The organism is Pseudomonas sp. p21 (genome assembly GCF_001642705.1).
Classification (GTDB): Bacteria; Pseudomonadota; Gammaproteobacteria; order Pseudomonadales; family Pseudomonadaceae; genus Aquipseudomonas.
The window spans coordinates 854396-1067470 of the sequence record NZ_LWBV01000001.1; the positions used below are offsets into that span (position 1 = coordinate 854396).

The 213075-nt window shown below is 61.9% G+C and carries 184 protein-coding genes, 7 tRNA genes and 9 pseudogenes (1 of these 200 running past the window's edge); 121 read left to right on the forward strand and 79 right to left on the reverse strand.

The window, feature by feature from the left end; translation table 11 throughout:
- A protein-coding gene (gene phnR / locus A4C63_RS04040) for a phosphonate utilization transcriptional regulator PhnR (protein WP_063911592.1) crosses the window boundary here: on the forward strand, positions 1–453 show its 3' portion. 261 nt of this gene lie to the left of the window's left edge; the window shows 453 of its 714 coding nt (coding positions 262–714); its start codon lies off the left edge, out of view; it ends in the stop codon at positions 451–453.
- Between the two features lie 100 nt (positions 454–553).
- Here the strand turns inward: phnR and A4C63_RS04045 are convergent, their stop codons facing one another.
- The 7 genes from A4C63_RS04045 to minC form a co-directional block, all read right to left on the reverse strand.
- Positions 554–2683, reverse strand: a complete 2130-nt coding sequence (locus tag A4C63_RS04045; protein WP_063911755.1) for a mechanosensitive ion channel family protein — start codon at positions 2681–2683, stop codon at positions 554–556.
- A gap of 44 nt (positions 2684–2727) precedes the next feature.
- The gene (locus A4C63_RS26500) at positions 2728–2895 is read right to left on the reverse strand and encodes a hypothetical protein (RefSeq protein ID WP_170929313.1); all 168 of its coding nucleotides are present in this window, start codon (positions 2893–2895) and stop codon (positions 2728–2730) included.
- Positions 2896–3091: 196 nt separating this feature from the next.
- Positions 3092–4381 (reverse strand): M18 family aminopeptidase, encoded by a 1290-nt coding sequence (locus A4C63_RS04050; protein ID WP_063911593.1) that lies wholly within the window; start codon positions 4379–4381, stop codon positions 3092–3094.
- 107 nt (positions 4382–4488) lie between these two features.
- Positions 4489–5124 carry an RluA family pseudouridine synthase gene (locus A4C63_RS04055; protein WP_011532730.1) on the reverse strand — a complete coding sequence of 212 codons (636 nt, stop codon included), beginning with the start codon at positions 5122–5124 and terminating at the stop codon, positions 4489–4491.
- Positions 5125–5279: 155 nt separating this feature from the next.
- Positions 5280–5534, reverse strand: coding sequence for a cell division topological specificity factor MinE (gene minE / locus A4C63_RS04060; RefSeq protein ID WP_003252572.1), 255 nt, complete (start codon positions 5532–5534; stop codon positions 5280–5282).
- Positions 5535–5537: 3 nt separating this feature from the next.
- Positions 5538–6350, reverse strand: coding sequence for a septum site-determining protein MinD (minD, locus tag A4C63_RS04065; protein WP_013971423.1), 813 nt, complete (start codon positions 6348–6350; stop codon positions 5538–5540).
- Between the two features lie 100 nt (positions 6351–6450).
- On the reverse strand, positions 6451–7209 hold the full coding sequence (gene minC, locus A4C63_RS04070) for a septum site-determining protein MinC (protein WP_063911594.1): 759 nt from the start codon (positions 7207–7209) through the stop codon (positions 6451–6453).
- A gap of 111 nt (positions 7210–7320) precedes the next feature.
- On the opposite strand from minC, the gene A4C63_RS04075 reads away from it, so the two are divergent.
- Together A4C63_RS04075 and A4C63_RS04080 are read left to right on the forward strand one after the other, a co-directional pair.
- The gene (locus tag A4C63_RS04075; protein ID WP_063911595.1) at positions 7321–8256 is read left to right on the forward strand and encodes a lipid A biosynthesis lauroyl acyltransferase; all 936 of its coding nucleotides are present in this window, start codon (positions 7321–7323) and stop codon (positions 8254–8256) included.
- Positions 8257–8405: 149 nt separating this feature from the next.
- A complete protein-coding gene (locus tag A4C63_RS04080) occupies positions 8406–9554 on the forward strand; it encodes a patatin-like phospholipase family protein (RefSeq protein WP_063911596.1) in 1149 nt (382 codons plus the stop codon).
- Between the two features lie 99 nt (positions 9555–9653).
- On the opposite strand, the gene A4C63_RS04085 is transcribed toward A4C63_RS04080, so the two are convergent.
- Positions 9654–10478: a VacJ family lipoprotein gene (locus tag A4C63_RS04085; RefSeq protein ID WP_082888249.1), complete on the reverse strand. Its 825-nt coding sequence runs from the start codon at positions 10476–10478 to the stop codon at positions 9654–9656.
- Positions 10471–11769 carry a hypothetical protein gene (locus A4C63_RS04090; RefSeq protein WP_063911597.1) on the reverse strand — a complete coding sequence of 433 codons (1299 nt, stop codon included), beginning with the start codon at positions 11767–11769 and terminating at the stop codon, positions 10471–10473. The genes A4C63_RS04085 and A4C63_RS04090 overlap by 8 nt, the downstream gene beginning before the upstream one ends.
- A 190-nt stretch (positions 11770–11959) precedes the next feature.
- Here A4C63_RS04090 and A4C63_RS04095 point away from each other — a divergent pair, with 190 nt between their 5' ends.
- The gene (locus A4C63_RS04095; protein WP_063911598.1) at positions 11960–12328 is read left to right on the forward strand and encodes a hypothetical protein; all 369 of its coding nucleotides are present in this window, start codon (positions 11960–11962) and stop codon (positions 12326–12328) included.
- Between the two features lie 55 nt (positions 12329–12383).
- Here A4C63_RS04095 and A4C63_RS04100 read toward each other — a convergent pair whose 3' ends face one another.
- Positions 12384–13949, reverse strand: a complete 1566-nt coding sequence (locus tag A4C63_RS04100) for a hypothetical protein (RefSeq protein ID WP_063911599.1) — start codon at positions 13947–13949, stop codon at positions 12384–12386.
- 197 nt (positions 13950–14146) lie between these two features.
- Here A4C63_RS04100 and A4C63_RS04105 point away from each other — a divergent pair, with 197 nt between their 5' ends.
- From A4C63_RS04105 to A4C63_RS04115, 3 genes are all read left to right on the forward strand, one after another.
- On the forward strand, positions 14147–15007 hold the full coding sequence (locus A4C63_RS04105; protein WP_063911600.1) for a glycine betaine ABC transporter substrate-binding protein: 861 nt from the start codon (positions 14147–14149) through the stop codon (positions 15005–15007).
- Positions 15008–15251: 244 nt separating this feature from the next.
- Positions 15252–15563 (forward strand): DUF485 domain-containing protein, encoded by a 312-nt coding sequence (locus A4C63_RS04110; protein ID WP_003260090.1) that lies wholly within the window; start codon positions 15252–15254, stop codon positions 15561–15563.
- Positions 15560–17224, forward strand: a complete 1665-nt coding sequence (locus A4C63_RS04115) for a cation acetate symporter (RefSeq protein WP_063911601.1) — start codon at positions 15560–15562, stop codon at positions 17222–17224. Before A4C63_RS04110 ends, A4C63_RS04115 begins: the two co-directional genes overlap by 4 nt.
- Positions 17225–17279: 55 nt before the next feature.
- Here the strand turns inward: A4C63_RS04115 and A4C63_RS25080 are convergent, their stop codons facing one another.
- The gene (locus A4C63_RS25080) at positions 17280–17432 is read right to left on the reverse strand and encodes a DUF3309 family protein (RefSeq protein ID WP_013971433.1); all 153 of its coding nucleotides are present in this window, start codon (positions 17430–17432) and stop codon (positions 17280–17282) included.
- Positions 17433–17744: 312 nt separating this feature from the next.
- Here A4C63_RS25080 and A4C63_RS04120 point away from each other — a divergent pair, with 312 nt between their 5' ends.
- Together A4C63_RS04120 and csrA are read left to right on the forward strand one after the other, a co-directional pair.
- Entirely contained in the window at positions 17745–18554 is an 810-nt protein-coding gene (locus A4C63_RS04120; RefSeq protein ID WP_063911602.1) for an SDR family oxidoreductase, read from the forward strand.
- A gap of 120 nt (positions 18555–18674) precedes the next feature.
- On the forward strand, positions 18675–18863 hold the full coding sequence (gene csrA, locus A4C63_RS04125) for a carbon storage regulator CsrA (RefSeq protein WP_063911603.1): 189 nt from the start codon (positions 18675–18677) through the stop codon (positions 18861–18863).
- Positions 18864–18973: 110 nt separating this feature from the next.
- Here the strand turns inward: csrA and A4C63_RS04130 are convergent, their stop codons facing one another.
- The 5 genes from A4C63_RS04130 to mnmC all read right to left on the reverse strand — a co-directional run bounded on the left by A4C63_RS04130 (position 18974) and on the right by mnmC (position 26303).
- On the reverse strand, positions 18974–19201 hold the full coding sequence (locus A4C63_RS04130) for a YheU family protein (RefSeq protein WP_009682864.1): 228 nt from the start codon (positions 19199–19201) through the stop codon (positions 18974–18976).
- A gap of 84 nt (positions 19202–19285) precedes the next feature.
- Positions 19286–20470: an osmoprotectant NAGGN system M42 family peptidase gene (locus A4C63_RS04135; protein ID WP_063911604.1), complete on the reverse strand. Its 1185-nt coding sequence runs from the start codon at positions 20468–20470 to the stop codon at positions 19286–19288.
- Between the two features lie 110 nt (positions 20471–20580).
- The gene (gene ngg / locus A4C63_RS04140) at positions 20581–22326 is read right to left on the reverse strand and encodes an N-acetylglutaminylglutamine synthetase (protein ID WP_063911605.1); all 1746 of its coding nucleotides are present in this window, start codon (positions 22324–22326) and stop codon (positions 20581–20583) included.
- A gap of 3 nt (positions 22327–22329) precedes the next feature.
- On the reverse strand, positions 22330–24117 hold the full coding sequence (locus tag A4C63_RS04145; protein WP_063911606.1) for an N-acetylglutaminylglutamine amidotransferase: 1788 nt from the start codon (positions 24115–24117) through the stop codon (positions 22330–22332).
- Between the two features lie 221 nt (positions 24118–24338).
- Complete coding sequence (gene mnmC, locus A4C63_RS04150; protein ID WP_063911607.1) at positions 24339–26303, reverse strand: bifunctional tRNA (5-methylaminomethyl-2-thiouridine)(34)-methyltransferase MnmD/FAD-dependent 5-carboxymethylaminomethyl-2-thiouridine(34) oxidoreductase MnmC; 1965 nt, start codon at positions 26301–26303, stop codon at positions 24339–24341.
- A gap of 215 nt (positions 26304–26518) precedes the next feature.
- Between mnmC and pap the strand changes: the two genes are divergently transcribed.
- Both pap and A4C63_RS04160 read left to right on the forward strand, forming a co-directional pair.
- Positions 26519–28012 carry a polyphosphate:AMP phosphotransferase gene (gene pap, locus A4C63_RS04155; RefSeq protein WP_063911608.1) on the forward strand — a complete coding sequence of 498 codons (1494 nt, stop codon included), beginning with the start codon at positions 26519–26521 and terminating at the stop codon, positions 28010–28012.
- Positions 28013–28267: 255 nt separating this feature from the next.
- Complete coding sequence (locus tag A4C63_RS04160; RefSeq protein ID WP_063911609.1) at positions 28268–29230, forward strand: DMT family transporter; 963 nt, start codon at positions 28268–28270, stop codon at positions 29228–29230.
- Between the two features lie 124 nt (positions 29231–29354).
- Here the strand turns inward: A4C63_RS04160 and A4C63_RS04165 are convergent, their stop codons facing one another.
- Positions 29355–30749, reverse strand: coding sequence for a class II fumarate hydratase (locus tag A4C63_RS04165; RefSeq protein WP_063911610.1), 1395 nt, complete (start codon positions 30747–30749; stop codon positions 29355–29357).
- A gap of 155 nt (positions 30750–30904) precedes the next feature.
- Between A4C63_RS04165 and A4C63_RS04170 the strand changes: the two genes are divergently transcribed.
- The 7 genes from A4C63_RS04170 (at position 30905) to A4C63_RS04200 (ending at position 38956) form a co-directional block, all read left to right on the forward strand.
- Positions 30905–31429: a DUF2059 domain-containing protein gene (locus tag A4C63_RS04170; RefSeq protein WP_063911611.1), complete on the forward strand. Its 525-nt coding sequence runs from the start codon at positions 30905–30907 to the stop codon at positions 31427–31429.
- A gap of 10 nt (positions 31430–31439) precedes the next feature.
- Positions 31440–31736 (forward strand): BolA family transcriptional regulator, encoded by a 297-nt coding sequence (locus tag A4C63_RS04175; protein ID WP_063911612.1) that lies wholly within the window; start codon positions 31440–31442, stop codon positions 31734–31736.
- 228 nt (positions 31737–31964) lie between these two features.
- On the forward strand, positions 31965–32897 hold the full coding sequence (locus tag A4C63_RS04180; RefSeq protein ID WP_025338092.1) for a rhodanese-related sulfurtransferase: 933 nt from the start codon (positions 31965–31967) through the stop codon (positions 32895–32897).
- Positions 32898–32900: 3 nt separating this feature from the next.
- Positions 32901–33533 carry a DsbA family protein gene (locus tag A4C63_RS04185; RefSeq protein ID WP_063911613.1) on the forward strand — a complete coding sequence of 211 codons (633 nt, stop codon included), beginning with the start codon at positions 32901–32903 and terminating at the stop codon, positions 33531–33533.
- Entirely contained in the window at positions 33526–35358 is a 1833-nt protein-coding gene (locus A4C63_RS04190; RefSeq protein ID WP_063911614.1) for an ABC transporter ATP-binding protein, read from the forward strand. Before A4C63_RS04185 ends, A4C63_RS04190 begins: the two co-directional genes overlap by 8 nt.
- A gap of 325 nt (positions 35359–35683) precedes the next feature.
- Complete coding sequence (locus A4C63_RS04195; RefSeq protein ID WP_063911615.1) at positions 35684–38140, forward strand: EAL domain-containing protein; 2457 nt, start codon at positions 35684–35686, stop codon at positions 38138–38140.
- Positions 38141–38170: 30 nt separating this feature from the next.
- Positions 38171–38956 (forward strand): TenA family transcriptional regulator, encoded by a 786-nt coding sequence (locus tag A4C63_RS04200; protein WP_063911616.1) that lies wholly within the window; start codon positions 38171–38173, stop codon positions 38954–38956.
- Between the two features lie 118 nt (positions 38957–39074).
- Here A4C63_RS04200 and A4C63_RS04205 read toward each other — a convergent pair whose 3' ends face one another.
- The 3 genes from A4C63_RS04205 to ubiG form a co-directional block, all read right to left on the reverse strand.
- A complete protein-coding gene (locus A4C63_RS04205) occupies positions 39075–39815 on the reverse strand; it encodes a YciK family oxidoreductase (protein WP_015269300.1) in 741 nt (246 codons plus the stop codon).
- Between the two features lie 152 nt (positions 39816–39967).
- Positions 39968–40639, reverse strand: a complete 672-nt coding sequence (mupP, locus tag A4C63_RS04210; RefSeq protein WP_063911617.1) for an N-acetylmuramic acid 6-phosphate phosphatase MupP — start codon at positions 40637–40639, stop codon at positions 39968–39970.
- 2 nt (positions 40640–40641) lie between these two features.
- Positions 40642–41340 (reverse strand): bifunctional 2-polyprenyl-6-hydroxyphenol methylase/3-demethylubiquinol 3-O-methyltransferase UbiG, encoded by a 699-nt coding sequence (gene ubiG, locus A4C63_RS04215; protein ID WP_025338098.1) that lies wholly within the window; start codon positions 41338–41340, stop codon positions 40642–40644.
- Between the two features lie 110 nt (positions 41341–41450).
- Here ubiG and mtnA point away from each other — a divergent pair, with 110 nt between their 5' ends.
- The 30 genes and pseudogenes from mtnA to A4C63_RS25280 all read left to right on the forward strand — a co-directional run bounded on the left by mtnA (position 41451) and on the right by A4C63_RS25280 (position 77612).
- Positions 41451–42527, forward strand: a complete 1077-nt coding sequence (mtnA, locus tag A4C63_RS04220) for an S-methyl-5-thioribose-1-phosphate isomerase (protein ID WP_063911618.1) — start codon at positions 41451–41453, stop codon at positions 42525–42527.
- A gap of 366 nt (positions 42528–42893) precedes the next feature.
- Complete coding sequence (gene gyrA / locus A4C63_RS04225) at positions 42894–45659, forward strand: DNA gyrase subunit A (RefSeq protein WP_063911619.1); 2766 nt, start codon at positions 42894–42896, stop codon at positions 45657–45659.
- A gap of 231 nt (positions 45660–45890) precedes the next feature.
- On the forward strand, positions 45891–46976 hold the full coding sequence (serC, locus tag A4C63_RS04230; protein WP_063911620.1) for a 3-phosphoserine/phosphohydroxythreonine transaminase: 1086 nt from the start codon (positions 45891–45893) through the stop codon (positions 46974–46976).
- A complete protein-coding gene (gene pheA / locus A4C63_RS04235) occupies positions 46976–48070 on the forward strand; it encodes a prephenate dehydratase (RefSeq protein ID WP_025338102.1) in 1095 nt (364 codons plus the stop codon). Before serC ends, pheA begins: the two co-directional genes overlap by 1 nt.
- Positions 48071–48281: 211 nt before the next feature.
- Entirely contained in the window at positions 48282–50501 is a 2220-nt protein-coding gene (locus A4C63_RS04240) for a bifunctional prephenate dehydrogenase/3-phosphoshikimate 1-carboxyvinyltransferase (RefSeq protein WP_063911757.1), read from the forward strand.
- Positions 50498–51184, forward strand: a complete 687-nt coding sequence (gene cmk / locus A4C63_RS04245; RefSeq protein ID WP_063911621.1) for a (d)CMP kinase — start codon at positions 50498–50500, stop codon at positions 51182–51184. The genes A4C63_RS04240 and cmk overlap by 4 nt, the downstream gene beginning before the upstream one ends.
- A 124-nt stretch (positions 51185–51308) precedes the next feature.
- Positions 51309–52985 carry a 30S ribosomal protein S1 gene (gene rpsA, locus A4C63_RS04250; protein ID WP_003252673.1) on the forward strand — a complete coding sequence of 559 codons (1677 nt, stop codon included), beginning with the start codon at positions 51309–51311 and terminating at the stop codon, positions 52983–52985.
- Between the two features lie 81 nt (positions 52986–53066).
- Positions 53067–54134, forward strand: a complete 1068-nt coding sequence (locus A4C63_RS04255; protein ID WP_172827472.1) for an acyltransferase — start codon at positions 53067–53069, stop codon at positions 54132–54134.
- A gap of 395 nt (positions 54135–54529) precedes the next feature.
- On the forward strand, positions 54530–54832 hold the full coding sequence (gene ihfB / locus A4C63_RS04260; RefSeq protein WP_016715025.1) for an integration host factor subunit beta: 303 nt from the start codon (positions 54530–54532) through the stop codon (positions 54830–54832).
- A gap of 19 nt (positions 54833–54851) precedes the next feature.
- Positions 54852–55115, forward strand: a complete 264-nt coding sequence (locus A4C63_RS04265) for a lipopolysaccharide assembly protein LapA domain-containing protein (RefSeq protein ID WP_016715026.1) — start codon at positions 54852–54854, stop codon at positions 55113–55115.
- 102 nt (positions 55116–55217) lie between these two features.
- Positions 55218–56648: an MBL fold metallo-hydrolase RNA specificity domain-containing protein gene (locus A4C63_RS04270; RefSeq protein ID WP_063911622.1), complete on the forward strand. Its 1431-nt coding sequence runs from the start codon at positions 55218–55220 to the stop codon at positions 56646–56648.
- A 221-nt stretch (positions 56649–56869) separates the two neighbouring features.
- The gene (locus A4C63_RS04275) at positions 56870–57916 is read left to right on the forward strand and encodes an LPS O-antigen chain length determinant protein WzzB (protein ID WP_063911623.1); all 1047 of its coding nucleotides are present in this window, start codon (positions 56870–56872) and stop codon (positions 57914–57916) included.
- Positions 57917–58046: 130 nt separating this feature from the next.
- Positions 58047–58577 (forward strand): annotated as a pseudogene (rfbC, locus tag A4C63_RS26690) (dTDP-4-dehydrorhamnose 3,5-epimerase); the annotation flags it as partial.
- 66 nt (positions 58578–58643) lie between these two features.
- Positions 58644–59018: an FdtA/QdtA family cupin domain-containing protein gene (locus A4C63_RS26695; RefSeq protein WP_256202897.1), complete on the forward strand. Its 375-nt coding sequence runs from the start codon at positions 58644–58646 to the stop codon at positions 59016–59018.
- Entirely contained in the window at positions 59011–59481 is a 471-nt protein-coding gene (locus tag A4C63_RS04285) for an acyltransferase (protein ID WP_063911625.1), read from the forward strand. Before A4C63_RS26695 ends, A4C63_RS04285 begins: the two co-directional genes overlap by 8 nt.
- Positions 59474–60580 carry a DegT/DnrJ/EryC1/StrS aminotransferase family protein gene (locus tag A4C63_RS04290; protein ID WP_063911626.1) on the forward strand — a complete coding sequence of 369 codons (1107 nt, stop codon included), beginning with the start codon at positions 59474–59476 and terminating at the stop codon, positions 60578–60580. Before A4C63_RS04285 ends, A4C63_RS04290 begins: the two co-directional genes overlap by 8 nt.
- A 9-nt stretch (positions 60581–60589) precedes the next feature.
- Positions 60590–61861 carry an O-antigen translocase gene (locus A4C63_RS04295; RefSeq protein ID WP_063911627.1) on the forward strand — a complete coding sequence of 424 codons (1272 nt, stop codon included), beginning with the start codon at positions 60590–60592 and terminating at the stop codon, positions 61859–61861.
- 3 nt (positions 61862–61864) lie between these two features.
- On the forward strand, positions 61865–63298 hold the full coding sequence (locus tag A4C63_RS04300; protein ID WP_063911628.1) for a hypothetical protein: 1434 nt from the start codon (positions 61865–61867) through the stop codon (positions 63296–63298).
- Between the two features lie 2 nt (positions 63299–63300).
- On the forward strand, positions 63301–64566 hold the full coding sequence (locus tag A4C63_RS04305; protein WP_172827473.1) for a hypothetical protein: 1266 nt from the start codon (positions 63301–63303) through the stop codon (positions 64564–64566).
- Positions 64526–65374: a hypothetical protein gene (locus A4C63_RS04310; RefSeq protein WP_063911630.1), complete on the forward strand. Its 849-nt coding sequence runs from the start codon at positions 64526–64528 to the stop codon at positions 65372–65374. Before A4C63_RS04305 ends, A4C63_RS04310 begins: the two co-directional genes overlap by 41 nt.
- Entirely contained in the window at positions 65371–66078 is a 708-nt protein-coding gene (locus A4C63_RS04315; RefSeq protein ID WP_063911631.1) for an acyltransferase, read from the forward strand. The genes A4C63_RS04310 and A4C63_RS04315 overlap by 4 nt, the downstream gene beginning before the upstream one ends.
- Positions 66075–67166 carry a glycosyltransferase family 4 protein gene (locus A4C63_RS04320; RefSeq protein ID WP_063911632.1) on the forward strand — a complete coding sequence of 364 codons (1092 nt, stop codon included), beginning with the start codon at positions 66075–66077 and terminating at the stop codon, positions 67164–67166. Before A4C63_RS04315 ends, A4C63_RS04320 begins: the two co-directional genes overlap by 4 nt.
- Positions 67156–68265: a DUF1972 domain-containing protein gene (locus tag A4C63_RS04325; RefSeq protein ID WP_063911633.1), complete on the forward strand. Its 1110-nt coding sequence runs from the start codon at positions 67156–67158 to the stop codon at positions 68263–68265. The genes A4C63_RS04320 and A4C63_RS04325 overlap by 11 nt, the downstream gene beginning before the upstream one ends.
- On the forward strand, positions 68265–69254 hold the full coding sequence (locus A4C63_RS04330) for an SDR family oxidoreductase (RefSeq protein ID WP_063911634.1): 990 nt from the start codon (positions 68265–68267) through the stop codon (positions 69252–69254). The genes A4C63_RS04325 and A4C63_RS04330 overlap by 1 nt, the downstream gene beginning before the upstream one ends.
- On the forward strand, positions 69251–70264 hold the full coding sequence (locus tag A4C63_RS04335; RefSeq protein WP_063911635.1) for a glycosyltransferase family 4 protein: 1014 nt from the start codon (positions 69251–69253) through the stop codon (positions 70262–70264). The genes A4C63_RS04330 and A4C63_RS04335 overlap by 4 nt, the downstream gene beginning before the upstream one ends.
- A gap of 58 nt (positions 70265–70322) precedes the next feature.
- Positions 70323–72320 carry a nucleoside-diphosphate sugar epimerase/dehydratase gene (locus A4C63_RS04340; RefSeq protein WP_063911636.1) on the forward strand — a complete coding sequence of 666 codons (1998 nt, stop codon included), beginning with the start codon at positions 70323–70325 and terminating at the stop codon, positions 72318–72320.
- Positions 72321–72418: 98 nt separating this feature from the next.
- The gene (gene rfbB / locus A4C63_RS04345) at positions 72419–73489 is read left to right on the forward strand and encodes a dTDP-glucose 4,6-dehydratase (RefSeq protein WP_063911637.1); all 1071 of its coding nucleotides are present in this window, start codon (positions 72419–72421) and stop codon (positions 73487–73489) included.
- Positions 73486–74391 carry a dTDP-4-dehydrorhamnose reductase gene (rfbD, locus tag A4C63_RS04350; RefSeq protein ID WP_063911638.1) on the forward strand — a complete coding sequence of 302 codons (906 nt, stop codon included), beginning with the start codon at positions 73486–73488 and terminating at the stop codon, positions 74389–74391. The genes rfbB and rfbD overlap by 4 nt, the downstream gene beginning before the upstream one ends.
- Complete coding sequence (gene rfbA, locus A4C63_RS04355; protein WP_063911639.1) at positions 74388–75269, forward strand: glucose-1-phosphate thymidylyltransferase RfbA; 882 nt, start codon at positions 74388–74390, stop codon at positions 75267–75269. The genes rfbD and rfbA overlap by 4 nt, the downstream gene beginning before the upstream one ends.
- A gap of 462 nt (positions 75270–75731) precedes the next feature.
- On the forward strand, positions 75732–77612 hold the full coding sequence (locus tag A4C63_RS25280) for an acyltransferase family protein (protein WP_082888254.1): 1881 nt from the start codon (positions 75732–75734) through the stop codon (positions 77610–77612).
- A 367-nt stretch (positions 77613–77979) separates the two neighbouring features.
- Here A4C63_RS25280 and A4C63_RS25285 read toward each other — a convergent pair whose 3' ends face one another.
- On the reverse strand, positions 77980–80130 hold the full coding sequence (locus A4C63_RS25285; protein ID WP_156510842.1) for a heparinase II/III family protein: 2151 nt from the start codon (positions 80128–80130) through the stop codon (positions 77980–77982).
- 208 nt (positions 80131–80338) lie between these two features.
- Here A4C63_RS25285 and A4C63_RS25290 point away from each other — a divergent pair.
- A pseudogene (locus A4C63_RS25290) lies at positions 80339–81292 on the forward strand (DDE-type integrase/transposase/recombinase).
- A 50-nt stretch (positions 81293–81342) separates the two neighbouring features.
- On the opposite strand, the gene A4C63_RS04370 reads toward A4C63_RS25290, so the two are convergent.
- Positions 81343–82422, reverse strand: a complete 1080-nt coding sequence (locus A4C63_RS04370; protein ID WP_063911641.1) for a DUF6270 domain-containing protein — start codon at positions 82420–82422, stop codon at positions 81343–81345.
- A gap of 547 nt (positions 82423–82969) precedes the next feature.
- Here A4C63_RS04370 and A4C63_RS25295 point away from each other — a divergent pair.
- A pseudogene (locus A4C63_RS25295) lies at positions 82970–83098 on the forward strand (transposase domain-containing protein); the annotation flags it as partial.
- 189 nt (positions 83099–83287) lie between these two features.
- On the opposite strand, the gene A4C63_RS04375 reads toward A4C63_RS25295, so the two are convergent.
- Entirely contained in the window at positions 83288–85258 is a 1971-nt protein-coding gene (locus A4C63_RS04375) for an acyltransferase family protein (RefSeq protein ID WP_063911642.1), read from the reverse strand.
- 141 nt (positions 85259–85399) lie between these two features.
- Positions 85400–87370: an acyltransferase family protein gene (locus A4C63_RS04380; protein ID WP_063911643.1), complete on the reverse strand. Its 1971-nt coding sequence runs from the start codon at positions 87368–87370 to the stop codon at positions 85400–85402.
- A gap of 528 nt (positions 87371–87898) precedes the next feature.
- On the opposite strand from A4C63_RS04380, the gene A4C63_RS25300 reads away from it, so the two are divergent.
- Positions 87899–88981 carry a DUF6270 domain-containing protein gene (locus A4C63_RS25300; protein WP_082888257.1) on the forward strand — a complete coding sequence of 361 codons (1083 nt, stop codon included), beginning with the start codon at positions 87899–87901 and terminating at the stop codon, positions 88979–88981.
- 291 nt (positions 88982–89272) lie between these two features.
- On the opposite strand, the gene A4C63_RS04390 is transcribed toward A4C63_RS25300, so the two are convergent.
- The 7 genes from A4C63_RS04390 to wecB form a co-directional block, all read right to left on the reverse strand.
- A complete protein-coding gene (locus tag A4C63_RS04390) occupies positions 89273–91003 on the reverse strand; it encodes a hypothetical protein (RefSeq protein WP_156510843.1) in 1731 nt (576 codons plus the stop codon).
- 142 nt (positions 91004–91145) lie between these two features.
- A complete protein-coding gene (locus A4C63_RS25305; RefSeq protein WP_082888258.1) occupies positions 91146–92321 on the reverse strand; it encodes a glycosyltransferase family 4 protein in 1176 nt (391 codons plus the stop codon).
- A complete protein-coding gene (locus tag A4C63_RS04395) occupies positions 92318–93556 on the reverse strand; it encodes a glycosyltransferase (RefSeq protein WP_063911646.1) in 1239 nt (412 codons plus the stop codon). Before A4C63_RS04395 ends, A4C63_RS25305 begins: the two co-directional genes overlap by 4 nt.
- Positions 93557–93616: 60 nt before the next feature.
- Positions 93617–94051 carry a hypothetical protein gene (locus tag A4C63_RS04400; RefSeq protein ID WP_063911647.1) on the reverse strand — a complete coding sequence of 145 codons (435 nt, stop codon included), beginning with the start codon at positions 94049–94051 and terminating at the stop codon, positions 93617–93619.
- 39 nt (positions 94052–94090) lie between these two features.
- Complete coding sequence (locus tag A4C63_RS04405) at positions 94091–100390, reverse strand: glycosyltransferase (protein ID WP_063911648.1); 6300 nt, start codon at positions 100388–100390, stop codon at positions 94091–94093.
- Between the two features lie 13 nt (positions 100391–100403).
- Positions 100404–101666 (reverse strand): UDP-N-acetyl-D-mannosamine dehydrogenase, encoded by a 1263-nt coding sequence (gene wecC / locus A4C63_RS04410; protein ID WP_063911649.1) that lies wholly within the window; start codon positions 101664–101666, stop codon positions 100404–100406.
- Positions 101663–102805 (reverse strand): non-hydrolyzing UDP-N-acetylglucosamine 2-epimerase, encoded by a 1143-nt coding sequence (wecB, locus tag A4C63_RS04415; protein ID WP_063911650.1) that lies wholly within the window; start codon positions 102803–102805, stop codon positions 101663–101665. Before wecB ends, wecC begins: the two co-directional genes overlap by 4 nt.
- A gap of 690 nt (positions 102806–103495) precedes the next feature.
- Between wecB and A4C63_RS04420 the strand changes: the two genes are divergently transcribed.
- On the forward strand, positions 103496–103831 hold the full coding sequence (locus A4C63_RS04420; RefSeq protein WP_063911651.1) for a ComEA family DNA-binding protein: 336 nt from the start codon (positions 103496–103498) through the stop codon (positions 103829–103831).
- A 194-nt stretch (positions 103832–104025) separates the two neighbouring features.
- Here A4C63_RS04420 and A4C63_RS25090 read toward each other — a convergent pair whose 3' ends face one another.
- Positions 104026–104193: a DUF2897 family protein gene (locus tag A4C63_RS25090; RefSeq protein ID WP_064506461.1), complete on the reverse strand. Its 168-nt coding sequence runs from the start codon at positions 104191–104193 to the stop codon at positions 104026–104028.
- A gap of 181 nt (positions 104194–104374) precedes the next feature.
- Between A4C63_RS25090 and pyrF the strand changes: the two genes are divergently transcribed.
- Positions 104375–105076: an orotidine-5'-phosphate decarboxylase gene (pyrF, locus tag A4C63_RS04425; protein WP_063911652.1), complete on the forward strand. Its 702-nt coding sequence runs from the start codon at positions 104375–104377 to the stop codon at positions 105074–105076.
- 313 nt (positions 105077–105389) lie between these two features.
- Here the strand turns inward: pyrF and A4C63_RS04430 are convergent, their stop codons facing one another.
- Positions 105390–106415: an acyltransferase gene (locus tag A4C63_RS04430; RefSeq protein ID WP_063911653.1), complete on the reverse strand. Its 1026-nt coding sequence runs from the start codon at positions 106413–106415 to the stop codon at positions 105390–105392.
- A gap of 141 nt (positions 106416–106556) precedes the next feature.
- The gene (locus tag A4C63_RS04435) at positions 106557–107558 is read right to left on the reverse strand and encodes an NADP-dependent oxidoreductase (RefSeq protein ID WP_063911654.1); all 1002 of its coding nucleotides are present in this window, start codon (positions 107556–107558) and stop codon (positions 106557–106559) included.
- A 175-nt stretch (positions 107559–107733) separates the two neighbouring features.
- Between A4C63_RS04435 and A4C63_RS04440 the strand changes: the two genes are divergently transcribed.
- Positions 107734–108495 carry an SDR family oxidoreductase gene (locus A4C63_RS04440; protein ID WP_063911759.1) on the forward strand — a complete coding sequence of 254 codons (762 nt, stop codon included), beginning with the start codon at positions 107734–107736 and terminating at the stop codon, positions 108493–108495.
- Positions 108496–108555: 60 nt separating this feature from the next.
- On the opposite strand, the gene A4C63_RS04445 is transcribed toward A4C63_RS04440, so the two are convergent.
- Entirely contained in the window at positions 108556–109731 is a 1176-nt protein-coding gene (locus A4C63_RS04445; protein WP_063911655.1) for an MFS transporter, read from the reverse strand.
- Positions 109732–109939: 208 nt separating this feature from the next.
- On the opposite strand from A4C63_RS04445, the gene A4C63_RS04450 reads away from it, so the two are divergent.
- The 3 genes and pseudogenes from A4C63_RS04450 (at position 109940) to A4C63_RS26990 (ending at position 113394) form a co-directional block, all read left to right on the forward strand.
- Positions 109940–111337, forward strand: a complete 1398-nt coding sequence (locus tag A4C63_RS04450; RefSeq protein ID WP_063911656.1) for a PLP-dependent aminotransferase family protein — start codon at positions 109940–109942, stop codon at positions 111335–111337.
- A gap of 668 nt (positions 111338–112005) precedes the next feature.
- Positions 112006–112536: pseudogene (locus A4C63_RS26985) on the forward strand (HAMP domain-containing protein); the annotation flags it as partial.
- A complete protein-coding gene (locus A4C63_RS26990; protein ID WP_371106009.1) occupies positions 112531–113394 on the forward strand; it encodes a methyl-accepting chemotaxis protein in 864 nt (287 codons plus the stop codon). The pseudogene A4C63_RS26985 and the gene A4C63_RS26990, both read left to right, overlap by 6 nt.
- A 145-nt stretch (positions 113395–113539) precedes the next feature.
- Here A4C63_RS26990 and A4C63_RS04460 read toward each other — a convergent pair whose 3' ends face one another.
- Complete coding sequence (locus A4C63_RS04460; RefSeq protein WP_063911658.1) at positions 113540–114730, reverse strand: benzoate/H(+) symporter BenE family transporter; 1191 nt, start codon at positions 114728–114730, stop codon at positions 113540–113542.
- A gap of 145 nt (positions 114731–114875) precedes the next feature.
- Here A4C63_RS04460 and A4C63_RS04465 point away from each other — a divergent pair, with 145 nt between their 5' ends.
- A complete protein-coding gene (locus A4C63_RS04465; RefSeq protein WP_063911659.1) occupies positions 114876–115478 on the forward strand; it encodes a glutathione S-transferase family protein in 603 nt (200 codons plus the stop codon).
- A gap of 130 nt (positions 115479–115608) precedes the next feature.
- On the opposite strand, the gene A4C63_RS04470 is transcribed toward A4C63_RS04465, so the two are convergent.
- The 5 genes from A4C63_RS04470 to A4C63_RS04490 all read right to left on the reverse strand — a co-directional run bounded on the left by A4C63_RS04470 (position 115609) and on the right by A4C63_RS04490 (position 118376).
- Entirely contained in the window at positions 115609–115980 is a 372-nt protein-coding gene (locus tag A4C63_RS04470; RefSeq protein ID WP_063911660.1) for a glutaredoxin, read from the reverse strand.
- A gap of 59 nt (positions 115981–116039) precedes the next feature.
- Positions 116040–116585, reverse strand: a complete 546-nt coding sequence (folE, locus tag A4C63_RS04475; RefSeq protein WP_013971502.1) for a GTP cyclohydrolase I FolE — start codon at positions 116583–116585, stop codon at positions 116040–116042.
- A 70-nt stretch (positions 116586–116655) separates the two neighbouring features.
- The gene (locus A4C63_RS04480) at positions 116656–117216 is read right to left on the reverse strand and encodes a Smr/MutS family protein (protein WP_063911661.1); all 561 of its coding nucleotides are present in this window, start codon (positions 117214–117216) and stop codon (positions 116656–116658) included.
- A 162-nt stretch (positions 117217–117378) separates the two neighbouring features.
- Positions 117379–117699: a hypothetical protein gene (locus tag A4C63_RS04485; protein WP_063911662.1), complete on the reverse strand. Its 321-nt coding sequence runs from the start codon at positions 117697–117699 to the stop codon at positions 117379–117381.
- Positions 117700–117785: 86 nt separating this feature from the next.
- Entirely contained in the window at positions 117786–118376 is a 591-nt protein-coding gene (locus A4C63_RS04490; protein ID WP_063911663.1) for a cysteine hydrolase family protein, read from the reverse strand.
- A gap of 180 nt (positions 118377–118556) precedes the next feature.
- Between A4C63_RS04490 and prmB the strand changes: the two genes are divergently transcribed.
- Positions 118557–119465, forward strand: a complete 909-nt coding sequence (gene prmB, locus A4C63_RS04495) for a 50S ribosomal protein L3 N(5)-glutamine methyltransferase (protein ID WP_063911664.1) — start codon at positions 118557–118559, stop codon at positions 119463–119465.
- 109 nt (positions 119466–119574) lie between these two features.
- On the opposite strand, the gene A4C63_RS04500 is transcribed toward prmB, so the two are convergent.
- Together A4C63_RS04500 and A4C63_RS04505 are read right to left on the reverse strand one after the other, a co-directional pair.
- On the reverse strand, positions 119575–120357 hold the full coding sequence (locus A4C63_RS04500) for a hypothetical protein (protein ID WP_063911665.1): 783 nt from the start codon (positions 120355–120357) through the stop codon (positions 119575–119577).
- Positions 120358–120422: 65 nt separating this feature from the next.
- Positions 120423–121385, reverse strand: coding sequence for an alpha/beta hydrolase (locus A4C63_RS04505; protein ID WP_063911666.1), 963 nt, complete (start codon positions 121383–121385; stop codon positions 120423–120425).
- 236 nt (positions 121386–121621) lie between these two features.
- Between A4C63_RS04505 and aroC the strand changes: the two genes are divergently transcribed.
- From aroC to A4C63_RS04520, 3 genes are all read left to right on the forward strand, one after another.
- A complete protein-coding gene (gene aroC / locus A4C63_RS04510) occupies positions 121622–122713 on the forward strand; it encodes a chorismate synthase (RefSeq protein ID WP_063911667.1) in 1092 nt (363 codons plus the stop codon).
- Positions 122714–122845: 132 nt separating this feature from the next.
- Positions 122846–124000: an MFS transporter gene (locus A4C63_RS04515; protein ID WP_063911668.1), complete on the forward strand. Its 1155-nt coding sequence runs from the start codon at positions 122846–122848 to the stop codon at positions 123998–124000.
- Positions 124000–124536 (forward strand): oxidase, encoded by a 537-nt coding sequence (locus A4C63_RS04520; RefSeq protein ID WP_063911669.1) that lies wholly within the window; start codon positions 124000–124002, stop codon positions 124534–124536. The genes A4C63_RS04515 and A4C63_RS04520 overlap by 1 nt, the downstream gene beginning before the upstream one ends.
- A gap of 123 nt (positions 124537–124659) precedes the next feature.
- Here A4C63_RS04520 and A4C63_RS04525 read toward each other — a convergent pair whose 3' ends face one another.
- Entirely contained in the window at positions 124660–124932 is a 273-nt protein-coding gene (locus A4C63_RS04525; protein ID WP_063911670.1) for a DUF3509 domain-containing protein, read from the reverse strand.
- 262 nt (positions 124933–125194) lie between these two features.
- On the opposite strand from A4C63_RS04525, the gene A4C63_RS04530 reads away from it, so the two are divergent.
- Together A4C63_RS04530 and A4C63_RS04535 are read left to right on the forward strand one after the other, a co-directional pair.
- Positions 125195–125719 (forward strand): ankyrin repeat domain-containing protein, encoded by a 525-nt coding sequence (locus A4C63_RS04530; protein WP_063911671.1) that lies wholly within the window; start codon positions 125195–125197, stop codon positions 125717–125719.
- A 60-nt stretch (positions 125720–125779) separates the two neighbouring features.
- Positions 125780–126310 (forward strand): hypothetical protein, encoded by a 531-nt coding sequence (locus tag A4C63_RS04535; protein ID WP_015269356.1) that lies wholly within the window; start codon positions 125780–125782, stop codon positions 126308–126310.
- 124 nt (positions 126311–126434) lie between these two features.
- Here A4C63_RS04535 and A4C63_RS04540 read toward each other — a convergent pair whose 3' ends face one another.
- The gene (locus A4C63_RS04540; RefSeq protein WP_063911672.1) at positions 126435–127373 is read right to left on the reverse strand and encodes a ZIP family metal transporter; all 939 of its coding nucleotides are present in this window, start codon (positions 127371–127373) and stop codon (positions 126435–126437) included.
- 124 nt (positions 127374–127497) lie between these two features.
- Between A4C63_RS04540 and A4C63_RS04545 the strand changes: the two genes are divergently transcribed.
- From A4C63_RS04545 to A4C63_RS04560, 4 genes are all read left to right on the forward strand, one after another.
- Positions 127498–127689, forward strand: coding sequence for a PLDc N-terminal domain-containing protein (locus A4C63_RS04545; protein WP_012271091.1), 192 nt, complete (start codon positions 127498–127500; stop codon positions 127687–127689).
- Between the two features lie 179 nt (positions 127690–127868).
- Positions 127869–129944 (forward strand): LTA synthase family protein, encoded by a 2076-nt coding sequence (locus A4C63_RS04550; protein ID WP_063911673.1) that lies wholly within the window; start codon positions 127869–127871, stop codon positions 129942–129944.
- A 206-nt stretch (positions 129945–130150) separates the two neighbouring features.
- The gene (locus A4C63_RS04555; protein WP_063911674.1) at positions 130151–130387 is read left to right on the forward strand and encodes a hypothetical protein; all 237 of its coding nucleotides are present in this window, start codon (positions 130151–130153) and stop codon (positions 130385–130387) included.
- A 176-nt stretch (positions 130388–130563) separates the two neighbouring features.
- Complete coding sequence (locus tag A4C63_RS04560) at positions 130564–130896, forward strand: ribonuclease E inhibitor RraB (protein WP_063911675.1); 333 nt, start codon at positions 130564–130566, stop codon at positions 130894–130896.
- A 115-nt stretch (positions 130897–131011) separates the two neighbouring features.
- Here A4C63_RS04560 and A4C63_RS04565 read toward each other — a convergent pair whose 3' ends face one another.
- Both A4C63_RS04565 and A4C63_RS26225 read right to left on the reverse strand, forming a co-directional pair.
- Entirely contained in the window at positions 131012–131812 is an 801-nt protein-coding gene (locus A4C63_RS04565; protein WP_063911676.1) for a cytochrome c, read from the reverse strand.
- 66 nt (positions 131813–131878) lie between these two features.
- Entirely contained in the window at positions 131879–132121 is a 243-nt protein-coding gene (locus tag A4C63_RS26225) for a hypothetical protein (protein ID WP_128637193.1), read from the reverse strand.
- 219 nt (positions 132122–132340) lie between these two features.
- On the opposite strand from A4C63_RS26225, the gene A4C63_RS04570 reads away from it, so the two are divergent.
- Complete coding sequence (locus tag A4C63_RS04570; protein WP_063911677.1) at positions 132341–133072, forward strand: amidotransferase; 732 nt, start codon at positions 132341–132343, stop codon at positions 133070–133072.
- Positions 133073–133104: 32 nt separating this feature from the next.
- Here the strand turns inward: A4C63_RS04570 and A4C63_RS04575 are convergent, their stop codons facing one another.
- From A4C63_RS04575 to A4C63_RS04585, 3 genes are all read right to left on the reverse strand, one after another.
- Positions 133105–134076, reverse strand: a complete 972-nt coding sequence (locus A4C63_RS04575; RefSeq protein ID WP_063911678.1) for a magnesium and cobalt transport protein CorA — start codon at positions 134074–134076, stop codon at positions 133105–133107.
- Positions 134077–134253: 177 nt separating this feature from the next.
- Positions 134254–134973 carry a 1-acyl-sn-glycerol-3-phosphate acyltransferase gene (locus A4C63_RS04580; protein WP_063911679.1) on the reverse strand — a complete coding sequence of 240 codons (720 nt, stop codon included), beginning with the start codon at positions 134971–134973 and terminating at the stop codon, positions 134254–134256.
- 119 nt (positions 134974–135092) lie between these two features.
- A complete protein-coding gene (locus tag A4C63_RS04585) occupies positions 135093–135782 on the reverse strand; it encodes a crotonase/enoyl-CoA hydratase family protein (protein WP_015269365.1) in 690 nt (229 codons plus the stop codon).
- A gap of 197 nt (positions 135783–135979) precedes the next feature.
- On the opposite strand from A4C63_RS04585, the gene A4C63_RS04590 reads away from it, so the two are divergent.
- Positions 135980–136069 (forward strand) — tRNA-Ser (locus tag A4C63_RS04590).
- Positions 136070–136226: 157 nt separating this feature from the next.
- Here A4C63_RS04590 and A4C63_RS04595 read toward each other — a convergent pair.
- From A4C63_RS04595 to A4C63_RS04610, 4 genes are all read right to left on the reverse strand, one after another.
- Entirely contained in the window at positions 136227–138359 is a 2133-nt protein-coding gene (locus A4C63_RS04595) for a TonB-dependent siderophore receptor (RefSeq protein ID WP_063911680.1), read from the reverse strand.
- Between the two features lie 198 nt (positions 138360–138557).
- Positions 138558–138938 carry a hypothetical protein gene (locus tag A4C63_RS04600; protein WP_063911681.1) on the reverse strand — a complete coding sequence of 127 codons (381 nt, stop codon included), beginning with the start codon at positions 138936–138938 and terminating at the stop codon, positions 138558–138560.
- A 220-nt stretch (positions 138939–139158) separates the two neighbouring features.
- A complete protein-coding gene (locus A4C63_RS04605; RefSeq protein WP_063911682.1) occupies positions 139159–140346 on the reverse strand; it encodes an MFS transporter in 1188 nt (395 codons plus the stop codon).
- A gap of 183 nt (positions 140347–140529) precedes the next feature.
- Entirely contained in the window at positions 140530–141279 is a 750-nt protein-coding gene (locus A4C63_RS04610) for a 3-oxoacyl-ACP reductase family protein (RefSeq protein WP_063911683.1), read from the reverse strand.
- A 118-nt stretch (positions 141280–141397) separates the two neighbouring features.
- Here A4C63_RS04610 and A4C63_RS04615 point away from each other — a divergent pair, with 118 nt between their 5' ends.
- Entirely contained in the window at positions 141398–142336 is a 939-nt protein-coding gene (locus A4C63_RS04615; protein WP_063911684.1) for a LysR family transcriptional regulator, read from the forward strand.
- A gap of 124 nt (positions 142337–142460) precedes the next feature.
- Here A4C63_RS04615 and A4C63_RS04620 read toward each other — a convergent pair whose 3' ends face one another.
- Positions 142461–142931 (reverse strand): GreA/GreB family elongation factor, encoded by a 471-nt coding sequence (locus A4C63_RS04620; RefSeq protein ID WP_063911685.1) that lies wholly within the window; start codon positions 142929–142931, stop codon positions 142461–142463.
- Positions 142932–142933: 2 nt separating this feature from the next.
- Positions 142934–143332, reverse strand: coding sequence for a hypothetical protein (locus A4C63_RS04625; protein WP_063911686.1), 399 nt, complete (start codon positions 143330–143332; stop codon positions 142934–142936).
- A 130-nt stretch (positions 143333–143462) separates the two neighbouring features.
- Between A4C63_RS04625 and earP the strand changes: the two genes are divergently transcribed.
- Both earP and efp read left to right on the forward strand, forming a co-directional pair.
- The gene (earP, locus tag A4C63_RS04630) at positions 143463–144590 is read left to right on the forward strand and encodes an elongation factor P maturation arginine rhamnosyltransferase EarP (protein WP_063911687.1); all 1128 of its coding nucleotides are present in this window, start codon (positions 143463–143465) and stop codon (positions 144588–144590) included.
- A gap of 48 nt (positions 144591–144638) precedes the next feature.
- Positions 144639–145208 (forward strand): elongation factor P, encoded by a 570-nt coding sequence (efp, locus tag A4C63_RS04635; protein WP_013971530.1) that lies wholly within the window; start codon positions 144639–144641, stop codon positions 145206–145208.
- Between the two features lie 231 nt (positions 145209–145439).
- On the opposite strand, the gene A4C63_RS04640 is transcribed toward efp, so the two are convergent.
- The 3 genes from A4C63_RS04640 to A4C63_RS04650 form a co-directional block, all read right to left on the reverse strand.
- Positions 145440–145868: an organic hydroperoxide resistance protein gene (locus tag A4C63_RS04640; protein ID WP_063911688.1), complete on the reverse strand. Its 429-nt coding sequence runs from the start codon at positions 145866–145868 to the stop codon at positions 145440–145442.
- Positions 145869–146009: 141 nt separating this feature from the next.
- Positions 146010–146468 (reverse strand): MarR family winged helix-turn-helix transcriptional regulator, encoded by a 459-nt coding sequence (locus tag A4C63_RS04645; RefSeq protein WP_063911689.1) that lies wholly within the window; start codon positions 146466–146468, stop codon positions 146010–146012.
- A gap of 58 nt (positions 146469–146526) precedes the next feature.
- On the reverse strand, positions 146527–147480 hold the full coding sequence (locus A4C63_RS04650) for a LysR family transcriptional regulator (RefSeq protein ID WP_063911690.1): 954 nt from the start codon (positions 147478–147480) through the stop codon (positions 146527–146529).
- 113 nt (positions 147481–147593) lie between these two features.
- On the opposite strand from A4C63_RS04650, the gene A4C63_RS04655 reads away from it, so the two are divergent.
- Entirely contained in the window at positions 147594–148343 is a 750-nt protein-coding gene (locus tag A4C63_RS04655) for a sulfite exporter TauE/SafE family protein (protein ID WP_015269373.1), read from the forward strand.
- Between the two features lie 42 nt (positions 148344–148385).
- Here A4C63_RS04655 and A4C63_RS04660 read toward each other — a convergent pair whose 3' ends face one another.
- Complete coding sequence (locus A4C63_RS04660; protein WP_061552405.1) at positions 148386–149237, reverse strand: LysR substrate-binding domain-containing protein; 852 nt, start codon at positions 149235–149237, stop codon at positions 148386–148388.
- Positions 149238–149333: 96 nt separating this feature from the next.
- Between A4C63_RS04660 and A4C63_RS04665 the strand changes: the two genes are divergently transcribed.
- A complete protein-coding gene (locus tag A4C63_RS04665; protein ID WP_063911691.1) occupies positions 149334–149552 on the forward strand; it encodes a DUF1127 domain-containing protein in 219 nt (72 codons plus the stop codon).
- 145 nt (positions 149553–149697) lie between these two features.
- On the forward strand, positions 149698–150918 hold the full coding sequence (locus tag A4C63_RS04670; protein WP_063911692.1) for a winged helix-turn-helix domain-containing protein: 1221 nt from the start codon (positions 149698–149700) through the stop codon (positions 150916–150918).
- Here the strand turns inward: A4C63_RS04670 and A4C63_RS04675 are convergent.
- Positions 150899–152245 (reverse strand): class II 3-deoxy-7-phosphoheptulonate synthase, encoded by a 1347-nt coding sequence (locus A4C63_RS04675; RefSeq protein WP_003247094.1) that lies wholly within the window; start codon positions 152243–152245, stop codon positions 150899–150901. The genes A4C63_RS04670 and A4C63_RS04675 overlap by 20 nt on opposite strands.
- 116 nt (positions 152246–152361) lie before the next feature.
- Here A4C63_RS04675 and A4C63_RS04680 point away from each other — a divergent pair, with 116 nt between their 5' ends.
- Entirely contained in the window at positions 152362–153117 is a 756-nt protein-coding gene (locus tag A4C63_RS04680) for a spermidine synthase (protein ID WP_063911693.1), read from the forward strand.
- A 389-nt stretch (positions 153118–153506) separates the two neighbouring features.
- Positions 153507–155220, forward strand: a pseudogene (locus A4C63_RS04685) (DEAD/DEAH box helicase).
- A gap of 151 nt (positions 155221–155371) precedes the next feature.
- Here A4C63_RS04685 and A4C63_RS04690 read toward each other — a convergent pair.
- Entirely contained in the window at positions 155372–156139 is a 768-nt protein-coding gene (locus tag A4C63_RS04690; RefSeq protein ID WP_063911695.1) for a class III extradiol ring-cleavage dioxygenase, read from the reverse strand.
- Between the two features lie 101 nt (positions 156140–156240).
- Here A4C63_RS04690 and A4C63_RS04695 point away from each other — a divergent pair, with 101 nt between their 5' ends.
- Complete coding sequence (locus A4C63_RS04695) at positions 156241–156891, forward strand: thiopurine S-methyltransferase (RefSeq protein WP_063911696.1); 651 nt, start codon at positions 156241–156243, stop codon at positions 156889–156891.
- 168 nt (positions 156892–157059) lie between these two features.
- On the opposite strand, the gene htpX is transcribed toward A4C63_RS04695, so the two are convergent.
- On the reverse strand, positions 157060–157947 hold the full coding sequence (htpX, locus tag A4C63_RS04700; protein ID WP_003259721.1) for a protease HtpX: 888 nt from the start codon (positions 157945–157947) through the stop codon (positions 157060–157062).
- Between the two features lie 275 nt (positions 157948–158222).
- Entirely contained in the window at positions 158223–159434 is a 1212-nt protein-coding gene (locus A4C63_RS04705) for a pyridoxal phosphate-dependent aminotransferase (RefSeq protein WP_013971543.1), read from the reverse strand.
- Positions 159435–159601: 167 nt separating this feature from the next.
- Between A4C63_RS04705 and msrB the strand changes: the two genes are divergently transcribed.
- A complete protein-coding gene (gene msrB / locus A4C63_RS04710; protein ID WP_015269381.1) occupies positions 159602–159997 on the forward strand; it encodes a peptide-methionine (R)-S-oxide reductase MsrB in 396 nt (131 codons plus the stop codon).
- A gap of 13 nt (positions 159998–160010) precedes the next feature.
- Entirely contained in the window at positions 160011–160499 is a 489-nt protein-coding gene (locus A4C63_RS04715) for a glutathione peroxidase (RefSeq protein WP_063911697.1), read from the forward strand.
- On the opposite strand, the gene A4C63_RS04720 is transcribed toward A4C63_RS04715, so the two are convergent.
- Positions 160489–162846 (reverse strand): response regulator, encoded by a 2358-nt coding sequence (locus A4C63_RS04720; RefSeq protein WP_063911698.1) that lies wholly within the window; start codon positions 162844–162846, stop codon positions 160489–160491. The genes A4C63_RS04715 and A4C63_RS04720 overlap by 11 nt on opposite strands.
- A 205-nt stretch (positions 162847–163051) precedes the next feature.
- Between A4C63_RS04720 and A4C63_RS04725 the strand changes: the two genes are divergently transcribed.
- Together A4C63_RS04725 and A4C63_RS04730 are read left to right on the forward strand one after the other, a co-directional pair.
- On the forward strand, positions 163052–163939 hold the full coding sequence (locus A4C63_RS04725) for an ATP-binding protein (RefSeq protein ID WP_063911699.1): 888 nt from the start codon (positions 163052–163054) through the stop codon (positions 163937–163939).
- The gene (locus tag A4C63_RS04730; RefSeq protein ID WP_063911700.1) at positions 163940–164422 is read left to right on the forward strand and encodes a GAF domain-containing protein; all 483 of its coding nucleotides are present in this window, start codon (positions 163940–163942) and stop codon (positions 164420–164422) included.
- Between the two features lie 127 nt (positions 164423–164549).
- Here the strand turns inward: A4C63_RS04730 and A4C63_RS04735 are convergent, their stop codons facing one another.
- Complete coding sequence (locus tag A4C63_RS04735) at positions 164550–165317, reverse strand: hypothetical protein (protein ID WP_063911701.1); 768 nt, start codon at positions 165315–165317, stop codon at positions 164550–164552.
- Positions 165318–165694: 377 nt separating this feature from the next.
- Between A4C63_RS04735 and A4C63_RS04740 the strand changes: the two genes are divergently transcribed.
- Positions 165695–165770 (forward strand) — tRNA-Glu (locus A4C63_RS04740).
- Between the two features lie 3 nt (positions 165771–165773).
- Positions 165774–165849, forward strand: a tRNA-Gly gene (locus tag A4C63_RS04745).
- A gap of 45 nt (positions 165850–165894) precedes the next feature.
- Here the strand turns inward: A4C63_RS04745 and A4C63_RS04750 are convergent.
- Positions 165895–166989 carry a fimbrial protein gene (locus A4C63_RS04750; RefSeq protein ID WP_063911702.1) on the reverse strand — a complete coding sequence of 365 codons (1095 nt, stop codon included), beginning with the start codon at positions 166987–166989 and terminating at the stop codon, positions 165895–165897.
- Positions 166986–167750 (reverse strand): fimbria/pilus outer membrane usher protein, encoded by a 765-nt coding sequence (locus A4C63_RS04755; protein ID WP_256202894.1) that lies wholly within the window; start codon positions 167748–167750, stop codon positions 166986–166988. Before A4C63_RS04755 ends, A4C63_RS04750 begins: the two co-directional genes overlap by 4 nt.
- 94 nt (positions 167751–167844) lie before the next feature.
- On the opposite strand from A4C63_RS04755, the pseudogene A4C63_RS04760 reads away from it, so the two are divergent.
- Positions 167845–169305: pseudogene (locus tag A4C63_RS04760) on the forward strand (fimbria/pilus outer membrane usher protein); the annotation flags it as partial.
- A 6-nt stretch (positions 169306–169311) separates the two neighbouring features.
- Here the strand turns inward: A4C63_RS04760 and A4C63_RS25310 are convergent.
- The 5 genes and pseudogenes from A4C63_RS25310 to A4C63_RS04780 all read right to left on the reverse strand — a co-directional run.
- A pseudogene (locus tag A4C63_RS25310) lies at positions 169312–169566 on the reverse strand (molecular chaperone); the annotation flags it as partial.
- A 61-nt stretch (positions 169567–169627) separates the two neighbouring features.
- Positions 169628–170155 (reverse strand): fimbrial protein, encoded by a 528-nt coding sequence (locus A4C63_RS25315; protein WP_172827474.1) that lies wholly within the window; start codon positions 170153–170155, stop codon positions 169628–169630.
- A 161-nt stretch (positions 170156–170316) separates the two neighbouring features.
- Positions 170317–170727: a PA2817 family protein gene (locus A4C63_RS04770; RefSeq protein ID WP_063911704.1), complete on the reverse strand. Its 411-nt coding sequence runs from the start codon at positions 170725–170727 to the stop codon at positions 170317–170319.
- 176 nt (positions 170728–170903) lie between these two features.
- Positions 170904–173351, reverse strand: coding sequence for an acyl-CoA dehydrogenase (locus A4C63_RS04775; RefSeq protein ID WP_063911705.1), 2448 nt, complete (start codon positions 173349–173351; stop codon positions 170904–170906).
- A 132-nt stretch (positions 173352–173483) separates the two neighbouring features.
- Entirely contained in the window at positions 173484–174989 is a 1506-nt protein-coding gene (locus tag A4C63_RS04780) for a hypothetical protein (RefSeq protein ID WP_156510844.1), read from the reverse strand.
- A 171-nt stretch (positions 174990–175160) separates the two neighbouring features.
- On the opposite strand from A4C63_RS04780, the gene A4C63_RS04785 reads away from it, so the two are divergent.
- From A4C63_RS04785 to A4C63_RS04795, 3 genes are all read left to right on the forward strand, one after another.
- The gene (locus tag A4C63_RS04785; protein ID WP_063911707.1) at positions 175161–175784 is read left to right on the forward strand and encodes a glutathione S-transferase; all 624 of its coding nucleotides are present in this window, start codon (positions 175161–175163) and stop codon (positions 175782–175784) included.
- A 144-nt stretch (positions 175785–175928) separates the two neighbouring features.
- Positions 175929–176861, forward strand: coding sequence for an ABC transporter ATP-binding protein (locus tag A4C63_RS04790; protein ID WP_063911708.1), 933 nt, complete (start codon positions 175929–175931; stop codon positions 176859–176861).
- Positions 176858–177637: an ABC transporter permease gene (locus tag A4C63_RS04795; protein WP_003260104.1), complete on the forward strand. Its 780-nt coding sequence runs from the start codon at positions 176858–176860 to the stop codon at positions 177635–177637. The genes A4C63_RS04790 and A4C63_RS04795 overlap by 4 nt, the downstream gene beginning before the upstream one ends.
- A 9-nt stretch (positions 177638–177646) precedes the next feature.
- Here A4C63_RS04795 and A4C63_RS04800 read toward each other — a convergent pair.
- Positions 177647–178153: pseudogene (locus A4C63_RS04800) on the reverse strand (DUF2062 domain-containing protein); the annotation flags it as partial.
- A gap of 142 nt (positions 178154–178295) precedes the next feature.
- Between A4C63_RS04800 and A4C63_RS04805 the strand changes: the two are divergent.
- From A4C63_RS04805 to murB, 8 genes are all read left to right on the forward strand, one after another.
- Entirely contained in the window at positions 178296–180509 is a 2214-nt protein-coding gene (locus A4C63_RS04805) for a DNA internalization-related competence protein ComEC/Rec2 (protein WP_063911709.1), read from the forward strand.
- A gap of 409 nt (positions 180510–180918) precedes the next feature.
- Positions 180919–181554 (forward strand): MotA/TolQ/ExbB proton channel family protein, encoded by a 636-nt coding sequence (locus A4C63_RS04810; RefSeq protein WP_016391244.1) that lies wholly within the window; start codon positions 180919–180921, stop codon positions 181552–181554.
- Positions 181551–181985, forward strand: coding sequence for a biopolymer transporter ExbD (locus tag A4C63_RS04815; RefSeq protein WP_046617071.1), 435 nt, complete (start codon positions 181551–181553; stop codon positions 181983–181985). Before A4C63_RS04810 ends, A4C63_RS04815 begins: the two co-directional genes overlap by 4 nt.
- Positions 181985–182986, forward strand: a complete 1002-nt coding sequence (gene lpxK / locus A4C63_RS04820) for a tetraacyldisaccharide 4'-kinase (protein ID WP_063911710.1) — start codon at positions 181985–181987, stop codon at positions 182984–182986. The genes A4C63_RS04815 and lpxK overlap by 1 nt, the downstream gene beginning before the upstream one ends.
- A 44-nt stretch (positions 182987–183030) precedes the next feature.
- On the forward strand, positions 183031–183216 hold the full coding sequence (locus A4C63_RS04825; RefSeq protein WP_011532874.1) for a Trm112 family protein: 186 nt from the start codon (positions 183031–183033) through the stop codon (positions 183214–183216).
- Complete coding sequence (kdsB, locus tag A4C63_RS04830; RefSeq protein WP_063911711.1) at positions 183213–183977, forward strand: 3-deoxy-manno-octulosonate cytidylyltransferase; 765 nt, start codon at positions 183213–183215, stop codon at positions 183975–183977. Before A4C63_RS04825 ends, kdsB begins: the two co-directional genes overlap by 4 nt.
- Positions 183977–184441 (forward strand): low molecular weight protein-tyrosine-phosphatase, encoded by a 465-nt coding sequence (locus A4C63_RS04835; RefSeq protein WP_063911712.1) that lies wholly within the window; start codon positions 183977–183979, stop codon positions 184439–184441. The genes kdsB and A4C63_RS04835 overlap by 1 nt, the downstream gene beginning before the upstream one ends.
- The gene (gene murB / locus A4C63_RS04840; protein ID WP_063911713.1) at positions 184438–185457 is read left to right on the forward strand and encodes a UDP-N-acetylmuramate dehydrogenase; all 1020 of its coding nucleotides are present in this window, start codon (positions 184438–184440) and stop codon (positions 185455–185457) included. Before A4C63_RS04835 ends, murB begins: the two co-directional genes overlap by 4 nt.
- A 186-nt stretch (positions 185458–185643) precedes the next feature.
- On the opposite strand, the gene rne is transcribed toward murB, so the two are convergent.
- A complete protein-coding gene (rne, locus tag A4C63_RS04845) occupies positions 185644–188862 on the reverse strand; it encodes a ribonuclease E (protein ID WP_172827475.1) in 3219 nt (1072 codons plus the stop codon).
- Between the two features lie 798 nt (positions 188863–189660).
- Here rne and rluC point away from each other — a divergent pair.
- Genes rluC through sppA form a run of 3 tightly spaced genes read left to right on the forward strand, consistent with a single transcriptional unit; the run spans position 189661 to position 192291 of the window.
- Positions 189661–190617 carry a 23S rRNA pseudouridine(955/2504/2580) synthase RluC gene (rluC, locus tag A4C63_RS04850; protein WP_063911715.1) on the forward strand — a complete coding sequence of 319 codons (957 nt, stop codon included), beginning with the start codon at positions 189661–189663 and terminating at the stop codon, positions 190615–190617.
- A gap of 3 nt (positions 190618–190620) precedes the next feature.
- Complete coding sequence (locus A4C63_RS04855; protein ID WP_063911716.1) at positions 190621–191295, forward strand: HAD family hydrolase; 675 nt, start codon at positions 190621–190623, stop codon at positions 191293–191295.
- Positions 191296–191301: 6 nt separating this feature from the next.
- Positions 191302–192291 carry a signal peptide peptidase SppA gene (gene sppA / locus A4C63_RS04860; protein ID WP_063911717.1) on the forward strand — a complete coding sequence of 330 codons (990 nt, stop codon included), beginning with the start codon at positions 191302–191304 and terminating at the stop codon, positions 192289–192291.
- An 89-nt stretch (positions 192292–192380) separates the two neighbouring features.
- On the opposite strand, the gene A4C63_RS04865 is transcribed toward sppA, so the two are convergent.
- Positions 192381–192959: a nucleoside triphosphate pyrophosphatase gene (locus A4C63_RS04865; protein ID WP_063911718.1), complete on the reverse strand. Its 579-nt coding sequence runs from the start codon at positions 192957–192959 to the stop codon at positions 192381–192383.
- 96 nt (positions 192960–193055) lie between these two features.
- Here A4C63_RS04865 and A4C63_RS25325 point away from each other — a divergent pair, with 96 nt between their 5' ends.
- From A4C63_RS25325 to A4C63_RS04945, 16 genes are all read left to right on the forward strand, one after another.
- Positions 193056–193583 carry a YceD family protein gene (locus A4C63_RS25325; protein ID WP_010952934.1) on the forward strand — a complete coding sequence of 176 codons (528 nt, stop codon included), beginning with the start codon at positions 193056–193058 and terminating at the stop codon, positions 193581–193583.
- A 13-nt stretch (positions 193584–193596) separates the two neighbouring features.
- Positions 193597–193779, forward strand: a complete 183-nt coding sequence (rpmF, locus tag A4C63_RS04875; protein ID WP_003247154.1) for a 50S ribosomal protein L32 — start codon at positions 193597–193599, stop codon at positions 193777–193779.
- A 3-nt stretch (positions 193780–193782) separates the two neighbouring features.
- Complete coding sequence (gene plsX, locus A4C63_RS04880; RefSeq protein ID WP_075044133.1) at positions 193783–194793, forward strand: phosphate acyltransferase PlsX; 1011 nt, start codon at positions 193783–193785, stop codon at positions 194791–194793.
- A 192-nt stretch (positions 194794–194985) separates the two neighbouring features.
- Positions 194986–195924 carry an ACP S-malonyltransferase gene (gene fabD, locus A4C63_RS04885; protein WP_082888261.1) on the forward strand — a complete coding sequence of 313 codons (939 nt, stop codon included), beginning with the start codon at positions 194986–194988 and terminating at the stop codon, positions 195922–195924.
- A gap of 15 nt (positions 195925–195939) precedes the next feature.
- Positions 195940–196680, forward strand: a complete 741-nt coding sequence (fabG, locus tag A4C63_RS04890; RefSeq protein WP_063911721.1) for a 3-oxoacyl-ACP reductase FabG — start codon at positions 195940–195942, stop codon at positions 196678–196680.
- A gap of 203 nt (positions 196681–196883) precedes the next feature.
- The gene (gene acpP / locus A4C63_RS04895) at positions 196884–197120 is read left to right on the forward strand and encodes an acyl carrier protein (protein ID WP_063911722.1); all 237 of its coding nucleotides are present in this window, start codon (positions 196884–196886) and stop codon (positions 197118–197120) included.
- A gap of 190 nt (positions 197121–197310) precedes the next feature.
- A complete protein-coding gene (gene fabF / locus A4C63_RS04900; RefSeq protein WP_063911723.1) occupies positions 197311–198555 on the forward strand; it encodes a beta-ketoacyl-ACP synthase II in 1245 nt (414 codons plus the stop codon).
- Positions 198555–199370 (forward strand): aminodeoxychorismate lyase, encoded by an 816-nt coding sequence (gene pabC / locus A4C63_RS04905; RefSeq protein WP_063911724.1) that lies wholly within the window; start codon positions 198555–198557, stop codon positions 199368–199370. Before fabF ends, pabC begins: the two co-directional genes overlap by 1 nt.
- 4 nt (positions 199371–199374) lie before the next feature.
- Positions 199375–200571 (forward strand): endolytic transglycosylase MltG, encoded by a 1197-nt coding sequence (gene mltG, locus A4C63_RS04910; protein ID WP_063911725.1) that lies wholly within the window; start codon positions 199375–199377, stop codon positions 200569–200571.
- Positions 200572–200580: 9 nt separating this feature from the next.
- Positions 200581–201213: a dTMP kinase gene (gene tmk, locus A4C63_RS04915; RefSeq protein ID WP_063911726.1), complete on the forward strand. Its 633-nt coding sequence runs from the start codon at positions 200581–200583 to the stop codon at positions 201211–201213.
- Positions 201206–202192 carry a DNA polymerase III subunit delta' gene (locus A4C63_RS04920; protein WP_063911727.1) on the forward strand — a complete coding sequence of 329 codons (987 nt, stop codon included), beginning with the start codon at positions 201206–201208 and terminating at the stop codon, positions 202190–202192. The genes tmk and A4C63_RS04920 overlap by 8 nt, the downstream gene beginning before the upstream one ends.
- A 30-nt stretch (positions 202193–202222) precedes the next feature.
- Entirely contained in the window at positions 202223–203005 is a 783-nt protein-coding gene (locus A4C63_RS04925) for a TatD family hydrolase (protein WP_025338221.1), read from the forward strand.
- A 439-nt stretch (positions 203006–203444) separates the two neighbouring features.
- Positions 203445–204080 (forward strand): TetR/AcrR family transcriptional regulator, encoded by a 636-nt coding sequence (locus tag A4C63_RS04930; RefSeq protein WP_003260720.1) that lies wholly within the window; start codon positions 203445–203447, stop codon positions 204078–204080.
- Between the two features lie 272 nt (positions 204081–204352).
- Entirely contained in the window at positions 204353–205321 is a 969-nt protein-coding gene (locus A4C63_RS04935) for a GTP 3',8-cyclase MoaA (protein WP_063911728.1), read from the forward strand.
- Between the two features lie 66 nt (positions 205322–205387).
- Positions 205388–205993 (forward strand): DUF4823 domain-containing protein, encoded by a 606-nt coding sequence (locus A4C63_RS04940; protein ID WP_063911729.1) that lies wholly within the window; start codon positions 205388–205390, stop codon positions 205991–205993.
- Positions 205994–206003: 10 nt separating this feature from the next.
- Positions 206004–206564, forward strand: a complete 561-nt coding sequence (locus tag A4C63_RS04945) for a DUF1285 domain-containing protein (RefSeq protein ID WP_063911730.1) — start codon at positions 206004–206006, stop codon at positions 206562–206564.
- Positions 206565–206902: 338 nt separating this feature from the next.
- Here A4C63_RS04945 and A4C63_RS04950 read toward each other — a convergent pair.
- Both A4C63_RS04950 and A4C63_RS04955 read right to left on the reverse strand, forming a co-directional pair.
- Positions 206903–206978, reverse strand: a tRNA-Asn gene (locus A4C63_RS04950).
- A 62-nt stretch (positions 206979–207040) separates the two neighbouring features.
- The gene (locus A4C63_RS04955; RefSeq protein ID WP_063911731.1) at positions 207041–208237 is read right to left on the reverse strand and encodes an amino acid aminotransferase; all 1197 of its coding nucleotides are present in this window, start codon (positions 208235–208237) and stop codon (positions 207041–207043) included.
- A 288-nt stretch (positions 208238–208525) separates the two neighbouring features.
- On the opposite strand from A4C63_RS04955, the gene uvrB reads away from it, so the two are divergent.
- Complete coding sequence (gene uvrB / locus A4C63_RS04960) at positions 208526–210541, forward strand: excinuclease ABC subunit UvrB (RefSeq protein ID WP_063911732.1); 2016 nt, start codon at positions 208526–208528, stop codon at positions 210539–210541.
- Positions 210542–210668: 127 nt separating this feature from the next.
- Here the strand turns inward: uvrB and A4C63_RS26230 are convergent.
- A pseudogene (locus A4C63_RS26230) lies at positions 210669–210824 on the reverse strand (EmrB/QacA family drug resistance transporter); the annotation flags it as partial.
- 108 nt (positions 210825–210932) lie between these two features.
- Here A4C63_RS26230 and gltX point away from each other — a divergent pair.
- The 4 genes from gltX (at position 210933) to A4C63_RS04980 (ending at position 213034) form a co-directional block, all read left to right on the forward strand.
- The gene (gene gltX / locus A4C63_RS04965; RefSeq protein ID WP_063911733.1) at positions 210933–212414 is read left to right on the forward strand and encodes a glutamate--tRNA ligase; all 1482 of its coding nucleotides are present in this window, start codon (positions 210933–210935) and stop codon (positions 212412–212414) included.
- 289 nt (positions 212415–212703) lie between these two features.
- Positions 212704–212779, forward strand: a tRNA-Ala gene (locus A4C63_RS04970).
- Positions 212780–212822: 43 nt separating this feature from the next.
- Positions 212823–212898 (forward strand) — tRNA-Glu (locus tag A4C63_RS04975).
- Positions 212899–212958: 60 nt separating this feature from the next.
- Positions 212959–213034, forward strand: a tRNA-Ala gene (locus A4C63_RS04980).
- The last annotated feature ends 41 nt before the right edge of the window (positions 213035–213075 follow it).

Here is a 213075-nt window from a genome sequence, read left to right on the forward strand (position 1 = left end):
GCCATGGTCCGCGACCAGGGGCGGGAGCCCAGTACCGAACTGTTGTCGGCGCGGCTGCAGCCGGCCTCGGCGGCCATCTGTGCGCGCTTGCAGCTGCCAGCGTTGTCCAGCGTGGTGCGTATCTGCAGGTTACGGCGGATCGATGGTCGGGCGGTGCTGTATGCCGAGCACTACCTCAACCCCCGGTACTTTCCGGAGATTCTCGAACAGGACCTGGCGCAGTCGCTGACCGAGATTTATGGGCGGGTGTATGGCATCCAGTATGGGCAGGTGTGCTTCGAGATCTTGCCGACGGCGTTGCCGGTGGAGGCGGCCAGCGCCTTGAAAGTATCGGCGGGAAGCCCGGGGTTGCATATCACCCGGGTCAACAGTGACCAGCATGGGCACCTGATCGACTGTGACCTGGAGTATTGGCGGCATGATGCCATCCGCATTCGCGCCCAGGCGGGTTGAGGTGTTGGCTTCTTCGCGGGCTCGCCCGCTCCCACAGGGACCGCGCAGGTTTCAGCCTTTGCGCAGTACTTGTGGGAGCGGGTTCACCCGCGAAGAGGCCCTAACTGGAGGAACCGGCAGTCACTACCTGCACTGACAACCTTGGCGTTGCCAAATCCAGCCCCGCCTCATCCAGCTGCCGCTTCAACGCCAGGTTGAACGCCCGCGACACTTCCCACTGCTTGATCGGTGCGGTCTTGAACCGCGCCCGCAAGATCGCCGAACCCGACTCGAAGCTCTCCACCCCCTGCAGCTCCAGCGGCGACCAGATGTTGCGGCGCATCAGCGGGTCGTTGCGCAGCTTCTGCCCCACCTCGCGAATCAGCGTGATCGCCTGGTCGATGTTCATCCTGTGCGGGATCGCCACGCGGAAAATCGCGTAGCCGAACTCGCGCGAGTAGTTCTTGATGCTCTTGATCTCGCTGAACGGGATGGTATGCACGATGCCGTCGATATCCCGCAGGCGCACGGTACGGATGGTCAGCCCCTCCACCGTGCCCAGGTGCCCGCCCACATCCACGTAGTCGTCGATGGCCAGCGAGTCCTCGATGATGATGAACAACCCGGTGATCAGGTCGGCCACCAGCGACTGCGCACCAAAGCCGATAGCCAGGCCGATCACACCGGCACCGGCCAGCAGCGGGGTGACGTTCATGCCCATGTTGGCCAGGGCGACGATCACCGCGATGATGAAGATGACCACGAACATCACGTTGCGGATCAGCGGCATCATGGTTTGCGCGCGGGCGTTGGCCAGGCCCCGGCGCGAACGCACCAGGGCGTGGTGCACGGCGGTGTCGGCCAGGATCCACACCAGCCAGGCGACGATCAGCGTGCCGGCCAGGCCCAGCAGGCGCACGCTTATGTCGTGGCCGTCGCCCTCGGCGAAGCTGATCATCGACAGGCCCCACACGCGCAACCCCAGTTCGATGAACACCAGCCAGATGAACAGGTGCACCAGCAGGTAGCCGAAGTTGCGCAAGCGCTCGGCGTACACTGCCTGGCGCTTGTTGGCGCGCTTGGGGCTGGCGGCGTGGCGGCGTACCAGGCCGTTGAGCACCATGCACACCACCACCAGCACCGTGCACATCAGCGACTGGCGCAGGGCGGTGCTGGTGTCGCCGGCCGAGATGAAGGTAGCGAACAGCGAAATCGCCACCAGGATCAGTGCCGGCACGAACCAGAAGCTGCCGAGGATTTCGATGGTGTCGCTGAGGGTGCGCCGGGTCAGGCGCCGTGACAGCGGCTGGTTGCGGATCAGGTGGGCGATCGGGCGGCGGAAGCGCAGGATGAACAGCCCGGTGCACAGCGCTGCAATCACGTTGGCCAGGGTGGCCAGGGCGTGGGCCAGGTGGGTGCCGAGGGCGACCATCAGGCGCGGGTCGCTCATCGCTTCGCCAAACGCGGCGAAGCTGCCGATCAGCCACAGCGGGCGGAACGCCTGGTGGCGCAGAATGTGCAGGGCGCGGTGGCGGTGCGGGCCGTCGAGCAGCGAGAAGGCGATCACGCAGATGGCCGAGAAGCAGGTGCCGACCACCAGTGCGTAGGCCAGCACCATGGCCAGCGACTTGCCGAGTGACGGCGGGAGAACGACGCTCAGGTACACGGTGAACACCAGCGCCACCAGCCACGGGCCCAGCTTGCGCAGGGCAAAGCGCACCAGGTCCCAGGTGCGGGGGTGCTGCGGCAGTTCCTCGCTCAGGCCAAAGCGCAGGCGTACCCGGTGGCCGACCCAGTTGAAGGCGTAGGCCAGCACGCTCCAGACGGCGATGACGGCGGCAAAGCCGAACAGGATGGCCGGCCACTGGTGCACCGGTACTATCAACTCGGTCAGTTCGGCCTGGGCCTGTTCGATTTCCGCGGCCCAGCGATGGAACGGGCTGGCTTCGCCGCTGAACTGTTTCTCGAAGTCATTCAGGGCGCCGCCGATCAGGCCGAGCACGCCCTGTTCGACGGTGGGTTGCGATTGCCTGGTGGCGTCGCGCAGCTTTTTCAGGTCGGCCAGCAGCTTGGCCCGTTGCTGGTCGTTTTCCAGGTTCTTGATCACCTCGTCCAGCGACTTGCCCAGCGGTTCGGTCGCTTCCGGCTGTGCGGGCGCGCTGCCACCAAGCAGGCCGGGCAGGCCCGCCGCCTGTACCGGGGTTACAAAGAGGAACAGCAGCAGGAACAGGCAACGCAGAAGGGCAGGCACTGGCAAAACTACCTCAGGTCAAACGATTGACCGAGTGTAGAGGTTTATGACGGCAGTTTCTCGAGGATCTTCCAGCAGGTGAGGCCGAAGATGCCCAAGGTGCCGATCCACATCATCAGCACGCCGATGTTGCGCTCGCGCAGGCTGAAACCGATGGTCAGCAGCATCAGGAACAGGAACACCGGCACGAACAGGGAAAGGAACGGGGACATGGACAGCAATCCTTTTGCAGTGGGGCCATGTAACAAGCATAGCGGGTGGCAGGCGAAGCGGGATTGACCTTGAGCAGGCCCGGCCTCTTCGCGGGCATGCCCGCTCCCACAGGTACCGCACAGGCCTTGAATCCTGTGATGCTCCTGTGGGAGCGGGCAAGCCCGCGAAGAGGCCGGGCCTGGCTACATCAAAGCATCAAGGCAACTCGCGGCAACGGTAGAAGGCGCTCAGCACCTTCACCAGGTGCGCCAGGTCATGGCTACCGCACAGCTCGCGAATCGAATGCATGGCAAAGGTTGGCAAGCCGATATCCACCGTACGCACGCCCAGGTGGCTGGCCGCAATCGGACCGATGGTCGAGCCACAGCCCATGTCGCTGCGCACCACAAAGCTCTGCACCGGCACTTCCTCGGCCATGCACAGGTGGCGGAAGAACCCGGCGGTTTCGCTGTTGGTGGCGTAGCGCTGGTTGTTGTTGACCTTGATGACCGGCCCGGCGTTGAGCTTGGGCCCGTGGTTGCCGTCGTGCTTGTCGGCGTAGTTGGGGTGCACGCCGTGGGCGTTGTCGGCCGACACCATCAGCGAGCGCTGGATGGTGCGCACGTAGGCGTCGCCATCCGGCAGCAGGCGCTGCAGGGTCTGCTCCAGCATCGGGCCGTCGGCACCACAGGCCGAGCAGCTGCCGACTTCTTCATGGTCGTTGCACACCAGTACGCAGGTTTCGTCGCTGTCGGCGGCCAGCAGGGCCTGCAGGCCGGCGTAGCACGACAACAGGTTGTCCAGGCGCGCACCGGCGATGAAGTCGCCGTTCAGGCCGACCAGGGCGGCGTCCTGGGTGTCGTAGAAGCTCAGCTCGTAATCCAGCACCACGTCGGCGATCAGCTCGTGCTCGCGGGCCAGTTGCTCGGTGAGCAGGGCGCGGAAGTCGATGCGTTCGTCACCCGCCACCTGGGCCAGGATTGGCGGCAGCTCGTTCTGCGGGTTGATCGCCCAGCCTTCGTTGGCGGTGCGATTGAGATGGATGGCCAGGTTGGGGATGATCGCGATTGGCAGCTTGAAGTCGATCAGCTGGCTTTCGACCTTGCCGTCACGGCGATAGGTGACCCGGCCGGCCAGCGACAGGTCGCGGTCGAACCATGGCGCCAGCAAGGCGCCGCCATACACTTCTACACCCAGCTGCAGGAAGCCCTGGCGCTGCAGTTCAGGCTGCGGCTTGACGCGCAGGCACGGGCTGTCGGTGTGGGCACCGACCATGCGGATACCGTTCAGCAGTGGGGCTTGCTTGCCCAGCTTGATGGCGATGATCGACGAGTCGTTACGGGTGACGTAATAGCGGCCGCCAGGCACTGTGGCCCAGCTGTCGCGCTCGTCCAGGCGCTGGTAGCCGGCAGCTTCCAGGCGCTGAGCCAGGCTGGCGGTGGCATGGAAGGGCGTGGGGGAGGCCTTGAGGAAGTCGATAAGGCCAGAATTCAGTGCGTCGCGCATAGCTCACTCCAGACAGCAGTGGCGCGAGTTTAGCCTATTAGGTCGACAAATTGTGTCTGCCTCTTCGCGGGCTTGCCCGCGAAGAGGCCAGTACAGAGCCTGAAAAATCAGAAGGGGGCAGGGCACTCGAACTTCAAGCGCTCCCCGGACACCGGGTGGGTAAAGCTCAGCATCGAGGCATGCAGGCACAGCCGCTCATGGGCCGCCAGTGCCTCGGGGTTGGCATACAGCCGGTCGCCCAGCAGCGGGTGCCCGATCGACAGCATGTGCACGCGCAACTGGTGCGAACGCCCGGTAATCGGTGTCAGTTCTACCCGGCAGTAATCACCGCAGCGCTCGACGATGCGCCAGAAGGTCAGCGCATGCTTGCCCTGCTCGTGGTCCACCACATGCCGTGGCTTGGTCGGCGGGTCGTAGCGCAGCGGCAGGTCGATGCTGCCGCTGTCCAGCGCCGGTTGGCCCCAGCACAGCGCGGTGTAGGCCTTTTCGGTTTCGCGGTCGTGGAACTGCCGCGACAGCTCTCGGTGGCTGTCGGCATCCCGGGCCAGCAGGATGATGCCAGAGGTTTCCCAGTCCAGGCGGTGCACGATCAGCGCGTCGGGGTAGCCGTTTTCCTGCAGGCGGGTGATCAGGCAGTCCTTGTTGTCCTCGGCGCGGCCGGGTACCGACAGCAGCAGGGTCGGTTTGTTGATCACCAGGATGGCGGCGTCTTCGTGCAGGATCTGGATGTTGGACAGCGGCATTGCAGTATCTCTGTGATATCGGGGAAAACCATCGGGGCCGCCTTGCGGCCCATTCGCGGCACAAGGCCGCTCCTACAAGGAAATGTGTACCCCTGTAGGAGCGGCCTTGTGCCGCGAATGGGCTGCAAGGCAGCCCCGATGGCCAATTGCGCGGATCAGCGATCCGGCAAGGTGATGTTCAGCTCAAGAATCGAGCAGCTACCCTGGTTTTCCAGCTCGATATGCACATCATCGTTGCCGATGTTCACATACTTGCGGATCACTTCCAGCAGTTCTTTCTGCAGCGCTGGCAGGTAGTCCGGTTCGCTGCGTTGGCCGCGCTCGTGCGCCACGATGATCTGTAGACGCTCTTTCGCTACCGACGCGCTGGTCTGTTTCTGTCTGCCACGAAAGAAGTCAAAAAGGTTCATGGTTTACTTGCCTCCAAACAGGCGCGCGAAGAATCCTTGCTTCGGCACTTCGATGAACCGCAGGGGCTTTTCTTTGCCCAGCAGACGGTCGACGGTATCGCTATAGGCCTGGCCGGCATCGCTCTGGTCGTCGAGGATGACCGGGATACCCTGGTTGGAAGCCTTGAGCACGGCCTGGCTCTCGGGGATGACACCCTTGAGTTTGATCGCCAGGATTTCTTCGACGTCGGCGATGCTCAGCATTTCGCCCTTTTCCACGCGCTCCGGGTGGTAGCGGGTGATCAGCAGGTGTTCCTTGATCGGCTCTTCGCCGTTCTCGGAGCGGCGCGACTTGCTCGACAGGATGCCTAGCATGCGGTCGGAGTCACGTACCGAGGACACCTCGGGGTTGGTGACCACGACGGCTTCGTCGGCAAAGTACATGGCCAGGTGTGCGCCTTTCTCGATACCGGCTGGCGAGTCGCAGATGACAAAGTCGAAGTCTTTCTTCAGCTCCATCAGGACCTTTTCCACGCCTTCCTGGGTCAGCGCGTCCTTGTCACGGGTCTGGCTGGCGGCCAGCACGTACAGGTTTTCGAGGCGCTTGTCCTTGATCAGGGCCTGTTGCAGGTTGGCTTCGCCGTTGACCACGTTGACGAAGTCGTACACAACGCGGCGTTCGCAGCCCATGATCAGGTCGAGGTTACGCAGGCCCACGTCGAAGTCGACGATGACGGTCTTGTGGCCACGCAGTGCGAGGCCGGTACCAATGGCGGCGCTGGTAGTGGTCTTGCCCACCCCCCCCTTGCCGGAAGTAACCACGATAATCTTGGCCAAGGTGTTTCACCCCTAAAATAATCGGGACACAAGTCCCTGCAAAAATACAAATAAATGGCAACGGTAAAAAAGTTGCACTAAAAATGCTGGCAAGTATCCGTTAAAGACGGGTGATGTTCAACACGTCGCCAGACAGGCTGACTTGCACGCCGGTGCCCCACAGCGGGTCGCGGCGCAGGTCTTCGCAGACCTTGTACTGGCCGGCGATGGAGACCATTTCGGCGGTCATCTGCTGGCAGAAGATACGTGCCTTGGTATTGCCTTTGATGCCGGCCAGGGCGCGGCCGCGCATGGCGCCGTACACATGGATGTTGCCATCGGCCAGAAGTTCCGCCCCCGGGCTGACCGAACCGGTCACCACCAGGTCGCCGCCCTGGGCATAGATCTGCTGGCCGCCACGTACTGGCGAAGTGATGATGCGGGTCGGGCGCACCTCGGGTTCAAGGATCGGCGGCGGGACCGGGGCCGGCTCGGGCTTCTTCACCTCGGGCTCGGGCTCCAGCGGCCGTTCGCGGGCGCCGGATGGTGGCAGCACCGGCAGGTCGATGGCGATGGCCGCGGCGATGTCTTCGATACGGCTGGCGCGGATGGCCAGGGTGCGCAGGCCGTGGTGGCGGCAGATCCGCATCAAGCCGGGCAGGTCGATTGCCCCTTCGCCGGCCGGCAGCTTGTCCAGCGCCAGCACCAGCGGCGTGTTGCTGAAGAAGTTCGGTGCCTGGGCGACTTTGGCCGCCAGTTGGCGGTCGAGGGCCTCAAGGTCATTGCGCGCCAGCTCCAGCACTGTAATGGCGAGCATGCTGCCCTTGAGCTGGAACACGGAGGCGGTATCGGGTGTGTGGTTTGGGCTCATGGTCTGCATAGACGGCTTGTTGCGAAAAAAGTGCCCTGACTTATAACGATAAGACCGGTTGCCCGCAACATGCGCTGATCCGTTGTAGAATGCGCGGCCTTTGTCTTTCCGGAAGCTTCAATGGAACGCCCGCGTTTTCGTCCCTATTTCCTTCACCCACGTTTCTGGGGCCTGTGGTTGGGCCTGGGCCTGCTGTGGCTTGTGGTCCAGTTGCCGTACCGGGTCCTGTTGAAAGTCGGTGCCGCGCTGGGTGCGGTGATGTACCGCTTTGCCGGTGAGCGGCGGCGCATTGCCGCGCGCAACCTGGAACTGTGCTTCCCGGAGCTGTCGGTCGACGAACGGCAGCGTCTGCTCAAGGCCAACTTCGCCTCCACCGGTATCGCCTTCTTCGAAATGGCCATGAGCTGGTGGTGGCCCAAGGCCCGGCTGGCGCGCCTGGCCCATGTCGAGGGGCTGGAGCACCTGCAGGCCGCCCAGCAGGCGGGGCAGGGTGCCATCCTGATGGCGGTGCACTTCACCACCCTGGAAATTGGCGCCGCGCTGCTCGGCCAGCAGCACACCATCGACGGCATGTACCGCGAGCACGGCAACCCGCTGTTCGACTTCATCCAGCGCAGCGGCCGCGAGCGGCATAACCTCGACTCGCTGGCGGTGGAGCGCGAGGATGTGCGCGGGATGCTCAAGCTGCTGCGTTCGGGCCGGGCGATCTGGTACGCGCCGGACCAGGACTACGGCGCCAAGCAGAGCCTGTTCGTGCCGCTGTTCGGCATTCCGGCGGCGACGGTGACGGCCACCACCAAGTTTGCCCGGTTGGGCAAGGCGCAGGTGATTCCGTTCACCCAGAAGCGCCTGGAGGATGGCAGCGGCTATCGTCTGGTGATCCACCCGCCGTTGGCGGATTTCCCCGGGGAGAGCGAAGAGGCCGACTGCCTGCGCATCAACCAGTGGGTCGAAAGCGTGTTGCGCGAATGCCCCGAGCAGTACCTGTGGGCGCATCGCCGGTTCAAGTCGCGGCCCGAAGGGGCGCCGCGGTTGTATGACAAGAAGAAGCGTTGAATCTTGTTTTGCCTGTGCCGGCCTATTCGCGGGTGAACCCGCTCCCACAGGTTTTCCACAGGCCCTGAAGGCTTTGTAATACCTGTGGGAGCGGGTTTACCCGCGAATAGGCCGGCACTGACAGCACATCAACCCCAGGAAGGACTCCTATGGCGCCACCCCCGGTAACCGGTCTCATCCTTTCTGGCGGTGGCGCCCGCGCCGCCTACCAGGTCGGCGTGCTGGCCGGCATTGCCGAGTTGCTGCCCGCCGGCGCGCACAACCCGTTCCCGGTCATCGTCGGTACCTCCGCCGGCGCCATCAACGCCGTCACCCTGGCCAGCGGCGCCACCCATTTCAGCGAAGCCGTACAACGGCTCACCGCCTTCTGGCAGAACTTCCGCAGCCATCTGGTGATCCGCAGCGACTGGCCTGGCGTGGTCCGCCAGGCCAGCCGCTTCGTCGGCCACAACCTGCTGGGCCTGGGTGGCCCGGCGCCGGTGGCGCTACTGGACAGCAGCCCATTGCGCGGCTTGCTGCAGGCGCACCTGAACCTGGACGGCATCGCCCACTCCCTGGCCACCGAGCAACTGCGCGCCGTCGCGGTGACCGCCTTTGGCTACGAATCCGGCCAGGCGGTAACCTTCTACCAGGGCCGCGGCACCATCGAAGCCTGGTTGCGCCACCGCCGCATCGGCATGCCCACGCCGTTGACCATCGACCACCTGTTGGCCAGCGCGGCCATCCCGCTGCTGTTCGCCCCGGTGCGGCTGGGCGACGAATATTTCGGTGACGGCGCGGTACGCCAGTCGGCACCGATCAGCCCGGCCCTGCACCTGGGCGCCAGCCGGGTACTGGTAGTCGGGGTCAGTGGTAACCCGCAGCGGCCGGCGCCACCATTGCCGACCCAGCGCGTGTTCAGCGGGCAGCAGCCGAGCCTGGCGCAGATCGGCGGGCACATGCTCAACAGCACGTTCATTGACAGCCTGGAAGACGATATCGAGCTGCTGCAGCGCCTGAACCACCTGAGCCACTTGTTGCCGGCGCACCTGGATGCCCGGCGCCTGGGCCTGGCGCCAATCGACGTGTTGGTGGTGGCGCCCAGCCAGCCGCTGGACGAGATTGCCGCACGGCACCGGCGCGAGTTGCCGGCGGCGTTGCGCGTGTTCCTGCGTGGGCCGGGGGCGACGCGTACCAGCGGGGCAGGGGTGTTGAGCTATTTGCTGTTCGAGGCCAGTTACTGCAGCGAGCTGATCGAGCTGGGGCGAAAGGATGCCTTGGCCAAGAAGCGGGAGCTGTGTCAGTTCCTGGGGATGTGATGTTGCCTGTGCCGGCCTCTTCGCAGCACAAGGCTGCTCCTACAGGTGAGCGCGTCACCTTGTAGGAGCAGCCTTGTGCTGCGAAGAGGCCTGGCCTGCTTACTCGGCTATCTGCAACTTGCGCGCCTGGGTATACACATACCGCACCTTTTCGTACTCGAACGGCGAGTTGAGCTGGCCATAGCGGAATTTGGTGCTGTAGCGCTTGTCCACCACTCGCAGGACGGAAATTTCCGGGTGGTCGCTGCTGGCTTCGGCCACGTTCAGGTAGTTGATCGCCTGTTCGCCCGCATAGTCCACCACCAGCCCGGTGGTATCGCGCAGGTTCGACGGTCCCAGCACTGGCAGCATCAGGTACGGCCCGTCCGGTACGCCGTAGAAGCCCAAGGTCTGGCCGAAGTCTTCACTTTGCCGCGGCAGGCCCATGCTGGTAGCCGGGTCCCACAGCCCACCCACGCCGATGATGGTATTGAACATCAGCCGTGCGGTGATCTCCGCGGAGCGCTTGGCCTTCAACTGCAGCACACTGTTGAACAGGTTCGGCACGTCGCCCAGGTTGTTGAAGAAGTTGGTCACCCCAGTGCGCACGAAGCGCGGGGTGACGTACTGGTAGCCGCTTACCATGGGCAGCAGCACCCATTGGTCCAGGCGGTAGTTGAAGTGATAGACGCGCCGGTTGATCGACTCCAGCGGGTCGTACACGTTCAGTGCCTGCAGGGTAGAGCGCTCGAACTCGCGCTGGTCCAGCCCCGGGTTGAATTTCAGCTCGCGCAGCGGGTCGAGGAAACCATCGGCCTCGGGGGCCGGTGGTGTTTCGGTAACTTGCGGGTCGGCTTCGACCACGCTGGCCCGGGGGGCTGTTTCTGCGGCCAGGGCATGGCCGGCGACGAACAGGGCAGTGGCGAAGAGGAGTTTGTTAACCACGGAAGAACTCCAGCATGGCGTCACTGTTGACGCGGTAATTGAGGTTGCCGCAATGGCCGCCGTGGGGGTAAAGGGTCAGGCGCTCACCGAACACCTTGCGCAGGAAACCGATGTCGCCGGGGCCGAGGATGACGTCGTCGGCGTTGTGCATCACGGCGATCTTGTCGCTGCTGCTCAGGTAGTCTTCCAGCGCATACAGGCTGACCTGGTTGACCAGTTGCAGGATGCTGTTGCCATCAGTGCGGGCGCGCCACATGGGGATGACCTGTTCGGTCATGTAGCAGTCGAAGTCGCACTGCAGGGCACGCTTGAAGAACGGCGTGAGGCTGCTGCCCTCGGTGATCGGGAACTTCGGCGGAATGATCAGGCCGCGGCGGTTGATCAGGTCGGAGGTGAAGGCAATGTCGGCCGCGGAGAAGCGGAACGAGGTGCCGATCAGCATGGCCATCTGCTCGTTGGACAGGTGCTGGCGCGACTGCTGGAAGTCGTACAGCAGGGCTTCATTGAGGTCGATGTAGCCCTTTTCCTGGAAGTAGCGGGTCAGCTTGGCCAGCATCAGCTCGTAGAAGGTGGTGCTGCGGTCGATGCCCTTGACCTGGGTCTGTACCAGCTTGTCGAGGTTGTTGATCGAGGTGTACAGGTTGACCGGCGGGTTCAGTAGCAGCACGCGCTTGAAGTTGAAGCTGCGGCGGGTTTCGTCCAGGTGGCTGACGAAGGCCGCGTCGAGTGCGCCCAGGCTGTAGCCGGTGAGGTAGAACTCGCTGATTGGCAGGCGCGGGTGCTGGGCGCGCACGGCCTGCATCACCCGGTACATGTCTTCGGCATCCTCCTGGCTGACGCCGGGGGTGGCGAAGCGCGAGGCGGCGCTCATGAAGTCGTAGCTGGTGGGCGACGACAACTGCACCACGTGGAAGCCGGCCTGGTAGAACAGCTTTTTCAGGTATTCGTTGATGCTGCTGGTGTAGGGCGCACCGGTGCCGGCGATGATGAATATCAGCGGTGCCTCGTGGTCCTGGCGGGCCAGGCGGTACTTGAGTTTTTTCACTGCCCAGAAGTTGTCGGGCAGGGTGAACTCACGGTCCGGGCGCAGGTTGAGGCTGTAGTCGGCCTGGCTGATTTCGTCGTCGCCGGGCAGGGTGGGGCGCTGGTCCGGCGGCGTGGTGGCGATGGTGGCCTCGAACGGGTTGGTCAAGGGGTAGCCATAGCTCGCGGCGTCGATATCCCGCGCCGAAACGGCCACAGCCATGAGCAGGCCGCCGAGCAAGGCAGCGAGGCGCAAAGATCGAAGCATGTAATCCCCCAAAAGAACGCAAGGTCGAGCATTGTGCAGGCTAGGACCACAGCGGGCCGGGCAAAGTTGCCAGGTGCGGTGGTCTTTGGTGTGCTTGTTATCCGCAACATAGCTGCAGAAATGTGATTTTGCCTTACAACAGGGCATAAGCGATCATGGATGCTTTCGATTACCGCTATTGGAGAACTGGATGTCTCGTTCGCTGCCGGCTGCGCTGCTTTTGCTGTTTCTAGGGCTGTGGCTTGCTGCCAGTTATGGCGTGCGCTACGGGCTGATGGAAGACGGGCAATGGGTTGGGCTGTGCACGGCGCCGGCGGCGTACTGGCAGTGTGAAGTGCGGTCGTTGCTGGGGTTGGGTATTCATCATCAGGTGATGGCCTGGAGCGGGCTGGCGCTGGCGCTGCTGGCGCAGGTAGTTGCCGGCCGTGGCGGCTGGTGGCTGGCGGTGGTGGCGTTGGTGTTCGCGGTGCCGGCGCTGGTGCTGTATACCGCCAGCATTGCTGTGTTCGCGCTGGTGCTGGCGGGGTTGCGGTTGGTCAGGCAACCGCGGCGCGGCTGACAGGTGCCTGGCTTGGGTTTTGGGGAAGGGCAGAAATCGAGCGCCGCCACAACAATCAAGCCTGGCGCAGCCGCAAGCTTCGCCACAAAGCCGCCGTCATCAGCACACTCACCCCGGCCCACCCCCAGGCCTGCTGGTTCTCCAGCCCTTCCACAAACAACTGCGGCGCCACCCCGGCACCGACGATGAACGCCAGCAACGCCACCTCCGCCCGTGGCGCCCGTACCGGCCACAGTGCAAACACCAGCGCCGGCAACGCCAGCGCTGCGCTGGGGAAGCTGCGATAGCGTGGGTCGAACACCATCGCCAGCATGCTCACCGCTGCGGCAAAACCTGCCGCCAGCAACAACCAGCCGGCCCGCGCCTGCAGCCAGGCGTACAGGCGCTCGCGCCAGCCCGTGCGCCGCGCCAGGGCCAGCACGGCATGGGCCAGTACCAACAGGTTCAGCCCCGCCAGCAGCAGCGCCCACAGCCATTCCCCGGCAAACCGCGCATGGGTGCGCATCAGCTCACCCCAAAGCCCCAGGCAACCGGCACCAAACGCCGCCAGCAACGGCAGCAATATGGCCGCTGTCGGGGTGGAAGGGCGCCCGGCAAGCATCAGCATCAGCACCATCAGCACGGCACCGGCCAGCAACCATTGCGGCCAGTAAGGCAGGTTGCTCACCGGCCCTTCAAGTACGCCCTTGTCCTGCCGGTCGGCATCGTAAAGCCCCCAGTAACCACCGACCGCCCCTTCATTGGCGCGCTTCCATGGTTGGTCGAACGCCTCGATCAGGTTGTAATGCCAACCGTTGTTTTCGGCCATGGCCACAAACCCACGAATGAAGCGCGCCTCGTTGACCCGGCTGGGCTCCGCGGTCTCGCGCTGGCGGCCTTCGCTGGGCCAGCCGGTTTCGCCGATCAGAATGTCCTTGGGCGCGAAGCGCGTGCCAAACACCCGGCGCACATCGGCGACGTGGGCCAGGGCTTCGTCGATGCCTCGCGGGTCGTCTTCCCAGTAAGGCAGCAGGTGGATAGTCAGGAAGTCCACCGCAGGTGCCACCTGCGGGTGCTGCAACCAGAACTCCCACACATCGGCGTAGGTTACCGGCACCTTGACCTGGCTTTTCACCCGGGCGATCAGCGTGGCCAGGTGCGCACCAGTTACTTCCTTGCGTAGCAGCGTCTCGTTGCCGACGATCACCGCGCTGACCACGTCGGGGTTGGCGTTGGCGGCGGCGATCAGCAGGTCGATTTCTTTCTCGGTGTCTGCCGGGTGGGCGTTGACCCAGGCACCCAGCATCACCTTCAGGCCATGCTTGCGCGCCAGCGCCGGGATCGCCTCAAGACCGGTCTGGGAATAGGTACGGATGCACTGAAAACGCTCGGCCAGCAACGCCAGGTCGGCATCCATGCGTGCCGGGCGCAGGCGCAACGGCTGGTCGTAGGGCGACTGGTCCTTGTCGAACGGGGTGTACGAGGCGCATTGCAGCTTGTGTGTCGGGCTGGCCGCGTCGGGCAGTTGCACCGGCTTGCCAAGCCCGTACCAGAGCCCTCCGAGCCCGATCAGGGCCAGCAGGCAGGCAAGCAGGTATAACGGCAGCAGCAGGCGGGTAGAACTGGGCATCGGGCGGTCCATCGTCAGGCGCAAAAGGGTAGATAGTAGCCCGGCGCCAAACCTTTGGCATGCAAGGATCGCGCAGGTCGGCGTAGGCCGATGGCGCTAATGGCATAGTGCTGTCGCATATGGGGCGGCTACAGGTCGTAGCTGGAGCAGGTCGACTATTGTTGCAGGACGATGATGCAAATTCCGAGACCTGACGAGGGGATGCTTTGATGGCTGCTATTACAAGAATGCGACGTTTCCTGGGTGTGGGCACTGCCATGGTACTGGCCATGAGTGCGGCACAGGCAATGGCCAAAGAAGTAAGCATTGGTTACGTGGATGGTTGGGCTGACAGCGTGGCGACCACCAACGTGGCCGCCGAAGTGATCAAGCAGAAACTCGGCTACGACGTGAAGTTGCAGGCCGTGGCCACCGGGATCATGTGGCAGGGCGTGGCAACCGGCAAACTCGACGCCATGTTGTCGGCCTGGTTGCCGGTGACCCATGGCGAGTACTGGACCAAGAACAAGGACAACGTGGTCGACTACGGCCCGAACTTCAAGGACGCCAAGATCGGCCTGATCGTCCCCGAGTACGTCAAGGCGGTGAGCATCGCCGACCTCAAGACCGACGACACCTTCAAGCAGAAGATCGTCGGCATCGACGCAGGCTCCGGCGTGATGCTCAAGACCGACCAGGCCATCAAGGACTACGACCTGACCGGGTACAAGCTGCAGGCCAGCTCCGGCGCGGCGATGACCGCGGAGCTGGGCCGTGCCTATGCCAAGCAGCAGTCGATTGCAGTGACTGGCTGGGTACCGCACTGGATGTTCGCCAAGTGGAAGCTGAAGTTCCTCGAAGACCCGAAAGGCGTGTATGGCGCCGCGGAAACCGTGAACAGCATCGGCAGCAAGGAACTGGCGACCAAGGCCCCGGAAGTGGCGGAGTTCCTGAAGAAGTTCAACTGGCAGTCGAAGGACGAGATTGGCGAAGTGATGCTGGCGATTCAGGAAGGCGCCAAGCCTGAAGCGGCGGCCAAGGACTGGGTGGCCAAGCACCCTGATCGCGTGAAGGAGTGGACTGGCAAGTAACAACCTGTCAGGACCAGTTTTGCTGCTTCGCGGGTAAACCCGCTCCCACAGGGATATCCACAGTCTTCAGGCTTGTGCACATCCCTTGTGGGAGCGGGTTTACCCGCGAAGAGGCGATCACTTTGTTACGCAACCGGTAAAACACCGTTGCATCTAAGACTAAGGTCGTCTGGTTGGCGTCCGATAGCCGCATAAAGTAAGGGTCGTGGGTTCCACCCCTATCTGTGCTGCTAGGACAAAAACAATGAACGACAGCATTTACCTCTCGATACAAAACAGCCCCCGCTTCAAGGAGCTGGTCACCAAACGCGAACGGTTCGCCTGGATTCTCTCGGCGATCATGCTCGGCCTGTACTGCGCCTTCATCCTCCTGATCGCCTACGGTCCTCAGATCCTGGGCACCAAGCTCAGCCCTGAGTCATCGATTACCTGGGGTATTCCCCTGGGCGTCGGCCTGATCGTCTCGGCATTCGTCCTGACCGCCATCTACGTACGCCGTGCCAACGGCGAATTCGATGAGCTGAACAAGGCCATCCTGAAGGAGGCGCAACAATGATTCGCCATGCCAAAGCCCTGGCCGTACTGGCCTGCGGAGCCTTCGCACCCGCCGTGTGGGCCGCCGATGCCCTGACCGGCGAGGTGCAGAAGCAACCGCTGAACGTTTCCGCGATCGCCATGTTCGTGGCTTTCGTCGCCTTCACCCTCGGCATTACCTACTGGGCCTCCAAGCGCAACAAGTCGGCGTCGGACTACTACGCCGCCGGTGGCAAGATCACCGGCTTCCAGAACGGCCTGGCGATTGCCGGTGACTACATGTCGGCTGCCTCGTTCCTGGGTATTTCCGCACTTGTGTTCACCTCTGGCTACGACGGCCTGATCTACTCGATCGGCTTCCTGGTCGGCTGGCCGATCATTCTCTTCCTGATCGCCGAACGCCTGCGCAACCTGGGCAAGTACACTTTCGCCGACGTGGCCTCGTACCGCCTCGGGCAGAAAGAGATCCGCACCCTGTCGGCCTCCGGCTCGCTGGTGGTAGTGGCCTTCTACCTGATCGCCCAGATGGTCGGTGCTGGCAAGCTGATCGAGCTGCTGTTCGGCCTGGACTACCATGTGGCGGTGATCCTGGTGGGTATCCTGATGTGCCTGTACGTACTGTTCGGCGGCATGCTGGCCACCACCTGGGTACAGATCATCAAGGCCGTGCTGTTGCTGTCCGGTGCCAGCTTCATGGCGCTGATGGTGATGAAGCACGTGGGCTTCGATTTCAACACCCTGTTCTCCGAAGCGATCAAGGTGCACGCCAAGGGCGAGGCGATCATGAGCCCGGGCGGCCTGGTCAAGGACCCGATCTCTGCGTTCTCGCTTGGCCTGGCGCTGATGTTCGGTACCGCCGGCCTGCCGCACATCCTGATGCGCTTCTTCACCGTCAGTGACGCCAAGGAAGCGCGCAAGAGCGTGTTGTACGCCACCGGCTTCATCGGCTACTTCTACATCCTCACCTTCATCATCGGCTTTGGCGCCATCCTGCTGGTCAGCACCAACCCGGACTTCAAGGACGCCGCTGGCGCCCTGCTGGGCGGCAACAACATGGCAGCGGTGCACCTGGCCAACGCCGTGGGTGGCAGCGTGTTCCTCGGCTTCATCTCGGCGGTGGCCTTCGCCACCATCCTGGCGGTGGTTGCCGGCCTGACCCTGGCCGGTGCCTCGGCGGTGTCCCACGACCTGTACGCCAGTGTATGGCGCAAGGGCAAGGCCAACGACAAGGACGAGATCCGCGTGTCGAAGATCACTACCGTTGCCCTGGGCGTGCTGGCGATCGGCCTGGGCATCCTGTTCGAGAAGCAGAACATCGCCTTCATGGTCGGCCTGGCGTTCTCCATCGCGGCCAGCTGCAACTTCCCGGTACTGCTGCTCTCGATGTACTGGAAGAAGCTGACCACCCGCGGCGCCATGATCGGCGGCTGGCTGGGCCTGGTGAGTGCGGTGACGCTGATGATCCTCGGCCCGACCATCTGGGTACAGATCCTCGGCCACGAGAAGCCGATCTACCCGTACGAGTACCCGGCGCTGTTCTCCATGGCTATTGCCTTCGTCAGCATCTGGTTCTTCTCGGTCACCGACAAGTCCAAGGCTGCTGAAGACGAACGTGCACTGTTCTTCCCGCAGTTCGTGCGTTCGCAGACTGGCCTGGGGGCTTCGGGGGCTGTTTCGCACTGATCCTTCCGGCAATGAAAAAACCGCGCTTCGGCGCGGTTTTTTTGTGTTTTCGCCGCTAGATCATGCCTAGCAGCAACAACACCAACAGGACAACCAGCACCACGCCGATGATGCCGGACGGGCCATAGCCCCAGCTGCGCGAGTGCGGGAAGACCGGTAAGCCACCAATCAGCAGAAGGATCAGGATGATGATGAGGATCGTGGTCATGACGGAGTCCTTGCGTGGTTGAAGGTCAAGGGCCTCGGACTGCTGGCCTCTTGCAAGTAGGGACCAGTGGGGGGTGTAAAAAATTCCATTTGAGTGGTTGCTTGGGCCGACCTCTTCGCGGGTAGACCCGCTCCCACAGGATCACCACAGGCCTGTGGTTTGCGCTGTCCTTGTGGGAGCGGGTTTACCCGCGAAGAGGCCGGAACTGACCACACAATCATGCCCTTCCATTCACTACCCTGATGAACCCTGCCTGCCCCCGAGGCCTTGATTAGACTTGTTGCTCAACCCATCAGAACAAGGCCAGCCACCATGCAAAACCGCATCATGATCACCGGCGCCGGGTCCGGCCTCGGTCGCGAGATCGCCCTGCGCTGGGCGCGTGAGGGCTGGCGCCTGGCGCTGGCCGATGTCAACGAAGCCGGCCTGCGCGAAACCCTGGCGCTGGCCCGCGCGGCTGGCGGCGAGGGCTTCGTCCAGCGCTGCGATGTGCGCGACTACAGCCAGCTCACTGCCCTGGCCCAGGCCTGCACCGAGCAGTTCGGCGGCATCGACGTGATCGTCAATAATGCCGGCGTCGCCTCGGGCGGGTTCTTCGCCGAACTTTCGCTGGAGGACTGGGACTGGCAGATCGCGGTCAACCTGATGGGCGTGGTCAAGGGCTGCAAAGCCTTCCTGCCGCTGCTGGAGCGCAGTAAGGGGCGGATCATCAATATCGCCTCGATGGCCGCGCTGATGCAGGGCCCGGGCATGAGCAACTACAACGTGGCCAAGGCCGGCGTGCTGGCCCTGTCGGAAAGCCTGCTGGTAGAGCTGCGCCAGCTGGAGGTGGCGGTGCACGTGGTGTGCCCGTCGTTCTTCCAGACAAACCTGCTGGACTCGTTCCGCGGGCCGAACCCGGCGATGAAAGCGCAGGTTGGCAAGCTGCTGGAAGGCTCGCCGATCAATGCGGCGGAAATCGCCGACTACATCCACCAGCAGGTTGGCGCGGGTGAGTTCCTGATCCTGCCCCATGAGACCGGGCGCCAGGCCTGGCAACTGAAGCGCCAGGCGCCCGAGCAGCTGTATGACGAGATGGCTGAAATGGCAGTGAAAATGCGGGCAAAGGCTCAGTCGCGATGATTAGTCTGTAAGGAAAATTACCTCAAGATGTAGGGTGCTTCTGATTCGCAGCAGAGCTATTGAGTAGCCGAATGCCATCAAGGCAGGCTCCGGTTTTCCCTTTCGCTGGAGGATCGGAGCATGCTGGTAATAGGGCGCGAAGTAGGGGAGGTCATCGTGATTGGTGATGACATTCGGATCATGGTGGTGGAGACGCGAGAAGGGGTGGTGCGCTTTGGCGTGGATGCCCCGCGCCAGGTGCCGGTGCATCGGGCCGAGGTGTACAAGCGCATCAAGGAAGGGCAGCAGGGTAAAGCCCGCAGAGTTTGATGTTGCCTGAGCCGGTCTCTTCGCGGGCACGCCCGCTCCCACAGGTACTGCACCGCCCTCAAGGCTTGTGAAACTCCTGGGGGAGCGGGCCCGCGAAGAGGCCATAACTGCTAGTCGAGCAGCTCCCGGGGCACATCATGCTTGGCCAGCAACTGGCACTGCTGGCTCTCCGGGTCGAACAGGATGAACGCCTGCCCTTTGGCCAAGGCCTGGCGCACCCGCAACACGCGGGTTTCCAGCGGGGTGTCGTCGCCGTTGTCGGTGCCGTCGCGGGTGACGAAGTCCTCGATCAGGCGGGTCAGGGTTTCGGCTTGCAGTTGCTCGTAGGGGATCAGCATGGTGGGCGTTGCCTAGGGTGTTGGTGGGGGCATGCTACGCGAAACATTCGGAATTTTGGGGGCGCGTTGCAGCTCCCAGGGCCCTTACGCCTTGTTCCCGACCAGGCTATCCACCGCCGGCACCCGCGTATCGCTCTCCATCTGCGCATCATGCTCCAGCTGGTGGCTGAAGCGTTCCAACGACGCATTGGCCGGTTGCGAATCACTGGCAAACACCGGCGGGCTCAGCAGGTACGCCGACAGCAACCGGCTCAGCGCCGCCAGGCTGTCGATATGGGTTCGCTCATACCCATGGGTGGCATCGCAGCCAAACGCCACCAGCGCGGTACGTATATCGTGCCCCGCCGTCACCGCAGAATGGGCATCGCTGAAGTAGTAACGGAACACATCGCGCCGCACCGGCAGGTCGTGGTCGTTGGCCAGTTTCAGCAGGTGGCGGGACAGGTGGTAGTCGTAAGGCCCTGACGAGTCCTGCATGGCCACGCTCACCGCATGTTCGCTGGAGGCCTGCCCGGGCGCCACCGGGGCAATGTCAATGCCGAGGAACTCGCTGACATCCCAGGGCAGGGCGCCAGCCGCGCCAGAGCCGGTCTCCTCGGTGATGGTGAATAGCGGGTGGCAGTCGATCAGCGGTTGGCGGCCGCTTTCCACGACGGCTTTCAGCGCTGCCAGCAGCGCTGCAACACCGGCCTTGTCGTCCAGGTGGCGGGCGCTGATGTGGCCGCTTTCGGTGAATTCGGGCAGTGGGTCGAAGGCAACGAAATCACCGATGCTCACGCCTAGCGCCTCGCAGTCGGCACGGGTGGCGCAGTAGGCATCCAGGCGTACCTCCACGTTTTCCCAACTGATCGGCATCTGGTCGATGGCGGTATTGAAGGCGTGCCCGCTGGCCATCAGCGGCAGCACGCTGCCACGGTATATGCCAGTGTCGGTGAACACACTGACCCGGCTGCCTTCGGCAAAGCGGCTGGACCAGCAACCGACCGGTGCCAGGGCCAGGCGGCCATTGTCCTGCAACTGGCGCACGCTGGCGCCGATGGTGTCCAGGTGGGCGGATACAGCGCGGTCGGGTGAGGTCTGCCGGCCCTTGAGGGTGGCGCGGATGGTGCCACGGCGGGTCAGCTCGAAAGGGATGCCCAGCTCGTCCAGGCGTTCGGCCACGTAGCGCACGATGGTGTCGGTGAAACCGGTGGGGCTGGGGATGGCAAGCATCTCCAGCAGCACGCGCTTGAGGTAGTCGAGATCGGGTTCGGGATGTCGGTCGGACATGGTCGGGGACTCCTTTAATCCTGTGCTGGCCTCTTCGCGGGCAGGCCCGCTCCCACAGGGATGAGGTGGACCTGTGGGAGCGGGCGAGCCCGCGAATAGGCCATCAGCCTTTACGCCAGAGGCCGGCTATGCGGAAACAGCAGGTCGATAAAACGCTCGGCGGTCGGCTGTGGTTCATGGTTGGCCAAGCCGGCACGCTCGTTGGCCTCGATGATCACGTACTCCGGTTGCCCGGCATCACGCACCATGAAGTCCAGCCCCACCACCGGAATCTCCAGCGCCCGCGCAGCGCGTATGGCGGCGTCGGCCAGCACCGGGTGCAGGCGTTCGGTCACGTCCTCCAGGGTGCCGCCGGTGTGCAGGTTGGCGGTGCGCCGCACGGCCAGGCGCTGGCTGGCGGGCAACACGTCGTCGTAGCCAAAGCCCGCTGCGCGCAGGGTGCGCTCGGTTTCGTCGTCCAGTGGAATGCGGCTTTCGCCAGCGGTTGCCGCCTGGCGTCGGCGGCTCTGGGCATCGATCAGCTGGCGGATGCTGTGCTTGCCATCACCCAGCACCTGCGCCGGGTGACGGATGGCGGCGGCGACCACTTCATAGCCGATCACCACGATGCGCAGGTCTTGCCCGGCATGGAAGCTTTCCAGCAACACGCGGCTGTCGAACTGGCGGGCATGCGCCACGGCGTGGGTGATGTCTTCGATGCAGGTGAGGTTCACCGCCACCCCCTGGCCTTGCTCGCCATCGATCGGTTTGACCACTACCGCACCATGCTCTTCGAGAAACGTCAGGTTATCGTCGGCATTGCCGGCCAGCTGTTGCGCCGGCACCTGCAACCCGGCGTTGCACAGGGCCTGCCGGGTCAGGCGCTTGTCCTGGCACAGGGTCATGGTCACGGAGCTGGTCAGGTCGCTGAGCGACTCACGGCAGCGAATGCGGCGCCCGCCCAGGCTGAGGGTGAACAGCCCGCCGGCGGCATCGTCCACTTGTACCTCGATGCCTCGACGCATCGCTTCGTCGACGATGATGCGCGCGTACGGGTTGAGGTCGGCTTGCGGCCCTGGCCCGAGAAACAGCTGCTCGTTGATGCCGTTCTTGCGCTTGACCGCGAAGGTCGGCAGGTTGCGAAAGCCCAGCTTCTGGTACAGGCGCTTGGCCTGGCGGTTGTCGTGCAGCACCGACAGGTCCAGGTAGGCCAGGCCGCGGCTCATGAAGTGCTCGATCAGGTGGCGTACCAGCACTTCCCCCACACCGGGGCGGGTGCAGTGCGGGTCTACCGCCAGGCACCACAGGCTGCTGCCGTGCTCGGGGTCGTCGAACGCCTTGGCGTGGTTCAGGCCCATGACGCTGCCGATCACCGCGCCGCTGTCTTCGTCCTCGGCCAGCCAGTACACCGGGCCGCCCAGCTGCAGAGGGGTGAGCAGTTCGGCGTCGACCGGCAGCATGCCGCGTGCCTGGTACAGGGTGTTGATCGCCTGCCAGTCGCCCGGGTTCTGCGCCCGGCGCACGCGGAAGCCGCGGAACACGCGCTGCGCCGGGCGGTAGTCGGTGAACCACAGGCGCAGGGTGTCGGACGGGTCGAGAAACAGTTGCTGCGGGGCCTGGGCCAGCAGCTGCTGCGGCGCGGCCACGTACAGGGCGATGTCGCGCTCGCCGGGGCGTTCTTCCAGCAGGTCGGCGGCCAGGTCGGCCGGGTTGGGGTAAGTGTGGCCGATCAGCAGCCGGCCCCAGCCGCAATGCACGGCGCGCGGCTGGTCGTGGGGCTGGCTGCCATCGCCGGCCAGGCGCGCTTGCAAGCGCTCGTAGGACGGCACCTGGCCGCGCAGCAGGCGCTGACCGTAAGCAGTTTCGTGAGCTTTCATCGGTCAGATTCCTTGTTCGCTCAGCCACAGGTTCAGCGCCGCCAGCTGCCACAGCTTGGAGCCGCGCAGTGGCGTCAACTGGCCGTGCGGGTTGCTCAGCAGGCGGTCGAGCATGGCCGGGTTGAACAACCCGCGGTCTTGGCTGGGGTCTGTCAGCAGCTCACGCACCCAGCCGAGGGTGGCACCTTCCAGGTGTTTCAGGCCCGGCACTGGGAAGTAGCCCTTCTTGCGGTCGATCACCTCGTGCGGGATCACCCGCCGCGCCGCCTGCTTGAGCACCTGCTTGCCGCCGTCGGGCAGCTTGAAGCGTGCCGGAATGCGCGCCGACAGTTCCACCAGGCGGTAGTCGAGGAACGGCGTGCGCGCCTCCAGGCCCCAGGCCATGGTCATGTTGTCGACCCGTTTGACCGGGTCGTCGACCAGCATCACCGTGCTGTCCAGGCGCAGCGCCTTGTCTACCGCATCGGGGGCGCCGGGGTGGGCGAAGTGTTCACGGACGAAGTCGCCGGCCGCGTCGGTTTCGAGCAGCCAGGATGCCTGCACGGTGTCGCGGTACTCGGCGTGGCTACGGTCGAAGAAGGCCTTGCGGTAGGCGGCAAAGGCATCCTCGGCGCCGTCCACCTGCGGGTACCAGTGGTAGCCGGCGAACAGCTCGTCGGCGCCCTGGCCGCTTTGCACGCCCTTGCAGTGCCTGGCCACTTCCCGCGACAGCAGGTAGAAGGCGATGCAGTCATGGCTGACCATCGGCTCGCTCATGGCGCGGAAGGCGGCTGGTAGCTGCTCGATGATCTCGTGCTCGGCGATGCGCAGCTGGTGGTGACGGGTGCCGTAGTGCCTGGCGATCAGGTCGGAATACTGGAACTCGTCGCCGCGTTCGCCGCCGGCATCCTCGAAACCGATAGAGAAGGTCGACAGGTCGTCCACGCCCACCTCGCGCAGCAGGCCGACCAGCAGGCTGGAGTCGACCCCGCCAGACAGCAGCACACCTACGTCCACCGCTGCCCGTTGGCGGATGGCCACGGCGTCGCGGGTGGCGTCGAGTACGCGGGTGGTCCAGCCTTCGAGGTCCAGCTCACGTTCGTCGGGGTTGGCACCGTAGTGCAGCTGCCACCAGGTCTGGCGCTCTACTTCGCCATGGTGGTCGATGCGCATCCAGGTACCGGGTTCCAGCTTTTGCACGTTGGCCAGCAGAGTGCGTGGCGCCGGCACCACGGCGTGGAAGTTCAGGTAGTGGTTGAGCGCTACCGGGTCGAGCATCGGGTCGATGTCTCCACCCTTGAGCAGCGCCGGCAGGGTCGAGGCGAAACGCAGGCGCTCGCCGTTGCGTGACAGATACAAGGGTTTGACGCCCAGGCGGTCGCGGGCGAGGAACAGGCGCTGGCTGTCGCGCTCCCAGATGGCCAGGGCGAACATGCCATTGAGTTTGGGCAGCAAGGCCGCGCCCCAGGCGTGGTAGCCCTTGAGCAGCACCTCGGTGTCGCCGTCGGACCAGAAGCTGTAGCCCAGGGCCTGCAGCTCCTGGCGCAGTTCGGGGAAGTTGTAGATGGCGCCGTTGAAGGCCAGCGAAAGGCCCAGGGTGTTGTCGACCATCGGCTGGGCAGAGCCGTCGGACAGGTCCATGATTTTCAGGCGCCGGTGGCCGAGGGCGATCGGGCCTTGGCTATGGAAGCCCCAGGCATCCGGGCCGCGGGGCGCCAGGTGGTGGGTGATGCGCTCTACCGCAGCCAGGTCGGCTGGGCGAGGGGCTTGATTGATGGGGGTGAAACGCAACTCTCCTGCTAATCCGCACATAGGTCCTTACCGGTTTTTCCGTTGGGGAGGGGGTGCCCCGGATTAGGGCACCTCAAGGAACTGACCCATGTGGTTTGTGAGAGTTTTAGATCGATCTGTTATATGAGGTGGCGTTGGCAGGTGCCTGTCTTGGGTGTTGTGGTGTTGCGGACATCGAGCGCCGCGCGGGCGGCGCTCGATCTCACAGGCGCAACCAATTCAACGGCATGCACCCGATGCAATCACTTCCCGCGGATCAATTTACGCAACCCAAACCGATTCGGGTGGCAGGCCTCCGCCACCGCCCGTGGCAACGGCAGCGGTTCCCCGCACACCCACGCCGCCACCAGTTCGCCGCTCAACGGCGCCGTGATCAACCCGCGTGAGCCATGCCCACTGTTCACATACAACCCACCCAGCCAGGGGCAGGCCACATCCGGCACCTGGCGCGCATCCCGGCCCAGCACTGCGTAGGCCTCGGCGAACGCCTGCGCATCCGCCACCGGCCCGACGATCGGCAGGTAATCCGGGCTGGTGCAACGGAACGCCGCCCGCCCCTGCAATTGCCCGGGGTCCAGTTCGGTGGTGCCCAGGCGCCGGGCCAGGTCGACAGAGATCTCGTCCAGCAATGCCAGGTTGCCCTGGTGCTCGGCCGCCGTCGGCGCCAGGTCTGTGCTGTGGAAGTCGAAGCTCGCGCCCAGGGTATGTTCATCCCCGCGCGGCGGTGCCACATAGCCTTCCGCGCACACCACGGTTCGCAGCGCGCGGCTTTCGGCGGTTGCCGGCAGGCGGGTGATCTGCCCGCGGATGCGCTTGAGCGGCAAGTGCGCGCATGGCTCGAAGCGCAGTACGTCGGCGGCACCGGCCAGGACCACCACCGGCGCGCTGGCCAGCAGGCGTTCGCCAGCCCAGGCTTGCCACAGCCCATCGACCTTGCGCAGCTCGAGCACCTCCTGGTGCGTCAGCAGGCGAATACCCGGGTGCTGCAACTGCTGCTGGCACAGCGCCGGCGGGTGCACCCAGCCACCTTCGGGATAGAACAGCCCACCAGCCGGCAAAGCCACCCCGGCGATGGCTTCGGCCTCTGCACGCTCCAGCGAGTGCAGCAGGTCATGTTCGAAGGCGGCGGCCAGTTTGCCCTGGCGTTCGGCTTCCTTGCTGTCGAAGGCCAGTTGCAGCACGCCACAGGCATCCCAGTCGCGGCCACGTTGCAGGCGCTGCAGCTGGCGCCGGGTGTAGCCGAAACCGGCCAGGATCATCTGCGACAGCGCCGTGCCATGGGCGGACAGCTTGAGGTACAGCACCCCTTGCGGGTTACCCGAAGCTTCCTGTGCCGGGGTGTCGTGGCGTTCCAGCACGGTAACCTGCCAGCCACGCCGGGCCAGGCTGGCGGCGGTTGTGCTGCCGGCGAGCCCGGCGCCTATAACCAGTGCTTCACGCGGCCCTGCTGCGCTAGCCGGGCGCGCGTACCACGGTGCGCCGGGGCAGGGCACGGGGCCGACGTAGGCGCCGCTCATCACCTCCCATTTCTTGCCGATGCCCGGCACCTTCTTCATGGCGAAGCCGGCGTCGACCAGGCTGCGGCGTACCCAGCCGGTGGTGGTGAAGGTGCCTAGCACCGTGCCCGGGTGTGACAGCCGCGCCAGCTGCGCGAACAGCTGTGGGGTCCACATGTCGGGGTTCTTGGCCGGGGCGAAGCCGTCGAGGAACCACACATCGATCTGCGCATCGAGTTGCGGCAGCTGTTCCAGCACATCACCAATCAGCAGGGTGAGGGTGACCCGGCCGTTGTCGAAGGTGAACTGCTGGAAGCCCGGGTGCACTGCCACGTACTGCTCCAACAGTGGCTGGCTGTAGGCCGCCAGTTCCGGCCACAGGCGTATGGCGCGGGCCATGTCGTCGCGACCGAGGGGGTACTTTTCGACGCTGATGAAATGCAGGCGGGTCTCGGCGTGGGCATGTTGCTCGAACAGTTGCCAGGCACAGTAGAAGTTCATGCCAGTGCCGAAACCGGTTTCGCCGATCACCAGGCAGGTGTGCGGGGCGAGGTTGGCAAAGCGCTCGGCCAGGCGGGTTTGCCCAAGGAACACGTGCTTGGTTTCTTCGATGCCTTCGTTGACCGCGAAATAGACGTCGTCGTATTGCCGCGAATGGGGGCGGCCCTGGTCGTCCCAGTCGATCTGGGCGTGCTGGAGGAGGGTGGACATGGTTGGCTCGGTTGCAGCGGATGGGCGGATTTTATGCCATCCGGGAGGTTTGCGCAGGCTGTACCGGCCTCTTCGCGGGCGCGCCCGCTCCCACAGGTACTGCACAAGCCCTGAGTGCGGTGAAATACCTGTGGGAGCGGGCGTGCCCGCGAAGAGGCCAGCACAGGCAACATTCAAATCCGCTAGTCTTGCTTATCCATTGAAGGAGCCAGTGCATGTTCGAATCCGCCGAAATCGGCCACAGCATCGACAAGGAGGCTTACGACGCCGAGGTACCCGCTTTACGCGAGGCCTTGCTCGAAGCCCAGTACGAACTCAAGCAGCAGGCGCGCTTCCCGGTGATCGTGCTGATCAACGGCATCGAAGGCGCCGGCAAGGGCGAGACGGTCAAACTGCTCAATGAGTGGATGGACCCGCGCATGATCGATGTACTCACCTTCGACCAGCAGACCGACGAAGAGCTGGCCCGCCCGCCGGCCTGGCGCTACTGGCGGGCGCTGCCACCGAAGGGGCGGATGGGCGTGTTCTTCGGCAACTGGTACAGCCAGATGCTGCAGGGGCGGGTGCACGGGGTGTTCAAGGATGCCGTGCTCGACCAGGCCATCACCGGCGCCGAACGGCTGGAGGAGATGCTGTGCGACGAAGGTGCGCTGATCATCAAGTTCTGGTTCCACCTGTCCAAGAAGCAGATGAAGGCAAGGCTGAAGTCGCTCAAGGACGACCCGCTGCACAGCTGGAAGATCAGCCCGCTGGACTGGCAGCAGTCGGAAACCTACGACCGTTTCGTGCGCTTTGGTGAGCGCGTGCTGCGCCGCACCAGCCGCGACTATGCGCCTTGGCATATCATCGAGGGCGTCGACCCGAACTACCGCAGCCTGGCGGTAGGGCGCATCTTGCTGGAAAGCCTGCAGGCGGCACTGGCCAACAACCCCAAAGGCAAGCATCAGGGCAACGTCGCCCCGCTGGGCCGCAGCATCGACCAGCGCAGCCTGCTCGGCGCGCTGGACATGACCCTGCGCCTGGACAAGGCCGACTACCAGGAGCAACTGGTCACCGAGCAGGCCCGCCTGGCTGGTCTGCTGCGCCACAAGCACATGCGCCGACATGCCCTGGTGGCGGTGTTCGAAGGCAACGATGCTGCCGGCAAGGGCGGTGCCATCCGCCGCGTGGCCGCCGCGCTGGACCCGCGCCAGTACCGCATCGTGCCGATTGCCGCGCCCACTGAAGAAGAGCGCGCGCAGCCTTACCTGTGGCGGTTCTGGCGGCACATTCCGGCGCGCGGCAAGTTCACCATCTTCGACCGCTCCTGGTATGGCCGGGTGCTGGTGGAGCGGGTGGAAGGCTTCTGCAGCCCGGCCGACTGGATGCGCGCCTACAGCGAGATCAACGATTTCGAGGAGCAGTTGGTGAATGCCGGCACGGTGGTGGTCAAGTTCTGGCTGGCAATCGACCAGCAGACCCAGCTGGAGCGCTTCGAAGAGCGCGAGCAGATCCCGTTCAAGCGCTACAAGATCACCGAGGATGACTGGCGCAACCGCGACAAGTGGGACGACTATGTCCAGGCGGTGGGTGACATGGTCGACCGCACTAGCACCGAGATCGCGCCGTGGACGCTGGTGGAGGCCAACGACAAGCGCTGGGCGCGGGTGAAGGTGCTGCGCACCATCAACCAGGCGCTTGAGGCGGCGTTTGCCAGGGACAAGAAATAGCCAAGCTTGTTGGTTGCCTGTTCTGGCCTCTTCGCGGGCACGCCCGCTCCCACCGGATTCGCACACACTCTGAGTCTAGTGGGGGCCCTGTGGGAGCGGGCGTGCCCGCGAAAGGGCCAGAACAGGCAGCACACCTGCCAAGCCATGCCGTAGAAGAATGACCTGATGAATTCTTTTCCCGGCACCCGCCCCCGCCCCCGCCCTCCAAGCCCGTAGAATTCAATCACCCCCACCACGGGCTTGATCGAGGACGTTATGCACACCACTACTGGCCGCTGGGGCTATGGCCTGTTCCTGGCACTTCTGACTGCGCTGCTGTGGGGCATCCTGCCGATCAAGCTCAAGCAGGTGCTGCAAGTGGTCGACCCGGTCACCGTCACCTGGTACCGCCTGCTGGTCTCCGGCGGCCTGCTGTTCGCCTGGCTGGCCGCCAAGCGCAGGTTGCCTTCCTTCAGCAAACTGGCGCCCAAGGGCAAAGGCCTGGTGGTAGTGGCCGTGTTCGGCCTGATGGGCAACTACGTGCTGTACCTGATCGGCCTCAACCTGCTAAGCCCAGGCACCGCGCAACTGGTCGTGCAGATCGGCCCGGTGCTGTTGCTGGTGGCCAGCGTGTTCGTGTTCCGCGAGCACTTCAGCCTGGGGCAGGGGGTGGGCCTGCTGATCCTGCTGGCGGGGTTTGGCCTGTTTTTCAACCAGCGCCTGGAAGAGCTGTTGACCTCGCTCGGCACCTATACCACTGGTGTACTGACCATCCTGCTGGCGACCACCATCTGGGTGTTCTATGCGCTTAGCCAGAAGCAACTGCTGACTGTGTGGCATTCGCAGCAGGTAATGATGGTGATCTACCTCGGCTGCGCCGCGCTGCTGACGCCCTGGGTCCACCCATTGGAGGCCTTGCAGCTGACCCCGGTGCAAGGCTGGCTGTTGCTGGCCTGTTGCCTGAATACCCTGGTGGCCTATGGCGCGTTTGCCGAGGCGCTGGCGCACTGGGAGGCGTCGCGGGTGAGTGCCACGCTGGCGTTGACCCCGTTGGTGACCTTTGTCGCGGTCGCGCTGGCGGCGTTGGTGTGGCCTGAGTATGTGCATGCCGAGGACATCAATGCCCTGGGCTATGCGGGGGCTGTGACCGTGGTGCTGGGCTCGGCGCTGGTGGCACTGGGGCCGTCGCTGGTGGCCGGGTGGCGGGCCCGCAGAGCGCGCTTGGCCCAGGCTCATTGATCGCCTGTACCGGCCTCTTCGCGGGCGTGCCCGCTCCCACAGGATCTCCACAGTCTTGCAGATTGGTGCAGTACCTGTGGGCGCGGGCAAGCCCGCGAAGAGGCCGGCACAGGCGCTAGGTGATCTAGCCCTTGCCCCCCGGGGCCAGCATGTTCTCAGGCCTCACCCACTGGTCGAACTGCTCATTGGTCAGGTACTTCAACTCCAATGCCGCCTCGCGCAAGGTCTTGCCTTCGCCATAGGCCTTCTTGGCAATTTCCGCCGCCTTGTCATAGCCAATATGCGGGTTCAGCGCCGTCACCAGCATTAACCCCCGCTCCAGGTGCGCCGCCATTTGTTCGGCATCCGGCTCGATGCCCGCCACGCAGTGCTGCTGGAAGTTGCGGCAGCCGTCAGCCAGCAATTCGATCGACTGCAGCAGGTTGTGGATGATCACCGGCTTGAACACGTTCAGTTGCAAATGCCCCTGGCTGGCGGCAAAGCCGATTGCAGCATCGTTGCCCAGCACCTGGCAGGCCAGCATCGACAGCGCTTCGCACTGGGTAGGGTTGACCTTGCCTGGCATGATCGAGCTGCCTGGCTCGTTGGCCGGCAGGCGTACCTCGGCTAGCCCGGCGCGCGGGCCGGAACCCAGCAGGCGCAGGTCGTTGGCGATTTTCATCAGGGCCACGGCCAGGGTCTTCAGGGCGCCAGCCAGGCTGGTCAGCGGCTCGTGGCCGGCGAGGGCGGCGAACTTGTTCGGCGCAGTGACGAATGGCAGGCCAGACAGCGCCGCCAGCTCCGCGGCGACGGCTTCGGCAAAACCATGCGGTGCATTGAGCCCGGTGCCCACGGCAGTGCCGCCCTGGGCCAGTTCGCACACCGCCGGCAGGGTGGCGCGGATGGCGCGCTGGGCATAGTCGAGCTGGGCGACGAAGGCCGACACCTCCTGGCCGAAGGTGATCGGCGTGGCGTCCATCATGTGCGTGCGGCCGGTCTTCACCAGCTTGTGGTGGCGTGCCGACAACTCGGCCAGCCCCGAGGACAGCTCGGCGATGGCCGGCAGCAGCTTGTCGTGCACCGCCTGCGCCGCGGCAATGTGCATGGCAGTGGGGAAGCAGTCGTTGGAACTCTGCGAGCGGTTGACGTGGTCGTTGGGGTGCACGGGTGCCTTGCCGCCACGGCCCTTGCCGGCCAGTTCGTTGGCCCGTCCAGCGATCACTTCGTTGACGTTCATGTTGCTCTGGGTGCCGCTGCCGGTCTGCCAGACCACCAGCGGGAACTGGTTGTCATGCTGGCCGTCCAGCACTTCGTCGGCGGCCTGCTCGATCAGCCGGGCGATGTCGGCCGGCAAGTCGCCATTACGGTCGTTGACACGTGCCGCGGCCTTCTTGATCAGCGCCAGGGCGTGCAGCACCGCGATGGGCATGCGTTCCTTGCCAATGGCGAAGTTGATCAGCGAACGCTGGGTCTGCGCACCCCAGTAGGCGTCCTCAGGAACTTCGACCGGGCCCAGGCTGTCTGTCTCGATACGGCTCATTCTGTACTCACTCCTGTGTAGTTCGAAATCGCAGTTTAGGCCCTGATTCGACCGAGCGGTTCAGTCGCTCGTCGTGCCACTTGAGCACATCGCCACCACGGCGCAGAATGCTCTACTCTGAGGTACCCGCCTCCCTCTCTTCTGAAGGAAAAGCAATGACCCGTCTCCGTGTCCTTTGTGCCGCCGTTGCCCTGGCTTGCGCCAGCGGCCAGGTATTCGCTGCCACCGCCAGCCACAATGCTGCTGCCGAGAAATTCCTGACCCTGGCCAACGCTGACAAGCTGGGCACCCCGGTATACATGCAGGTCCAGCAGATGTTCGCGCAGCGTTTTGCCCAGACCAAGGCCCCGGCCAGCAAGCAGCCGGTGCTGGAAAGTTACCAGGCCAAGGCCAACGCCGCGCTGGACAACGCCATTGGCTGGAACAAGCTGAAGCCGAAGATGGTCGACCTGTACACCCAGACCTTCACCGAGCAGGAGCTCAAGGACCTGGTCAAGTTCTACGAATCGCCGCTGGGCAAGAAAGTGCTGCGCGAAATGCCCAAGGTCACCCAGCAGTCGGCCCAGCTGACCCAGCAGAGCCTGGAGCCAGCGGTACCGGTGGTGAACAAGCTGCTGGACGACATGACCAAGGAACTGGACCCGAACGCTGGCAAGGCCGCCGCCCCGGCGAAGAAGTGAGTACGCCGCGATGACCATGCAACAGCGTATCGAACAGCAACTGGCCGCCCTGGCGCCGCAATACCTGCAAGTGCTCAACGAAAGCCACATGCACAGTCGTGGTCAGGAGACCCACTACAAGGCAGTGATCGTCAGCGAGCAGTTTGCCGGGTTGAACAGCGTCAAGCGCCACCAGAAGGTGTACGCAGCCATGGGTGAGCTGATGGGCGAGATCCATGCTCTGGCCATCCACACCTACACCGCCGAAGAGTGGGCCAAGGTCGGCGTTGCACCCGCCTCGCCGGTGTGCGCGGGCGGCGGGCACTGAAACCTTGCTGTTGTTCTGGTAGAATCCTGCAAAATCCGGGGGCCGCTTTGCGGCCCATTCGCGGCACAAGGCCGCTCCTACAGGGATAGCGCAGCCCGTCGGCTGGTGCATTCCCCTGTAGGAGCGGCCTTGTGCCGCGAATGGGGCGCAAAGCGCCCCCTGCTTTTTTGTCACACTGTCAAACCCGGTCCGCCCCTTACGAGGGCAACCACCTGGAGAACCTGCTTCATGTCCCAACCCATCGTCGTCGCGGCGCTGTACAAGTTCGTCACCCTGGAAGACTACGTCGAGCTGCGCGAGCCGCTGCTCAAGACCATGCTCGACAACAACGTCAAAGGCACCCTGCTGCTGGCCCACGAGGGCATCAACGGCACCGTGTCGGCCACCCGCGAAGGCATCGACGGCCTGCTGGCCTGGCTGCGCAACGACCCCCGCCTGGTCGATGTCGACCACAAGGAATCGTACTGCGACGAACAGCCGTTCTACCGCACCAAGGTCAAGCTCAAGAAAGAGATCGTCACCCTCGGCGTGCCGGGCGTGGACCCGAACCAGGCGGTCGGCACCTACGTCGAGCCCAAGGACTGGAACGCGCTGATCAGCGACCCGGAAGTGCTGCTGATCGACACCCGCAACGACTACGAAGTGGCCATCGGCACCTTCAAGGGCGCCATCGACCCGAAGACCGAAACATTCCGCGAGTTCCCCGACTACATCAAGGCCAACTTCGACCCCAGCAAGCACAAGAAGGTTGCCATGTTCTGCACCGGCGGTATCCGTTGCGAAAAAGCCTCCAGCTACATGCTCGGTGAAGGCTTCGAGGCGGTCTATCATCTTAAAGGCGGCATCCTGAAATACTTCGAGGAAGTGCCTCAGGAAGAAAGCCTGTGGGACGGCGACTGCTTCGTCTTCGACAACCGCGTCACGGTGCGCCATGACCTGAGCGAAGGCGAGTACGACCAGTGCCACGCCTGCCGCCACCCGATCAATGCAGAGGAGCGCGCGTCCGAGCACTATTCGCCAGGGGTCAGCTGCCCGCATTGCTGGGACACCCTGAGCGAGAAGACCCGGCGTAGCGCCATCGACCGGCAGAAGCAGATCGAGCTGGCCAAGGCCCGCAACCTGCCGCACCCGATCGGTTACAACTACAAAGCCGAGGCTTGATGCATGTCTGCACGTCTGATCTATGTGATGGACCCGATGTGCTCCTGGTGCTGGGGTTTTGCGCCAGTGGCCGCGGCCTTGATCGCCCAGGCGCGTGAGGCAGGCGTGCCGACCCGCCTGGTGCCTGGCGGGCTGCGCACCGGCGGCAGCGCCCTGGACAGCTCTACCCGCAAGTACATCCTCGAACACTGGCAGGCGGTGGCCGATGCCACCGGCCAGCCGTTCCGCTTCGAGGGGGCCATGCCCGACGGCTTCGTCTACGACACCGAGCCGGCCTGCCGTGCCTTGGTCACTGCCCGCGAGCTGGACGCCGAGCGCGTCTGGCCGTTGCTGGCGTTGATCCAGCGTTCGTTCTACGAGCAGGGCGTGGATGTGACCGTTGCACCACATCTGGTCGAACTGGCCGAACAGGCAGGCTTCGACCGTGCCGTGTTCGCCGAGGCCTTCGCCCGTGCCGACACCCGCGCCGCCACAGCAGCCGATTTCAGCTGGGCCCAGGACCTGGGCATCGCCGGTTTCCCGACCCTGCTGGCCGAACGCAATGGCCAACTGGCCCTGCTGACCAACGGCTACCAGCCGCTGGAGCGTCTGCAACCCTTGCTCGGCCGCTGGCTGCAGCAGGCCGCCTGTGCTTGATGTGCCTGGGTCACCCGACCCGGTGCCGGGCAAGCCTCACACTGTGGCCGATCGACTGAGCTGGGCGGAAATCCGCCGCCTGGCCCTGCATCACAAGAAAAACCTCTGGTCCGCCAACCTCATCGCCGTATTGGCGGCCTGCTGCAGCGTGCCCATCCCGTTACTGCTGCCGCTGCTGGTGGACGAAGTGCTGCTGGGCCATGGCGATGCCGCGCTGAAGTGGATGAACCACTTGCTGCCGTCCAGCTGGCAGGTGGCGGCCGGCTACATCGGCCTGATGTTGCTGCTGACCCTGTGTCTGCGCCTGGCCGCCCTGGCGTTCAACGTGATCCAGGCCAAGCTGTTCGCCGGCCTGGCCAAGGACATCGTCTATCGTCTGCGCATTCGCCTGATCGAACGGCTCAAGCGTATCTCGCTGAAGGAATACGAAAGCCTGGGCAGCGGTACGGTGACCACCCATCTGGTCACCGACCTGGACACCCTCGACAAATTCGTCGGCGAAACCCTCAGCCGCTTCCTGGTGGCCATGCTGACCCTGACCGGCACGGCGGCCATCCTGATCTGGATGCACTGGCAGCTGGCCTTGCTGATATTGCTGTTCAACCCGCTGGTGATCTACTTCACCGTGCAGCTGGGCAAGCGCGTCAAACACCTGAAGAAACTCGAGAACGACAGCACCGCGCGGTTTACCCAGGCGCTGGCGGAAACCCTCGATGCCATCCAGGAAATCCGCGCTGGCAACCGCCAGGGCTACTTCCTCGGTCGCCTCGGCCTGCGCGCCCGCGAAGTGCGTGACTACGCCGTGGACTCGCAATGGAAGAGCGATGCCAGCGGCCGTGCCAGTGGCCTGCTGTTCCAGTTCGGCATCGATATCTTCCGCGCCGCGGCCATGCTCACCGTGCTGTTCTCCGACTTGTCGATCGGCCAGATGCTGGCGGTGTTCAGCTACCTGTGGTTCATGATCGGCCCGGTGGAGCAGTTGCTCAACCTGCAATATGCCTACTACGCCGCCGGTGGTGCGTTGAGCCGCCTCAACGAACTGCTGGCGCGTGCCGACGAACCGCAGTACCCGGCCGCCAGCGACCCGTTCGCCGGACGCGAAACGGTGGGCATCGAAGTGCGCGACCTGCGCTTTGCCTATGCCGACGAGCCGGTGCTCGAGCACCTCGACCTGTCCATCGCACCGGGCGAGAAGGTGGCGATCGTCGGCGCCAGCGGTGGTGGCAAGAGCACCCTGGTGCAACTGTTGCTGGGCCTTTATAGCGCCCAGGCCGGTACCATCCGCTTTGGCGGTGCCAGCCTGCAGGAAATCGGCCTGGAAACCCTGCGCGAAAACGTCGCGGTGGTGTTGCAGCACCCGTCGTTGTTCAACGACACCGTGCGCGCCAACCTGACCATGGGCCGTGACAGTAGCGACGAGGCCTGCTGGCAGGCACTGCGCATCGCCCAGCTGGATGCCACCATCGCCGCCTTGCCACAGGGCCTGGACAGTGTGGTGGGGCGCTCCGGCGTGCGCTTGTCCGGTGGCCAGCGCCAGCGCCTGGCCATTGCCCGCATGGTGCTGGCCGAGCCCAAGGTGGTGATCCTCGACGAAGCCACGTCGGCCCTGGATGCCGCTACCGAATACAACCTGCACCAGGCCTTGGCGCGCTTCCTCAGCGGCCGTACCACGCTGATCATCGCCCACCGCCTGTCGGCGGTGAAACAGGCCGACCGGGTGCTGGTGTTCGATGGCGGGCATGTGGCCGAGGATGGCGACCATCAGCAGCTGATTGCCGAGGGTGGGTTGTATGCCAAGTTGTATGGGCACCTGCAACAGAGCTGAATTCTTGGCAGCCTGTGCGGGCCCCTGTGGGAGATAGCCCTTTGGGCTGCGCTGTTGCACAGGGAACAATGTTCGAGAGTGTGTCGCCTTCCCTTGTGGGAGCGGGCGTGTCGAGGCGTCGAACCGCCGCGAAGCAGACGACGCGGTGTATGGCACCGGCTTCGCCGGTGTTCGCGGGCACGCCCGCTCCCACAGTGCCAGTACAGGCCATACGCAAATCACCCCCTTTCCTGTCATAAAAAACCCAACCGTGGGGATGGCAAATGGCCTACGCTGTGCTTGTCTGGGTTGATTTGCGCCTTATCTGCTCTGTGACAGGGACTCCATGAAGGGACATCGCACTCTAGAAGCGCCAAAGTTGCTCGGCATCACCTGGCCCTTCATCGCCGTTGTGGTCTTCCAGGTAGCCTTGGGCAGCCTCAGCCTTTATACGCTCTCGGCCGTGCGTGCCTATGTCGCGGGCGAAAGCCTGTGGTCCAAGGCACAGAAAGACGCCATCTACTACCTCAACCTCTACGCCGAAACCCGCGACGACAGCACCTACCAGCGCTATCGCCAGGCTATCACCGTGCCCCAGGGCGACCACCAGCTGCGCGAGGTGCTGGACCAGCCCAGCCCAGACCTGAACGCCGCGCGCCAGGCCGTACTGCAAGGCGGCAACCACCCCGACGATGTCGAGCGGATCATCTGGTTCTACCGCAACTTTCGCAACGTCAGCTACATGCAGACGGCAATCGACTACTGGGACATCGGCGACGACTACCTGGGCAAGCTGGACATGCTGGCCGTGGAGATGCGCAGCAGCTTCGCCGCTGGCCCGGTCGACGCCCGCACGATCAGCGACTGGAAGGCGCGCATCGTCACCATCAATGAAGGGGTAACCCCGGCCGCCAGGGCTTTCAGCGATGCCCTGGGCGAAGGCTCGCGCATGCTGCTGCGGGTACTGCTGATCACCAACCTGCTGACCGCGATGTTCCTGATTGCCATTGCCTGGCGTCGCTCCAGCAAGCTGCTGGCCCAGCGCCAGGCCTTTGCCAGCGCCCTGCAGGAAGAAAAGGAGCGGGCGCAGATTACCCTGCAGGCCATCGGCGATGCTGTGATTGCCGCTGATGTGGAGGGCAGTATCGGCTACATGAACCCGGCCGCCGAGCAACTGACCCACTGGCAGGCTGGCCAGGCCCAGGGCCTGCCGCTGTCGGCGCTGTTCAGCCTGGTGGACGAGCAGGCCGAGGAAGACGGCCGCAGCCTGGTGGAGCAGGTGCTCAGCGGCAGCCTCAAGGGCGGCGCCGAACATGCCCGGCTGATCCAGCGCCTGGACGGTAGCACTGTGTCGGTCAACCTGGTCGGTTCGCCGATCGTCAGTGACGGCCAGGTCAGCGGCATCGTGCTGGTGCTGCACGACATGACTCAGGAGCGCCAGTACATCGCCAACCTGTCCTGGCAGGCCACCCACGACGCCCTGACCGGCCTGGCCAACCGCCGCGAGTTCGAATACCGCCTGGAGCAGGCGCTCAATGACCTGGCGCGCCAGGCCGGGCGGCATTCGCTGATGTTCCTCGACCTTGACCAGTTCAAGCTGGTCAACGACACCTGCGGGCATGCCGCCGGCGACGAGCTGCTGCGGCACATCTGCGCCGTGCTTCAATCCGGCCTGCGCGAAGGCGACACCTTGGCCCGGCTGGGGGGGGACGAATTTGGTGTGCTGTTGGAAAACTGCCCCCCCGACCAGGCCGAGCGCATTGCCGAGCAGCTTCGCCAGCTGGTGCAGAGCCTGCATTTCGTGTGGAAGGGGCGGCCGTTCGTCACCACCGTCAGTGTCGGTCTGGTGCACATGGCCCAGGCCCCCGGCACCCTCGAAAGCTCGCTGCGCGCCGCCGATATGGCCTGCTACATGGCCAAGGAAAAGGGCCGCAACCGCGTGCAGGTGTACCATGCCGACGACAGCGAGCTGTCCATGCGTTTTGGCGAAATGGCCTGGATCCAGCGCTTGCACGTGGCCCTGGAAGAAAACCGCTTCTGCCTGTACGCTCAGGAAATCGCCCCGCTCAAAACCTTCGAAGGCCCCGGCCATATCGAGATCCTGCTGCGCCTGCACGACGAAAGCGGCCGCACCATTCTGCCCAGCAGCTTCATCCCGGCGGCCGAGCGCTACGGCCTGATGACCGCGCTGGACCGCTGGGTGGTGCGCAATGTGTTCCAGGTCATTCGCCAGTGCCTGGACGAAGGGCGCGAGGGGCCGCTGTCGATCTGCGCGATCAACCTGTCGGGCTCGAGCATTGGCGACGACAAGTTCCTCGAATACTTGCAGCGCCTGTTCGTCGAATACGCCATCCCGCCGCGGATGATCTGTTTCGAAATCACCGAAACCAGCGCCATAGCCAACCTTGGCAGCGCCATCCGCTTCATCAACGAGCTGAAGGGGCTGGGTTGTCGCTTCTCGCTCGATGATTTCTGCGCCGGCATGTCGTCGTTCGCCTATCTCAAGCATTTGCCCGTTGATTACCTGAAGATCGACGGGAGTTTCGTCAAGGACATGCTCGACGACCCGGTCAACCGGGCCATGGTCGAGGTCATCAACCACATCGGTCACGTAATGGGCAAACGCACCATTGTCGAATTCGTCGAAACACCCTTGATCGAGCAGGCTTTGCAGGAAATTGGCGTGGATTACGCTCAGGGCTATCTCATCGAGCGCCCCCAGGTGTTCACCTGTGACAGTCTGCAGCGCCAACGGATCGCCGCCCGGCCTCTGTTGCAGCGGGCACCTGGCACGTTTCGCTAGCTAGAAATCACAAGGATCAAGGAGCTGAAAGTGATTGACGCATTCGTTCGTATCGGGCCTTTGATGGATCCCGCCAGCTACCCTCAATGGGCCCAGCAACTGATTGAAGACTGCCGCGAGAGCAAACGCCGGGTAGTTGAGCATGAGTTCTACGCGCGCCTGCGCGATGGCCAGTTGAAACAATCGACCATTCGCCAGTACCTGATCGGTGGCTGGCCGGTGGTGGAGCAATTCTCGCTGTACATGGCTCACAACCTGACCAAGACCCGCTATGGCCGGCACCAGGGCGAAGACATGGCGCGGCGCTGGCTGATGCGCAACATTCGTGTCGAGCTCAACCACGCCGACTACTGGGTGAACTGGTGCCAGGCGCATGGCGTGCACCTGCACGAGTTGCAGGCCCAGGAAGTGCCGCCTGAGCTGAACGGGCTGAACGACTGGTGCTGGCGCGTGTGCGCTACCGAGAACCTGGCCATTTCCATGGCGGCGACCAACTACGCCATCGAAGGTGCGACTGGCGAATGGTCGGCGGTGGTGTGTTCCACCGACACCTATGCGCTGGGCTTCCCGGAGGAGCAGCGCAAGCGGGCGATGAAGTGGCTGAAGATGCATGCCCAGTATGATGACGCGCACCCGTGGGAGGCGCTGGAGATCATCTGCACCCTGGCCGGCGAGAATCCGACCCTGGGGCTGCGCAACGAACTGCGCAGGGCGATTTGCAAGAGTTATGACTGCATGTACCTGTTCCTGGAGCGGTGCATGCAGCTGGAAGGGCGCCAGCAGGGGCGCATGCGCCCGGCGTTGGCCGCGGGCTGATCGCTCTCCTGTCCTGGCCTCTTCGTGGGTAAACCCGCTCCCACAACTACTGCGCTGCCCTCATGGCGGTGAATAACCCTGTGGGAGCGGGCGTGCCCGCGAAGAGGCCGGTGCAAGCCTACTGGGCGTTGAACGCCTGCCCATTCACCCCTTTGCTATCCGGACCCATCAGGTACAGGTACACCGGCATGATCTCTTCCGGCAGCGGGTTGTTCTGCGGGTTTTCGCTGGGGTATGCCTGTGCCCGCATCGCCGTGCGCGTGGCGCCCGGGTTGATGCTGTTGGAGCGCACCGGTGCCACGCCTTCCAGTTCATCGGCCAGGGTTTGCATCAGGCCCTCGGTGGCGAACTTGGACACGCCATAGGCGCCCCAGTAGGCCCGCCCCTTGCGCCCGACGCTGCTGCTGGTGAACACCACCGAAGCGTCTTCCGACAGCTTCAGCAGCGGCAGCAGGGTGCTGGTGAGCATGAAGGTGGCATTGACGTTGATGTGCATCACGCGCATGAAGTTGTCACCCGACAGCTGCTCCAGCGGCGTGCGCGGGCCGATGATCGAAGCGTTGTTCAGCAGGCCGTCGAGGCGGCCGAACTGGTCCTCGATCATCACCGCCAGTTCGTCGTACTGGTGGGGCAGGGCGGTTTCCAGGTTGAACGGGATCACCACCGGTTGCGGGTGCCCGGCGGCTTCGATCTGGTCGTAGACCTCGTTGAGGTTGGCCTCGGTCTTGCCCAGCAGCAACACGGTAGCGCCCAGCGCAGCGTAGGCCTTGGCGGCGGCGGCGCCGATGCCGCGGCCGGCACCGGTAACCAGGATGACCCGGCCTTGCAGCAGGTCGGGGCGGGCGGTGTAGTCGAACATGGTAGGTCCTTCGAGTTCGTTGGCGCGGCACCGTCCCCTGTGGGAGCGGGTTTACCCGCGAATGCGTGCGATCAGGCGCCGTTGTCATCTGGGCTGACGCATTCGCGGGTAAACCCGCTCCCACAGGGGCTGTGCTGCGGTCTAGACGGGGTTCAGCAGCCGCACAGCGCGCTGTCGATCACTTTGCGCAGTTCCAGCGGGTGGTCCACCACCACGTCGGCGCCCCAATTGTTGGGGTTGTCCTCTGGATGAATATAGCCGTAGCGCACCGCCGCCGTGCGGGTGCCGGCGTCGCGGCCAGACTCGATGTCGCGCAGGTCGTCGCCGACGAACAGCACGCTGGCCGGGTCCAGGTTCAGGGTCTTGCAGGCCAGGATCAGCGGCTCAGGGTCGGGCTTGCTGTTTTTCACGTGGTCCGGGCAGATCAGCAGAGCCGAACGCTCGGCCAGCCCCAGCTGCTGCATGATTGGCTCGGCGAAGCGCACCGGCTTGTTGGTGACCACACCCCACAGCAGGTTGCCTTTCTCGATATCGGCCAGCAGTTCGGCCATGCCGTCGAACAGCTTGCTGTGCACCGCGCAGTCGCGCTGGTAACGCTCGAGGAACTCCAGGCGCAGGGGCTCGAAGCCTTCGGCCTCCGGGTTCATGGCGAAGGTGGCGGCGACCATCGCCCGGGCACCGCCGGAGATCACGTCGCGGATCAGCTTGTCATCGACGGCCGGCAGGCCGCGCTCGGCGAGCATGGCCTGGCAGATGGCGATGAAGTCCGGCGCCGTGTCGAGCAAGGTGCCGTCCATGTCGAAGAGTACTGCTTGCAAGCGCATGCTCATTCCTCGCGCAGGGTCTGGATCATGTAGTTGACGTCAACGTCGCTGCTGAGCTTGTAATGCTTGGTCAGCGGGTTGTAGGTCAGGCCGATGATGTCCTTCACCTGCAGGCCGGCAACGCGGCTCCAGGCGCCCAGCTCGGACGGGCGGATGAACTTCTTGAAGTCATGGGTGCCGCGCGGCAGCATCTTCAGGATGTACTCGGCGCCGACGATGGCCAGCAGGTAGGCTTTGGGGTTGCGGTTGATGGTGGAGAAGAACACCTGGCCACCAGGCTTGACCATGCGGTAGCAGGCGCGGATGACCGAAGACGGGTCGGGCACGTGCTCGAGCATTTCCAGGCAGGTGACCACGTCGAACTGCTCGGGCATTTCCTCGGCCAGGGCCTCGGCGGTGATCTGCCGGTATTCCACTTGCACGCCCGACTCCAGCTGGTGCAACTGGGCCACGGCCAGCGGCGCCTCACCCATGTCGATGCCGGTGACCGTGGCGCCGCGCAGGGCCATGGCCTCGCTGAGGATGCCGCCACCGCAACCCACGTCCAGCACTTTTTTGCCGGCCAGGCTGGCGCGCTCGTCGATCCAGTTGACGCGCAGCGGGTTTATTTCGTGCAGCGGCTTGAACTCGCTTTCGCGGTCCCACCAGCGGTGGGCCAGCGCTTCGAACTTGGCGATTTCGGCGCGGTCGACGTTGCTCATTGAACAGTCCTCTGAAACTTCGCAAAATTGCGCCGGAGTATACCCGAGCGCTCGGCCCCGAGGGTCGCTATAATCGCCGGCTTTTGATATCCGAACGACGGGGAGAGGCGATGCGCGAGCGACTTTTGGCGGCGGAGAAGGTGACCGGGATCCGCTGGCAGGACGGCGTCTTGCATCTGCTCGACCAGCGCCTGCTGCCGTCAGAAGAACGCTGGCTGGCCTGCGACAATGTCGCGCAGGTGGCGGCGGCGATCCGCGACATGGTCGTGCGCGGCGCCTCGGCCATCGGCATTGCCGCGGCCTATGGCCTGGTGCTGGCCTTGGAAGAGCGGCTGGCCGAGGGGGGCGACTGGGAAATGGACCTGGAAGATGACTTCCTCACCCTGGCCGAAGCGCGCCCTACCGCCGCCAACCTGTTCTGGGCGCTGAACCGCATGCGCGAGCGCCTGCAGCGCCTGCGTCCGGATGAGGGCGTGCTGGCGGCGCTGGAGGCCGAAGCGGTGGCCATTCATGAAAGTGACCGCGAAGCCAACCTGACCATGGCCCAGCAGGGTATCGAGCTGATTCGCCGTCACCAGGGCAACGCCCAGACCCTGCTCACCTACGGTAATGCCGGCGCCCTGGCCGGTGGTGGTTTCGGCACTGCGCTGGGGGTGATCCGCGCCGGCTACCTGGAGGGCATGGTCGAGCGGGTGTATGCCGGCGAGACACGCCCCTGGCTGCATGGCTCGCGCCTGACCGCCTGGGAACTGGCCAACGAAGGTATCCCGGTGACCCTGTGCGCCGACTCGGCGCTGGCCCACCTGATGAAGAGCAAGGGCATCACCTGGGTGGTGGTGGGCGCGGACTGCATCGCCGCCAACGGCGACGTTGCCAGCAAGATCGGCACCTACCAGCTGGCGGTCAGCGCCATGCACCACGGCGTACGTTTCATGGTGGTGGCGCCGAGCACCAGCATCGACCTGAACCTGGCCACGGGTGAGGACATCCCGCTGGAAGAGCGCGCTGCCGACGAGTTGCTGGACATTGGCGGCACCCGCGTGGCGCCGGATGTCGAGGTATTCAACCCGGTATTCGACGTGACCCCGGCCGACCTGATCGACGTGATCGTGACCGAGCGCGGCATCGTCGAGCGGCCGGATACCGCCAAGCTGGCGCAACTGATCTGCCGCAAGCGGTTGCACTGATATTCGTAGTGCCTGTGCCGGCCTCTTCGCGGGTAAACCCGCTCCCACAGGTGTGCCGTCTCCCTCAGGCCTTGTGATAACCCTGTGGGAGCGGGTTCACCCGCGAAGAGGCCGGCACAGGTTATGGAAGATCAATATCCAAACCCGCTTGAGGCCACCTGCCACATCTCCCCACCGCCCCTGCCTTTGTGATAACATCCGGCAGTTTCCAAGACCGCCCACCACAGCGGCCTTCATTGCGCAGATCCATGGCACAACTCATTGATTTGTCGTAAGTCGTCGCACCCTTATGCGCTGCGGCGGCGAGCTTCGTTCGGCCCTTGATGGAGCTGCGAAGTTTCACCAGAAAAAGGAATCAGGCTTCTCATGGGCGAACTGGCCAAAGAAATCCTCCCGGTCAATATCGAAGACGAACTGAGACAGTCTTACCTCGACTACGCGATGAGCGTGATTGTCGGGCGAGCGCTGCCCGATGCGCGTGACGGCTTGAAGCCCGTGCATCGTCGCGTTCTCTATGCGATGAGCGAACTGGGCAACGACTGGAACAAGCCGTACAAGAAATCCGCCCGTGTGGTCGGTGACGTGATCGGTAAGTACCACCCGCACGGCGACACCGCGGTCTACGACACCATCGTGCGTATGGCCCAGCCGTTCTCGCTGCGCTACCTGCTGGTCGACGGCCAGGGCAACTTCGGTTCGGTGGACGGCGACAACGCCGCGGCCATGCGATACACCGAAGTGCGCATGGCCAAGCTGGCCCACGAGTTGCTGGCCGACCTGCACAAAGAGACCGTCGACTGGGTGCCCAACTACGACGGCACCGAGCAGATCCCGGCGGTCATGCCGACCCGTATTCCCAACCTGCTGGTCAACGGTTCCAGCGGTATCGCCGTGGGCATGGCAACCAACATCCCGCCGCACAACCTCGGCGAGGTCATCGATGGCTGCCTGGCACTCATCGACAACCCCGAAGTCACCATCGATGAGCTGATGCAGCACATCCCTGGTCCGGACTTCCCGACTGCCGGCCTGATCAACGGCCGCCAGGGCATCATCGAGGCCTATCGCACCGGCCGTGGCCGCATCTACATGCGTGCCCGCTCCGAAATCGAAGACATCGACAAGGTTGGCGGCCGCCAGCAGATCGTGGTTACCGAGCTGCCGTACCAGCTGAACAAGGCGCGCCTGATCGAGAAGATCGCCGAGCTGGTCAAAGAGAAGAAGATCGAAGGCATCACCGAGCTGCGCGACGAGTCCGACAAGGACGGCATGCGCATCGTCATCGAGCTGCGTCGCGGCGAGGTGCCGGAGGTGGTGCTCAACAACCTGTATTCGCAGACCCAGCTGCAGAGCGTGTTCGGCATCAACGTCGTCGCCCTGGTAGACGGTCGTCCGCGCCTGCTCAACCTCAAGGACCTGCTCGAAGCGTTCGTCCGTCACCGCCGTGAAGTGGTGACCCGCCGTACCGTGTTCGAGCTGCGCAAGGCCCGTGAACGCGGCCACATCCTCGAAGGCCAGGCGGTCGCGCTGTCCAACATCGATCCGGTCATCGCCCTGATCAAGGCCTCGCCGACCCCGTCCGAAGCCAAGGAAGCCCTGGTCTCCACTGCCTGGGAATCCAGTGCCGTGCAGGTCATGGTCGAGCGCGCCGGCGCCGATTCCTGCCGCCCTGAGGACCTGCCGGAGCAGTACGGCCTGCGTGAAGGCAAGTACTACCTGTCGCCGGAACAGGCACAAGCCATTCTCGACCTGCGCCTGCACCGCCTGACCGGCCTGGAGCACGAGAAACTGCTGGCCGAGTACCAGGAAATCCTCGAGCAGATCGGTGAGCTGATCCGTATCCTCAGCAGCGCCGAGCGCCTGATGGAAGTGATCCGCGAAGAGCTGGAAGCCATCCGTGCCGAATACGGCGATGCCCGCCGCACCGAAATTCTCGATGCGCGCCACGACCTCAACTACGGCGACATGATCCCGGAAGAAGAGCGCGTGGTGACCATTTCCCACGGCGGCTACGCCAAGACCCAGCCGCTGTCCGCCTACCAGGCCCAGCGCCGTGGCGGCAAAGGCAAGTCGGCTACCGGGGTGAAGGACGAGGACTACGTCGAGCATCTGCTGGTTGCCAACAGCCACGCCACCCTGCTGCTGTTCTCCAGCAAGGGCAAGGTTTACTGGCTGAAGACCTACGACATCCCTGAAGCGTCCCGCGCCGCTCGCGGCCGCCCACTGGTCAACCTGTTGCCGCTGGAGGAAGGTGAGCGCATCACCGCCATGCTGCAGATCGACCTCGAGGCCCTGCAGCAGAACGCTGACGCCGACGAAGAGCTGGAGGACGCGGAAGACACCGTGCTCGAAGGTGAAGTGGTCGAGGCCGAGGAAGTGGACGAGGAAGACGGCGACACCCCTGAGTGGGTGGCCGAGCCGACCGGTGCCTACATCTTCATGGCCACCGCTTCGGGTACCGTAAAGAAGACCCCGCTGGTGCAGTTCGCCCGTCCGCGCTCCAACGGCCTGATCGCCCTGAAGCTGAAGGAAGGCGACACCCTGATTGCCGCGGCCATCACCGATGGTGCCAAGGAAGTCATGATGTTCTCCGACGCCGGCAAGGTGATCCGCTTCGCTGAAAGCGTGGTGCGCGAGATGGGCCGGAACGCCCGTGGCGTGCGCGGCATGAAGCTGGGCAAGGGCCAGCAGATCATCTCCATGCTGATCCCGGAATCCGGCGCGCAGATCCTCACCGCCTCCGAGCGTGGCTTTGGCAAGCGCACCCCGCTGTCCAAGTTCCCGCGTCGCGGCCGTGGTGGCCAGGGCGTGATCGCCATGGGCACCAAGGGGCGCAACGGCCTGCTGATCGGCGCCATCCAGGTGCAGGAAGGCGAAGAGATCATGCTGATCTCCGACCAGGGCACGCTGGTGCGTACCCGCGTTGGCGAAGTGTCCAGCCTGGGTCGTAACACCCAGGGTGTGACCTTGATCAAGCTGGCTACCGACGAGACACTGGTGGGCCTGGAGCGTATCCAGGAGCCGTCCGAGGAGGAGCTCGATGATGTGATCGAGACGGACGAAGAGGGCGTCGAGGCTGAAGCGCCAGACAACGAAGAAGCTGCTGGCGCCGAAGAGGCCCCGCAGGAGTAAGCAAGCGTAGAACCCGAACGGGGCGACCAAGGTCGCCCCGTTTGACTGATTAGAGTTGGCAACGTCCTCAAGGGCGGTGCAATAGCCTGTGGGAGCGGGTTTACCCGCGAAGAAGACACCGCGGTGCATGGCAAGGGCTTCGCCCTTGTTCGCGGGTAAACCCGCTCCCACAGGGTTACTGGCAGCATCGAAGATTGACGATTTGTTCTATTTGGCAGAGCGAGAGTGGATGTGAGCAAACGAGCCTTTAACTTCTGCGCGGGCCCTGCCGCGCTTCCTGACGCTGTTCTGCAGCGCGCCCAGGCCGAGATGCTGGATTGGCGTGGCAAGGGCTTGTCGGTGATGGAAATGAGCCATCGCAGCGACGATTACGTGGCCATCGCCGAAAAGGCCGAGCAGGACCTGCGTGACCTGCTTTCCGTCCCCTCCAACTACAAGGTGCTGTTCCTGCAGGGTGGCGCCAGCCAGCAGTTCGCCGAAATCCCGCTGAACCTGCTGCCGGAAAATGGCACCGCCGATTACATCGAGACCGGCATCTGGTCGAAAAAGGCCATCGAGGAAGCGCGCCGCTTCGGCAACGTCAACGTCGCCGCCAGCGCCAAGCCCTACGACTACCTGGCCATCCCGGGCCAGAACGAGTGGAAGCTGACCAAGAACGCCGCCTACGTGCACTATGCGTCCAACGAGACCATCGGTGGTCTGCAGTTCGACTGGGTGCCGGAAACCGGTGACGTGCCGCTGGTGGTCGATATGTCGTCCGACATTCTCTCGCGCCCGATTGACGTATCGCAGTACGGCCTGATCTACGCCGGCGCGCAGAAGAACATCGGCCCGAGCGGCCTGGTGGTGGTGATCGTGCGTGAAGATCTGCTGGGCCACGCCCGCAGCAGCTGCCCGACCATGCTCGACTACAAGGTCTCGGCCGACAACGGCTCGATGTACAACACCCCGGCCACCTACTCCTGGTACCTCTCGGGCCTGGTGTTCGAGTGGCTGAAAGAGCAGGGTGGCGTCGATGCCATGGAGCAGCGCAACCGCGCCAAGAAAGACCGCCTGTACGGCTACATCGACAGCAGCGAGTTCTACACCAACCCGATCAGTCACAACGCCCGTTCGTGGATGAACGTGCCGTTCCGCCTGGCTGACGAGCGCCTGGACAAGGCCTTCCTCGCCGGCGCCGATGCCCGTGGCCTGCTCAACCTCAAGGGCCACCGTTCGGTAGGCGGCATGCGCGCCTCCATCTACAACGCCCTGGGCCTTGAGGCAGTCGAAGCCCTGGTGGCCTACATGGCTGAATTCGAGAAGGAGCACGGCTGATGTCCGAGCACGAACTGAAGGCGCTGCGCGTTCGCATCGACAGCCTCGACGAGAAGATCCTCGAGCTGATCAGCGAGCGCGCCCGTTGCGCCCAGGAAGTGGCCAAGGTCAAGACCGCCTCGCTGGCCGAGGGCGAAAAGCCGGTGTTCTACCGCCCCGAGCGTGAAGCTGCCGTGCTCAAGCGCGTGATGGAGCGCAACAAGGGCCCGTTGGACAACGAAGAGATGGCGCGGCTGTTCCGCGAAATCATGTCGTCGTGCCTGGCTCTGGAAGAACCGCTGAAAATCGCCTACCTCGGCCCTGAAGGTACCTTCACCCAGGCTGCGGCCATGAAGCACTTCGGCCACGCGGTGATCAGCCGGCCGATGGCGGCCATCGACGAAGTGTTCCGCGAAGTGGCGGCTGGTGCCGTCAACTTCGGCGTGGTGCCGGTGGAAAACTCCACCGAAGGCGCGGTCAGCCACACCCTGGACAGCTTCCTCGAGCACGACATGGTGATTTGCGGCGAGGTCGAACTGCGCATCCACCACCACCTGCTGGTGGGCGAGAACACCAAGACCGACAGCATTACCCGCATCTACTCCCACGCCCAGTCGCTGGCCCAGTGCCGCAAGTGGCTGGATGCGCACTACCCGAACGTGGAGCGCGTGGCCGTGTCGAGCAATGCCGAGGCGGCCAAACGGGTCAAGGGCGAGTGGAACTCGGCGGCGATCGCCGGCGATATGGCGGCCAACCTGTATGGTTTGACTCGCCTGGCCGAGAAGATCGAAGACCGCCCGGACAACTCCACGCGCTTCCTGATGATCGGCAGCCAGGAAGTGCCGCCGACCGGCGACGACAAGACTTCGATCATCGTTTCGATGAGCAACAAGCCGGGTGCTTTGCACGAGTTGCTGGTGCCGTTCCACCAGAACGGCATCGACCTGACTCGCATCGAGACCCGCCCGTCGCGCAGCGGCAAGTGGACCTACGTGTTCTTCATCGACTTCGTCGGCCACCACCGCGACCCGCTGATCAAGGCGGTGCTCGAGCAGATCAGCCAAGAGGCTGTGGCGCTGAAGGTGCTGGGGTCTTATCCGAAGGCAGTGCTTTGATCTGAGGTTGTTGGGGCCGCTTCGCGCCCCATCGCGACGCAAGGCCGCTCCCACAGGTGTTGTGCAGACCTCGAAACTGTACTGGCCCCTGTGGGAGCGGCCTTGCGTCGCGATGGGCTGCAAAGCAGCCCCAATGGCCCTCACAGGCTGTCTAGATTTCTGAACAGGGTTCGCACCAGTGGTAAAAGCAGTAACAACCAAACCCGCGCCAATCATCAACCGCCTGGTCGTGGTCGGTCTCGGCCTGATCGGTGGCTCGTTCGCCAAGGGGCTGCGTGAAAGCGGCCTGTGCCGCGAAGTGGTCGGTGTCGATCTGGATGCCCCCTCGCGCAAGCAGGCCGTGGCCCTGGGTGTGGTCGACCGCTGCGAGGAAGACCTTGCCGCCGCCTGTGTCGGTGCCGATGTCATCCAGTTGGCCGTGCCGATCCTGGCCATGGAAAAAGTCCTGGCCCGCTTGGCCAGGCTTGACCTTGGCGATGCCATCATCACCGACGTTGGTAGCGCCAAGGGCAATGTCGTGCGTGAGGCGCGTGCTGTTTTTGTAAACGAGAGCGGTGAGCGCCTGCCCCGCTTCGTCCCCGGCCACCCCATCGCCGGCTCCGAGCAGAGCGGGGTAGAGGCCTCCAATGCCGCCCTGTTCCGCCGGCACAAGGTCATTCTCACGCCGTTGGCCGAAACCGACCCGGCTGCTTTGGCCCTGGTCGACCGCCTGTGGCGCGCGCTGGACGCCGATGTGGAGCACATGTCGGTCGAGCGCCACGACGAAGTGCTGGCTGCCACCAGCCACCTGCCGCACTTGCTGGCCTTCGGCCTGGTGGATTCACTGGCCAAGCGCAATGAAAACCTCGAGATCTTCCGGTACGCTGCGGGAGGCTTCCGCGATTTCACGAGAATCGCCGGCAGCGACCCGACCATGTGGCACGACATCTTCCTCGCCAACCGCGACGCTGTCCTGCGCACGCTTGATACATATCGCAGTGATCTCGACGCCTTGCGCGACGCGATCGCTGAAGGGGACGGGCACCAGCTGCTGGGTGTATTCACCCGCGCACGCGTTGCCCGCGAGCATTTCAGTAAAATCCTGGCCCGACGGGCCTATGTGGACGCTATGAACGCCAACGATCTGATTTTCCTGGCCCAACCGGGTGGCCGCCTGTCCGGGCGAATCCGCGTACCGGGCGACAAGTCGATTTCCCACCGCTCGATCATGCTCGGCTCGCTGGCCGAAGGCACCACCGAGGTCGAAGGCTTCCTCGAGGGTGAGGACGCGCTGGCGACCCTGCAGGCATTCCGTGACATGGGTGTGGTCATCGAAGGGCCCAACCATGGTCGTGTGACCATTCACGGCGTTGGCCTGCACGGCCTCAAGCCGCCACCCGGGCCGCTGTATGTGGGTAACTCGGGTACCTCGATGCGTCTGCTGTCGGGCCTGCTGGCCGGCCAGCCGTTCGACGTGACCATGACCGGCGACGCTTCGCTGTCCAAGCGCCCGATGAACCGTGTGGCCAACCCGCTGCGCGAAATGGGTGCCGTGGTCGAGACCGGGCCGGACGGCCGCCCGCCGCTGACCATCCGCGGTGGCCACAAGCTCAAGGCGCTGACCTACACCCTGCCGATGGCCAGTGCCCAGGTCAAATCCTGCCTGCTGCTGGCCGGCCTGTACGCCGAAGGCAAAACCACCGTCACCGAGCCTGCACCCACCCGTGACCACACCGAGCGCATGCTGCGCGGCTTCGGCTACAGCGTCGAGAGCAATGGCCCGGTAGCCTCGCTGCAGTCCGGCGGCAAGCTCACTGCCACCCGTATCGAAGTGCCGGCCGACATTTCCTCGGCAGCGTTCTTCCTGGTGGCAGCGTCCATTGCCGAAGGCTCCGAGCTGGTGCTGGAACACGTTGGCATCAACCCGACCCGCACCGGCGTGATCGACATCCTGCGCCTGATGGGTGGCGACATCACCCTGGAAAACCAGCGTGAAGTCGGCGGCGAGCCAGTGGCCGACCTGCGTGTGCGCGGTGCCAAACTGAAGGGTATCGATATCCCTGAAGAACTGGTGCCACTGGCCATCGACGAATTCCCGGTGCTGTTCGTCGCCGCTGCGTGCGCCGAAGGGCGTACCGTGCTGCGTGGTGCCGAAGAACTCCGGGTGAAGGAATCCGACCGCATTCAGGTCATGGCCGACGGCCTGATCACCCTGGGCATCAAGTGCGAGCCGACCCCGGACGGCATCATCATCGACGGCGGCCAGCTCGGCGGCGGCGAAGTGCACGGCCACGGCGACCACCGTATCGCCATGGCCTTCAGCGTTGCCTCGCTGCGCGCCAGCGCGCCGATCCGCATTCACGACTGCGCCAACGTCGCCACCTCGTTCCCCAACTTCCTGGCACTGTGCGCCGAAGTGGGCATCCGCGTGGCGGAAGAGGGCAAGTCGTGAGTGCCCTGGCGCCGGTCATCACCATCGACGGGCCAAGCGGCTCGGGCAAGGGCACGGTCGCCGGGCTGCTGGCTCGCGAGCTGGGCTGGAAGCTGCTGGACTCCGGTGCGCTGTACCGGTTGCTGGCGTTCAACGCCAGCAACCACGGTGTCGACCTGACCAACGAAGAGTTGCTGACCAAGCTTGCCGCCCATCTGGATGTGCAGTTCATCGCCGCCGAGCCCGGTAAGCTGCAACAAATCATCCTTGAGGGTGAGGACGTCAGCAACGTCATCCGCACCGAAACCGTCGGCGCCGGTGCATCGATGGTTGCCTCGCTGCCGGCCGTGCGGGATGCGCTGCTGGTGCGTCAGCGCGAATTCCGCGAGGCTCCGGGCCTGATCGCCGACGGCCGCGACATGGGCACCGTGGTGTTCCCGGACGCGCCGTTGAAAGTCTTCCTCACCGCCAGCGCGGAGGAGCGCGCGCGTCGCCGCTACCTGCAGTTGAAGGACAAGGGTGAAGATGTTAGTCTGTCGAGTCTGCTGGATGAGATTCGTGCGCGTGATGAGCGCGACACCCAACGTGCAGTGGCCCCGCTGAAGCCAGCGGCCGACGCCATTCAGTTGGACTCTACCGAGTTGTCCATCGAGCAGGTGTTGCAACGTATCAGGAGCGAGATCGCGCTGCGCGACCTTCTCTGATAGCCAGGAGAGCAGGCAGGGGCACCAGTCAACGTCCTGCCGGCTTTCCTTTACTTAAAACAAACCCACATTGTCTGGAATGTGGCGATGGGCGTCTGTTTCGCCCGAATCTACAGGAATTAAAATGAGCGAAAGCTTTGCAGAACTCTTTGAAGAAAGCCTGAAAACCCTCAATCTTCAGCCGGGTGCCATCATCACCGGTATCGTTGTCGACATCGACGGCGACTGGGTTACCGTACACGCTGGCCTGAAGTCCGAGGGCGTCATCCCGCTCGAGCAGTTCTACAACGAAGCTGGCGAGCTGACCATCAAGGTCGGTGACGAAGTTCACGTTGCGCTGGACGCGGTCGAAGACGGCTTTGGCGAAACCAAACTGTCCCGTGAAAAAGCCAAGCGCGCCGAGTGCTGGATTGTTCTGGAAGCAGCTTTCGCCGCCGAAGAAGTGGTCAAGGGCGTTATCAACGGTAAGGTTAAGGGCGGCTTCACTGTCGACGTTAACGGCATCCGTGCGTTCCTGCCGGGCTCCCTGGTTGATGTCCGCCCTGTGCGCGACACCACCCACCTGGAAGGCAAAGAGCTGGAATTCAAGGTCATCAAGCTGGACCAGAAGCGCAACAACGTTGTCGTTTCCCGTCGCAGCGTGCTGGAAGCCGAGAACAGCGCCGAGCGCGAAGCCCTGCTGGAAACCCTGCAGGAAGGCCAACAAGTCAAAGGTATCGTCAAGAACCTCACCGACTACGGCGCCTTCGTGGACCTGGGCGGTATCGACGGCCTGCTGCACATCACCGACATGGCCTGGAAGCGCATCAAGCACCCATCGGAAATCGTTAACGTTGGCGACGAAGTCGACGTACGCGTTCTGAAGTTCGACCGCGAGCGCAACCGCGTTTCGCTGGGTCTGAAGCAGATGGGCGAAGATCCGTGGGTAGCTATCACTGCCCGCTACCCAGAAGGTACTCGCGTACAAGCTCGCGTTACCAACCTGACCGACTACGGCTGCTTCGCTGAGCTGGAAGAAGGCGTTGAAGGTCTGGTACACGTTTCCGAAATGGACTGGACCAACAAGAACATCCACCCGTCGAAAGTCGTTCAGGTTGGCGACGAAGTGGAAGTCATGGTTCTGGACATCGACGAAGAGCGTCGTCGTATCTCCCTGGGCATCAAGCAGTGCAAGTCCAACCCATGGGAAGACTTCTCCGGCCAGTTCAACAAGGGTGACAAGATCACCGGTACCATCAAGTCGATCACCGACTTCGGTATCTTCATCGGTCTGGACGGCGGCATCGACGGCCTGGTTCACCTGTCCGACATCTCCTGGAACGAAACCGGCGAAGAAGCCGTACGTCGTTTCAAGAAGGGCGACGAGCTGGAAACCGTCATCCTGTCGGTCGACCCAGAGCGCGAGCGCATCTCCCTGGGCATCAAGCAGCTGGAAGACGATCCGTTCTCCAACTTCGTTGCTGTCAATGACAAGGGCGCTATCGTCAAGGGCATCGTGAAAGAAGTTGACGCCAAAGGCGCCATCGTCACTCTGGCCGACGACATCGAAGCTACTCTGAAAGCTTCCGAAATCAGCCGTGACCGCGTTGAAGACGCGCGTAACGTCCTGAAGGAAGGCGAAGAGATCGAAGCCAAGATCATCAGCGTTGACCGCAAGTCCCGCGTTATCAGCCTGTCCATCAAGTCGAAGGACGATGCTGAAGAGCGCGAAGCCATCCAGAGCCTGAAAAACGCTCCGGAAGCTGCTGCCGACACCACCATGGCTGCGCTGCTGCGCGAAGCAATGGCCAAGCAGAACTGAGTTCTGTTTGATCGGTAAAAAAGGGCGACCCTCGGGTCGCCCTTTTTTTATGTCGGAAATGGGTCATTTCAAGGAGTGTGGATGATGTTGATGTTTGGCGACGTCATGAAAGGTCGCGGGCGTGATAACAATTTCCTGATTATCAGGTTGCTGGCGGCAACCGCTGTGGTGGTTGGGCATTCCTTTGCTCTGTCCTACCTGGAGTGCCTGAGTTGTACCGACCCGGCGCTGCTGCTGGGTATGCCGGTGCCGGTTCACAGCCTGGGCGTTGAAGTGTTCTTCATGGTTAGCGGTTTTTTGATCGCTGCCAGTGGTGAGAGGAATGATGCCCGGGATTTCTACCTGGCGCGTGCGCTGAGGATCTTGCCTGGTTTGCTGGTGTGCCTGTTGCTCATGGCCTTTGTGCTGGGGCCTGTGGTTACCTCGTTGCCGCTTGCCGAGTATTTGGCGAAAGGCCAGGTTTACAAGTACGTCTATAGCCCGCTATTGATATTCAAGGACGCCCAGTTCGTGCTGCCCGGGGTGAGCTTTACCCCGCGCTTCCATGGGGTATCGGTCAATGGCAGCTTGTGGACCATTCCGCTGGAAATGCGCATGTACCTGGTGCTGGGGGTGTTGGTGCTGGTGGCCAGGGTTTGTCGATGGCCAATGGCAGGGCTGACGCTGGCGGCGCTGGTGATTGCGCTGGGGCTGCATACCCTGCATCCGGCTTATGGGGAGTATCCGTTCAAGTTGGTGGTGTGCTTCCTGGCGGGTTCAGCGTTCTATTCGTGCCGGGCGGTGATCCCGCATCGGTGGTGGTTGCTGCTTGCCTGTGCTGGGCTGTTCCTGCTGAGCAAGGGTGGGCGCTTTGAGGTGTTCACCTGTGCCATCCTGACGCTTTACGGCACGTTGTACTTTGCTTACTGCCCGCAGGTGAAGCTGCCTTCGTGGGTGCAGGATTACTCGTACGGCATCTACCTGTATGCATTTCCGATCCAGCAAGTGTTGGCGGGTGCGATGCCATGGGCCGGGCCATATTGGTTGATGTTGGCTGCCGTGCCGGCGTCCTGGTTGGCCGGGTATGTGTCGTGGGAGCTGGTAGAGAAGCCAGCCCTGGCGATGCGAAAGCGCTTTTCCCGAGCGGACTCCCGGCAGCAATTGGCATAGGCGCACGGGGTAACGGTGTACCCAGCTCTCGAGCAACTGGCGCGATACCCTGTGGGAGCGGGCGCGTCGATGCGTCGAACCGCCGCGAAGCAGGCGGTGCGGTGGATGGCACGGGCTTCGCCCGTGTTCGCGGGCACGCCCGCTCCCACAGGGGGCGCGCCAGCTTTTAGAAATTGAGCAAGACAGTTGCTCCCACATAGGCGTGCATAGCCTCCAAGGCATGTGCTGCCCAGCGATGAGGCCGGGCCTGCCCATCCCCGCCGGCTAGACCATTCCTGTAAAACTTCAATCTTGAATTTTTTTATTAAGTCAAGAACCACCCTGTTCAAATCCCTCCCAGCGTGCTACAAACTGGTTAAGCAATGATCTAGCTGCTTGATAACGAAGGGAAAAATATGACGAAGTCGGAGCTGATCGAACGTATTGTCACCCATCAGGGGCTGCTCTCGTCCAAGGACGTGGAGCTGGCCATCAAGACCATGCTTGAGCAGATGTCACAATGCCTTGCCACTGGCGATCGCATCGAGATCCGCGGTTTTGGCAGCTTCTCGCTGCACTATCGCGCCCCTCGCGTAGGCCGTAACCCGAAGACCGGCCAGTCGGTGAGCCTCGAAGGCAAGTTCGTGCCGCACTTCAAGCCTGGCAAAGAGCTGCGCGACCGGGTCAATGAAGACGAGCATGATGAGGTCCATACCTGATTCCACAAGGAGCAATCTGATGCGTAACCTCAAGCGCGCCCTGGCGGCGGTGTTCGTGCTGCTGTTGGCGGCTGTGGTGCTGTTCTTCGTGCTGGAGAACCAGCAAACCGTCTCGTTGGTCCTGTTCGGTTGGGCAGCCCCGGCCATGCCGGTCGCCGTGCTGGTCCTGGCCGCCCTGGTCATTGGCCTGGCAGTCGGGCCGTTGTTGGGGGCCTACGGCGTGCAGCGCAGCAAGCGCAAGATCAGGGCTTCTGCCCGCCAGGCAGCACTGAGCGGTAACTAAGGACATTTCCTACACCTGTTTGGGAAAGTCTCACCTATGCCTGCACCGGCCGTCATGGAGTAATAACGCACTTCATTTTCGGCCCAGGCGAGTGTGCGCAGCATGGATTTTCCCGTCCTTTCCCATCACGGTGGTACCCGCGGCGTCACCGGCTCCTGCCATCAACTGCACCTCGGCCCGTCCAGCAGCCTGCTGATCGACTGCGGTCTGGAGCAGGGCGCCGATGCAGCGCCAGGCGCAGCATCGGCGCCTCTGGGTTTCGAGGTGCAGGGCATTCAGGCCCTGGTCATCACTCATGTGCATCTCGACCACGTTGGTCGCATCCCGGCGCTACTGGCTGCTGGCTACCGTGGCCCCATCCTGTGCAGTGAGCCGTCTGCCCGGCTGCTGCCACTGGTGCTGGAAGACGCCTACAAGCTGAGCATCAGCAGCGAGCCCGCCCATGTGGCGAGGTATCTCGATTTCATTCGCGACCTGATCATGCCCCTGCCTTTCGAGCAGTGGCACACCCTCGTAGAGCACCCTGGCCTTGCCTGCCGCATTCGCCTGCAACGCGCCGGCCACCTGCTGGGTTCGGCCTATGTCGAATGCGACGTGCAGCACGAGCAAGCCAACACCCGCTACGTGTTCTCCGGTGACCTGGGCGCCTGTGGCAACCCCTTGCTGCGCCCCGTGCATTCCCCGGAACGGGCCGATGTGCTGGTGCTGGAAAGCACCTACGGCGACCGCCTGCACCCGCCTGCAGGCGACCGTCAGCAGCGTCTGGAAGCTGCCATCGATCGCGCCCTGGCCGACCAGGGCACACTCCTCATTCCGGCCTTCAGCCTCGGCCGCACCCAGGAACTGCTGTACGAACTCGAAGGCATTCTTCATCGCAAGGCCTTGCTGAACAAAGCCGGCCCGGCCCCCGATGGCGATCCGCTCGACTGGTCGCAGCTGCCCATCATTCTTGACTCACCCCTGGCCCAGCGCATTACCGGTGTGTACCGGGAGCTGCACGACTACTGGAATGCCGAAGCCAAGGCACGCCTTGCCGAAGGGCGCGACCCGCTGGGTTTCAGTCAGTTGATCAGCGTGGACACCCATGCCCGTCACCAGCAAGTGGTCAATTATCTCAAGAGCACCGGGCGGCCGGCGATCGTCATTGCCGGCAATGGCATGTGCTCGGGCGGGCGCATCGTCAATTACCTCAAGGCCATGCTGGGGGACTCGCGGCACGAGGTGATGTTTGTCGGTTACCAGGCCAAGGGCACGCCAGGTGCGGTGATACAAGCCAGCGAAGGGGCGGAAGGGTTTGTGCAGATCGACCTGGATGGGCAGATGCATGAGCTGCGGGCCAAGGTCATGACATTGCCGGGATATTCCGGGCATGCGGACCAGCAGGGGCTGGTGCGGTTTGCCTTGGGCGGCCAGGTGCAGCCCGCGAAGGTGGTGCTGGTACATGGCGAAATGGGTGCAAAAAAGGCCCTGCAAGGGGCGTTGCGCCAGCAGGCTGAGCAGGCGGGTGCCTGCCTGGAGGTTTCGATACCCTGAACCCTTGGTCTGACAATGCATGCTGGCCGACGCCAGGCGGGAACTAATCCAGGTGGGGTCTATCTACTGCGGCTAACCCCGACGCTGGATGGGCTAGATATTGGCATATTGCCGCTACACTGGGGAGGGAGCGCGTCTTGCCAGTTTCCATGCAGTCGCTCGTGTTGTTTTGGTATACCAGAAACCGTGCACACAGTCAGACCCAAGGAAAAACCCAAGAAATGCGCAATGACGTTGAGCACCGCAGTAGCAATAGTGAAGAAGTTGACTTGTTGGAGTTTCTGGAGGGGGTATGGCGGCAAAAGCTTCTCATCTTTCTGGTGACGATTGCTGTCACTGCGGTTGCACTGGCTTATGCGCTGTTGGCCAAGCCGGTTTATGAGGCGAAAGTTTTTCTGGCGGCGCCTTCGTCCAGCGATATTGCCGACCTGAACTATGGGCGCACTAACCACACCGGGCTCGAGCCTTTTACCTCGCGGAAGGTCTTTGATATCTTTGTCGAACATTTGAACGGTGAGACCCTGCGCCGGCAGTTCTTCAAGGAAGTGTACTTGCCTTCCATGCCCCCGGGGCAGGGTACGCAAGGCGCATTGTATGCTGCGTTCAATGGCTCCTTTGACGTGGTGCAACTGGCAGGTGAGCCGGCGCGGGCCTATGTGGCCTTCCGCGGTCGTGACCCTGCCGTCGCGTCCGAGTGGGCTGCCGCCTATGTCGACAAGGCCAGCGCCGCCGCCAAGGCAGAGTTGTTGCACGATGCGACCAAGGAGGCCGAGGTCCGCGCCAGCGCGCTGCAACTGGAGCTCGACAACCTGCGGGAAAACGGTCAGCGGGAACGTGAAGACAAGATCACCCGCTTGCAAGAGGCGCTGCGCATTGCAACTGCCATTGGCCTGGAAAATCCACCGCTGATAAGCGGTGAAGTTTCCAAGGCGTTGTCGTCAAAAATGGACGGCGAGCTGACTTACATGCGCGGGAGCAAGGCACTGGCTGCGGAAATTGGTAATTTGCAGCAGCGTAAAAGCGAAGATCCGTTCATTCTTGAACTCCGCGACCTACAAACAAGACAGCAGTTTTACCAAGGGCTCGTAGCCGCGAAGCGCAGTTTTAGTGTTTATCAACTTGACGGCACGATAGAACAACCGGACGCGCCGGTTAAACCCAGGCGCAACTTGATCATTGCACTGGGTGTGATTGTTGGTCTTGGCCTGGGTTGCCTGGTTGCAACCCTCAGATATGCCTTGCAAAATTTGCAAAGACGCCGGGCCTGATCCGGACAATGAACATCAGCGCGCACGCCACATTTAGCGCGAGACATTTGCCGTGCAAACGGTGAAACTGCCGTAATAAAGGGGGCTGGCCTGGCTGGCCCCGACAAAAAATCATGCCAAAGGTTTACCGATGAAGCTTGTTCAAACGAACATTCCCGATGTAGTCATAGTGGAACCCGCCGTGTACGAGGATGATCGCGGGTGGTTCACGGAAACCTTCAATGAAACCCGCTTTCATGGCGCATTGCTCGAGCTTGGCCTGAGCAAGCCCCGTGCGTTTGTCCAGGACAACCATTCCATGTCCCACCGCGGCGTCTTGCGCGGGCTGCATTTTCAGCGCGCACCGCACGCCCAGGGCAAGCTGGTGCGGGTGGTGCGTGGCGCGGTCTATGACGTGGCCGTCGATATCCGCCCGGGCTCCCCGACCTTCGGGCAGTGGGTGGGGGTGGAACTGAGCGAGCGCAACAACCGCATGCTGTGGATCCCCGAAGGGTTTGCGCACGGTTTTATCGCCCTCGAGGACGACACCCACTTCCTGTACAAAACCACGGATGTGTACAACAAGGAAGCCGAAGGCAGTATCCACTGGGATGACCCCGACCTGGCAATCGACTGGCCAATGCGCGATGGCCTCATCGTCAGCGAAAAGGACAACCATGCCCCATCGTTCCGGCACCACCTGAGTGTCGCCGAGGAAGGTGCCCTGGCACAGATCGAGCTGTTCAAGGTGCTGGGTGATCATCGCGGTCAGTTGGTGGCCCTGCAAGCCCTGGACAACGTGCCGTTCGCCATCCAGCGGGTGTATTACCTGACCGAGACGCTGCCCGGGGTTTCCCGAGGCTTCCACGCCCACAAGGAACTCAACCAGCTGGCCATCTGCGTGTCCGGGCGCTGCCGGATGTTGATGGATGATGGTACCACCCGCACCGACCATTGGCTGGACGCCTTCAACAAGGGCATCCTGATTCCGCCCATGGTCTGGCATGAAATGCATGATTTCAGCCCGGATTGCGTGCTGCTGGTACTGGCCGACGCGCATTACGACGAGGCCGACTACATTCGTGACTACACCACCTTCACGGAGCTGAAGCGCGATGCCTAGCATTCATCAACTGGCCGATGTGAAAAGCGACGCCATCGGCGAAGGCACCCGGGTCTGGCAGTTTGTCGTGATCATGAAAGGTGCGCAGATCGGGCGTAACTGCAACATCTGCGCACATACCCTGATTGAAGGCGATGTGGTGCTGGGCGATAACGTCACGGTCAAGTCTGGCGTTTACCTGTGGGACGGTACCCGCATTGCCGATGACGTGTTCATCGGCCCCAATGCCACCTTTACCAACGACGCGATGCCGCGTTCCAAGGTTTACCCGGAGCAGTTCAACGGCATTACCCTGGAGCGCGGCGCCAGCATCGGTGCCAATGCCACCTTGCTGCCAGGCGTTGTCGTAGGCGAGTACGCCATGGTGGGGGCAGGGGCGGTGGTGACCAAGAACGTCCCGCCTTATGCCGTCGTTGTAGGCAATCCAGCAAAAATTATCAGGGTGATAGACCGCAATGGTTAAGTTTCTCGATCTGCAGGGTGTGAATGCGCAATACCGTCAGGCATTGATCGATGCCTGCACCGAGGTCATCGACTCTGGCTGGTACATCATGGGCGAGAAGCTCAAGCAGTTCGAAGCCCAGTTCGCCCGTTACTGTGGGGTAAAGCACTGCATTGGCGTGGCCAACGGCCTGGACGCGCTGATACTGACCTTGCGTGCCTGGAAACAACTGGGCCGTATCGCCGAGGGCGACGAGGTGCTGGTACCTGCCAACACCTATATCGCCACCATCCTCGCGATTACCGAGAACAAGTTGGTGCCGGTGCTGGTGGAGCCCGATGAGGCCAGCTTCAACCTGGGCGCACACAACCTGGCGCAAGCGCTGACCCCGCGCACCCGGGTGATCATGCCGGTGCACCTGTACGGGCGCTTGGCCGACATGCCTGCGATCAACGCATTCGCCAGGCAGCATGGCCTGCTGGTGCTGGAGGACTCTGCCCAGTCCCACGCTGCCGAGCTGGACGGGCGTCGCGCGGGTGCCTGGGGCGATGCCTCGGGCTTCAGCTTCTACCCGGGCAAGAACCTGGGGGCGCTGGGAGACGCCGGTGCGGTCACTACCAACGACGATGCGCTGGCCGAGACGCTGAAATCGTTGCGCAACTATGGCTCGCACGTGAAGTACATGAATATGTACCAAGGGGTGAACAGCCGCCTGGACGAACTGCAGGCTGCGCTGCTGAGTGTGAAGCTGCCGTACCTGGACGAAGAAACTCGCTTGCGCCAGCAGGTTGCACAGCAGTACCTGGCCGGCATCGACAACCCGGCCATCCAGTTGCCTGACCCGGGCGTTGCCGGCCAGCATGCCTGGCACCTGTTCGTGGTGCGCAGCGAATGCCGTGAACAGTTGCAGCAGCATCTGGCCCAGCACGGTGTACAGACCCTGGTGCACTACCCGATTCCGCCGCACCGGCAGCAGGCCTACCCGCAGCTGGCCGACCTGTCGCTGCCGCTGACCGAGCGGCTGCATGAGCAGGTGCTGAGCCTGCCCATGGATCCAACCTTGACTGCATCCTCAGTCCAGCACGTCATTGACGCCTGCAACAGCTTTTCGCGTCCTTGAGTGCCAGGTATGACCCTGATCAGAACTAGCCTGCTCAATGCCATAGCGGTTGCGGTAAAAATGGCCACCTTGCTTGGCCTAAACAAGGTGCTGGCCCTTTACGTAGGGCCGGCCGGGTATGCGGCCATCGGCCAGTTGCAGAATGCGGTGACCATGTTCACCACCCTGGCCAGCGGTGCCGTCAGCACGGGTGTGACCAAGTACACGGCAGAGTTTGCCGAACAGCCCGAAGAGCAACGCAAGGTGTGGAAAACCGCCGGCACATTGTCGGTACTGGTTTCGCTGCTGCTTGCGGTGCTGATCATCGTGCTGCGCAAACCCTTGGCCAGTTGGTTCTTCAATGATGAATCGCTGGCTTCGGTGCTGCTGTGGTTTGCCGCCACCCTGGTGTTCTTTGCCTTCAACTCGTTGTTGCTGGGGGTGCTCAATGGCAAGAAGGATGTGCCCCGCTATGTGCTGGCCAACATCCTCGGCAGCCTGATTTCGCTGGTCGTCACCTGTGCGCTGACCATCCAGCTGGGGCTGTACGGTGCGCTGGTGGCCCTGGCCGTGTACCAGTCGTTAAGCTTTGTGGCCACCTTGCTGATCTGCATGCGCACACCCTGGTTCCACCTGGCCGACTTTTTTGGTGGCCTGGACCGGCAGGCCCTGGGCCGGCTCTCGAAGTTCGCGCTGATGGCCGTGGTCACGGCCTGCTCCCTGCCGGTTTGCCATGTGTTCCTGCGGGACTACCTGGGCAACACCTTCGGCTGGGAGCAAGCCGGCTACTGGGAAGCCATGTGGCGCCTGAGTTCGGCGTACCTGATGCTGATCACCACCACCCTGGCGGTGTATTACCTGCCGCGTCTGTCCGAACTGGCAGATGCCGGCGAGCTGCGCCGGGAGATTTTGCAAGGCTACAAGCTGATCCTGCCCATGACCATTCTCGCCGGGTTGGTGATCTACCTGCTGCGCGACTTCATCATCCAGGTGCTGTTCTCCGAATCGTTCCTGCCAATGCGCGAGCTGTTCGCCTGGCAGATGGTCGGCGACAGCCTGAAGATCGCCAGCTGGCTGATGGCCTACCTGATGTTGGGCAAGGCCCTGACGCGGCTGTACCTGGTGACGGAAATCCTCGCCACCCTGTCGCTGTACGCATTGACGGTATACCTCACGCAGCTCTGGGGGTACGAGAAGGTCACACTGGCCTATGCAGTCAATTACCTGTTGTACGCGATCGTCATGTATTTCACGGTTTTCCGGCGTTTGTCGTCGATTGTCGCTGATTCGGCACGGAGCTGAGCAATGAAGCAAGTGGTAGAGCAGCTGCAGGCACGGATACAGAAGGCAGCGCCGGGGCCGGCTTTGATCCAGGCGCAAGTCTATGGCGCGCTGCTCTGGGCCGTGGACCTGAACATCTACGAGGCGGCCGCGCTGGAGCGCCACCTGGTGGCCAAGTGCGCCAGCCAGGTTACGCTGCCGGCTGCCAGCAGCGTATCGCGTGGCTGCCTGCATGTGGTCAGCGAACCCTATATGCAAGGCGGGCACACCCGGCTGATGGAGCGCCTGGCGCACATGCACGAGGGGCCTGTGGACCTGCTGGTGGCGCGCAGCGCCAAGCCTCAGGTGCTTGAACGCCTGGCAGGCTATTTCGCCCATATCGAGGTAGCGCGCGGCGATGACCCGTGCGCCCGCCTGCAGTCCATCGTCGACACCCTGGCCCAGTACGACAAGGTGGTGCTGCACATTCATCCGGACGACATCATCACCACCGTCGCCTGCGGCCTGCTGAAGCAGCAGCGTGGCGCTGCGCTGACGGTGTATTTCGTCAACCACGCCGACCATGTGTTCAGCTTTGGCGCGTCGGTGGCCGATGTGTATTTCGAGATCAGCGCCTACGGGCACCACCTGGACAAGAAAAAACACCTCACTTGCCAGAAGAGCTTCCTGGCAATCCCGATCGAGACCAGCGGCGCCAAAGTGCCGGATGCCGTGCCCACTCACGAGCGGATCAAGGTGTTCAGCGCTGCCTCGGCGGCCAAGTACAAGCCCCACGGCGGCCTGGACATGCGCCCGTCGATCACCGCGATTCTCGAGCGTTTCCCCAATGCCGAGTGCTGGATCATCGGCGCCAACCCCCTGACCAACACCTGGTGGTGGACAGTGAAGCTGCGCTACCCCAGGCGTTTCTTCATTCGCCGCCACCTGCCGTACAAGGACTACCTGGCCTTTGCGGAAAAAGCCGACTTCTACCTGGACAGCTACCCTATACCCGGTGGCACGGCGTTCGCCGAGCAGTTGCTCAAGGGCCGGCGTTGCGTGGGGCTGGTGGCGCCGATCCAGGGCTACTCCCCCGCAGACAGCCTGAAGGTGGCCAGCGTCGACCAGTTGCTGGCCAGTATCGAACATCCCCGCCCCAGTGCCCCGGTGGTGGAGGCGGTGCAGCGGGTCAACTCGGTGGAGGCGGTGAAAGCGCGTTATCTGGCCTGCATCGAGCGGGGCGAATTCAGTGAGAACGAACTGGCAGCCATGTTGCCGTGGACGGGCAACCTCGATTTCATGAAACCGACAGGTAAGGTCACTAGCATGATCCCTGCGGATGTCTTTGACGCCCTGTGCCGCATAGACACGAACCTGGCGCTGCGAACTCTGCTTTCCTACGCCTGGGTGCCGAGAATCAAGCTCCTGATCAAGGTCACGCTATTCCGGCTGGCCAGGCTGACCAGAGCGCGAGGGTGAGTGTGATCAGGATCTTTATCGGCGTGCTGTTCTGTCTGCTGTTCTTCAGCGACTTCGTCGTGTTGACGCTGGGGCTGGGCAGTGCGTTTGCCGGTTGGCGAGAAATGATCAGCCTGTTGATGATCACGTGGTTGCTGCTGCGGGCGCTGGCCAGCGTCACGGCGCGTGGCATGGTCAACCTCGAAGTTGGGCGTTGGTTGCTGGTCGTGCTGTTTTTCGCCTTCCTGTACCTGCTGTTCGGCGACCTGAGCGCATCGTCCGTGCGCATGTTCCGCGCACTGGCCGTGCCGGTGTTCGTCGGCATGGCGGTGGCCATCTGGGCGCAGGCGGTGTCGACCGAGAAGAAGCTGCGCCATGTGTATTGGTCGGTGCTGGCAATGAGCGTACTCACCGGCGTGTATGCGTTGTACCAGTACCTGACCATAGCCTCGGCCGAGCAGTTCTGGTACTGGCCGCTGCTTACCGCCAAAGGCTATGAACTGCAACCCTACAACTCGATGCGTGACGGGCTGCCGCGGGTTTCCGGCTTCTTTACCGGCACGCTGGAGTTTTCTGCAGTAATCCTCAACACCGCCGCCATGACCCTGGCTGTGTTGCTCAGTGGGCGCAACTGGTCGCTGATCCGGCGCCTGCTGCTGAGTGCCGCCTTCCTGCTGCTGTGCGGGCTGGTTGTGATCGGATCGGTACGCACGGCCATGATCGGCCTGGTGTGCATCTGCACGATGCTGGTGGCGGCCCGGGTACTGCGCACGGCCTGGTTGATCTCGCTGTTGGGTTATTTGCAGTTCGTTGGCCTGACCGTGGCGATTTTCGTCTACCTGTCGATGGGCTACACCCAGGACTTGTCGGCGCTGGACCGCGAGCGCCAGTGGCTGCACATGTATGAGGTGCTGAGCACGCACCCCATGGGTTATGGCTTTGGCGCGGTGGGCCCGGGCCAGCCGCACTGGTTCGATTCGTTCTGGCTCAACCTGCTGGCTACCTGTGGCTGGGTCGGCCTGTTGATCATGGCCGGGTTGATCCTTTGGTATCACAAGCTGGTGACGATCATCGTCCGGGACAGGGCCCATGCCAGCTCCTGGAAAAACGGCCTGGGCAACTTCGTGATTGCCAGCTACCCGTTCTTCCTGAGCTCGTTCTTTTTCCAGTCCTATACGAACAGTGTTGTCCTTTACATTTTCGCGATCGTGGTGATGGTGATCATTGGTGAAAACAGAAGAACAAAAGTTGAGCCTGGCAGTCCTGATCGTTCTGTATCGGAAAACTAGCCAGGACTCGATTGCCCTGCAGTCGCTGCTCGCGCAGCAGGCGCTGCTGCGTGACGAGGGTATCGACCTGCAGCTGTACGTCTGGAACAACTCCCCCGGCGTGGCGCAGCCGTGCCCGGGCGTGCGCTGGTACGAGGCGGACAACCAGCGGCTCTCGGTGGTCTACAACCAGGTGGCCGAACAGGCGTTTGCCGCTGGGGTCGACCTGTTCATGATCTCGGACGACGATACCAACTACTCGAACATCCGCCTGTCCAGCTGCCTGGCGCAGATCGGCCAGGTGCGCCGTGCGGCGGGTGGGGACCAAGTGGGTGTGTTCATGCCCCGGCTGGTCAGCCATGGGCAACTGGTCAGCCCCGGCAAGCGCTGGCTGTTCATGGGCCGCCTCACGCCCAACGTAGCTGCCGGGCTGGTGGACTCGAAAAACCTGCTGGGCATCAACAGCGGCCTGATCTTCACCCGTGAGTGCTTTCAGCGCATGACGCCGTTCTATGACGAGCGACTGCGCTTCTATGCCACCGATACCGACTTTTTCATCCGCTACGAGGGGTATTTCCCCAAGGCCTGCGTGCTGGATGTGGAGATTGCCCACGACCTGTCCGAGCACAGCGCCGATACCCCTGAGCGTGCCTTGTTCCGCTTCGAGGAAATGATCCACGGGCTGCGTATCAGCTTCCATTCCCACGGCCTGCTGGAGCGCGGCCTGCTTGACCTGTACCTGGTCTATGCGGCCATTCGCAAAGCGGTGGCTTACCGCCGTCCGGCCTTCGTCAAGGCCTTGTTTACCCAGATGAGGGCCGTGAAATGATGCATGCCTTGCTCGAAAAGCTGGTGCTGCTGGTTAAAAAGCGCCCATTGGTGGTCGACCGGCGCATCTCGTCGGGCTACCTGCTGGGGCTGTTCGTGACCAAGCTGCTGATGGCCTGCCGCGGCGTGATCCGCCTGCGCCGGCGGCGCCTGGCGTTCATTGGCTCGGGGGTAACCCTGAAGGAAGTGGGCAAGATCGAGTACGGCCCGGGGCTGGTCATCGACCAGGGCTGTTTCGTCGATGCCTTGTCCAATGACGGCATCCGCTTCGGCACCGCCGTGTCGCTTAACAAGCACATCATCATCGAGTGCACCGGCAGCCTGGCCAATATCGGCAAGGGCCTGGTGATTGGCGACAACGTCGGCCTGGGTGCCGGCTGCTTCCTGGGCTGCGCCGGCGGCATCGAGATTGGCAGTGACACCATCATCGGCAACTTCGTCAGCTTCCATTCGGAAAACCACAACTTCGAAGACCCGCTGCAACCCATCCGCCTGCAGGGCGTGAGCCGCCAGGGCATCAAGGTGGGCCGCAACTGCTGGATCGGTGCCAAGGTGACCGTGCTCGATGGCGCGGTGATCGAAGACGGCTGCGTGTTCGCAGCAGGGGCGGTGGTGGCTGCGGGCGTGTACCGCAAGAATTCGATTTATGGCGGGGTGCCGGCCAAGTTCATCAAGGCGCGCGTAGCGGAAGAAGGGGTGGCATGAAAACGTTGCACTTTGTCCATCTGCTGAATGACTACAGCGGCAGCCCCCGGGTATTGAACCAGACCATCACCGCGCTGCAGCAACATGGCGCCGACTGCACCCTGCATGTGGGCAGCAGCGGCCACGGTGTGCTCGACGAACTGCAGGTACGCACCTGCAAGTTTGCCTACAAGCGCTTCGACAACCGCTGGCTGACCTTGCTGGCGTATGCCGGCTCACAGGTGGCGCTGTTCTTCAGCCTGTTGCGTCAGGTGCGGCCGGGGTCGGTCGTGCTGGTGAACACCATGCTGCCCTTTGGCGCCGCTCTGGCCGCCCGTTTGCGCGGTGCCAAGGTGGTTTACCACGTGCACGAAACCTCAATCCGGCCTGCGCTGCTCAAGGCATTCCTGCGCCGGGTGATTGCTGGCTGTGCCAGCAAGGTGGTCTACGTGTCGAAGTACCTGCAGGTACAAGAGGGTGTGGCCGGCGTACCGGCGGTAACCGTGTACAACGGCTTGGCCGAGGGCTTCCAGCAGCAGGCGATGGCCACCCCGTACCAGCCCTTGCACGACGGCCGCTTCAATGTGCTGATGCTGGCGTCGTTGAAGGGCTACAAGGGGGTGGACGAATTCGTTGCCCTGGCCACGGCACTGGCCGCGAACCCTGTGCTGAAGTTCACCCTGGTGCTCAACGCCAGCCCTCAGGAAGTGGACGCCTATTTCGCCGGCAAGGCGCTGCCGCAAAACCTCATGCTCAGCCCGGCCAGTGCCGAGGTGGCGAAGTTCTACCGCAATGCCAGCCTGGTGCTGAACCTGTCCCATGTGGATGGCTGGGTCGAAACCTTTGGCCTGACCATTCTCGAGGCGATGGCCTTCGGCATCCCGACCATCGTGCCTCCGGTAGGCGGCCCGGTCGAACTGGTCAGCGACGGGGTAGAGGGCTACCAGATCGACTCGAAGAACCATGAACAACTGGTGCGCACCGTTGCGCGCCTGTCGCAAGACCCACAAGTGTGCCAGGCACTGTCCGAGCGCGCACGCAGGAAAGCGAGTGAGTTTTCCACCGCCAACTTCCAGAAGAATATCGTGATGGTGTTTGATGACCTATAAGATTGCAGTGATTGGTACGGTCGGTTTACCCGCTCAATATGGCGGTTGGGAAACATTGACCGAACAATTGGTGCGCAACCTGCCGGGTGACTGCGAACTCACCGTGTATTGCAGCGCGCCACACTACCCCCAGCGCCCGAAGTTTTTCGAGCGTGCCCGCCTGGTCTACCTGAACCTCAAGGCCAATGGCGTGCAAAGCATCCCATACGATGTGCTGAGCATGCTGCACGCCTACCGCAAGCATGACCTGATGCTGATTCTGGGGGTTTCCGGCTGCATTGCCCTGCCATTCATGCGCCTTCTGACCCGCAAGCCGATCGTGGTGAACATCGACGGCTATGAATGGAAGCGCGCCAAGTGGTCCAACTTTGCCCGCTGGTTCCTGAAGTTGTCCGAAGCGGTGGCCGTACGTTTTGCCCATGCGGTCATCACCGACAACAAGGTACTGCAGGAATACGTGACCGCCGAATACAACAAGCCCAGCGAACTGATTGCCTACGGTGGCGACCAGGCCCGGGCCGGTGAGCCAACCGAACAAGCCCGCCTGGCTTACCCGTTCCTTGGTGCGCCCTATGCCTTTACGGTGTGCCGCATCGAGCCGGAGAACAACATCCATGTCATTCTCGAAGCCTTCGCCGGCTCTGGCATGCCGCTGGCGATCATCGGCAACTGGAACCACAGCGAATACGGCGTGCAACTGCGCAAGCAATACGAAGGGATAAGCAACATTCACCTGCTGGACCCGATCTACGACGTGGAGCAACTGAGCCCGCTGCGCAGCAATGCCACGGTGTACCTGCATGGCCACAGTGCCGGCGGCACCAACCCCTCGCTGGTCGAAGCCATGTGGCTGGGCCTGCCGGTGGTAGCCTTCGATGTGTCGTTCAACCGCGCTACCACCGAAGACCAGGCGCTTTACTTTGCCGACAGCACTTCGCTGCGCAACCACGCCCAGGCACTGTTTGCCGATGAGGGCGCCCGTGCGCAACTGTCTGTGCGCCTGCACGAAATTGCCAACCGCCGTTACCGCTGGTCGGTGGTGGCAGACCAGTATCGCAGCGTGTTCACCCGCCTGCTGGGCCGGGCGGGGAGAGGCTGATGGCCGGGCAAGGCAACGTGCAACGGCCGAGTATCCTGATCACCGGCGGTAGCGGTTTTGTCGGCAAGGTGTTGCTGCAGCGCCTTGCTGCGGACACACGCTGGGCACCGCGCGTATTGGTGCGGCAGTCGCCCGGCCAGCGGCTGGCTGGCGTCGATTACCGGCCATTCAGCGAGCTGGCGGCGGTAGATGTGGCATCCGGGCATTTCGAGCAGGTCGACACCGTGATCCACCTGGCCTCCCGCGTGCACGTCATGCAGGAAACCGCCGCCGACCCGCTGGCCGAGTTCCGCCGGGTAAACGTGGAAGGCACCCTGAGCCTGGCCCGGGCCGCTGCACAGGCCGGCGTGCGGCGCTTCATTTTTGTAAGCTCGGTAAAGGTGAACGGTGAAACCACCGACGGCCGCCGGCCCTTCACCGCCGACGAGGCCCCTGCGCCTTCGGACCCGTACGGCATCTCCAAGCGCGAGGCCGAAGACGGCCTGCGCCAACTGGCGGTTGAAACCGGGCTGGAAGTGGTGATCGTGCGCCCGGTGCTGGTGTATGGCCCGGGCGTGAAAGCCAACTTCCGCAGCATGATGAACTGGCTGAGCAAAGGCGTGCCGCTGCCGTTTGGTGCCATCCACAACCAACGCAGCCTGGTGGCGCTGGACAACCTGGTGGACCTGCTGGTGACCTGCATCGACCACCCGGCCGCCGCCAACCAGACCTTTCTGGCCAGCGATGGCCACGACCTGTCCACCACCGAACTGCTGCAACGGCTGGGCAAGGCGCTGGGCAAGCCAGCCAGATTGCTGCCTGTGCCCGCCGCCTGGTTGAAGGGCGCGGCCACCTTGGCCGGCAAGGGTGGGCTGGCCCAGCGCCTGTGCGGTTCGCTGCAGGTAGACATTGGCAAAACCCGTGAACTGCTGGGCTGGCAGCCCCCGCTGGATGTCGACCAGGCACTGCGGGCCACGGCACTCAACTTTTTGAAAGAGCAAGACAAATGACGGCATGGTGGCTTATTCCCCTGGTCGCGGGGGCATCCCTGCTTTTGACTGCAGCGCTGCGGCGCTACGCCCTGAACAAGCAGATCATCGACGTGCCCAACGCGCGCAGTTCGCACACCGTGCCCACTCCACGGGGTGGCGGTGTGGCCATTGTGCTGAGCTTTCTGGGCTGCCTGCCGCTACTGGGCCTAGCCGGTGCGGTGCCGCTGCCGGCGCTGGTCGCCATCGGCGGGGCAGGGGCACTGATTGCGGTAATCGGCTTCATGGACGACCACGGCCACATCGCCGCCCGCTGGCGCCTGCTCGGCCACTTCGCCGCAGCCGCCTGGATGCTTTACTGGCTGGGCGGCCTGGCGCCGCTGCAGGTGTTCGGCTTTACCCTGGACTTGCAGTGGTTCGGCTACATCCTGGCCGCGCTCTACTGTGTGTGGATGCTCAACCTGTATAACTTCATGGACGGCATCGACGGCATCGCCAGCGTCGAAGCGGTGACTGCCTGCCTGGGCATGGTGCTGCTCTCGGCCCTGGCCGGTGCGCCGCAACTGATGGCGTTGCCACTGTTGCTGGCTGCGGCCACGTTCGGCTTCCTGTGCTGGAACTTCCCGCCAGCCAGGATCTTCATGGGTGACGCCGGCAGCGGCTTTCTTGGCATCGTGCTGGCTGGCCTGTCGCTGCAGGCGGCCTGGGCGGCGCCACAGCTGTTCTGGTGCTGGCTGATTCTGCTGGGCGTGTTCGTGGTCGACGCCACCTTCACCCTGATCCGCCGCCTGCTGCGCGGTGACAAGGTGTATGAAGCGCACCGCAGCCACGCCTACCAGTTCGCCTCGCGTCACTACGGCAAGCACCTGCCGGTGACTCTGGCGGTGGCCGCGCTCAACCTGTTCTGGCTGCTGCCGATAGCCCTGTGCGTGCTGTTGCTTGGTCTGGACGGCGTGTGGGGCGTGATCATCGCCTACTTGCCATTGGCATTTCTGGCCGTGCGCTGGCGCGCCGGCGAACTCGAACACTAGCTAGAGTGATAGAAAGAAGACGCCAGACATGTCACTTTGTAAAGCTCTCAGAGGTTCTATGGATAAGCTGCGCTCAAGACTGCTTGGACTACCTCGGCGCCACAAGCGGGCGATCCAGGTAGCGACTGATGTCATTCTGGTCTGGTTTGCGCTGTGGCTGGCGTTTGTCGTGCGCCTGGGTATCGATGACCTGGCCAACCCTGTCCGTGACCACACCTGGCTGTTCATCACGGCACCGATCATCTCGATTCCGCTGTTTATCCGCTTTGGCCTGTACCGGGCGGTGATGCGCTACTTCGGCAACGATGCACTGATCGCCATCATCAAGGCCGTGACCCTGTCGGCGCTGATCCTCGGCTTCATCATCTACTGGGCCAGCAACCACCAGAACGTGGTGCCGCGCTCGATCACCTTCAACTACTGGTGGCTGAGCCTGATCATGGTCGGCGGCCTGCGCCTGGCCATGCGCCAGTACTTCCTCGGTGACTGGTTTGCCACTGCCGTGCAGCACGTGCCTTTTGCCAACCGCGATGACGGCCTGCCACGGGTGGCCATCTATGGTGCCGGCTCGGCCGGTAACCAGCTGGTGGCGGCGCTGCGCATGGGCAAGGCCATGCGCCCGGTCGCCTTCATCGACGACGATGCCAGCATCACCGACCGGGTGATTGCCGGGCTGCAGGTGTACCAGCCGGAACAGCTGCAACGCATGATCGACGACACTGGTGCCGAAGAAATCCTGCTGGCGTTACCCTCGGTCAGCCGCAGCCGCCGCCGCGAAATCCTCAACCTGCTGGAGGGCTACCCGCTGCACGTGCGCAGTGTGCCCGGCTTCATGGACCTGGCCAGCGGCCGGGTCAAGGTGGACGACATCCAGGAAGTGGACATTGCCGACCTGCTGGGCCGCGACGCGGTGCCGGCGCAAGGCGACCTGCTGCAACACTGCATCATCGACCAAACGGTGATGGTGACCGGTGCCGGCGGCTCGATCGGCTCCGAACTGTGCCGCCAGATCCTTGGGCAGGCGCCGCGCACCCTGCTGTTGTTCGAACACAGCGAATTCAACCTGTACACCATTGCCGGCGAACTGGAACAGCGCATTATCCGTGAAGGCCTGGCCGTGCAGTTGATCCCCATCCTCGGCTCGGTACGCGACCAGGCCAAGATGCTAGATGTGATGCGCGCCTGGCAGGTGGACACCGTGTACCACGCCGCAGCCTACAAGCACGTGCCGATTGTCGAGCACAACATTGCCGAAGGCCTGTCGAACAACGTGTTCGGCACCCTGTACACCGCCCAGGCGGCGCTGCAGGCCGGCGTTGCCAACTTCGTGCTGATTTCCACCGACAAGGCCGTGCGCCCGACCAACGTGATGGGCAGTACCAAGCGCCTGGCCGAAATGGTGCTGCAGGCCCTTAGCCGCGAGGTGGCGCCGGTATTGATGGGTGACACCGGCAATGTCTCGCAGGTGAACAAGACCCGCTTCACCATGGTGCGCTTCGGCAACGTGCTGGGCTCGTCGGGCTCGGTCATTCCGCTGTTCCACAAGCAGATCAAGGCCGGTGGGCCGCTGACCGTGACCCACCCGAAAATCACCCGCTACTTCATGACCATCCCCGAGGCCGCGCAACTGGTGATCCAGGCCGGCTCCATGGGGCAGGGCGGTGATGTGTTCGTGCTGGACATGGGCGAGCCGGTGAAGATTGTGGAGTTGGCGGAAAAGATGATTCACCTGTCCGGCTTCAGCATCCGCTCCGAGCGCAACCCGCTGGGCGATATCGCCATCAATTTCACCGGCCTGCGCCCGGGCGAGAAGTTGTACGAAGAGTTGCTGATCGGCGACAACGTGATTGCCACGCGCCACCCCATGATCATGAGCGCCCACGAGGACTACCTGCCCTGGGAGGTGCTGAAGCAGCGCCTTGACGCCCTGCGCGCGGCGACTGCGGAGGATGACTTTGCCACCGTGCGCCAGCTGCTGCGCGACACCGTAAGTGGCTACGTGCCAGGTGGGGATATTGTGGATTGGCTATACCAGCGCCGGCGCATGGAGCCCTGAACGCTGCCCCATAACAACAGGCGTTGCCGGCGGTGCAACGCCCACATGAACTTCAAGCGTTGTGAAGTTTGAACGCGGGAATTGGGAAGAACTGAACGATGACTATTCTGGTAACTGGTGGTGCGGGCTTCATTGGCGCGAACTTCGTGCTGGACTGGCTGGCTGGCAATGAGGAGCCCGTGGTCAACCTCGACAAACTCACCTACGCAGGCAACTTGCAAACCCTGAGCAGCCTGCAGGGCGACAAGCGCCATATCTTCGTACACGGCGATATCGGCGACTCCGAACTGGTTGACCGTCTGCTCAAGGAGCACCAGCCGCGCGCGATCGTCAACTTTGCTGCCGAGTCCCACGTGGACCGCTCGATCCACGGCCCGGAAGACTTCATCGAAACCAACATCGTCGGCACCTTCCGCCTGCTGGAAGCCGTGCGCGCCTACTGGGGCGGCCTGGACGAACAGGCGCGCCAGGCGTTCCGCTTCCTGCATGTCTCCACCGACGAAGTGTACGGCTCGCTGGCCGCCGACGAACCGGCCTTCACCGAAACCCACCAGTACCAGCCCAACAGCCCGTATTCGGCCAGCAAGGCCGCCAGCGACCATCTGGTGCGCTCGTATCACCATACCTACGGCCTGCCGGTGCTGACCACCAACTGCTCGAACAACTACGGCCCGTACCACTTCCCGGAAAAGCTCATCCCGCTGATGATCGTCAACGCGCTGGCCGGCAAGCCGCTGCCGGTGTACGGCGATGGCCAGCAGATTCGCGACTGGCTGTACGTCAAGGACCACTGCAGCGCCATCCGCCGCGTGCTGGAAGCCGGTAAAACCGGCGAGGTGTACAACGTGGGCGGCTGGAACGAAAAGCCCAACCTGGAGATCGTCAACCGCGTGTGTGCCTTGCTGGACGAACTGCGCCCCCGCGCCGACGGCAAGCCCTACGCCGAACAGATCACCTACGTGACCGACCGCCCCGGCCATGACCGCCGCTACGCCATTGACGCCCGCAAGCTCGAGCGCGAACTGGGCTGGAAGCCTGCCGAAACCTTCGAAACCGGCATACGCAAGACCGTGGCCTGGTACCTCGACAACCAGGAGTGGGTGCAGAACGTACAGTCCGGCAGCTACCGCGACTGGGTCGAGAAAAACTACGCAGGGCGCTCGGCATGAAGATTCTGCTACTGGGCAAGGACGGCCAGGTAGGCTGGGAACTGCAACGCAGCCTGGCCCCGTTGGGCCAGGTGCTGGCGTTGAATTCCCGCAGCCAGGCACACTGCGGCGACCTGGCCAACCTGTCGGGCCTGGCCGAAACCGTGCGTGCCTACACCCCCGATGTAATCGTCAACGCCGCCGCCTACACCGCCGTGGACAAGGCGGAAAGCGACCGCGAGCAAGCCTTCAAGGTAAACGCCGACGCTGTCGGCGTGCTGGCCCGTGCTGCTGCCGATTGCGGGGCACTGCTGGTGCATTACTCCACCGACTACGTGTTCCCGGGGCAGGGCACCCAGGCCTGGCGCGAAGACGACGCCGTCGGCCCGCTGAATGCCTATGGCGAAAGCAAGCTGGCCGGCGAACAGGCCATCCAGGCTGCCGGTTGCCGGCACCTGATCTTCCGCACCTGCTGGGTGTATGCCGCACGCGGCAACAACTTCGCCAAGACCATGCTGCGCCTGGCTGCGGAACGCGACAGCCTGGGTGTGATCGACGACCAGCACGGCGCCCCGACCGGTGCCGAACTGATCGCCGACATCACCGCCCACGCCATCACCGCCACCCGCCGCGACCCGGCCTTGGCCGGGCTGTACCACCTGGCGGCGGCCGGCGAAACCACCTGGTGCGGCTACGCCCGTTACGTGCTGGAGCAGGCAGAGGCCCTGGGTGTGCCCTTGAAAGCCCATGCCGAGCAGGTCAACCCGTTGACCACCGATGCCTACCCGACCCCGGCGAAGCGGCCGGCCAATTCGCGTCTGGACACCCATAAACTGCAGAAAGCCTTTGCCCTGACCCTGCCAGACTGGCGCCTGGGTGTGGCTCGCATGCTTACGGAAATACACGAGAAAGGATCACTATGAAGCGTAAAGGCATCATTCTGGCAGGCGGGTCGGGTACCCGCCTGCATCCGGCGACCCTGGCAATTTCCAAGCAGCTGCTGCCGGTGTACGACAAACCGATGATCTATTACCCGCTGACCACCCTGATGCTGGCGGGTATCCAGGACATCCTGATCATTTCCACCCCGCAAGACACCCCCCGTTTCGAGCAACTGTTGGGTGACGGCCACCAGTGGGGCATCAACATCAGCTACGCCGTGCAGGCCTCGCCAGACGGCCTGGCACAGGCCTTCCTGATTGGTGAAGACTTCATCGGCAACGACCTGTCGGCGCTGGTGCTCGGCGACAACATTTATTACGGCCACGACTTCCAGCAATTGCTGCGCAACGCCATGGGGCGCGGCGAAGGTGCCAGCGTGTTCGCCTACCACGTGCACGACCCCGAGCGTTACGGCGTGGTGGAGTTCGATGACCAGGGCAAGGCGATCAGCCTGGAAGAAAAACCGGCGAAGCCGAAGTCCAGCTATGCCGTCACCGGGTTGTACTTCTACGACAAGGATGTGGTCGAGATTGCCAAAGGCATCAAGCCGTCTGCGCGGGGCGAGCTGGAGATTACCGATCTGAACCGGGTGTACCTGGAGCAGAACCGCTTGTCGGTGGAGATCATGGGGCGCGGGTATGCATGGCTGGATACCGGGACGCATGATTCGTTGCTGGAGGCTAGCGGGTATATCGCGACCATCGAACGCCGGCAAGGGTTGAAGGTGGCTTGCCCGGAAGAGGTGGCGTACAGGCAGGGGTGGATTGGGGCGGAGCAGTTGTTGAAGCTGGCTGAGCCGTTGGCCAAGAATGGGTATGGGCAGTATTTGAAGCGGTTGGTGCAAGATAAGGTTTATTGAAACAGGCCTTGAGCCTTATCTATGTGACTATGGGAAATTGACGATGAAGTATGAGCTGCATATTCGCCTTCATCATCTGCTCTTTGTCTGATGCAATTCAGGATCACGCTTGGTTTCCTTGTTCTTGGTCGAACTGGACGCCCTGAATTGGGGTAGTGCAGTTCGATCAACACAACCAGCCCGCTCCAAGGCTCAATCTGTCTCACTTCGGCTAAAAGCGCTCGTGGTGGGTCTGCTTGCGTTTACCGGTGTACTGAAACCTGGAAAGCTCATCTGTACCCACGACTGCGAGACGACAGCGCGGATCGCGGCGACTCGGAGTGCGAAATTGGCTTGCACCGCCTTGGACAGGTAGCCAATTTGGAATCAGGCTTCGAGCGTAGGATGCGGTGTTACGGTAATATGGCTCCAGGCACGCAGCAGCAAACAGTCTGAAATCAAAGAACAATATAGAGATTTTTAATGGTCCATGGCACTAAACTAAGGAATGATATTCAGGCCCTTCGGGCAGTTGCCGTTCTTGGTGTGATATTGTTTCACTTTAATAAAAATTGGCTTCCAGGCGGATTCATTGGTGTAGATGTTTTTTTCGTGATTTCAGGGTTTTTAATAACTCATATTGTTGTGCAAAAGAAAGAAATTGGTGCGTTTTCTTTTTTCGGCTTTTATATTAGTAGGGTTTGCAGGATATTTCCGGCGTATTTTACGTTGTTGATTGTTGTCTCTTTATGTATGGCTTTGCTGCTTATACCGCTAGATTTTGAGTTGTTTAAGGATAGTGCTATTTCGGCGCTTTACTTTAATGGTAATGCGTTCTTCGCATCGCAAAATGATTATTTTGCACCTGCTGGTTACGAACTGCCGTTACTCCACACATGGTCGCTTGCCGTAGAAATGCAGTTTTATTTGCTGCTTCCCTTGGGCTTGGTGTTCGTGCCGAGTCGGCTCTTAATGCCGACTATGCTGGCAGTAATTGTATTATTTGTCGCTTTTTCGGAGTATCGCCTTCGGCAGGGGCATCAACAGGAAATGTATTTTTCGCTGTTAGCAAGAGTTCCCGAGTTTCTGATCGGTGGAGTGGCTGCGGCGTGGTCAATTCGGCGAAGCATCTCGCAGGTATCATCAACCGTATTTGCATGTTTAGGGGTGGTTCTGCTTTGTTGTAGTTTTTTCTTTATTACGGAGAATCACAGCTTTCCCGGCCTAATGGCTCTACCCGCATGCATCGGGACAGCTTTGATCCTGATCAGCCCGAAGAGTTCGTTCAATAAGGCAGTTTCATGTCGGCCTCTAATCTTTTTGGGGGCGCTTTCGTATTCCCTATACCTCTGGCATTGGCCTATTCTGGCGTCCATTCGCTACTATTCGGGTACTTATGAGCTGCAGGGGGGGAGCGCACTGGTATTTGTTGCGCTGACGTTGGGTAGCGCATACCTGTCCTACCGGTTTGTAGAATCACCTTTCCGGGGTAGGTTATCTATTAAGCCAGTTATAGCCCGTTTGGTTGGGTTGGGGGCAGTTACCGTCTCAGCTATCCTTCTGGCGGGTATCGTAAATCCAAGGCTGGTTGAACCTCTGCAGTCGGATTTGACCCGATATGCTGATAGTGCAGTAATCTGCCATGGGAAAATTGTAGGTGATTGCGTTCTGGGGGACCGCGAAGCCAGCCGCACAATAATGATGCTTGGTGATAGTCACGCCGCACAGTTGAACGCCTTTGCTGATGTGGTTGGTAAGGCACTTCATGCCAAAATAAGAGTTATCACGGCAAGTGGCTGTGTAAACATCCCTGGTTTTGACGTTAGTCGAATCGCGGAGTGGGCGCGTATGGCTTGTCTTAATCAAATTGCTGAAGCAGAGAAATTTGTGCCTCAGGCTGATGGATTGATTCTTGCTGGAATGTGGCAGCTTCATTCATCCAGCGAAAATTTTATGAGGCAGTTGGATGGCTTTATTTCAAGAGCCGCTGAGAGAAAGCAACAAGTGCTCGTTCTTGCTCAAGTACCCATGCTTTCGTCAAATCCGCAGCGGATCTATCGTGCCAATAGTATTGGCCTGCGTCTTCCGGTCTCTGTGAATTCAGAGTGGGCTGGCGCTAATGCGAAAGTCAAGAGACTCGTTTCAAAATATTCTAATGTGACGTTCCTGGACTTGACAGATAATCCATTTTTTTCCGATGCGCCGCTGCAAGATCATACATTGATCTATCAGGATACTAATCATTTAAATAAGGTCGGATCGCAGCGATATGGCGTGATGGCAGTCCCATTTCTGGAAGACTTCATGACCCGCGTAGACGTATCAAAGGAGGCTACTGCCGATTTTGCATCGACGCCGCGGTAAACCGGTGTTGGGGAACGAAAGCACATAGGATGAGTCGGGTGTCCGGTCCTTGGTGCCCAAGTGACCGGAATGGCCGTAAGCGTACCATGATCTCCATGTTCGCTGCGCTTACCTATAAGCACTTGAACAAACGCTGTCTTCTCTACAAAGCCAAACGACAGATCGGTAAGGTCCATCTCGGCCAGGAAAGGCTGATAGTGGGTCTGCTTGCGCTTACCGGCGTACTCGAAATCGGAAAGCTCATTGGGCTCATGGGCAAGGCTTGTGCGGGGCTGGTTGAACGGGGGCTATTTCAGCACAGGTCGGGCGACCTGTGCTCATTTGGTCGGAGAATCCTTAACTGTCTATTCAACTTGGGCACTGAACCTTACATGCGATCGGTTGAAAGGCGCTCGAATGCATGCCTAGACAGCTGGCTAATTGTTGCGCCCTCCGACAACTTCAAGGCGACAGTGAAACTAGCGACAGGGTCGGTGGAAATAAATTCTAGACAAGAATTTTCAAGGATTTCTCCGAACTTAATGGAGTGCCAACCACGAATGTCGGGCTCGGTCTGGCCGAAGATTAATCGACCACCGACGGAACTTAGCGAAAACAAACTTCCACTGATGCCACCTCCTTGGAGAGTGAAGACTCCCGGATCGCACTGGCTGATCATGATATTAGGTCCAAAAAGAAATCTTTGGACTTTGGCCTCTGAAAATACCCGAGAGGATGAGGTTTTATCTATTTTAATAATGTCGTTTATCCAAATTTCATCAGGCCAACAAACTATTATGGTTCTAGTGGCTGAAACGGTGCCATCCTCCGTTGTGTAGTGGCACTTCACCTCAAAGCCTGAGTCGGTCTCGCAGAAATGATCAATTGACCCCAGAATCCGACCGAAGGTCTTGATGATTTCTCTTCGACGCTGATGATCGAAAGCTACTGGATATATACCTGTGTGCCCGGTCGCTGACTCAACATATCTGCCAAACCCAGCTTCTCTATCGTAAGAGTAAGAGCCCGCATCAATTAGAATATCTACTCCTTTATATCTTAGTGTAATGCTGGAGTCGTCCATTTGCTTGTGTGTTTCTGCTCTAGATCCGCACTGCAAGGAAAGATAGAAGTCATCGTTCTTGATAACTGCAAATCCGGAGTCAGGGAAAAACTTTGACTGATTTATTGATGATTTCTTCAATAAATATACAGGAGAATCCCCAATTGGGGGGACGCTGTTGTCTTGGTGTACACAATGGCGCAACGCAATTTCAGCCCGGTCTATGATGTTTCTTAAATTCGAGAATTCACGTGATGTCAATTCTTCTGTATCAAGTAAATTGCAGAAAATCTGATAAAGGTTGAGGTTGTAATTATGGTAGCCTATGGTGTTTTCATCGCATAGGCCGTCTTTGCAAAAAGCTTTGTTTGCGAGTTTCAAGGTCCTTGATGTGGAGATGTAATAATATTTTTTTCTTAAGTCACTGGACAAAGAGAAGCAATGGCTTGCGGCGGCAAGTGCTATGTTGCACATGAGTCCGTGATTATTTTCGTAAAAATTATCATCAGAAGAGAGCCATTCCAAACATCGATACAGTTCACAAAAAATTTTGAAACGCAAGTCTTTATATTCTGCGTTAGAGTGGTGTGTGATTTGTAGGTATTTGATAAGTACCTTGGCGCGAGTGGCTGTTGAGTGGTCGCCAGAAGGAATCGATTCAACATACAATCTGTTTTCTGATGTGGCTACGAATTGCAAGAAACTCTCGATGCTTTGAGTTGCCATCGAAAGAAAAATTGGCTTTCTATTTGCTTCAAACGTTGACAGCAAGCAGCCTGCAAAGTTAAGGGAGAGCAACCACATAACATTGGAATTATTGTTGTTTTTGAATTTGCGCCTCCAATCAAGCTGCGTCAATTCTCTAAGCTCAATTTTTTCACAATATTTAGCGAGAGGGATGTATAGAAATCCGGTTTCGTTAAGATCTTGATTGATTATGGGGTCAAAATCTTGCGGAATTCGAGTGAATGGCTGAGGAAAGGAAGAGTTAAATTCAGCGGTTAAGTCCTGTAATTCTTTTTGCGAAAGTTCATTGTGGTTAGATTTGTAGCGGTCTACGAAGATTTGATTGGATTTTTTAACCTCAATGGGCTCTTTTTCGGTTCTCAAAAAGCCTACTACTTGATAATTGCCTGCAATTTGTTTTGTGTCAAAGTGAAGTGATGGATTTGGTGAATACCAGGAAGTATGAATCCGTTCATCATTTCTAAAAATATAGTATGCAAACTGGGCGCTCTCTAAGCGTTCATTTAACAGGATTAAGCAATTTATCTTCCCGTCAATGAGTTCTGCTTGCACCTTTTTTATTCTCTTCATTTTCCATCCTGGATGACTTTGAGTTTCTGTGTGATCTATTTTATAGAAAGAATGCTCACCCAACGCAATGAAGCTTGCGTTCTGATCGTGTAGTGCGTAGCCGTTTTTCCGGAGTGCTGCTTCCGGTCGATGAGAAGTGGCTGGAGTGGGGTAGCGCACCTAGCTAGCCTCTGTACGAAAAGCCTTGATACTCGGTAATGCTGAGTTGAAAACAGCCTCGGAATGCTCATTTACAACCCGTAAACTCCGCTTCCTCGGCTGTTTTCGCCTTGCCTGACCTTCGTCTCAAGACTTTTCATACAGACCCTAGGTGTTCAGTCCCAGAAAGTCATGGTACATCCTTAGTGCCTCATGAGGAGGATGCATTTTGGAAGGACGTATCGATGGCCCAGCCCGTACGACGCCGATAATCCGAGCCGGGCTCCAAGCGTCGAAAGAGTCGAGCCGAGAGCACGCCGCCTGCTATCGACTGAACGTGAAGACCGTCATCAAATGGCGATCACGATCCACCACGCAGGATTCTTGGATGGGGCCAGCCAAACCATGTAGTGCCAAGCTGACAGCCGCTGAGGAGGCAATGGTGGTCGAGTTCTGATAGCGGACGATGATGCCCGTGGGCAACATGCTGGGCCACCTCCTTGATTATTTACCACTGGTGACCCGCAGCGCCTTAAAGCGCTGTCTGGTGCGTCACGGGATCAACCAAGCGCCCAGCAGAACCGCAGCCAAACGGGGCAAGTTCGACAAAACGGGGCTATCTGCACATCGATAGCTCGGAGTTACGTCTTGAGAGCTGCAAGCAGCACCTGTTCGTGGCAATTGATCGGGTAACGAAGTTCTCCTAGGTTGCGTTCTTCGACTCCGCGACCAAGCGCAATGGCGCTGAGTTTCTACGTCAGGCAGTGCAGGCGTTTCCATACAAAATCCACACCGTCCTGACTGACAACGGTGTGGCGTTCACTGATCAGCCCCGGTATCGCAATGGCGCGACCAATGTGCTCGGCGGACACATTTTTGATCGCGTCTGCCACGAGCATGGCATAAAACATCGACCGACCAAGGCCTATTACTCTTGGACCAATGGCCAGGTCGAGCGTATGAACCGGACGATCAAAGAGGCCACGATCAAGGCCTTCCACTATCCCGACTTCGCTGCGCTGAAAGCGCACGTGCTTGCGTTCGTGATGGCCTGCAACCTCGTCAGACACTCAGAGCCTTGCGATAGCGAACTCCCTTCAAGATGATCTGTGAGGCTTGGACGAAAAGTCCAGAGCTATTCACTATCAATTCGCACCATCTCATTCCGGGACCGTATACCTAGAATTCAGTAGTGAGTGCTGATCTTCATGTCGTCCATGCAATTTCAAGCGCTTAGAAAACCAAAGAGCTTACAGTGCATTTGCAAGAAATTTTTTCACCTAAAGAGTCCTGATAGAAGGCCGTTACGGTTAGCTCTCCGAGCGTATCAGGAATAGGGAAGCGAGCATTCGATGAAGCTTCATACCAACGAACGTCATGTCGATCACCATCAACGTGTAAATAGAATGCGAATTCACCACCCTCGTGTATGCTTCCATCCATTACCAATGAGCATTGCGCAAAAATACCACGCTCAGATTTGCATGCAGCGACCGTGATGGTTGCACCTTCAGAAATAAGTGGCGATTTCTTCGGCGCAGGATCTTCACGCAATAGGTCTTCGGCGCTACTTTCAGATATGATCGAATTCAATTGTGCGAGCGCTTCTTTGTAATATTGTGCGCAATAGTGAAAAGGGGAGACGCCCCAGTGGTGATGTTCGTCTGATGTTAAGAGCTGTGGTGGGAAATGTAGGAACTGATGCTTGTGGAGCTTCTTTTCCAGTTCATTATACATCCAGTCCAGCTCTTGGTTGGCCTTTTCAATAGCAGCTAAAGGAACTGGGAAGTTCGTATCGCTTGCATTTTCAAAGCGTGAAGCCCAATAGACTTTGTTGACGACCAGGCGGCCAAGTTTATTATGCTGCTCCAAGACTGCAAGGAACTTGTGCATTCCTTGAATCCACAGGTCTCGGCGCTCAGGTGAGCCGGGCTTTATTAGTTGGAAACCTTTAACGCTGCTGTCAGTTAATAGACCGCTCTCAGCGAGCTCGTTAGAGCTCGTGATAATATGCCCGGATGGTAGGGCTACAAGATCAAACCTCTCATCGATTAGGTCGATTAGTATTATGTCGGCGTTCTCAAACGCTTCTGGTTGCGTGAGAATTTGTTTGGAGAAATCGTATGCAACCATACGCCGTCTGAATGCAGAAGGTATACGGCCAAGTGCTTCTTCATTTTCGTATGAGGAACTGCATAGTGAAGCCATTGAAGATCTTGCAAAGTAATCCGTTAACTTAAATGATTGGCTTTCCTCTAGATTGAATATGTCTCTAGATACACAGCTACCGTAAATAGTTAAGTTCTTGATCACTATCTTCTTCGGCCTTTTATTCTTACGTCACATAAATGGGTATGGGTCCTGTTCCGTCAGGCCTTTCAGTTTTCTCCGCGCCCAATGTGGAGGACAGCTTGGCAGTATCCAACATGTCATTTAGCGGTAGCGGAATCTCATTATCCATAGACTGCTTAGGAATGCAACGCAGGCCTTGCGATCACCTTACCATTTTTCTGTCTGGAGAGTAGGAACATACAACTATTGGATCCAATACATGAAAAGGCTTAAGATTATTTGAACCAACTGGTATCAAAATTGTCGTTCATGCGATATCGCACACGATCATCGTCTAGGGGTATGAGCGCAGAAAAATGTGAAGTTCGTCACATTAATAGCAGCTTTGTGGTACTAGGCTTGCTCAAAGAAACATATGGCGAAACAAGATGAGGCGGAGAATTTCAGTACCTTAATTGGGTATCCTGATGGTCGCCCAAGAGTGTAGTGTGAACCATCATTGATAGCTTCGCTGCTTTCCTTTCCCTGCCAATGGGACCTCAAACTCCTGGCGTATGGCCTTCGTCCCAATGACCAGGAGCCCCATGCTTGGCTGCGCCACGTACTGGAACGCATGCCGCAGGCGTCCTCAGTGGAAGATTGCGAGGCACTTCTGCCGTGGACCTTTACGCCCCATTCACGTAGCTGGTCGCACTGATCATCTTGGGCAGGTAAGGTTTATAGAGCGTTTACGATGCACCTGTGCCTCCATGGGCAGCCGCCGGCCTGCGAAAGACCGACGGACTGGAAAGATGCGCGCTCTGCTTGCAGAGAGGAGGCAGAGGATAGAGTAGAAAAGTAGCTACTGGCCTCTGTGCTGTCATGCCAGTGATGCCTCTATGCGGTCTTAATGGGTGATGCTCTGGCCTATATTGCGATTCGCTGGGCTTAGGGCTGCAATGGGCGGAGGGACTTGCCCAGACTTCACAACGGCCTTGCCGATCAACTCCGAGCCAACCATGCTGATGTGGCGAGAGTCGTAGTAAAGCAGGGTACCCTGGTCGTAAGCAGAGCAGGTTCCGTTTTTGCAAATTTGCGATCGAACATCAAATGTTGTTACGTTCGAGTATCTTTTCGCTTGCTTCTTCAGGAATTTATTCACTTCAATGTCACCATTGTCCGGCATCACTGCTTTCGACGGGCAGTCCATTCCAGGGATCCGAATAGCTTTTGCAGTGCACATGCGATCCAGCCCAGTGAATACCGGTACGTTTAGCGCGATGATTACTTGGTTACCATTGGCCGCCAACTCGCGGATGGTCTTCGCTATCTGTGCGTTACCACCCTTCTTTGAATAGTCTTCCCACGCAGCCCCGATAATCACAGTCTTGTATTTTTTTGATTCCGCGAAAGCACTCTCGTTGAACGCCTTGCACGAATCTACTAGTGCAGGAGGCGCTAGGCCATCTGCAGCCCTCACAGGCGGGCACGACGCGTGGGATATATTGCGGATAGAGAAGTGGCCGCTTTCGGCAACTTCCTTCAGGTAGCCGACGTAGTGCGCGGCATTAGAATCACCCCAAAGCAGAGTTTCCGGCTCTACGGATTTGTATCCGTTTATACATTGGTCAAGTTTCCATTTTTCCGGATCATACTTGTTCATCTGGCAATTGAATGGGAATTTGCTTGCCGGCAGTGTGTTGAAATTTTGGGTGTAGATTTCCTTTCTGTATGCGTAGCTTCCAGCCGTTGGCCAATACCCATTGTTCTTGATCAGTATGTAACCGACTACCATAACTGCCGCGCTGGTAGCTAAGATTGGGCCTGCCTTCGTGAATAGCCACTTCGGCGTTCTAGTGCGGAATGGGGTCTCGATCAGGTTGTAAGAAATCAGGGTCAATACGCACATCAGCACCAAGCAGATGATCCCGCCAACAAACGTCGGCTCACCGTAGGCGTAACGGTAGAAGGCGAGCACAGGCCAGTGCCAGAGGTAGAGCGAGAAGGAACGCAGGCCGATGTACCTGGCCACCGGGTTACCGAAGAACTCGGAAAGCGGGCTGGATTGGTTGGTACCAGCCAGGATCAGCAGGGCCGCACCAACCGATGGAATTACAGAGTGAATCCCAGGGAAGCCGTTTTTCTCATCAAGCAGTACGAGCGCACCGGCAACCAGAATAAAGCCAACAATGCCAGCTGTATCTGCTGCTTTCGCAGAAATCTGGCGGGAATCCTGCCACAGGAAAAGCAAAGCGCCTACCAGCAGTTCGCCGGCGCGGGAAGGCAGCATGTAGTAGGCGAAGGATTGGTCGCGCGCCAGGAAAATTTCACTCACCGTGAACGACGCGATGGCGAGAATGACGCTGGTCGCTACCAGCAGGCGCTTTCCGCCAGCCTTCATAGCGATGATCATCAGTGCTGGCCAGATCATGTAGAACTGTTCTTCCACGCCCAACGACCACATGTGCAGCAGCGGTACTGTATCGGAAGAGGCAGCGAAGTAGCCGGTATCAAGGAACAACCAGAAGTAGATATTGGCGGCGGAAAGTGTGGCGCCAATTGCGGACTCCGACAGTGCCTTGACGTCTATTGGCAGCATCATGAGCGAGCCAACAAGCAGAGTGATAACAGTCACGAAGGCTGCTGCTGGCAGGATTCGGCGAACTCGGCGGCCGTAGAAATCACCGAGCGAGAAGCCTTTCCCTTGGCCGTAGATGATCGCGGTGATGAGGTAACCCGAGATCACGAAGAAAATGTCTACACCGACGAACCCACCCGGGAGCCATTGCTTGTTGAAGTGGAATACGGTCACAGCCAAAACGGCTAAAGCCCTTAGTCCGTCTATGTCGGGGCGGTACGTCAAGTGTCTGACTTGCATTTCTGAGTTCCCTGTCATGGGGCTGCGTGGGTAAGCTCCGGAGCATGCCGTTTCGACTAAATACGTGAGCTTTATGGCGCATTTGATACGCTACTGGGTGAGCTAACACATATGTGAAGCTGCACCCAGGTATCGTCTGAGTTAATTGTTCGCTAGTTTAGATTGAGCAATATTCGAAAGTGGTGCGGGGATTCTGCCAGTTTCAATGGCTATACTCCCTAGCTTTTCAGATCCTTCTCGGCTGAGGTGCCCGCCATCGTAATAAAGCTGGGTTTTTCCAGCGAAGGCCGAGCATGTTGTTCCGTTACAGATTAGTTCGCGAACACTAAAGTAGGAAAAATTAGTCCGAGCAGATACTTTCTTAATAATCTCTTGATTGAGACGATTTTCTCCATTATCAGACACGACTGTTTTCTGTTCGCAGTTCATGAGCGGGATTTTCAATGCTTTTTCAGGGCACTGCCGGTCTACTGAATTGAATGTAGGCACCTTCAGAGCGATAACTATTTTTTTGCCGCTTTGGCTCAATATATCTAGCATGGCGTCGAAGTCAGCCATGAATGCCGCCTTGTCTACGGCTTCATATGCCGGCCAACTGCCCCCTACGATAACGGTGTCGTAGTTGGTGATCTGTTTAAATGCTTCCGCGTTGTATGCAGGGCAGCTTACTTTGTAGCCTTCCTTGATATACCTTGTGCTGCGTTGCCCTGGGAAAGGTGGGCAAGCATGATGCTCAACGTTTCTAATTGCTACGCCTTCATTTTTGGCGATAGCACTTAAATAGCCTGCGTAGTGAGCTGCGTTAGAGTCACCGATTAAAAGTACGCTTGGCGGCTTGGATGTGTCTCCAGCAATACATTTTGCCGAAGAAAAATACTCAGGTTTGAAAACGCTCTGGCAAACGTACGGAGCAGATGAAGCTGGCGCGGAGCCTGAGCGTTTTTCTGCCAGGGAGTCCTGGTAACCACTTGGGCTGATAGGTGAGATGATGCCGTTGCTGGTATAAATAACTCCAGCAATTGATAGGGCAAGGGCTGCTGATGCCGGGGTGGCCATGGTGAATTTCCACCCTTTGTTGGCTCGGAACGGCACCTCAATCAAGAAATAGCTGAACAAAGTCATTGCCACCATTACCGAGAGGCAGATCAGGTTTCCCAGCATGTCAGGCTCGCCATAGGCATAGCGGTAAAACGCCAAGACCGGCCAATGCCACAGGTACAGCGAGAACGAAACCAACCCGATAGAGACCATCGGGCGCACGGCCAAGACGTTGCCTACCAGAGTTTTACCGAAGCTGCCGGCGGCCAGCACCAACGATGCGCCGACTGCAGGAACTATCGATATAAAGCCTGGGAAGCCTTCAGTTTCTCGGATGTAGGCGAGCGACCATGCAAGTACTAGTGCTCCCACCAAGGCCATGACCTGAGCAGTACGCTGGCCTATGCGACCTTTGATCGCATCGGTCAGGAAGAAGGTCATGCCACCGATCAATAGCTCACCGGCCCTGGACGGGAGCATGTAGTAGGCAAAGGTTGGATCTGCAGCAAGCTTGCTCTGGCCGTACCAGAAGCAAGCTGCTGCGATCATTGTGGCAACACCCACCGTCATCGCCCGACCACCAACTCTCAGAGTAATGAGCAGCAGGGCTGGCCAGATAAGATAAAACTGCTCCTCGACACCGAGCGACCACATGTGGAGCAAGGGAACGGTGTCAGAGGACGCTGCGAAGTAGCTCGTATCGAGGAACTTCCAAAAATAGATATTCGCAGCTGACAGAGTGGAAGCGATCGCCGACAGTGACAAGGCTTTCGCATCATCAGGAAGCATGAAGATAGCGCCGAATACCAGGGTCGCCAGCGTCACGAACAAGGCCGCTGGTAGAATGCGTCGCACCCTTCGCATGTAGAAATCAGCGAACGAGAAGGTTCCAGCTGCCGCCTGCCTGGCAACGATCCCGGTAATCAGGAACCCCGAGATCACAAAAAAGATGTCGACGCCTACGAAGCCGCCTGGAAGCCACTGTTTATTGAAGTGAAAAACGGTAACGGCCAGAACGGCCAAAGCCCTGAGCCCGTCTATGTCGGGCCGGTAGGCGAGTGCTTTGTTGCTCATGAAATCCCTTTCTGAGGGCTAGACCCTGGTAAGGAGTGAAGGAGGATGCGAATTCTACAGATGATGTCGCTATGCTGTCAGGGCCGGTGAGCGGAATCTGTGGAAAAGCTCTCCTCGCCTCGGCATGGGCAACCAGCACGGAATTGGCCATTCGATGGGGGGCAAGGCAATCTGCCAACGCCGATATGAGCAGAAAGGCTCAAATTAGACCCATACTGATGGGGAAATTTGGACCAAACCGCGATGGTCTGGTTGCGTAGCTGCGTGCGCTAGCTGCGGCAGCCGCTCTCGAACCAAGCGCAAGAAATTCATGGTGGGGCACATCCCTATGGAAATCTGACACCCAATGAAACTCAAAGCTGTCAGGGAGGAGGGGGCTTGGTGCTATAATCAAGCCCTAGCTTGTGCTCAAGTCACTCTTTGTGTGATTGGGTGATGAGTAGCGTTCTACAGTTTGGTAGGTTGTTGAAGTTGCGATTTGGCCTGTTTATTTAGTTGGAAAGCGTAAATTTTATAAGGTCGTTAGTGGTGATCAAGAATTTATTCATATATGGTAGCTGTGTTTCAAGAGATATTTTTAATCTGGAAGAGAGTCGCAGCTTCAAGATTTCAGATTACTTCGCTAGATCTTCAATGGCTTCCTTGTGTAGCGCACCTTACAAAAATTCAGAGGCACTAAATCGCATCCAGTCAGCTTTCCGGCGAAGGATGGTCGCTAATGATTTTTCCAAAGACTTGCTAGCTGCAGTTGATAAGCTAGAGTCTGCAGACTTGATTCTTATCGATTTGATTGATGAGAGATTTGATCTTGTAGCACTACCTACCGGCGAAATGATTACTCATTCAAATGAGCTTGCTGAAAGCGGTTTGCTAGCTGAAGGAGGCGTTGAAGGCTATAAGGTTATACCACAGGGTAGTGTCGAGCGCCGTGAGTTGTGGCTGCAAGGAATGCATAGGTTTTTAGGTTTGTTGAAAGACCTTAACAAGCTTGACGCTGTACTGGTCAATAAGGTGTATTGGGCATCGAGTTTTGAGTTGGATACTCAGTCTGTCTTCCCTGTGGCTCGCGGGGAAATCGATAAGGCTAACGAAGATCTTGATTGGATGTACGGCGCCATGGAAAGGGTGCTTGATAGAAGCCAGTTTTTGAATTTTGATAAAGATCTTTTGACAGCTGATGAGTTCCATCGTTGGGGTGTGTCGCCATTCCATTATTGCGAAATGTATTACCGTGAAGCACTAGCTCAGATTGTAAAAAAATCTGAAAAAAATATTACTGTAATATCCCCCGATTTAAAGCTTTCGCCGATAAAGCCTCCTCCAGTTTCTTCTGGGATCGAGCTTAACGTGGCGGCACATGTTGTTGACAATGAAATCTATGCACACTGCTCTTTGAACATGAATGGTCAGGAGTGTGAGGGCGGTGATTTTGCATTTTATCTCTTGGTTGATGGGGTTCGTCACGAAACGCGATGGTATGAAAAGTCACCGAGTGCTCGTTTTGCTATCCCTAATCAGTCTGGTAAATTGGAAATTGTCGCATTCTATAAAGATGAGTTTGATGAAAAAGTACTTTCGAAGGGGGAGGTGACGTTGGCCTCTTCTTTTTGAATGGTATTGCAGGTTGCTTACGGCATGTAGCTGCCGCTTGACCAGTTCCTTATCATCTCACCAGTGTGCCCACTGGCTTTGTAGAGTCATGCGCCTAGCGAATGTGGTTCTTTCATCTCATTCGCGCAATTAATTTAGATATATAGTCAAGCAGATTTGTAGCGCTGTCTTTGCTGCGATGTTGGTAAGGGCGAAGGTTTATAAGGGGCAGATGGCCACATCCTCATTTGCTCAGGAAGTCGCTTAAGCAAAAGAGGATGTTGCGTGGCCGCCAGGTTGTGTGTCGACGGATTATAAATTTTGTTCGTCGAGGTTTTGTGTGTGTTTTAAAACATCCGGAATGAGATTTAGCGCCGCCTGGTAGTCTCGGCGATTGACATGTCTTTCAAATGAGAACATATAAGAAGAAAGTATGGTGCCGTCACTGCTCAGGTTCTCTGCGTCAGTTCTGGTGCGCTGAGCTTCTCGGGTAAACTCAAGAAGCTCTGAGTGGGCCGTAAGAGGCCAATACGTCCCTGCAGGCTCCAGCAGCCAGTTCCCCCAGTGCAAAACTGATAGCTCTCCAGTCTCCTTCTTGAGCAAGGAGTCAGTGTTAAGATCAAGCACAATAAGTTGCCTTGGAAGTTTGCTTAGGTGTGCTTTTATACGGTCAAGGCTGTCTGCCAGTTGTTCTATTTTTTTCTGGTCGTCTGCGGTAACTGCATATAGTTTTAGACTTTCCAGCATCTCAATGTTTAGGCGGGATTCTAAATAGCTTTTGGAGCGCTCGTATTTATTGAGAAGGGACTTTGGTGGTGTCAGCTTCATCAAGTCTCCGAGCAGCGTCAGACTTCCTTTATTGTACTCCCTGCCGGTCATTTTTCTTTCTTTTGACCACTCAAAGATATGATAAGTTACACTCTGAAGCTTTCCGGTCTCTCGAAGAGGGGGGCAAGGCAGATTCTTGAATTGAGCGATTAGTGCGCTCTCTTGAGAGGCGGGGTAAGTTCGGCTCTCATCAAATAATTTGATAATAAAAGTTTTTAGCTCGGTTTCGGAGCTACAGTCAACCTCGTAGCAATATATGTCAGGGTGCCCTAGCTGGAAATTTTTAACGCTTTCGACAGTAAATGCAGTTTTGAAAAGAGGGGATAAGATCTGTGGAATCCAGCGCTCGCGCTGCTCTGGTGAGAAGAGAGAGTGGATCCCGTCATTCTTCTGAGTGGTTTCTAATAATAGCGGCTGATTGTGGAAAAATAGTGCACTGACTCGCGAATGTTGCGATCTCAATACTATCAGTTTGGTAGCAAAGCCCACCAACCGCTGCAGGGCTTGCCTGATAAGTAGCAGCGATATTATGGCCATGAACGCTGATGGGGGGGCGAAATAAAGAAAGTCTCCAATTATTCCGAAAAATACAACCAAGAAAATAAAGCCCGATATTGAATTGAGTGTCGCTTGGTGGTGGGCTATTAATGCGGCTCGTAGTTTGGGTGAGGTGTTGAATGCCAGGCAGATCAATGCATAAAAGACTGTGATACTTGTGACAACCAAGGAGAATATTAGCGGGTAAATAGCGCACAGAATTGCGATTGATATTAAAAAGAACAGGAGCTCCGAAAATCCACGAGTGAACTTTGAGTATGCATTGATCGCAATTGAGTCTTGATTGTCAAAGAGTACAATTTTCTTTGTTCTGAGTATGAGTAGGCGTGCGCCCCTTGCAGTGATTTTGGTTGCAGCTAATTCAAATGTTAGATGTGCTGCAAATGCAACCAGGGAGCTTAAGCTCAACCAGATTACCACTGTGTTCTGAGGGTGAGCTTTCAAAAAATCAGGGAAGTAACTCGGGATGCCGCCAGAGCTGAGAACGATAATTGCTTTTAAAGGAAGGAAGAAGGCTAAAAGCAAAAGTAATTGGCTGAGGATGTAGATGAACTGTACTGAGGCGGTATGCAAGGGCGCTGTCCTCAGGAATTTTCTGCCTAAGGAAAAAGACCAGCGTAAGCATTGGTTTAGCTCTGTATTAAGGTGTGCTTTCATATTGTTTGCTTAACAGGTGGCCAGTGTTTTTGGCGCAGAATATGTGCGTCGATTTGAATGGCTCTCAAGGTTTGTATTTTAAGATATCTAGCCGCAATTGATGCCTTCTCTTCTCGTTGCGGTACCTGATAATAAAAGCATATTAAGTGTTTTGTGCATGGTTCAAAAGTTCAGTTGCCATGCTTTCTACAATGTATTTGCGCGAGTATCGCTTTACGAAGTCGCGTCGATCAGTTGTTTCGATATTCAAGCTTTCTAAGGCCGCAATTGCTGACTCTACATCGCAAGGGGGGAAAATGCTCATGTTTTTGATGTTGTCGGTTGCAAATTTGGCAGAATAGCCACTAAGTCCTCCAAGAATAGGCTTCTCGGTGGCGGCGTATTCAAATAATTTTGAAGGAATCACATTCTTCAGCGAAGGGAGATTATTTAGGTGCAAAAACAGAACGTCTGCCGTATTGTAGTACGATAGTAGATCAGTTCGTTTCATGGGTTCGATAAGGTCTACATTTGTGACCTTATGCTGAAGTAGTGCGCTTTTCAGTTGTTTCATTGCGCTGCCGCTTCCTACTACAATAAACTTCGCTCTGTTGGAAAGTCTATTTGCTAGTGTCGGCAGAATATGATGAAGGCCTTGTCCTGCGCCTATGTTGCCTGCATATAAAATACGGATCTGGCGTGAAGTGCGCTCTTCCATTGCGGCTGGGTTTTCAATGAATAGATCATCAACGCCGTTTGTGTAAACAGTAAAAGGTTTGTTCGGGTACTGTGATTTAAAATAGCTGACGAAACCTGGGGAAGCTAAGTTGACTGAGTGAGCTTGTTTCACGGTCCAGCGCTCAATGTGGCGGAAGAACCATGCAGTGGGAGTTCCGATCGGAGACGGTAGTAAATCTGGCAATATATCAGTCAGTAAGTCTCGGAAATCCAAATAAAGCGGTGCATTAACGCGTCTGGCTACCCAGGCACCTAAGGTAGCGGTCATCATGCGTGATGAGGTAGCAAAAACAAGATCATACTCATTCGACTTGACCGCTTGCAGCACACCTCGTACATATTGGGCGAATAGATGGGCCTGGCCAAGGATTCCACCGCCACGCGAAAACACTGGAATTCGTTTGATCGTAAGCCCCTCGCAGCTTTCTATAGAGGAAGCACTCGGAGCATAACTATCGTATCTGCTCGGTTGGGTCGTCAGTACGGTTATCGTGATGTTCTTCTGAGAATTCTGCAAAAGTGAATTGACTAATGCTTTCGTCCTGAACGAACCAGCAGAAAGATCAGGAGGATAGTAAAAACTCAGTATCAGGATATTCACGTTCTGGCCGCTTCACGTTTGCCGTTGGAGGTGGCTTTTTTGTACATGTCTACCAATAGGCTTTCTTGGCTTTCCCAACATAGGTTTTTTGCAGCAATCTTCGAGTTATTGGCTAATTTTGCGCGTAATTCCGGATCCTCGATGAGCCTGTTAAGGCAGTTCACGAGGTCGTCTTCATTGCCTTCGGCAACCAAAAGCCCGATGTCATATTGATTCACTATCTTCCGGATTTCAGGGAAGTTGGTTGCTATTGACGGCACACCTGCAATGATGTACTCAAACAGTTTGTTGGAGTCAGTACTGAAGTGATTGAAGCAAGTGTTTTCTATCGGCTGCACGGCGATGTCGGCCGCTGCAGTATATTTTGGAAGCTCGGACAGTGCTACTGTTGGAATGAAATGAACGCGGTCCTGCAAACCAAGATTGTCACGTAAGTCGATAAGAGGTTGTGTTAGACGACCTCCACCAATAAGTACGACGTGAGCGCTTTTTTTTAGGCGTGCAGTGCAACGCACTAGCTTTTCTAAACCTCTACCGCTTTGAAGTCCGCCCTGGTAAAGGACTACTGGGCACTCTTCTCGTATACCTAGCTCTTGATGAAGCAAGCGGCTCTTTTGAGGGGTAACATATCTGGGGCGATTTTGAAGCACTGCAGGTCTTGCTATTTTATAAAGTCGAGCAAGGTATTTGGCTCGGGTTTCAGTTGTGGTGATGACCGCACATGCGCGAGGAATCAATAGTTTTTCAATGTGCGCAACAAGCTTTGAGAGCTTTCCATAACCCTCTCTGCTAGTGCTTATTTCGTGCGCATCATAAACCAGTTTGGAGTTACTGATGACTGAGGCTAGCCAAGCAGTAGGAAGGGTATTTACGTCATGGGAGTGAACGACAGTCGGTCGAAAACGTATGATGCTTAAAAGGAGCATCAAATGAGTCCATGCGCGAGTGATCACCCTGAAAACTGAGATGTGGGCGCTAGTAGAAGTTCCTCCAGTTGAAGGCAATGGTGTTTTGGAGTCGAATTGTTTCGACTTCCTCCAACGCCATAGAGGCGACCTTTCTACCCGGCATACATCCAGGTTCTTTTGTAGGGTCTCTGTTTTTGCAGTTTTCCCTGGGGTATGTAGTGCGAAGACCCTAACGGCATAATCTGAGGTGGCAAGTGTTTGTGCTTCTTTTAATACTCGTGCGTCATTGACGAATTCATTCCACACGATCATTGCAACTTTTTTCACTGCTTTACCTACTATTCGATTATACCCGACAGGGTCTTCAGGACACTATTCTGGGAAGACTCAGGTCTCGGTCCAGTAGATTTTCATTTTTGTAGTGTTGACGTTGTTAGCGCTGGACTCGGTATAGATTGCGCCAATGGTGGAATAACCGGTTTTCTTGTAGTGGACTTTGAATTGGGTTGGGTTGTCTTCCATTACGGTGCGCTGGAAGCCTTGGTTCTTCAATTGAGTGTAGATGGCATTCTCAGCTACTTTGGCAAGCGAATTGGTGCTGATTTCATAATGCTTCATCTTTCCGTTCGAGGTTTCTTTCTCGTACTCTTTGAAGACCTCACCATTGGTGTTCAATTTTTCACCGTTCTGAAGAACGATGGAATTGCTTTGAGCGCTTTGCGAGGAAGGCGCTTGGGTTGTTTTTTGCTCGTTCTCAGCTCCGCAGCCGAAGAGTGCCAGAGACATAAGAAGTGCTGCTGCGGTTTTGGTGTTGATTTTCATAGTAATCGTATTCGTCATTAAAGGTAGGGTGGTGGTTTTTTATTGGGCGATGAGTGCCAATTCTTTGTCGATAATGTTTTTCTTCGCTGTTTGGCCCATGACTCGGAGATGAGCAGCAGCGGACATCTTATTGAAGAGCTCTGGAGATTCGACAATTCTCTTGATGCCATCGGCCATCCCTTGTGCATCGTCTGCACCCGCAAGAATGCCGCAGTCGTTGCTTACAAATTCTGGAATGGCTGTAACACCGTTGGTCACTGCAATGAGTCCGGATGACATAGCTTCGTCACGAGAAACACCTTGAGCGTCCATGCGAGTTGGGCAAAGGAAGACCCCATACTCTTTGTGCAATGCCGCGATCTGGTTGTGCTTCAAGAAACCGCGTTCGATTGTGACGTTTGAGAGCCCCTTTAGTGGCTCCAAGGTTTCTTCGAAAAGAGCACCATCGCCGATCATCCGGAACTCCATTTTCTCAAAAAATGGCTCTTTCGAAAGCAGTTTGATTGCAGCGACACTTAAGTCATTTGCATATTTTGCTGATGCGTAAGGGCGGATGGAAAGTACCTTGAAACGCTGGTTTTCAGGCTTTTTCCTGTAATCGAAAATATCGGTATCAATAGGGTTGTGGATGATCTCGTAGCTCTCCTCTGGAATCCGGAAGCCCACATCCTCCATCACTTCTTCAGCAAAGTAACGAGACACGAAAACGAGTTTCAGATTTGCAGGCATGTTCGTTAGCGTCTCGCGCCAGAACGCCATGCGCTTTTCGCTCTCTACTTTTGCCAGTGCCAACTGATGTTCATCCGAGTAGTTGTACTCGCGACGCCACCAAGGCTGTATCTCCGAGCCGTGCACCCAGACTACTACCTTGACCAAGTGAGTGAAGCGCTTGAGCACTTCCCACATATCGGGTTCCAGGAAGTGCACCAATACGCTCTTGTACTGGCCACTTTCAAGCATCTTGGCGAGCGTAGTCTGGCACCCGGTTACCACGTCCACGTTCTGGAACTCGTGATAGCTGACAGCCTCGTTCTTGCGAAGGCGGAAGATGTCGACGTTCAGGTTCTGTTCCTGATACGCCATCACGCGGCTGTGCACAAAACCGTTGCGATACAGGTCGTCATAAGCGGGGTAATGGTTGGTTACAACCAAGTGTTGCGAGCGGCCCAGCATCTCCGAAGGTTGGAGGTTGCGGTGGCCAAGGACCAGCGCCTTGATCTCGGTATTGCCAGATGCGTAGGCTCGCAGGCCGAAGCGCACGAAGGCGGCTTCCGGAGGAACCTCGGAAGTCTGGTTACGGTTGGCATGCTGCATCACATGGCTGATCCGCTGCTTCTCGGCATCGAGGAACAGCACCACCAACTGTACGTTCAGGCCAGGCGTGCAGTCGAGGTACAGCTTGAGCTTACGGTCCTGGATATTCAGCTGGTCCAGGCTGACTTCATTCAGTGCATACACATACTCATGCTTGCCATCTGCCAGCTTGGAGTTCACGCGCCAGCTATCCACATCGACGGCCAGGTCGAGGAATTTGTTGTGCTTGACTCCGAACATCTCGGCCAAGGCGCGGCCGGTGATTTCCGGCGAGTCATGGCTGACTTTCAGAGGCGCAATGGCCTGGGCCCGAGCCTGCAGTTGGTCGATGGTCATGCCAAGGTTCAGGTCCAGGTCGTCAACCTTGGCGCTGATGTTTTGCTGCTGTGCCGCACCATTCTCGCAATAGTTGAATGGGTCGATAGCCAGGCCTTGCTCGTGTGCGTACTCCAGCGATGGCAGGCCCTTCAACCAGCTTAGCAATGGCTGACCGGCAATGATCTCGGTCGCCACCAACGAGCGCCGTGCGCTCAGCGATTGAGCCGGACGGTATGCCAGTTCATTCGACTGCAGCTCGGCATCTTGCCCCTTGCAGGCGAAGTGAGCGGCTTTACCAACCACCTGTGCAAGGCTGTAGCGCGTAGCCAGCGCCAGGTCCAGCAGGTAGTTAGGGCCGTAGTAGTCGCCCGGTACAAACGCGGCAACCCACGGGGTGTTGCCAACCAGCTCGCCAAGGCTGGATTTCTTCAGTTGGGCTGGTTTGAGCACCAGAATACGAGGGTCATCACTTACGATGCTGCTCTGATAGGCATCGGTGATGATGACCATGCGCACCTGGCTGTAGGTCTGGCGGTTCAGATGGGCACGCAGCATGTCGAACTGCTGACGATCCTGGGCTTCGCAGACGACCACGATTTCCGGCAGGCGCTGGGCCTTGATGGTGCCTGTCACTTTGCTGAGTACGTATTCCAGGCGCTGGGTGTAAGTGTGCTCTTGCATCACTTTACGCAGGGCAGCGAGCTTCAGCTTGTCACTGTTGAGTGGGTCTTCGGCCAGCAGCTGCAGGCGGCGCAGCATTTCTTCGCCATTGTCGGTGGTGACGACCAGGTCGCCGAACAACAGGCGTACACCGCGCGAGAAGTTGCTGACGGTGATGGTGTTGCAGCCCAGCAGCTCGAATACTCGACGTGCGAACATCGATTGCGATTGCTTGATCGAGTTCAGGTTGATCGCGTAGCGGTAGCCCTTGTAAGCCGTGTCGATTTTTTCGAAGGGCAGGGTGCCGACGATGTACGGCTGGTATTCCTCGGGGAACTGATAGTTTGCATCGTTCTTGCCGAAGTTGCGGTCGAAGATTTCCAGCGGTCGGAACTTCGGCAGCTCGCAGACGAAGTTGCCCAGGTCGCGGGTACGCTCCGGGTAACGGGCGTAGTAGGCACCAGCGAAGCAGAAGGCGTCTTTGCGCTCGTACAGCTCGATCGGGTTATGCAGCGCTGGCTGGCAGGCGAACGGCAGCAGGTAGACGCGGTCGTGACCGAGCGCACCTTTATAGCGGTGAATACAGTCGATGTCGGTGGTGAACACGTGGTCGAACTGCTTGGCAGTGGTCAGGAAGGTCTCGAAGTGAACCGGGTCTTCCTTGTTCCAGAACACAGTCGGTACCTTGTTCTGACGGCACCACGCCAGGATGTCCTGCAATTCCTGACTGTTGTGGCCAACCTTGCTACCCCACAGCTCATCCTTACCGCGCCAGGCAGACTCGATGAACAGCAATTCGGGGCCAAAGCCTTCCAGTTCTGCCTTCCAATTGCTAGGCGTGAGCTGCATCAGGTCGCATTCGTAGCGGTAGGAGCCGAAGGTGAACTCATCCATTACGCAGGCCATTTTCAGGCGGCTTGCGGGTTGGTCGGCTTGGCGCAACAGCGTAGAACGGCTCTGCGCGCTGGTCGGCAGGGCCTCTGGCAGTTTCAGGTAGTTCTCATCCTGGACGATCGGTGCAGGAGGCAGCAGTGCCTTCATCGGCTCATTGGCGATCCGCTTCTGTTCATTCTGCTGGCGTTGCTGGTTGGCCTTGCGGTACAGGCGTAGCAAGCGTACTGGCAGTTTGACCAGCCCGCCCAAGGAGCTGGCGCTGCTCTTGATCTGGTAACCCAACTGGTAAGTCATGCTGGTGCGTGTCTTGACCAGGCGCTGTTCGGCCAGATGGCGCTGTGTGTTGGCACGTTCCAGATTTGCATTGAGTTCGTCGATCTTGCGTTGCTGCGCCGCAGAGCGCTCCAGCAACTGATTGAGGTTGGCCTTCAGTTGCGGGATCTGCTCAGCGCTGACGGTGCGGTACTTCATGTTTGCCGCCCCCAAGTCTGCTTTCGACGAGTTCAGCTCGTTCTCCAGCTGCATGCGCAGGCCTTGCCACTGTTCGTTGGTGGCCGCCAGGCTTGCCTCCGCCGCCAGGCGGCTGGCAGTTTCGAGCGACAGTTGTTCGGCCAGCACATCCTTGGCCTGATTCAGAGAGGCAATGGTTTCTGCCTGTTCTGCCTGGGCATCTTGTGCTTGGGCATTAGCCTGCGTCATTGCGTGCAGTTGCTCTTCCAAGCCATTGCGCAGGTCAACCAGTGTATTGATGGTGTTGGCCTGGGCAGCATGCTCACGCTCGCTGCGTGCCTGTCTTTCGCTCATCGCCTGCAACTGGCTTTCCAGTTCAGTTTGACGCGCTTTCAACAGGGCAATGGTTTCGGCCTGTGCAGCGTCGGCCCTCTGGGTTTGGGCCTGCAATTCGTTCATATACTCCAACTCGCTTTCAAGTTCGGCTTCCAGTTCCGCTTGGCGCATGCGCAGCGTGGTGATGCATTCATCCTTCTCGGCAATATCCTGATTGCTTTCGTTTTGCAGCTGGCTCATTGCCTCCTTCTGATTCTCCAGCGCGGCTTCCATCGTCGTCAGGCGTTCGCGCAAGGTGGCAATGGTGTCGATGTAATCGGTGTTGGCCTCAAGTGTTTGATCCCGTGATTCGACTGCTGCTTCTACCTGCGCCTCCAGATCAGTGATACGTGAGTGCAGAGCAGTGATGGTGTATTCATGGGCAGCACTTGTCTGTTCAGCCAGGGCCTGAGTTTCGGCCAATACCTGCCGCTGGCTTTCCAGCGCAGCTTGTAGGGCTGCCTGCTCAGCGCGGAGGGCGGTGATGGTGCCTTCGTGGGCAGCACTTGTCTGTTCAGCCTGGGCCTGAGTTTCGGCCGATACCTGCCGCTGGCTTTCCAGCGCAGCTTGTAGGGCTGCCTGCTCGGCGCGGAGGGCAGTGATGGTGTCTACATGACCAGCATTCGTTTGCTCGGCCCGAGTCTGCAGTTCGGCTGCCGCCTGCTGCTGATTTTCCAGCTTGGCTTGCAAGACGGCCTGCTGTGCACGAAGCACTGTGATGGTTTCTATATGACCATCGTTGATCTGCTGGTCTTGGACAAGCTGCTCAGACAACGCCTCAACCTGAGCCGCCAGTTCGTCACGTTGTTTCTGAAGTGCACCCACGCTTTCATTCAGGGCTGCATTGTCGAGTTGGTCTTTTGCCTGGAGCTCCAACATTTGCTGAAGCTGGCTTTCCAGTGCATCGTGTTGAGCCTGCAGTGCGGCTATCTTTGCCGTCTCGTTAGCTGCCAGCTCTTCAGCAGCCACACGCTGCTGATCGGTGGCCAGCAATTGTTCTTCGATGGTGTGAAGGGATTGCTGCAGGGTCTCCAGCTCCTGATTCCGCTGCCCCAGTTCGTCGTTGGCTACGGTCAGTTCCTGGCATGTCTGCACCTGAGCTTCTTCAAGCGCCGCGATTTGCTGTTCCAACTCGGCATACTGCCTGGCAGTAGCGAGGTACTTTTCATTCGCCTCGCCCAACTTGGACTTGAGCGAATCAAGCTCTTCATTGAGCTCCATGATGCTGCGCGCGCTGGCCTCAAGGGCTTCCCGGCTCGCTTGCTCAATAGAAGCTATATGTGATTCGCGATCCTGAAGCTGACGCGAGAGTGCCTCGGCCTTCTGTGCTTCGGGCTTTAGCTGGGAAAGTTGTTCAGTGGCCAGGCGGTACTTTCTGTTAGCGTCATCCAGGCGCTCCTTGATTTCCTCAAGTTCTTTTACCCGCTTTGCCTTGGCGTCGAGAATTTCGCGGTTGGCCTGTTGCAGTGTCGCAATTTCGGCATCGCGGGTTTGTAACGTTCTGGACAGCGTTTCAGCCTTCTGGGCTTCGGGCTTGAGTTGAGCAATCTGTTCGTTGACGGTGCGATACTTCTTGTTTGTATCTTCCAACCGCTTACCGATCACACCGAGATTCTCGCGCAGGGTGCGCTCGATGGATTCGAAGGCTTTTTCAAGCTCACGAACGCGATCAATGCTCAGCGAGTCGATGACACCCGGCTTATGTGTTTCGCTCTTCACGGCAACGATACCCAGCCACTTGCCGAGCATCTTCACGTCGATGATCTGCAAGTGCTCGGCCAGCAGCCGGAACGGTTCCATCAGGTAGAACGTGTGCTTGTGGTCAATGAAGTCATTGACCCCGAACGGCACGGTAATCACCACTCGGCCACCCTGCTTGAGCAGGTCGTAGGCCTTTTCGATGAACAGCTCCGGGCGTACCAGGTGCTCGAGCACTTCGCTGATGACAACGGTGTCCGGTTCGACCTCGAGCGTATCCAGCGCGAGGAAGTCTGAATTGATATACGTGACGTTCTGCTGGATGTGGGCCGGTTCGGAAGACAGGTAGCCCTTGGCCTCTTCAATGGCCTGCGGGCTGGTGTCCACACCGGTGACCTGGCAGCCTTCACGTGCCAGCAGCAGGGGCACGATGCCCTGCGAGCAGCCAACATCCAGGATCCGGCGCCCTTTGACCTGGGCGCAGATCCAGTGGATGCGGGACTGCGTTTCCCGCATGAACTGATCCCCCAGCTTGCCGTAATAGGCTTCCATCACGCGGTCATGAATATCGGCCAAGGGTGAAGGCAGCTCTGTGTTCACGGTAGGTTTCTCAAGCGTGGGGTTATTCATGCGGTTTGATCCATCAAGCCTGGGTAACGCCAGCGGCGTCGATCACGAATGCTGCTTCACGTACGTTGAAGGTGCCGCGGAATTCGCGGTGCTTTACCAGCAGTACGTGGATGTCGGCGCTATCCTGCGCGTAGTCGAAGTCCACGTGCTCGTGGCGCGCCAGGCGCTGCGGCAAGGCTTCGATGTTCGGTTCGACCAGTTGCAGGGTGGCTTCCAGCTCATTGCCCAGGCGCTCGGCAATGCTCAGGGCAGGGCTTTCGCGCAGGTCGTCGATATCGGCCTTGAAGGCCAGGCCGTAGCAGGCAATTTTCACTTGCTGGGCCGACTTGCCCGGGTTCTTGATCAGGAAGTTGGCCAGGGCCATCTTGACCTTGTCGATCACCCACTCAGGCTTGCTGTCGTTGACCACCCGGGCAGTGCGGATCAGGCGCGCTTGCTCTGGGGTCTGGCTGACGATGAACCATGGGTCGACGGCGATGCAGTGGCCGCCCACGCCTGGGCCTGGCTGCAGGATGTTGACGCGCGGGTGGTGGTTGGCCAGGCGAATCAGCTCCCACACATCGATGTCCAGCTTGTCGCAGATGATCGACAGTTCGTTGGCGAAGGCAATGTTCACGTCACGGAAGCTGTTTTCGGTCAGCTTGCACATTTCCGCGGTGCGGGCGTTGGTGACGATGCACTCGCCTTCAACGAAGGTGCGGTACAGGCGTACGGCCGCTTCGGAGCACTTGTTGGTCATGCCGCCGATGATGCGGTCGTTTTCCACCAGCTCGCGCAGCACGTGGCCTGGCAGTACACGCTCAGGGCAGTGGGCAACGCGGATGTCGGAGTCTTCGCCGTGGGTTTGCGGGAAGCTCAGGTCCGGGCGGGCCTGGGCCAGCCAGAAGGCCATCTGCTCGGTGGCGCCGACCGGGGAGGTGGATTCCAGGATGACCAGGTCACCCTTTTTCAGCACGGGCGCGATGGCCTTGCTGGCGGACTCGATGTAGCTCAGGTCCGGCTGGTGGTCATCCATGAACGGGGTTGGCACGGCGATCAGGAAGGCGTCGGCAGCTTCCGGAACGGTGGAGGCACGCAGGAAGCCTTCGGTTACGGCAGCGTGTACCACCATGTCCAGCTCAGGCTCGACGATGTGGATTTCGCCACGGTTGATGGTGTCGACTGCGTGCTGGTTTACATCGATACCGATCACGTGCTTCTTGCGGGCGGCGAAAACGGCTGCGGTTGGCAGGCCGATATAGCCCAGGCCTACGACGGAAATCTTGTTGAAGCTCATGCTACTTCCTTGGAACGAGAGAAGTTGGAAAGTGCGTCGAGGATTCGCGCGCACGCTTTTCCATCGCCGTAGGGGTTGTGGGCAAAGCTCATCTCGCGATAGGTCGCATCGTCGGTGAGCAGTTTCGCCAAGTGTTCGGTGATCGATTCCACATCGGTACCCACCAGTTTGACAGTGCCGGCGGCCACGGCTTCCGGGCGCTCGGTGGTGTCACGCATGACCAGTACCGGCTTGCCCAGGGCAGGGGCTTCTTCCTGGATGCCGCCGGAGTCGGTCAGGATCAGGTAGGAACGGGTCATCAGGTAGACGAACGGCAGGTAGTCCAGCGGCTCGATCAGGTGAATGTTGTTGACGTCGGCCAGCAGGCGGTTGACCGGTTCGCGCACGTTCGGGTTGAGGTGTACCGGGTACACGATGTCCACGTCAGGGAATTGGCGCGCGGTTTGTACCAGCGCTTGGCAGATGCGCTCGAAGCCGCCACCAAAGTTTTCGCGGCGATGGCCGGTGACCAGCACCATGCGGCGCTCGGGGTTCAGGAAGCTGAACTGGTCTTCGAACTGGCTCTTCAGTGCAGGGCTTTCCAGCTTGCGGACCACTTCCAGCAGCGCGTCGATCACGGTGTTGCCGGTGGTATGGATGGTCGCGGCGTCGATGCCTTCACGCAGCAGGTTGTCCTGCGAGGTGGAGGTGGGCGCGAAGTGCAGGGCGGCCAGTGCGCCGGTCAGGCGGCGGTTGCCTTCTTCCGGCCATGGCGAATACAGGTTGCCAGTGCGCAGGCCGGCTTCCACGTGGGCAATCGGAATCTGCTGGTAGTACGCGGCCAAGCTGGTGGCCAGGGTTGTTGCGGTGTCCCCGTGCACCAGCACCACATCGGGCTTGAACTCGGCCAGCACAGGCTTCAGACCCTGCAGGATGGCAGTGGTCACGTCGGTCAGGTCCTGACCGGGCTTCATGATGTTCAAGTCGTAGTCGGGCGTGATCTCGAACAGCTCCAGTACCTGGTCGAGCATCTGGCGGTGCTGGCCAGTAACGCAGACGCGCGACTCGAAACGGTCGTCCTGGGCAAGGTTGAGGGCCAGGGGGGCCATTTTGATGGCCTCTGGGCGGGTGCCAAATACAGTGAGGGTCTTGAGGGACACGGCGACGGTCTTCTTTGTGTGAATGAAGGCGGTTGGATCAGGTGCTACGGGTGCAAATCGCGGGTATTACGCAAATCGGCCGGGGGGGCTGGCCTGGGTAGCGCTACGCACGCAAAAGCGAGCTGGGGACGTGGAGGGCGGTGAAGAAAAATTCATTTTGGCTCGGATCCTTCAAGCATAGCGGTTGTCCAATGACCGCAAATTTATCACTTCGTCATCAATATGACATCCCGTCTGGCACGTTTTTTTCCCCTGATCGTCCGAATTTGCCCATATCTATCGATTGATTGGATCCTATTTTTGGAAGTTGCATCAGGAAAAACGATTGTTTGATGTTATTCAGGCATCATGCCAATAAAGTCAATTCGACTGAGGCATACGACGAACGGGCGGGGGCCTTGTCCGGCAAGGCTTGTGGGAAAAACAACAGCTTTTGGTCTGAATGAAACCTAGGTTAAACGGGAATTTACCTAGCGGCGATTTGCCATCGCCTTTGTTTCATGAAGTTAACCTGAAATATGGCGTAACGCCATTACTTTTGGGTGGGCGAAGTTGTTTTTTTAAATGTCGGATCCGGTAACGATTAATCGGGCCAACTGCTTGTTTGCAAAATGGCAGAACCGCTAGGGTTGATTGCGCAGCCGAAGGAAAACGGCTGCTGGAAAATGACCAACCCAAGGAGTGTTCACCATGCGTAACAACGTTCTGTCGTACCTGCTGCTGCCGCTGTTCGCCAGCTTGTCCTTTTCTCTTAGCGCCGCCCCGGCCAGCGCCACGGCGGTGCCCGAGCCGGTGCCGGTGGTAAGCCAGCATCAGGCCCAGCAGCCGCAGCGGTTGGACCTGAACACCGCCGATGCGCTGACGTTGCAGAAGGAATTGAACGGCATAGGGAAGGCCAAGGCCGAGGCCATCGTGGCCTATCGGGAGGCCAATGGGCCGTTTGCTTCGGTGGATGAACTGCTGGAGATCAAGGGCATTGGCAATGCGTTGCTGGAGCGTAACCGGGACAAGGTGATGGTGGAGTAAGTGGGGGAGGAGGGTGAGCCTGTTGGTTTGGGGTTGCCCTTCTGGAACCTGGGGCTGCTTTGCAGCCCATCGTGACACAAGGGGCGCAAAGCGCCCCAACAAATACCCGATAAAACAAAAAGTTAGTTTTTTACTTTGCGGGGCGTCAAAATATTGCCTGAAGAAGTGGCTCTTAAACCCTTTACTTTGACCTTTTAGCGGTCTTGCCCATCCTTGGCATCCGCTTCGGCATTGCGCTCGTGCACCTTGCGCAGCTGTTCTTCGGTCAGTGGCAGTTTTTTTGCCGTGTCGCGCAGCAGCATCAGCCCGCCGACGATCGAGCCGAGGGCTATGATGAGTATCAGCCAGGCATACCAGGGCATTGTCGTTCTCCTTTGCTGGTGATGGGCAGCGCCTGTACGAATATTGAGCAATTGCCCGTTCCGTTGGTTCAATTATAGGAGCCAGCCACTGTCGGGCCAATTCCGTGACCCGCGGGCCCCAAAGCCTGCGCCACTTCGTTTACAATGCGCGCCGTTTTCGACTTGCCAAGAGACCCTGCCCATGTCCGCCTGCCAGACGCCCCTGATCGTCGCCCTGGATTTCCCTACCCGTGAGGCCGCCCTGAAGCTGGCTGACCAGCTTGACCCTGCGCTGTGCCGGGTGAAGGTTGGCAAGGAGCTGTTCACCAGCAGCGCTTCGGGCATTGTCGAAACCCTGTGCGACAAGGGCTTCGAAGTGTTCCTGGACCTCAAGTTCCACGACATCCCCAATACCACCGCCATGGCGGTGAGGGCTGCGGCCGAGATGGGTGTGTGGATGGTGAACGTGCACTGCTCCGGTGGCCTGCGCATGATGGCGGCTTGCCGCGAAGAGCTGGCCAAGCGCAGCGGCCCGCAGCCGTTGCTGATTGGTGTGACCGTGCTGACCAGCATGGAGCGTGAAGACCTGGCCGGTATCGGTCTGGATGTCGACCCGCAAGAGCAGGTGCTGCGCCTGGCGGCGCTGGCCCAGAAGGCTGGCATGGATGGTTTGGTGTGCTCGGCGCTCGAGGCCCCGGCGTTGAAGGCGGCGCACCCGTCGCTGCAGCTGGTGACCCCGGGCATTCGCCCGGCGGGCAGTGCGCAGGATGACCAGCGCCGTATCCTCACCCCGCGCCAGGCACTGGATGCGGGTTCGGATTACCTGGTGATCGGCCGCCCGATCAGCCAGGCCGCCGACCCGGCGCAGGCGCTGGCTGCGGTGGTGGCCGAGATTCGTGGGTAACTAGCTCGTGTTGTGAGGAAAGGCCGGCATGAGAGTGCTGGCCTTTTTTGTTTGGCTGCTCCGCGAATGGCACCGCCTTCGGCGGTGATCGCCGGCAAGCCGGCTCCCACAAAAGAGCCCAACCTCATGGGCCAGCGCAGGACCTGTGGGAGCGGGCGCGTCCGCGAAGCAGACGCTGCGGTGGATGGCACGGGCTTCGCCCGTGTTCGCGGGCACGCCCGCTCCCACAGGGACTGCGTTGGTTTGTAAGTGTTCAGCTGCAACTGAAGCCATCGCTCAGCTTCGGAAAATACCTACAGTGTGGCTTCGCTGGTCAGATCACGGCGCGCACGGGCTTGATCAGCCTGATCAGGTAAATCGGTATCAGCGTCAACATGAACACCCCCACCGCCAGCAGCGGTATCAGCCACGCCAGTGAATGCCCTTCGATCAGCGGGCCATAGACGATGCTGGCCCTGTTCATGATGAACACGTGCAAACAGTACAGCCCCAGCGTGCAGCCAGACAACTCGGCTAGCAGCTTGCTGTGCCGTACCAGCTGGCCGCCCAGCGCAAGCAGCAAGCGGAACGCGCAGATGGCGGCCAGCACCACCAGCGGCGACACGTAGGAATAGAAGACCTGGCTGGGCACGCCTTGCTGCACCGACATGGCGTGGGTGGCGGCGGCGGTCAGGGCACCGCTGATGAAGAACCCGCCAAGGTTTACCCAGGCGTTGCCAGGGCCATGCAGCCGGATGTGCTCGAATACATAAGCCCCCAGGAATGCGTAACCCGCAAACCCCATGAACGAAAACAATTCATAGGTATTGGTCAGGTTGGCCAACGCTGGAGCGAACTGCGCGACGGTGGGGAGCAGGCAACTGACCGCCAGCCACAGGCCCAGGAAAACCCGCTTTTCCTGTGGCTCGGAATGCTGGTAGACCTTGGCCATGAACGGCATGAACAAGTAGATGCCGATGATCGCGTACAAGTACCAGAGGTGGTAGTAGACGGGGCCTTGGAGAATGGCCAGTGCGGCTTGCCACAAACTGCCATGCCCGACGCCCATTGTGGCCCGCCACAGCGCATAGAACACAGACCAGAACAGCAGCGGCGGCAGTATGCGCACGAAACGCTTCTGATAGAACCTGACGGCACCCTCCGAGCGATTCAATAGCAGGGCGCCGGACAGCATCAGGAACAGCGGTACGCAAGACCGGACCAGCGAGTTGTAGATATTGGACGACATCCAGTTGTCATCCAGTTGTAGCGCCCCTGCCGACGCGATGTGAAGAACTACCACCATGAAGCAGGCGGCGATCCTGCAAAAGTCCAGCCCGGCATTCAAACGTTGCTGCATTGGTTGCCCACCTTTTCGCTGCCTTGCGCAATGGGTGCTTGTGGATGCCTGAATTTAAGTCCGGCGGGCGAAACTGCAAGCGGCGAAAGTGCCACAACACGGGTTTGCGACGCGATTTCAAGGCCCGCAGGGGGCTGCGTTCTAGACCTTCAGCACCAACTTGCCAAAGTTCTCCCCACTGAACAGCTTCAGCAAGGTCTCGGGGAAGGTCTCCAGCCCTTCCACTACATCTTCCTTGCTCTTCACCTGCCCGCTGGCCAGCCACCCGGCAATCTCCAGCGCGGCCTTGCCATAGTCCTTGGCGTAATCCATTACCACAAAGCCTTCCATGCGCGCGCGGTTCACCAGCAGCGACAGATAGTTGGCCGGGCCTTTCACCGCTTCCTTGTTGTTGTACTGGCTGATTGCGCCGCAAATCACGATGCGTGCCTTGAAGTTGATGCGGGTCAGCACTGCGTCGAGGATGTCGCCGCCGACGTTGTCGAAGTACACGTCCACGCCTTTGGGGCATTCGCGCTTCAGGCCGGCCAGCACGTCTTCGGCCTTGTAGTCGATCACCCCGTCAAAGCCCAGTTCGTCCTTCAGGTACTGGCACTTCTCGGCACCGCCGGCGATACCGACCACGCGGCAGCCTTTGATCTTGGCAATTTGCCCGACAATGCTGCCCACCGCGCCGGCCGCGCCGGAAATGACCACGGTATCACCGGCCTTGGGCTGGCCGACGTCCAGCAGGGCGAAGTAGGCGGTCATGCCGGTCATGCCCAGCGCCGACAGGTAGCGGGGCAGGGGCGCCAGGCTGGGGTCGATCTTGTGCAGGCCCTGGGCTTCGCCCGTGAAGTAGTCCTGCACGCCAAGGGCGCCGCTTACATGGTCGCCCGGCTTGTAGGCGGGGTGCTTGGAGGCAACAACCTCGCCAACGCCCAGCGCGCGCATCACCTGGCCCAGGGCCACGGGCGGGATGTAGGACTTGCCTTCGTTCATCCAGCCGCGCATGGCCGGGTCCAGCGACAGGTACAGGTTGCGCACCAGTACCTGGCCTTCGCCGGGTTGTTCGGCGGGCACGGTCTCGAAGCTGAAGTCGTCACGGCGCACGGCGCCGGCCGGGCGTTTGGCGAGCAGGAAGCGGCGGTTGGTGTGGGTCATGGCGGGTCCTTGTGGGCAGTGGAGGGGGGATGCGTTAAATCTACCCTGTTGATGTAGGCAGGTCCTTAACATCACTGACAAGCATGGTAGCCCAACCGGTGGGGTGATGATGCTGCCCGGCCGGTTGGTGGCTGACTATGCTCTGAACCCCACCAAGCACGCTTTGGAGCACGCGATGAGCATGACCTTTTCCGGCCAGGTAGCCCTGGTCACCGGCGGTGCCGCCGGCATCGGCCGGGCAACCGCCCTGGCTTTCGCCCAGGAGGGCCTGAAGGTGGTGGTGGCCGACCTCGACCCGACCGGTGGCGAGGCCACTGTGGCCATGATCCATGCGGCGGGCGGCGAGGCGCTGTTCATTGCCTGTGACGTCACCCGCGACGCCGATGTGCGCCAGCTGCACGAGCGCCTGATTGCCGCCTATGGCCGGTTGGACTATGCCTACAACAACGCAGGTATCGAGATAGAGCAAGGCCGCCTGGCCGAGGGTAGCGAGGCGGAGTTCGATGCCATCATGGGCGTTAACGTGAAGGGAGTGTGGCTGTGCATGAAGTACCAGCTGCCGTTGCTGCTGGCCCAGGGCGGAGGGGCCATCGTCAATACCGCTTCGGTGGCGGGCTTGGGGGCGGCGCCGAAGATGAGCATCTACAGCGCCTCCAAGCACGCGGTGATCGGCCTGACCAAGTCGGCGGCCATCGAGTACGCCAAGAAGGGCATTCGTGTGAATGCGGTGTGCCCGGCGGTGATCGACACCGACATGTTCCGCCGCGCCTACCAGGCTGACCCGCGCAAGGCCGAGTTTGCCGCCGCCATGCACCCGGTGGGGCGCATTGGCAAGGTCGAGGAAATTGCCAGCGCCGTGCTGTACCTGTGCAGTGACGGTGCAGCGTTTACTACCGGGCATTGCCTGACGGTGGATGGCGGGGCTACGGCTATCTGAGCCGATATCGGTGTGGCCTTCTTCGCGGGTAAACCCGCTCCCACAGGTACCCCGCTGGCCTCAGGGCTGGTGATACCCCTGTGGGAGCGGGTTTGCCCGCGAAGGGGCCCTGGCAGACCACCACAATGCCAACCCAACCACCCCACACCCCACCACCAACACCCCACCAAATACCAGCAAGGCCAACCGCGACCCCAGCCGGTCACTCAGCAACCCGGTAAAGATCACCGGCAAGCTGAACCCCAGGTACGCCAGCAAAAAGAACCCGGCACTGGCCCGGGTCTTCTCGCTGCCGGCCAGCTGGTTCACCGCCGCCAACCCGCCCAGGTAGATAAACCCGTAGCACGCACTGCTGGCCGCCATCGCACCCAGCAACACCGCGCCCAGCGTCCCGCTGTCCGCCCCCCAGGCCAGCACGGCATAGCTGCACGGCAATATCACCAGCCCCAGTAGCGTGGCCGTACGGCTGCTGAGGCGCCGCGCCATCGGCTGGAACAACAAGCCGCAGCTGATCACGCAAAAGGTCGAGAACCCCGACCAGGCGCTAAGCCCATGCTGGTGCAGGATGCCGGGCAGTAGGGCGATCACCAGCCCCACGCAGGCCCACGCCAGCAAAATGGCCAAGCCATAGGCCACGCTGCCACGTGGGTAGCAGGGCAGGCGCAGCATGGGGTTGCGTTGTGCCGGGCGTGGGTCGGGCAGGCGCCATACCAGCAGTATTGCCAGGGCCGCCAGCAGCAATTGCAGGTGGAAGCTGCCCGGGGTCAGGCTGGGGCCGCGCAGCAGGAACAGGCTGGTCAGCGCCGCGCCCAGGCCAAAGCCCAGCGAGGTGCTGGCGGTAACCCAGTTGGCGGCGCGAGTGTTGTCCGCGCCGCCCATCAGCTCACCCATGTAAGCGGTGGCCGTGGCTGAGGCCAGGCCGGTGCCCAGGCCGAGGAAGAGTCGCGCCAGGCCCAGGGTTTGCAGGCTGGGGGCCAGCAGCGTCAGCACGGTGGCTACCATCGAAAGGGCAAGTGCGGCAAGCACCAGTGGCCGGCGCCCAACCCGGTCGGCCAGCCCGCCCAGGGCCAACAGCACGGGTAGTACGCCGAGCACATAGCCAGAGAAAGCCACTGCGATGGCGGCGGCGCCTTGGCCGGAGAGGTCGGCGTAGGTGATGTACAGCGGGGCCTGCAGGTTGACGGCCAGGGTTATCAGGCAGAGGGCGAAGGCCAGGCGGGCCGGGGCGGAGGGCATGGGTAGGGATCCTGGTTTACTGGTGGTTGTTCCGGCCTCTTCGCGGGCACGCCCGCTCCCCCAGGGATTGCGCAAAACCTGTAGGAGCGGGCGTGCCCGCGAAAGGGCCGGCCCTGCCAACTCTGATGCCAGCCCATTCCCCTCACCAGACACACTGCCAACCCTTTTATGCTTAACTGTTCGCTAAAAACTGGCAAACACTTCCCCCATGTACTTCCCCCTCGACCGCACCAACCCTACCCCGCTGGTGCAGCAACTCTCCGACCACCTGCAAACCTGGATCGACCAGCAACGCCTGCGCCCCGGCGCGCGCCTGCCGTCAATCCGGGCCTTGGCCCGCAGCCAGGCGGTCAGTGCGTCCTGTGTGATCGAGGCCTACGACCGCCTGGTCGCCAGCGGCTGGCTGGAGGCCCGCCACGGCACCGGCTTTTTCGTCGCCGAGCGCAAACCCGGCCTGGCCGTGGAAGACACCCAGCCCTGGGGCGAGGCCGGCGACGGCAGCTGGCGGCAGTTCCGCGAGGGCCATGACGAGCTGCTCAAGCTGGGCTGCGGCTGGCTGCCCAGCAGCTGGCGTGCCGCCACCGAACTGGCCCAGGCAGTTCGCCAGGTCAGCCGCGGCAACCCGCAGGACCTGTTCGACTATTGCCCACCCCTGGGCCTGGCCAGCCTGCGCCAGCAGCTGCACAAGCGCCTGGCGCAGCTGGGTATCGCCGCCGGCCCCGAACGCATCCTCACCACCCACGGCGCCAGCCACGGCCTCGACCTGCTGGTGCGCACCCTGCTGCGCCCGGGCGACACGGTGCTGGTGGAAAACCCCGGCTACTACAACCTCTACAACCTGCTGCGTCAGCACCAGGTGCACATGTTGCCGGTGCCACGCACCGCCGAAGGCCCGGACCTGGCCTCCCTCGAAGCCCTGCTGGCCGCGCACAAGCCGCGCTGCCTGTTCATCAACAGCCTGTACCACAACCCCACCGGCACCAGCCTGACGCCCAAGGTGGCCTACCGCCTGCTGGAGCTGGCCCGCGAGCACGACCTGCGCATCATCGAGGACGATATCTACGCCGACTTCCAGGAGGGCTCGGCCACCCGTCTGGCAACCCTCGACAGTGAGCAGCGGGTGATCTACATGGCCAGCTTCTCGAAAACCCTCAGCAGCTCGCTGCGGGTCGGTTATCTGGTCGCTGAGCCGGCGTTGCTGGCGCGCCTGGCCGAATTGAAGATGGTCAGCGGCATCGGCACCTCGCGCTTTGCCGAACAGGTGGTGGGGCAGATGCTGGCCAACGGCAGTTACCGCAAGAGCGTGCAGCGCCTGCGCGTGCGCCTGGGGCAGCACATGGCCCGGCTGCTCGGCCAGCTGGAACAGGCGGGCTGGCAGGTGTTCTGCGAGCCCTACGGTGGCATGTTCGTCTGGGCCCGCGTGCCGGGCCGGGATTTCGCCAGCCTGGAGTGCTTGGCCCTGGAACACGAGGTGCTGCTCACCCCCGGCAGCGCCTTCGATTACCAGGGCGAGGCCAGTGCCTGGCTGCGTATCAATGTCGCCTACGGGCAGGACTCCCGCGCCCAGGCCTTCCTTCAGCACGCAGGGCGACCTCTGCCAAGCTGATAACGACACGCTCATAGCTATTTGACACTATTCTGACGTCAGGCCCTTGTTCATCGGCTGGCAACGTTGCCACCCTTGGCCTTCGGGATAACCTCGCACGCAGAAGGGGAATCGGCATGGGCGCGAGCAAGCACGGTGTGCTGGCCAACCTGGGCATGGCCCGCAAACTCGGCCTGGGCTTTGCCCTGGTGCTGGTGCTGACCCTGGCGGTGGCGGCCATTGGCATTGCTGCGCTGCACAGCGTTGGCCAGCGCTTCGACAGCCTGCGCCAGCTGGCCCAGTTCAATACCGACCTGCTGCGCTTGCGCCAGCACGAGCAGGCCTTTGCCCTGCGCTCCGACATGCAGCAGGCCGAGGCCTTGCGCAGCGGCCTGCAGGGTCTGGCCGAGCGCGCCCGTGGTCTGCCGGCGCTGGCGGCAGCGGAAGCCGACCTGGCAGCCTATGGCCAGGCGTTCGAGGCCTTTGTCGAGGCGGTGCAGGCCAAGGAGCTGGCGCTGGACATGGCCAGCTGGTCGGTATCCAGCGTGGCCAACAACCTTGATGTACTGCAGGCCGGCCTGGCCGATGACGGCGTGTACACCCTGAAGCAGTCCCAGGGCCAGCAGGGTGGCGCGTTTCTCGAGCAGGCCGCGCAGGTGGCGCAGGTGTCGCGGCTGATGTTGCAGGCCATGGATGAAGCGCGGGTACGCCTGGAAAAAAGCCGCAAGGGCGAAGAGGGCGTCAGCCAGGAGCGCATCGCCCAGACCGTCGAGGCCGCCAGCCTGGTCAGCCAGTTGCAGGGTGCCGTCAGCGATGCCGGCTACCAGAGTGTGCTGGGCGAAGTAGCGGGGCACATTGGCAGCTTCTCGGAAAAACTCAACGAATACACCGACCAACTGGCCCGCGAGCAGGGGCTGAAGGCGCAGTTGCAGGCCAGTGCCGAGCAAGTCACCGGGCGGGTTGACCAGGCCTACCTGGGGCAGGAGCAGGCCCTGCAGGGTGAACTGCAACGCAATGCTGTGGCCATCGGCCTGGCCACGGCATTGGCACTGCTGGTGGGTGTGCTGGCCGCCTGGCTGATCACCCGCGCCGTGGTCGGGCCGCTCAAGCATGTGATTGCCCGCGCCCAGCGCATCGCTGCCGGCGAGCTGGGCTTTGACGCCCAGGTGCCACGCCGCGACGAAGTAGGGCAGCTGATGCAGGCCATGCAGCAGATGGCGGAGGGCCTGTCGGGCATTGTCAGTGGTTTGCAGCAGGGTATCGAGCAACTGGCCGGCAATGCGCAGGCGCTGTCGGCGGTGACTGAGCAGACCAACCGTGAGGTGGGCAGCCAGAAGGAAGAGACCGAGCAGGTGGCGACCGCCATGCAACAGATGACCGCCACCGTGCACGATGTGGCGCGCAATGCCGAAGAGGCGGCGCAGGCGGCCCAGGCTGCGGATGAGAAGGTGGATTCCGGGCAGCAGGTGGTGCGCCAGAGCATGCAGCGCATCGAGCAACTGGCGGCTGCGGCGGAGACGGCCAGCGCCGGTATCGACAGCCTCAGTGCCGAGATCCACACCATTGGCGACGTGCTGGAAGTGATCAAGAGTGTGGCCGAACAGACCAACCTGCTGGCGCTGAATGCCGCTATCGAAGCGGCCCGGGCCGGTGAGCAAGGGCGTGGCTTTGCCGTGGTAGCTGATGAGGTGCGCGCGTTGGCGCGGCGTACCCGGCAGTCTACCGAGCAGATCGAGACCTTGGTGGCCAGCCTGCGCGGTAATGCCCAGCAGTCGGTGGCGCAGATTCGCGGCAGTACCGAGCTGGTGCGCCTGGCGGTAGCCGATGCGCTGCAGACCGAAAGCGCGCTGGGCAGCATTGCGGCGGCGGTGTCATTGATTCAGCAGATGAACCAGCAGATTGCCGCGGCGGCCGAGCAGCAGAGCTCGGTGGCGGAAGAGATCAGCCGCAGCGTCACGCAGATTCGCGGCAGTGCCGATCAGGCAGCGTTGGCGATGCAGGACAATGCCCGGTCGAGTATCGAGTTGGCGCAGTTGGGGACTGACCTGAAGGGGATGGTGGGGCATTTCAGATTGTGATCTGGGTCTCTGGGCTTTGTGTTGCCTGTACCGGCCTCTTCGCGGGTAAACCCGCTCCCACAGGGGGCACACAACATTCAGCCCTGTGGTATTCCTGTGGGAGCGGGCGTGCCCGCGAAGAGGCCGGTACAGGTAACAAATACCTTCAGGCCCTGCGCGGGTTGAGGATCATCAAGGTCAACACCCCCGCCACAATCCCCCAGAACGCCGAGCCGATCGAGAACAAGGTCAGCCCCGACGCCGTGACCATGAAGGTGATCAACGCCGCCTCCCGCTCACGCACTTCGCTCATGGCCACGGTCAGCCCGTTCATGATCGAGCCGAACAGCGCCAGCGCCGCAATCGACAGCACCAGCTCTTTCGGCAATGCCGCAAACAGCGCCGCCAAGGTCGCGCCGAACACCCCGGCAATGCCGTAGAAAATCCCGCACCACACTGCCGCGGTATAACGCTTGGCCGGGTCTTCATGGGCATGCGGCCCGGTGCAGATCGCCGCGCTGATCGCTGCCAGGTTGACCCCGTGCGAGCCAAACGGTGCCAGCAGCAGCGAGGCAAAGCCGGTGGTCGAGATCAGTGGTGAGGCCGGTACCTGGTAGCCGTCCGCGCGCAGCACGGCCACACCCGGCATGTTCTGCGAAGTCATCGCCACCACGAACAGCGGAATGCCAATGCTGATGGTCGCCGCCAGCGAGAAGCTTGGCGTGGTCCACACTGGCGTGGCCGCTTCCAGGCGGAAGCCGCTGAAGTCCAGCAGGCCCAGGGCGCCGGACAGCGCCGTGCCCACCAGCAGCGCGGCCAGCACGCAGTAACGCGGCGACAGGCGCTTGACCAGCAGGTAGCTGAAGAACATGCCCAGTACCAGCAAGGTGCGGTGCTGGGCGGCGACGAAGATTTCACTGCCGATCTTGAACAGGATGCCCGCCAACAGCGCCGAGGCCAGTGAGGCCGGGATGCGCTTGACCAGGCGTTCGAAGCTTCCGGTCAGGCCACAGATCAGCACCAGCACGGCGCAGGTGATGTAGGCGCCGATCGCCTCGCCATAGCTGACCCCGCCCAGGCTGGTGATCAGCAAGGCGGCACCGGGGGTGGACCAGGCCACGGTGATCGGCGTGCGGTAACGCAGCGACAGACCGATGCTGCATACCGCCATGCCGATCGACAACGCCCAGATCCATGACGAAATCTGCGCGCTGGTCAGCCCGGCTGCCTGGCCGGCCTGGAACATCAGCACCAGCGAGCTGGTATAGCCGGTGAGCATGGCGATAAAGCCGGCGACCACCGCTGATGGGGAGCTGTCTGCCAGGGGCCGCAGGCGTACGGAAGTGGCATTGGTCATGAACAAAATCCTTGTAAAGGTGTAAGCAGTTTTTTCAGACTACAGCGAGCAAGGTTGATCCTTGCCATACAGCGGCCATTGCTTTTAGCCGTACAGTCGCCAACTATTGGGCGAAAATGCAGAACTGCGTGGGAGTGGAGGGGCGATGTACAAGGTCTATGGCGACTACCAGTCGGGCAACTGCTACAAGGTCAAGCTGATGTTGAACTTGCTGGGCCGGCCGTATGAATGGCACCCGGTGGACATCCTCAAGGGCGAGACCGAAACGCCGGAGTTCCTGGCGATGAACCCCAACGGCAAGGTACCAGTGCTGGAACTGGAAGACGGCAGCTACCTGTGGGAGTCCAATGCCATTCTCAACTTCCTGGCCGATGGCAGCGAGTTCCTGCCTACCGAGCCGCGCCTGCGCACCCAGGTGTTGCAGTGGCAGTTCTTCGAGCAGTACAGCCATGAGCCATACATTGCCGTGGCGCGCTTCATCCAGTTCTACCTGGGGTTGCCGGACGAGCGCCTGGACGAGTACCGCAAGCTGCACAAGGGCGGGTACAAGGCGCTTAGGGTGATGGAGCGGCAGTTGCAGATGACGCCGTACCTGGTCGGTGACCAGTACTCGATTGCCGACGTGGCGTTGTATGCCTATACCCATGTGGCGCATCAGGGTGGGTTCGACCTGGCCGATTACCCGGCAGTGAGGGCCTGGCTGGATCGGGTCAGCAGCCACCCACGGCATGTGCCGATGATGGGGTAGTATCTAGCCTGTGGCGGCCTCTTCGCGGGCATGCCCGCTCCCACAGGTATCCCACAATATTCAGCCCTGTGGTGAACCTGTGGGAGCGGGCGTGCCCGCGAAAGGGCCAGAACAGGCTGCCCGCAAACCGTCAGGCCGAAGCGAACCGCTCATCGAGGTAGGCAATGATGGCCTTGGACTCATACATCCAGGTCACCTTGCCCGCTTCTTCAATACGCAGACACGGCACTTTCACCCGGCCGCCACCTTCCTGCAGGGCCTGGCGGTGCGCGGGGTCATTCTTGGCATCGCGCAGCGCCACAGGCACGTTCAACCGGTGCAGGGTGCGTCGTGTCTTGACGCAGAACGGGCAGGCGTGGAACTGGTACAGCGCCAGGCCCTTGGCCGCTTGCTCGACGCGGGCCTGGGCGGCGGCGTCGCGCTTGCGCTTGGCCGGGCGGCTGATCCAGTCGCCGAACACGATGAGCTGGCCGAGGCCAACCCGCAGGGCTTTGACGATCATGGGCAACTCCTGAAATGAAAAAGCCGACCCGGGAGGGTCGGCTTGGGGTCAGCAGCCAATCACTTGATCAGGCTGAGGAACTCGCTGCGGGTGGCGGCGTTTTCGCGGAACTCACCCAGCATCACCGAGGTGATCATGGTCGAGTTCTGCTTCTCGACACCGCGCATCATCATGCACATGTGCTTGGCTTCGATGACCACGGCCACACCGGCGGCCCCGGTTACCTGCTGCACGGCCTCGGCAACCTGGCGGCTGAGGTTTTCCTGGATCTGCAGGCGGCGGGCGTACATGTCGACGATGCGCGCCACCTTCGACAGGCCCAGTACCTTGCCCTTGGGCAGGTAGGCCACGTGCGCCTTGCCGATGAACGGCAGCATGTGGTGTTCGCACATCGAATACAGCTCGATGTCCCGGACCAGCACCATTTCGCTGTTGTCAGAGCTGAACAGCGCGTTGTTGGTGACTTCTTCCAGTGTTTGCTCATAACCGCGGCAAAGGTACTTCATCGCCTTTGCAGCCCGCTTGGGCGTGTCGAGCAGGCCCTCACGGGAGACGTCCTCGCCAATCTGGCTGAGGATCTCGGTGTAGTTCTGTTCCAGGGACATGGATCTACCTGTGGGAAAAAATCGCAAAAACGAAGGGTACGGCGGTGAGGGCGGCGCTGCAAGCGCGGCGTTACTCGTCGCGGCCTTCGAGCATGGTTCGCTTGAGCATCACATACACCGCGCCGGTGCCGCCGTGGCGGGCGTTGCACGAGGCAAAACCGAGCACCTGCGGGTGCTGGCGCAGCCAGGTGTTGACGTGGCTCTTGATCATCGGGCGCTTGCCGTCCAGGCGCGCGGCCTTGCCGTGGGTAACCCGCACGCAGCGCACTTCCAGCCTGGTGGCTTCGGCGATGAAGTCCCACAGGGTTTCGCGGGCCTTTTCCACGGTCATGCCGTGCAGGTCGAGGCTGCCCTCGAACGGGATCTGCCCCAGTTTCAGCTTGCGCAGCTGGCCTTCCTGCACGCCATCGCGGCGCCACAGTAACTCGTCTTCGGCGCCAACGTCGATGACGAACTGGTCGGACATGCCGTCGATCACCAGCGCCTTGTCACTGCGCACAGTCGCCGCCTGGCGCAGGCCGGCCAGCTGCTGGCGGTCGGCCTTGGGCTTGCCGACTTCGGCGCGGTCGTGCCTGATCGGTTTGACACCGCGCACTTCGGCCTTGAACAGGGAAAAATCGTCGTCTTGCATGATGCCTCCACGTGGGCGGCGTAGTTTACGCGACTGTGGGGGCTTGTGCAGCCTGTGCCGGCCTCTTCGCGGGCGCGCCCGCTCCTACAGGGATATCACAGGGCCGAAGGGCAGTGGGGTACCTGTGGGAGCTGGCTTGCCGGCGAGAGGGCCGGTACAGTTTCAGTCATGCTTCTTCATCAGGTGCGGCGACAGGTTCAATTCCCGCCCTCGGCGCAGGCGAATGCGGCTGCGCCGCCAGAAGCGCACGCCCAGCCACAGCAGCAGCAAGCCGGCCCCGGTGAGGATGCCGGCCAGCGGTTTGTTGGCATTGAGTTCCGCCAGGGCAGGGTAGTTGCCCAGCAGGCCGGCGACGCCGGCCATTGCCAGCAGCACGCCCAGGGTTGCCAGCAGGGCCGACAGGCCGGCCGCCAGGCGGGCGCCCCAGTTACGCGGTTCGCGCTGGCGAAGGCGCTTGGCGTCGAAACTGCCTTTGAGCTTCATTCCGCTCTCCTCTGTGGATATCCGGAATTCGACCTGGGGCCGCCCATCGGGTTCCGTCCGGCTGCCGGGCGGTTGTACCCAGCCGGTCAGATCAGGCTGGCGGTGGGGGCCACGCAAGCGAAGTTGTCGGCCATCACGGCCATTTCGCACTGGTGAATCTGCGCGGCCGGGATTACCCCATCCTTGAATGCCAGGTCGCGGGTTGCCGAAGCGTCTTCCACCAGGGTGCAGCGGTAACCATAGTCCTTGGCACGACGCACGGTGGTGCTGACGCTGGAATGGCTCATGAAGCCGCACACGATCAGATCCAGGTGGCCCAGTTCCTGGAGGGTCTCGTGCAGCTTGGTGTTCTTGAATGCGTTGGGCATGCGTTTTTCGATGACGATTTCGCCTTCCAGCGGCTCCAGCCCCGGAATGAACTGGCCGGCCGGACCTTGCGGGTCGAAGCGGCCACCGACAGTGCCCAGGTGGCGAACATGGATGATCGGACGGCCACTCTTGCGCGCGGCGTCGAGCAACCTGGCGATGTTGGCCACGGCCTCGTCCATGCCCGACAGCGCCAGGGGCCCGCTGAGGTACTCCTTTTGCGCATCGATGATGATCAGGCTGGCGTGGCTCAGCTTGGCCGGCGGATAGTCGCGGCCAGTGAGGCGGAACATCGTGGTTGGAACGGACATCAAGGGCTCCTTGGATAGGGCTTTTGTATACCTATTGTCCCCTGCCTTGGCGCCAATGGGAATGGTTGACAACGTAAGCGGCATGGTTACTGGCTTGTGGCTAGCCATTGGGTAATGCAAAGGAACAAATGTGCGAGTGGGGCTGTTAGACTTTTGTCCGGTCTGAATTAGGAGTACCCCGTGATCACATCCCGCCTGCGCACGCTGCGCGACTACATCCGCTGGGCGGTCAGCCGCTTTCACGAGCACGACCTGTTCTTCGGCCACGGTGCCGACAACGCCTGGGACGAGGCCCGCCTGCTGGTGCTGGGTGCGGTGCACCTGCCGTGGGAAGTGGCCGACAGTTACCTGGACTGCATGCTCGAGGACGACGAGCGGGTACGCCTGCAGCACTTGCTCAAGCGCCGTATCGAAGAGCGCGTGCCGGCCGCCTACCTGCTGGGCGAGGCCTGGTTCTGCGGCATGTCGTTCATCGTCGACGAGCGCGTGCTGGTGCCGCGTTCGCCGATTGGCGAACTGATCGAGAAACGCTTCGAACCGTGGCTGGCGAGCGAGCCGGCGCGCATTCTCGACCTGTGCACAGGTTCCGGCTGCATCGGCATCGTTGCCGCCGACGTGTTCCCCGAGGCCGAGGTGGTGCTGGCCGACCTGTCGTTCGAGGCGCTCGAAGTGGCCAACCAGAACATCGAACGCCACGGCCTGGACGGGCGCGTGTACACCGTGCAAGGCGATGGTTTTGGCGGATTGCCGGGGCAGCGTTTCGACCTGATCCTGTCCAACCCGCCGTATGTCGATGCCGAGGACTTCGACGACATGCCGGCCGAGTACCACCACGAGCCCGAGTTGGGCCTGGCCTGCGGCAACGATGGTCTGGACCTGGTGCGGCGCATGCTGGCCGAAGCGGCGGACCACCTGACCGACAAGGGCTTGCTGATTGTCGAGGTGGGTAACAGCCAGGTGCATGTCGAGGCGCTGTACCCCGAGGTGGACTTCGCCTGGCTGGAGTTCGAGCACGGCGGGCATGGGGTGTTCATGCTGACCGCCGAGCAGTGCCGCCAGCATCAGGAACTGTTCAAGGCCCGCGTCTGATTCCAGGGCCTCTTCGCGGGTAAACCCGCCCCTACAGGTATGGCGTTGCCCTCAGGTGCGACGCAATCCCTGTGGGAGCGGGTTTACCCGCGAAGCAGGCAACGCGGTGTCAGCGCGTGGCAATCCAGATCAGCAACCCCGCCTGGAACACTGCAAACGCCACCAGGCAGGTAATGGTAAAGCGCAACCCGCTGTCTTCACGCTGATACTTGGCCACTCGCTCATCGCGCTCACGCAGTTGCCCTTCCTTCTCCTGCAACTGCTGGTCGGCCTGCTGCAGCAGGTTGGCAGTATCCAGTATCTCCATTCGCTGCAAGCGCTCGCTGTTCCACGCGCCCTTGAGCTGGCCGACCGTCATTTCCACGGTACGGCCCTTCAGGTGCTGGCTGTCCTCGTACTCCACCTCGATACCCACCCCGCGCAGGCAGTGGTCACGGCGCAGGCGTGAGTCTTCGTTCAGCGCATCCTTGCTCGGCAGCGCCATGCCCTCGACCCGGTAGTGCGACCACTTGCGCTGCAGCCACTGCGCGGCCTGGGCCAGCAGGAAGCGGCCGATGCCACGGTTCAGCGGCTCCACTTGCAGGCCATGTTCATTGCCGATGCGCACCAGGCGTTCGGCATGGTCGACGCGGATGTCCAGGCGGTTCTGTTCCTTGTGCACCTTCTGGCCCGGCAATTTTATTTCCATGCGCAGCAGGCTGTGAGCCTTGTCGTGGCGCTCGGCATAGCCGAACTGCACAAAGCGCAGCGGCCGTGCGCCGGTGTTGCGGTCAGTGGGCAGGGCGGCCAGGCGCAGCAACTGGAAATGTTCGGCGGTCAGCTCGGCCCAAGGAAGGGCAGGGCTTTCCTGAGGTTCTTCGGCCGGCTCTGCGGCGACGGGGGTGGTTGTCATCGGGGCTTGTCCTCGGCAATGCCTGCTGTATCGGCAGGCGTGTCCGAGACCTGAGCCCGTTTACCTTACGCTGAAGGCAAATGCTGGATGAACGTCACAATCCGTTCACCCAGCTCCCGCGCCAGCGGCAGTTCGGGGTTGAGGTAGCTGTCGCGCTGCTGGCTCATCGCCTTGGGGCTGATGCGCAGCATGTGGTTCATGCCATCGATCAGCACCAGCTGCGCATCCGGCTTGGCCGCCTTCAGCCGTTCGGCGTCGATCACGCCCACCTGCACGTCGTTGCGCCCCTGCACGATCAGTGCAGGCATGGGCAGGCGGGCAAAGGCCGCCGCCGGGTTCTGCTGGAACAGCGAAATCAGGTAGGGCTGCACGCTGGGGCGGAACACCTGGCGCAGCGGCGCCGGCACCTCCAGGCTGGTCTGCCCGGCCTGCAGGCGGTCGAGCAGGGCGCTGCCACCGGCCAGTTGTGCCGGTGGCAGGCGCTGGGCCAGCTGTTCGCGCAGCACCTCGGCCAGCGGCCGGCCGCTGCCGGCCAGGGTGATCACCGCGCTGGCGCCGGCCTGCTCGGCGGCCAGGCTGGCGATCAGCGCGCCCTCGCTGTGGCCGATCAGGATCAGCGGGCCAAAGCGCGGGTCTGCCTTGAGCTTGTGGCTCCAGGCGACCACATCGGCCACGTAGCGCTCCACGCTGAGGTCACGCTCGTCGGGCGTGGCCGGCTGGCTGGCGGCCACCCCACGCTTGTCGTAGCGCACGCTGGCGATGTGCTCGTTGGCCAGCAGCAGGGCCAGGCGCTTGAGGTTGTCGACCCGGCCAGACGCCGGGTTGTTGCCGTCACGGTCGGTTGGGCCGGAGCCGGCGATGATCAGCACCACCGGTGGCGGGGTGGCCTGTTCCGGCAACAGCAGGCTGCCGTGCAGCACGCCCTGGCCGGTGTCGAGGTCGATCGGGCGTTGCAGCACGGTGGGGGCGGCGGCCTGGGCCAGGCCGGTGCACAGCAGGAAGAAGAGGGCGACGAGGCGCGACATCATGCGGTACTACATGGGGAGATAAGGGTTTGACCCAGTGTTTGCGGGAAGGTTCTCGGGCTGTGCATCGCAGGTTCTGCCTTTTCGCGGGCTTGCCCGCACCTACAGGTCTACCGCAGGCCTGAGTGCTGTGGGATGCCTGTGGGAGCGGGCGAGCCCGCGAAGAGGCCAGCACAGGCGATCAATCCATCTGTATACTGCCCCTTTCGTTCACTTCAGGCAGATCTCGCGGAGCGTCCATGTCCGGCAATACCTACGGCAAGCTGTTCACTGTCACCACCGCTGGCGAGAGCCATGGCCCGGCGTTGGTCGCCATTGTCGATGGATGCCCACCAGGCCTGGAAATTTCCCTCGCCGACCTGCAGCACGACCTCGACCGGCGCAAGCCCGGCACCAGCCGGCACACCACCCAGCGCCAGGAAGCCGATGAGGTGGAAATCCTCTCCGGTGTGTTCGAAGGCCGCACCACCGGCTGCTCGATCGGCCTGCTGATCCGCAACACCGACCAGAAGTCCAAGGACTACTCGGCGATCAAGGACCTGTTCCGCCCGGCTCACGCCGACTACACCTACCACCACAAGTACGGCATCCGCGACTACCGCGGCGGTGGCCGTAGCTCGGCCCGCGAAACCGCCATGCGCGTAGCTGCCGGTGCCATCGCCAAGAAGTATCTGGCCACCCAGGGCATCACCGTGCGCGGCTACATGAGCCAGCTGGGCCCGATCGAAATCCCGTTCCAGACCTGGGAGTCGGTGGAGCAGAACGCTTTCTTCAGCCCTGACCCGAGCAAGGTGCCGGAGCTGGAGGCCTACATGGACCAGCTGCGCCGTGACCAGGACTCGGTGGGCGCCAAGATCACCGTGGTCGCCGAAGGCGTGATGCCGGGCCTGGGCGAGCCGATCTTCGACCGCCTCGACGCCGAACTGGCCCACGCGCTGATGAGCATCAACGCGGTCAAGGGCGTGGAAATCGGCGCCGGCTTCGCCAGCGTGGCCCAGCGCGGCACCGAGCACCGTGACGAGCTGACCCCGGAAGGCTTCCTCAGCAACAACGCTGGCGGCATCCTCGGCGGTATTTCTTCGGGCCAGCCGATCGTTGCCCACCTGGCGCTGAAGCCGACCTCCAGCATCACCACCCCGGGCCGCTCCATCGACATCGACGGCAACCCGGTGGACGTCGTCACCAAAGGCCGCCACGACCCGTGCGTGGGCATCCGCGCCACGCCGATCGCCGAGGCGATGATGGCCATCGTGCTGATGGACCACCTGCTGCGCCATCGTGCGCAGAATGCCGATGTGAAAGTGAATACCCCGGTGCTGGGCCAGCTCTGATCCCCCAGTACCGGCCTCTTCGCGGGCGCGCCCGCTCCCACAGGTTCATCATGGCTTTCAGAATCTGTGGGGTCCCTGTGGGAGCGGGCGTGCCCGCGAAGAGGCCGGTACAGGTTTCCACAAGGCCATCCGATGCAACCCATCCCCTACTGGCGCCTGTCCAGCTTCTACCTGTTCTACTTCGCCCTGCTTGGTTCCACCGCCCCCTTCCTGGCGCTGTACTTCGACCACCTGGGCTTCTCCCCGGCGCGCATCGGCGAGCTGGTGGCCATCCCCATGCTCATGCGTTGCATCGCACCCAACCTGTGGGGCTGGCTGGGTGACCGCACCGGCCAGCGCCTGCTGATCGTGCGCCTGGGCGCGTTGTCGACGCTGGCCACTTTCGCCCTGATCTTCCTTGGCAAAAGCTACGCCTGGCTGGCGCTGGTCATGGCCCTGCATGCATTCTTCTGGCATGCGGTGCTGCCGCAGTTCGAGGTCATCACCCTGGCCCACCTGCACGGGCAAACCGCGCGCTACAGCCAGGTGCGCCTGTGGGGCTCGATCGGTTTCATCCTCACCGTGGTCGGCCTGGGCCGACTGTTCGAGTGGCTGAGCCTGGATATCTACCCGGTGGCGCTGGTCACGATCATGGCCGGCATCGTCGCCGCCAGCCTGTGGGTACCCAATGCCCAGCCGGTGGAGCAGGGCGAGCGCAGCGGCGCCGGCGGCTTCCTGCAGCAGCTGCGGGCGCCGGGGGTGATCGCGTTCTATGCCTGCGTGGCGCTGATGCAGCTCAGCCACGGGCCGTACTACACCTTCCTGACCCTGCACCTTGAACACCTGGGCTATGCCCGTGGTGCCATCGGCTTGCTGTGGGCACTGGGGGTGGTGGCCGAAGTACTGGTGTTCATGGCCATGAGCCGCATCTTCGCGCGCTTTTCCGTGCAGCGGGTGCTGCTGGCCAGCTTCGTGCTGGCGGCGCTGCGCTGGCTGTTGCTGGGTAACCTGGCCGGCGAGCCGGCGGTGCTGGTGTTCGCCCAGGTGCTGCACGCGGCCACCTTCGGCTGCTTCCATGCCGCCAGCATCGCTTTTGTCCAGGGCAGCTTCGGCGCCCGCCAGCAGGGCCAGGGCCAGGCGCTGTATGCGGCGCTGTCGGGCACCGGCGGTGCGTTGGGGGCGTTGTATTCAGGCTACAGCTGGAAACTGCTGGGGCCCACCTTCACCTTTGGTATGGCCAGTGCCGCAGCCTTGGCTGCAGCCGTTATCATTGCCCTTTGTTCGCAACCGACCAGGACCCGCCCCTGATGAGCATTCTCAGCGTTTTCCACCCCTCCAGCCCGGAACTGCCGAACAAGGTGCTGACCCATCACGACGACATCGCCGTCACCCTGGCCGAGCAGGGCGTGCACTTTACCCATGCCGAGCATGGCCTGCGGGTGCGCCCGGGCACGGCCCAGGACGAGGTGCTGGAGGCCTGCCGCGGGCTCTTGGACCAGTTGATGACGGCGCATGGCAGCAAGGCCTTCGTGTTGCTCAACCGTGATGGAGAGGCCCCGGCGCAGGTGGATGTGCGCGATGAGCATGTGCATGACGCCGACGAGGTGTTTGCCGTGGTCAGCGGGCGGGCGCAGGTTGGCCTGCGAGTGGGGGAGTGGGTGTATTCGGTGCTGTGCGAGAAGGGTGACCAGCTCGTGGTGCCGGCGGGGACCCGTCGCTGGGTTGAGCTGGGCGATGCGCCGTTTTGCCTGGCGTTGCGGCTGTATGGCAGCGAGCAGGGTATGCAACCGCGTTTTACCGGGGATGTGACGGCGCGGGCGTTCCTGGGCATCGACGAACTGTAATGGCTTTACCGGCCTCTTCGCGGGCTTGCCCGCTCCCACAGGGATATCGCCGGGCCTGAGGGCAGCGCATTGTCTGTGGGAGCGGGCAAGCCCGCGAAGAGGCCAGATCAGCCAACACAAAACTCAGCGATAAGTCGGCAAGGCAAACCGCTGCTGGCTCTGCAGCATCGAGATCACTGGCAATTCACTGGCCTGCTCGGCCAAATCCCGGCGAATCGCACTGATCGCCCAGGACAGCTGCTCGGCACTGTGCAGTTGCGCATAGGTCAGCACCCGGCGGGTTACCTTGCCATCAGCAGCGCGCAGGGTCAGCAGCACACCGCCGTCGGGTCGGGCCTGTGTATTCACCTGGTAGGCCGAAAATACCGAATCGAACTTTTCCTGGATGAGGTCCATATCAACTCCTGGCTGTTGCGTGGCAGTAAGTTGATCTCTGCAGTGACCATGCCAGGATTTGAATTTATAAAAACTCCTTAAAATCAATGACTTGAATGGTTTATGCAAAAGCGCCATCGTGCAACCTGCATGGTCGTGCATTTTGCATAGTGCATATTGCACGACCCGCTGGCCAGCTATCGGCCCGATAGAATCTGAACCTTTGACCCGGCAGCCTTGCCTGACAAAAACTTGGGCAACGATTTCTGCCAGGAGGTTCCAAATGTCCCGCCAACCCACGCCTGCCGCCATGACCGACGACGAAACCGCCGCCTTCGCCGAGCAGGTGTTCGAACGTGCCCGTCAGGGCGATGCCGAGATGCTCGGGCGCCTGCTTGTCAGCGGGCTGCCGGCCAACCTGCGCAACCACAAGGGCGACACCCTGCTGATGCTGGCCAGCTACCACGGCCACCACGACGCAGTGCGGGTGCTGCTGGCGCACGGCGCCGATCCACTGATTGCCAACGACAACGGCCAGTTGCCCATTGCCGGAGCCGCGTTCAAGGGGGACCTGGCCATGATCCGCCTGTTGCTGGAGCACGGCGTGCCGGTGGACGCCGCCGCGCAGGATGGCCGCACCGCACTGATGCTGGCGGCCATGTTCAACCGCAGCGAAATCCTCGACTACCTGCTGGCCCAGGGCGCCGACCCGGCCCGCCAGGATGCCCGCGGTGCCACTGCGCTGATGGCGGCGCAAACCATGGGTGCCGTGGATACCGCGGCACGCCTGCAAGCGCTGGCCGGCTAACCGCAAGGGGGCATTTGCGGCTATCCTTGGCGACTTTTCACCCGTCGCAGGCCCCCTTTCATGAAAACTCAGTTGCTCGAATTCATCAGCCTCATTGGCGCTGGCTGCATGCGCGAGGAGGACATCGAGCGCATCGCCGACGAGGCCGCACAGGCCTACGCCGACCCCGCCGCCTTCCTGGCTGCCAACCCCGACATCAACTACGACGACAGCTTCCCCATCCCGCTGGGCGAATGGGTGGTGCTGGGCAGCCTGCCGGACACCGTGGTGTTCCAGGCCGACAGCTACCAGGACCTGTTCCAGCAGATCAGCGATTCGTTCGACCAGAGCGTGCCCTTTACCCTAAAACCCAAGCAACTGGCCCGTACCGAGCCGCTGACCGCGCTCAATCGCATCCAGGTGCAGATGGGCGCACTGAATAAAGAGGCTGGTGGTTATGTGCTGCTCAACTTCAGCCAGTTGCTGGATGACGAGCTGCAGATGGTGATGGTGGGGCAGAACGACCTGGCGCGGGTACTGGAGCTGGGGGCAGAGGTGGGGATCAAGGTTGAGCCGGCCCTGGAAGCCCTGAAGGTCGCCGTACACATCTGATTTCAGCGTCTGCTTCTTCGCGGGCTTGCCCGCTCCCACAGGATAATCACTGGGCCTGAGGACAGTGGAGTACCTGTGGGAGCGGGCGAGCCCGCGAAGAGGCCGGCTCAGGCAACCTGAAACTTCAACCCAGCGCGGTATCGAGGAACATCATCACCGCAAACCCACCCATCAACCCCAGGGTCGCCGCCGTCTGGTGCCCATTACGGTGGGTTTCGGGAATCACCTCGTGGCTTACCACAAAGATCATCGCCCCCGCCGCCAGCCCCATGCTCACCGGGTAGGCCAAGGCAAAACCGGTCGAAATCCCCAGGCCGATCACCGCGCCCAGCGGCTCCATCAGCCCCGACCCGATCGCCACCAGCGCGGCCTTCAGGCTCGACAACCCGGTTGCGCGCAAGGCCAGGGCCACAGCCAGCCCCTCGGGGATGTCCTGGATGGCGATGGCGCTGGTCAGCGGCAGGCCGATGTTCATGTCGCCATTGGCAAAGCTCACGCCAATGGCCATGCCCTCAGGCAGGTTGTGCAGGGTAATCGCCAGCACGAACAACCACACCCGGCTGATGCGCTCGGCCTCTGGGCCGCACGGGCCGGTGCTTTCGTGTTCATGCGGGGTGAAGCGGTCCAGGCCCAGCATCAGCAACACACCCAGGCCCATGCCCAGCACCACGGTAAAGGCCGCGGCCGGGCCGTTACCGGTAATTTCGCGGGCGGCATCCAGGCCCGGCAGAATCAGCGAGAACGAACTGGCCGCCAGCATCATGCCGGCGGCAAAGCCCAGCATCACGTCCTGGGTGCGCGCCCTGACATCGCGCAGCACCACCGCCAGCACCGCGCCCAGCGCCGTGGCGCCAAAGCCGGACAACCCGCCCAGCATGGCCAGGTGCAGGTTGTCGGCGTGGTCGCCGTTCACCGCGTTCCACAGGCTGGCGGCCAGCAGTAGCACCACCGCCAGCAGGCTCAACCCCAGACCGGCGCTGAGCCAGGGGGTGTTCATGGCCTGCTGGCGCCAGGCGTTCAGCAGCGAGGGTGGGGTGGCGCTTTGGGTGTGGGCGGGTGGCATGTGAACCTCGAATCTGTGGATACTGGCAGTCTACTCAGGGACCTGCGCCAATCGCCAAGGATTCCCTTCTATTGCCTTGATAGCTGGCTATGCTGTGGCAAAGCCTCTGGACAGGAGTTTAGGCATGGGTTCGACGTTCAACAGCCTGGTCGGGCTGATCATCCTGGCGCTGGATATCTGGGCCATCCTCAATGTGATCAAGAGCGGCAGCGAAGTGGGCATCAAGGTGTTGTGGATCCTGTTGATCGCCTTGCTGCCGGTGGTGGGCCTGGTGATCTGGGCGATTGCCGGGCCGCGGGGGAATGTGCGGATCTGAATGCCTGTTACGGCCTCTTCGCGGGCGTGCCCGCGAAGAGGCCGTAACAGACAAAACCGGCAATACCCCCGTGACAAAATTTTCACATTGGTTTAAACAGAATCCGCACCCGCACAATGCTGCGTTGGTATACACCTGCGCCATCTCCGCAAACCCGCAATCCTAGGACCTTCCCATTCATGGCTAACCCGGACGCCTTGAAGCAACGGGGCGCGCGAGCGTCGTTCTCGCCCACCCTGAAATCCCACCTGGCCTACACGCTGCTTAGCGGCCTGGTGATCATGCTGATGCTCAGCCTCGTGCGCCTGGCGCTGCTGGTCTACAACAGCGACATGGTCGGCGATACCCCCAGCGCGACAGTCGCCGAAGGCTTCCTCAACGGCTTGCGCTTCGACCTGCGGGTGGTGGTGTACATCAGCATTCCGCTGCTGCTGGCCATCCTCAGTCCCTGGGCCATGGCCCGGCGTGGCCTGTTCCGTTTCTGGCTAACCATCACCTCAAGTGTGGTGATGTTCCTCGGCCTGATGGAAATGGACTTCTATCGCGAGTTTCACCAGCGCCTCAACGGCCTGGTGTTCCAGTACATCAAGGAAGACCCGAAAACCGTACTGAGCATGCTCTGGTACGGCTTCCCGGTGGTGCGCTACCTGCTGGCCTGGCTGTTCGGCACCTGGCTTCTGAGCCTGCTGTTCAAGGGCATCGATCGCATGACCCGTGGCAATGGGGCCGTTGAGGTCACCCTGCAGCGCCGTGTGGCGCCCTGGTACAACCGCCTGGCGGTGTTCATGGTGATCCTGCTGGTGGCCGTGGTCGCCGCCCGTGGCACCCTGCGCCAGGGCCCACCGATGCGTTGGGGTGATGCCTTCACCACCGATTCCAACTTCGTCAACCAGCTGGGCCTGAACGGCACCCTGACCCTGATCGATGCCGCCAAGAGCCGCTTCGGCGAGGACCGCGCCAACATCTGGAAGCCGGTGCTGGAGCAGGATGTGGCCACGCAGAGCGTGCGCGAGCAGCTGCTGACCGCCAACGACACCCTGGTCGATGCCGACGAGGCTGCCATCCGCCGTGACTTCGTGCCGCCGGCCGAGCGCACCCTGCCGATCAAGAACGTGGTGGTGATCCTGATGGAGAGCTTCGCCGGCCACTCGGTGGGCGCGCTGGGCAGCCCCAACAACATCACCCCGTACTTCGACAAGCTGGCCAAAGAGGGCCTGCTGTTCGACCGCTTCTTCTCCAATGGCACCCATACCCACCAGGGCATGTTCGCCACCATGGCCTGCTTCCCCAACCTGCCAGGCTTCGAATACCTGATGCAGACCCCGGAAGGCGGCCACAAGCTGTCCGGTCTGCCGGCCTTGCTCAGCGCCCGCGATTACGACGACGTGTACGTCTACAACGGCGACTTTGCCTGGGACAACCAGTCCGGGTTCTTCGGCAACCAGGGCATGACCACCTTCATTGGCCGTAACGACTTCGTCAACCCGGTGTTCTCCGACCCGACCTGGGGCGTGTCCGACCAGGACATGTTCGACCGTGGCGCCGAAGAGCTGGCCAAGCACGACGGCAAGAAGCCGATCTACGCGCTGCTGCAGACCCTGTCCAACCACACCCCGTACGCGCTGCCCAAGGACCTGCCGGTGGAACCGGTAACCGGCCAGGGCCGCCTGGACGAGCACCTGACTGCCATGCGCTATTCGGACTGGGCGCTGGGGCAGTTCTTCGAGAAGGCGCGCAAGGAGCCGTACTTCAAGGAAACCCTGTTCGTCATCGTTGGCGACCATGGCTTCGGCAACCACCAGCAGGTCACCGAGCTGGACCTGGGCCGTTTCAACGTGCCGCTGCTGCTGATTGCCCCGGGCATCCAGGAGAAGTTCGGGGCGGTCAACCACACCGTGGGTACCCAGGTCGATATCGTGCCGACCATCATGGGCCGCCTGGGTGGCCAGGCCCGTCACCAGTGCTGGGGCCGCGACCTGCTCAACCTGCCTGAGGGCGACCAGGGCGTGGGCATGATCAAGCCATCGGGCAGCGAGCAGATTGTCGGCCTGGTGCAGGGCGACCGCATCCTGATCGAGTCCAAGGACATGACCCCACGCATGTACCGCTACCAGCTGGGCAGCGAGTTCAAGGCCGAGCTGATCGAAAGCCCGGACCAGCCGCAGATGCTGAAGAAGCTGGAAGCGTATATCCAGACGGCGACCAAGAGCCTGCTGGATAACACGGCCGGTGTAGTGCACGGCACGCCGAAGTAAATCGGGGCCGTTTCACGGCCCATTCGCGGGCACGCCCGCTCCCACAGGTACAGCACAGGTTTCGAACCTTGTGGTGACCCTGTGGGAGCGGGCATGCCCGCGAATGGGCCCAACACAAATCCCTCAGACTGAACATTCTCCCCGCCTCAAGGTCACTTGTTCAGGCATCACACACCCGGTGTTCGTTGACTGAGAGGGTTCGTTCAATGAAAGAGTGGGAAGTCATCTTTGCCGACCAGAAAGGCGTACTCACCACCTTGACGCTGCATGGCGACCAGTGCCCCAGCGAGGAGGATGCCGCGCGGGCTATCCGTTCGCACCTGTTCCCGGTGATGGACGAGCTGGACCTCAACGACTTTCAGGACCGCGCCGTTTCCCCCACCGCACGCTGGCTCAAGGAACAGAGCGGCGTGACCATCACCAGCATCCACGAAACACCCTGAACCACACGTTTGCGTGGCGCCCTGGCAGGCACTACGCTGCATGAAGGTACCAGCCTATTCTGCGGGTTGGCACTGCATCCCTTCGCGTCTTGCATCAGCTCGAACTGCCCGGCCGCTGCCGGCAGGTGCGTAGTGCACGGAAAGTCTATCCATCGCATTATTCAGGAGGACGTTTCATGAGCAGCCAGAACGACGATATCAGCAGCAACGTCCTGCGCCAGATGAAAGCAGGCGGTTTCGACTTCACCCAGATCCACCCCATCGAGTTCTACGCCATATTCCCCGACGAAGCAGGGGCCCGCCGCGCGGCCGGGCAGTTTCGCGGTGAATCGCTGAATGCCCAGGTGAAGGAACTGGGCGACGGTGCCTGGCATCTGGAGCTGAGCAAGGTCATGTATGCCACCCATGGCGGGATTGGTGACTTCGAAGAGACCTTCGAGCAGCTGGTGACACCTTATGGTGGTGAGGTGGAAGGGTGGGGGGTCAAGCAGGAGCGGCCCATAGCCTGAGAGTCTTGTGTTGCCTTCTTCGCGGGCTTGCCCGCTCCCACAGGTATCTCACGGCATTCAAGCCTGTGGTGATCCTCTGGGAGCGGGCAAGCCCGCGAAGAAGCAAGCACAGCCCTCAAGGCCTACGCCCAGCCATATGTCCCAGATAAGCCAGCAATTCATCCAGCTCCGGTTCACTCAAAACACTCTCTGCAAACCCTGGCATCTTCGCCTGCGGCCACCGCCGCAAACTCTGCGGGTCCCGAATCAGCTTGCGCAGATACTCCGGCCGGAAGTACTCGGTCGGGTTATGCGGCACATTCAAGTCCGGCCCCACCTGCGCATCCCCCGCGCCGTTCAACCGGTGGCACGCCAGGCAGTTCTGCTGGAACAGGGCAAAACCCCGGCGCACCGCGCTGTCGGCCGGTAGCTTCGGGTCGGGCAGCAGTGCCGGAAGGCGCGCTTCGACAGAAGCCAGCTTGCGAATCGTGGAAATCTGGAACGGCCACTGCTCCGGGCGGATGCCGCTGGCCTGCGGCGCAGTCCACACCAGGTAGAACGGCCCTGCACTCGGTTTGCCCTGGCCCAGTGCCGGCCATGGTCTGCCCGGGTCCTCCACCGCCAGCCAGGCCTGTGCCGGCCCGTGCTGCAACAGTGGCGCGGCGGGCATTTCGGCGGCAAAACCGTCCAGCGCCACCGCCTGCAGGTGGTCGCTGGCGCTCACGCCTTCCAGTAGCATGGCCAGCGGCACAGCCCGATAGTGCATGGGCCGCTTGTAGGAAACGTCCTGGTCGATGCTGATGTCCCGGGCCTGCGGGTGGTCGAGCAGTTCGGCACTGTTCCACTGGCGCGTCGTGGCGCCCAGTTCAAGGTGCAGTTGCGCCGCCGACAGCGGCAGGCTCAGGAGCAACACTAACAGTGCAAGGCAGTGGCGCATGGGTAATCTCCGACCATCAAGGCCAGCAGATTACCTGTGCGTTGCCTGTTGGCGCCACAGCAGCAGTCAGCCAAACAAACGTGTCAGGTTCGGCAGGATCAGCAGCAAAGTCGTGGCGAAGAGAATGAGCCCAGCTTGGCGAATTTTCGATTGTCTGAACATGGCGGACCGCCTTCTTGTTGTTATTCCTGAATACCCGTTGGCTTCCCTGTCGCGCTTCGGGTCGATCGCAGTGGCGTTGCGTGACGCCTGAACTGCTTGCCTCTTGAAAGTGGATATACAACCAACAGTAGGGTGTGCGTCATCCATGTTTGAGAACCCTTTCTTCTAATGCTTTGGTCCGTTGATTTCGTTTGGCTATGAGGCCAAGTGCCAGCTGGCTGGCATGCTCTCGCTAGACGGTGGCGCAAGTGCCAGCAGGGCACCGACGAAATGTGACCGTTCGTCAGTGCGGCCTACTTGCTTGTACGTGCCTTTCGCGTCAGTCTCTACAGCAGATTCCCACCCATGTCGTTCAGGACTATCCCTATGTCGTTACGCATCTGCATCCTTGAAACCGATGTCCTGCGACCGGAGTTGACGGCGCAGTACCAGGGCTACGGCAGGATGTTCGAGCAGCTCTTCTCGCGTCAGCCGATCGCCGCCGAATTTCGTGTGTACAACGTGATGAACGGCGATTACCCCGCCGACGACGAAGTGTTCGATGCCTACCTGGTGACGGGTAGCAAGGCCGATTCGTTTGGTACCGACCCATGGATCCAGACCCTCAAGGCCTATCTGCTGAAGCTATACGAGCGTGGCGAGAAGCTGCTGGGGGTATGTTTCGGTCATCAGTTGCTGGCGTTGACCCTGGGTGGCAAGGCCGAACGTGCCGAGCAGGGTTGGGGCGTGGGTATCCACCGCTATTCGCTGGCGGCCCATGCGCCGTGGATGGACCCGGAGGTTTCGGAGCTGACCTTGCTGATCAGCCACCAGGACCAGGTGACCGAGCTGCCGGAAGGCGCCACGGTGATCGCCTCCAGCGATTTCTGCCCGAACGCGGCGTACCACATTCGTGACCAGGTGCTGTGCTTCCAGGGGCACCCGGAGTTCGTGCACGACTACTCCCGCGCGTTGCTCGATGCGCGCCAGGAGCATCTGGGTGATGAGGTGTACCACAAGGCCGTGGCCAGCCTGGCCACCGAGCACCAGGGCGACCTGGTGGGGGAGTGGATGTTGCGGTTTATCCAACAGCCGGTGAGCAAGCACGACGCGGCGTGAGGGCGCGGGGCCGCAGAGCGGCCCCGACAATCTCAAAGCCAGCCAGACTTCTTGAAGCTGGCATACAACCCCGAACACCCCATCGCAATCACCCCCAGCACCCCGAAATACCCATAGTGCCACCCCAGTTCCGGCATGTTCTGGAAGTTCATCCCGTAAACCCCGGCAATCGCCGTGGGGAACGCCAGGATCGCTGCCCAGGCCGCGAACTTGCGCTGCACGATGCTCTGCCGTGACGACTCCAGCAGCATGCCGATCTCGATGGTCTGGCTGGCGATGTCACGGATGCCGGCCAGGTCTTCCATCTGCCGCGTCACGTGGATCTGCACATCACGGAAGTACGGGCGCATGTTCTTGTCGATGAACGGGAAGCTCAGGCGCTGCAGTTCCTCGCTCACCTCGACCATCGGCGCCACGTAGCGCCGCAGGCGCAGGATGTCGCGGCGCAAGCTGTGCAGGCGGCGGATATCGTCTTCCTGCAGCGAGCCGCCAAGCACGCTTTGCTCCAGCTCTTCGATCTCGCCATGAATGGCCTCGCTGACCGGCTGGTAGTTCTCGGTGACGAAGTCGAGCAGGGCGTACAACACGAAGTCTTCGCCGTGCTCCAGCAGCAACGGCCGCGCTTCGCAGCGCTGGCGCACCAGGGCGTAGGACTTGGAGTGGCCGTTGCGGCAGGTGATGATGTAGCCGTTGCCGGCGAAGATGTGGGTTTCGATGAACTCCAGCTTGCCTTCGTGGCGCACCGGCGAGTAGGTGACGATGAACAGGGCATCGCCGAAGGTTTCCAGCTTGGGCCGGCTGTGCTTCTCCAGGGCGTCTTCGATGGCCAGTTCGTGCAGGTTGAACTGGCACTGCAGGTTGGCCAGTTCCTCGGCGTTGGGCTCTTCCAGGCCGATCCACACGAAGTGCCCCGGCTTGCGCGCCCATTCGCTGCCTTCATCGATGCTGATGTTGGTGACCTTTCTGCCGGCGCTGTACACCGCCGATGCCACGACTCGACCCATGGTTGTTCGCTTATTCCGGTTGGACACGGATTACAGCTTGGGCTGTAGTGGGCTCAAGAGCAACCTGCACTGGCCTCTTCGCGGGCTTGCCCGTTCCCACAGGTTCATCACCATCCTCGAGTCTTGTGATATCCCTGTGGGAGCGGGCAAGCCCGCGAAGAGGCCATAACCGGCAACCTAGCTCTTGGCCAGCTCCCCTTCCATGCGGTCGATGCACTGCTGCATCTGCCCCCGGCATTGCTCGATCAGCGCCGGCATGTCTTGCAGGGTCATGCCGGCCGTGGCGATCGGTGGCAGCGAGCGAACGATCACCGTACGCTGGCGCCAGCTGTTCAGGCTCAGGCGCCCTGCATAGCGGCTAACGCATACCGGCACGATTGGCACGCCAGCCTCGATGGCCATGTGAAAGGCGCCTTTCTTGAATGCCATCAGATGCTCGCCGGCATTGCGTGTGCCTTCGGGGAAAATCCAGATCGAGGTGTCGTCCTGCAGCACCCGGGTGGTCTTCTGCATGGCCTTGCGTGCCTGGTAGGCGTTCTTGCGGTCGACCAGTACATTGCCGCCCAGCCAGAACAGCTGGCCGAACAGCGGGATCCAGCCCAGGCTCTTCTTGCCGATGGCCACGGTGCGTTGCGGCACCACCTGGCCCAGCACGAACAGGTCGAAGTTGGACTGGTGGTTGGCGACGATCACGCAGCCGGGCGGCTGGTCCCACAGCGGGCCGACTTCGGCCTTGACCCTGATTCGCATCAGCCAGGTGGCCGGCAGGCTGTAGAGGCGGGCAAACACGCGGCTGTTGTCGGGGTTGAAAGGGCGGCACAGGCCAATGACCAGGCCGAGGGCGCCAACCACAAGGAAATGCAGCGCCAGCAGGAACATGCGCAGTGAATAAAGCATGGTACGACTCACACCAGACAGTCGCCGGGCAGTGTACGGATGTGCACTGGTTGGGGCAAACCCTGGTGTAAGCCTGTTCCGGCCTCTTCGCGGGTAAACCCGCGAAGAGGCCGCTCCGGCTAGCCCATATGCTGCTGGTCCAGCTCGATCGCCTTGTCCAAGGCTTCCAGCAACCCTTTGCGCACCTTCAGCTTGGTGTTCTTGTGCGCCAGCATGTTCAGCTTCTTCAGCTCTCGCGCCGCCGCCAGTGCCGCATCCTGCAACTGCTCGGCCGGCACCACCTTGTCGAGGAAGCCGGCATCCACCGCACCCTGCGGGTCAAATACCTCGGCATTGATCACCGAGCGGTGGAAGGCCGAGCGGCGCAGGCGGTCGCGGGCCAGTTCGATGCCGGCATGGTGCATGGTCATGCCGATCTGCACTTCGTTCAGGCACACCTTGTACGGCCCTTCGACACCAATGCGGTAGTCGCCCGACAGCAGCAGGAAGGCGCCCTTGGCCACGGCATTGCCCGGGCAGGCGACCACCACCGGGAACGGGTGCGACAGCAGGCGGCGGGCGAGGGTGGAGCCGGCGGTGACCAGGCTGATCGCCTCCTTGGGGCCACTGGTCATCACCTTGAGGTCGTAGCCACCAGACAGGATGCCTGGCTGCCCGGTGATGATCACTACCGCGCGTTCTTCGGTGGCGCGGTCGAGCGCGGCGTTGAAGGCGGCGATGACGTCTGGCGAGATGGCGTTGACCTTGCCGTTGTTCAGGGTCAGGGTGACGATGCCGTCTTCGGCGTGGTAGGTAATCAGCTCGCTCATGGCAGAGTCCTTTTGTTGGCGTGGCGACGACGTTACCCAGCGCCGGGGGCGAGGTAAAGCAGTAAGGCTGACCGGTCGGTCAGCGTACGCCGGGGCTCAAATGCAAATGCATGAAAAAATTGAAAAAATGCTTGCCAAAGGGAATGTCTTTCACTAAATTAGCGCACCTCGACAGGCTGCAAGGCTTGAAGAGAAACGGTGAAGTGTCCGAGTGGTCGAAGGAGCACGCCTGGAAAGTGTGTATACGAGAAATCGTATCAAGGGTTCAAATCCCTTCTTCACCGCCACATTCTACGAAGAGCCCCCGAGCTGAAAGGCCGGGGGCTTTTTGTTTTTGGGCCGCTTTGCGGCCCATTCGCAGCACAAGGCTGCTCCTACAGGGTCGCACCCATCCTGTAGGAGCAGCCTTGTGCTGCGAATGGGCTGCAAGGCAGCCCAAAAAACCTAGAAGCTGACCGAAGCCGAAAGCCGAGCCGTCCGCGGCGCTCCCTGGAACAGGTAGTTATCCCCCAGGTAATCCCCCACATCGCGCCAATAACGCTTGTCGAACACGTTATCCACAGTCAGCCGCAGCACCGTGTCATACCCCCCGATGCGCGTGCGGTAGCGGCTACCCACGTCGAACACCGTATACCCGCCAACCTCCACATTACCCGCCTGGCTCGCATACTTGCTGGCGCTGTAGCGCGCCCCGCCCAGCAGTGCCAGCCCCGGCACCGGCAGGGTGTATTCCGCCTGCAGCGCCGCCCGGAACCTGGGCACGTTGATCGCCTGGTGGCCTTCATAGGCATAGGTACCGCTGTTCTGCACCCGCGCCCGAATGGCCGCAGCGCTGGCCTGCACCTGCAGGTTCGAGGTCACCCAGCCGCTGGCGCCCAGCTCCAGGCCGGTGTTCTTTTGCTGGCCTTGCTGCACGTAGGTGAATTTACCGGCGCCGTCCGGGCGGGCGTATTGGTATGCCTGGCGGATCTGGAACAGTGCGGCGCTGAAGCTCAGCCCTTGCCAGTCGTGCTTGAGGCCAAGTTCCAGCTGGTGCGAGGTCGTTGGCGCGAGGATTTCGAATCTGTTCTCGGCGAACCAGGGGGCGGTACCGCCTGCTGACAGGCCCTTGGAGTAGCTGGCGTATACCGTGGTATCCGGCTGCGGCTTGTAGATAAGCGCAGCGTTAGGCAGCAACTCATACTGCCGGGTATGGCGGCCGGCAACGCCGTCCTCATTCCAGGTTTGCTCGTCCAGGCGTACTTCACGGGCACCCAGTACGGTCTGCCATTGCTCGTTGAAGCTGATGCGGTCGCTCACGAACAGCCCGTACTGGCGGCTGTCCAGGCGACGTTCGCTAGACCTGATGGGCTTGTCGGATGGATCAAAGGCCGGCGCGCCGGTGTGGATGTTGCCTGTACCTACCCATTCCATGTAGCTGGGGCGCTGGTCCAGCGTGCGCCGCTGCGCATTGGTGCCCACGGTTAGCTCATGCCCTACGCCCAGCGCATCGAAACGCCCATTGAGCATGGCCTGCGCCTCGTCGGTGCGGCGGGTGTCGTCGGGGCTGCGGAAGTCGTAGATGTCGTAGTCGCCATTGTTGCCGAAGAACGCGCCTTCGCTCGAGCCCCAGGCAAACGAGCTGTAGTCATCGATCACTACCTGGCTGCGCGAGGCACTCAAGGTCCCGCTCCAGGCCTCGTTGAAACGGTACTCGAAGCGCCCGCCCAGGTTCAGCGAATCGTTCTGCACCGGCTTGGCCCAGTGCTGGTAGGCCAGGCGGTCGTCCGGGTCGATGCCGTGGGGCACTTCGCTGCCACCGAGCAACTGGTAACCGGGTACCGAGCGCTGTTCGCGGTGCTGGTATTCGGCATCCAGTTGCAGGGTGGCATCCGGGTTGATCTGCCAGTCGAAGGCCAGCGAGGCGAAGTCGCGCTGGCCATCGGCATGGTCGACATAGGAGCGGATGTCTTCATGGGCCAGGTTGGCGCGTAGGCCGAACTGCCGCTCGCTGCCGAACCAGCCGCCCAGGTCGGTGGCCAGGTAGCGTTCGCCCTGTTCGTTGGTCGAAACCGTGATACTGCGCACGTCTTCGGCGCGCTTGGTCACGTAGTTGACCAGGCCGCCCGGCTCCGACACGCCGCTCTGCAGCCCGGACAGGCCCTTGAGCAGCTCCACCTGCTGCTTGTTCTCCAGGGCTACGTTCTGCTCGCCGGCGATGGTCTGGCCATTGATACGGTAGCTGTTGGCGGCATTCAGCTCGAAGCCGCGCACGTTGAAGTTTTCGTAGTAACCGATGGGGGCATAGCTGTCGCCCACCGAGGCGTCGCTTTGCAGCACCTCGCTGAGCTTGCGCACCTGGCGGTCTTCCAGCAGTTGTTGGCTGAACACGCTGACCGAAGCCGGGGTGTCGAGCAAGGGGGCGGACTGGAAGCCACCTACTGCTGCCTGGCGTGCCTGGTAGCCGTCGTTGGCGTAGGTATCGGACACCTGCAGCGGGGCCAGTAACACGCTGTCTTCGGCAAGCACATGGGGGCAATGCAGGGCCAGGCCCAGGCTGAGCAGGCTCAGGGGCAGGCGAGGGTGACGCGGGGGCATGCGGTGGGGCTCCTGGAGGCGCGACACCTGTGCCGGTCTCTTCGCGGGTAAACCCGCTCCCACAGGGATATCACTGCACCTGAGGATAGTGATTTTCCTGTGGGAGCGGGTTTACCCGCGAAGAGGCCGGCACAGGCCATGAAAAAGGCGGCATCTTACAGCCGCCTTCAACATAAAACGATCCAGGCCCGGTGATATTCAATCTTGGTTGGCCGGCCGCTTGTGCTGTCGCCAGTTATCATCGATTTTCGACCAGGTCTTGCCATCGGTAATGGCCATGAGCTTGCGCCCGTCCTTGAAGGTAGCCAGGAACGTGGCTTGTTCTTCCTTGCCACCCAGCCACAGCCCGGCCAGCAACCCCACCGGCCCGGCCACCAGGGCCCCGGCCACGCCCCAGCCCAGGGCACTGCCCAGGCTACGGCTGGATTCCAGGCTGGCCAGCCGCAGGTCGCTGATGCGTGCCAGGGAAATCCGCTCGCCCGGGGAGGGGCTGCGCGGGGTCTTGAGTGTGAGCGATCCGTTGCGATACTCGCCTTCACCTTGCAAGAAATCGCCGGATTGCACCGTGAGTCTTGTCATAACGTCGTCCTGTCAGGGAAAGGGCATTGACCAGCGCCTACTGAGCGCTGCCCGGGCGGGCAAGTCAACGGCCATGCGACGGAGGGTCGTGCGGTGCATTGTCGCCATGGTTAATGGCCTCTTCGCGGGCACGCCCGCTCCCACAGGTACATCACATGCTACATGCCAGTGACAAACCTGTGGGAGCGGGCGTGCCCGCGAACAATCCAACAAAAATTTTTCAGGCCGCTTGCAAAGCGTTCCTGCGCTTGCGCTCCGCCAACCCCCACGCCAGCAACGCCAGCCCGCCAATCACCAACCCGGCCACCACAATCCCCATCCAGCCCTGGCGCTGGAACAACTGCGTGCCCAGCAATGACCCTAATGCCCCGCCAATGAAGTAGCAGGTGATATACCCGGCATTCAGCCGCGTGCGCGCCTCGGGCCGCAGGGCAATCACCGCATTCTGGTTGCTCACGTGCACCAGCTGCACCGCCAGGTCGAGCATCAGCACGCCCAGCAGCAAGGCCGGCAAGGACTGCTCGGCATAGCCCAGCGGGACCCATGACAGCAGCAATACCACCAGCCCCACGGTGGTACCCAGCGAGCCCTTGCCACGGTCGGCCAGGCGCCCGGCCCAGTTGGCCGACAGCGCACCCGCCGCACCGGCCAGGCCGAACAGGCCTATCACTGCGTCCGAATAGTGGTACGGGCCTTTCGCCAGCAGGAACGCCAGTGGCGTCCAGAACAGGGCGAACAGGCTGAACGCCAGCAGGCCGAGTAGCGAGCGCAGGCGCAGCACCGGTTCTTCGAAGAACAGGCGGAACACCGAGCCGATCAGCGCCGGGTATTTCAGCCCGGCATGGCTGTGGTGTTGCGGCAGGCTGCGGTGCAGCGCCACGGCGGTGATGGCCATCAGCACCGCGGCCAGCACGTAGATGCTGCGCCAGCCACCGAGCTCGGCCATGAAGCCGGCGGCGGTACGCGCCAGCAGGATGCCCAGCAGCAGGCCGCTCATCAGCGTGCCGACCGCGCGCCCGCGCTGGTGTGGCTCGCTGAGGCTCGCGGCCATGGGCACGAGGATTTGCGCCACTACCGAGAACAGCCCGGTCAGCGCCGTGCCAAGGATCAGCCAGGGCAGGCTCGGTGCGCAGGCACTGATGACCAGGCCCAGGGTGGAAATGGCGGTCATTACGGTGATCAGCCGGCGTTGCTCGAACAGGTCGCCCAGCGGCGCCAGCAGCAACAGGCCGGCGCCATAGCTGAGCTGCGCGGCAATGACGATGCTGCCGGCACTGGCGGTGCTCAGGCCGAACTGCTGGGCAATGCTGTGCAGCAGCGGTTGCGCGTAATAGTTACTGGCTACGGCCAGGCCGGTGGCGGTGGCCATCAGCAGGATCAGGGCACGGCTGAGCGTGGGGGTGTTCATGCAGTTCTCGTGGCGGGCAGGAGTAAAGGGGGGATTATCGGAAAGTGTCGGGCACTACATCAATGCATTGTGTGGCAGAGCCTGTGCCGGCCTATTCGCGGGCATGCCCGCTCCCACAGGGATCGCGCAGTACCTGTGGGAGCGGGCGCGCCCGCGAAGAGGCCGGAACAGGCAACCCTTCAATCAGGCAGCAAACCCGCCATCGACCGTCAGGCTGGCCCCAGTGACATACCCCGCCTCAGGCCCCGCCAGGTAAGCCACGAAGCTGGCAATCTCATCCGCCTCGCCATACCGCCCGATCGCCATCAGCGGGATCAGGCTGTCAGCGAACTCGCCGCTGGCCGGGTTCATGTCGGTGTCCACCGGCCCTGGCTGCACGTTGTTCACGGTAATGCCTTTCGGCCCCAGGTCGCGGGCCATGCCGCGGGTCAGGCCGACCAGCGCCGACTTGCTCATGGCATAGGGGGCGCCACCGGCAAACGGCATGCGCTCGGCGTTGGTGCTGCCAATGTTGATGATGCGCCCGCCTTGGCCCATGTAGCGGGCCGCGGCCTGGCTGGCGACGAATACGCTGCGCACGTTCACCGCCAGCATGTGGTCGAAGTCGGCCAGGTCGAATTCGGTCACCGGCGCTACCGCCAGCACACCGGCGTTGTTTACCAGGATATCCAGCCGGCCGAAGGCCTTCACGGTGTCATCCACAGCCAGTTGTACGGCTGCTGCGTCGGCACTGTCGGCCCGCAGGGCCAGGGCCTTGCCACCGTTGTCGGTAATTTCCTGAACCAGCGCCTGCGCCGGGCCGGCGGAGCTGACATAGGTGAAGGCCACCTGTGCGCCTTCGCGGGCCAGGCGTCGCACGATGGCTGCACCGATGCCGCGGGAACCGCCCTGTACCAGGGCGACTTTGCCTTCGAGGGTGTGTTGTTTGGACATGCTGATCTCCTGCTGGAAGCCAGGCCGGAATGCCTTGGATGGGCGCAGTATCGGCGCTTGATTACCTGCTGATAAGATGGCAATCACTATCATCAGAGTAAACCTTTGGTTGCCAATCATGGCCATGGAATCGTTCAACGCGTTGGAATGCTTCATCCGCAGTGCCGAAGTCGGCAGCTTTGCCGAGGCCGCCAGGCGCCTCAGCATTACCCCGGCTGCCGTGGGCAAGCATGTTGCCCAGCTGGAAGCACGCCTGGGGGTGCGGTTGTTCCAGCGTAGTACCCGCAAGCTGACCCTGACCGAAGCGGGGCAGCGATTTCTGGGAGAGGTCAGTGACAGCTTCCGCACCATCCAGTACGCCGTGGCTAACCTGGCCAGCAGCGAAGGCCAGCCGGCCGGGTTGTTGCGGGTGAGCATGGGCACGGTATTCGGGCGCTTGTATGTTTTGCCCTTGCTGGGTGAGTTCCTGCGTCGCTACCCGGCCATTACCCCGGACTGGCATTTCGACAACCGTCAGGTCGACCTGATCGGCCAGGGCTTCGATGCGGCGATTGGCGGTGGCTTCGAACTGCCGCCAGGGGTGGTGGCGCGCAAGCTGACCCCGGCGCACCGGGTGCTGGTGGCGGCGCCGGCGTACCTGGGTCGACACGCGCCGATTGACGACCCGCAGGTATTGCAACGGCATGACGGTATCCTGATCCGCTCGCCGCAGACCGGGCGGGTGCGTTCATGGCCGTTGACCAGCCGCTGGCAGGTGCAGCAGCCATTGCAGTTGCGCCAGGCGATGACCATGAGCGATTCGGATGCGGCTTGCGCGGTGGCCGAGCAGGGCTTGGGGATTGCCTTGGTGAGCCTGCCGTTTGCCGTGCCGTACCTGGAGGGCGGGCGGCTGCGGCGGGTGCTGCCGGACTGGTATGTGGACGATGGGCATATCAGCCTGTATTTCGCCGAGCACAAGCTGCTGCCGGGCAAGACCCGGGCGTTTATCGACTTTGTGGTGGAGCAGTTTGCCGAGCAGGGGTTGGCGCGGCGGTTCGATGCCTTGGAGTCCGTGTAGGAGCAGCCTTGTGCTGCGAAGAGGCCGGTAAGGCAACAGATCTTCTGTGTTGCTCATGGCCCCTTCGCAGCACAAGGCTGCTCCTACAAGGGGTATCACTGGCCTGAGGAGCGAAGAGGCCGGTTCAGACAATATCGACGATGACCAATGCCTGTGCCCCCAGGCTTACCTCATCATCAACCTTCTTGCCGACCAGTTGTTGCCCCAGCGGCGAGCGCGGGGTAATCACCGTCACCAGCCCATCCCCCTCGCCAATCTTCAACCCCGCTGCCTCGGGCCCGAGGAACAGCCGGCGTTGCCCGCCATTTTCATCCTCCAGCGTCACCAGGTTGCTCACCTGTACCCCGCGTGCCGGGTCATAATCGCGCAGCAGCAGTTGCTGGTAGGTCAGCAGCGCCATGCGGATCTCGGCGCTGCGGCGGGCTTGGCCGGTGGCCAGGTACGAGGCTTCCAGGCCAAGGGTGTCGTACTTGTTCTCGGCTATGTTCTCTTCGGCTGTGGCGGCTTCGTAGGCGGTTTGCGCCGCGCGGGTCAGCACATCCAGGTCATGCTCGAGGGTGGCGACGATTTGCGCCAGCAGGTGGGGCTTGTCCATGGTCAGTAACAGAACTCCAGTACGTTGGCCTGGCTTTTGTCAGTGGGCGCCGTGCGGTTCTGCTGCAGCCAGAACTGGCACTTGGGGCTGTTGAGGTTGCGCGGGTTGCCCTGGGCGGCCTCGGTGGCCTGTTGCAGTTCCTGCTTGTGCAGGATGTCCTTGTAGCGTTCGAACATCTCCGCCTGGGCATCCGCCACAGGGGCTGGCGCTGGCGACGTGGCAGGCCGGTACGCGCTGGGGGCCACGGCCTGGGCCAGTGGCTGTACCTGCTGTGGCCACAGTTGCAGGGCCAGCCACAGGCTGGCGGCGATGGCCACGGCGCCCAGCCACAGGCCAAAGGCAATGCACAGGATCAACGGCAACGGCTTGAGGGTGATCTTCAGTTCACGGTGGCGCGGCATGGCTGCCTCCTGGCAGGGTGGTCGGGGTGCATTGTCGCATGCGCCTGGGCATTTTTCCGCGCAGGTGCTTTTGTCAGCGACAATTTATGCGCAGAATGCGCGGTTTTTCCGCTGGGCGAGGGCAGGGCACATGAAAGCCACCTGGGACATCTTCTGCAGCGTCGTCGACAACTACGGCGATATAGGCGTGACCTGGCGCCTGGCCCGGCAGCTGGTGGCCGAGCACGGGCTGGCAGTGCGCCTGTGGGTGGATGACCTCAATGCGTTCACGCCCATGTGCCCAGGGGCCGATGCCACCGCCCAGCAGCAGTGGCAGCACGGTGTGGACGTGCGCCAGTGGCCGGTGACCTGGTTGCCGGTGGCGCCGGCTGATGTGGTAATTGGTGCCTTCGCCTGCCAGTTGCCAGCACCTTATGTAGAGGCAATGCGTGCTCGCGCCACGCCGCCGCTGTGGCTGAACCTCGAATACCTTAGTGCCGAGGACTGGGTGGAGGGTTGCCATGGCTTGCCTTCGCCGCAGCCCAATGGCTTGCGCAAGGTGTTTTTCTTTCCCGGCTTTACCGAAAAAACCGGTGGCCTGCTGCGCGAGGGCTCGCTGCTGGGACGGCGTGATGCGTTCCAGCAGGGCGCACGGCAGGCCTTCTTGCAGGGGCTTGGCGTAACCCCTGAAGCGGGGGCGTTGCTGATGTCCCTGTTCGCCTACGAAAACCCGCAAATGGGCAACTGGCTTGATGCCATGGCCTCAGGCGAGCAACCTTGTCACCTGCTGGTGCCGCAAGGGCGCGTTGTCGCGGGGCTCAGCCAGTGGCTTGGTGAGGCGCCGCTGCAAGTGGGCAGTGTGCGCAAGCGAGGGGCGCTGACCGTGCAGGTACTACCTTTCGTCAGCCAGGACGACTACGACCGGTTACTGTGGAGCTGTGATTTCAACGCCGTGCGCGGCGAAGACTCGTTCGTGCGCGCGCAGTGGGCCGGGCAGCCGATGCTGTGGCACATCTACGTGCAGGACGAGAATGCCCATTGGGAAAAGCTCGAAGCGTTTCTCGCGCATTATCGACACGGGTTGTCAGACGATGCCGATGCCGCCCTGCTTGGCCTGTGGCGTGCCTGGAACATGGACAGCGACATGGGCCAGGCCTGGCAGGCGGCCCGCCAGCACTGGCCAGAACTGCGGCAGCATGCCCGGCGTTGGGCAGCGCGGCAGGCCGCTCAGCCGGACCTTGCCACAGCGCTAGTACACTTTTACCGAAATTCGCTATGATACGCGGCCTCGATTTTTATAAATCCATCCAGATTCGGATACTTCGTAATGAAAACTGGTAAAGAACTGAAACCCGGTACCGTCCTGCGGATCGACAACGACCCATGGCTGGTTCAAAAAGCTGAGTTCACCAAGTCGGGCCGTAACAGCGCGATCATGAAGACCAAGCTGAAGAACCTGTTGACCGGCTACAAGACCGAAACCGTCTACGGTGCAGACGACAAGCTGGACGACGTGATCCTGGATCGCAAAGAAGCGACCCTGTCGTTCATCAACGGTGACGAATACACCTTCATGGACACCACCGACTACACCATGTACGAACTGAACGCCGAGGACATCGAAGCCGTTCTGCCGTACATCGAAGAAGGCATGGAAGACGTCTGCGAAGCCGTGTTCTTCGAAGGCCGCCTGGTATCGGTTGAACTGCCGACCACCATCAGCCGCCAGGTTGTCTACACCGAGAACGCTGCACGCGGCGACACCTCGGGCAAGGTCATGAAGCCTGCCAAGCTGAAGAACGGTACCGAGATCTCGGTTGCCGACTTCATCCAGATCGACGAGTGGATCGATATCGACACTCGCGACAACAGCTTCAAAGGCCGTTCCAAGAAGTAATACTTCTTGTGAAACGCAAAAAACCCGGCCTTGGCCGGGTTTTTTAATGCCTGCAGATCTTCAAGCCGCGGCAAGGCTGCTCTCATTGAGCTGCACATAACTCACTGAATTAGCAGGGGCCCTGTGGGAGCGGGCATGCCCGCGAACACCGGCGCAGCCGGTGCCAGCCACCGTGTTGAATTCTTCGCGGGCGCGCCCGCTCCCACAGAGGCCGCGTCGTGTTCACCTTAGTCAGACAGTTACATGCAGGCGCACATCCACATTACCGCGGGTGGCGTTGGAGTACGGGCACACCTTGTGTGCCTTTTCCACCAGCCCTTCGGCATCGGCCTGGGCCAGGCCCGGCAGGTTGATGTGCAGGTCGATGTCCAGGCCGAAACCACCCGGAATCTGGCCGATGCCCACCTTCGCGGTGATCGAGGCATCCGCTGGCAGGGCTTTTTTCTCTTGCCCGGCCACGAACTTCAAGGCGCCGATGAAGCATGCCGAGTAACCGGCGGCGAACATCTGCTCGGGGTTGGTGCCGTCACCGCCTGCGCCGCCCAGTTCCTTGGGGGTGCTCAGGTTGACAACCAGTTTGCCGTCACTGGAGCGGGATTTGCCATCGCGCCCACCGGTGGAGGTTGCTTCTGCGATGTACAGCGGAGTGACCTTTTGCATCTTGAGCCTCGCTAATGTGCTGTGCGCTCCCCGTCTGGAGGAGGGCGCGGGTTGGTGTGGGATTTAAATTAGCGCGCAATTAGTTAGCGCGCAAGATAAATCTTCACCGCTCATCCGAACGGCCATTGCACAGCATAGCTGTCAGAGGTTTTTCTGCAGGTTCTCGCGCAGTGCCAGCAGGTCGGCCTGCAGCTGTTGCAGCTGTTCCAGGCTGCGCCCGCTGGCCTTGAGGATGCACTGCGGCACTTCCCTGGCCTGCTGCTGCAAGGCGCGGCCCTTGTCGGTCAGTTGCACCAGCACTACCCGTTCGTCCTCGCGGCTGCGGTTGCGCTGCAGCAGGCCCTCGCTTTCCAGGCGCTTGAGCAGCGGCGTCAACGAGCCGGGGTCGGTCAGCAGGTGCTGGCTGATCTCGCCTACGGTCAGGCCGTCGCGCTCCCACAGCACGAGCATGGCCAGGTACTGCGGGTAGGTCAGGCCCAGGGCCTGCAGCAGCGGTTTGTAGACCTTGGTCATCAGCAACGAGGTGGAATGCAGGGCGAAACAGACCTGGTTGTCCAGCAGCAGCTCGTCACAGGAGGAGGCTTGGGTGTCGGCGTTCATGCAGGTCCTTGAAGGTAATCAATGGGAAAGTCTGGCGCGCTGATCATTAGTGCGCGCATTACTCGTGCAGTTCACTGCGCAAGGCCAGGTCCCAGGGCGGAATCGGGCTGAAGCGGCTCTTGAGGAATTCGAGCAGCAAACGGCTGCGAGAGTTCGTTTCATGTTCCAGGCGTAGCGCGTAGATACCGCTGGTTTCCGCTTCGGGCAAGCCCCCGTCGCAAAACAACGGTATCAGTTCGCCGCGCAGCAGGTATTCGCTGATCAGCCAGGTGGGCAGGTGGGCGATGCCTAAGCCGGCGAGGGCGCCGAACAGCAGGGTTTCGGCGTTGTTGGCGGCCATGCGCATGCGTGAGGGGCGGTACAGGCGGGTTTGCCCGGCCACGTTGAAGCGCCAGGCGAATGGCGGCGCCAGGCCGTCCCAGTCCAGGCCATCGTGCCCGGGCAGTTCGCTGGGGCAGGTGGGTACGCCGCGGCTGGCCAGGTAGGCCGGGCTGGCGCAGGCGACGCGCACCATGTAGGCCAGTGGCGTGGCGACCAGCCGGGTGTCGGCCAGGGGGCCGGCACGCAACACCAGGTCGACCTCGCCCAGGTGGCTGCCCTGCAGGTCGACGAAGCTGTCGATCAGGCGCAGTTGCACATCCAGGCCCGGGTAGGCCACCAGGAAATCGGCGATGGCCGGAGCCAGGTGGCGGCGGCCGAATGCGGCAGGGGCGTCGATGCGGATCAGGCCTTCTGGGGCATTGCTCAGCGACACCGCTTCGGCGCGGGCCAGGCGCAGTTCCTCGATGATGCGCCTGGCCCGTTCGGCAAAGGCATTGCCCGCGGGGGTGGCGCGCACGGCATGGGTGCTGCGGGTGAACAGGCGGCTGCCCACGGCGTTTTCCAGGTTGTCGATGCGCCGGGCCACGGCGGACGGGGTCAGCGGGTGGCGGCGGGCGGCGGCAGAAAAGCTGCCGGTTTCCAGCACGTCGAGGAACAGGCTTAGCTGGTCGGTCAGGGTATCGGGGCTCATGGCTGCCTTGCTTTTGCGAAAAACGCATAGCCATTGTGCGCTGCTATGCGTTTCCCCGCCAGCCCGCAATCGTTAGCATGCTCGCATTATGTGTACAGGCGGATGAGGCTCTGATGATCGAGTGGTTGTTGTATATCGTGCTGGGCGCAGCCCTGGGGACCATGGGTGGCTTGTTCGGCATTGGCGGCGGGCTGATCGCCATCCCGGCGTTGGGCGTGCTGTTTGGCCTGGACCAGCAGTTGGCGCAGGGCACGGCGCTGGTGATGGTAGTGCCCAATGTGCTGCTGGCGCTGTGGCGTTATCACCAGCGTAACCGCATCGAGCTGCGCCATGCCGTGCCGCTGTCGCTGTGCAGCTTTGTGTTCGCCTGGCTGGGGTCGATCTGGGCGGTGGGGCTGGATGCGCATTCCATGCGCCTGGGCTTTGTCGGCTTCCTGGTGGCCCTGGCGGTGTGGAACGTGGCGCGGATGTTCATGAAGGTGACGCCGCCCAGCGCCGAGTTGCGCTATGCCTGGCCGTGGCTGGGTGTGCTGGGCAGCTTTGCCGGGACCATGGGCGGCTTGTTCGGGGTGGGTGGGGCTGTGGTGGCCACGCCGATCCTGACCAGTGTGTTCGGTACCACCCAGGTGGTGGCGCAGGGGCTGTCGCTGGCGCTGGCGGCGCCGAGTACCTTGGTGACCCTGGTGACCTATGGGGTGCACCATAGTGTTGACTGGGGGGTGGGAATTCCGTTGGCGGTGGGGGGCTTGCTCAGCATCAGCTGGGGGGTGAAGTTGGCCCATGCGTTGCCGGAGAAGGTGTTGCGGGCGATGTTCTGTGTGTTTTTGGTGGGGTGTGCGGTGATGCTCGGGTTTGAGCTTTGAGATTTGGGGGCGCCTTGCGGCCCATCGTCGGCAAGCTCCAAGTTACTTGAACCCTTCGACAATGTAGTCGGCCATGCAATCGGTGATCGGCGAAGGGTTCTGGGTACTGCGCACCAGCATCACATTGGCCACCGGCAACTGCGGCAACCCTTCGCTCTCGCCCAGAATGCGGATATTCCCGCCAATCAGGCTCTGCAGCTGCGCAGTCACCGCCAACCCTGCGGTGACGATGGCAAAGATCGCCGCCAGGCTCGGGCTGGTATAGGCGATGCGGTAGTCGATGCCCTGGGCTTCCAAGGCATTGCAGGTCCAGGCCCGGCAGAAGCAGTCGGTGTTGAACAGGGCTACCGGCATGGGGCGTTGCTCCTGCGGGCAGAAGCCTTCGGCGGCGGCCCACACCAGGCGTTCCTGGCGCAGCAGCTGGCCAATCTCGTTGCCCGGCTCACGGGTGACGATGGTCAGGTCCAGGTCCTGGCGCAGCATCAGTTGCTTGGACGAGTCGCAATGCACCTCAACCTGCACCAGCGGGTAAGCCTGGGCAAAGCTCGACAGGATGGTCGGCAGAAAGCGCATGGCGTAGTCGTCCGGCGTGCCGATGCGTACTACCCCGACCATGTGCGGCATGCGCAGGGTGTTGAACACTTCCCCATGCAGCTTGAGGATGCGCCGGGCATAGCCCAGCAGCACCTGGCCTTCGGCAGTCAGCCGCACCTGGCGGCCGTCGCGCTCGAACAGCTGGCGCTGCAGGATGTCTTCTTCCAGGCGTTTCATCTGCATGCTCACCGCCGACTGGGTGCGGTTGACCACCTCGCCGGCGCGGGTGAAGCCGCCTTGTTCGGCGATTGCAACGAAGGTGCGCAGCACGTCCGCGTCGAGGCTCTGGTACTGGGACATTGCATCAATCTCCGAGATGCATGGCATCAGAAACATTCGTTGGATTGATCTTATGCCTGGCAGGAGACTGGAGCCATCAACACGGAGGGCTTCACGATGAAAGGTCATGTCAGCAGCATCCAGCAACCTGCCTTTTCCCTGAACCACCTGTGGCACGCAGTCCTGCAGCGTCCTGTTCGCTGGCTGCAGCTGTACCGCCAGCGTCAGGAACTGGCCAGCCTCAGTGACGCAACCTTGCACGACCTGGGGTTGAGCCGGGCGGATATCCAGCAAGAGGCCGAGCGGCATTTCTGGGATGACCCGCTGCGCAAATAGGCTAAGTTTGTCGGTGGAATCACTGGCCTCTTCGCGGGTGAACCCGCTCCCACAGGAATGCCACATTGCTCGAGACCAGTGGTATCCCTGTGGGAGCGGGTTCACCCGCGAAAGGGCCAGTGCAGACACTACAAGGAGTTCAGGCTTGCCCCTCAAGCTATCCATCAACCAGGCCCGCCGCCTGGCCCTTTCTGCCCAAGGTTTCGGCAAGCAGCCGGAAATGGCCCCGACCCTGCCAGCACTCAAGCGCATGCTGCAACGCCTGGGCGTGTTGCAGATCGATTCGGTCAACGCCCTGGTCCGCTCCCACTACCTGCCGCTGTTCTCCCGCCTGGGCAACTACTCGCCTGCCACCCTCGACCAGCTCGCCTGGGGGCGTGGCCGCCAGCGCCTGATGTTCGAATACTGGGGCCACGAAGCCTCGTTGCTGCCGCTGAGCCTGTACCCACTGCTGCGCTGGCGCATGGCCCATGCCGCCGATGGCCGTGGCATCTATCGCCAGCTCGCGCAGTTTGGCCGCGAACGCCAGGACGTGATTGCCCGGGTACTGGCCGCCGTCCGCGAACAGGGCGCCCTTGGCGCGGGCAGCCTGTCCACTCGTGAAGAACGGGCCGGCCCCTGGTGGGACTGGAGCGAGGAAAAGCACGCGCTGGAGTGGCTGTTTGCCGCAGGTGAGGTGACGGTCGCTGGCCGGCGTGGCTTCGAGCGACTCTACGATGTACCGGAAAGGGTCCTGCCGAGGACCATCCTCGATCAGCCATTGCCCAGCGAGGCGGAGGCGCATCAGGGCTTGATGCTGCACGCCGCCACCGCCCTGGGCGTAGCCACCGAGCGCGACCTGCGCGACTACTTCCGCCTGGACCCGGGGCAGGGCAGGTCGGCACTGGCGAAACTGGTGGCTGATGGCCGCCTGCAAGCGGTCGAGGTGCAAGGCTGGAAGCAGCTCGCCTACTGCGCCGGCGCACCGCGTATCCCTCGGCGCATCGAGGCCAGCGCGCTGTTGTCGCCGTTCGATTCATTGGTCTGGGAACGCAACCGTACCGAGCGCTTGTTCGACTTCCGCTACCGCCTGGAAATCTACACCCCGGCGCACAAACGGGTGTACGGCTACTACGTGCTGCCGTTCCTGTACCGCGAACGCATCGGCGCGCGTGTGGACCTGCGCGCCGAGCGCGCACAGGGGCAACTGGCAGTACATGCCGTGCATGTGGAGGCCGCAGGCCTGGACGAGGAGGGTTACCAGGCCCTGGCCGGCAACCTGCTGCGCCTGGCCAGTTGGCTGGGCCTGGAGAAGGTGCAACTGAACTGCCCGCGCCCGGAGGGCAGCCAGTTGCGCCAGGCGTTGCTCAGCGCCGCACCTGCTTGAGGGTTTCGGCAATCAGGAACGCCAGCTCCAGCGACTGGTCGGCGTTCATGCGTGGGTCACAGTGGGTGTGATACCGGTCGGACAGCGCATCCTCGGTGATCGGCCGGGCGCCGCCGATGCATTCGGTGACGTTCTGTCCGGTCATCTCGATGTGGATGCCGCCGGCATGGCTGCCCTCGGCCTGGTGCACCTGGAAGAACTGCTTCACCTCATCCAGGATCTGCGCAAAGTCGCGGGTCTTGTAGCCGCTGCTGGCCTTGATGGTATTGCCGTGCATCGGGTCGGAGCTCCACAGCACCTTGCGCCCTTCGCGTTCGACAGTGCGGATCAGCCCCGGCAGGTGGTCGCCGACCTTGCCGGCACCCATGCGCACGATCAGGTTCAGGCGCCCGGGGTCGTTGGCCGGGTTCAGTGTGTCGATCAGGCGGATGAGCTCTTCAGGGTTCATGCTCGGGCCAACCTTGACCCCGATCGGGTTGTGCACGCCGCGCAGGAACTCCACATGGGCACCGTCCAGCTGGCGGGTGCGGTCGCCGATCCACAGCATGTGCGCCGAGCAGTCGTAGTAGTCGCCGGTCAGGCTGTCCTGGCGCACGAAGGCTTCTTCATAATTCAGCAGCAGCGCTTCGTGGGCGGTGAAGAAGCTGGTTTCGCGCAGTTGCGGCGCGCTGTCCAGGCCGCAGGCGCGCATGAATGCCAGGGTTTCGTCGATGCGGTTGGCCAACTGGTGGTACTTGTCGGCCAGCGCCGAGTTGGCGATGAAGTCCAGGTTCCACTTGTGCACCTGGTGCAGGTCGGCAAACCCGCCCTGGGCGAAGGCGCGCAGCAGGTTGAGGCTGGCAGTGGCCTGGTGGTAGGCCTGCAGCAGGCGTTCCGGGTCGGGGATGCGGCTTTTCGCATCGAAGCCGATACCGTTGACGATGTCGCCACGGTAGGCAGGCAGGGTGATGTCGCCGATGGTTTCATCGCCCGATGAGCGCGGCTTGGCGAACTGCCCGGCCATGCGCCCGACCTTGACCACCGGGCAGCCGGCGGCGAAGGTCATGACGATGGCCATCTGCAGCAGCACCTTGAAGGTGTCGCGGATTTTCGCCGCCGAGAACTCGGCGAAGCTCTCGGCGCAGTCGCCACCTTGCAGCAGGAAGGCGCGGCCTTCGGTGACCTCGGCAAACTGCCGGCGCAGCTCACGCGCCTCGCCCGCGAACACCAGCGGCGGGTAGCTGGCCAGGGTCTGTTCGACCTTCAGCAGGTGCGCGGCATCAGGGTAGGTCGGTTGCTGCTGGATCGGCAGGGCGCGCCAGCTGTCGGGGCTCCACGGTTGGTTCATCTCGGGCTCGGTCTTGTCAGTTGTAGGCTATGGGCCATGGTAACAGTTGGCGCTGCGCTTGTTGCATCGAGGGTGTTGACGGACAATGCGCGTTTTTGCGCGGGTGGGTGGTGAGCATGGCGGCGGAACGGGAAGAGCGGCTACTGGCACGGGTGGAGGATGCCTTTGGCGTCATCAGCGTGTATGAAGTCGACGACTACCGCTTTCTGGAATTCGGCGATGCGATCGAGCAGAGTTGCGTGTTCACGGCCGACCCCAGTTGGCTGGAGTACGACTATACCCGCGCCATGCTGGTGGGGGCGCTGTGCCACGAGCAGCCGGAGAGCGCGCTGTTTCTCGGCCTGGGTGCCGGCACGCTGACCCAGGCCTGCATGAAATTCCTGCCGCTGGACGACATCGAGGCCATCGAACTGCGCCCGGATGTGCCGCGCCTGGCCATGGAATACCTGGGCCTGGACGACGACCCACGGCTGTATGTACGCATCGGCGACGCCCTGGAGCTGTTGCCCACGGCGGAGAAGGCCGACCTGCTGTTCGTCGACCTGTACACCGACCATGGACCGGGGGTGGGCCACCTGGCCTGGAACTTCCTGGAGAACTGCCAGCAGAAGTTGAACCCGGGTGGTTGGCTGGTGATCAACCAGTGGGCCACCGACGACGGCAAGCCGCTGGGCGCGGCGTTGTTGCGCGGGTTGTATCACCGGCATTACTGGGAGCTGCCGGTGAAGGAGGGCAATGTGATCCTGCTGGTGCCGGCGGACCTGGAGCAGACGCTGGACCTGGATGGGTTGCGGGCCCGGGCCGAGGCGCTGGCACCGCGCCTGAGGTATAGCCTTGAGGGGCTGATCCGCGAGATTCGGCCGGCTACCTGAGTTGGCTTCTTCGCGGGCACGCCCGCTCCCACAGGGATATCACAGTACCCAAGGGCGGTGAGTATCCCGTGGGAGCGGGCATGCCCGCGAATCAGGCGACGCGGTATCGCAGGCGGGAATCGTTTCAGCTGCGCATGGCTGATGGCCCGATACTGGCCCTGCACCCTGAAAATATTCCTCACGTCTGCGCACTATTTCGGGTATAGTACGCGCCGGTCTTTTAGCGGACCGCAAAATCAGGTGGTGCAAACCCTCCGAGTCCAGCTTCGGCTGCACGTCCGCTAGGCGGACTTTCCCACGTTTTCTTTTTCAATCGTTTTCGCAAATCCCCGCCGCCAAAGCTGCCTGGGTGACCTGTCGGTCTTTCATGGCTTGTGCAGCTTTGGAGCATGGGTCTTTGCGGATGCACCTAGAGGCAGACCCATGACCCAGGAAACCGGCGGCTTCGCCGCTCTCGATCTCAATCCGAACATTGTTGCTGCCGTTCTGGCGACCGGCTACGAAGAGCCGTCCGCCATTCAGCAACAATCGATCCCGATCATCCTCGCCGGTCACGACATGATCGGCCAGGCGCAGACTGGCACCGGTAAGACCGCTGCCTTCGCCCTGCCGATCCTCAACAAGATCGATGTGAGCAAGCGCGAACCGCAAGCCCTGATCCTGGCGCCAACCCGTGAGTTGGCGCTGCAAGTTGCTACCGCTTTCGAAACCTACGCCAAGCAGATGCCGGGCGTGAACGTGGTCGCCGTCTACGGTGGTGCCCCGATGGGCCCACAGCTGCGTGCGATCCGCAACGGCGCGCAAATCGTCGTGGCCACCCCGGGCCGCCTGTGCGACCACCTGCGTCGTGACGAAAAAGTCCTGTCGACCGTGCAGTACCTGGTACTGGACGAAGCCGACGAGATGCTCAAGCTGGGCTTCATGGACGACCTCGAAGTGATCTTCGATGCCATCCCGGCCAGCCGCCAGACCGTGCTGTTCTCCGCCACCCTGCCGTCGTCGATCCGCTCGATCGCCGAACGCCACCTGCGCGAGCCCAAGCACGTCAAGATCCAGAGCAAGACCCAGACCGTCACTGCGATCGAGCAGGCCCACCTGATGGTCCACGCCGACCAGAAGATCCCGGCTGTGCTGCGTCTGCTGGAAGTGGAAGAGTTCGACGCGCTGATCGCCTTCGTGCGTACCAAGCAAGCCACCCTGGACCTGGCCGCCGCGCTGGAAGCCAAGGGCTACAAGGCTGCCGCGCTGAACGGCGACATCGCCCAGAACCAGCGTGAGCGCGTGATCGACTCGCTCAAGGATGGCCGCCTGGACATCGTTGTCGCTACCGACGTCGCTGCCCGTGGCCTGGACGTACCGCGCATCACTCACGTGTTCAACGTCGACATGCCGTACGACCCGGAGTCCTACGTACACCGTATCGGCCGTACCGGCCGTGCCGGTCGCGATGGCCGTGCACTGCTGCTGGTCACCCCGCGTGAGCGCCGCATGTTGCAGGTGATCGAGCGCGTAACCGGGCAGAAAGTTGCCGAAGCTCGCCTGCCGAATGCCCAGGCCGTGCTGGATGCCCGCATCAAGAAGCTGACCTCTAGCCTGGCACCGCTGGTCGCCGAAGCAGAAGCCACCCACGGCGAGCTGTTCGATCGCCTGACCAACGACCTGGGTTGCAGCGCGCGTGCCCTGGCTGCCGCCCTGCTGCGCAAGGCCACCAATGGCCAGGCGCTGGACCTGGCCGCGGTAGAGCGTGAGCAGCCGCTGGTGCCGAGCTTCACCCCGCGTGGTGAGCGTACCGAGCGTGGTGAGCGTGGCGAGCGCCCGGAGCGTGGTGACCGCGAGCGTCGTGCGCCGATGCCGCTGGCCGAAGGCCGCGTGCGTTGCCGTACTGCCCTGGGTGCCCGTGACGGCATCGCTGCCAAGAACCTGCTGGGTGCGATCCTCAACGAGGGTGGCCTGGCCCGTGACGCCATCGGCCGCATCCAGGTACGCGACAGCTTCAGCCTGGTCGAGTTGCCGGAAGACGGCCTGGAGAAGCTGCTGTCCAAGCTCAAGGACACCCGCGTGGCTGGCAAACAGCTGAAGCTGCGTCGCTACCGCGAGGATTGATCCTGGCGCAATGAAAAAATCCCCGGCCTCGGCTGGGGATTTTTTTTGCCTGTGCCGGCCTCTTCGCGGGCTTGCCCGCTCCCACAGGTCCTCCACAGGTTTGAGGGCTGTGATGTACCTGTGGGAGCGGGCAAGCCCGCGAAGAGGTCCGTCAGCCGAACCGGTAAATGTCCATTCCTAACGCCCCCAAGGTGAACCCTTGGTGCACCACCCCAAACCTGCCCCCAGCCCCCAGGGCAAAGAACAGCGGTAGGAAATGCTCATCACTAGGGTGGTTACGCACGGCAAACGGCGCCTGCTGCCGATAACCCAGCAACGCTTGCTGATCATCCGCCCGCAGCCGCTCCACCACCCAATCCCGAAACGCCAGCGCCCAAGGCTCGATCACATCCGGCCCGGCATGCCAGTCCAGTTCACCCAGGTTATGGGTAATGCTGCCCGAGCCAATCAGTAACACGCCCTGGTCGCGCAAACCTGTCAGCGCCTGGCCCACCTTGACCTGCAGCGCCGGCCCCATGTGGCGGGGCAGTGAAACCTGCACCACCGGAATACTCGCATCCGGGTACATCAGCGACAGCGGCACCCAGGCGCCGTGGTCGAACGGCCGCTGCGGGTCCAGCCGGGCTGGCAGCCCCGCAGCCTGCAACAGTTCACTGACTTGGCCGGCAAGGGTGGGATCACCCGGCGCCGGGTACTGCACCGCATACAAAGCAGGTGGGAAGCCATGGAAGTCATGCCAGGTCTCTGGCTGTGCGCTACCAGTGACCAGCAGCTCGTGGCTTTCCCAGTGCGCCGACACCACCACGATCGCTTTCGGTCGGGGCAGGGCGTTGGCCAGCCCGGCCAGTGCCGGCCCGCTGGCGCCGGGTTGCAGGGCAAGCATGGGGGAACCATGGGAAATGAACAGGCTGGGCAGCATGGCGGGGTCCTGACGGTTAAGATGCAATCATCTTCGATCAACTACAGATCGAAATCCAAACCAACTTTTACTGACAAACCATCTAAAAATCGGGAGTGATCATGGAGCCAGCGTTCTGGCAGCAGCGGTGGGCCGACAACCAGATCGGCTTTCACCAGGCGCAGGTGAACCCCTATCTGCAGAAGTATTGGCCAACGCTTGGCCTGGCGCCGGGCAGCCGCGTGCTGGTGCCGCTGTGTGGCAAGAGCCTGGACCTGGCCTGGTTGGCTGGGCAGGGGTACCGCGTATTGGGTGTAGAGCTGTCGAGGCGGGCGGTGGAGGATTTCTTCCGCGAGCATGGGCTTGAAGCTGAAGTGCAACAGCGCGGGGCTTTCGAGGTTTGGCGCAGTGGTGACGTGGAGCTTTGGTGTGGCGATTTCTTTGCGTTGCAGGCAGGGGATGTTGGTGACTGCGCGGGGTTTTATGACCGGGCGGCGGTGATTGCCTTGCCGCCGCAGATGCGTGAGGCGTACATGCAGCTGTTGTCGGGCTTGTTGCCGGCGAGCTGCCGGGGGTTGGTGGTGACCCTGGATTACGACCAGTCCTTGCTGGGCGGGCCGCCGTTTTCGGTAGGGGATGAAGAACTGCGGCAGGGGTTTGCCGGGTGGCAGGTGGATGCGCTGGAGGTTGTGGAGGTGATTGAGGAGAGCCCGAAGTTTTTGCAGGCCGGGGTATCGAGCTTGTTGGAGCGGGTTTACCGGGTCAGCCGCTGACAGGTGTGTAGCCTGTCCGGCCCTTTCGCGGGTGAACCCGCTCCCACAGGTACTGCACAATCCTCAAGGTGTGTGGTGAACCTGTGGGAGCGGGTTTACCCGCGAAGAGGCCGGCACAGGTGTACAAAAAAGGGCGACCGAAGTCGCCCTTTGTTTTTACCGGTCGGATCAACCGCGACGGCGCAGGGCCTCGATACGGTCTTCCAGCGGCGGGTGGCTCATCAGCAGCCCGGCCAGGCCGTGCTTCAGGCCGCCATTGATGCCGAACGCCTTCATGGTGTCAGGCATGTGCACCGGCAGGCCTTGCTCCACGCGCAGGCGCTGCAGGGCGCCGATCATCGCCGCGGTACCGGCCAGCTGTGCACCGGCTTCGTCGGCACGATATTCGCGGCGACGCGAGAACCACATCACGATCATGCTGGCCAGAATGCCCAGGATCAACTCGGCAACGATGGTCGCCACGTAGTAGGCAATGCCCTGGCCTTCTTCGTTCTTGAAGATCACCTTGTCGACGAAGTTGCCGATGATGCGCGCGAAGAACATCACGAAAGTGTTCACCACGCCCTGCACCAGCGCCAGGGTGACCATGTCGCCGTTGGCTACGTGGCCGATCTCGTGGGCCAGCACTGCGCGCACTTCATCGGGCGAGAAGCGCTCCAGCAGGCCTTGGGAAACGGCCACCAGCGCGTCGTTACGGTTCCAGCCGGTGGCGAAGGCGTTGGCCTCGTACGCCGGGAAGATACCCACCTCGGGCATCTTGATGCCCGCTTCACGGGACAGTTCTTCGACCGTTTGCAACAGCCACTGCTCGTGGCGGGTGCGCGGCTGGCTGATGATCTGGGTGCCGGTGGTCATCTTCGCCATCCACTTGGAGATGAACAGCGAGACGAGGGAGCCGGCAAAGCCGAACACGGCGCAGAACACCAGCAGGCTGCTGAGGTTCAGGTCGACCCCGTTGGCGGCCATGAACCCGTTGAAACCGAACAGGCTCAGGGTAATGCTTGCAACCAGCACCACCGCGAGGTTGGTGGCTACAAACAACAGAATGCGCATCATGGTTGTTACGTTCTCCTGACGGATGAATTGTTGCTTACTGCGGGGTATATAAGGGGCCGGCCGTGCCGATTCAATCGGGCGACTATTTCAAACTGTGTACGGCGGAGTATGGCAGAGGATGGCGCGGGGGCTGTGGGATAGAGCGTTGCAGGATGTAAGAAACATCCTGTGGGATTTTTGGGGGCGCTTTGCAGCTCATTCGCAGCACAAGGCTGCTCCTACAGGGGCATGGGTTCTCCTGTAGGAGCAGCCTTGCGCTGCGAAGAGGCCATTACTTACTGCGAATAACCCTTCAGGAAATTGCCGATCCGGCCAATTGCCGCCTCCAGGTCATCCACCCGCGGCAAGGTCACCACGCGGAAGTGGTCCGGCCACGGCCAGTTGAATGCCGTACCCTGAACGATCAGCAGCTTTTCCGACAGCAGCAGGTCGAGCACGAACTTCTCGTCGTTGTGAATCGGGCAAACCTTCGGGTCGATCTTCGGGAACGCATACAGCGCACCCATTGGCTTCACGCAGCTTACGCCCGGGATGTCGTTCAGCAGCTCGTAGGTGCGGTTGCGCTGCTCCAGCAGGCGGCCCGGTGGCAGCACCAGGTCGTTGATGCTCTGGTAGCCGCCCAGCGCGGTCTGGATGGCATGCTGCGCCGGCACGTTGGCGCACAGGCGCATGTTGGCCAGCATGTCGATGCCTTCGATGTAGCTTTGCGCGTGGTGTTTGGGCCCGGAGATGATCAGCCAGCCGGAACGGAAGCCCGCCACCCGGTACGACTTGGACAGGCCGTTGAAGGTCAGGCACAGCAGGTCGGGGGCCAGCGAGGCGGTGCTGATGTGTACGGCTTCGTCGTACAGGATCTTGTCGTAGATCTCGTCGGAGAACACCACCAGGTTGTGCTGGCGGGCCAACTCCAGCATGCCCAGCAGCAGCTCTTTGGAGTACACCGCGCCGGTTGGGTTGTTCGGGTTGATGATCACCAGGGCCTTGGTGTTCGGGGTGATCTTGGCCTTGATGTCCTCAAGGTCGGGGAACCAGTCGGCCTGCTCGTCGCACAGGTAATGCACCGGTTTGCCGCCAGCCAGGCTCACGGCGGCGGTCCACAGCGGGTAGTCGGGGGCCGGGATCAGCACTTCGTCGCCGTTGTTGAGCAGCGCCTGCATCGACATGACGATCAGCTCGGACACACCGTTACCCAGGTAGATGTCCTCGATGCCGACGCCTTCGATCTGCTTCTGCTGGCAGTACTGCATCACCGCCTTGCGCGCGCTGAACAGGCCCTTGGAGTCGCTGTAGCCCTGGGCGGTGGGCAGGTTGCGGATCACATCCTGAAGGATTTCGTCAGGCGCCTCGAAGCCAAACGGCGCCGGGTTGCCGATGTTCAGCTTGAGGATGCGGTGGCCTTCCTCTTCCAGGCGCTTGGCGTGCTTGAGCACTGGGCCGCGAATGTCGTAGCAGACATTGGCGAGCTTGTTCGATTTGCTGAACTGCATGATGGGATCCCGATATGAGAAAACGCGCAACCCACGCCGAAAGGTTTGAAAGGGCAGGAAGCGGGTGCCAGACTGAACGCCTGGCACACGAAGCCACCTAATATACGTGCCACCCGCGCCCCGGAAAAGACGGTGCGCAGTGAAATTCAGCCTGCCGAGGTCCCTACATGCAAAAGATCGAGAAAACCCTGGAACAATGGCGGTCGATGCTCGACCCCGAGCAGTACCAGGTATGCCGCCTCAAGGGCACCGAGCGGCCATTCAGCGGCAAGTACAACAGCGAGCGCCGCGACGGCATCTATCACTGCATCTGCTGCGGCCTGCCACTGTTCGATGCGCAGACCAAGTTCGACTCCGGCTGCGGCTGGCCGAGCTTCTACGCCCCCATCGAGGAAAGCGCGATGATCGAAATCCGTGACACCTCACACGGCATGATCCGCACCGAAGTCACCTGTGCCCGCTGCGATGCGCACCTGGGCCACGTGTTCCCCGACGGCCCGCCACCGACCGGCCTGCGCTACTGCATCAACTCGGTGTGCATCGACCTGCGCCCGCGCGACTGACCGGAGCCCGACCATGGCTGGATCGATACTGGACATCCCCTGCGTGACCCTGGGCGGCGAGCACAAGAAGCTCGGCGACTTCCCCGGCAAGGCGCTGCTGGTGGTCAATACCGCCAGCCAGTGCGGCTTTACCCCGCAGTACAAGGGCCTGGAGCAACTGTGGCAGGCCTACCGCGCGCGCGGCCTGGTGGTGCTGGGCTTTCCCTGCAACCAGTTCGGCAAGCAGGAGCCGGGCGATGCACGGGAAATTGCCCAGTTCTGCGAGCGCAATTTTGGCGTGAGCTTCCCGCTGTTCCGCAAGATCGAGGTAAATGGCCCCGGCAGCCACCCGCTGTTCGTCGAACTCAAGCAGCGCGCCCCGGGCATACTGGGCAGCCAGAAGATCAAGTGGAACTTCACCAAGTTCCTGGTCGACCCGGCCACCGGCCAGGTAACGCGCTACGCCCCCACCACCAAGCCGCAGGCCCTGGAAGCGGACATCGAGCGTCTGCTCAGCCGCTGACGGGCACCCAGTGGTCCACCAGCGCCAGCAGCTCTTCGCGGCGGAACGGCTTGGCCAGGTAGTCGTTCATGCCCGCTGCCCGGCAGCGCTCGCGCTCCTCGGGCATGGCGTTGGCGGTGAGGGCGACGATCGGCAGGTCGGGCCAGCGGCCGCTCTGGCGGATCCGCCGGCTGGCCTCGTAGCCGTCCATCACCGGCATGTTGCAGTCCATCAGCACCAGGTCGAATTCGTCCTGTTCCAGTAGCTCCAGGGCTTCGGCGCCCTGGGTGGCCAGTTGCACCTGGCAGCCGAGCTTGGCCAGCATGCCTTTGGCAACCAGTTGGTTCACCGGGTTGTCCTCCACCAGCAGGATGCGCGCACGGCCCTGCTCCAGGGTAATGGCCGGGGTGGCCAGCGGGTGCTCGGGCTCATGGCCTTGCAAAGTGCGTCGCAGGGTCTGATACAGGGCGTTGCGCGCCAGTGGCCGGGCCAGCTGATGCAACGGCGCCAGGGCCAGCGACTGCTCGTTGGGCAGGAAGTTGCCGTAGGCGGTCACCAGCAGGATCGGTGTTTTCAGTGCCGGGCGCAGTTCGAACAGCTGGTCCAGGCGGTCGGTGATCAGCAGGTCGATGGCAGCGGCGTCCAGCCCCGCGCTGCTGTCTTGCTGCTGGTAGGTCAGGCCCCAGGCGGGCAGCTGGTCCTGCAACAGCTCGTCGAGCCCGCTGCTGGCTGCGCACAATGCAGCCACGCGCCCGTGTAACGGTGCCGGCGGGATCGCTTCGGTGTGCACCGCCAGTGGCAGCTCGGCGCTGAAGCGGCTGCCAAAGCCCGGCTCGGAGTTGATATGCAGGCGGCCCTGCATGGCTTTGCACAGGTTGTGCGTCAGCGCCAGGCCCAGGCCGGTGCCGCCGTACTGGCGGGTGATGCCGGCGCCGGCCTGAGTGAACGGCTGGAAGATCCGTGCCTGGGCTTCTTCGGGGATGCCGATGCCGGTATCGCGCACCTCCAGGCGCACACCGCCAACTATGGTCGTCAGGCGCACATCCACGCGGCCGAAACGGGTGAACTTGAGGGCGTTGGACAGCAGGTTGCTGACGATCTGCCGCACCCGTGTGGGGTCGCCGAGCACGCTGCTGGGGAAGTCGCGGGCGATCAGGCAGGTCAGTTCCACGCTTTGCGCGGTGTTCTGCGACAGCAGGTTGGCGGTGTCCTCGACCATCGAGCCCATGTCGAACGGAATACGCTCCAGCTCCAGCTGGCCGGCATCGAATTTGGACAGGTCGAGAATATCGTTGAGCAACTCCACCAGCACCTTGCCCGAGTCATGGGCAATCGCCAGCTGCTGGCGTTGCTCGCTGGGCAGCGGGCTGTCCAGGGCAAGGGCGATCATGCCGAGCATGCCGTTGAGTGGGGTGCGGATTTCGTGGCTCATGTTGGCGAGGAAGGCGGCGCGCGCCTGGGCCATGTCCAGCGCCCGGCGGCGGGCTTCTTCCAGCTCCTGGTTGGACAGGCTCAGGCTGCTGTTGCTGGCCTTTAGTTCGTTGGTGCGTGCCGAGACGATGTCTTCCAGCTCGTTGAGGTACTGGGTCAGGCGGTTTTCCGCGGTGCGCCGTTGCTCGATCTCGGTGGCCATGCTGACGAACTGCTGGTTGGCGACCTTCACCAGTACGCCGATCTCGTCGTGTTCGTGGCCGTGCGGGCAGGCCAGGCGGGTTTGCCGGGGCTTGCGCGGGTCGCTGCCGCTGAGCGCACCGATCACTGTCACCAGCGGCTTGGTCAGCATCATGTAGAACAGCGCCAGGAGGATGCCGGTCAGCACCAGGCTACGGGCAAAGCCGTTGAGCAGGGTGATGCCGGCCCGGTCGAGAAAGCGGCTGCCGAAGGCATAGGTGTCCACCTCCAGGTACAGGGTGCCAAGGTATTCCTCGGGCATGTGGGTCAGGTACAGGCGGTCCTTGAACTGGCGCTGCTCGCCGAACAGGAAGTCGCTGAGTGGACGGTAGCTCTCCTGCAGGCGCGGCCGTTCGACGTCGGCCAATACCGTTTCGTTGTTGTCGATCAGCCGCGCACGGATGACCGCTGGCGATTCCAGCAGGCCGCGAGTCAGCTCCAGGGCCAGCTCCGAGTCGATGTTGTAGGCGATGCGCGAGGCCGGGTTGTGGCTGATTTGCAGCAAGGCGCGCACTTCGCGGTTGATGGATGCGTCTTCGCTGGCATAATCGATGCCGATCTGGATGAGACTGAGCAATGTTCCCAGGATGAAGCCGACCAGGACTGTCAACCGGGCTTGCTTGTATGACAGGCGATTGGTGAACTTGATATCCATGTGTCCCGAGCCGGTTTCACGTCCCTTGCGCTGCGCAAGCATAGCCGAATAGCCCCGGCTGCTGGTGGGTCTGTCTGTTCATTTCAGTTGATCGCCAAGCGGGGGCCGCTTTGCGCCCCTTCGCGGGCGCGTCCGCTCCCACAGGTATATCACTGCCCTTGAGATTTGTGGTGTGCCTGTGGGAGCGGGCAAGCCCGCGAAGGGGCGCGAAGCGGCCCCAAAAAAACTGAAATTCGTAGGAGTCGTCATGGACGCTCGCTTGATTGCTTTCCTGGACCGCGCCGAATCGGTACTGGCGCGCCTCGAACCCCTGTTGCCGGCAACACGTCCGAACATCGACTGGGCCACCACCCTGGCCGCGCGCTGGCAGCGCGATGGCCGCAGCGGCTACCTGCTGCCGCTGGAAGTGAGCCTGGACATCCGCCTCAGCGACCTGATCGGCGTCGACCAGCAGCGTGACCAGTTGGGCCGCAACACCCACCAGTTCATCAACGGCATGCCGGCCAACCATGCACTGCTGTGGGGCTCGCGCGGTACCGGCAAGTCGTCGCTGGTACGTGCCCTGTTGGCCGAGCACGGGGGCGCCGGCCTGCGCCTGATCGAAATCGAACGCGACCACCTGGCCGACCTGCCACGTGTAGTCGAGCAGCTGCAGAAGCTGCCGCAGCGCTTCATCCTGTTCTGCGACGATCTGTCGTTCGAAGCCGGGGAGGGCGACTACCGGGTGCTCAAGAGCGTGCTCGACGGCTCGCTGGAGCAGGCCCCGGACAATGTGCTGCTGTACGCCACCTCCAACCGCCGCCACCTGGTGCCGGAGAAGGAGAGCGACAACGAGAACTGGAAGCGGGTGGACGGCGAGCTGCACCCCAGCGAAGCGGTGGAAGACAAGATTGCCCTGTCCGATCGTTTTGGCCTGTGGCTGTCGTTCTACCCCTTTACCCAGGAGCACTTCCTGAATGTGGTCGAGCACTGGATCGGCCAGCTTGCGCAATCTGCCGGGTTGGCCTGGCAGCGCAGTGAAGCACTCGACATCCTCGCCGTGCGCTGGGCCACCGGCCGCGGTAACCGTAATGGCCGTTGTGCCTATCAGTTCGCCCGCTACTGGGTCGGGCTGCAATTGCTGGAGCAAAAGTAAATGATCGACCTCAATGCCAGTGGCGCCGGCCTCGACGGCTACAACCTGCTGGCGGCGCAAGTGCAGGCGCTGTTTGCCGACGAGCGTGACTTCATCGCCAATGCCGCGCAGTTTTCGGCGTTCCTCTATAACCAGGTGGACGACCTGAACTGGGCGGGGTTCTACCTCAACCGCAACGAAGAGCTGGTGCTGGGGCCGTTCCAGGGCCAGGTGGCGTGCGTGCGCATCCCGTTCAGCAAGGGGGTGTGCGGGGCGGCAGCGGCCACCCGGCAGACCCAGCGGGTGGAGGACGTGCACGCGTTTGCGGGGCACATTGCCTGTGATAGCGCGTCCAACAGCGAGTTGGTGATCCCGTTGGTGAAGGAGGGCAGGCTGATTGGCGTGCTGGACCTGGACAGCCCGAAGCTTGGGCGCTTCAGCGAGGCGGATCAGGTGGGGCTGGAGCGGTTGGCGGCGATTTTCCTGGCGCTGACCGACTGCTGATGGTTATTGCCGGTACTGGCCTCTTCGCGGGCTTGCCCGCGCCCACAGGATAATCGCAAGCCTTAAAGGCAGTGATGTACCTGTGGGAGCGGGCAAGCCCGCGAAGAGGCCGGCACAGGTTCAAGCATCAGTCGTACATCACCTTCTTCTTCCAGGTCTCTTCCTCATCGGTCTTGAGCCCCTGGGTCAGTTCATTCTGCTCGTCCTCCGCCGGAGCCATGCGGTCCAGCACCTGGGCGTTGGCGCGGGCCAGCAGTTTCTCCAGGTACGTCAGCTGCTCTTCATACACCTTTGGCTCCGGCTGTTTGCGCAGGTACTGCACGCCACGCTCGAAGGCCAGGCGTGCCTGGCCCGGCTGGTTCTTCTGCAGGGCTTGCTGGCCGAGGTTGTTGAAGAACTCGATATGCAGCAGCACCAGAATATGGCGGATTTCCTTGACCCAGTGCTTGGCCTCGGGCGTGGGCAGGAAGCCTTCCTGGGCGGCGCGGGTCACCTGGTTGTGCAGCGCCTCCAGCAAGAAGCGCACATCCTTGGCCTTGACCTCGGTCTGGATCGGGTTGGGCGGGTTGTTTACCGGGATCTGCCCGCCCTGGGCAATCAGCCGCTCCAGTTCGGCGATGCGCGCCTTGAGTTCGGCGTTGTGCTTGTCCATCGCCAGTTGGCGCTGGTTGAGGTTGAGCTCCAGGCGGGTCAACAGCAGCTTCAGCGCCGGGGTCATGAACTGGCCGGGGAAGGTCTCGGTGATTTCGCCACAGCGGCGCAGGCGGTCGGCCAGCTCGACCTTCATCCGGGCACGTTCAAGCTTGCCGTTCTCGACCACGTTGTTGAGGTAGCCGATCACGATCAGCAACGCGATGCCCGCCACGATGAGCAGGGTGATCAGAAGTGGTGTCACCGTTAATGCCTCATTGAAGAAGAATTACACCCTTGAGTGTAGTGAGTTCGCCTGGGTACGAACAGCCGCTAAATCCCAGTGCCGGCCTCTTCGCGGGCTTGCCCGTTCCCACAGGTGCAACACAGACCTGAAGGGTGGCGATAACCCTGTGGGAGCGGGCGAGCCCGCGAAGAGGCCGGCACAGGATTGCTTCTCTCTATATCGACAACACATCCCGCAACTGCACCCCTACCTACCCGGAAGTCATTGATTTAAATAAATTTCTACAAAGGGGTTGACGCCTGTACGAACCATCCATAGAATGCGCGCCACTTGCAGCGTAAAGCACACAGCGAAACGCGGCAGGGAGTGAAAGCAGGCAGTAATGCCAGCAGCGTGTCCCCTTCGTCTAGTGGCCTAGGACACCGCCCTTTCACGGCGGTAACAGGGGTTCGAGTCCCCTAGGGGACGCCATTTGCGGGAATAGCTCAGTTGGTAGAGCACGACCTTGCCAAGGTCGGGGTCGCGAGTTCGAGTCTCGTTTCCCGCTCCAGTTTAATACTGTGGCGTCTATGCGGTGCAGTGGTGGTGAGGGTCTTTATGGCGCTTCACGCCGATAGCTGATGGTGAAGTCGAGCGCGCCTTTGGCCTTGCCAGGCGTAACCCGGTCTTCGGTCTGGTAGAAATGCGCACGATAGGGCAGGCGGGTGAGAGGGAGTTCGAGTTTTTTGTTGCTCGAAACGTGTTCCTGCAAGGGTACGGGAATCCCCAGATCATCGGTTATCTGGATGCCGATGCCTTTCGCCGTCGAGCCATTGCCCAAGCTGAACAGGCCCTGCTTCGGGTCGATCGCCACCGAGCCATCGGTACCTGTCAGATAAATATAAGCGGTGGCGGTGCTCGCTGCTGGGTCGTCCTCGCAGTCACTCAACGTGATATGGAACGGTATGCTGGTTGTAGTGGTGCCCTTTCCCGGGAAGTCCGCCACTGTGTGGCTGCCCAGGTCCACTGGTGAGGCACTGACGGCATCGCTTTTCAGCGTGCACTTTGCCTGGTGCAGGGTGGCGCTTGCCCGCAGGCGAAAGGCATCAGGCACATCCGTGGTACTGCCATGGGCGAGTTCTTCATCCAGCAGGATCGGCCCCGCCGCGATGGGCCCGATCTTGACTAGCGTGACCCTCATGCTCATCGGGCCAATATTCAGGGGGGTGGCCATGGTGGTCATGTTGGTACCGTGGTAAGGCACTGTATTGTCGCCGCCGGTGGATATGAAATTGTTGTTGGCTTGGTTGGCAAACGGCCAGCCCATCTCGATCACCGCGCCAACCCCTGCGATCCGTGTTCTGACGACCCTGCTGGCGAAGCGCCCATTACCCAGTCGTGCAGGCAGGTTGTGGACGAAGGGCGCGGTGTAATCGATGCGTGCTTCCAGCAGTCGATCGCTGGCGTTGGTGCATTGGACGCGAGTGGTTGATGGGTCCTGCAGGTTGACAAAGAATTTGGTGGCGATTGGCTCACCGACTGGTAGATCCCTTGGCACCCATACATTCGTGAATTCTGCTGTGAACACTGCGGAGCCAGAGCCGTATTCGGTGATGCAGCCTGATGCGGCATAGGCGGCTTGCAGGGTAATGAAAGGCAGGCTGGCGAACAGCAAGGCCGTTCGCAGGCGCGGGCGAGTGAAAGTGTTCATGGGTTGTTCCTGTCGGAGGAGGCTTGGCAGCGCAAGGTCTGCAGGCGGTAGCCTTGTTCAAGCGGCAAGGTGGCGGGCGTGATGTCGAAGCTGCATTGCTGCTCATTGCCTGCGGTCCATCTGGCCAGTAGTCGCTGGTTCTCAAGGTGGGTGGCCACCAGTGTCTGGCCGCCTTGGCCGACCACCGCCAGTTCCTGGCCTTGTACATCGCTGACCTGTGCGCCGAACGGCAGGGGGCGGCCGTCTGCTTGCAACAGGGTCAGCACCAGGCGGTTTACTCGGCGCGCCGCGAACTCAGCCAGCACTACGGCGCCGCGGCGTGGCACCACCTGCGTGGCGCCGTTGTCGATTTCGATTTCCGGGTCGAGCTGGTCCAGTTGCAGCACCACGGGGTTGGCCCGGTAAGGGCGCATGTAAGGTGCCAGAGCATAGCCGTCGCGGTTGGTTTTGCCCTGTTGTCCCTGGCTGACCCCGATCCCGGCGATATCCGGCACATGCACCACGGCGTTGGTTTCGCCTATGAAGGGGGCCAATAGCATGCCGCCACCATGTGCCAGCAGGGCGCCGCTGGTGCTCAGCGACAGGCTGCGGTAGTCGGTGGCTTCGCTGTAGCCCATGCCATAGTTGGCGTGGCTGCCTTGGTAGGACAGCGACAGGCTGCCACTTTGCTGAGTGTCGTTGGCCAGCGTGGCCCTGTAGTTCAGGCGCCGATCGTTGAAGTGGCCGCTGAGGCTGGCGCGTTCGCTGTACTCCCTCCCCACCAAGCGACCGCCTCGCCCTAGCCAAACACGCCTCGCTTGCCACCGCCGGCACCGCCTAACCGCCGCGCTTCAATGTCCAACCCAGGCATCCGTCATGCTCAAGCCCTTCAAACGCCGGCAGGCGCTGTCACGCCTGCGCTTTTTGCCCCTCCCTGCGCTCGGCGCAAGCCTGCTGAGCCTGCCAGCCGTGGCCGCCCCGCCCGATCTGCAGTTCGAGCCCGGCTTCATCCGCCAAAGCCCGGGCCAACCCGCCAATGCCGGCGCCCTCGCCCTGCGAGCCCTGGCCGAACACCGGCCCCTCGCAGCTGGCCGCTACACCCTGGATCTGTACGTCAACCTCAGCCCGCAGGGCAAACGGGAGATCACGGTCAACGAGAGCAACGACGGCCATGCCCTGGTGCCATGCCTGAGTGCCGAACTGTTGGGAGAAATCGGTGTGCGGGAGCAACACCTTACCGTCAGGCAACCCGGCAACGAAGGCAACTGCATCGACCTTGCCACACAGCTGGACGGCGCCAGTGCCGACCTGGATACCGGCAAGCTGCGCCTGAACCTGTCGATCCCCCAGTCCTACCTGCGCCGCGACACCAGCGGCGCCATCGCCGAAAGCCACTGGGACGACGGCATCAATGCCGCGTTCGTCAACTACCAGGCCTCGGCCCAGCACAGCAACCGGCGTGGCAGCGGCAGCCGCAACGACCAGGACCTGTACCTGAACAGCGGTATCAACCTGTACGGCTGGCGCCTGCGCAGCCAGCAGGCCCTGCGCGAGAACCACCAAGGCGACCTGCGCTGGACCCGCAGCAATACCTACGCCCAGCGCGACCTGCCTGCGCGCTGGGGCACCCTCACCCTCGGCGAAACCTTCACCCAGGGTGAGGTTTTCCGCAGTTTGCCGTTCAAGGGCCTGAAGCTGGCCTCCGACACCGGGATGCTGCCCGACGCCATGCAGAACTACGCCCCCGTGTTGCGTGGGGTGGCGCAAACCTACGCCAAACTGGAGGTACTGCAGAACGGTTACCCGCTCTACTCCACCTTCGTCGCCCCCGGCCCGTACGAAATCGATGACCTGGCCGTTGGCGGCAGCAGTGGCGAACTGGAAGTGGTGCTGACCGAAGCCGATGGCCAGGTGCGCCGCTTCATCCAGCCTTACTCCACCCTCAGCAACCTGATGCGTACCGGCGTGTGGCGCTACGACCTGGCCCTTGGCCGCTACCACGGCGCCGGTCAGGCCGACACTCCGGCGCTGTGGCAGGGTGCGCTGGCCCGGGGCATCGGCTGGGACAGCACCCTGTATACCGGCATACTCGGTGGCGACTACTACCGCGCCACCACCCTGGGCCTGGCGCGGGACTTCGGGGTACTCGGCGCATTGTCGCTGGACATCACGCAAGCCACCACCGACCTTGGCCCGGCGCTGGGCGAAGTGAAGGGCAACAGCCTCTCGGCCCGCTACGGCAAGGCCTTCGACAGCGGGACCAACCTGCGCTTTGCCGGCTACCGCTATTCCACCGTTGGCTACCGCGACTACGACGAAGCCGTCCTGCAGCGCAGCGGTTTTGGGGTCGAGCCGGAACAGGGTGGGGGATGTGGCAAAAGGCACTGCGGTGCTGGTGTCGTCGGCCTCAGTGTTTACCCAGGCTTGCACCGCGTAAGGGGCTTGGCTTGGGTTGGCGACAACTACCGAACTGCTGTGTTTGTCGCTGAGGTGGACAACGCGGGTGTCGCTGATGGTCAAGGCCGCTTCACTCGTTGAACAAAGCGTAGCCAGGCAGGCAACGCTGAGGGCGTACTTGCGCAGTTTGATTGTGGGCATGGCGGACCGGCTTGGGAATTGAAACGGATGAGTCCCCCCTGGCAGCGCCAGGGGGCTTTTATCAGCGGATGTCGACATCGAAGGAGATGCTGGTATCGATGTGTCCCTCGGTCACCGACGGCTTGGTAGTGACCAGTCGGGCGAGGAAGACTACGTCGGTGTGGCCCGTATTTTTTAATTCATAGCCCGCCGATTCGGTCCCAGGTGGCAGCCGCGTCGCCTTGTCGTCGATCGCAAGAGCCAAACCTGTGGTGTAGCCTATACCGCTCTTCAGGGCATAAAGGTCGGGGTTGTCCTTGTCAGGATTGTGATTTGCCGTGAACGTCGTATAGGCTGATTGGGTGCCTGTTACGCAGGATGCCGGGATTCGCAGCGCAAATTGTTTATCTGGGGTTTCCTGCCCGACTGCGTTAAACGCGGTTGTCTTGAAGTCGCCAAGGAGAACAAGCGGAAGGAGGGGGCCGCCTGGTGTTACGACCTCGACTGGGCAAGTGCCTGGGGCTTTTACTGTGCCCTCAAAGGTGATGATGTCGGCCATTGCTACAGTGCTGCTCAAGCTCAGAGCCAGCACGGATAGTGTTTTTTTCATTGGATGATCCCTGTTGTTGGAACGCTGCGAACACATGTATCTCAGCGCATCGGCAGAGTACGCAGGGCAACGCAGGGGATCTGTAGGCGAAGGCAGCACACACCGGGGGAAAAGAATGTTCGAAGTGATGTTGCCGTTCCCTTCGCCAGGGCCGCGTAGAATCAGTGGCGGGTATCGGCGGCCGTCGAGGCCAGCAACTGCTTTTGTTCGAACCAGTCGAAGGCCTCGCCACGCTGCTCGCATTCGTAGCGGCGCTCTTCCAGGGCCTGGTACAGGTCCAGCTCTTCGTCAGGCATGAAGTGCAGGCAGTCGCCGCCGAAGAACCACAGCAGGTCACGTGGTACCAGGTGGGCGATTTGCGGGTAGCGCTGGATCACCTGGCAGATCAGGTCCTGGCCCAGGTACTGGCTTTGCAGTGGGTCTTGCGGCAGCAGGACCAACAGCTCGTCGAAGCGTTCGAGGAAGAGGGCGTGGCTTTCCTCCGGTACCTGCTCGGCTTCACCCAGGGCTGCCAGGATGGTGCGCAGGTGGTTCAGCAGTTGCAGGTGGTATTCCAGGTGGGGGTTGGCCATGGGGCGGTCCTCGGGGTTGTTGAAACGAGGGCGGAGTATACGCCGGTTGGAGGCGGTGGTGGCAGCTCCGGCCTCATCGCGGGCAAGCCCCGCAGGGATAGCACATGGCTTGAGCTCTGCGCGGTCGAGGTGGGCGCTGGCTTGCCGGCTATCGGGCCGCAAAGCGGCCCCTGCTTTCAGCGTACCTTGCCCTGTTCAGGCAGCAACTGTTCCTTGTCGAAGGCATCCACATCGATCACCGCCCGGCGTGCTTGTTCCGCCGCATGCAGGCGGTGCCCCTCGTCAGGTTGCAGCACACCACTCTCGACAGCCGCATCGATCGCCGATTGCCCAGGTGCTGGCTGCACCTTGCCTTCCCTGATCGCCTGATGAAGCGCCTTGTGCAGTGGCACTGCCTCATCCAGCAAGTCGCAAGCCCGTTGCAGCGCTGCCACCGGGTCGCCCTCGGCCTGTGGCCTGAAGCAACCAGCAAGCAACTCTTCCAGCGCAGGGTCGCCCTTGCCGCGGCCGATCAGTGCCGCCACTTCGGCATCCAGTTCATCGCTTGGCCCGGTATGACGGCGGCCGAAGGGGAACACCAAGAGCCGTAGCGCGTAGCCGACAAAGCGGTTGGGGAAGTTGTCGAGCAACCGGTCCAGGGCTGTTTCCGCCTGGCCCAGGCTTTCTTCCATGGCCCAACGCAACAGTGGCTGCATGTATTCTGGTGAGCCAAGGTCGTGATACCGCTTCAGTGCTGCGCTGGACAGGTACAGGTAGCTCAGCACATCTCCGAGCCTTGCGCTCAGGCGCTCACGGCGCTTGAGTGCGCCGCCCAGCAGCATCATCGACAAGTCCGCCAGCAAGGCGAAGGCCGCCGCCTGGCGGTTGAGGGCGCGGAAGTAACCCTGGCTCAAGGCATCACCGGGTACTGGCTCGAAATGACCAAGCCCCAGGTTGAACACCAGCGTGCTGGCCGCGTTACCGGCGGCGAACATGATGTGTTTCATCAGCAGATCGTCGAACTCCCGTAGCGCCTGGTCGCGGTCGTCGCGGGCCGCCAGGGCCATTTCCTTGAGCACGAACGGGTGGCAGCGGATGGCGCCCTGGCCGAAGATCATCAGGTTGCGCGAGAGGATATTGGCGCCTTCGACGGTGATGAAGATAGGCGCGCCTTGCCAGTTGCGCCCCAGGTAATTGTTCGGGCCCATGATGATGGCCTTGCCACCGTGCACGTCCATGGCGTGCTGGATGCACTCGCGGCCGCGTTCGGTGAGGTGGTACTTGAGAATCGCCGATAGCACCGAAGGCTTCTCGCCCAGGTCTACGGCCCTGGCGGTCAGCAGGCGGGCGCTGTCCATCAGCCAGGCATTGCCACCGATGCGGGCCAGTGATTCCTGGATGCCTTCGAAAGCCGCCAATGGCACATTGAACTGCTCGCGGATATTGGCATATTGGCCGGTGACCAGGCTGGTGTACTTGGCGGCACCGGTGCCCACGGCGGGCAGGGAGATCGAGCGGCCTACCGACAGGCAGTTCATCAGCATCATCCAGCCCTTGCCGAGCATGGCCTGGCCGCCAATGAGACAGTCCAGCGGCACGAAAACGTTCTTGCCGCTGTTGGGGCCGTTCATGAAAGCGGCGCCTAGCGGCAGGTGGCGCTTGCCGATTTCCACGCCCGGGGTGTCGGTGGGGATCAGCGCCAGGCTGATGCCCAACTCTTCTTCCTCGCCCAGCAGGTGGTCCGGATCGTAGGCCTTGAACGCCAGGCCCAGCAGGGTAGCGACCGGGCCGAGGGTGATGTAGCGCTTCTCCCAGTTCAGGCGCAGGCCGATGACTTCCTTGCCGTGCCACTGGCCCTTGCAGACCACGCCGGTGTCGGGCATTGCGCCGGCATCGGAACCTGCCAGTGGGCCGGTGAGGGCGAAACAGGGGATTTCTTCGCCGCGAGCCAGGCGGGGCAGGTAGTGGTCGCGCTGTTCGTCTGTGCCGTAGTGCAGCAGCAGTTCGGCCGGCCCCAGGGAGTTGGGCACCATCACGGTTGAGGCCAGGTCGCCACTGCGGGTGGCCAGCTTCATTGCCACCTGGGAGTGAGCGTAGGCCGAGAAACCCTTGCCACCGTACTCCTTGGGGATGATCAGGGCGAAGAAACCGTGCTGCTTGATATGTGCCCAGGCCTGCGCTGGCAGGTCCATGTCCTGGCCGATCTGCCAGTCACTGACCATGGCGCAGAGTGCCTCTGTCGGGCCATCGATGAAGGCCTGTTCTTCCTCGGTCAGCTTCGGCGCCGGGTAATCGAGCAGGATGCGCCAGTCGGGGCGGCCGCTGAACAGTTCACCGTCCCACCACACGGTGCCAGCATCGATCGCCTCGCGTTCGGTTTGCGACATCGGCGGCAGAGTACGCTGAAACCAATGGAACACCGGGCCGGTGAATACCTTGCGGCGCCAATCGGGCAGGGCCACCAGGGCGATTTTCAGCGCCAGCACGGCCCAGATCAGCGTCAGCAGCCAGCCGGGTGCATGGCTGAATATACCCATCAGCAGCACAAAGGCCGCCATGATGCTCAGTATCTGCAAGGGTGGCAGGCGCCTGTGCGTGAGGTACGCCGCGCCGATCACCAACCCCGCCAACCACAATAACCACATAGCCTTTCCTCCATGGAAACGGTGTTCGAAGCCTATGCCAAGAGCTTAGACGGCCGCTTGGCAAAGGCTTGACCTGAACAGTGACAAGGTGTGGCTGGAGGCGTTCGCTGCAAGGTATCCCGGGGCAGGCAATCAGGTCTTGTTCCATCTGGCCACGAAGGCCTCGGCCGTCATCAAGGGTACGGGCACGATGATGTAGGCCCAGTACCAGTTCGTCAGGTCCTCCATTACGCCCTGGATTACGGTGAAACGGCTGGTCAGGCCGGGCGTAAAGATGCCGGACTTATCAAGTTTTCCGTCACCTGCCATTACTTTCCATTCGGTCAGGTGGGCAGGGGCTTCGATTTCCTTGCCCTTGTTGCTGTAGAACAAGCGCAGCTTCAAACGGCCTTGATCAAGCTCGGTCTTGATGAAGAAATTGGGGGCGATGTTCAGAACCACAAAGGTCGATACAAGGGGAAGCAAGCCAAAACCTGTAAGTACCCGATCTATTCGCACCGGCTCTTCGAATGACGTCCTGGTTGCTGTTGGTGCCTCGGTCAGGCTGTTGTCAGCCAGGCGAATTTCCGGCTTGGCTGGTGCCGAGTAATCGCATTTATAGCCATTGGGCTTCAATGAGCCGTGGCCGCGTCCGTCCAATTCCCAACGAGGAGTAGCCGTACCTTGCGGCTTCACTTCAATCCGGTGGGCAGTGCTGCCGGCGCTGACCGCTGCGACCAGAGGGTCGGCGTGGAAGCTCAGCGGTGCCTGGGGTTGTGCCTGCTCCGCATTGGCGCGCAGGAACCTGTACGACATCTTGTAAACAGAGTTTCCAATCAGGTCTTTTTTGTCGCATAGCACATAGGACGGCGGTAGCAAGAGGAGGGCAAGGTCGGTGAAGTCGCTGTAGTAAATCGGGTCTGTCATTTCTGCATGGGGTATATAGACAGCCAGTTGATCCCTAGGCGTGCTGTCTTGCCTGGGGAAGCTTCCTGTTTCGCTGTCCCCGTTCACGATATAGAGAACGTGAGCCCCTGAACTTGGGTGCTTGCGCAAGTAAAATCGTAATTTATCCAGTAGCCATTTACTTTGTGTGCTGGCTTCTACCTTGTAAGGCTGGATGATGCGCTGCTCGTCCGGGAGGGCATTGAAACGTTGGCGAAAGATGTCTGCCAGCTCTACGTCAGGCTCATCCGAGCCAGTGGCCTGTATATAGAAGCTTGAGTCTTTTTTAACTTTCAGCGTCAACGCTGCGCCGGGCCCTGCACAATGCCCGACAAACCCGTCCAGGGGGAACTCCTGGTATAGGTATTGCGGTTCGTTCCTGGTAAATGCAACCACCCTTTCCAGGTTTGCCCTGAGTTTTCCACCAAATACCGGTGCGGACCAGATGAAGTTGGCAAAGGATATCATGCGTGAGCAGACCCGCACACGGTCCTGGAGATATTGCACAAATGGCGTCGCAAGTTCGCAGGTGACAAGTTCGCTGGTTACCCCCCTGAGCCGTTCGTAATGAATGCTCTCGTGCAGCACGGGGGGCTTCGATCCGATCAATCGCTCCCGCGTGTTATTGATGTCGGCCGCATCGAAAATGATGTGCATGCGCCAGCCGCGCATGTCGTGATCGGTTTGTAAGGGGGCATGAGTTTCCTGTTCCATGGTGTGGCCTCGCTGCGCTGGTAAGTGCACTGATTGCAACATCGGCACTGCATCCCGGCTACTGGCAGATTTGTCAGGTAGGCGATGCCCGGATACGCAAGCGTGGTTTCGGCTGCAACCTGGAGGTTGTAGGGGTAGACTCTCCCTTCGTATTCATTCAGGGATGTCGACATGCTGAAGATCTGGGGCCGCAAGAATTCGAGCAATGTACGCAAGGCGCTGTGGATCGCCCATGAACTGGGCCTGGATTTCGAGTCCATCGACGCCGGCGGTGCCTTCGGCGTGGTCAACGAGCCGCACTACCGCGCTCGCAACCCCAATGGCCTGGTACCGATGCTGGAGGACGGCGACCTGACCCTGTGGGAATCCAATACCATCGTCCGCTACTTGTGCGCCGAGTATGGTGCGGAGCAGGGCTGGTACCAGGAAGACCCGCGTCAGCGCGCCCTGGCCGACAAGTGGATGGACTGGACCACCTCGTCCTTTGCCGCCCCGTTCCGCCCGCTGTTCTGGGGCCTGCTGCGCACCCCGGAAGACCAGCGCGACTGGGTGGCCATCAATGCCGCGCACAAGCAGTGCGCCCAGTTGCTGGCCATCGCCGACGAAACCCTGGCCAGGCAACCTTACCTGTCCGGTGACCAGATCGGCATGGGCGACATCCCACTGGGTAGCTTCATCTATGCCTGGTTCGAAATGCCCATCGAGCGCCCGGCCATGCGCCACCTGGAAGCCTGGTACGAACGTCTCAAGGCCCGCCCGGCCTACCAGGCGGCGGTGATGACCGCGCTGACCTGATCGAACACCACGGCTGTTTCGATAGTCACTATCAATACACATGACTGTACTTGTGCGGCCAGGCCAAGCACCATTGGCCGCACTCACTGCGCCAGTGACTTTGCCTGGCGTGTCCTGCACCTTTTTTTCGGTAAGTGACCCGCTATGAGTTCCGCCCTGTCCATCCGACAGCTGACCAAGACCTACGGCAATGGCTTCCAGGCCCTCAAAGGCATCGACCTGGATGTTGCCGAAGGTGATTTCTTCGCCTTGCTCGGCCCCAACGGTGCCGGCAAGTCCACCACCATAGGCATTCTTTCCACCCTGGTGAACAAGACCAGCGGCACGGTCAATGTGTTCGGTCACGACCTGGACCGCGAGCCATCGGCGCTCAAGCGCTGCCTGGGCGTGGTGCCGCAGGAGTTCAACTTCAACCAGTTCGAGAAAACCTTCGACATCGTCGTGACCCAGGCCGGCTACTACGGCATCCCGCCCAAGGTGGCCAAGGAGCGCGCCGAGCAGTACCTGACCCAACTCGGCCTGTGGGACAAGCGCGATGTGCAGTCGCGTTCGCTGTCCGGGGGCATGAAGCGCCGCCTGATGATTGCCCGTGCGCTGATCCACGAGCCGCGCCTGTTGATTCTCGACGAGCCCACCGCTGGTGTGGACATCGAGCTGCGCCGTTCGATGTGGAGCTTCCTTACCGAGCTCAACCAGAAGGGCATCACCATCATCCTCACCACCCACTACCTGGAAGAGGCCGAGCAGCTGTGCCGTAACATCGGCATCATCGACCACGGCACCATCGTCGAGAACACCAGCATGCGCCAGTTGCTGGGCAAGCTGCATGTCGAAACCTTCGTGCTCGACATCAAGCAGGACCTGGCCACTGCACCGACGTTGCAGGGCTACCCGTGCCGGCTGCTGACCCCGCACACCCTGGAAGTGCAGGTGGACAAGGACATCGGCATCACCGCGCTGTTCGGCCAGCTGGCGCTGCAGAACATCGAGGTGCAGAGCCTGCGCAACAAGACCAACCGACTCGAGGAGCTGTTCGTGTCCCTGGTGGAAAAAAACCTGTCGAAGGTGGCCGTATGAGTGTGGAACTGCGCACCAACTGGGTCGCCCTGAACACCATCGTCTACCGCGAAGTGCGGCGCTTCCTGCGCATCTGGCCGCAGACCCTGCTGCCGCCGGCGATCACCATGGTTCTGTACTTCGTCATCTTCGGTAACCTGATCGGTCGGCAGATCGGCGACATGGGTGGCTTCACCTACATGGAGTACATCGTGCCGGGGCTGATCATGATGTCGGTGATCACCAACTCCTACGGCAACGTGGTGTCGAGCTTCTTCGGCAGCAAGTTCCAGCGCTCGATCGAGGAGTTGATGGTGTCGCCGGTATCGCCACACACCATCCTCGTCGGTTATGTGCTGGGTGGCGTGCTGCGCGGCCTGGCGGTGGGCGTGATCGTGACCTTCCTGTCGCTGTTCTTCACTCACCTGCAGGTGCACCACCTGGGCGTGACCGTGGTCGTGGTGCTGCTGACCGCCACCATCTTTTCGCTGCTGGGCTTCGTCAACGCGGTGTTCGCGCGCAACTTCGACGACATCTCGATCATCCCGACCTTCGTGCTGACGCCGCTGACTTACCTGGGCGGGGTGTTCTACTCGATCAACCTGCTGCCGCCGTTCTGGCAGACCGTGTCGCTGGCCAACCCGGTGCTGCACATGGTCAATTCGTTCCGCTACGGCATCCTAGGGGTGTCGGATATCAGCATTGGCACGGCGATTACCTTCATGCTGGTCGCCACCGCGGTGCTCTACCTGGTGTGCGTGCGCTTGCTGGTCAGTGGCCGAGGCATGCGTGCCTGAGGCTTGGCACCGGCATTGGCGGCGACGCCACTGCCGGGCCACCCACCAGCGCCAGTAGAGCATGGTGGTGAAGTAGCCAAGTATGCCCAGCACCACGCCGCACACCACCGAGCCGAGCAGGAAGGGTTGCCACAGCGTCGACAGCTGGTCGGTGATCCACTGGAACGTCAGCTCGTCGGGAAGGGTACGCGGCGGTACCTGCATCAGCCAAGCGCCGGTCATGTAGGTGACGAAGAACACCGGTGGCATGGTCAGCGGGTTGGTCAGCCATACCAGGCTGACCGCGATCGGCAGGTTGCCGCGCAGCGGGATGGCCAGCGCGGCGGCCAGCAGCATCTGCGCCGGCATCGGGATCAGCGCCGCGAACAGTCCAACGCCCATGGCCCTCGCCACCGAATGGCGATTCAGGTGCCAGAGGTTCGGGTCGTGCAGCAACTTGCCAAAGAAGCGTAAGGACTTGTGTTCCCGAATACTGGTCGGGTCCGGCATGTAGCGTTTGAAAAGTCGGCGCGGCATGTAGGCTCCCGGAGCGTTGATCCGGGCAGTATGCCCTGATTCCCGCTCAGCCTCGTTTAGAGTTTGTGACAATTGTTGAGCAAGCATTGCCGGCAATTGGGCTATGCCTCAGAAGGTGATTTCGCTTCTGGAGCTCTACCTCATGCGCACAGGGATGTTTGCGCTCGCGCTCGGGTTATTGTGCCTGGGCTTTCTCCCCGCATTGCCATCGGTCGGATGGCTGATATCGCTGGCTGTGTGCGCTGCCGTCAGCCTGTGTACCCGCGTTTGGCCGTTGGGCTGCTTGCTGCTGGGCTTGTGCTGGGCTTGCTGGTCCGCCCAGCAGGCCCTTGATAATCGCCTTGCTGCCGGTCTGGATGGCCGCACCTTGTGGCTGGAGGGGCGGGTGGTCGGTTTGCCGACCAGAACTGCGCAAGGCGTGCGCTTCGAGTTGGAGGCGCCGCGCTCGCGGCGGGTCGAACTGCCGCAGCGCCTGCAATTGAGCTGGTTTGAAGGGCCGCAGCTGCGGGCGGGCGAGCAGTGGCGGTTGGCCGTGACCTTGCAGCGCCCGGCCGGGCTGCTCAACCCGCATGGGCCGGATCGTGAGGCGCAATTGCTGGCGCGGCGGGTGGGCGCCACCGGTACGGTCAAGGCCGGGCAGTTGCTGGCGCCGGTTGCCAGTGGCTGGCGCGACATGCTGCGCCAGCGCCTGCTGGCCGTCGAGGCCAATGGCCGGCAGGCAGCGTTGGTGGCACTGGTGCTTGGCGACGGGGCGGGCCTGGCCCGGGAGGACTGGCAGACGTTGCAGGCCACCGGCACGGTGCACTTGCTGGTGATTTCTGGCCAGCACATCGGTCTGGTTGCCGGCTTGCTGTATGGCTTGGTCGCCGGGCTGGCGCGCTGGGGGCTGTGGCCGGCACGGTTGCCGTGGTTGCCTTGGGCCTGCGGTCTGGCCATGACCGCAGCGCTGGCCTACGGCTGGCTGGCCGGTGCAGGCGTGCCGGTGCAGCGGGCCTGCCTGATGCTGGCCGTGGTGTTGCTCTGGCGCCTGCGTTATCGCCACCTTGGTGCAACACTGCCGCTGTTGCTGGCGCTGATCGCGGTGCTGCTGGTCGAACCGTTGGCGGCGCTGATGCCTGGGTTCTGGTTGTCGTTTACTGCAGTGGCCACGCTTATCTATTGCTTCAGCGCCCGCTTGGGCGGCTGGCGGCCATGGCAGGTCTGGACGCGGGCGCAATGGGTGATTGCCATCGGCTTGCTGCCGGTGTTGTTGGCGACGGGCTTGCCGGTGAGCCTGAGTGCGCCGCTGGCCAACCTTGTGGCGGTGCCGTGGATCAGCCTGGCGGTGTTGCCTTTGGCGTTGCTGGGTACGTTACTGCTGCCGTTGGGTGTGTTAGGGGAGGCGGTGCTCTGGTTGGCAGGTGGCCTGCTGGATCTACTGTTCCAGCTGCTGGCGCTGGTGGCGCAGCAACGGCCTGCATGGGTGCCGCCGGCCTTGCCATTGTGGGCCTGGCTGCTGGTCTGCCTGGGTGCGCTGCTGGTTTTGATGCCCCATGGCGTTCCACTGCGCGGGTTGGGTGGGGTGATGCTACTGGCGCTCTGGGTGCCCAAGGAGCCGGTCCAGTTCGGGAAGGTCGAGGTCTGGCAGCTGGACGTCGGCCAAGGGTTGGCGGTGCTGTTGCGTACCCGGCATCACAGTCTGCTGTACGACGCCGGGCCGGCCCGGGGAGAAAGCGACCTGGGTGAGCGGGTGGTGCTGCCTACCTTGCGCAAGCTGGGGGTGGGTAGCCTGGATTTGATGCTGGTCAGTCATGCCCATGCCGATCATGCCGGTGGTGCTGGCGCAATACAGCGTGGTCTGCCGGTCAAACGGGTGGTCGGTGGCGAAGTGCTGGAAGACATCCAACTGCAACCTTGTGCCAGTGGCGAGCAATGGACGTGGGATGGCGTGCGCTTTACGCTGTGGCGCTGGGCTGATGGGCGCAGCAGCAATGACCGCTCTTGTGTGCTGTTGGTCGAGGCGCAGGGCGAGCGGTTGTTGCTGGCGGGGGATATGGAAGCCGGTGCCGAACGGGCCTGGCTAGCGGCCAACGAGGTACCGCGTATCGACTGGTTGCAGTCGCCGCACCATGGCAGTCGCAGTTCTTCCAGCGAGGCTTTTATCCGGGCCACGGCGCCGCGTGGGGTACTGATTTCGCGGGGGCGCAACAATAGTTTCGGGCACCCGCATGCACAGGTGGTCGAGCGTTATCGGCGGCATGGGGTGGTGGTGCATGATACCGCGGTGGAGGGGGCGTTGCGGTTGGTGTTGGGGAGGCAGGGGGAGGTTGAGGGGGTGAGGGAGCAGCGGCGGTTTTGGCGGGTTCGGGTGGAGTGAGGTGCCGTGGCTTACAGGTGCTTGCCATTACATTTTCAGCGCCTGTGAGATCGAGCGCCGCCCGCGCGGCGCATCGCGAGCAAGCTCGCTCCTACATCTGTTTCGGGCCAGTTATTCCAGCGTCATTGGCGCGCGGCCCCTTGGCGTCCACCTCGATATCGTGTTGGAACAACAAGGCGGTCGCGCGCGCTGGTACAGGCGTTATTGGCCCGAAACAGATGTAGGAGCGAGCTTGCTCGCGATGCGCCGCGCGGGCGGCGCTCGATCTCGCAGGCGCTGCAACTGTCATGGCGAACCCCCACACCTCACCCCCCACAACCCCCCGCAACCCAATTCCCTGACCTCCGGCAGATGAGCCCCCGGCGCGCCTATGGTAGAGTGGCGGCCTTTTTCCGAAGGGGCGTTTACTGTGTGGGAATTGGTCAAGTCCGGTGGTTGGATGATGCTGCCGATCATTCTGAGCTCCATCGCTGCCATGGCTATCGTCGTCGAGCGCCTGTGGACCCTGCGCGCCAGCCGCGTCACCCCGCCGCACCTGCTCGGCCAGGTGTGGATGTGGATCAAGGACAAGCAACTGACCAGTGACAAGCTCAAGGCCCTGCGCGCCGATTCGCCGCTGGGCGAAATCCTCGCCGCCGGCCTGGCCAACTCGCGCCATGGCCGCGAAATCATGAAGGAATGCATCGAGGAGGCCGCGTCACGCGTCATCCACGAACTGGAGCGCTACATCAGCACCCTCGGCACCATCGCCGCCATGGCTCCGCTGCTGGGCCTGCTGGGCACCGTGCTGGGCATGATCGACATCTTCAGCGCCTTCATGGGCTCGCAGATGACCGCCAATGCCGCAGTGCTGGCCGGTGGTATCTCCAAGGCCCTGGTCACCACCGCGGCCGGCCTGATGGTCGGTATCCCGGCGGTGTTCTTCCACCGTTTCCTGCTGCGCCGCATCGACGAGCTGGTGGTGGGCATGGAGCAGGAGGCGATCAAGCTGGTGGAAGTGATCCAGGGTGACCGTGAAGTGGAAGTGGCCGGAGGCAAGGCGTGAAGTTCCGGCGCAATCGCCAGCGGGAAAACGTCGACATCAACCTGGCGTCGCTGATTGACGTGGTGTTCGTCCTGCTGCTGTTCTTCGTGGTCACTACCACCTTCACCCGCGAGACCCAACTGCGCGTCGAGCTGCCCGAAGCCGCCAGCGCCGAGCAGGCGCCACCCGACCAGGGCAAGCTGGTGGAGATCACCATCAGCGCCGAAGGCGTGTACTCGGTGAACAACCACCTGCTGCCCAAGAGCGACCTGGCTACCCTGAGCGAAGCGATCGAGCGTGAGTCGGGCGGCGACAACAAGCTGCCGCTGGCCATCAGTGCCGACGGCAAGACCCCGCACCAGGCGGTGGTCACCGCGATGGATGCCGCCGGCAAGCTCGGTTTCAGCCAGTTGCGCATGACCACCGTCGAGGCGGCTCAGGGCACGCCTTGATGGCCTTCGTCGACCGTCTGCTCGCCGCCTGGTACGCCGGGCACCCGGCCTTGGCGCTGCTGCGCCCGCTGGAGGCGCTGTATCGCCGTGTGGTCACGCGCAAGCGGGCGCGTTTTCTCAGTGGCGAAAGTGCCAGCTACCGGGCCCCGGTGCCGGTCATCGTGGTGGGTAACATCACCGTGGGTGGTACCGGCAAGACGCCGATGATCCTTTGGCTGATCGAGCACTGCCGGCAGCAGGGGCTGAAGGTGGGCGTGGTCAGCCGTGGCTATGGCGCCAGGCCGCCGCAGCTACCCTGGCGCGTGCGGGCCGATCAGGCGGCCGGGCAGGCCGGCGACGAACCACTGCTGATCGTGCAGCGCACCGGCGTGCCGCTGATGATCGACCCCGACCGCTCCCGCGCCGTGCAGGCACTGCTGGCCAGCGAACCCCTCGACCTGATCCTGTGTGACGACGGCATGCAGCACTACCGCCTGGCACGCGACCTGGAGCTGGTGCTGATCGATGCCGCCCGTGGCCTGGGCAATGGCCGCTGCCTGCCGGCGGGGCCGTTGCGTGAGCCGGCCGAGCGCCTGCACGAGGCTGATGCGGTGCTGTTCAACGGCGCCAGCGCAGACCGCGCCGATGGCTTCGGCTTCCGCCTGCAGCCGTCCGCCCTGGTCAACCTGCGCAGTGGCGAGCGGCGCGCGCTTGACCACTTCCCCGCAGGCCAACGCCTGCACGCGGTGGCCGGTATCGGCAACCCGCAACGTTTCTTCAATACCCTGCTGGGGCTAAACTGGCAGCCGGTGCCGCATCCCTTTGCCGACCACGCGCAGTTCAGTGCCCAGAGCCTGGCCTTCAACCCGCCGCTGCCGTTGGTCATGACCGAGAAGGATGCGGTGAAATGCCGGGCCTTCGCCGCTGACGACTGGTGGTACCTGGCCGTCGAGGCGCAGCCCACGCCGGCTTTCAGTGCCTGGTTCGACAACCAGTTGCAACGCTTGCTGCGCAAGCCCTGAGCCTGTTTTCAATTTCCGGCCACCTGGCCTAAAGGAAGCCTCCAATGGACACCAAACTGCTCGATATCCTGGCCTGCCCGATCACCAAGGGCCCGCTCAAGCTCAGTGCCGACAAGACCGAGCTGATCAGCAAGGGCGCGGGCCTGGCCTACCCGATCCGCGATGGCATCCCGGTCATGCTGGAAAGCGAGGCGCGTACCCTGACCGACGAAGAGCGTCTGGACAAATGAGCCTGGATTTCACCGTGGTGATCCCCGCCCGCCTGCGCTCCACGCGCCTGCCGGGCAAGCCATTGCTGCCGATCGCCGGCAAGCCGATGGTGCAGCATGTGTGGGAACAGGCGCGCAAGAGCGGTGCCAGCCGTGTGGTCATCGCCACCGACGACGCCAGCATCCTCGAAGCCTGCCTGGCCTTCGGCGCCGAAGTGCTGATGACTCGCGCCGACCATGAGTCCGGCACCGACCGTCTGGCCGAAGTCGCCGCACACCTGGGCCTGCCGGCCGATGCCATCGTGGTCAACGTGCAGGGCGACGAGCCGCTGATCCCGCCGGTGATCATCGATCAGGTGGCGGCCAATCTGGCCGCGCATCCGGAAGCCGGCATCGCCACCCTGGCCGAGCCGGTCCACGAACCGGAAACCGTATTCAACCCCAACGCGGTCAAGGTGGTCAGTGACAAGAACGGCCTGGCCCTGACTTTCAGTCGCGCGCCGCTGCCCTGGGCCCGCGATGCGTTTGCCAAGGACCGCAATGCGCTGCCAGAAGGCGTGCCGTATCGCCGGCACATTGGCATGTACGCGTACCGTGTCGGCTTCCTGCAGGACTTCGTCAGTTGGGGCCCGTGCTGGCTCGAGCAGACCGAAGCGCTGGAGCAGTTGCGTGCCCTGTGGCACGGCGTGCGCATCCATGTCGAAGACGCCATCGAGGCGCCTGCCGTGGGCGTGGATACCCCTGAAGACCTGGAGCGCGTGCGGCGCTTGCTGGAGGCCTGATGCGCGTCCTGTTCGTCTGCCTTGGCAACATCTGCCGTTCGCCCACCGCCGAAGGCGTGCTGCGCCATCAATTGCAGGCTGCCGGGCTTGCCGACCGGGTACATGTGGCCTCGGCCGGCACCGGCGACTGGCACGTTGGCAAGGCGCCTGACAGCCGCACCTGCAAGGCTGCGCTGGCGCGCGGGTACGACCTGTCTCAGCAGCGCGCCCAGCAGGTCAAGGCGGCGCATTTTGCCGAGTACGACCTGATTCTGGCCATGGACGAGAGCAACCTCGGCCACTTGCGTGCGATGCGCCCGCACACGGCAGTGGCGGAGCTCGACCTGTTCCTGCGCCGCTATGGCGCAGCGCTGGATGAAGTACCAGACCCGTACTACGGCGGGGCCGACGGCTTCGAGCAGGTGCTCGACCTGGTTGAAGCGGCGTGCCAGGCGCTGGTGCTGGAAATCAAGGGGCGGCTATGACAGTGCAGTGGCAGGAGCTGGTATCGCTCAAGCCGTACAACACCTTTGGCATCGATGTGAAGGCGCGCTATTTCAGCCCGGCACACGATGACCAGGAGGTGCGCCAGGCATTGAGCCAGGCGCAGCAACGCGGCTTGCCGGTGCTGGTGATTGGCGGCGGTAGCAATTTGCTGCTGACCGGTGATATCGACGCATTGGTGCTGCACATGGCCAGCCGTGGCCGGCGCGTGCTCAGCGACGATGGCGAACGTATCGTGGTCGAGGCCGAGGCTGGTGAGCCGTGGCACCCATTCGTGCAGTGGACTCTGGCGCAGGGGTATTGCGGGCTGGAGAACCTCAGCCTGATCCCTGGCACCGTGGGCGCCGCGCCGATGCAGAACGTGGGCGCCTATGGGGTGGAAATCAAGGATGTGTTCGTCGGCCTGACCGCCCTGGACCGCGAGACCGGCGAGTTGCGTGACTTCGGCCTGGCGGAATGTGCCTTCGGGTATCGCGACAGCCTGTTCAAGCGCAACCCCGGGCGTTGGTTGATCCTGCGTGTGCGCTTTGCCTTGCATCGCACGTTGCAGGCCCGCCTGGACTACGGCCCGGTGCGCCAGCGCCTGGCAGAGCAGGGCGTGACCGAGCCGACCGCGCAGGCGATCAGCGAGGCGATCTGCAGCATTCGCCGCGAGAAGCTGCCAGACCCGGCTGAGCTGGGTAATGCCGGGAGCTTCTTCAAGAACCCGGTGGTATCGGCTGAACAGGTCGAGCGTATTCGTGCGCAATACCCGGGGGTGGTGGCTTATCCCCAGGCCGATGGCCAGGTGAAGCTGGCGGCGGGCTGGTTGATCGAGCAGGCTGGCTGGAAGGGCCATCGCGAGGGGGATGCCGGAGTGCATCGTTTGCAGTCGCTGGTGCTGGTCAACTATGGCCAGGCGAGCGGGGCGCAGATGCATGCGCTGGCACGGCGGATCCAGGCCGATATCCTCGAGCGGTTCGGGGTCGAGTTGGAGATGGAGCCTAACCTCTACTGATTCATTGCCTGGGCTGGCCCTTTCGCGGCTAAAGCCGCTCCCACAGGGACCTCACAGGGCCTGAGGGCAGTGAGGTCCCTGTGGGAGCGGGTTTACCCGCGAAGAGGTCGGTACAGGCAAAACGCCTAGCCAAGAAAAAGCCCCGTCAGTTCGCACTGGCGGGGCTTTTTCATTCAGCCTTGGCTATCAACCGTGGTGAGGCTTGTGCTCATCGGCGGCTTCCAGGGCTGGCTCCTCGGCGGCTGCAGCAGCTTCCTGCGCGGCCTTGGCGGCAGCCTCGGCCTCGCGCTTGCGGCGACGCACTTCACGCGGGTCGTTCGGCGCGCGGCCGTTGGCCAGCATGACAGTGGCAGGCTCCACCGCCGCAGGGGCTTCGACCGGTGCAGGCTCGACGACCACTGGGGCAGGCTCGGCCACCACTTCTGGCTGGGCTTCGACAACCGGGGCAGGTTGCTCGGCAACCGGAGCAGCTTCGACCACGACCGGGGCCTGTTCGATTTCACCGGCCTCGACGGCAGGTGCTTCTACCGATGCTTCGGCAACCACCGCCGGCTCGGCAGCAGGTGCCGCCTCAACCACTGGCTGTGGAGCGACTTCGACCACCGGCTCGGCAGTTGCCTCGACCATGGCCACCGGCTCGCTGATCGGCTGCTCGACCACCGGGGCCACGGCCACTTCTTCAGCCTTGGCGGCAGCTTCGACCTGTTCGACCTGCTCAGCCTGCTCGACCGGCTGGGCGACTTCGGCGGTGGCAAGCTCGGCCTGCTGGTTGGCCTGGGCTTCGGCGTCGGCACTGATGTTGCTGCTGGCGACAGCGGCAGTCACGGCCAGGCCAGCGGCCAGTTCGGCACCCAGTTCGGTGGCCTGGTGCGGTTGTGGCTGCTCTTCGCCGCCTTCTTCTTCGCTGCCGTCGATCAGTTCGCCATTGGCGTTGCGCTGACGCTCACGACGGTTGCTGCGACGACGCTGGCCACGGGAGCGGCGGCGCGGGCGCTCGCCATCGGTGCCTTCCTGTTCGTCCTGCAGCACTTCTTCGTTCGGCAGTTGCTCTTCGGCCAGTTCGGCAGCCTGCTCGGCGGCTTCTTCGGCTACGCGTGGCTGACGCTCCTCGCGTGGTGGGCGTGGGGCGCGTTCTTCGCGTGGAGCACGCTCTTCACGGGGGGCACGTTCCTCACGAGGTGCGCGCTCTTCACGTGGAGCACGTTCTTCACGTGGAGCACGCTCTTCGCGAGGTGCGCGTTCTTCACGCGGTGCGCGTTCTTCGCGTGGAGCACGTTCTTCACGGGCTACACGTTCCTCGCGCGGCTGGCGCTCTTCACGCTCGGCCGGGGTGGCGTCCAGTGGCTCACGCAGTTCGCGCACGCGCTCTTCGCCACGGTTGCCGCGGCGGTCTTCGCGTGGCTGGCGTGGTGCACGTTCTTCACGCGGTGCACGCTCTTCGCGTGGGGCGCGTTCTTCACGTGGCGCACGCTCTTCGCGCGGTGCACGTTCCTCACGTGGCTGGCGCTCTTCGCGCGGCGCGCGCTCGGCACGCTCTTCGCGTGGCTTGCGTTCTTCGTCGCGGCGGCCGTTGCGGTTGCGGGTCTGTTGGCGGCCGTTGCGGCGTTCTTCGTTGCGTGGGCTGCGCTCGGCGGCCGGTTTCTCGGCGGCGGTGACAACCGGCGCGGCAGCAGGCTCTTCCTTGGCGGCGAACAGGCTTACCAGCGACTTCACCAGGCCCTTGAACAGGCTTGGCTCCGGAGCGACCGGGGCAGGCGCGACCGGGGCGGCAGGCTGCGGCTCTTCAACAGCGGCTGGTACCGGCGCGTTGGCGCGGGCCGGGGCGGTCTTGACCGCGGCCTCCTGACGTACCAGGGTGCGGGTGGCAGTCGGCTGCGGCGCTTCTTCGGTTTCGGCGGCGGCGATCTCGTAGCTGGACTGGTTGCTCAGCACTTCCGGGTTGTCGTCGCGCAGGCGCTGGACTTCGAAGTGCGGGGTTTCCAGGTGATCGTTCGGCAGGATGATGATGCGCGCACGGGTGCGCAGTTCGATCTTGGTGATCGAATTGCGCTTCTCGTTGAGCAGGAAGGCAGCCACCGGGATTGGCACCTGGGCGCGAACTTCGGCGGTGCGGTCCTTCAGGGCTTCTTCTTCGATCAGGCGCAGGATGGCCAGCGACAGCGATTCGACGTCACGGATAATGCCGGTGCCGGAGCAGCGTGGGCAGACGATGCCGCTGCTTTCGCCCAGCGACGGGCGCAGGCGCTGGCGGGACATTTCCAGCAGGCCGAAGCGCGAGATGCGGCCGACCTGGACGCGGGCGCGGTCGGCTTCCAGGCACTCGCGAACACGTTCTTCAACGGCGCGCTGGTTTTTCGCCGGGGTCATGTCGATGAAGTCGATGACGATCAGGCCGCCGATGTCACGCAGGCGCAGCTGGCGGGCGATTTCCTCGGCCGCTTCCAGGTTGGTCTGCAGGGCGGTTTCTTCGATGTCGCTGCCTTTGGTGGCGCGCGCCGAGTTGATGTCGATGGACACCAGGGCTTCGGTCGGGTCGATCACGATCGAGCCGCCGGACGGCAGGTCGACCACGCGCTGGAAGGCGGTTTCGATCTGGCTTTCGATCTGGAAGCGGTTGAACAGCGGCACGCTGTCTTCGTACAGCTTCACCTTGCTGGCGTACTGCGGCATCACCTGGCGGATGAAGGTCAGGGCTTCTTCCTGGGCATCGATGCTGTCGATCAGCACTTCACCGATGTCCTGGCGCAGGTAGTCGCGGATGGCGCGGATGATGACGTTGCTTTCCTGGTAGATCAGGAATGGTGCGGCGCGGTCCTGGGACGCTTCCTTGATGGCGGTCCACAGTTGCAGCAGGTAGTCGAGGTCCCACTGCATTTCTTCGCTGCTGCGGCCAAGGCCGGCAGTGCGCACGATCAGGCCCATGTCGCCCGGCACGGTCAGGCCGTTCAGGGCTTCACGCAGTTCGTTGCGCTCTTCGCCTTCGATGCGGCGGGAGATGCCACCAGCGCGCGGGTTGTTCGGCATCAGCACCAGGTAGCGGCCGGCCAGGCTGATGAAGGTGGTGAGGGCGGCGCCTTTGTTGCCACGCTCTTCCTTCTCGACCTGGACGATGACTTCCTGGCCTTCGCTCAGTACTTCCTTGATGTTGACCCGCCCTTCGGGGGTTTTCTTGAAGTATTCGCGGGAGATCTCTTTCAGCGGCAGGAAGCCGTGACGTTCGGAACCGAAGTCGACGAAGGCGGCTTCGAGGCTGGGTTCGATGCGGGTGATCTTGCCTTTGTAGATGTTGGCCTTTTTCTGCTCACGCGCGCCGGACTCGATGTCCAGGTCGTAGAGACGTTGGCCGTCCACCAGGGCTACACGCAACTCTTCGGGTTGAGTCGCGTTAATCAGCATTCTTTTCATGTTGTACCGTCGGTTTCCGGGCTGCCGGAAACGGCGTTCGGCACACACGACGTCTCATGGTCGGTGCCAAGGTGCGCAAAGGGTGGCCGGGCCACCCCCGTGTCGAGCAACGTTCGGCACCAGCCGGTTGCCCAGCCTGCCGTTGTCGCGACGACGCGTCCTGTTTGCTGCGGTGCCAACAAGGCCCCGGTGGCTTCGAATTGGAATCCGAATCAACCAAGCGGGCCTTGTGCACTCAGTCAGGAGGAGGAATCAACCGTCAGCCGTGGACGCCCGGGGGCATCTGTTCAGGACCTTATCCGCTCGCCAGCCGTCAGTGGGCTGGTGGGCCGGACGCGGTGCTACACGGTCCGAGGGCTGTGCATCTCCACCCTGCACGTATCCCTGATAATTCGGGTGCTGCCGCGCGCTGAATCCGCAACGGGTTGCATTTTTCGCCAACGCAGGTTCTGCGCTGGCGCCATTCATGTCCAAGGCAGGTATTTCCGAAGCATTCGCCGGGCGTTGCGTGGAAGCGACGGGGCGGGCAGAGGTGCAGCGAAAAGAATCGGGTAAGCAGGTGAAACACCGCACTTGTCGTTTTTTTTCGGTCTTCTCTACACAGCGCTGGTGGCGATTCCAGGCAATTCGGTAAACTGGCGAAAACCCCGTAGGACGGCCTCGCGTCCTGGAGAATTGCGTTGGTCAGGGGCCGGCTGGAAGCCTGGTGCCGCTGGCCTGCCGCTTTTGGCGGCGTTCGCGACTATAGCAGCAATGATTAAGTGCTTCAATTCCATAAAAAATTGTTATGATCCCGCCATGACGACCAATACCCCTCCGACTTCCGGCGTTCAGCTGATCGAAGTCGCGCCGGAGCTTGCCGGCCAACGCATCGACAATTTCCTTATCACGGCCCTCAAGGGCGTGCCCAAGACCTTGGTCTACCGCATCCTGCGCAAGGGTGAAGTACGGGTCAACAAGGGGCGCGTCAAGCCAGAGTACAAGATCCAGGCCGGCGATATCGTGCGGGTACCGCCCGTCCGCCTGCCGGAACGTGACGAGCCGGCGCCGGTGGCCCAGGGCCTGCTGCAGCGTCTGGAGGCGGCCATCGTCTACGAAGACAAGGCGCTGATCGTGATGAACAAGCCGGCCGGCATCGCCGTGCATGGTGGCAGCGGCCTGAGCTTCGGCGTGATCGAGGCACTGCGCCAGTTGCGCCCGGACGCCAAGGAGCTGGAACTGGTGCACCGCCTGGACCGCGACACCTCCGGCCTGCTGATGATCGCCAAGAAGCGCAGCATGCTGCGCCACCTGCACGCGGCGCTGCGTGGTGATGGTGTCGACAAGCGCTACATGGCGCTGGTGCGCGGTCACTGGCCGACCTCGAAGAAGCAGGTCAGTGCGCCATTGCTCAAGAGCAACCTGCGCTCCGGCGAGCGCATGGTCGAGGTGAACGACGAGGGCAAGGAGGCGCTGACCCTGTTCCGCGTGCTGCGCCGCTTCGGCGAGTTCGCCACCATTGTCGAGGCGCGCCCGATCACCGGCCGTACCCATCAGATCCGCGTGCATACCCTGCATGCCGGGCATATGATCGCTGGCGACAGCAAGTACGGCGACGAAGACTTCAGCCGCGAAATTCGCGAGTTGGGTGGCAAGCGCCTGTTCCTGCATGCCTACGCGCTGACCGTACCGCTGCCGGACGGTGGCGAGCTGAAGCTCGAGGCGCCGGTGGATGAAGTCTGGGCGAAAACCGTTGAACGTCTGAGTGCGTCCTGATCTATGAAAAAAGGCTATGAGCTACTGATCTTCGATTGGGACGGCACCCTGGCCGACTCGATCGGGCGTATCGTCGAGGCCATGAACGCTGCCGCCGAACGTGCGGGTGAGGCGCAGAGCAGCGAGGACGCGGTCAAGGGCATCATCGGCCTGGCCCTGGGCGAGGCGATCCACACCCTGTACCCGCATCTTGCGCCTGCGCAGGTCGAAAGCTTTCGTCAGCACTATGCCGATATCTACATGGCTCTGGACCAGCAGCCCTCGCCGCTGTTCGAGGGTGTGGTCGAGTCGCTGGACGCCTTCCGTGCCGAGGGTTACCGTCTGGCGGTGGCCACCGGCAAGGCGCGTCGCGGGCTGGACCGGGTGCTCAAGGCCAATGGCTGGGAGCGGTTCTTCGACATCACTCGCGCCGCCGACGAGACCCGCGGCAAGCCGCACCCGCTGATGCTCGAGGAAATCCTCGGTCATTGCGCTGTCGAGCCGGGGCGTGCACTGATGGTTGGCGATTCGGCATTCGACCTGCAGATGGCCAGCAATGCTGGCATGCATTCGGTGGCCGTGGGCTATGGTGCCATGTCGCTACAGGCGCTGGCCGAGTTTGGTCCGCAGGTGTGCATCGATCATTTTTCCCAGTTGCGTGAGTGGCTGGGTGGTTCCGCAATTCCATTTCCAAGGTAGGTAAGCATGGCAGACGAATGGAAAGCCCCCGAGGCCGAGCCCGAAGAGCGCGAAGAGCGCAAGAGCTGGAAGCTGCTGGAAAAGACCCTGCTGGCAGGCGTTCAGGAGCAGCGCCGGGCGCGACGCTGGGGGATCTTCTTCAAGTCGCTGACCTTCGTCTACCTGTTCGGCATCCTGGCCTTGTTCACGCCGCTGATGGACATGGACAAGACAGCGTCGCGCAGTGTCAGCCATACCGCGCTGGTCGAGGTGCGCGGGATGATCGCCGACCAGGAGCCTGCCAGCGCCGACAATATCGTCAAGAGCCTGCGCGAGGCGTTCAAGGACAGCAAGACCAAGGCTGTGGTAATGCGCATCAACAGCCCGGGAGGCAGCCCGGTGCAATCGGGCTACGTGTATGACGAAATCCGCCGTCTGCGGGCCGAATACCCGGCCATCAAGCTGTATGCGGTCATCGCCGATCTCGGCGCTTCCGGCGCCTACTACATCGCCAGTGCGGCGGACGAAATCTATGCCGACAAGGCCAGCCTGGTGGGCTCGATTGGTGTGACGGCGGCCGGTTATGGCTTTGTCGGCACCATGGAGAAACTGGGTGTGGAGCGGCGGACCTACACCGCAGGCGAGCACAAGGCCTTCCTCGATCCGTTCTCGCCGCAAAAGCCGGAAGAGACCGAATTCTGGCAGGGCGTGCTGAATACCACGCACCAGCAGTTCATTGCCATGGTCAAACAGGGGCGGGGCGAGCGCCTGAAGGACAAGGAGCACCCGGAGCTGTTCAGTGGTCTGGTCTGGTCGGGTGAGCAGGCCAAGGAGTTGGGACTGGTGGATGGACTGGGCAGTGCCAGCTATGTGGCGCGTGAGATCGTGGGCGAGAAGGAGCTGGTGGACTTCACCGTGCAGGAATCGGCGCTCGATCGCTTCTCCAAGCGAGTGGGGGCCAGCGTGGCTGAGCGCCTGGCGATGTGGATGGGGTTCCAGGGGCCGCAGTTGCGCTGAGGGTTCGTCGCCCGTTTTGCTGTGTTTGTGAGATCGAGCGCCGCCCGCGCGGCGCTCGATCTCGCAGGCGCTAAAAATCTCAAGGCGGGTTATGGAATCACCACTCCTTCCTTGGTCAACATATCCACCAGCCGAATCAACGGCAGCCCAATCAGGCTGGTCGCATCGCACCCGTGTGTGCTCTGGAACAAGCTCACCCCCAGCCCCTCCGCCTTGAAACTCCCGGCGCAGTCCAGCGGCTGTTCCGCCGCTACATAGCGCTCCACCCGCTCCCGGTCCAGTTCGCGCAGGGTCACGGTAAACGGCACGCAGTCCACCTGGCAGTGCCCGGTGGCGCTGTTCAGCAATGCCAGCCCGGTCAGGAAGCTCACCTGCTGCCCGCTGCACTCCAGCAGCTGCTCGCAGGCCCGCTCGAAGGTATGTGGCTTGCCCAGTACCTGCTCGCCCAGTACCGCCACCTGGTCCGAACCGATGATCAGGTGCCCGGGGTGGCTGCCCGCCAGGGCCTCGGCTTTTTGCCTGGCCAGCCGGCGTACCAGCTCCACCGCCGGTTCGTCATCCAGGCGCCGCTCGTCTATGTCGGGGCTTGCCCAGGTGAAGGGCAGGCGCAGGCGCGCGAGCAGTTCGCGGCGATAGGCAGAGCTGGAAGCCAGTAACAGAGGAAGCATGGTAGACTCCTGAATCGGTTGAACAAATTCTATCACGCACGATGCCGCCGAATTTCCTTTGACAGGGACGGGGGGCATCCCTAGAATGCTGCGCCTATGTTGAATGACCCGATTCCACCTCACGTTGACCCGCGCAAATTAGCCGATCGTGGCGTAACCCTTAACGGTTCGCTGCAACTCGCTGATTTGGAAAGACTCTGCGACCCGCTTTCCGACAATGTCGGTACGGTGCAGGCGAAGTTCGATTTTGAACGAGATGAACAGCACGTGGTGGTTATCCACAGCGAACTGGACGTCGAAGTCAAGATGGTTTGCCAGCGTTGTCTTGAGCTGGTCACCCTGCCGATCCACAGCGAATGTACATACGCCGTGGTGAAGGAGGGTGCGAATACCCAGTCGTTGCCGAAAGGCTATGACGTGCTGGAACTGGGCGAAGATCCTTTGGATCTGCAGGCATTGGTCGAGGAAGAGCTTTTGCTTGCCTTGCCAATCGTGCCTGCTCACCATCCGGAAGAATGCCAGCAGCCGGCGGGCGCAGACGAGCCCGAATCGAGCAAGGACGAGGTATCGCGGTCCAACCCGTTCAGTGTTTTGGCGCAGTTAAAGCGTGACCCAAACGTTTAGGAGTTAATCAATTATGGCTGTTCAGCAGAACAAAAAATCCCGCTCTGCCCGTGACATGCGCCGTTCGCACGACGCCCTGTCGGAAAACGCGCTGTCGGTAGAGAAAACCACCGGTGAAGTACACCTGCGTCACCACGTTTCGCCAGAAGGCGTATACCGTGGTCGCAAAGTGGTCGACAAGGGCGCTGACGAGTAATCCTTGTCCGCTCAGATCATCGCGATCGACGCAATGGGCGGGGACTTCGGTCCCCGCAGCATTGTCCAGGCTAGCATTGCCTGCCTTTCGGCTACCCCCTCGCTGCACCTGACCCTCGTCGGTCAACCCTCCCTCCTTGAAGATCTTGTCAGCGGCCTTGCGGCTGCGGATCGCGCGCGCCTGCAAATCGTGGCCGCCAGCGAGGTGGTCGGCATGGACGAGCGGCCATCCCAGGCGCTGCGCGGCAAGCCGGACTCGTCGATGCGCATCGCCCTCGAACTGGTGCGCGACGGCAAGGCCCAGGCCTGCGTCAGTGCCGGCAATACCGGAGCGCTGATGGCGCTGTCGCGTTTCGTGCTCAAGACGCTGCCGGGTATCGACCGGCCGGCGATGGTGGCGGCGATCCCCACCCAGACCGGCTACTGCCAGTTGCTCGACCTGGGCGCCAATGTCGACTGCAGCGCAGAAAACCTCTATCAGTTCGCCGTGATGGGCTCGGTGGCCGCCCAGGCCCTGGGTGTGCAGCGGCCGCGCGTGGCGCTATTGAACATCGGTACTGAAGACATCAAGGGCAACCAGCAGGTCAAGCTGGCGGCCAGCCTGTTGCAGAACGCCCGCGGGCTCAACTACATAGGCTTCGTCGAAGGTGACGGGTTGTATCGCGGCGAAGCCGATGTGGTGGTGTGCGACGGGTTCGTCGGCAACATCCTGCTCAAGTCCAGCGAAGGGCTGGCGACGATGATCGGCGCGCGCATCGAGCAGTTGTTCAAGGGTGGCGTGTTGTCGCGGGCAGCCGGTGCCGTGGCCATGCCACTGCTCAAGCGCCTGCAGGCCGACCTGGCACCGGCGCGGCACAATGGCGCGAGCTTCCTGGGGTTGCAGGGCATCGTCATCAAGAGCCATGGCTCGGCGGGGGTGCAGGGCTTCCAGAGCGCCATCCAGCGGGCGTTGATCGAGATCCAGGAAAACCTGCCGCAGCGCTTGCATGGGCGGCTGGAGGATTTGCTGTTGTAGCCTGTGCCGACACCTTCGCGGGTAAACCCGCGAAAGGGCCGTCACTGAAGGAACAAAGACCTTAGGCATATCGCTGATGAAGTGCTTAAATGTGACCGCTTGGTCTGCGTATCCATCCAAGCTTTCAGATTCCGCGCCTGGCCCAGGGCCTGGCGTACCCTATCCGACGACAAGATCATAAGGGCTTGTTCAATGTCTGCATCTCTCGCATTCGTCTTTCCCGGTCAAGGTTCCCAGTCGCTGGGCATGCTCGCCGAGCTCGGCGCCGAGAAGCCAGTGATCATCGAAACCTTCAAGGAAGCGTCCGAGGCACTCGGTTACGACCTGTGGAAGCTGGTCCAGGAAGGCCCGGAAGAGCAACTCAACCAGACCGACAAGACCCAGCCGGCCATCCTCACCGCGTCCATCGCGCTGTGGCGCCTGTGGCTGGAAGAGGGCGGTGCCAGGCCGGCCTTCGTCTCTGGTCACAGCCTGGGTGAGTACAGTGCCCTGGTTGCCGCTGGCAGCCTGAGCCTGAAAGATGCCGTGCGCCTGGTCGAGCGCCGTGGCCAGCTGATGCAGGAAGCCGTGCCGGCCGGCCATGGCGCCATGGCTGCCATTCTCGGCCTGGACGACGCCGTGGTCGTGGAAATCTGCGCCGAAGCAGCTGAAGACCAGGTGGTCAGCGCAGTCAACTTCAATTCGCCAGGTCAGGTGGTCATCGCTGGCAACAAGGCTGCCGTCGATCGCGCCATCGAGCTGTGCAAGGCCAAGGGGGCCAAGCGCGCCCTGCCGCTGGCGGTCAGCGTGCCGTCGCACTGCGCGCTGATGAAGCCGGCTGCCGAGCGCTTTGCCGAGGCGGTCAACGCCATCGAATGGCAGGCCCCGCAAATTCCTGTGGTGCAGAACGTCACCGCTGCCGTTGCCGCTGATCTCGGCGCCCTCAAGCACGACCTGCTGGCACAGCTGTACCAGCCAGTGCGCTGGGTCGAATGCGTGCAGACTCTGGCCGCAAACGGTGCGGTAAACCTGGTCGAGTGCGGCCCGGGCAAGGTCCTGGCCGGCCTGAACAAGCGTTGCGCCGACGGCGTGACCACCTACAACCTCAATACCCCTGACGCCGTTGCCGCCACCCGCGCGGCACTGGCCTGATTTGGAGAAGCTTGCATGAGCCTGCAAGGTAAAGTTGCACTGGTCACCGGCGCCAGCCGTGGCATTGGCCAGGCTATCGCCCTCGAGCTGGGCCGCCAGGGCGCGACCGTGATCGGCACCGCCACTTCGGCTTCCGGCGCCGAGCGCATTGCTGCCACCCTGAAGGAGCACGGCATTGCCGGTACTGGCATGGAGCTGAACGTGACCAGCGCCGAATCGGTTGAAGCTGTACTGGCCGCCATTGGCGAGCAGTTCGGCGCACCGGCCATCCTGGTCAACAACGCCGGTATCACCCGCGACAACCTCATGCTGCGCATGAAGGACGACGAGTGGTTCGACGTGATCGATACCAACCTGAACAGCCTCTACCGTCTGTCCAAGGGCGTGCTGCGCGGCATGACCAAGGCACGTTGGGGTCGTATCATCAGCATCGGCTCGGTCGTCGGTGCCATGGGCAACGCCGGCCAGGCCAACTATGCGGCCGCCAAGGCCGGCCTGGAAGGCTTCAGCCGCGCCCTGGCGCGTGAAGTGGGCTCGCGCGGCATCACCGTCAACTCGGTGACCCCGGGCTTCATCGACACCGACATGACCCGCGAGCTGCCGGAAGCGCAGCGCGAAGCCCTGCAGACCCAGATCCCGCTGGGCCGCCTGGGCCAGGCCGACGAAATTGCCAAGGTGGTTTCGTTCCTGGCATCCGACGGCGCAGCCTACGTTACCGGCGCCACCGTGCCGGTCAACGGCGGGATGTACATGTAACACTGCAACTCAATGTGACGGATTTCGTAAAAAAAGAGTCATACTGCGAGCCTAAAATCCGTTATAAAGCTGCAACCAGATTCCAGGCAGCGGGTGGGGTGACTGGTATGAAGGTGCGTTTAGCTTGAAAAGCGAACGTCTTTCTATAAAATTAGCCACCGGCCAGCTGCCTGACATATGTCCATTAGGAGTGAAAACTAGGTATGAGCACCATCGAAGAACGCGTCAAGAAAATCGTCGCCGAGCAACTGGGCGTCAAGGAAGAGGAAGTGACTCTCGAGAAGTCCTTCGTCGATGACCTGGGTGCCGATTCGCTTGACACCGTTGAGCTGGTGATGGCTCTGGAAGAGGAATTCGAGACCGAAATCCCTGACGAAGAAGCCGAGAAGATCACTACCGTTCAAGCTGCTGTAGACTACGTCAAAAGCCACCAGGCCTAAGACGCTCTAGTCGACGCTTCTTGTCGGGAAAAACCGCACTGCCTTTGCCGGCGTGCGGTTTTTTCTTTGCGAGCGCCCTGCGTTTTGCAGGTCGGCCTCGTTCAGCGAGCACCAAGAGCTTGTTGCCATTTCATTCCATTGCTTGTAATGCAATGGCAAGAAACTCTGTGATTAGAAAAAGGAGAGTACTGTGTCGCGTAGACGCGTCGTGGTCACCGGTATGGGTATGCTGTCGCCACTGGGTACCGATGTACCGAGCACCTGGCAGGGCATTCTGGCTGGCCGCAGTGGCATCGGTCCGATCGAACACACGGACCTGTCTGCCTACTCCACCCGTTTTGGCGGCTCGGTGAAAGGCTTCGAGGTCGAGCAATACCTGTCGGCCAAAGAGGCCCGCAAGCTCGATCTGTTCATCCAGTACGGCCTGGCGGCAGGGTTCCAGGCGGTGCGTAATGCCGGCCTGGAAGTCACCGACGCCAACCGCCAGCGTATTGGTGTGGCCATGGGCTCGGGTATCGGTGGCCTGACCAACATCGAAGAAACCAGCCGCACCCTGCACGATTCGGGGCCGCGTCGTATTTCGCCGTTCTTCGTGCCAGGCTCGATCATCAACATGATCTCCGGCTTCCTGTCGATCCACCTGGGGTTGCAAGGGCCGAACTACGCCATTGCCACTGCCTGCACCACGGGCACCCATTGCATCGGCATGGCTGCGCGCAACATCGCTTACGGTGAAGCCGACGTGATGATCGCCGGCGGCGCCGAAATGGCCGCCTGCGGCCTCGGCATGGGCGGTTTCGGTGCCTCGCGTGCACTGTCCACCCGCAACGACGAGCCAAGCCGGGCAAGCCGCCCATGGGACAAGGGCCGTGACGGCTTCGTGCTGTCCGACGGTGCCGGTGCCCTGGTGCTCGAAGAGCTGGAGCATGCCCAGGCACGCGGCGCGACCATCTATGCCGAGCTGGTCGGCTTTGGCATGAGCGGCGACGCCTACCACATGACTTCGCCACCCGACACCGGTGAAGGCGCTGCCCGCTGCATGGCCAACGCCCTGCGCGATGCCGGCATCCAGCCGGAAGAGGTCAGCTACATCAACGCCCACGGCACCTCGACCCCGGCGGGCGACGTGGCCGAAGTGGCGGCGATCAAGCGCGTGTTCGGTGAGCATGCCTACAAGCTGGCGGTCAGCTCGACCAAGTCGATGACTGGCCACCTGCTGGGCGCCGCCGGTGCCGTGGAAGCGATCTTCAGCGTGCTGGCGATCAACAGCCAGATGGCTCCGCCCACCATCAACCTGGACGAGCCGGACGAAGGCTGCGACCTCGACTTCGTGCCGCACCAGGCGCGCAGCATGCCGATCGATGTGGTCCTGTCCAACTCGTTCGGCTTTGGCGGCACCAACGGTTCGCTGGTATTCCGCCGGTTCGCCGGTTGATGCACAGCTGGATCGATGGCCAGCCGGCGGCTGCAGTCAACCTGCAGAACCGCGGCCTGGCCTACGGCGATGGCCTGTTCGAGACCATCGCCGTGCGCGGCGGCCGGGCCAGCTTGCTGGACGGCCATCTTGCACGCCTGGCGCTGGGTTGCCAGCGCCTGGCGATCAGCGCCGACCTGGCGCTGGTGCGCGACGAACTCCTGCGCTATGCCAGCCAGCTCGGTGATGGTGTGGCCAAACTCATCATTACCCGTGGCGACAGCCAGCGCGGTTACGCCCCGGTTGCCGGTGTCGCGCCGCGACGTATCCTGCAGGGCAGCCCGTTGCCCAGCTATCCTGTCGAACATGCCGAACGCGGCGTGCGCTTGTTCCCGTGCCAGACCCGGCTTGGGGAACAACCGCTGCTGGCTGGCCTCAAACATCTCAACCGCCTGGAGCAGGTACTGGCCCGTGCCGAATGGCAGGACAGCGAACATGCCGAAGGCCTGATGCGTGACGTGCAGGGCAGGGTGATCGAAGGGGTGTACAGCAATCTGTTCCTGGTGCGCGATGGCGTACTGCTCACGGCCGATCTCAGCCGCTGTGGTGTCGCTGGCGTGATGCGGGCTGCGTTGCTGGAACAGGCAGCGCTGCAAGGCATCCCGGTGCAGGTCTGCGACTTGCCGTTCGACGCGCTGGAGCAGGCAGATGAAGTATTTGTTTGCAATAGCGTCTACGGTGTCTGGCCTGTGCGTGGCGTTGCCGCGCTAAACTGGTCGCCGGGCCCGCTCACCCGTAAACTGCAGGCCGTTGCCCGTACGTTACTGGAAACCTGAATTCGTGAGACGTAAATTCCTGCTGCTGCTGGAAATGGGCTTGATCCTCGCCGGCCTGGCTGTGGGCTGGTCGGCCTGGAAGGTCAACTCGGTCCTGGAGCAGCCCCTGCACGTCACGCAGGAGCGCCTGCTCGACGTGCCCAATGGCACCACCCCCAACCGCATGTTCTATCGCATGCAGAACGAAGGGTTGCTCGACGACGCCGTCTGGTTGCGCCTGTACTGGCGCTTCAACATGGCCGGCACGCCCCTGCACACCGGCGAGTACCGCCTGACCCCCGGCATGACCGTGGAGCAGCTGTTCGATGCCTGGCGTCGGGCTGATGTGGTGCAGTACAACCTGACCCTGGTCGAAGGCTGGACCTTCCGCCAGGTGCGCTCGGCTGTGGCCAAGCATGAAAAGATCAAGCACACCCTGGACGGCCTGTCCGACGCGGAAGTCATGGACAAGCTCGGCCATACCGGCGTGTTCCCCGAGGGGCGCTTCTTCCCGGACACCTACCGCTTCGTGCGCGGCATGAGCGATGTCGAGTTGCTGCAGCAGGCCTATATGCGCCTGGATGAAGTGCTGGCCAAGGAGTGGGCCGAGCGCACCACCGACCTGCCATACCGTGACCCGTACCAGGCGCTGATCATGGCCTCGCTGGTGGAGAAGGAAACCGGCATTCCCCAGGAGCGCGGGCAGATCGCCGGGGTTTTCGTACGGCGCCTGCGCCTGGGCATGATGCTGCAGACCGACCCGACGGTGATCTACGGCATGGGTGAGCGCTACAATGGCAAGATCACCCGCGCCGACCTGCGCGAGCCGACGCCGTACAACACCTACACCATCACCGGCCTGCCGCCGACCCCGATTGCCATGGTCGGCCGCGAGGCGATTCACGCGGCGCTCAACCCGTCCGATGGCACCAGCCTGTACTTCGTCGCCCGTGGCGATGGCAGCCATGTGTTTTCCGACGACCTCGACGACCACAACTCGGCGGTGCGCGAGTTCCAGCTCAAGCGCCGTGCGGACTACCGCTCCAGCCCTGCGCCGCAATCGCAGCCAGAGCCACAGCCGGGTGCCGGCGAGGCCGAACAGCCCGAGGCGCCTGAGGACGACTCTACTGCGCAGCCGGCACCCGATCAGCCGCCTGTGCAGGACGCCCCTGCCGGCGGCGCGCAAGCGGCCGAACGGCCGATGCCTGACGAACAACATTAAGGACTGCCCGTGAGCGGCTTGTTTATTACTTTGGAAGGCCCCGAAGGCGCGGGCAAGAGCACCAACCGCGACTACCTGGCTGCACGCCTGCGTGAGCAGGGGCTGGACGTGGTGCTCACCCGTGAACCCGGCGGTACGCCGCTGGCCGAAAAGGTGCGTGAGCTGCTGTTGGCGCCCAGCGACGAAAGCATGGCGGCCGACACCGAGTTGCTGCTGGTGTTTGCTGCGCGTGCACAGCACCTGGCCCAGGTGATTCGTCCGGCGCTGGCCCGCGGGGCTGTCGTTTTGTGTGACAGATTTACCGATGCCACATACGCCTATCAGGGGGGCGGGCGCGGTTTGCCAGTAGAGCGTATCGCTACTCTGGAGCAATTCGTCCAGGGCGACCTGCGCCCGGACTTGACCCTGGTCTTCGACCTGCCGGTCGAGGTGGGCCTGGCCCGTGCCGCCGCCCGTGGCCGCCTGGACCGTTTCGAGCAGGAAGGCCAGGGGTTCTTCGAAGCGGTGCGCCAGGCCTACCTGCAACGCGCCGGGCGGGAACCGCAGCGCTATAGCCTGCTCGATGCCGCCCAGCCTCTGGAAGCCGTGCAGCGTGCCATCGATGCGCTGCTGCCAGGCATCGTGGAGCGTTGCCGTGGCTGAGGCCTATCCTTGGCAGGAGGCCCTCTGGCAGCAACTGGCCGGCCGTAGCCAGCACGCTCACGCCTACCTGCTGCATGGGCCGCAGGGTATTGGCAAGCGTGCCCTGGCCGAGCGCCTGATGGCCCGCCTGCTGTGCCAGCACCCACACGGCCTGGAGGCCTGTGGCGAGTGCAAATCCTGCTTGCTGCTCAAGGCCGGCAGCCACCCGGACAACTTTGTCCTCGAGCCCGAAGAAGCCGACAAGCCGATCAAGGTCGACCAGGTGCGCGAGCTGGTGGCCTTCGTGGTGCAGACTGCGCAGCTGGGTGGGCGCAAGGTGGTGCTGATCGAGCCGGTGGAGGCGATGAACGTCAACGCCTCCAACGCCCTGCTCAAGAGCCTCGAGGAGCCCTCTGGCGATACCGTGTTGCTGCTGGTCACCCACCAGCCCAGCCGCCTGTTGCCGACCATCAAGAGCCGTTGCCAGCAGGTGGCCTGCCCGCAGCCCAGCCTGGCCCAGAGCCAGGCCTGGCTGGCCGGCGCGCTGCCCGACAGTGACGAGGCCGAGCGCGACGAGTTGCTGACCCTGGCGGCCGGTTCGCCGCTGATGGCCGTGAGCCTGCAGGCGCAAGGCGTGCGCGAGCAGCGCGCGCTGGTCACCGACGGGGTGAAGAAGCTGCTCAAGCAGCAGCAATCGCCCAGCCAGCTCGCCGATGCCTGGAGCGGTGTGCCGCTGTTGCTGCTGTTCGACTGGTTCTGCGATTGGGCGCACCTGATCCTGCGCTACCAATTGACCCAGGACGAGGAGGGGCTAGGCTTGGCCGATATGCGCAAGGTGGTGCAGTACCTGGCGCAGAAGAGCCGCCAGGCCAAGGTGCTGGAGGTGCAGGCGTGGATACTGGAACAGCGCCAGAAGGTGCTGGGCAAGGCCAACCTCAACCGTGCGTTGTTGCTTGAATCGTTGCTGGCCCATTGGCTGCAACTGCCGGGCGCCCGCTGATTTCCCATTTTTCATGTGTGTTGTTATCCCATGCTCGTAGATTCCCATTGCCACCTCGACCGTCTTGACCTGAGCGCCCATCAGGGCTCCCTTGATGCTGCCCTGCAGGCGGCGCGTGAGCGCGGGGTCGGGCATTTTCTGTGTATTGGCGTCAGTGCCGAGAATGCTGGCGCGGTGAAGGCGCTGAGCGAGCGGTACGCCGATGTCGATTGCTCGGTGGGCGTACACCCGCTGGACCTGGCGCCGGGCGAAACGCCGGCGCTGGAATGGCTGCTGCGCGAACTGGCTCACCCACATGTGGTGGCCATTGGTGAAACCGGGCTGGATTACCACTACGAGCCGGAGGCTGCCGAGCTGCAGCAGGCGTCGTTCCGCCTGCATCTGGAGGCCTCGCGACAGACCGGCAAGCCGGTGATCGTGCACACCCGTGCGGCGCGTGCCGATACCTTGGCGCTGCTGCGCGAGGCCAACCTGCCGCAGGCTGGCGTGCTGCACTGCTTCACCGAAGACTGGGACATGGCCAAGGCGGCGCTTGACCTGGGGTATTACATTTCGTTGTCTGGCATCGTTACCTTCCGCAATGCCGATGCCCTGCGTGAAGTGGCGCGGCAGGTACCGGTAGATCGGTTGCTGGTGGAGACGGATTCGCCGTATCTGGCGCCGATTCCGCACCGGGGCAAGCCGAATTTGCCACAGTACGTGCGTGAGGTGGCGGAGTACGTCGCTTCGTTGCGCGGGGCCAGTTATGAGCAGTTGGCCGAACAGACCACTGCCAACTTCAAGCGCTTGTTCCCGTTGGCGCGGGTGAGCTGACTCGAAGGGGGGCGGGTGTGCGAGGGCTACCAGGTGCCTGTCACAACATCTTCAGCGCCCGGCAGCCCACACGTAATCCCAAAAATCCTGCCCCCCAATGACCACCCCTCGAAACACCCAAAAAAAACCCGGGTTCTGGGGGGGGAATCCGGGTTAAGACCATTAGGAGTAAAACAAAGGTACGCGGTCCCTGAGCACCTTTATCGGCGCGCCACTTGGGGGGGATGCGCCGCGCCAACACTTCAAGTATTGGTCAGGTTTGGCGCAGTGCCAGTGCATATTGGTCGTTTTTTAAACAGATTTGGAATACGCCGACGTTTCATTCCTCCCGCAGCGCATGGCCGTATGCATCGTGAAACACAGACATGCGTGGATGATCCGTGCAATTTCCCGCAAGTTAGGCATAATAAACCGCTTCGATTGTCATCCAGTCCTTCCTATGCAGAAAGAACCTCGTAAGGTCCGTGAGTTTCGCCGCCGCGAACAGGAAATCCTCGACACCGCGCTCAAGCTGTTTCTCGAACAGGGTGAAGACAGCGTCACCGTCGAGATGATCGCTGACGCCGTGGGCATCGGCAAAGGCACGATCTACAAGCACTTCAAGTCCAAGGCGGAGATCTACCTGCGCCTGATGCTCGACTACGAGCGTGACCTGAACGCGCTGTTGCATTCGGCCGACGTCGACCGCGACAAGGAAGCCCTGTCGCGAGCCTACTTCGAGTTCCGCATGCGCGACCCGCAGCGTTACCGGCTGTTCGACCGCCTGGAAGAAAAGGTGGTCAAGGGCAACCAGGTGCCGGAAATGGTCGAGCAGTTGCACAGCATTCGTGCCTCCAACTTCGACCGCCTGACCCAGTTGATCAAGGGCCGTATCAGCGAAGGCAAGCTCGAAGACGTGCCGCCGTACTTCCACTATTGCGCCGCCTGGGCGCTGGTGCACGGTGCCGTGGCGCTGTACCACTCGCCGTTCTGGAGCAATGTGCTGGAGGATCAGGAAGGCTTCTTCCAGTTCCTGATGGACATTGGCGTGCGCATGGGCAACAAGCGCAAGCGCGATCCCGAACCTTCGAACTGAGATCAGCTCATTAAGTTTGCACGGCCCTGTGGGAGCGGGCGTGCCCGCGAACACCGGCACAGCCGGTGCCAGCCACCGCGTTGAATTCTTCGCGGGCACGCCCGCTCCCACAGGAGCCGCGTTGCGCTTACAGGTTGAGTTTTCCGGGCGATAGCGCAACCCAAATGGTTTGGCGGTCTCATACAAAATTCGGCAGATCTCTTGGGGGCTTGCAAAAACCTGATTTATGAGTCAGGTTTTGCCAGCCCTCATCATCCATGCCGGAGTCATTCATGATCGTCGATCGTCAAGGCAGGCGTTTTCGCAACCTGCGCGTCAGCCTGACGGCTGCCTGTAATTATGCCTGCACCTACTGCGTACCAGACGGCAAGCGCCTGGTGGCAGCGCAGGACGAGCTGCCGGCGGATGCCCTGGCCCGTGGCGTGGCCTACCTGATCGAAGCCGCCGGCATCGAGCGCTTGCGCATCACCGGCGGTGAGCCATTGGTCAGCCCGCGCCTGGATGCCTTCCTGGCTGCCGTGGCCAAGCTCGACCTTGAGGATATCTCGCTGACCACCAATGGCCAGCTGCTGGCGCGCAAGCTGCCCCAGTTGCAGGCGGCCGGTATCCGCCGGCTGAACGTTTCCCTCGATACCCTCGACCCGCAGGCCTTCCGCCGCATTGCCCGGGGTGGCGATCTGGCCAGTGTGCTGGCGGGTATGGAGCAGGCCAGTGCCCTGGGCATGCAAATCAAGGTGAACATGGTGCCGATGCGCGGGCACAACCTCGAGCAGGTGCTGCCACTGCTGGATTACTGCCTTGAGCGCGGCTTCGAACTGCGCTTCATCGAACTCATGCGCATGGGCCACCTGGCCCGTGACCACAACGCCTTCCTGCAACAGTTCGTCGGCCTCGACCAGTTGCTCGCACTGATCGCTGACAAGCATGCCTATGCCCAGGTCGACGCGCCGCTGGACGCCACCGCCTTGCGTTATCAGATCCCTGGCAAAGGCCACTTCGGCGTGATCGCCAACGAAAGCGTACCGTTCTGCCGCACCTGCTCGCGGCTGCGCCTGTCCTCTACGGGCTGGCTGCATGGCTGCCTGTCGTCGGGCAATCGCCATTTCGTCGGCGACCTGCTGGAAAAGCCGCGTCATCAGGCGCTGCCGGCCCTGCAGCGCTTGCTGGTGAAGGCCTTGGCAGACAAGCAGGACCTGGCGTTTTCCGGTGGTGTGATGGTGATGAAGGTGATCGGTGGCTGAAGCTGGCGCAAAAGCTGCATCCGCCGGCTATTCGCCGGTTTTTCGTCGCCGGCCACTGGAGGAAAGATGCGTAGCCTGGTTTTGCTGCTGGCGCTGATGGCGCTGGGCGGTTGCATGAATGTCAGCGACATGGGCGAGGGCGTTCGTTATCACATGAGCGATGCCGGTCTGCTGGACCACAGCGATACCCGTCGCACCCTGTCGATCCGCCTGCAGCCCGATTCGTTCATCTTCATCGGCCAGGGTGCGTTCGTGCCACCGGGCAAGGGGCCGGTGCCACGGCAGAACGTGGTGGCCGAGCAGGCCTTCAAGAGTTTTGTCGAGTATTTCCCGCTGGTGCGTCGCGCCCAGGGCCCGCTGGGTCTGGAAGAGGCCATCGCCCAGGCGCGTTCGGTGGGGGCCGACTACGTGCTGTACACCCGCTTTGCCCGTACCGACGACCGAATCGGCAATGGCGACGAGTGGTATGACGAACAGGCGGTCGACCGCCTGGGCTGGGACACCGGTGTGGTGCAGATGATGCTGATCGAAACCAGCACCCGCTACCTGATCGACACAGCGCGTATCAAGAGCCGTGGCGGTTTGTTGACGTTCCACGATAACACCCCGGAGGATTTGCTTGGCGCGCCGATGCGCGAGTACGCTCGTAGCCTTCTGGGTGTGAGTGAGTGAGGCAAGCGTGATGAGCGATTCCGGCAAGGCCAATGATCTTCTGGCGCAGATCCCCAAGGCCAAGGGCCTGCCGCCGGTGCATCTGTGGAACCCGGACTTCTGCGGTGACATCGATATGCGCATCGCCCGTGATGGCACCTGGTACTACCTGGGTACGCCGATTGGCCGCAAGCCGATGGTGCGGCTGTTTTCCACCATCATCCGCCGCGATGGCGATGACTACTTCCTGATTACTCCGGTGGAGAAGGTGGGCATCCGCGTTGATGATGCGCCGTTCGTAGCGGTGGCGCTGGACGTGGCGGGGGAGGGTGAGCAGCAGGTGCTGCGTTTCACCAGCAATGTCGAGGACCAGGTCGAGGCCGGGCCGGCCAACCCGCTGCGCGTGGTGATCGACCCGGTGACGCAGGAGCCATCGCCGTATGTGCTGATGCGCAGCAACCTTGAAGCGCTGATTCATCGCAATGTGTTCTACCAGTTGGTGGAGCTGGCGGTGCCGCGTGAGATCGACGGTGAGGAGTGGCTTGGGGTGTGGAGCCAGGGTGAGTTTTACCCGATCGGGCGTAGTAGCTGAGGCCCGGGGGGCATGACTTGAGTTTTGCGCTGCCTCGCAGATCGAGCGCCGCCCGCGCGGCGCTTCGCAGCACAAGGCTGCTCCTACATCTGTTTCTGGCCAGTAACGCCTGTACCAATGCACGCGACCGCCTTGTTTGTCCGGCACGATATCGAGGTGGACACCAAGGGGTCGCGCGCCCTCGCCTCAGGATTTATTGGCCCGAAACAAATGTAGGAGCAGCCTTGTGCTGCGAAGCGCCGCGCGGGCGGCGCTCGATCTTATAGACGCTGCAAAGCTCCCGTCCCATAACGAAAAAGCCCCCGGTTGCTTGCGCACCCGGGGGCTTTCTCAGTGTTTGGCTCCGCGACCTGGACTCGAACCAGGGACCCAATGATTAACAGTCATTTGCTCTACCGACTGAGCTATCGCGGAATCTGTGCGTATCTTACTGATTGTCAGGGGGAAGTCAAGCCACCCCCTGACAAATCAATCAGTTACAGTACTTCGACGATGGCCTTGGTGACCACGTGGATGTTGCTCTGGTTCAGCGCGGCAACGGCGATGCGGCCGGTGTCCAGGGCATAGATGCCGAAGTCGTTCTTCAGGCGGGTGACCTGCTCAACGGTCAGGCCCGAGTACGAGAACATGCCGACCTGGCGGCCAACGAAGCTGAAGTCGCGGTTGGCGCCATACTCGGCCAGCAGCGAAACCATCTGCTTGCGCATGCCGTGGATGCGCTCGCGCATTTCGGCCAGTTCGCTTTCCCACATCTGGCGCAGTTCGGCGCTGTTCAGCACGGTGGCAACGATGGTTGCACCGTGGGTCGGCGGGTTGGAGTAGGTGGTGCGGATCACGCGCTTGACCTGCGACAGCACACGGGTGCTCTCGTCCTTGGAGGCGGTGACGATCGACAGCGCACCGACGCGTTCGCCGTACAGCGAGAACGACTTGGAGAACGAGCTGGATACGAAGAATTCCAGGCCCGACTCGGCAAACAGGCGCACGGCGAAGGCGTCTTCGGCGATACCGTCACCGAAGCCCTGGTAGGCCATGTCGAGGAACGGCACATGGCCCTTGGCCTTGACCACTTCCAGCACGTTTTTCCAGTCATCCAGGCTCAGGTCGACGCCGGTCGGGTTGTGGCAGCAGGCGTGCAGCACCACGATCGAGCCGGACGGCAGGTTGTTCAGGTCTTCGAGCATGCCGGTGCGGTTGACGTCGTTGGTCGGCGCGTCGTAGTAGCGGTAGTTCTGCACCGGGAAGCCGGCCGACTCGAACAGCGCGCGGTGGTTTTCCCAGCTCGGGTCGCTGATGGCAACCACGGCGTTCGGCGACACACGCTTGAGGAAGTCGGCACCAATCTTCAGCGCACCGGTACCGCCGACGGCCTGCACGGTAACCACGCGGCCAGCGGCCAGCAGCGGCGACTCGGCACCGAACAGCAGCTTTTGTACAGCCTGGTCGTAGGTGGCGATGCCGTCGATCGGCAGGTAGCCGCGCGAGGCGTGCTGGGCGGCACGCTGGGTCTCGGCTTCGATCACGGCGCGCAGCAGCGGAATGCGGCCTTCCTCATTGCAGTAGACGCCCACGCCCAGGTTGACCTTGTCGGTACGTGGGTCGGCGTTGAATGCTTCGTTGAGGCCCAGAATAGGGTCGCGGGGTGCCAGCTCGACAGCGGAAAACAGGCTCATTGTTACTTTGGCTCTGATTGGAGTGTGATAGGACGTACCCGCTCCAGCCCGAATGCACTGAAGCGGTGCACAAACGGGGAGTCAGTATAGTGATACCGACCGGTCACCGCGACAGTCTGGCGCACCTTTTCCGGTCATTTGCGCAAATATTTTTCTACCATTGGTCTAATTGCCGGGTCCACCGTAACAAGCGCTCACGGCTGTGCCTTGAAAGCGCCCCCCGACAGGCGTATTTGGGTATAGACTACTGGCTAAATTTACAGTTGCTGCAGCACCGCGAGGTCCGTCATGTCCGAGTTCCAGCTCGTCACCCGTTTCCAGCCGGCCGGCGACCAGCCCGAGGCCATTCGCCAGATGGTCGAAGGCATCGAGGCGGGGCTGTCGCACCAGACACTGCTCGGGGTGACCGGCTCGGGCAAGACCTTCAGCATCGCCAACGTCATCCAGCAGGTGCAGCGCCCGACCCTGGTGCTGGCGCCGAACAAGACCCTGGCCGCGCAGCTGTATGGCGAATTCAAGGCGTTCTTCCCCAACAATGCGGTGGAGTACTTCGTTTCCTACTACGACTACTACCAGCCTGAAGCCTACGTACCGTCGTCCGACACCTTCATCGAGAAGGACGCGTCGATCAACGACCACATCGAGCAGATGCGCCTGTCGGCGACCAAGGCGCTGCTGGAGCGGCGCGACGCAATCATCGTCACCACCGTGTCGTGCATCTACGGCCTGGGTAGCCCGGAGACCTACCTGAAAATGGTCCTGCACGTGGACCGCGGCGACAGGCTTGACCAGCGCGCGCTGCTGCGCCGCCTGGCCGACCTGCAATACACCCGCAACGAGATGGACTTCGCCCGCGCCACCTTCCGCGTGCGCGGCGATGTGATCGACATATTCCCGGCAGAATCGGACCTCGAGGCCATCCGCATCGAGCTGTTCGATGACGAAGTGGAGAACATCGCCGCCTTCGACCCGCTGACCGGCGAGGTCTTCCGCAAGCTGCCGCGTTTCACTTTCTATCCCAAGAGCCACTATGTCACCCCGCGGGAAACCCTGCTGGAGGCGGTGGAAGGCATCAAGGAAGAACTCAAGGATCGCCTGGAATACCTGCAGAAGGCCAACAAGCTGGTGGAAGCCCAGCGCCTGGAGCAACGCACCCGCTTCGATCTGGAGATGATCCTGGAGCTGGGCTACTGCAACGGCATCGAGAACTACTCGCGCTACCTGTCCGGGCGCCCGGCCGGGGCACCGCCACCCACCCTGTACGACTATCTGCCGCCCGATGCGCTGCTGGTGATCGATGAATCCCACGTCAGCGTTCCGCAGGTCGGCGCCATGTACAAGGGCGACCGCTCGCGCAAGGAAACCCTGGTCGAATACGGCTTCCGCCTGCCTTCGGCGCTGGACAACCGGCCGATGCGTTTTGACGAGTGGGAGGATGTCAGCCCGCAGACCATCTTCGTGTCTGCCACCCCGGGCCCCTACGAGGGTGAGCATGCCGGGCGCGTGGTGGAGCAGGTGGTGCGCCCGACCGGCCTGGTCGACCCACAGGTGGAGGTACGCCCGGCGCTTACCCAGGTAGATGACCTGCTGTCGGAAATCCGCAAGCGCGTGGCGCAGGGCGAGCGGGTACTGGCCACTACGCTGACCAAGCGCATGGCTGAGGACCTCACCGACTACCTGGCCGACCATGACGTGCGGGTGCGTTACCTGCACTCGGACATCGACACTGTCGAGCGGGTGGAGATCATCCGCGACCTGCGCCTGGGTACCTTCGACGTGCTGGTGGGCATCAACCTGCTGCGTGAGGGCCTGGACATGCCTGAGGTGTCGCTGGTGGCAATTCTCGATGCCGACAAGGAAGGTTTCCTGCGTTCCGAGCGCTCACTGATCCAGACCATCGGCCGTGCTGCGCGTAACCTCAATGGCCGGGCCATCTTGTATGCGGACAACATCACCGGTTCCATGCAGCGCGCCATCGACGAGACCGAGCGCCGTCGCGAGAAGCAGATCGCCTTCAACCAGGCCAATGGCATCGTGCCCAAGGGCGTGGTCAAGGACATCACCGACATCATGGAGGGCGCCACCGTGCCTGGCGCGCGCAGCAAGAAGCGCAAGGGCATGGCCAAGGCGGCGGAGGAGAGCGCCCGCTACGAGGCCGAGCTGCGCACACCGGGAGAAATCACCAAGCGCATCAAACAGTTGGAAGAGAAGATGATGCAGTTTGCCCGCGACCTGGAGTTCGAGGCCGCGGCGCAATTGCGCGACGAAATTGCCCAACTGCGCGAGCGGCTGATTTCCAGCTGAAGGCTGACGCGGGCCCTGTGGGAGCGGGCGTGCCCGCGAAGAAATCAACGCGGTGGCTGGCACCGGCTGCGCCGGTGTTCGCGGGCGCGCCCGCTCCCACAGGGACCGCATAAAATCTGAAATAGCCTCAATGTGCTTCTTCCGCTTTCAGTCCCTCTGGCAACTTCCGCGTCAATAACACAGCCACCATGCTCAGCGCCTGCTGGTGAGTAATCTCGCTCAACTTGCCCAGCGCCGCATTGTCATTACCCAGCCGCTCCGCCACCTGCGAGTTGCTCGGCACCTGGCACGGATGATCTGGATACAGGTGACGTTCGCGCCATCGCTGGAGCCCGGTGCCTGCCTCCTGCTAACATCCCGCCTTTGTTTCATCTTTCGTTCGAGACCCTCCATGACCACCGTACGCACGCGTATCGCGCCATCGCCTACCGGCGACCCCCATGTCGGCACCGCCTACATCGCCCTGTTCAACTACTGCTTTGCCAAGCAGCACGGCGGTGAGTTCATCCTGCGCATCGAAGACACCGACCAGCTGCGCTCCACGCGCGAGTCGGAACAGCAGATCTTCGATGCCCTGCGTTGGCTCGGCATCGAATGGAACGAAGGCCCGGACGTCGGCGGCCCGCACGGCCCGTACCGGCAGAGCGAACGTGGCGAAATCTACGCCAGGTACGCCAAGGAACTGGTTGACGCCGGCCATGCCTTCTACTGCTTCTGCACCGCCGAAGAGCTGGAGCAGATGCGCGCCGAACAGCAAGCCCGTGGTGAAACCCCGCGCTACGACGGCCGCGCACTGCTGCTGAGCGCCGAGGAAGTGCAGCGCCGTCTGGACGCTGGCGAGCCGCACGTGATCCGCATGAAAGTGCCGAGCGAAGGCGTGTGCGTGGTGCCGGACATGCTGCGTGGTGATGTCGAGATCCCGTGGGACCGCATGGACATGCAGGTGCTGATGAAGAACGACGGCCTGCCGACGTACTTCCTGGCCAACGTGGTCGACGACCATCTGATGGGTATCACCCACGTGCTGCGCGGCGAAGAGTGGCTGCCATCGGCACCCAAGCTGATCAAGCTGTACGAATACTTCGGCTGGGAGCAGCCCAAGCTGTGCTACATGCCGCTGCTGCGTAACCCGGACAAGTCCAAGCTGTCCAAGCGCAAGAACCCGACCTCGGTGACGTTCTACGAGCGCATGGGCTTCATGCCCGAGGCGATGCTCAACTACCTGGGCCGCATGGGCTGGTCGATGCCGGACGAGCGCGAGAAGTTCTCGCTGGCCGAGATGGTCGAGCACTTCGACCTGTCGCGTATCTCGCTGGGCGGCCCGATCTTCGACATCGAGAAGCTGTCCTGGCTGAACGGCCAGTGGCTGCGTGAACTGCCGGTCGAGGAGTTCGCCGCGCGCCTGCAGAAGTGGGCGTTCAACAGCGACTACATGATGAAGATTGCCCCGCACGTGCAGGGCCGGGTGGAAACCTTCAGCCAGGTTGCTCCGCTGGGCGGGTTCTTCTTCGAAGGCGCGCTGAAGCTGGACGCCAAGCTGTTCGAAAGCAAGAAACTGTCGGCCGATCAGGTGCGCCAGGTGATCCAGCTTGTCCTGTGGAGGCTCGAAAGCCTGCGTCAGTGGGAAAAAGAGCGCATCACCGGTTGCATCCAGGCGGTGGTCGAGGCGCTGGAACTGAAGCTGCGTGACGCCATGCCGCTGATGTTTGCCGCCATTACCGGCCAGGCCAGCTCGGTTTCGGTACTGGACGCGATGGAAATCCTTGGCCCGGACCTGACCCGCTACCGCCTGCGCCAGGCCCTGGACCTGCTGGGTGGTGTGTCGAAGAAAGAAAACAAAGAGTGGGAAAAGCTGCTGGCTTCCATCGCCTGACAGTGGTCCTGGGGCTATAAGCCGAACTTGTGGGAGCGGGTTCACCCGCGAATACGATGGTGCGTGTATCGGCGCATTCGCGGGTAAACCCGCTCCCACATGGCCCACTGTTCAGTTTTGGTGAGGGCAGGGCAGTAAGTGATTGTTATCTGTGAAAATTTTTTTGAATATTTTGAAAAATTCGTTTGACAGCCCTGCAATCCGATCTTAATATGCGCCCCGTCCACAGCGATGAACGAAAACGAAACGCCAGGCACCCAGCCAGCGCTTCGGTTCAAAGCGACATTGTGGGGCTATAGCTCAGCTGGGAGAGCGCCTGCATGGCATGCAGGAGGTCAGCGGTTCGATCCCGCTTAGCTCCACCAAATTCCGCTTGGCAGCCAAGGCTGTCGGGCAAGACCGGGTTACGTCCCCTTCGTCTAGTGGCCTAGGACACCGCCCTTTCACGGCGGTAACAGGGGTTCGAGTCCCCTAGGGGACGCCACTTTTCCTGCGTTTTGCAGGGCTTTAAAGGCTCGTCGATTACTGATGAGTCTTTTGTTTCGGGGCTATAGCTCAGCTGGGAGAGCGCCTGCATGGCATGCAGGAGGTCAGCGGTTCGATCCCGCTTAGCTCCACCATTTCTGCCGCGATTCGCGTTAGCTGATCGGCTTTTTTTTTT

What these genes read in the sequence shown, in the direction of transcription:
- A4C63_RS26500 (WP_170929313.1), bottom strand. Translation starts at nt 2,895, where the DNA reads ATGTCCCCGTTCCTTTCCCTGTTCGTGCCGGTGTTCCTGTTCCTGATG.
- A4C63_RS04050 (WP_063911593.1), bottom strand. Translation starts at nt 4,381, where the DNA reads ATGCGCGACGCACTGAATTCTGGCCTTATCGACTTCCTCAAGGCCTCC.
- A4C63_RS04055 (WP_011532730.1), bottom strand. Translation starts at nt 5,124, where the DNA reads ATGCCGCTGTCCAACATCCAGATCCTGCACGAAGACGCCGCCATCCTG.
- minE (WP_003252572.1), bottom strand. Translation starts at nt 5,534, where the DNA reads ATGAACCTTTTTGACTTCTTTCGTGGCAGACAGAAACAGACCAGCGCG.
- minC (WP_063911594.1), bottom strand. Translation starts at nt 7,209, where the DNA reads ATGCAGACCATGAGCCCAAACCACACACCCGATACCGCCTCCGTGTTC.
- A4C63_RS04075 (WP_063911595.1), top strand. Translation starts at nt 7,321, where the DNA reads ATGGAACGCCCGCGTTTTCGTCCCTATTTCCTTCACCCACGTTTCTGG.
- A4C63_RS04080 (WP_063911596.1), top strand. Translation starts at nt 8,406, where the DNA reads ATGGCGCCACCCCCGGTAACCGGTCTCATCCTTTCTGGCGGTGGCGCC.
- A4C63_RS04090 (WP_063911597.1), bottom strand. Translation starts at nt 11,769, where the DNA reads ATGCTTCGATCTTTGCGCCTCGCTGCCTTGCTCGGCGGCCTGCTCATG.
- A4C63_RS04095 (WP_063911598.1), top strand. Translation starts at nt 11,960, where the DNA reads ATGTCTCGTTCGCTGCCGGCTGCGCTGCTTTTGCTGTTTCTAGGGCTG.
- A4C63_RS04100 (WP_063911599.1), bottom strand. Translation starts at nt 13,949, where the DNA reads ATGGACCGCCCGATGCCCAGTTCTACCCGCCTGCTGCTGCCGTTATAC.
- A4C63_RS04105 (WP_063911600.1), top strand. Translation starts at nt 14,147, where the DNA reads ATGGCTGCTATTACAAGAATGCGACGTTTCCTGGGTGTGGGCACTGCC.
- A4C63_RS04110 (WP_003260090.1), top strand. Translation starts at nt 15,252, where the DNA reads ATGAACGACAGCATTTACCTCTCGATACAAAACAGCCCCCGCTTCAAG.
- A4C63_RS04115 (WP_063911601.1), top strand. Translation starts at nt 15,560, where the DNA reads ATGATTCGCCATGCCAAAGCCCTGGCCGTACTGGCCTGCGGAGCCTTC.
- A4C63_RS25080 (WP_013971433.1), bottom strand. Translation starts at nt 17,432, where the DNA reads ATGACCACGATCCTCATCATCATCCTGATCCTTCTGCTGATTGGTGGC.
- A4C63_RS04120 (WP_063911602.1), top strand. Translation starts at nt 17,745, where the DNA reads ATGCAAAACCGCATCATGATCACCGGCGCCGGGTCCGGCCTCGGTCGC.
- csrA (WP_063911603.1), top strand. Translation starts at nt 18,675, where the DNA reads ATGCTGGTAATAGGGCGCGAAGTAGGGGAGGTCATCGTGATTGGTGAT.
- A4C63_RS04130 (WP_009682864.1), bottom strand. Translation starts at nt 19,201, where the DNA reads ATGCTGATCCCCTACGAGCAACTGCAAGCCGAAACCCTGACCCGCCTG.
- A4C63_RS04135 (WP_063911604.1), bottom strand. Translation starts at nt 20,470, where the DNA reads ATGTCCGACCGACATCCCGAACCCGATCTCGACTACCTCAAGCGCGTG.
- ngg (WP_063911605.1), bottom strand. Translation starts at nt 22,326, where the DNA reads ATGAAAGCTCACGAAACTGCTTACGGTCAGCGCCTGCTGCGCGGCCAG.
- A4C63_RS04145 (WP_063911606.1), bottom strand. Translation starts at nt 24,117, where the DNA reads ATGTGCGGATTAGCAGGAGAGTTGCGTTTCACCCCCATCAATCAAGCC.
- mnmC (WP_063911607.1), bottom strand. Translation starts at nt 26,303, where the DNA reads ATGTCCACCCTCCTCCAGCACGCCCAGATCGACTGGGACGACCAGGGC.
- pap (WP_063911608.1), top strand. Translation starts at nt 26,519, where the DNA reads ATGTTCGAATCCGCCGAAATCGGCCACAGCATCGACAAGGAGGCTTAC.
- A4C63_RS04160 (WP_063911609.1), top strand. Translation starts at nt 28,268, where the DNA reads ATGCACACCACTACTGGCCGCTGGGGCTATGGCCTGTTCCTGGCACTT.
- A4C63_RS04165 (WP_063911610.1), bottom strand. Translation starts at nt 30,749, where the DNA reads ATGAGCCGTATCGAGACAGACAGCCTGGGCCCGGTCGAAGTTCCTGAG.
- A4C63_RS04170 (WP_063911611.1), top strand. Translation starts at nt 30,905, where the DNA reads ATGACCCGTCTCCGTGTCCTTTGTGCCGCCGTTGCCCTGGCTTGCGCC.
- A4C63_RS04175 (WP_063911612.1), top strand. Translation starts at nt 31,440, where the DNA reads ATGACCATGCAACAGCGTATCGAACAGCAACTGGCCGCCCTGGCGCCG.
- A4C63_RS04180 (WP_025338092.1), top strand. Translation starts at nt 31,965, where the DNA reads ATGTCCCAACCCATCGTCGTCGCGGCGCTGTACAAGTTCGTCACCCTG.
- A4C63_RS04185 (WP_063911613.1), top strand. Translation starts at nt 32,901, where the DNA reads ATGTCTGCACGTCTGATCTATGTGATGGACCCGATGTGCTCCTGGTGC.
- A4C63_RS04195 (WP_063911615.1), top strand. Translation starts at nt 35,684, where the DNA reads ATGAAGGGACATCGCACTCTAGAAGCGCCAAAGTTGCTCGGCATCACC.
- A4C63_RS04205 (WP_015269300.1), bottom strand. Translation starts at nt 39,815, where the DNA reads ATGTTCGACTACACCGCCCGCCCCGACCTGCTGCAAGGCCGGGTCATC.
- mupP (WP_063911617.1), bottom strand. Translation starts at nt 40,639, where the DNA reads ATGCGCTTGCAAGCAGTACTCTTCGACATGGACGGCACCTTGCTCGAC.
- ubiG (WP_025338098.1), bottom strand. Translation starts at nt 41,340, where the DNA reads ATGAGCAACGTCGACCGCGCCGAAATCGCCAAGTTCGAAGCGCTGGCC.
- mtnA (WP_063911618.1), top strand. Translation starts at nt 41,451, where the DNA reads ATGCGCGAGCGACTTTTGGCGGCGGAGAAGGTGACCGGGATCCGCTGG.
- gyrA (WP_063911619.1), top strand. Translation starts at nt 42,894, where the DNA reads ATGGGCGAACTGGCCAAAGAAATCCTCCCGGTCAATATCGAAGACGAA.
- pheA (WP_025338102.1), top strand. Translation starts at nt 46,976, where the DNA reads ATGTCCGAGCACGAACTGAAGGCGCTGCGCGTTCGCATCGACAGCCTC.
- rpsA (WP_003252673.1), top strand. Translation starts at nt 51,309, where the DNA reads ATGAGCGAAAGCTTTGCAGAACTCTTTGAAGAAAGCCTGAAAACCCTC.
- A4C63_RS04255 (WP_172827472.1), top strand. Translation starts at nt 53,067, where the DNA reads ATGATGTTGATGTTTGGCGACGTCATGAAAGGTCGCGGGCGTGATAAC.
- ihfB (WP_016715025.1), top strand. Translation starts at nt 54,530, where the DNA reads ATGACGAAGTCGGAGCTGATCGAACGTATTGTCACCCATCAGGGGCTG.
- A4C63_RS04265 (WP_016715026.1), top strand. Translation starts at nt 54,852, where the DNA reads ATGCGTAACCTCAAGCGCGCCCTGGCGGCGGTGTTCGTGCTGCTGTTG.
- A4C63_RS04270 (WP_063911622.1), top strand. Translation starts at nt 55,218, where the DNA reads ATGGATTTTCCCGTCCTTTCCCATCACGGTGGTACCCGCGGCGTCACC.
- A4C63_RS04275 (WP_063911623.1), top strand. Translation starts at nt 56,870, where the DNA reads ATGCGCAATGACGTTGAGCACCGCAGTAGCAATAGTGAAGAAGTTGAC.
- A4C63_RS04285 (WP_063911625.1), top strand. Translation starts at nt 59,011, where the DNA reads ATGCCTAGCATTCATCAACTGGCCGATGTGAAAAGCGACGCCATCGGC.
- A4C63_RS04290 (WP_063911626.1), top strand. Translation starts at nt 59,474, where the DNA reads ATGGTTAAGTTTCTCGATCTGCAGGGTGTGAATGCGCAATACCGTCAG.
- A4C63_RS04295 (WP_063911627.1), top strand. Translation starts at nt 60,590, where the DNA reads ATGACCCTGATCAGAACTAGCCTGCTCAATGCCATAGCGGTTGCGGTA.
- A4C63_RS04300 (WP_063911628.1), top strand. Translation starts at nt 61,865, where the DNA reads ATGAAGCAAGTGGTAGAGCAGCTGCAGGCACGGATACAGAAGGCAGCG.
- A4C63_RS04315 (WP_063911631.1), top strand. Translation starts at nt 65,371, where the DNA reads ATGATGCATGCCTTGCTCGAAAAGCTGGTGCTGCTGGTTAAAAAGCGC.
- A4C63_RS04320 (WP_063911632.1), top strand. Translation starts at nt 66,075, where the DNA reads ATGAAAACGTTGCACTTTGTCCATCTGCTGAATGACTACAGCGGCAGC.
- A4C63_RS04325 (WP_063911633.1), top strand. Translation starts at nt 67,156, where the DNA reads ATGACCTATAAGATTGCAGTGATTGGTACGGTCGGTTTACCCGCTCAA.
- A4C63_RS04330 (WP_063911634.1), top strand. Translation starts at nt 68,265, where the DNA reads ATGGCCGGGCAAGGCAACGTGCAACGGCCGAGTATCCTGATCACCGGC.
- A4C63_RS04335 (WP_063911635.1), top strand. Translation starts at nt 69,251, where the DNA reads ATGACGGCATGGTGGCTTATTCCCCTGGTCGCGGGGGCATCCCTGCTT.
- A4C63_RS04340 (WP_063911636.1), top strand. Translation starts at nt 70,323, where the DNA reads ATGGATAAGCTGCGCTCAAGACTGCTTGGACTACCTCGGCGCCACAAG.
- rfbB (WP_063911637.1), top strand. Translation starts at nt 72,419, where the DNA reads ATGACTATTCTGGTAACTGGTGGTGCGGGCTTCATTGGCGCGAACTTC.
- rfbD (WP_063911638.1), top strand. Translation starts at nt 73,486, where the DNA reads ATGAAGATTCTGCTACTGGGCAAGGACGGCCAGGTAGGCTGGGAACTG.
- rfbA (WP_063911639.1), top strand. Translation starts at nt 74,388, where the DNA reads ATGAAGCGTAAAGGCATCATTCTGGCAGGCGGGTCGGGTACCCGCCTG.
- A4C63_RS25280 (WP_082888254.1), top strand. Translation starts at nt 75,732, where the DNA reads ATGGTCCATGGCACTAAACTAAGGAATGATATTCAGGCCCTTCGGGCA.
- A4C63_RS04375 (WP_063911642.1), bottom strand. Translation starts at nt 85,258, where the DNA reads ATGCAAGTCAGACACTTGACGTACCGCCCCGACATAGACGGACTAAGG.
- A4C63_RS04380 (WP_063911643.1), bottom strand. Translation starts at nt 87,370, where the DNA reads ATGAGCAACAAAGCACTCGCCTACCGGCCCGACATAGACGGGCTCAGG.
- A4C63_RS04390 (WP_156510843.1), bottom strand. Translation starts at nt 91,003, where the DNA reads ATGAAAGCACACCTTAATACAGAGCTAAACCAATGCTTACGCTGGTCT.
- A4C63_RS04400 (WP_063911647.1), bottom strand. Translation starts at nt 94,051, where the DNA reads ATGAAAATCAACACCAAAACCGCAGCAGCACTTCTTATGTCTCTGGCA.
- A4C63_RS04405 (WP_063911648.1), bottom strand. Translation starts at nt 100,390, where the DNA reads ATGAATAACCCCACGCTTGAGAAACCTACCGTGAACACAGAGCTGCCT.
- wecC (WP_063911649.1), bottom strand. Translation starts at nt 101,666, where the DNA reads ATGAGCTTCAACAAGATTTCCGTCGTAGGCCTGGGCTATATCGGCCTG.
- A4C63_RS04420 (WP_063911651.1), top strand. Translation starts at nt 103,496, where the DNA reads ATGCGTAACAACGTTCTGTCGTACCTGCTGCTGCCGCTGTTCGCCAGC.
- A4C63_RS25090 (WP_064506461.1), bottom strand. Translation starts at nt 104,193, where the DNA reads ATGCCCTGGTATGCCTGGCTGATACTCATCATAGCCCTCGGCTCGATC.
- pyrF (WP_063911652.1), top strand. Translation starts at nt 104,375, where the DNA reads ATGTCCGCCTGCCAGACGCCCCTGATCGTCGCCCTGGATTTCCCTACC.
- A4C63_RS04430 (WP_063911653.1), bottom strand. Translation starts at nt 106,415, where the DNA reads ATGCAGCAACGTTTGAATGCCGGGCTGGACTTTTGCAGGATCGCCGCC.
- A4C63_RS04435 (WP_063911654.1), bottom strand. Translation starts at nt 107,558, where the DNA reads ATGACCCACACCAACCGCCGCTTCCTGCTCGCCAAACGCCCGGCCGGC.
- A4C63_RS04440 (WP_063911759.1), top strand. Translation starts at nt 107,734, where the DNA reads ATGAGCATGACCTTTTCCGGCCAGGTAGCCCTGGTCACCGGCGGTGCC.
- A4C63_RS04445 (WP_063911655.1), bottom strand. Translation starts at nt 109,731, where the DNA reads ATGCCCTCCGCCCCGGCCCGCCTGGCCTTCGCCCTCTGCCTGATAACC.
- A4C63_RS04450 (WP_063911656.1), top strand. Translation starts at nt 109,940, where the DNA reads ATGTACTTCCCCCTCGACCGCACCAACCCTACCCCGCTGGTGCAGCAA.
- A4C63_RS26990 (WP_371106009.1), top strand. Translation starts at nt 112,531, where the DNA reads ATGGCGGAGGGCCTGTCGGGCATTGTCAGTGGTTTGCAGCAGGGTATC.
- A4C63_RS04460 (WP_063911658.1), bottom strand. Translation starts at nt 114,730, where the DNA reads ATGACCAATGCCACTTCCGTACGCCTGCGGCCCCTGGCAGACAGCTCC.
- A4C63_RS04465 (WP_063911659.1), top strand. Translation starts at nt 114,876, where the DNA reads ATGTACAAGGTCTATGGCGACTACCAGTCGGGCAACTGCTACAAGGTC.
- A4C63_RS04470 (WP_063911660.1), bottom strand. Translation starts at nt 115,980, where the DNA reads ATGATCGTCAAAGCCCTGCGGGTTGGCCTCGGCCAGCTCATCGTGTTC.
- folE (WP_013971502.1), bottom strand. Translation starts at nt 116,585, where the DNA reads ATGTCCCTGGAACAGAACTACACCGAGATCCTCAGCCAGATTGGCGAG.
- A4C63_RS04480 (WP_063911661.1), bottom strand. Translation starts at nt 117,216, where the DNA reads ATGCAAGACGACGATTTTTCCCTGTTCAAGGCCGAAGTGCGCGGTGTC.
- A4C63_RS04485 (WP_063911662.1), bottom strand. Translation starts at nt 117,699, where the DNA reads ATGAAGCTCAAAGGCAGTTTCGACGCCAAGCGCCTTCGCCAGCGCGAA.
- A4C63_RS04490 (WP_063911663.1), bottom strand. Translation starts at nt 118,376, where the DNA reads ATGTCCGTTCCAACCACGATGTTCCGCCTCACTGGCCGCGACTATCCG.
- A4C63_RS04500 (WP_063911665.1), bottom strand. Translation starts at nt 120,357, where the DNA reads ATGACAACCACCCCCGTCGCCGCAGAGCCGGCCGAAGAACCTCAGGAA.
- A4C63_RS04505 (WP_063911666.1), bottom strand. Translation starts at nt 121,385, where the DNA reads ATGATGTCGCGCCTCGTCGCCCTCTTCTTCCTGCTGTGCACCGGCCTG.
- aroC (WP_063911667.1), top strand. Translation starts at nt 121,622, where the DNA reads ATGTCCGGCAATACCTACGGCAAGCTGTTCACTGTCACCACCGCTGGC.
- A4C63_RS04515 (WP_063911668.1), top strand. Translation starts at nt 122,846, where the DNA reads ATGCAACCCATCCCCTACTGGCGCCTGTCCAGCTTCTACCTGTTCTAC.
- A4C63_RS04520 (WP_063911669.1), top strand. Translation starts at nt 124,000, where the DNA reads ATGAGCATTCTCAGCGTTTTCCACCCCTCCAGCCCGGAACTGCCGAAC.
- A4C63_RS04525 (WP_063911670.1), bottom strand. Translation starts at nt 124,932, where the DNA reads ATGGACCTCATCCAGGAAAAGTTCGATTCGGTATTTTCGGCCTACCAG.
- A4C63_RS04530 (WP_063911671.1), top strand. Translation starts at nt 125,195, where the DNA reads ATGTCCCGCCAACCCACGCCTGCCGCCATGACCGACGACGAAACCGCC.
- A4C63_RS04535 (WP_015269356.1), top strand. Translation starts at nt 125,780, where the DNA reads ATGAAAACTCAGTTGCTCGAATTCATCAGCCTCATTGGCGCTGGCTGC.
- A4C63_RS04540 (WP_063911672.1), bottom strand. Translation starts at nt 127,373, where the DNA reads ATGCCACCCGCCCACACCCAAAGCGCCACCCCACCCTCGCTGCTGAAC.
- A4C63_RS04545 (WP_012271091.1), top strand. Translation starts at nt 127,498, where the DNA reads ATGGGTTCGACGTTCAACAGCCTGGTCGGGCTGATCATCCTGGCGCTG.
- A4C63_RS04550 (WP_063911673.1), top strand. Translation starts at nt 127,869, where the DNA reads ATGGCTAACCCGGACGCCTTGAAGCAACGGGGCGCGCGAGCGTCGTTC.
- A4C63_RS04555 (WP_063911674.1), top strand. Translation starts at nt 130,151, where the DNA reads ATGAAAGAGTGGGAAGTCATCTTTGCCGACCAGAAAGGCGTACTCACC.
- A4C63_RS04560 (WP_063911675.1), top strand. Translation starts at nt 130,564, where the DNA reads ATGAGCAGCCAGAACGACGATATCAGCAGCAACGTCCTGCGCCAGATG.
- A4C63_RS04565 (WP_063911676.1), bottom strand. Translation starts at nt 131,812, where the DNA reads ATGCGCCACTGCCTTGCACTGTTAGTGTTGCTCCTGAGCCTGCCGCTG.
- A4C63_RS26225 (WP_128637193.1), bottom strand. Translation starts at nt 132,121, where the DNA reads ATGGATGACGCACACCCTACTGTTGGTTGTATATCCACTTTCAAGAGG.
- A4C63_RS04570 (WP_063911677.1), top strand. Translation starts at nt 132,341, where the DNA reads ATGTCGTTACGCATCTGCATCCTTGAAACCGATGTCCTGCGACCGGAG.
- A4C63_RS04575 (WP_063911678.1), bottom strand. Translation starts at nt 134,076, where the DNA reads ATGGGTCGAGTCGTGGCATCGGCGGTGTACAGCGCCGGCAGAAAGGTC.
- A4C63_RS04580 (WP_063911679.1), bottom strand. Translation starts at nt 134,973, where the DNA reads ATGCTTTATTCACTGCGCATGTTCCTGCTGGCGCTGCATTTCCTTGTG.
- A4C63_RS04585 (WP_015269365.1), bottom strand. Translation starts at nt 135,782, where the DNA reads ATGAGCGAGCTGATTACCTACCACGCCGAAGACGGCATCGTCACCCTG.
- A4C63_RS04595 (WP_063911680.1), bottom strand. Translation starts at nt 138,359, where the DNA reads ATGCCCCCGCGTCACCCTCGCCTGCCCCTGAGCCTGCTCAGCCTGGGC.
- A4C63_RS04600 (WP_063911681.1), bottom strand. Translation starts at nt 138,938, where the DNA reads ATGACAAGACTCACGGTGCAATCCGGCGATTTCTTGCAAGGTGAAGGC.
- A4C63_RS04605 (WP_063911682.1), bottom strand. Translation starts at nt 140,346, where the DNA reads ATGAACACCCCCACGCTCAGCCGTGCCCTGATCCTGCTGATGGCCACC.
- A4C63_RS04610 (WP_063911683.1), bottom strand. Translation starts at nt 141,279, where the DNA reads ATGTCCAAACAACACACCCTCGAAGGCAAAGTCGCCCTGGTACAGGGC.
- A4C63_RS04615 (WP_063911684.1), top strand. Translation starts at nt 141,398, where the DNA reads ATGGCCATGGAATCGTTCAACGCGTTGGAATGCTTCATCCGCAGTGCC.
- A4C63_RS04620 (WP_063911685.1), bottom strand. Translation starts at nt 142,931, where the DNA reads ATGGACAAGCCCCACCTGCTGGCGCAAATCGTCGCCACCCTCGAGCAT.
- A4C63_RS04625 (WP_063911686.1), bottom strand. Translation starts at nt 143,332, where the DNA reads ATGCCGCGCCACCGTGAACTGAAGATCACCCTCAAGCCGTTGCCGTTG.
- earP (WP_063911687.1), top strand. Translation starts at nt 143,463, where the DNA reads ATGAAAGCCACCTGGGACATCTTCTGCAGCGTCGTCGACAACTACGGC.
- efp (WP_013971530.1), top strand. Translation starts at nt 144,639, where the DNA reads ATGAAAACTGGTAAAGAACTGAAACCCGGTACCGTCCTGCGGATCGAC.
- A4C63_RS04640 (WP_063911688.1), bottom strand. Translation starts at nt 145,868, where the DNA reads ATGCAAAAGGTCACTCCGCTGTACATCGCAGAAGCAACCTCCACCGGT.
- A4C63_RS04645 (WP_063911689.1), bottom strand. Translation starts at nt 146,468, where the DNA reads ATGAACGCCGACACCCAAGCCTCCTCCTGTGACGAGCTGCTGCTGGAC.
- A4C63_RS04650 (WP_063911690.1), bottom strand. Translation starts at nt 147,480, where the DNA reads ATGAGCCCCGATACCCTGACCGACCAGCTAAGCCTGTTCCTCGACGTG.
- A4C63_RS04655 (WP_015269373.1), top strand. Translation starts at nt 147,594, where the DNA reads ATGATCGAGTGGTTGTTGTATATCGTGCTGGGCGCAGCCCTGGGGACC.
- A4C63_RS04660 (WP_061552405.1), bottom strand. Translation starts at nt 149,237, where the DNA reads ATGTCCCAGTACCAGAGCCTCGACGCGGACGTGCTGCGCACCTTCGTT.
- A4C63_RS04665 (WP_063911691.1), top strand. Translation starts at nt 149,334, where the DNA reads ATGAAAGGTCATGTCAGCAGCATCCAGCAACCTGCCTTTTCCCTGAAC.
- A4C63_RS04675 (WP_003247094.1), bottom strand. Translation starts at nt 152,245, where the DNA reads ATGAACCAACCGTGGAGCCCCGACAGCTGGCGCGCCCTGCCGATCCAG.
- A4C63_RS04680 (WP_063911693.1), top strand. Translation starts at nt 152,362, where the DNA reads ATGGCGGCGGAACGGGAAGAGCGGCTACTGGCACGGGTGGAGGATGCC.
- A4C63_RS04690 (WP_063911695.1), bottom strand. Translation starts at nt 156,139, where the DNA reads ATGCTGCCCAGCCTGTTCATTTCCCATGGTTCCCCCATGCTTGCCCTG.
- A4C63_RS04695 (WP_063911696.1), top strand. Translation starts at nt 156,241, where the DNA reads ATGGAGCCAGCGTTCTGGCAGCAGCGGTGGGCCGACAACCAGATCGGC.
- htpX (WP_003259721.1), bottom strand. Translation starts at nt 157,947, where the DNA reads ATGATGCGCATTCTGTTGTTTGTAGCCACCAACCTCGCGGTGGTGCTG.
- A4C63_RS04705 (WP_013971543.1), bottom strand. Translation starts at nt 159,434, where the DNA reads ATGCAGTTCAGCAAATCGAACAAGCTCGCCAATGTCTGCTACGACATT.
- msrB (WP_015269381.1), top strand. Translation starts at nt 159,602, where the DNA reads ATGCAAAAGATCGAGAAAACCCTGGAACAATGGCGGTCGATGCTCGAC.
- A4C63_RS04715 (WP_063911697.1), top strand. Translation starts at nt 160,011, where the DNA reads ATGGCTGGATCGATACTGGACATCCCCTGCGTGACCCTGGGCGGCGAG.
- A4C63_RS04720 (WP_063911698.1), bottom strand. Translation starts at nt 162,846, where the DNA reads ATGCTTGCGCAGCGCAAGGGACGTGAAACCGGCTCGGGACACATGGAT.
- A4C63_RS04725 (WP_063911699.1), top strand. Translation starts at nt 163,052, where the DNA reads ATGGACGCTCGCTTGATTGCTTTCCTGGACCGCGCCGAATCGGTACTG.
- A4C63_RS04730 (WP_063911700.1), top strand. Translation starts at nt 163,940, where the DNA reads ATGATCGACCTCAATGCCAGTGGCGCCGGCCTCGACGGCTACAACCTG.
- A4C63_RS04750 (WP_063911702.1), bottom strand. Translation starts at nt 166,989, where the DNA reads ATGAACACTTTCACTCGCCCGCGCCTGCGAACGGCCTTGCTGTTCGCC.
- A4C63_RS25315 (WP_172827474.1), bottom strand. Translation starts at nt 170,155, where the DNA reads ATGAAAAAAACACTATCCGTGCTGGCTCTGAGCTTGAGCAGCACTGTA.
- A4C63_RS04770 (WP_063911704.1), bottom strand. Translation starts at nt 170,727, where the DNA reads ATGGCCAACCCCCACCTGGAATACCACCTGCAACTGCTGAACCACCTG.
- A4C63_RS04775 (WP_063911705.1), bottom strand. Translation starts at nt 173,351, where the DNA reads ATGTGGTTATTGTGGTTGGCGGGGTTGGTGATCGGCGCGGCGTACCTC.
- A4C63_RS04780 (WP_156510844.1), bottom strand. Translation starts at nt 174,989, where the DNA reads ATGGAACAGGAAACTCATGCCCCCTTACAAACCGATCACGACATGCGC.
- A4C63_RS04785 (WP_063911707.1), top strand. Translation starts at nt 175,161, where the DNA reads ATGCTGAAGATCTGGGGCCGCAAGAATTCGAGCAATGTACGCAAGGCG.
- A4C63_RS04790 (WP_063911708.1), top strand. Translation starts at nt 175,929, where the DNA reads ATGAGTTCCGCCCTGTCCATCCGACAGCTGACCAAGACCTACGGCAAT.
- A4C63_RS04795 (WP_003260104.1), top strand. Translation starts at nt 176,858, where the DNA reads ATGAGTGTGGAACTGCGCACCAACTGGGTCGCCCTGAACACCATCGTC.
- A4C63_RS04805 (WP_063911709.1), top strand. Translation starts at nt 178,296, where the DNA reads ATGCGCACAGGGATGTTTGCGCTCGCGCTCGGGTTATTGTGCCTGGGC.
- lpxK (WP_063911710.1), top strand. Translation starts at nt 181,985, where the DNA reads ATGGCCTTCGTCGACCGTCTGCTCGCCGCCTGGTACGCCGGGCACCCG.
- A4C63_RS04825 (WP_011532874.1), top strand. Translation starts at nt 183,031, where the DNA reads ATGGACACCAAACTGCTCGATATCCTGGCCTGCCCGATCACCAAGGGC.
- kdsB (WP_063911711.1), top strand. Translation starts at nt 183,213, where the DNA reads ATGAGCCTGGATTTCACCGTGGTGATCCCCGCCCGCCTGCGCTCCACG.
- A4C63_RS04835 (WP_063911712.1), top strand. Translation starts at nt 183,977, where the DNA reads ATGCGCGTCCTGTTCGTCTGCCTTGGCAACATCTGCCGTTCGCCCACC.
- murB (WP_063911713.1), top strand. Translation starts at nt 184,438, where the DNA reads ATGACAGTGCAGTGGCAGGAGCTGGTATCGCTCAAGCCGTACAACACC.
- rne (WP_172827475.1), bottom strand. Translation starts at nt 188,862, where the DNA reads ATGAAAAGAATGCTGATTAACGCGACTCAACCCGAAGAGTTGCGTGTA.
- rluC (WP_063911715.1), top strand. Translation starts at nt 189,661, where the DNA reads ATGACGACCAATACCCCTCCGACTTCCGGCGTTCAGCTGATCGAAGTC.
- A4C63_RS04855 (WP_063911716.1), top strand. Translation starts at nt 190,621, where the DNA reads ATGAAAAAAGGCTATGAGCTACTGATCTTCGATTGGGACGGCACCCTG.
- sppA (WP_063911717.1), top strand. Translation starts at nt 191,302, where the DNA reads ATGGCAGACGAATGGAAAGCCCCCGAGGCCGAGCCCGAAGAGCGCGAA.
- A4C63_RS04865 (WP_063911718.1), bottom strand. Translation starts at nt 192,959, where the DNA reads ATGCTTCCTCTGTTACTGGCTTCCAGCTCTGCCTATCGCCGCGAACTG.
- A4C63_RS25325 (WP_010952934.1), top strand. Translation starts at nt 193,056, where the DNA reads ATGTTGAATGACCCGATTCCACCTCACGTTGACCCGCGCAAATTAGCC.
- rpmF (WP_003247154.1), top strand. Translation starts at nt 193,597, where the DNA reads ATGGCTGTTCAGCAGAACAAAAAATCCCGCTCTGCCCGTGACATGCGC.
- fabD (WP_082888261.1), top strand. Translation starts at nt 194,986, where the DNA reads ATGTCTGCATCTCTCGCATTCGTCTTTCCCGGTCAAGGTTCCCAGTCG.
- fabG (WP_063911721.1), top strand. Translation starts at nt 195,940, where the DNA reads ATGAGCCTGCAAGGTAAAGTTGCACTGGTCACCGGCGCCAGCCGTGGC.
- acpP (WP_063911722.1), top strand. Translation starts at nt 196,884, where the DNA reads ATGAGCACCATCGAAGAACGCGTCAAGAAAATCGTCGCCGAGCAACTG.
- pabC (WP_063911724.1), top strand. Translation starts at nt 198,555, where the DNA reads ATGCACAGCTGGATCGATGGCCAGCCGGCGGCTGCAGTCAACCTGCAG.
- A4C63_RS04925 (WP_025338221.1), top strand. Translation starts at nt 202,223, where the DNA reads ATGCTCGTAGATTCCCATTGCCACCTCGACCGTCTTGACCTGAGCGCC.
- A4C63_RS04930 (WP_003260720.1), top strand. Translation starts at nt 203,445, where the DNA reads ATGCAGAAAGAACCTCGTAAGGTCCGTGAGTTTCGCCGCCGCGAACAG.
- A4C63_RS04935 (WP_063911728.1), top strand. Translation starts at nt 204,353, where the DNA reads ATGATCGTCGATCGTCAAGGCAGGCGTTTTCGCAACCTGCGCGTCAGC.
- A4C63_RS04940 (WP_063911729.1), top strand. Translation starts at nt 205,388, where the DNA reads ATGCGTAGCCTGGTTTTGCTGCTGGCGCTGATGGCGCTGGGCGGTTGC.
- A4C63_RS04945 (WP_063911730.1), top strand. Translation starts at nt 206,004, where the DNA reads ATGAGCGATTCCGGCAAGGCCAATGATCTTCTGGCGCAGATCCCCAAG.
- A4C63_RS04955 (WP_063911731.1), bottom strand. Translation starts at nt 208,237, where the DNA reads ATGAGCCTGTTTTCCGCTGTCGAGCTGGCACCCCGCGACCCTATTCTG.
- uvrB (WP_063911732.1), top strand. Translation starts at nt 208,526, where the DNA reads ATGTCCGAGTTCCAGCTCGTCACCCGTTTCCAGCCGGCCGGCGACCAG.
- gltX (WP_063911733.1), top strand. Translation starts at nt 210,933, where the DNA reads ATGACCACCGTACGCACGCGTATCGCGCCATCGCCTACCGGCGACCCC.